This window comes from Chitinophaga rhizophila, assembly GCF_019492185.1.
In the GTDB taxonomy this organism is placed as follows: Bacteria; Bacteroidota; Bacteroidia; order Chitinophagales; family Chitinophagaceae; genus Chitinophaga; species Chitinophaga rhizophila.
This window is the reverse complement of the sequence record NZ_JAICCF010000001.1, coordinates 922,747-1,153,432: the sequence shown is the minus strand read 5'-3', so window position 1 is coordinate 1,153,432 and position 230,686 is coordinate 922,747. Positions and strand designations below refer to the sequence as shown.

The 230,686-nt window shown below is 42.0% G+C and carries 186 protein-coding genes, 1 tRNA gene and 1 pseudogene (2 of these 188 running past the window's edge); 95 read left to right on the top strand and 93 right to left on the bottom strand.

What is annotated here, in order from left to right:
* Positions 1-1,786: the 3' portion of a restriction endonuclease subunit S gene (locus K1Y79_RS04245; RefSeq protein ID WP_220248756.1), read on the top strand. It extends 206 nt beyond the left edge of the window; 1,786 of the gene's 1,992 nt are visible here — the last part of the coding sequence; its start codon lies beyond the left edge, outside the window; the stop codon is at positions 1,784-1,786.
* 93 nt (positions 1,787-1,879) lie between these two features.
* Here the strand turns inward: K1Y79_RS04245 and K1Y79_RS04240 are convergent, their stop codons facing one another.
* From K1Y79_RS04240 to K1Y79_RS04225, 4 genes are all read right to left on the bottom strand, one after another.
* Positions 1,880-5,548: a cold shock domain-containing protein gene (locus tag K1Y79_RS04240; RefSeq protein ID WP_220248755.1), complete on the bottom strand. Its 3,669-nt coding sequence runs from the start codon at positions 5,546-5,548 to the stop codon at positions 1,880-1,882.
* A 350-nt stretch (positions 5,549-5,898) separates the two neighbouring features.
* Entirely contained in the window at positions 5,899-7,587 is a 1,689-nt protein-coding gene (locus K1Y79_RS04235) for a DUF262 domain-containing protein (RefSeq protein ID WP_220248754.1), read from the bottom strand.
* Between the two features lie 19 nt (positions 7,588-7,606).
* Positions 7,607-8,266, bottom strand: coding sequence for a hypothetical protein (locus K1Y79_RS04230; RefSeq protein ID WP_220248753.1), 660 nt, complete (start codon positions 8,264-8,266; stop codon positions 7,607-7,609).
* Between the two features lie 127 nt (positions 8,267-8,393).
* A complete protein-coding gene (locus K1Y79_RS04225; protein WP_236059476.1) occupies positions 8,394-8,828 on the bottom strand; it encodes a helix-turn-helix transcriptional regulator in 435 nt (144 codons plus the stop codon).
* Between the two features lie 259 nt (positions 8,829-9,087).
* Between K1Y79_RS04225 and K1Y79_RS04220 the strand changes: the two genes are divergently transcribed.
* From K1Y79_RS04220 to K1Y79_RS04175, 10 genes are all read left to right on the top strand, one after another.
* Positions 9,088-9,825: a sensor histidine kinase gene (locus K1Y79_RS04220; protein WP_220248752.1), complete on the top strand. Its 738-nt coding sequence runs from the start codon at positions 9,088-9,090 to the stop codon at positions 9,823-9,825.
* Positions 9,826-9,856: 31 nt separating this feature from the next.
* The gene (locus tag K1Y79_RS04215; protein WP_220248751.1) at positions 9,857-10,771 is read left to right on the top strand and encodes a HEPN domain-containing protein; all 915 of its coding nucleotides are present in this window, start codon (positions 9,857-9,859) and stop codon (positions 10,769-10,771) included.
* A 94-nt stretch (positions 10,772-10,865) separates the two neighbouring features.
* The gene (locus K1Y79_RS04210; RefSeq protein ID WP_220248750.1) at positions 10,866-11,150 is read left to right on the top strand and encodes a hypothetical protein; all 285 of its coding nucleotides are present in this window, start codon (positions 10,866-10,868) and stop codon (positions 11,148-11,150) included.
* 11 nt (positions 11,151-11,161) lie between these two features.
* On the top strand, positions 11,162-11,368 hold the full coding sequence (locus K1Y79_RS04205) for a hypothetical protein (protein WP_220248749.1): 207 nt from the start codon (positions 11,162-11,164) through the stop codon (positions 11,366-11,368).
* A gap of 56 nt (positions 11,369-11,424) precedes the next feature.
* Positions 11,425-12,243 (top strand): hypothetical protein, encoded by an 819-nt coding sequence (locus K1Y79_RS04200; protein WP_220248748.1) that lies wholly within the window; start codon positions 11,425-11,427, stop codon positions 12,241-12,243.
* 186 nt (positions 12,244-12,429) lie between these two features.
* Complete coding sequence (locus K1Y79_RS04195; RefSeq protein WP_220248747.1) at positions 12,430-12,798, top strand: hypothetical protein; 369 nt, start codon at positions 12,430-12,432, stop codon at positions 12,796-12,798.
* Between the two features lie 21 nt (positions 12,799-12,819).
* Positions 12,820-13,086, top strand: a complete 267-nt coding sequence (locus tag K1Y79_RS04190; RefSeq protein WP_220248746.1) for a hypothetical protein — start codon at positions 12,820-12,822, stop codon at positions 13,084-13,086.
* Positions 13,087-13,115: 29 nt separating this feature from the next.
* Positions 13,116-13,802, top strand: a complete 687-nt coding sequence (locus K1Y79_RS04185; protein ID WP_220248745.1) for a hypothetical protein — start codon at positions 13,116-13,118, stop codon at positions 13,800-13,802.
* Between the two features lie 31 nt (positions 13,803-13,833).
* Entirely contained in the window at positions 13,834-14,082 is a 249-nt protein-coding gene (locus tag K1Y79_RS04180; protein ID WP_220248744.1) for a hypothetical protein, read from the top strand.
* 113 nt (positions 14,083-14,195) lie between these two features.
* On the top strand, positions 14,196-14,444 hold the full coding sequence (locus tag K1Y79_RS04175) for a hypothetical protein (protein WP_220248743.1): 249 nt from the start codon (positions 14,196-14,198) through the stop codon (positions 14,442-14,444).
* A gap of 43 nt (positions 14,445-14,487) precedes the next feature.
* Here the strand turns inward: K1Y79_RS04175 and K1Y79_RS04170 are convergent, their stop codons facing one another.
* The 5 genes from K1Y79_RS04170 to K1Y79_RS04150 all read right to left on the bottom strand — a co-directional run bounded on the left by K1Y79_RS04170 (position 14,488) and on the right by K1Y79_RS04150 (position 20,679).
* Positions 14,488-15,582, bottom strand: coding sequence for a site-specific integrase (locus tag K1Y79_RS04170; protein WP_220248742.1), 1,095 nt, complete (start codon positions 15,580-15,582; stop codon positions 14,488-14,490).
* Positions 15,579-15,908, bottom strand: a complete 330-nt coding sequence (locus K1Y79_RS04165; protein ID WP_220248741.1) for a hypothetical protein — start codon at positions 15,906-15,908, stop codon at positions 15,579-15,581. The genes K1Y79_RS04170 and K1Y79_RS04165 overlap by 4 nt, the downstream gene beginning before the upstream one ends.
* Positions 15,909-16,514: 606 nt before the next feature.
* Entirely contained in the window at positions 16,515-17,582 is a 1,068-nt protein-coding gene (locus tag K1Y79_RS04160) for an HNH endonuclease (RefSeq protein ID WP_220248740.1), read from the bottom strand.
* 103 nt (positions 17,583-17,685) lie between these two features.
* On the bottom strand, positions 17,686-19,425 hold the full coding sequence (locus K1Y79_RS04155; protein ID WP_220248739.1) for a hypothetical protein: 1,740 nt from the start codon (positions 19,423-19,425) through the stop codon (positions 17,686-17,688).
* A 3-nt stretch (positions 19,426-19,428) separates the two neighbouring features.
* The gene (locus K1Y79_RS04150; protein WP_220248738.1) at positions 19,429-20,679 is read right to left on the bottom strand and encodes a dsDNA nuclease domain-containing protein; all 1,251 of its coding nucleotides are present in this window, start codon (positions 20,677-20,679) and stop codon (positions 19,429-19,431) included.
* A gap of 416 nt (positions 20,680-21,095) precedes the next feature.
* Here K1Y79_RS04150 and K1Y79_RS04145 point away from each other — a divergent pair, with 416 nt between their 5' ends.
* Positions 21,096-22,373, top strand: a complete 1,278-nt coding sequence (locus K1Y79_RS04145; protein WP_220248737.1) for a hypothetical protein — start codon at positions 21,096-21,098, stop codon at positions 22,371-22,373.
* 726 nt (positions 22,374-23,099) lie between these two features.
* Here the strand turns inward: K1Y79_RS04145 and K1Y79_RS04140 are convergent.
* From K1Y79_RS04140 to K1Y79_RS04120, 5 genes are read right to left on the bottom strand one after another with little or no spacing between them, the layout of a single operon-like run.
* Positions 23,100-25,202, bottom strand: coding sequence for a GAP1-N1 domain-containing protein (locus K1Y79_RS04140; protein ID WP_220248736.1), 2,103 nt, complete (start codon positions 25,200-25,202; stop codon positions 23,100-23,102).
* Positions 25,199-26,050, bottom strand: coding sequence for a TRAFAC clade GTPase domain-containing protein (locus tag K1Y79_RS04135; protein WP_220248735.1), 852 nt, complete (start codon positions 26,048-26,050; stop codon positions 25,199-25,201). Before K1Y79_RS04135 ends, K1Y79_RS04140 begins: the two co-directional genes overlap by 4 nt.
* On the bottom strand, positions 26,050-27,048 hold the full coding sequence (locus tag K1Y79_RS04130) for a TRAFAC clade GTPase domain-containing protein (RefSeq protein ID WP_220248734.1): 999 nt from the start codon (positions 27,046-27,048) through the stop codon (positions 26,050-26,052). Before K1Y79_RS04130 ends, K1Y79_RS04135 begins: the two co-directional genes overlap by 1 nt.
* Positions 27,045-28,178, bottom strand: a complete 1,134-nt coding sequence (locus tag K1Y79_RS04125; RefSeq protein WP_220248733.1) for a GTPase-associated system all-helical protein GASH — start codon at positions 28,176-28,178, stop codon at positions 27,045-27,047. The genes K1Y79_RS04130 and K1Y79_RS04125 overlap by 4 nt, the downstream gene beginning before the upstream one ends.
* Before the next feature lie 8 nt (positions 28,179-28,186).
* The gene (locus K1Y79_RS04120; RefSeq protein ID WP_220248732.1) at positions 28,187-29,014 is read right to left on the bottom strand and encodes an SEFIR domain-containing protein; all 828 of its coding nucleotides are present in this window, start codon (positions 29,012-29,014) and stop codon (positions 28,187-28,189) included.
* An 899-nt stretch (positions 29,015-29,913) separates the two neighbouring features.
* Between K1Y79_RS04120 and K1Y79_RS04115 the strand changes: the two genes are divergently transcribed.
* Entirely contained in the window at positions 29,914-30,786 is an 873-nt protein-coding gene (locus tag K1Y79_RS04115; RefSeq protein ID WP_220248731.1) for an SOS response-associated peptidase, read from the top strand.
* A gap of 12 nt (positions 30,787-30,798) precedes the next feature.
* Here the strand turns inward: K1Y79_RS04115 and K1Y79_RS04110 are convergent, their stop codons facing one another.
* Positions 30,799-31,038, bottom strand: a complete 240-nt coding sequence (locus K1Y79_RS04110) for a hypothetical protein (protein WP_220248730.1) — start codon at positions 31,036-31,038, stop codon at positions 30,799-30,801.
* A 79-nt stretch (positions 31,039-31,117) separates the two neighbouring features.
* On the bottom strand, positions 31,118-32,194 hold the full coding sequence (locus K1Y79_RS04105) for a spore photoproduct lyase family protein (RefSeq protein WP_220248729.1): 1,077 nt from the start codon (positions 32,192-32,194) through the stop codon (positions 31,118-31,120).
* 146 nt (positions 32,195-32,340) lie between these two features.
* Here K1Y79_RS04105 and K1Y79_RS04100 point away from each other — a divergent pair, with 146 nt between their 5' ends.
* Together K1Y79_RS04100 and K1Y79_RS04095 are read left to right on the top strand one after the other, a co-directional pair.
* Positions 32,341-33,051, top strand: coding sequence for a hypothetical protein (locus K1Y79_RS04100; protein WP_220248728.1), 711 nt, complete (start codon positions 32,341-32,343; stop codon positions 33,049-33,051).
* A gap of 30 nt (positions 33,052-33,081) precedes the next feature.
* Complete coding sequence (locus K1Y79_RS04095) at positions 33,082-33,411, top strand: hypothetical protein (protein ID WP_220248727.1); 330 nt, start codon at positions 33,082-33,084, stop codon at positions 33,409-33,411.
* Between the two features lie 140 nt (positions 33,412-33,551).
* Here the strand turns inward: K1Y79_RS04095 and K1Y79_RS04090 are convergent, their stop codons facing one another.
* From K1Y79_RS04090 to K1Y79_RS04040, 11 genes are all read right to left on the bottom strand, one after another.
* The gene (locus K1Y79_RS04090; protein ID WP_220248726.1) at positions 33,552-34,388 is read right to left on the bottom strand and encodes a PRTRC system ThiF family protein; all 837 of its coding nucleotides are present in this window, start codon (positions 34,386-34,388) and stop codon (positions 33,552-33,554) included.
* Between the two features lies 1 nt (position 34,389).
* The gene (locus K1Y79_RS04085) at positions 34,390-35,103 is read right to left on the bottom strand and encodes a prokaryotic E2 ligase family D protein (protein ID WP_220248725.1); all 714 of its coding nucleotides are present in this window, start codon (positions 35,101-35,103) and stop codon (positions 34,390-34,392) included.
* Complete coding sequence (locus tag K1Y79_RS04080; protein WP_220248724.1) at positions 35,078-36,205, bottom strand: hypothetical protein; 1,128 nt, start codon at positions 36,203-36,205, stop codon at positions 35,078-35,080. The genes K1Y79_RS04085 and K1Y79_RS04080 overlap by 26 nt, the downstream gene beginning before the upstream one ends.
* A 62-nt stretch (positions 36,206-36,267) precedes the next feature.
* Positions 36,268-36,489 (bottom strand): PRTRC system protein C, encoded by a 222-nt coding sequence (locus tag K1Y79_RS04075; protein WP_220248723.1) that lies wholly within the window; start codon positions 36,487-36,489, stop codon positions 36,268-36,270.
* Between the two features lie 10 nt (positions 36,490-36,499).
* Positions 36,500-37,198: a hypothetical protein gene (locus K1Y79_RS04070; protein ID WP_220248722.1), complete on the bottom strand. Its 699-nt coding sequence runs from the start codon at positions 37,196-37,198 to the stop codon at positions 36,500-36,502.
* A 19-nt stretch (positions 37,199-37,217) separates the two neighbouring features.
* The gene (locus K1Y79_RS04065; protein WP_220248721.1) at positions 37,218-37,532 is read right to left on the bottom strand and encodes a hypothetical protein; all 315 of its coding nucleotides are present in this window, start codon (positions 37,530-37,532) and stop codon (positions 37,218-37,220) included.
* Positions 37,529-37,966 (bottom strand): hypothetical protein, encoded by a 438-nt coding sequence (locus tag K1Y79_RS04060; RefSeq protein WP_220248720.1) that lies wholly within the window; start codon positions 37,964-37,966, stop codon positions 37,529-37,531. The genes K1Y79_RS04065 and K1Y79_RS04060 overlap by 4 nt, the downstream gene beginning before the upstream one ends.
* A gap of 59 nt (positions 37,967-38,025) precedes the next feature.
* A complete protein-coding gene (locus K1Y79_RS04055; protein WP_220248719.1) occupies positions 38,026-38,802 on the bottom strand; it encodes a hypothetical protein in 777 nt (258 codons plus the stop codon).
* Between the two features lie 30 nt (positions 38,803-38,832).
* The gene (locus tag K1Y79_RS04050) at positions 38,833-39,144 is read right to left on the bottom strand and encodes a J domain-containing protein (RefSeq protein ID WP_220248718.1); all 312 of its coding nucleotides are present in this window, start codon (positions 39,142-39,144) and stop codon (positions 38,833-38,835) included.
* Between the two features lie 277 nt (positions 39,145-39,421).
* Positions 39,422-40,198, bottom strand: coding sequence for a hypothetical protein (locus K1Y79_RS04045; protein ID WP_220248717.1), 777 nt, complete (start codon positions 40,196-40,198; stop codon positions 39,422-39,424).
* Positions 40,199-40,266: 68 nt separating this feature from the next.
* Entirely contained in the window at positions 40,267-41,226 is a 960-nt protein-coding gene (locus K1Y79_RS04040; protein WP_220248716.1) for an ArdC family protein, read from the bottom strand.
* A 1,060-nt stretch (positions 41,227-42,286) separates the two neighbouring features.
* On the opposite strand from K1Y79_RS04040, the gene K1Y79_RS04035 reads away from it, so the two are divergent.
* Positions 42,287-42,583, top strand: a complete 297-nt coding sequence (locus K1Y79_RS04035) for a hypothetical protein (protein ID WP_220248715.1) — start codon at positions 42,287-42,289, stop codon at positions 42,581-42,583.
* A pseudogene (gene ligD / locus K1Y79_RS04030) lies at positions 42,577-44,667 on the top strand (DNA ligase D). Before K1Y79_RS04035 ends, ligD (K1Y79_RS04030) begins: the two are co-directional and overlap by 7 nt.
* A gap of 32 nt (positions 44,668-44,699) precedes the next feature.
* Here the strand turns inward: ligD (K1Y79_RS04030) and K1Y79_RS04020 are convergent.
* Positions 44,700-44,894 carry a DUF3606 domain-containing protein gene (locus tag K1Y79_RS04020; protein WP_220248712.1) on the bottom strand — a complete coding sequence of 65 codons (195 nt, stop codon included), beginning with the start codon at positions 44,892-44,894 and terminating at the stop codon, positions 44,700-44,702.
* Between the two features lie 411 nt (positions 44,895-45,305).
* Here K1Y79_RS04020 and K1Y79_RS04015 point away from each other — a divergent pair, with 411 nt between their 5' ends.
* On the top strand, positions 45,306-45,767 hold the full coding sequence (locus K1Y79_RS04015) for a MauE/DoxX family redox-associated membrane protein (RefSeq protein WP_220248711.1): 462 nt from the start codon (positions 45,306-45,308) through the stop codon (positions 45,765-45,767).
* Positions 45,768-45,844: 77 nt separating this feature from the next.
* The gene (locus tag K1Y79_RS04010) at positions 45,845-46,114 is read left to right on the top strand and encodes a hypothetical protein (RefSeq protein WP_220248710.1); all 270 of its coding nucleotides are present in this window, start codon (positions 45,845-45,847) and stop codon (positions 46,112-46,114) included.
* A gap of 350 nt (positions 46,115-46,464) precedes the next feature.
* On the opposite strand, the gene K1Y79_RS04005 is transcribed toward K1Y79_RS04010, so the two are convergent.
* Genes K1Y79_RS04005 through K1Y79_RS03995 form a run of 3 tightly spaced genes read right to left on the bottom strand, consistent with a single transcriptional unit; the run spans position 46,465 to position 52,867 of the window.
* Positions 46,465-47,865: a TlpA family protein disulfide reductase gene (locus K1Y79_RS04005; protein WP_220248709.1), complete on the bottom strand. Its 1,401-nt coding sequence runs from the start codon at positions 47,863-47,865 to the stop codon at positions 46,465-46,467.
* A gap of 33 nt (positions 47,866-47,898) precedes the next feature.
* Positions 47,899-49,290 carry a RagB/SusD family nutrient uptake outer membrane protein gene (locus K1Y79_RS04000; protein WP_220248708.1) on the bottom strand — a complete coding sequence of 464 codons (1,392 nt, stop codon included), beginning with the start codon at positions 49,288-49,290 and terminating at the stop codon, positions 47,899-47,901.
* A gap of 10 nt (positions 49,291-49,300) precedes the next feature.
* The gene (locus K1Y79_RS03995) at positions 49,301-52,867 is read right to left on the bottom strand and encodes a SusC/RagA family TonB-linked outer membrane protein (RefSeq protein ID WP_220248707.1); all 3,567 of its coding nucleotides are present in this window, start codon (positions 52,865-52,867) and stop codon (positions 49,301-49,303) included.
* 316 nt (positions 52,868-53,183) lie between these two features.
* On the opposite strand from K1Y79_RS03995, the gene K1Y79_RS03990 reads away from it, so the two are divergent.
* Positions 53,184-53,738, top strand: a complete 555-nt coding sequence (locus K1Y79_RS03990) for an RNA polymerase sigma factor (protein WP_220248706.1) — start codon at positions 53,184-53,186, stop codon at positions 53,736-53,738.
* Positions 53,739-53,772: 34 nt separating this feature from the next.
* On the top strand, positions 53,773-54,882 hold the full coding sequence (locus K1Y79_RS03985) for a FecR domain-containing protein (RefSeq protein WP_220248705.1): 1,110 nt from the start codon (positions 53,773-53,775) through the stop codon (positions 54,880-54,882).
* Positions 54,883-54,887: 5 nt separating this feature from the next.
* On the opposite strand, the gene dnaE is transcribed toward K1Y79_RS03985, so the two are convergent.
* The 7 genes from dnaE to K1Y79_RS03950 all read right to left on the bottom strand — a co-directional run bounded on the left by dnaE (position 54,888) and on the right by K1Y79_RS03950 (position 67,330).
* Complete coding sequence (gene dnaE, locus K1Y79_RS03980; protein WP_220248704.1) at positions 54,888-57,839, bottom strand: DNA polymerase III subunit alpha; 2,952 nt, start codon at positions 57,837-57,839, stop codon at positions 54,888-54,890.
* 67 nt (positions 57,840-57,906) lie between these two features.
* Entirely contained in the window at positions 57,907-59,046 is a 1,140-nt protein-coding gene (dinB, locus tag K1Y79_RS03975; protein ID WP_220248703.1) for a DNA polymerase IV, read from the bottom strand.
* A 314-nt stretch (positions 59,047-59,360) separates the two neighbouring features.
* The gene (locus K1Y79_RS03970; RefSeq protein WP_220248702.1) at positions 59,361-60,311 is read right to left on the bottom strand and encodes a hypothetical protein; all 951 of its coding nucleotides are present in this window, start codon (positions 60,309-60,311) and stop codon (positions 59,361-59,363) included.
* A gap of 163 nt (positions 60,312-60,474) precedes the next feature.
* A complete protein-coding gene (locus K1Y79_RS03965; RefSeq protein ID WP_220248701.1) occupies positions 60,475-64,755 on the bottom strand; it encodes an efflux RND transporter permease subunit in 4,281 nt (1,426 codons plus the stop codon).
* Between the two features lie 15 nt (positions 64,756-64,770).
* Complete coding sequence (locus K1Y79_RS03960) at positions 64,771-65,790, bottom strand: efflux RND transporter periplasmic adaptor subunit (protein ID WP_220248700.1); 1,020 nt, start codon at positions 65,788-65,790, stop codon at positions 64,771-64,773.
* Positions 65,791-66,342: 552 nt separating this feature from the next.
* Positions 66,343-66,663 carry a hypothetical protein gene (locus K1Y79_RS03955; protein ID WP_220248699.1) on the bottom strand — a complete coding sequence of 107 codons (321 nt, stop codon included), beginning with the start codon at positions 66,661-66,663 and terminating at the stop codon, positions 66,343-66,345.
* 136 nt (positions 66,664-66,799) lie between these two features.
* Entirely contained in the window at positions 66,800-67,330 is a 531-nt protein-coding gene (locus tag K1Y79_RS03950; protein ID WP_220248698.1) for an RNA polymerase sigma factor, read from the bottom strand.
* Between the two features lie 647 nt (positions 67,331-67,977).
* On the opposite strand from K1Y79_RS03950, the gene K1Y79_RS03945 reads away from it, so the two are divergent.
* The gene (locus K1Y79_RS03945; RefSeq protein WP_220248697.1) at positions 67,978-69,357 is read left to right on the top strand and encodes a RagB/SusD family nutrient uptake outer membrane protein; all 1,380 of its coding nucleotides are present in this window, start codon (positions 67,978-67,980) and stop codon (positions 69,355-69,357) included.
* A gap of 254 nt (positions 69,358-69,611) precedes the next feature.
* Here the strand turns inward: K1Y79_RS03945 and K1Y79_RS03940 are convergent, their stop codons facing one another.
* Entirely contained in the window at positions 69,612-70,706 is a 1,095-nt protein-coding gene (locus K1Y79_RS03940) for a FecR family protein (RefSeq protein WP_220248696.1), read from the bottom strand.
* Between the two features lie 49 nt (positions 70,707-70,755).
* Positions 70,756-71,304, bottom strand: coding sequence for an RNA polymerase sigma factor (locus K1Y79_RS03935; protein WP_220248695.1), 549 nt, complete (start codon positions 71,302-71,304; stop codon positions 70,756-70,758).
* Positions 71,305-71,619: 315 nt separating this feature from the next.
* Between K1Y79_RS03935 and K1Y79_RS03930 the strand changes: the two genes are divergently transcribed.
* From K1Y79_RS03930 to K1Y79_RS03915, 4 genes are all read left to right on the top strand, one after another.
* Positions 71,620-74,997: a SusC/RagA family TonB-linked outer membrane protein gene (locus tag K1Y79_RS03930; RefSeq protein WP_220248694.1), complete on the top strand. Its 3,378-nt coding sequence runs from the start codon at positions 71,620-71,622 to the stop codon at positions 74,995-74,997.
* Positions 74,998-75,024: 27 nt separating this feature from the next.
* Positions 75,025-76,467 (top strand): RagB/SusD family nutrient uptake outer membrane protein, encoded by a 1,443-nt coding sequence (locus K1Y79_RS03925; protein ID WP_220248693.1) that lies wholly within the window; start codon positions 75,025-75,027, stop codon positions 76,465-76,467.
* Between the two features lie 29 nt (positions 76,468-76,496).
* The gene (locus K1Y79_RS03920) at positions 76,497-79,145 is read left to right on the top strand and encodes a glycoside hydrolase family 2 protein (protein ID WP_220248692.1); all 2,649 of its coding nucleotides are present in this window, start codon (positions 76,497-76,499) and stop codon (positions 79,143-79,145) included.
* A 70-nt stretch (positions 79,146-79,215) separates the two neighbouring features.
* Complete coding sequence (locus K1Y79_RS03915; protein ID WP_220248691.1) at positions 79,216-81,825, top strand: alpha/beta hydrolase family protein; 2,610 nt, start codon at positions 79,216-79,218, stop codon at positions 81,823-81,825.
* Positions 81,826-81,902: 77 nt separating this feature from the next.
* Here K1Y79_RS03915 and K1Y79_RS03910 read toward each other — a convergent pair whose 3' ends face one another.
* The 3 genes from K1Y79_RS03910 to K1Y79_RS03900 form a co-directional block, all read right to left on the bottom strand.
* Positions 81,903-82,184: a hypothetical protein gene (locus K1Y79_RS03910; protein ID WP_220248690.1), complete on the bottom strand. Its 282-nt coding sequence runs from the start codon at positions 82,182-82,184 to the stop codon at positions 81,903-81,905.
* Positions 82,185-82,598: 414 nt separating this feature from the next.
* Positions 82,599-82,895, bottom strand: coding sequence for a hypothetical protein (locus K1Y79_RS03905; RefSeq protein WP_220248689.1), 297 nt, complete (start codon positions 82,893-82,895; stop codon positions 82,599-82,601).
* A gap of 41 nt (positions 82,896-82,936) precedes the next feature.
* Complete coding sequence (locus tag K1Y79_RS03900) at positions 82,937-83,221, bottom strand: hypothetical protein (protein ID WP_220248688.1); 285 nt, start codon at positions 83,219-83,221, stop codon at positions 82,937-82,939.
* 899 nt (positions 83,222-84,120) lie between these two features.
* Between K1Y79_RS03900 and K1Y79_RS03895 the strand changes: the two genes are divergently transcribed.
* From K1Y79_RS03895 to K1Y79_RS03745, 31 genes are all read left to right on the top strand, one after another.
* Positions 84,121-85,383, top strand: a complete 1,263-nt coding sequence (locus tag K1Y79_RS03895) for a hypothetical protein (RefSeq protein WP_220248687.1) — start codon at positions 84,121-84,123, stop codon at positions 85,381-85,383.
* A 225-nt stretch (positions 85,384-85,608) separates the two neighbouring features.
* Positions 85,609-86,472 (top strand): hypothetical protein, encoded by an 864-nt coding sequence (locus K1Y79_RS03890; protein WP_220248686.1) that lies wholly within the window; start codon positions 85,609-85,611, stop codon positions 86,470-86,472.
* A gap of 20 nt (positions 86,473-86,492) precedes the next feature.
* Complete coding sequence (locus tag K1Y79_RS03885) at positions 86,493-90,365, top strand: DUF5977 domain-containing protein (RefSeq protein ID WP_220248685.1); 3,873 nt, start codon at positions 86,493-86,495, stop codon at positions 90,363-90,365.
* A 155-nt stretch (positions 90,366-90,520) separates the two neighbouring features.
* Positions 90,521-94,927 (top strand): DUF6443 domain-containing protein, encoded by a 4,407-nt coding sequence (locus K1Y79_RS03880; RefSeq protein ID WP_317197478.1) that lies wholly within the window; start codon positions 90,521-90,523, stop codon positions 94,925-94,927.
* 5 nt (positions 94,928-94,932) lie between these two features.
* Positions 94,933-95,745: a hypothetical protein gene (locus K1Y79_RS03875; protein ID WP_220248683.1), complete on the top strand. Its 813-nt coding sequence runs from the start codon at positions 94,933-94,935 to the stop codon at positions 95,743-95,745.
* A gap of 110 nt (positions 95,746-95,855) precedes the next feature.
* Positions 95,856-96,665 carry a hypothetical protein gene (locus K1Y79_RS03870; protein WP_220248682.1) on the top strand — a complete coding sequence of 270 codons (810 nt, stop codon included), beginning with the start codon at positions 95,856-95,858 and terminating at the stop codon, positions 96,663-96,665.
* Between the two features lie 24 nt (positions 96,666-96,689).
* The gene (locus K1Y79_RS03865) at positions 96,690-97,667 is read left to right on the top strand and encodes an HNH endonuclease signature motif containing protein (RefSeq protein WP_220248681.1); all 978 of its coding nucleotides are present in this window, start codon (positions 96,690-96,692) and stop codon (positions 97,665-97,667) included.
* Positions 97,668-97,881: 214 nt separating this feature from the next.
* Positions 97,882-98,208: a hypothetical protein gene (locus K1Y79_RS03860; protein WP_220248680.1), complete on the top strand. Its 327-nt coding sequence runs from the start codon at positions 97,882-97,884 to the stop codon at positions 98,206-98,208.
* Between the two features lie 289 nt (positions 98,209-98,497).
* On the top strand, positions 98,498-98,890 hold the full coding sequence (locus K1Y79_RS03855) for a DNA polymerase ligase N-terminal domain-containing protein (RefSeq protein ID WP_220248679.1): 393 nt from the start codon (positions 98,498-98,500) through the stop codon (positions 98,888-98,890).
* A 376-nt stretch (positions 98,891-99,266) separates the two neighbouring features.
* A complete protein-coding gene (ligD, locus tag K1Y79_RS03850) occupies positions 99,267-101,207 on the top strand; it encodes a DNA ligase D (RefSeq protein ID WP_220248678.1) in 1,941 nt (646 codons plus the stop codon).
* Positions 101,208-101,432: 225 nt separating this feature from the next.
* Positions 101,433-102,026 carry a GNAT family N-acetyltransferase gene (locus K1Y79_RS03845; protein WP_220248677.1) on the top strand — a complete coding sequence of 198 codons (594 nt, stop codon included), beginning with the start codon at positions 101,433-101,435 and terminating at the stop codon, positions 102,024-102,026.
* Positions 102,007-102,930, top strand: a complete 924-nt coding sequence (locus K1Y79_RS03840) for a LuxR family transcriptional regulator (RefSeq protein WP_220248676.1) — start codon at positions 102,007-102,009, stop codon at positions 102,928-102,930. Before K1Y79_RS03845 ends, K1Y79_RS03840 begins: the two co-directional genes overlap by 20 nt.
* Positions 102,931-103,759: 829 nt before the next feature.
* Positions 103,760-104,992 (top strand): hypothetical protein, encoded by a 1,233-nt coding sequence (locus K1Y79_RS03835; protein WP_220248675.1) that lies wholly within the window; start codon positions 103,760-103,762, stop codon positions 104,990-104,992.
* 171 nt (positions 104,993-105,163) lie between these two features.
* On the top strand, positions 105,164-106,351 hold the full coding sequence (locus K1Y79_RS03830; protein ID WP_220248674.1) for a hypothetical protein: 1,188 nt from the start codon (positions 105,164-105,166) through the stop codon (positions 106,349-106,351).
* Positions 106,352-106,585: 234 nt separating this feature from the next.
* Positions 106,586-107,068: a hypothetical protein gene (locus K1Y79_RS03825; protein ID WP_220248673.1), complete on the top strand. Its 483-nt coding sequence runs from the start codon at positions 106,586-106,588 to the stop codon at positions 107,066-107,068.
* A gap of 266 nt (positions 107,069-107,334) precedes the next feature.
* On the top strand, positions 107,335-107,670 hold the full coding sequence (locus K1Y79_RS03820) for a DUF4134 domain-containing protein (RefSeq protein ID WP_220248672.1): 336 nt from the start codon (positions 107,335-107,337) through the stop codon (positions 107,668-107,670).
* 10 nt (positions 107,671-107,680) lie between these two features.
* Positions 107,681-108,025: a DUF4133 domain-containing protein gene (locus K1Y79_RS03815; protein WP_220248671.1), complete on the top strand. Its 345-nt coding sequence runs from the start codon at positions 107,681-107,683 to the stop codon at positions 108,023-108,025.
* Positions 107,991-110,585, top strand: coding sequence for a TraG family conjugative transposon ATPase (locus K1Y79_RS03810; protein ID WP_236059474.1), 2,595 nt, complete (start codon positions 107,991-107,993; stop codon positions 110,583-110,585). The genes K1Y79_RS03815 and K1Y79_RS03810 overlap by 35 nt, the downstream gene beginning before the upstream one ends.
* Positions 110,586-110,615: 30 nt before the next feature.
* On the top strand, positions 110,616-110,999 hold the full coding sequence (locus K1Y79_RS03805; RefSeq protein WP_220248670.1) for a hypothetical protein: 384 nt from the start codon (positions 110,616-110,618) through the stop codon (positions 110,997-110,999).
* Positions 111,000-111,078: 79 nt separating this feature from the next.
* Positions 111,079-111,765: a conjugal transfer protein TraI gene (locus K1Y79_RS03800; RefSeq protein ID WP_220248669.1), complete on the top strand. Its 687-nt coding sequence runs from the start codon at positions 111,079-111,081 to the stop codon at positions 111,763-111,765.
* A gap of 54 nt (positions 111,766-111,819) precedes the next feature.
* Complete coding sequence (locus tag K1Y79_RS03795; protein WP_220248668.1) at positions 111,820-112,449, top strand: hypothetical protein; 630 nt, start codon at positions 111,820-111,822, stop codon at positions 112,447-112,449.
* Entirely contained in the window at positions 112,449-113,099 is a 651-nt protein-coding gene (locus K1Y79_RS03790) for a TerB family tellurite resistance protein (protein WP_220248667.1), read from the top strand. The genes K1Y79_RS03795 and K1Y79_RS03790 overlap by 1 nt, the downstream gene beginning before the upstream one ends.
* 21 nt (positions 113,100-113,120) lie before the next feature.
* Positions 113,121-114,392 carry a conjugative transposon protein TraJ gene (gene traJ / locus K1Y79_RS03785; protein ID WP_220248666.1) on the top strand — a complete coding sequence of 424 codons (1,272 nt, stop codon included), beginning with the start codon at positions 113,121-113,123 and terminating at the stop codon, positions 114,390-114,392.
* 18 nt (positions 114,393-114,410) lie between these two features.
* A complete protein-coding gene (traK, locus tag K1Y79_RS03780; protein ID WP_220248665.1) occupies positions 114,411-115,028 on the top strand; it encodes a conjugative transposon protein TraK in 618 nt (205 codons plus the stop codon).
* 3 nt (positions 115,029-115,031) lie between these two features.
* On the top strand, positions 115,032-115,454 hold the full coding sequence (locus K1Y79_RS03775; protein ID WP_220248664.1) for a hypothetical protein: 423 nt from the start codon (positions 115,032-115,034) through the stop codon (positions 115,452-115,454).
* Between the two features lie 4 nt (positions 115,455-115,458).
* A complete protein-coding gene (gene traM / locus K1Y79_RS03770) occupies positions 115,459-116,700 on the top strand; it encodes a conjugative transposon protein TraM (protein ID WP_220248663.1) in 1,242 nt (413 codons plus the stop codon).
* A 5-nt stretch (positions 116,701-116,705) separates the two neighbouring features.
* Positions 116,706-117,410, top strand: coding sequence for a VIT1/CCC1 transporter family protein (locus K1Y79_RS03765; protein ID WP_220248662.1), 705 nt, complete (start codon positions 116,706-116,708; stop codon positions 117,408-117,410).
* Positions 117,411-117,437: 27 nt separating this feature from the next.
* Entirely contained in the window at positions 117,438-118,292 is an 855-nt protein-coding gene (gene traN / locus K1Y79_RS03760; protein WP_220248661.1) for a conjugative transposon protein TraN, read from the top strand.
* A gap of 19 nt (positions 118,293-118,311) precedes the next feature.
* On the top strand, positions 118,312-119,352 hold the full coding sequence (locus tag K1Y79_RS03755) for a hypothetical protein (protein ID WP_220248660.1): 1,041 nt from the start codon (positions 118,312-118,314) through the stop codon (positions 119,350-119,352).
* A gap of 24 nt (positions 119,353-119,376) precedes the next feature.
* Positions 119,377-120,654 carry a hypothetical protein gene (locus K1Y79_RS03750; RefSeq protein WP_220248659.1) on the top strand — a complete coding sequence of 426 codons (1,278 nt, stop codon included), beginning with the start codon at positions 119,377-119,379 and terminating at the stop codon, positions 120,652-120,654.
* 14 nt (positions 120,655-120,668) lie between these two features.
* A complete protein-coding gene (locus tag K1Y79_RS03745; protein ID WP_220248658.1) occupies positions 120,669-121,289 on the top strand; it encodes a hypothetical protein in 621 nt (206 codons plus the stop codon).
* A gap of 498 nt (positions 121,290-121,787) precedes the next feature.
* On the opposite strand, the gene K1Y79_RS03740 is transcribed toward K1Y79_RS03745, so the two are convergent.
* From K1Y79_RS03740 to K1Y79_RS03705, 8 genes are all read right to left on the bottom strand, one after another.
* A complete protein-coding gene (locus tag K1Y79_RS03740) occupies positions 121,788-123,080 on the bottom strand; it encodes a TraM recognition domain-containing protein (protein WP_220248657.1) in 1,293 nt (430 codons plus the stop codon).
* Positions 123,081-123,174: 94 nt separating this feature from the next.
* Positions 123,175-123,822, bottom strand: coding sequence for a YWFCY domain-containing protein (locus K1Y79_RS03735; protein WP_220248656.1), 648 nt, complete (start codon positions 123,820-123,822; stop codon positions 123,175-123,177).
* A gap of 20 nt (positions 123,823-123,842) precedes the next feature.
* On the bottom strand, positions 123,843-125,168 hold the full coding sequence (locus tag K1Y79_RS03730) for a relaxase/mobilization nuclease domain-containing protein (protein ID WP_220248655.1): 1,326 nt from the start codon (positions 125,166-125,168) through the stop codon (positions 123,843-123,845).
* A complete protein-coding gene (locus K1Y79_RS03725) occupies positions 125,153-125,539 on the bottom strand; it encodes a plasmid mobilization protein (protein WP_220248654.1) in 387 nt (128 codons plus the stop codon). Before K1Y79_RS03725 ends, K1Y79_RS03730 begins: the two co-directional genes overlap by 16 nt.
* A gap of 300 nt (positions 125,540-125,839) precedes the next feature.
* The gene (locus K1Y79_RS03720; RefSeq protein WP_220248653.1) at positions 125,840-126,592 is read right to left on the bottom strand and encodes a hypothetical protein; all 753 of its coding nucleotides are present in this window, start codon (positions 126,590-126,592) and stop codon (positions 125,840-125,842) included.
* Between the two features lie 10 nt (positions 126,593-126,602).
* The gene (locus K1Y79_RS03715; RefSeq protein ID WP_220248652.1) at positions 126,603-127,391 is read right to left on the bottom strand and encodes a hypothetical protein; all 789 of its coding nucleotides are present in this window, start codon (positions 127,389-127,391) and stop codon (positions 126,603-126,605) included.
* A 211-nt stretch (positions 127,392-127,602) separates the two neighbouring features.
* The gene (locus tag K1Y79_RS03710) at positions 127,603-128,301 is read right to left on the bottom strand and encodes a hypothetical protein (protein WP_220248651.1); all 699 of its coding nucleotides are present in this window, start codon (positions 128,299-128,301) and stop codon (positions 127,603-127,605) included.
* Positions 128,302-128,445: 144 nt separating this feature from the next.
* Entirely contained in the window at positions 128,446-129,273 is an 828-nt protein-coding gene (locus K1Y79_RS03705) for a hypothetical protein (protein WP_220248650.1), read from the bottom strand.
* A 46-nt stretch (positions 129,274-129,319) separates the two neighbouring features.
* Here K1Y79_RS03705 and K1Y79_RS03700 point away from each other — a divergent pair, with 46 nt between their 5' ends.
* The 4 genes from K1Y79_RS03700 to K1Y79_RS03685 all read left to right on the top strand — a co-directional run bounded on the left by K1Y79_RS03700 (position 129,320) and on the right by K1Y79_RS03685 (position 133,583).
* Positions 129,320-129,694: a hypothetical protein gene (locus K1Y79_RS03700; RefSeq protein WP_220248649.1), complete on the top strand. Its 375-nt coding sequence runs from the start codon at positions 129,320-129,322 to the stop codon at positions 129,692-129,694.
* 67 nt (positions 129,695-129,761) lie between these two features.
* A complete protein-coding gene (locus K1Y79_RS03695; protein WP_220248648.1) occupies positions 129,762-131,369 on the top strand; it encodes a hypothetical protein in 1,608 nt (535 codons plus the stop codon).
* A 300-nt stretch (positions 131,370-131,669) separates the two neighbouring features.
* Complete coding sequence (locus K1Y79_RS03690) at positions 131,670-132,932, top strand: ImmA/IrrE family metallo-endopeptidase (protein WP_220248647.1); 1,263 nt, start codon at positions 131,670-131,672, stop codon at positions 132,930-132,932.
* Between the two features lie 9 nt (positions 132,933-132,941).
* Positions 132,942-133,583, top strand: coding sequence for a P63C domain-containing protein (locus tag K1Y79_RS03685; RefSeq protein WP_220248646.1), 642 nt, complete (start codon positions 132,942-132,944; stop codon positions 133,581-133,583).
* A gap of 79 nt (positions 133,584-133,662) precedes the next feature.
* Here K1Y79_RS03685 and K1Y79_RS03680 read toward each other — a convergent pair whose 3' ends face one another.
* From K1Y79_RS03680 to treZ, 6 genes are all read right to left on the bottom strand, one after another.
* On the bottom strand, positions 133,663-134,136 hold the full coding sequence (locus tag K1Y79_RS03680) for an HAD domain-containing protein (protein ID WP_220248645.1): 474 nt from the start codon (positions 134,134-134,136) through the stop codon (positions 133,663-133,665).
* 16 nt (positions 134,137-134,152) lie between these two features.
* Positions 134,153-134,530: a hypothetical protein gene (locus tag K1Y79_RS03675; RefSeq protein WP_220248644.1), complete on the bottom strand. Its 378-nt coding sequence runs from the start codon at positions 134,528-134,530 to the stop codon at positions 134,153-134,155.
* A gap of 204 nt (positions 134,531-134,734) precedes the next feature.
* Positions 134,735-135,919 carry a tyrosine-type recombinase/integrase gene (locus K1Y79_RS03670; RefSeq protein ID WP_220248643.1) on the bottom strand — a complete coding sequence of 395 codons (1,185 nt, stop codon included), beginning with the start codon at positions 135,917-135,919 and terminating at the stop codon, positions 134,735-134,737.
* A gap of 401 nt (positions 135,920-136,320) precedes the next feature.
* Positions 136,321-136,404 (bottom strand) — tRNA-Leu (locus tag K1Y79_RS03665).
* A 62-nt stretch (positions 136,405-136,466) separates the two neighbouring features.
* On the bottom strand, positions 136,467-139,103 hold the full coding sequence (gene treY / locus K1Y79_RS03660; protein WP_220248642.1) for a malto-oligosyltrehalose synthase: 2,637 nt from the start codon (positions 139,101-139,103) through the stop codon (positions 136,467-136,469).
* Positions 139,090-140,922, bottom strand: a complete 1,833-nt coding sequence (treZ, locus tag K1Y79_RS03655) for a malto-oligosyltrehalose trehalohydrolase (RefSeq protein ID WP_220248641.1) — start codon at positions 140,920-140,922, stop codon at positions 139,090-139,092. The genes treY and treZ overlap by 14 nt, the downstream gene beginning before the upstream one ends.
* Before the next feature lie 213 nt (positions 140,923-141,135).
* Here treZ and K1Y79_RS03650 point away from each other — a divergent pair, with 213 nt between their 5' ends.
* Both K1Y79_RS03650 and glgX read left to right on the top strand, forming a co-directional pair.
* Positions 141,136-142,956: a glycoside hydrolase family 13 protein gene (locus K1Y79_RS03650; RefSeq protein WP_220248640.1), complete on the top strand. Its 1,821-nt coding sequence runs from the start codon at positions 141,136-141,138 to the stop codon at positions 142,954-142,956.
* 80 nt (positions 142,957-143,036) lie between these two features.
* Entirely contained in the window at positions 143,037-145,169 is a 2,133-nt protein-coding gene (glgX, locus tag K1Y79_RS03645; protein ID WP_220248639.1) for a glycogen debranching protein GlgX, read from the top strand.
* A gap of 4 nt (positions 145,170-145,173) precedes the next feature.
* Here glgX and K1Y79_RS03640 read toward each other — a convergent pair whose 3' ends face one another.
* On the bottom strand, positions 145,174-145,677 hold the full coding sequence (locus K1Y79_RS03640) for a GNAT family N-acetyltransferase (protein ID WP_220248638.1): 504 nt from the start codon (positions 145,675-145,677) through the stop codon (positions 145,174-145,176).
* A 64-nt stretch (positions 145,678-145,741) separates the two neighbouring features.
* Here K1Y79_RS03640 and K1Y79_RS03635 point away from each other — a divergent pair, with 64 nt between their 5' ends.
* The 3 genes from K1Y79_RS03635 to K1Y79_RS03625 all read left to right on the top strand — a co-directional run bounded on the left by K1Y79_RS03635 (position 145,742) and on the right by K1Y79_RS03625 (position 149,466).
* On the top strand, positions 145,742-146,248 hold the full coding sequence (locus tag K1Y79_RS03635; protein ID WP_220248637.1) for a YdeI/OmpD-associated family protein: 507 nt from the start codon (positions 145,742-145,744) through the stop codon (positions 146,246-146,248).
* 31 nt (positions 146,249-146,279) lie between these two features.
* The gene (locus tag K1Y79_RS03630; protein WP_220248636.1) at positions 146,280-147,113 is read left to right on the top strand and encodes a CvfB family protein; all 834 of its coding nucleotides are present in this window, start codon (positions 146,280-146,282) and stop codon (positions 147,111-147,113) included.
* Positions 147,114-147,429: 316 nt separating this feature from the next.
* Positions 147,430-149,466: a cellulase family glycosylhydrolase gene (locus tag K1Y79_RS03625; RefSeq protein WP_220248635.1), complete on the top strand. Its 2,037-nt coding sequence runs from the start codon at positions 147,430-147,432 to the stop codon at positions 149,464-149,466.
* Positions 149,467-149,594: 128 nt separating this feature from the next.
* On the opposite strand, the gene K1Y79_RS03620 is transcribed toward K1Y79_RS03625, so the two are convergent.
* The 8 genes from K1Y79_RS03620 to K1Y79_RS03585 form a co-directional block, all read right to left on the bottom strand.
* Entirely contained in the window at positions 149,595-150,713 is a 1,119-nt protein-coding gene (locus K1Y79_RS03620) for an efflux RND transporter periplasmic adaptor subunit (protein ID WP_236059472.1), read from the bottom strand.
* Between the two features lies 1 nt (position 150,714).
* A complete protein-coding gene (locus K1Y79_RS03615) occupies positions 150,715-153,936 on the bottom strand; it encodes an efflux RND transporter permease subunit (RefSeq protein WP_220248633.1) in 3,222 nt (1,073 codons plus the stop codon).
* Positions 153,937-153,940: 4 nt separating this feature from the next.
* A complete protein-coding gene (locus K1Y79_RS03610; RefSeq protein WP_220248632.1) occupies positions 153,941-155,338 on the bottom strand; it encodes a TolC family protein in 1,398 nt (465 codons plus the stop codon).
* Positions 155,339-155,368: 30 nt separating this feature from the next.
* Positions 155,369-156,703 carry a sensor histidine kinase gene (locus K1Y79_RS03605; RefSeq protein ID WP_220248631.1) on the bottom strand — a complete coding sequence of 445 codons (1,335 nt, stop codon included), beginning with the start codon at positions 156,701-156,703 and terminating at the stop codon, positions 155,369-155,371.
* A complete protein-coding gene (locus K1Y79_RS03600; protein ID WP_220248630.1) occupies positions 156,700-157,383 on the bottom strand; it encodes a response regulator transcription factor in 684 nt (227 codons plus the stop codon). The genes K1Y79_RS03605 and K1Y79_RS03600 overlap by 4 nt, the downstream gene beginning before the upstream one ends.
* 438 nt (positions 157,384-157,821) lie before the next feature.
* Positions 157,822-159,780 carry an Ig-like domain-containing protein gene (locus K1Y79_RS03595; protein WP_220248629.1) on the bottom strand — a complete coding sequence of 653 codons (1,959 nt, stop codon included), beginning with the start codon at positions 159,778-159,780 and terminating at the stop codon, positions 157,822-157,824.
* A gap of 31 nt (positions 159,781-159,811) precedes the next feature.
* A complete protein-coding gene (locus K1Y79_RS03590) occupies positions 159,812-162,259 on the bottom strand; it encodes a PKD domain-containing protein (RefSeq protein WP_220248628.1) in 2,448 nt (815 codons plus the stop codon).
* Between the two features lie 259 nt (positions 162,260-162,518).
* Positions 162,519-162,818, bottom strand: coding sequence for a protease inhibitor I42 family protein (locus K1Y79_RS03585; protein WP_220248627.1), 300 nt, complete (start codon positions 162,816-162,818; stop codon positions 162,519-162,521).
* 176 nt (positions 162,819-162,994) lie between these two features.
* Between K1Y79_RS03585 and K1Y79_RS03580 the strand changes: the two genes are divergently transcribed.
* From K1Y79_RS03580 to K1Y79_RS03570, 3 genes are all read left to right on the top strand, one after another.
* A complete protein-coding gene (locus K1Y79_RS03580; RefSeq protein ID WP_220248626.1) occupies positions 162,995-163,528 on the top strand; it encodes a hypothetical protein in 534 nt (177 codons plus the stop codon).
* Positions 163,529-163,678: 150 nt separating this feature from the next.
* Entirely contained in the window at positions 163,679-164,656 is a 978-nt protein-coding gene (locus K1Y79_RS03575) for a DUF2157 domain-containing protein (RefSeq protein ID WP_220248625.1), read from the top strand.
* On the top strand, positions 164,653-165,825 hold the full coding sequence (locus tag K1Y79_RS03570) for a hypothetical protein (protein ID WP_220248624.1): 1,173 nt from the start codon (positions 164,653-164,655) through the stop codon (positions 165,823-165,825). Before K1Y79_RS03575 ends, K1Y79_RS03570 begins: the two co-directional genes overlap by 4 nt.
* Positions 165,826-165,888: 63 nt before the next feature.
* On the opposite strand, the gene K1Y79_RS03565 is transcribed toward K1Y79_RS03570, so the two are convergent.
* The 3 genes from K1Y79_RS03565 to K1Y79_RS03555 form a co-directional block, all read right to left on the bottom strand.
* The gene (locus K1Y79_RS03565; protein WP_220248623.1) at positions 165,889-167,562 is read right to left on the bottom strand and encodes a C25 family cysteine peptidase; all 1,674 of its coding nucleotides are present in this window, start codon (positions 167,560-167,562) and stop codon (positions 165,889-165,891) included.
* Between the two features lie 363 nt (positions 167,563-167,925).
* Positions 167,926-168,954 carry a fatty acid desaturase family protein gene (locus tag K1Y79_RS03560; RefSeq protein WP_220248622.1) on the bottom strand — a complete coding sequence of 343 codons (1,029 nt, stop codon included), beginning with the start codon at positions 168,952-168,954 and terminating at the stop codon, positions 167,926-167,928.
* Positions 168,955-169,022: 68 nt separating this feature from the next.
* Entirely contained in the window at positions 169,023-169,928 is a 906-nt protein-coding gene (locus K1Y79_RS03555; RefSeq protein ID WP_220248621.1) for a lysophospholipid acyltransferase family protein, read from the bottom strand.
* 450 nt (positions 169,929-170,378) lie between these two features.
* Here K1Y79_RS03555 and K1Y79_RS03550 point away from each other — a divergent pair, with 450 nt between their 5' ends.
* Positions 170,379-171,722, top strand: a complete 1,344-nt coding sequence (locus tag K1Y79_RS03550) for an alpha-L-fucosidase (protein ID WP_220248620.1) — start codon at positions 170,379-170,381, stop codon at positions 171,720-171,722.
* Positions 171,723-171,771: 49 nt separating this feature from the next.
* Here the strand turns inward: K1Y79_RS03550 and K1Y79_RS03545 are convergent, their stop codons facing one another.
* On the bottom strand, positions 171,772-172,011 hold the full coding sequence (locus K1Y79_RS03545) for a hypothetical protein (protein WP_220248619.1): 240 nt from the start codon (positions 172,009-172,011) through the stop codon (positions 171,772-171,774).
* Complete coding sequence (locus K1Y79_RS03540; RefSeq protein ID WP_220248618.1) at positions 171,954-172,598, bottom strand: hypothetical protein; 645 nt, start codon at positions 172,596-172,598, stop codon at positions 171,954-171,956. Before K1Y79_RS03540 ends, K1Y79_RS03545 begins: the two co-directional genes overlap by 58 nt.
* A gap of 203 nt (positions 172,599-172,801) precedes the next feature.
* Here K1Y79_RS03540 and K1Y79_RS03535 point away from each other — a divergent pair, with 203 nt between their 5' ends.
* The 3 genes from K1Y79_RS03535 to K1Y79_RS03525 all read left to right on the top strand — a co-directional run bounded on the left by K1Y79_RS03535 (position 172,802) and on the right by K1Y79_RS03525 (position 175,969).
* A complete protein-coding gene (locus K1Y79_RS03535; protein WP_220248617.1) occupies positions 172,802-173,695 on the top strand; it encodes a glycerophosphodiester phosphodiesterase family protein in 894 nt (297 codons plus the stop codon).
* 444 nt (positions 173,696-174,139) lie between these two features.
* Positions 174,140-174,565 (top strand): hypothetical protein, encoded by a 426-nt coding sequence (locus K1Y79_RS03530; RefSeq protein WP_220248616.1) that lies wholly within the window; start codon positions 174,140-174,142, stop codon positions 174,563-174,565.
* A gap of 63 nt (positions 174,566-174,628) precedes the next feature.
* Positions 174,629-175,969, top strand: a complete 1,341-nt coding sequence (locus K1Y79_RS03525; RefSeq protein WP_220248615.1) for a DEAD/DEAH box helicase — start codon at positions 174,629-174,631, stop codon at positions 175,967-175,969.
* Positions 175,970-176,011: 42 nt separating this feature from the next.
* On the opposite strand, the gene K1Y79_RS03520 is transcribed toward K1Y79_RS03525, so the two are convergent.
* Both K1Y79_RS03520 and K1Y79_RS03515 read right to left on the bottom strand, forming a co-directional pair.
* Positions 176,012-178,276, bottom strand: coding sequence for a glycoside hydrolase family 2 protein (locus K1Y79_RS03520; RefSeq protein ID WP_220248614.1), 2,265 nt, complete (start codon positions 178,274-178,276; stop codon positions 176,012-176,014).
* Positions 178,277-178,406: 130 nt separating this feature from the next.
* On the bottom strand, positions 178,407-179,741 hold the full coding sequence (locus K1Y79_RS03515; protein ID WP_220248613.1) for an MBL fold metallo-hydrolase: 1,335 nt from the start codon (positions 179,739-179,741) through the stop codon (positions 178,407-178,409).
* Positions 179,742-179,977: 236 nt separating this feature from the next.
* On the opposite strand from K1Y79_RS03515, the gene K1Y79_RS03510 reads away from it, so the two are divergent.
* Positions 179,978-181,297, top strand: a complete 1,320-nt coding sequence (locus tag K1Y79_RS03510) for a cytochrome ubiquinol oxidase subunit I (protein ID WP_220248612.1) — start codon at positions 179,978-179,980, stop codon at positions 181,295-181,297.
* A gap of 11 nt (positions 181,298-181,308) precedes the next feature.
* Entirely contained in the window at positions 181,309-182,328 is a 1,020-nt protein-coding gene (locus K1Y79_RS03505) for a cytochrome d ubiquinol oxidase subunit II (protein ID WP_220248611.1), read from the top strand.
* A gap of 88 nt (positions 182,329-182,416) precedes the next feature.
* Here K1Y79_RS03505 and K1Y79_RS03500 read toward each other — a convergent pair whose 3' ends face one another.
* Positions 182,417-182,839, bottom strand: a complete 423-nt coding sequence (locus K1Y79_RS03500; protein WP_220248610.1) for an immunity 22 family protein — start codon at positions 182,837-182,839, stop codon at positions 182,417-182,419.
* A 780-nt stretch (positions 182,840-183,619) separates the two neighbouring features.
* Between K1Y79_RS03500 and K1Y79_RS03495 the strand changes: the two genes are divergently transcribed.
* Positions 183,620-185,014, top strand: coding sequence for a right-handed parallel beta-helix repeat-containing protein (locus tag K1Y79_RS03495; RefSeq protein WP_220248609.1), 1,395 nt, complete (start codon positions 183,620-183,622; stop codon positions 185,012-185,014).
* A 161-nt stretch (positions 185,015-185,175) separates the two neighbouring features.
* Here K1Y79_RS03495 and K1Y79_RS03490 read toward each other — a convergent pair whose 3' ends face one another.
* From K1Y79_RS03490 to K1Y79_RS03470, 5 genes are all read right to left on the bottom strand, one after another.
* Positions 185,176-186,522, bottom strand: coding sequence for a DNA/RNA non-specific endonuclease (locus K1Y79_RS03490; protein ID WP_220248608.1), 1,347 nt, complete (start codon positions 186,520-186,522; stop codon positions 185,176-185,178).
* A 395-nt stretch (positions 186,523-186,917) separates the two neighbouring features.
* Entirely contained in the window at positions 186,918-191,465 is a 4,548-nt protein-coding gene (locus tag K1Y79_RS03485; RefSeq protein WP_220248607.1) for a TonB-dependent receptor plug domain-containing protein, read from the bottom strand.
* Between the two features lie 4 nt (positions 191,466-191,469).
* Positions 191,470-194,010 carry a SusC/RagA family TonB-linked outer membrane protein gene (locus tag K1Y79_RS03480; RefSeq protein ID WP_220248606.1) on the bottom strand — a complete coding sequence of 847 codons (2,541 nt, stop codon included), beginning with the start codon at positions 194,008-194,010 and terminating at the stop codon, positions 191,470-191,472.
* Positions 194,011-194,316: 306 nt separating this feature from the next.
* Positions 194,317-194,928 carry a DUF4349 domain-containing protein gene (locus tag K1Y79_RS03475; protein WP_220248605.1) on the bottom strand — a complete coding sequence of 204 codons (612 nt, stop codon included), beginning with the start codon at positions 194,926-194,928 and terminating at the stop codon, positions 194,317-194,319.
* 84 nt (positions 194,929-195,012) lie between these two features.
* The gene (locus tag K1Y79_RS03470; RefSeq protein WP_220248604.1) at positions 195,013-195,198 is read right to left on the bottom strand and encodes a hypothetical protein; all 186 of its coding nucleotides are present in this window, start codon (positions 195,196-195,198) and stop codon (positions 195,013-195,015) included.
* A gap of 109 nt (positions 195,199-195,307) precedes the next feature.
* On the opposite strand from K1Y79_RS03470, the gene K1Y79_RS03465 reads away from it, so the two are divergent.
* Positions 195,308-195,589 carry a hypothetical protein gene (locus tag K1Y79_RS03465; RefSeq protein WP_220248603.1) on the top strand — a complete coding sequence of 94 codons (282 nt, stop codon included), beginning with the start codon at positions 195,308-195,310 and terminating at the stop codon, positions 195,587-195,589.
* Here K1Y79_RS03465 and K1Y79_RS03460 read toward each other — a convergent pair whose 3' ends face one another.
* Positions 195,590-195,817: a hypothetical protein gene (locus K1Y79_RS03460; protein WP_220248602.1), complete on the bottom strand. Its 228-nt coding sequence runs from the start codon at positions 195,815-195,817 to the stop codon at positions 195,590-195,592.
* Positions 195,818-195,882: 65 nt separating this feature from the next.
* Between K1Y79_RS03460 and K1Y79_RS03455 the strand changes: the two genes are divergently transcribed.
* A complete protein-coding gene (locus K1Y79_RS03455) occupies positions 195,883-196,965 on the top strand; it encodes a metallophosphoesterase (protein ID WP_220248601.1) in 1,083 nt (360 codons plus the stop codon).
* Positions 196,966-197,031: 66 nt separating this feature from the next.
* On the opposite strand, the gene K1Y79_RS03450 is transcribed toward K1Y79_RS03455, so the two are convergent.
* Both K1Y79_RS03450 and K1Y79_RS03445 read right to left on the bottom strand, forming a co-directional pair.
* Positions 197,032-198,015 carry an aldo/keto reductase gene (locus K1Y79_RS03450; protein ID WP_220248600.1) on the bottom strand — a complete coding sequence of 328 codons (984 nt, stop codon included), beginning with the start codon at positions 198,013-198,015 and terminating at the stop codon, positions 197,032-197,034.
* A gap of 140 nt (positions 198,016-198,155) precedes the next feature.
* Positions 198,156-198,878 carry a DUF4197 domain-containing protein gene (locus K1Y79_RS03445; RefSeq protein ID WP_220248599.1) on the bottom strand — a complete coding sequence of 241 codons (723 nt, stop codon included), beginning with the start codon at positions 198,876-198,878 and terminating at the stop codon, positions 198,156-198,158.
* A 365-nt stretch (positions 198,879-199,243) separates the two neighbouring features.
* Between K1Y79_RS03445 and K1Y79_RS03440 the strand changes: the two genes are divergently transcribed.
* From K1Y79_RS03440 to K1Y79_RS03390, 11 genes are all read left to right on the top strand, one after another.
* Entirely contained in the window at positions 199,244-200,080 is an 837-nt protein-coding gene (locus K1Y79_RS03440; protein ID WP_220248598.1) for a DUF1266 domain-containing protein, read from the top strand.
* Between the two features lie 212 nt (positions 200,081-200,292).
* On the top strand, positions 200,293-201,453 hold the full coding sequence (locus tag K1Y79_RS03435) for an MFS transporter (RefSeq protein ID WP_220248597.1): 1,161 nt from the start codon (positions 200,293-200,295) through the stop codon (positions 201,451-201,453).
* Between the two features lie 279 nt (positions 201,454-201,732).
* Positions 201,733-202,467 (top strand): hypothetical protein, encoded by a 735-nt coding sequence (locus K1Y79_RS03430; RefSeq protein ID WP_220248596.1) that lies wholly within the window; start codon positions 201,733-201,735, stop codon positions 202,465-202,467.
* Positions 202,468-202,477: 10 nt separating this feature from the next.
* Positions 202,478-203,164 (top strand): hypothetical protein, encoded by a 687-nt coding sequence (locus tag K1Y79_RS03425; protein ID WP_220248595.1) that lies wholly within the window; start codon positions 202,478-202,480, stop codon positions 203,162-203,164.
* Between the two features lie 202 nt (positions 203,165-203,366).
* A complete protein-coding gene (locus tag K1Y79_RS03420) occupies positions 203,367-204,263 on the top strand; it encodes a helix-turn-helix domain-containing protein (RefSeq protein WP_220248594.1) in 897 nt (298 codons plus the stop codon).
* 96 nt (positions 204,264-204,359) lie between these two features.
* Complete coding sequence (locus K1Y79_RS03415) at positions 204,360-205,010, top strand: NAD(P)-dependent oxidoreductase (RefSeq protein ID WP_220248593.1); 651 nt, start codon at positions 204,360-204,362, stop codon at positions 205,008-205,010.
* Between the two features lie 205 nt (positions 205,011-205,215).
* Positions 205,216-206,352 carry an efflux RND transporter periplasmic adaptor subunit gene (locus tag K1Y79_RS03410; RefSeq protein WP_220248592.1) on the top strand — a complete coding sequence of 379 codons (1,137 nt, stop codon included), beginning with the start codon at positions 205,216-205,218 and terminating at the stop codon, positions 206,350-206,352.
* Between the two features lie 22 nt (positions 206,353-206,374).
* Complete coding sequence (locus K1Y79_RS03405; RefSeq protein WP_220248591.1) at positions 206,375-209,560, top strand: efflux RND transporter permease subunit; 3,186 nt, start codon at positions 206,375-206,377, stop codon at positions 209,558-209,560.
* Positions 209,561-209,569: 9 nt separating this feature from the next.
* Positions 209,570-210,979, top strand: coding sequence for a TolC family protein (locus K1Y79_RS03400; RefSeq protein ID WP_220248590.1), 1,410 nt, complete (start codon positions 209,570-209,572; stop codon positions 210,977-210,979).
* A 132-nt stretch (positions 210,980-211,111) separates the two neighbouring features.
* Entirely contained in the window at positions 211,112-212,209 is a 1,098-nt protein-coding gene (locus tag K1Y79_RS03395) for a sensor histidine kinase (protein WP_220248589.1), read from the top strand.
* Positions 212,210-212,219: 10 nt separating this feature from the next.
* The gene (locus tag K1Y79_RS03390; protein ID WP_220248588.1) at positions 212,220-212,978 is read left to right on the top strand and encodes a LytR/AlgR family response regulator transcription factor; all 759 of its coding nucleotides are present in this window, start codon (positions 212,220-212,222) and stop codon (positions 212,976-212,978) included.
* A 282-nt stretch (positions 212,979-213,260) separates the two neighbouring features.
* On the opposite strand, the gene K1Y79_RS03385 is transcribed toward K1Y79_RS03390, so the two are convergent.
* The 3 genes from K1Y79_RS03385 to K1Y79_RS03375 form a co-directional block, all read right to left on the bottom strand.
* A complete protein-coding gene (locus tag K1Y79_RS03385) occupies positions 213,261-214,040 on the bottom strand; it encodes a hypothetical protein (protein ID WP_220248587.1) in 780 nt (259 codons plus the stop codon).
* 271 nt (positions 214,041-214,311) lie between these two features.
* Positions 214,312-214,563 carry a hypothetical protein gene (locus tag K1Y79_RS03380; RefSeq protein ID WP_220248586.1) on the bottom strand — a complete coding sequence of 84 codons (252 nt, stop codon included), beginning with the start codon at positions 214,561-214,563 and terminating at the stop codon, positions 214,312-214,314.
* A gap of 103 nt (positions 214,564-214,666) precedes the next feature.
* Entirely contained in the window at positions 214,667-214,864 is a 198-nt protein-coding gene (locus tag K1Y79_RS03375) for a hypothetical protein (RefSeq protein WP_220248585.1), read from the bottom strand.
* Positions 214,865-215,144: 280 nt separating this feature from the next.
* Here K1Y79_RS03375 and K1Y79_RS03370 point away from each other — a divergent pair, with 280 nt between their 5' ends.
* Positions 215,145-215,702, top strand: a complete 558-nt coding sequence (locus tag K1Y79_RS03370) for a hypothetical protein (RefSeq protein WP_220248584.1) — start codon at positions 215,145-215,147, stop codon at positions 215,700-215,702.
* Positions 215,703-215,715: 13 nt separating this feature from the next.
* Here K1Y79_RS03370 and K1Y79_RS03365 read toward each other — a convergent pair whose 3' ends face one another.
* The 4 genes from K1Y79_RS03365 to K1Y79_RS03350 form a co-directional block, all read right to left on the bottom strand.
* A complete protein-coding gene (locus K1Y79_RS03365) occupies positions 215,716-216,393 on the bottom strand; it encodes a helix-turn-helix domain-containing protein (RefSeq protein ID WP_220248583.1) in 678 nt (225 codons plus the stop codon).
* A gap of 128 nt (positions 216,394-216,521) precedes the next feature.
* Positions 216,522-218,129 carry a T9SS type B sorting domain-containing protein gene (locus K1Y79_RS03360; RefSeq protein ID WP_220248582.1) on the bottom strand — a complete coding sequence of 536 codons (1,608 nt, stop codon included), beginning with the start codon at positions 218,127-218,129 and terminating at the stop codon, positions 216,522-216,524.
* Between the two features lie 104 nt (positions 218,130-218,233).
* The gene (locus K1Y79_RS03355; protein WP_220248581.1) at positions 218,234-218,989 is read right to left on the bottom strand and encodes a class I SAM-dependent methyltransferase; all 756 of its coding nucleotides are present in this window, start codon (positions 218,987-218,989) and stop codon (positions 218,234-218,236) included.
* Positions 218,990-219,255: 266 nt separating this feature from the next.
* The gene (locus tag K1Y79_RS03350; RefSeq protein WP_220248580.1) at positions 219,256-220,038 is read right to left on the bottom strand and encodes a M15 family metallopeptidase; all 783 of its coding nucleotides are present in this window, start codon (positions 220,036-220,038) and stop codon (positions 219,256-219,258) included.
* Positions 220,039-220,272: 234 nt separating this feature from the next.
* Between K1Y79_RS03350 and K1Y79_RS29635 the strand changes: the two genes are divergently transcribed.
* A complete protein-coding gene (locus tag K1Y79_RS29635) occupies positions 220,273-221,622 on the top strand; it encodes a vanadium-dependent haloperoxidase (protein WP_220248579.1) in 1,350 nt (449 codons plus the stop codon).
* 164 nt (positions 221,623-221,786) lie between these two features.
* On the opposite strand, the gene K1Y79_RS03340 is transcribed toward K1Y79_RS29635, so the two are convergent.
* Positions 221,787-222,158 carry a winged helix-turn-helix transcriptional regulator gene (locus K1Y79_RS03340; protein ID WP_220248578.1) on the bottom strand — a complete coding sequence of 124 codons (372 nt, stop codon included), beginning with the start codon at positions 222,156-222,158 and terminating at the stop codon, positions 221,787-221,789.
* 109 nt (positions 222,159-222,267) lie between these two features.
* Here K1Y79_RS03340 and K1Y79_RS03335 point away from each other — a divergent pair, with 109 nt between their 5' ends.
* Positions 222,268-223,023: an SDR family NAD(P)-dependent oxidoreductase gene (locus K1Y79_RS03335; RefSeq protein ID WP_220248577.1), complete on the top strand. Its 756-nt coding sequence runs from the start codon at positions 222,268-222,270 to the stop codon at positions 223,021-223,023.
* Between the two features lie 311 nt (positions 223,024-223,334).
* A complete protein-coding gene (locus K1Y79_RS03330; protein WP_220248576.1) occupies positions 223,335-224,939 on the top strand; it encodes a hypothetical protein in 1,605 nt (534 codons plus the stop codon).
* A gap of 90 nt (positions 224,940-225,029) precedes the next feature.
* Here the strand turns inward: K1Y79_RS03330 and K1Y79_RS03325 are convergent, their stop codons facing one another.
* Positions 225,030-227,438, bottom strand: a complete 2,409-nt coding sequence (locus tag K1Y79_RS03325; RefSeq protein ID WP_220248575.1) for an ABC transporter permease — start codon at positions 227,436-227,438, stop codon at positions 225,030-225,032.
* Positions 227,439-227,702: 264 nt separating this feature from the next.
* On the opposite strand from K1Y79_RS03325, the gene K1Y79_RS03320 reads away from it, so the two are divergent.
* Entirely contained in the window at positions 227,703-228,821 is a 1,119-nt protein-coding gene (locus K1Y79_RS03320) for a Gfo/Idh/MocA family protein (protein WP_220248574.1), read from the top strand.
* A 106-nt stretch (positions 228,822-228,927) separates the two neighbouring features.
* Positions 228,928-229,227 carry a hypothetical protein gene (locus tag K1Y79_RS03315; protein WP_220248573.1) on the top strand — a complete coding sequence of 100 codons (300 nt, stop codon included), beginning with the start codon at positions 228,928-228,930 and terminating at the stop codon, positions 229,225-229,227.
* A gap of 90 nt (positions 229,228-229,317) precedes the next feature.
* Here K1Y79_RS03315 and K1Y79_RS03310 read toward each other — a convergent pair whose 3' ends face one another.
* Positions 229,318-230,079 (bottom strand): LytR/AlgR family response regulator transcription factor, encoded by a 762-nt coding sequence (locus K1Y79_RS03310; RefSeq protein WP_220248572.1) that lies wholly within the window; start codon positions 230,077-230,079, stop codon positions 229,318-229,320.
* On the bottom strand, positions 230,060-230,686 hold the 3' portion of the coding sequence (locus K1Y79_RS03305; protein ID WP_220248571.1) for a sensor histidine kinase. It continues 396 nt past the right edge of the window; only the last 627 of its 1,023 coding nucleotides appear in the window; the start codon falls outside the window, past its right edge; the stop codon is at positions 230,060-230,062. The genes K1Y79_RS03310 and K1Y79_RS03305 overlap by 20 nt, the downstream gene beginning before the upstream one ends.

Below are 230,686 nucleotides of genomic sequence, written 5' to 3'. Positions count from 1 at the left end.
CGCGAGAAACGGTGCATTTGGAATAATCCCTGATGATCTGGATGGTGCAGTAGTTACAAATGACTTTTGGCATTTTGACATAGACGAAAGTATTGTTTCCAAGGAGTATTTCCTTTGGCTTACAAATACTCCTTTTTTTGATGATATATGCAAAAAGGCAAGTGATGGAACTACCAACAGAATTCGTTTGCAAGCTGATAGATTTTACAGTCAGGAGCTTAAAGTTCCTGAAATCGAAGATCAGCACGGTGCGGTAGAGGAGTTGAAAAAACAAAGTAATAAAATTGGATTACTCAAAATTCAATACCAAAAACAGCGCTCCCTCCTTGACCAACTAAGCCAGGCTATTTTGGAAGAGGCGATGCAAGGCAAATTGGTAAAGCAAGATTTGAAAGATGAACCCGCCTGCAAATTACTCCAACGCCTACAGATTGAGAAAGCCGAATTTGGGAAGAAAGAGAGAGCAATGCCTTTTATTAAACGAGAGGATGTCCCTTTTGAAATTCCAAAAAATTGGGTATGGTGCAGATTGGGGGAAATTAGTGATATTAAAAGAGGGAAAGGACCCAAATATTCAGATTTTGGTATAAAAAAAATGCTTAATCAAAAGTGTGTTAGGTGGTATGACGTTGATTTGCAATATTGTAAAGCAATTGATAATGATTGGTTTAAAGAAATATCCGATGAATTTAAAGTCAGGCAAAACGATGTTCTAGTAAATTCGACAGGTGATGGAACAATTGGCAGAAGTGCGTTAGCTGGGCAAGAAGTTAGCGGATACATTTTTGATTCGCATATATTGAAAGTGACTAGTTCAATTAACCAATTATTCATTTGTTATTTTATCAACTCAAAATATGGACAGAAGCAAGTGGAAAATTCAAAAGGAGCAAAAAGTACAAAACAGCATGAATTAGGTGTAAATAACCTTTCGAATTTTGTTTTTCCTCTTCCTCCACTTTCTGAGCAAAAACGCATTGTAGCGGAAGTAGAAAGGCAATTTGCCAAAATCCAGCAATTAAAAGAAAACATCATTGCTAGCCAACAAGCTATCGAGCAGCTTTTCGAATCATTGTTGCTTCAAATGTTTGAGCGCAAGCTGACGGAATATACGACTGAAAAACCTAATGAAAAAACAATCGAGTTGAAATCCAGCTCTTTAGACTGGGATAATCTGGAGGTAGAACCCTTTGAAAGACGTGCCGCCCAAGCTGTTAATAACATTCAGAATATTGATTGGGAAATAGCAATAATGGTCGCTTGCATGAAAAACAAGCTTGGTGTTACCTACGGAGATGTAGGTTTGCAGAAAAATGTGTTCAATACCAATTATCTACAGCCTATTTTTTCAAAACAGTATGATTTTATTAATTCCAATTTTGGAACATACAGTTACGAGCTAAAGGATGCCTTAAAGAGTAATCCCTATCTTATTTCAAAAAAGCTTACCAATAACAAGGAGGTGTATATTGTCAATCCAAAATACAGTAAACAAGTATTGAACAAACTATCGGCACCAGAAAACAAGGAGTTTGTACAGGCAGTAAATAACATGCTCAGCATTTATGAGCACCCTTTTATCAATAAAGAAACAGACAAGATAGAGCTGTACAATACGGTTTTAAAGGTTGCAACAGATAAAAGGACTACTGACATTAACGTGATTTATCAGGGAATGAAAAATTGGAAGATCAATCAACCAATTTACAAAACCAAAGCCGAAAAATTCAGCAAATCGGACTCCGGGAAAATGTTGAAAATTTTAATAGAAAAAGGGATATTGTAATTAATTCGCTGCTATTTGAATCCAATCAATATGATTTTAATCCGAACATATGATTGGAAAGTGTACTGCTTATTTTTTATCCTGATTTTGGTCTTAGAGGTCAAAATCAGGATAATCACTTTGAGGATTCTGATTGTTTCTATTGCCTCTTATTTGACTTAAGCGTATTTTGGGGTAATTGGCACGTCGAAGGTGCAAATGTGGTCGTTTAATAGCAGATGAGGGGTGATATTCAACATTGCAATTAAGACACATAAAAAAATGGGTGCCACCAGTAATATCGTCAATTACCTCCGTCATTAGTTCAGAACAGTTGTAACAAAAGTATTCGTTCTTTTCTTTATGTCCTTTCTGCCCATTAACACAATCAACTAGATTGGGGTGAATGGAACCTCCGGTTGTTCTTAAATTGTTCAGCCTCCGGTTTAACATGTCATGTGAACAGCAACCACCACAGCAATTACATATATAAAGACCATTTTCACACTTCTTAGAAATTCGACTATCAATTATACTATTGCATTTGCCGTCCAGACAATGATTTAAATATACCTCTTGACCATGTTGTTTGCAATTGTTGTTGTTGCAAGAAAATCTTACTACAGTATATGCTGCAAAATTTGATGATTGAACCGGAAATAATATTTCATCACATTCATGACAATATAATTTTTCAAGTAAGCGGTTAAACCTATTTATTTGACTTATTAACTGATAATATTTCCCATGAGGGAAAAAACCATAATTACTATTCTCATCAACATTGATCTCAAATATCTTTAGAAGGTCTAATAGGGTAAGGCTGTTGTAATCACTCTCAGGACTTAAATGCTCAGTTTCGCAATTCTGAAAGCATTTTTGATTTGCACACCACCAGAAGCCACGGAGTAACATGGCATCTTGGCTATTTGCAATTCTTCCTTCACAAAATTTTATCCCATTGGGAACTTCATCTCTTTTAAAATTTGCAAGGTGTGGATTGTTTGAATAATTATTTGCACCATAATTGAAGAAGAAACGATTTTTTTTACCAAAAGAAAGCACCTGGCCTTCTGACGAAGATGGTATAATCCATTTCTTTGTGTTACTATCATACCGCCTGCCCGGAATATTTTTAACCTCATTTACCAAATTGGAATCATAATCAAATTCTATAACAAAAAATGTATTGTTTCCATTTTGCTGTTTAAAGATTGTTCCATTGGTCTTCCAATCCCACTCAGCATTCATCCTGCCAAGACATTCTTCAAAATACTTTTCGATTTTAAACTTTTTTCTTCGTTCTCTACCAATATCATGTAATACTATCTTCAACAGTTCACTATCAGCAAGAAAGCGACCTTGCGACTGATAGTTCTTGATTAGTTCAATAACAAGACTTGTAGATACGTCGAGCACAAAATCCTCGTTAAACTTTTGATTGGCAAGAAAAAGGTCTAAATCTGCTCTTACAATAGCATCCAATTCAATTATAGAAAAACTAATCTTCCTTTGATGCTTTAAATAAAATAGTCTCTTGATAATCTTAATCTGGTCGGCTGGGCTAAAGTAAATAAATTTCCTCTGCAATAAGGCGAGATCAAATTCCTCATTCAATTCTAAAAACCACAAAATAAGATTGTCAAACTGCCGATTATTTTCGCCTATTTTCTTTTTGTAATTTATATCTAAATCAACCAAGCATTTTATACATCTCATCTTTATATAAAAATCCTTTCTATCCAAAACCTCAATAATGCTATTTGTAATCTCGAGCAAAACATTCCCTATATCCGTTGCACTACAAATATTATCTCTAATCCAGTTATGGATGTTGTATATTTCTTGACTATTCTCTGTAATTAGTTTTACAATTGAATCTTTAGGAAATATTTTCCCTATACCTTTTTTCCAAAGATCGAAATATTCTTCTTTGCCTATTTTCTGAAATACAGCTTTATCAAATTTATGGAAGAGCCCTGAATCAAGATGAAGATGTGCCATCTGCAATATCCACTCTACTTTTGTTCCACTTTTTAATCGTATCTCTAATATTTCATTTACCAACTCCTTTTCCAATTTATCCTTTTCAAAAATGTTCGATAAATGCTCATCGGTAAATTCATTTAATTGAGATCTTAGATACGGAATGAAAGATGGGATATAATCTTGTTCCCACGCCCTAATGATTACAGCAGGCATTGCATTTTTCAATACAAATTCTTCAAATATGCCTTCTTGTTTATCTATGGCTGTAACAGTAAATAAACATTCTTTTGAATGCCGAAATGCATCCAGCATATTGGAAAAGACGTAGAAGCTTGAAATCTTTTCATTGTTCGAATAACCCGCTAATGCTGCAGGCAACTGCTCAACAGATACCTGTTCAATTGCATTTAGTAATTCATGAGAAAAAAAATCTTTCCCTATATGGTGTATTAATGAAGCAGTTTTTTTCAGTTTGAAATAACTGAAATCAGCCATTATATCTGTCAACAGGTGCCTAATTTTATCTTCCAGCAAAGAAGAATGATCTGTTAAATTCTCTAAGTCCTTTAGCTGATGAAGAGGCTCATCCTTAGAAAAGTCTATTTTCTCAATCAAACGGGAAATAAGATACTTTGAACTATAAATATTAAGGAGCGTTTTCAATTCAACTAATGGCGCTGTATCAATAAATTTAGAATAGAAACTCTCTTCAATATTGTCGAATGGATATCCCACTTCTTTAAATTTCTTAAATAGTATTATAGTCAGTGAACTGCTTTGATGATGCCACGACATGATCACAGATTTACAAGTTTCATTAGCTGGGAATCTATTACATATTTCAAACAGCAATTTATCCTCTGTGATATGTGGTATCAGATTTCGATAGGTTGCTAATATCAAATTGCATTTCGTCTTTAATTCTTCGTTAGAAATGCTATCAATAATTTTAGTAAGAAACAAATACTCGTCTAATTGCTGATTATCTATAAAAAGTTCAGACCTAATAGAAAAAATTTCAAATAACGCGACGTCGCCAATCTCTAATGCTTTAACTCTTTGTATATGTTCCTGTTTAATCAGAGGAGATATTTCTCTAAAAAAAGAAACAGTTAGTTCTTTAACAGGAAATTCAACTTCTTTTTTCTCCAATCCGAATATGTGATCAAGATAAAATTCGTTCTCCGGCTCAAAATACAAAATAGCCGGATTGTTATTTGACCATGCCTGGAATAGCATTAAACTATTTTTATTCTCATTGAAAAATGAAAATATTTCCTTTAGTATGATTTTTTCATCAGGTAATGCCAGCCCCTTTATTTTATTATGAACCAATATTGCATATTCATAAAATAAATGAGGAGCTTTTTCAAAAATAAACTTCTTGAAATACTTAGTGATAATGCTAATTATATCTTCTTTTGATTTTGTTCGTAGAAGCTGATGTGCGGCAAATGTTTTTATTCCGTAAGATTTTAGTTCCTTTTTTCGGAAAGTGCCGCCATATCTCTTCCTAACGGTTATATCAACCTCTATTTTAACTGTATCTTCTTTCCCTAATAATTCCATTATAAGTCTCCAGTCTTCAAATGAGGATGGTGGTTGGGCTTTTGCGGCCTCCAATCTTCCCTGGCGGCCATGCTTGATTTCATATACTAATGCTGTAGCCACCAATATTTTTTCAGGCATTATCACAAATTCGCTTTTATGTATAAAAGCCTGCTCGCCTGATACGGATTGAACTATGCCAAATCCCTTTTCTTTATCAAACCATTTTACAAGACCAACAATCATGTAATCAAAATTTATGGATATTCACAGATTTCTATTATATAAAATAATGAATGGTTAAGAGCAATAAAGTCTATTTATTACTTACACGTTCTGCTTATATTGCTATCGTCTATAACAGATTAACATTTTTATCTTAAACGGGCTTTAAATTTTATTTGACTGAGAAAACTCTTTTCATCATAGGAAAAGAGCTTTATCAAAAGCATAGCTTACATAATCATACCATTCAAATGCTGAGATGTTATCAAACATTCACTTCGCAATCTAAATATCATTATAATCGTTAATGTCCGGGGTTGAAATCTTCATAATGTATAGCATTAAAAATGTTTGAATTATATTTATATATCCTAAAAGCTCCAATTAAATATGGCAAAACTCAATATAACTGAATGTCTTTTATCAATTGCTTTCATATCCCATAAAGGAGTATCAGTATCTCCACTCACAAAATTCTTAATTTCACCTTGCTGGTTTAGAAGTGGGTTCTTATTGTAGGAAGAAAGTTTTTCTTTAAATGGGATGTTCCCGATTGATCTGTTATGATTGCCTGAGATAAGCATTAAGTTACCCAAAGAATTAAGGTAGTCTTTTAAAAAATCTTCTGAATACTCATTGATCGAGTTCACTTTATAGCCACTCGCCAATGTCTGATCGATCGGTGGTTTTTGGGGTGAGATATGCTCAATCTGTTCATCATCTAATATAATTGAGCCTAATACATATCCTTTACTTTGTATACTGGCTTCATAACGCCAAAGCAAGTAATTCACTATCGGTGTTGAATACATGTATCCATCCAATGTGCTTTTAAATCTTTCATCGCTCCAGTGATGTTCTTGATTTAGCTTTGTTTTCAAATTATTACGCAATTCAGTATTTGAACCGGTATATTGATGTAATATTTGGTTTAATCTGCTCTCAATCGTGGCTCCACTTCTGATAACTGCATATCTAAAAACAAGAATTTCTAGAACTTTAAACAAATCACTCAGTTTACTTGTGTCATCTCCAAAATATTTATATCCTTTTATCAGAAAGGGATAGACAAATGCGGGTGCCTTTAATCGTTTTAAAAGAGAGTAATAAATATCCTTGCTGTTTTCTAATTTTTTCATATTTGAAAATGTAGTATGAAGCTCTTCAACAAACGTATTTATCCATGTTACCCTATTGGAAGATTTTTTGAATTCCGCCTTTATATCTTCAATGTTTCTATAATCAAAACCTTTAACATAAGTATGACAGTGGTAGAGTAGAATACTATCTTCATCCAAACCCTTTATATCATTAATAAGTCCATAAATTGCCTTGAAAAGGTTTGCAACATACTCAATATTCATATCTGCTTCTTCCTGTTTGCTGTAAACATAAAGCTGATACATGAAGTAGGATTTTAACCTCTCCATATTTGTTAAATCTTTACCCCTATTATTCTGCAATTCAAACATCAAAGCAGCGTCCTTTTTACCCTCAAATTCGATACTTGTTATTGCAGTTTTTTCAATTTTATCAAGAATTTTCAAAATATCCTCTGTCGGCATCTTTCGTAATTCTTTGATGAACCATGCTCGAGCGTCCCTTATATTTTCCTGAGAAGGAGATGCTATTTCAAATTTTTCTTTGTTTTCAATTATTAAAGCATCATAACACGACCTATCATAATCTACTGGCCTGAGTTTAATTGTGCCGCCATTCTTTAAAAAAGTCGCTTCTTTTTCAGCAATAGATATATCTATAGTTTCACCAACTGCAATTCTTTCTTTCAATATATTAATAAGAGAGCGAACAAATATTGTCAGTGTCGTCAATCTTTGCTGGCCATCAATTACATCAAATACTCTATCCTGCTCAATTGTTTCCAATAAGATATTGCCAAAGAAATAGTTGCTATCTCCCTGTATCTGCTCTTTTAGATCATTCAAGAATGTCGACCATTCTTTTTCTTTCCAAGCATAAGCCCGCTGATATACTGGAATAATGAACGATTTTTTGGTGCCATCAAAAAAGCCAAAAACGGAACGCTTTACAAATTGCATCTTTTGAATTGTATTAATTTTACCTTTGCTTTTTTCTGAAAAAATTCCTTAACAAATAGCCTACTCCTACTATTGTCAATAGCCAAAGAACGGTATTAATAATATTCGCTTCTTCGCTCTTTGGTTCCAATGTCGCTTCATCAAGCCAATAAACGACAGTTTTATTTTCATACTGATTTAGTAGAAGATCTTTAATTAACTCTGGTGAAGCAGTCAATAAATATGGGTCTGATAAGTCAATACGCACACACTTGATCTTATTTGTTTTGTATATATCAATCTTCTTCCGATCTAAGTCATGAGTAACAAAAATCTCAAAGTGTACATCATTATTTTCATGTAATACTGTGACATCTGATCGCTTTCCATGAAATGAAACTTCCTTACGAGGATTTGAATATCCAATTTTGAGTTTATTTGAGATAGTTACCTCATCATCGTTACTCATTATTACCTGTACCGCATAATCATGCAAAGCCGTGTCTCGGCCACCTGTACAATTGGAGTCTACTGCATGTCTGAAATGCCATTCTCTTTTTCTTGTAGCACCTTTCACAACAATCATTTCTTTATCACAACCAACGCAGCGATATAAGAAGCCCTTGCCCTTTTCAGCATCGTTTACATGCTGGATAATAGCGGTTGCTTGCTGTTTTGCTAATGTTATGGTGGCACTCATTTATTATAATGGATCAAACTTTCGCTTGGGTATTATTTGATTACTTACTGCATCATAATGTATATATATAATACAAAAAGCCATCTACAAAGTGAGATGGCTTAAATAAAAATATTAAATTTCTGCGTTATTTCTTCTTTTCTCCCAATAGCTTCTCCAACAAGGCAATCTTTTCATCCTTTTCTTTCAGAAGGGCGGCGGTAAGTTTTTTATTCTCCTCCAAAGTTTCAAGCCACTTATCAAGTGGGTTGAAAACGCAATAATGATTGCTAACTGCTACACTTGTTGCATGAGGATTGGCGCCCTCATAGTTATGCTGAATGTTATAAATCTGAGCCTCTTCGTTAAAGTTTTTAATTGCATCTACAGGCACATTCAATGTCTTAGCAATCAACTCCAACTGCTCCGGTTCAATGGTTTCTTTGGTTTCCAATAAAGAAACACTCTGCTGGCTGATATTGAGGGCATCAGCCAATACATCCTGTTTAACATGCAGGATTTCTCTAAGGCGTTTTACCGCGCGTCCTTGGTGTACTTTTTCAGGCATACTGGTAATTGTCATAGTCACAAAGATATTGAAAACTAATAATTTGGTATCCTACTTCATCCGGGCTGGTGAGATACCAAGGGTTATTCCCGGTTAACTATCCGGTAAAATACAACTAATTTTTGTTAACGCACAGGCTTGCTTAGTGGGGTACGGTTGCCGGGGATGGTAATTTACCACACGAATCAGGTATCAAACAGCCGCCAGTGGTGCAATACGCTACCGGAGCTGTTATGGACAACTATCTCCCTTAACACCATTAAACTAGCCAGTTATGCCAATCTCATTTGAAGATAATACTATTATCCCATTGCCACCGGCTGCTTTAGCTCAAGAAAGCGCCCTACAGACAATAGAGCTGTTCCTCGGTATGTTTGCCCATGAACTACGCACACAAGTAGCCGGTACTGTCCAGGTCTGCCGGTATATTCGCGAAGGCAGCAAGTCGGAAGCATTCTTTCAGGCGTTGGAAACCACAACCCTTGATACCTTACATATATTGGACAATATGCTTGCTACCGTAAAATTTCATAACGGTAAACTGGATATTACACCTGCCTACTGCCAGATTGATTTCAGGTCATGGATAACACCGATCATTCGCCAACAAGAAAGGACTGCGGCCCTGCAACAAAAGGATATTTGCCTGATACTGCATCCCCCGCTGGAAAATGCACAGGTTACTACAGACCCTGTAAAGCTGGGGCAGATACTGCAAAACCTGCTCTCCAATGCTCTTAAGTACAGCTATCCCGGCACTGTTATTACCGTGAAATGCTGCCTGGAAAGTGACGTGATCTATCTACAGGTTATCAATCAGGGCATGGAAATCCCACCGGAAAAAGCCTCCCGTTTATTTATGCCATACGAGAGGTTAGACAATGGCCTGGCAGGCACTGGGCTAGGGCTGTTTCTAAGTGTGCAATATGCACAGGCTTTGGGCGGTGTTCTTGCTGTGCAAAGCGAGTGGGGAAATACCGTTTTTACGTTAACCCTTCCCGTTTATCGTTAAACCGCCCTCTGAACAACCTAAAAAAGTACCTATGCGCACACATTTACCCCATCTTTCCAAGCAGCAGGTCATACAACTGGCAAAGCTGATAGAGAAAATTCTGCTTGTTCTGCAACCGGAACTGATCTGGTGCTTGGGCACCCGTACTACCATTATGCAGGATTGGAGTTGCTTCTGGCCGGGGGAAGGTTACCGGGAAACGATATACCCGACAACGTTCGACTTGCTAATCCTAACCACAGAGACAGAAAAACGACCGGAATACGAGCTTATCCAGTTAATAGATCAGCAAGCGGCATCATTACCCTGTGAAATCACCTGTATGGTGCAGAAGTATGTAGCATTTATGGAAGGGCTGCCTGCCGGTTATTGTTTTGACACTACCGTTTACCGTAAAGCCGTACCTGTTTACAGTAGCGGAAAGCCATTGACAGCGGACCTGCCCGTTGAACCGACGAAAGAAGAAATTAAAAACCGGATTACCACTCAATGGAACCGGTGTTTCACTACTGCCCAACGGTTTTTTAAGACAGCCACTGATTGCCAGCAGGAGAACTGGCCGGAGCAGGCAGTATTTAACCTGCATCAGGCAGCACAACATACCTGTATGGCAATATTAAGAGGAACCACCGGCTACCGGTCTACCACCCATAATCTTTCCCGCTTACTGGCCCTGATTGACAACTTCAGCATGGAGCCGTCTGTTATTTTCCCTCGATTGACAAGGGAAGAAACGGAAATTTTCAACCTGTTAAACAAAGCTTATTCAGATGCCCGTTATAAAGAAGATTATACTGTACCTGCTGAAAAGGTTGCTATCCTCATAGACAGGATAAAGGAATTAATGTCCGTAGCCGAATCCCTTTACCAGACTAAGCTGCAAGAACTGGATAAGGGCCAACCAATTGTATTCCCTATAACAACTACACATGAGACAACAGCCTAATCGCCCCTCTGGAAATCCCGATAGATCAGGGCCAAGCATAACAATGGAGGTTTTCCTGCCAGTAAAATTCCAAATAGCTTGCAAACAAATGGGAGTGGATGAGCAGGAAGCTATCCAGTTCTGGATAGATCATATCCTGATAGTCTCATATTTATTAAACGAGGAAGAAGATATTTATTCTTTAGCTACATCGGTGTTTGCTGCCTATACGCATACAATTCACATTACGGCGATCCCGGATAAGGTTAAAAGAGAGATATGTATATACTATACCCAACAGACAATCGCGCTGATAAGCGAGGCAGATCATACAAGAAGCTATACAGCCCTGATCAAGGAATGGTATCAGCAACTGGACAAACACAATAACCGGCAATAAATATTAACCATATGAAAAAGCGACTTACCCTGCACCACACGCACGACAGCTATATTCTTACGGAAATTACCCAATGTACCTTGCAGGCACTGGTACAGTTTTACGTTAACCACGTATCGGTAAACGATTTTCTGCATACCAATGATCCTGCAATCGTAAAAGCCACAAAGGTGTTCTTGTCCTTCACAAAGGAGGAAGAGAAGAACAAGCCGGGATAAGCTACCCGGCAAATAAGGGAGGCAGAATTATTACCGGTTTTTATTATATTAGTAGTATGCCTACGAAAGAAACTCCCTTAAACCCACCCCGCAACCATGTTGCCGCCCCACTGGCACAAAAATTCCAGCATGACTACGAGGCAATAATGGAACACTACACCGTATTGCAACAACTGGAAATTTCCGAACACCTGTTAAGTCTTGTACAATTGGCCCGGCAGGAGGGTGTTCATAGCGATCAATTCTGGTATCAGTACAAAGCAAAAGATTTAGCATTACTCAAACGCTATGGCAAAACCCTTAGGCCTTATGTGAGCAAGTGCTTTTATGCCTATTTTTACTACGATACCGTGCTGGCGCAGAAAGAGATTTATTCCAGTGAGATCTTCAACAGCTTAACAGGTGCGGAGCAATTTTTATCAGCAGATGAAATCAGTCAATTTCTCCAACTCTGTCAAAACATGCTGGAATGGGCCATTAATTTCCTTTACCTGCAAAAGGAGCCGGAGGGGCTTGACGTAGAAACTGTAACTGCACCTGCTACAGAAGAACCGGATAAAGAGGCAACCCGCTACCGGCAATTGCTCACCTTATATTACCTGCTCAAAGCAGGGTTCCAGACAGAACACCGGGATAATGGCAATATCAGTGATGTAGTAAGACTGGCGCACCTGCTGACAGGAGTAAAGTTTACCAGCCTGCAAAATTCAGACATCTATAAGAAATACGCTAAAATACCCGATCACAAAGCAGGCACACAGTTGTTGGCAGACCTTCAATATATTCGCCCTTACTTCACAGATCTTCACCTGGACAGTGCTGTTGCCCTTATTGATGAAGATATCCGGCAGCATGAAAAACGGATCAGGAAATAACAGCTATTGCTTACCGTTAATACAAACAGATTACCGTTAAACGGTATCCTCACTTGAAGCCTACTAACTATTTTTAAAACATAGGTATCCCTATAGGGGGATACCAGCCTTCTTTCTATTCTCATCTTTGCATACAGAACGGTAAACGTAAAAAATCAACTCCGTTTACCGGTAAACCCAACCTGTATGTCAACAACAACACCTGACTCAAAACAAGTACCACCTGATCCAGCAGCGGCAAGGGAGAAAGCCCCCAAAACGCCTATAGCTCCGCAGGACCTGTTAAACCGCCTATCTGGTATATTACCCACAGAAAAGGGGGCGTTACAACCATGGCATAAGTTATTGACTCATCCGCTGATCGTTATAGCGGGCCTCTGCCTGCTGGCTTATTGGTTATATACACAAAAGCACCCGTCACCGCAAGCCCAGGACCCTGAAAAAGCAAGACTGAAAAAACAAGTAAAGAAGTGGAAGAAGCGGAACCAACAAGACCAACACAAAGCTGTTAGCGATAACCATCATACTGCAACCGGTATCTCGCTGATGGATTAAGAACTTAAAAAACGCATCACCATGCAAAGTGCTAATAAGCCCGCTACAACCAGTTCACACACTATTCCCATTGATGTTTTACTGGACATCATTCGCATCCTGTTCAATAACCGTCTACACTGGCAGGTAGAAGGCATCAATGAGCAGGAAAGCACCCTGCTGGTGCAAATTACCCACCAACAGGGTAACCCTAAATACCAGAAAGCTTTAAAAAACATCATCGGCATATTGGATGATTACAATTATTACGTTAAAGGCGCTCCACAGGATGAAGCCATCGACTATTAACAAGACCGTTTACCGTTAAACTGACATCAATGACAACTACCTGTCAATACTGTGGCACACCCATGCAAGCCTTACGGAGCACCCGTAAATATTGTAGTGATACCTGCAAGCAGTTAGCATTTTACAAACGAAATGGATTGGCATTAGCTGATGCAGACACCAACACCTCAACCGGTAATGAGCCAGCAGTTTTGCTGGAAGAAGCAAAAACTGATGCAAATAAACCAGATTATTTGGTAAGGCAACAAGACCAGCCCTATCAGCAGGTATATTCCCGGCTGCTTGAAGCGGTGCAGGAATGCCTGGATAGTAATAACTACACATTTATATTTGAAAACCCAGACCAATATTGGGGAACCTATGGCATACAGCCAGTAAAATGGGTAAGCCTTCGGTTGCGCTGCCTGCTGGAAAACATGCTTCGTTTAAGCAATATCCCTTCCATACCTAACGAGGCATTAGTTCTTTTGCGGGATTCGTTTGCTGATATGGCGGCGGCACATCCTTACCGGCAACTACCTGCTGATTATCCCTACACCGCGCTGGTAAAAGACATCATACATAACCTTGACCGCATTGTTTATAACGTTAAGCCGAAAGGCAAAACCCGCTTTCGTTTAACGCTTAAACGGAAAGCGGCCCTCATTGCCTGCCGTTTTACGCTGGCAGCTATGGTGCCGCTGGTAAAGTTCCGTGAACTCAACTTTTCAGAATAATCATTTCATAACCTCTAAATCCATTTATTTTATGCAAACAGTTATTACAAAACGCGAATTACAGGTACCTGTAGATGTGCTGATCCGGGTAGCCGATGTATTACTGGAAAACGATATCACCAATAGTATTACTGGCACTGATGAAGAGGATGGTTACATCACTATTGAAGTGGAATACGAAAAAGAACAGCGGGATGCCATCCATGAAGCCGAAGATATTATCTCCGACTACCATGAGAATGAGGAAGACGAGGATGATGACGAAGAGGATGAAGACTAACACTAAAACCTGTCTTACCACCACAGGATTACCTGTAGTGGTGGTTCTCTTTACCCAATAACTTAAGCCTTACTCTTATAGAAAGGTAAAATTTCAACACTAAACTATACGGTATGATAAAACGTGACGATCTACTAATCATGCGAGCAGTTGCACTCTGTTTTAAACCCTTCCTAAAACCAGAAGAAGCGCTGATTTATTGTAACCTTGGCCGAACGCAATTTGCAAAGAACTGCGAAGAATATAGGGTTTACAAAACCAATAGTGGTTATTACAGGAAAGAAGATATAGACAAGATGTTGTCTGGTGAAACGGCGGCAGTGCAGGCTGCAACCCCGCAGGTCAAATTAAGAGTTGCATAGTAAAGCAGGGCTATTCAAAATCGAATAGCCCTGTTGTTTTAGCCTAAAGGAAACTTGCAATATTAAAAGAAGGCAAGTGACTGATTGCCTCTGACTGATCTTTGGGTTTATGCCTTTTGTAAGTCTGCTGCACCTGTCTGGTAGTTGTATGGCCCATCAGATAAGCAATAGTAACGTCATCCACATTCTTATCCTTTAAGAGAATAGAGAAACTTAACCGGGCACAAGACCATGTTACATATTTATTGACACCAGCCCGTTTAATCCATTCTCCTAATACCTTATTAGCTCCATTTGCCGTAGGCAGGCTAAATACTTTATTGGTCGAAGTAGTTTTACCCAGGGATAGTTGTTTTATCTCTTCCAGAATAGCAAGGGCTATAGGGTGCAGGGTAAGCACCACAGGCTTGCCTGTTTTCTGCTGGATGATCCTTGTAATTAATGTGCCACCTTGTAAATCCTGCCATTCCAGCCTTTTTACATCCACCCATCTAAGCCCGGTATAACAGCTAAACAAAAATGCCAGCTTCACCTGCTGGTTAAAACAGGGCGTGTTAAGTAAGGCAACGTATTCCTCTGATTCCAGGTGTTCCTTCAACGCAGCGCTTGGATTACGCACCGCCGGAATATCCTCTGTCGGGTTACTCCTGAAATATCCATCCTTAGTAGCAGCTTTCACCACCCATTTGAAGCGTGCATAATAGTTAGCCGGGGTTTCGCCGGTTAGTGTATCCAGCAAATGCCGCCGGAACCGTTTACAGAAGTTCTCCGTAATATCTACCGGTGAGATAAAATCACTTTTGATATAAGCCTTAAACTTGGTAAGACAGCAGGCCAGATGCCGGTTGCCCTCTCGTTTATTTAATTTGATGTATTCCTCAAAATACTCAACAAAGTTTGCCTTGAACTTATGAGCGGGGATAACCGGTGTACCAACCGCTTGCTGCTCTATAGTTAACTGGCTCTTTTTAGTCTCCAGTATCTTCAGCGCTTCTTTATTGAAGTTCTTTTGGATCTGGTTTTGTGGATTGGCATATATAAATACGCCGGTAGAAGGTCGCTGTCCGGGGTCGCGACCTAAATCATAAAAGAAATAGATCTTATCTCCCTTCTTATTGAGCTTTTCTCCAATGTTCATAGGTTTTCATTTTTTAAGGTTACAGGAGAGAAGCCCAATGAGTATGCCATGCCAACAATAAAAACAGGGTAACTAATGCCAGCCACCATCCGGTGAAAGTTTGTGAAAGAAAGCGGGAACAACAATCTTGAAAATAATTTTAAAAACAACCCTGTACAAAATGGCAGAACTGCCATGTAGGCTTGCGTTTCACTGCCAGAAGTGAGTGTCATGGCGAGTGTCAAACCGGGTGTCAAATAAGCCTTTTTAACCCATTTTTGATGCAAAAAATTAAAGGTTCGATTCCGGTTGTGTTCCGGTGGAGTGCCTGCAATTCTGCGTGTCATTGCGAGTGTCATTTGAGTGTCGTAAATAGTGGGAAAAAGGGCTAAAAAGCATGAAAAACCGACACTCGCGAAAATAAAAAAGCCTTACAAATCAATGACTTGTAAGGCTGTTAAGTGCCCAGAACTGGCACATGACCAGTTTGAGACTCAATATTTTATAAAAGGTTTTAGTCATTTTTCCGGCAACAAATCCGCGTTGTTCCGGTTTAAATGTTTTTATTCGGTTTTAAACAGTTATAACCTGTCAATGCAAATATAATGTTTTAGTCTGATTGGACATAGATTTAGGCATGTTTTTAATATGACACCGTCTTGATCGGAGAATTGTTTCGCTTGCTTGCTAAAGCAAGTTCTTTGAGTTTTAAACACTTTTATTTAATGGCATTTATTGTGAGTAAATTGGCATATTTGACGCAACGCATTGGCTGGTTAGAGTTATGAGGAAATTTAAATATTAAACTCAAATGCCCTTGTAAGTTCAATCTTTATGTTTAGAATTCACTAGAGCTCGTCTGAGTGTCAATGTCAATGCTTTCGATAATTCAATCTTTAAGAAAGGATTTGTATATATTCAGCAATAAAAATCCTGCGATACGACACCAATTGTTAGAAGGATTTATTAAAACTTCGATTGTAAATTTTATGTCGTAGCCTATTTAACATGCTAGCCCTCTTTTTATAAATTGCAAAATTGGCCTGTTCGTGATAGTGTATTGATTCATACGTGCATACTATCTTTTGCGATTCCCCAATTTTCTTTTCAGCGCTACTGAAATCAACTATTTGTCTTACTGGTATACCAAAGCGATCAGTGTACTTTTTTCCTAGCAATATCGGGCAGGGTGGCATTTGAAAGTTTCCAAACATTGAAAACACTTTGTGGTCATCAATATGTCCGGGCATAAAAAATTGAAAAACATAATTTGAAAAATATATTATAAAACCTAGTGTAGGACAATTTTGAATCATTGCATCATTTCTTTTTTTAAATTGAATTACTAATGGTTCTTTAACCCCTTTGCCTGCTAGGAAATGAATAAATACTCTTAATTGCGGATTGTTACTAAAATTGTGGTTCAGTTCTTCGTTTAGTAAAAAATTATTCAAAGATTGAAGATTCGCTATATCTTCCTGTTCTCTAAGAAAACTAAAGCCAATTTTTAATAATATCTTAAAAATATTCAATGGAATATATGATGATTTTGTTGCTAAAAAAGTTATTGTTTTTTTCTTTTCATCTATTACCCAATGCTTGTTTTCAAGCCCATCGGAAATTACCTGAAGATTTTTACGATCTTCGGAAAATGATATCTCAAGCTTTTTATCTGGATTCTTAAACTTGGGAATACTATTCTTTCCCTTCATCAAATTCAGAGTCCTAGTTATACCTAAAAAGCTAGCCAGATCAGTTTCATATTTGCTGAAATAAGAGTTACAGGAATCACATTCAAATTCAGAGATGAAATTTTTGTTCCCCATAAGCTCGGGAAGCATATGAGCAATTTTTTTAAAAGTTACCTCAGGATAGGATTTGTTGCAAAATCGGCAACTTCTCTTGGTTGGGGCACTTAGTTTGGCCCTTTTAAGTGGATGAAAAAATAGGTCCACGCTATATGAACTAAAAAAATCATCATATTCCGGCAATAGTTCTTCCGCAGCAGGTGGTAGTATCATTTCTAAAGTTGATGTGTATTTGAAGCTTATTTCATAATTGGTGGTTCATGCAATGTTTGAGCGAAATTTTATCCCTTAACTTTAATCAGAATGGCATGTCATCTTAAAAATCTTCATCACTTTTAAGTGTTCCATAAAGAATTTGTTGTGTTTCAGTCATAAACGCTTTTTGTAAAGGCGAAGAATCTACTAACATTGAACGTTTTTTCATTCCATCACCAATTAGTATTAGATGTTTTCTGCCTGTAAACGCCTCAGCGTATTGTCCAATCATGTCGCTAGCATTATCATTAGCTATGGAAAGAATAATTTGTGAATCTAGTGGCCTTTGCCTTTCGATAAAATCAAGAATCAATTTTCTGGTCGCTGGTGTCATGTCCTCCTTAAAAATCCCATCAAGGAGAAACGGAAATCGATGAATATCTTTTGTATTACGGATTGTGTTGTTGAAAGCAAAATGGTATGCTAAAACCGTGTTATGCAATTCAACTCCTTGATATGGAAATGCAGAGATTTTATACAAGTCAGTATAACGATCGTCGGTCAATGCTTTAACATCTAATTGAGGTAAATAGCTGGTAAACATTTTTTGAAATGAAATTGACTTAGCTTTGCGATCGTATTCAACTTGCTCCGGCGTTTTGAAGTCTTCCAATTTGCCTTCCTTCTCACTAATTTCTTTCGAGATACTACCTAAACTTGATGTTACATTTTCTGACAACTTTACATTACTTTTATTATTCAACCAGTTATCATAATTGACATTCTGATCGTCATATGATGCCAATACATCGTACGACAATTTTATGGTCGTTCTAAGCTTCTTAATTTTCGATTCTAATCCATTGATCTCACCCGCCAATTCTTTTATATTATTATTTAATATTTTTAGTTCATTGTCGGAATCATTATGCTCAACAAAATAGTGATAAATGGATTCAGGCTCTGCTGAAAGTGGTTGTTCACATGTTGGACATTTGTTAATTCCAGGCATTTGTAAGCTGTGATTTCTATTTACTTCCAGTAACAAAAGCCTGCGTTGCTCTGCCTTAGCTAATTCATTACATTTGAGAACAAACAGCCTTTCTGTTTTTTTTAATTCACTTTTTTCTGCAGAATGATCTTTCACAAATTGAATAGAGAATTGAATAAATCTCTCGTCTGCTATTTGTGCAATAGTCAAGTCTTGGTTTGTAGACTCAAAATTGGCGTAAAAATTATGTTTTTGTCTTAGTTCATACAATTCGCTTTGCAGCCGTTGCTTAGCAAGACGATCTTCAGATTTCTCAATACCTAGATAGTAATCAAAAAAATCGTTTTTAAAGTTCTTAAACCAATCTAAGGCGGAAAATGATTTTCTCAAGTACACCCAGCCCAAAGATTGGGATACATAATATGGTAGAAACATTGCCTCAATTGGTGCTTGTTTGTACTCATCTTTACCTTCCAAGTGCATCGTGAAGCCGAATAAATTACCTAGATATTCTTTAAGCCTAATGTGTTCACGAGAGCTATTCCCGCCAACTCCTAAAAATTTAGAGGCTGGTTCCTCATTAACCTTTATTGTTAAATATTCGTCATCTCGAATAAGTATTAAATTAATTTCACCACCCACTACTTTGATCATGCAATCAATCCTTACAATTATGTCTTCTTCAAGAATATCTTTTAGTTGTTCCTTGTACTCATTTATTCCGAATGCATAAAGTATAAGTTGGAAAATGGTGCTTTTTCCTGAGGTATTTGGTCCATGGATTATATTTACACCTTGTACAAAAGATGAATCAAATGTTTTTCTGCCATCTTTTGTGAAAACGAAAAGTCTGTTAAAGGTCAAATTCATCTTTCAAAGTATTTGGATAAGGGCAGCGAATAGTGTTGCTTTTAATTGAACTGGAGTCAATCTACACGTACATTCAGCCTTAAACTTGGCATTTAGAGCTTCTAAACATTCTGCTTCACTAGTAGACGTAGATAATATATGTTTATTGTTCTCAACAAAAGTCAGTATTTGGGCGTGTTGAGTTTGAGACTTGTCTTTAAATAGATCGATGCTGTAAATGAATTGTTGCTCGAACTCTTCCTGGTCAGCCAAGCAAATCGCTAGCTTTTTTGCTATCTCATACTTCTGATCTCTCCATAGGCTATACGCCCTTTTTTGAGAAGTTACGACTTTTAAAACATCTGCGATCTCCTGACCACTAATGCGCTTGGCTGGATCCAATAGTCTTGGTATACTTCCTTGATTAAAAACAGCTTTAATTTTACTAAACAAAAGAAGCAAGGTATCTAATGCAGCCTGTGTGTCATAGATTTTGTTATTGAAAAGTTCTGAAAGTTTTCCCTTTATCGTTTGTTGTTGCGCCTTTACCGTTCTACTTAGGTCAATATAGCAAAACGAAACATTAGCTAACTCATCTAACTTCTCCTGTTTATTATTAAATCGTTCGTGTATTTTGAATAAGTTTTGTATTTCTGTATGTAGCTGACTAAATGAGACGTTGGTATTAGTCTCATTCACTATTTTTGTAATCTTGGTTTTTCCATCACCTGCTGTAGCAGTAAATGACATTTCGTTGTTTGAAATGAAATGGAGGTTCATGATGAAGCCAGCGGATTTTGTGATTGGATCAACTCGTACGCTAAGTCCCGCATCAACTATCTTCTCAACAATTTCATACATAACTTCATTGAGAGACCACTTTGTTGATGATTTTTTTGCCTGATAAGTCTTTATTTCAATGACATGTCCGTTAGAGTTCATGAAGCAAAAAAGATAGTCTTCCCAGTGTTCCATTGACAGAAAGTAGTCTGCCTGTTTAAATTTGTCATAATCGTCCAAGATAATACAAATAGCACAATGGGACTGAAACTCGAAGCCAGTTATTGCATGAACTCCTGCGTTTGTCGAAGTGGAAGTCACCAGATTATTGGGTTTATACAGTGTATAATAATACCAAAATAAGGCAGCGACCCGAATTATAATTTGGGGCTCGGCGACTGCATCATAAGGCAGTTTATAAAAATTGAATTTACGAGGAATAGGTATACAGACAAAAATTTGTAAATATATTAAATAGTATAATGTGTCGATCATTTAGAAGCGAGAAAACCGGGAGGATTTGTCACTCTAAAGGCAGTACGTCTATAGGGGTGAGTATGTACATGTAAATGATGTCGTTTGCTCGTTCAAACGATTGAATAGTGCCTTAAAGTTACAGTTGCTAAAAATTGTATCACCATATAAGTATAATATCCCTTGTCACGTCAAAAGATTATCGAGGAAAAGTTGATTAAGCCATAATATACTCTCTTTTTATACGGAAGATGTTTATCTTATCCTGAAGAACCCTGAAATTTAAATAGATGTTTCGGTAAATTTTATCATTGATTTTGTCAATCTCGATAAAACCTCAAAATGATCTTTATTTAATCTAAGTGTTTCTACTTATAAAAAAGCTTTCATATTATTTTGTCCTAGGTTATTATTTCAAAATACTTAAATTCGGCGCTATGATAAAAATTGAGGGTAAACTATTGGAGAAATTCACCTCTGCTGGGATTGAGGTAGTTGAAAAACAAAGACAATCGCAATTTGATGATACCATTCGTGTCTATCATTTAGTAAAAATTCCGTGTGGAAGGGAATTCCTTGAAATTGGTTTTCGCAACAGCGTCGACCAATCGGTCTTGTTAGATAGCAAAGTTGAGCATTTTAAGTATACCAAAGTTTTCCAGGCAATTTACTCCCCAAAATTTCGAACGATTGAGGTAGAAATTCAGCCTGCAGCTCGATACGGTGGGCCATTAAGTTTTACTTCAAAAAGACTTGCTCGACTTTTTGAGGTTGATTTTGATGAAGAGTTAGGACAGTTTAGATTTGAACTTGATAAATCTCAGGATGACATATCTGTTTCAATCGGTACAGCAAGTGATGAGTTTTCTATCCTGCTTTCTGGTAAAAAGCCTTTCGAAATAGTGAGGCGTCGATTGACAATGCGAATTGAAAATATTGATGTAAGCAAACACGATAAAGTCGTAGAGATCATAGAAAAGATTGGAAATTCAGTTCTATTTAAACTTGACCTTTCTTTGAATTTAGGCTTCAAATTAGCTGAAGAAAGAGACGGTAGACGTGCCTTTATAAGGGGCAATATTGATAATATCGAATTTGATAAACAATTCCCTGATTATGAATACGATGCAGGTCCAATGTCTCTTTACTGGTATGCAAAATCCGCAATTGACATGCCTTTGCTACAATTCCTTGCTTTGTATCAAATTCTGGAGTTTTATTTTCCGGCGTTTTCAGAAAAGAAATCGTTAAATACAATCCGGAATATTATCAAGGAGCCAACGTTTAATGCTAATCGTGATTCAGATATCGCAAAAATTATGTTAACACTGAAAACTAACAAGAATCAATTTGGCTTTGGGTCCGAATTAGATCAACTTAAGTCGACAATTCAAGAATGCATCTTGGTTGACGATCTACGTCATTTTATTGAGTCCGATGAAGGAATAACCGTGTTCTATAAAAATGGAAGTGCTAAAAAACTCTCAGCTAAAACAATTAATTTAGAGCATAAGTCTTATGACTTGGTTAATGATATTTGTGAACGAATCTATGACATAAGATGTAGAGTCGTTCATACCAAATCTTCTGAAAAAGGCTTTGATTTACTAGTTCCCTCCTCACCTGAGTTGAAGCATTTGATTTACGATATTTCTGTACTGGAATTTATTGCGAAAAAGGTGTTGGTGGTCACAAGTAGATACATGAAAATCTAACGTTATTGATTACGAAAATATTCAGTATTAATCGGTACAAAATAGTTGAGGTAAATCTTCACATTATTTATTTTGGACTGCAGCGAACTTGTCTTTCCAAGTGTTTATAAATTGACCCAATATAAATTTGTCTCTATGCCTGTACAATTTGATGATTTCCTGATGGAAAAACAATGTGTATATAAAGAGGAACTATTTACTGTCCGCGATAATGGAGCTGTATATAGACATGCTCGTGATGGTAAACGCTTACGGAAGGATGATAATCGATGGACTTTTGGTGAACTAAATTAGGATGGTTACCTGGTAATTTCTACGATAGGGATACAACGTATTGTAGCTACCGCTTTTCATGGCGAGCCGGCTAAAAAGTCTTAGAACATAAAAGAAACGTATGTGACAATAGCAACTCGAGATCAGCTTGACGCAGTGGGGGCTGTCCGTGCATCGGCATAAGCGTTCTTGAGCATACTGGAGCAAAATTGCTGATTTTAATAGATCTTATGCTTTCATGGTTTTACCGTTTTCTAGTTCTCTCGGCCGCTTTTTTTCTTCTTAAGAACGCACCTAGTGCGCTTGTAAACATGATAAAGTATTTAATTAGGTATTTTTAGATTAACAAATATTTGACATTAAGAAAAAAAATACTCATGAATCACTGAACAACTGTTTTGTTTATGTAAAACGCATTTCTGAATATTGTAGACACGGTATTGTTACGAGAAATTATAAGAATTTATCTAAAACACGTAGATGAAAATTTTTATTTGAGCCTTTTTTGAGAAGATGGTTCTCAAGAATTTTCATTTGCTTTTTTAGAGGCTTTACCTCTGAGCAGAACCTAACTATATATTCAAATGTACGTTTATCAGTTACAATTGTTACATATTCAATTAAATTCCAGTCAAACTTTAAAAATGCACAAATAAGCGAACGTCTCAAAAACTCACATCTATCCCAATCAGGTATTTTAAATCTATCCGGAAACCAAATTGAAAAAAAGTCAACCTCAACTAATTCATAAAGTTCCTTTGCCATTTGTGCTTGAAATCTTTGCCAAGTTACTGGGTCAAAAATGTTTTGTTCTAAAGTATCGTGTAGAGGTTGAAATAAAAATACTGTTGCCCTAAGTTTGTCATTCAAGGTGCCCATAAATGCTCCTGTAAGGAAAAAGGTTTGAAGAGCAGTCTTTTCTAATAAATATTGCTTTGTTGAGATCGAGTTAAGGCATCGCTCGATCAATTGAAATGAGATCTTTGACCATTGCGAATCTGTCGGTGATAATATTGCCGGAAATAATTGAAGTAAAGTTGTGTTATAGTGTTCATAGTTAACAAAAGCCTCAAATGAAGACGCTAGGTTACCTTTGATAAAGTACAGCCATTCATGACTCAATGCTTCATCATGTTCCATCATCCAATCGAACAGTATATGATAAATAGAGTTACCTAGTTTTTCATATAGTTGGGTGCAAAATCTTGTAGTATGTGTTTCAATGAGAGAAAATATTAGAATATTCCATTCAGTACGGTGGTCTTCCAAAAAGTAATTAAACCAAAAATCCTTTGTTTCATTGTCGGACATCCAAATTGTCTTTATCTTATAGACATTGGTTCCTAATCTGGAAATAAGTTGTTCTATTACATCCTGATACAATGATAGATGGGGCAACCAACGATCAAATGGCAAATTTGCAAGTAAATCTGCATATATTGATTTGTCGATTTTGCTTCGCACTATCTCAAGCGTGATTTTTATTTCATTTTCATTAAATGCATTTTTGGAATATCCATCTAATACTAATACGTCATAGTTAACCTTTAAACCAGAAAAACCTGAAGAATTAGCGATTGTTTTTATTATATCAAATTTATTAACTGGAGAAGGCCAAATTTTCTGCAGCAAATCTGCTTTCAAAATTTTACCTTCTTCGGGTGATTCAAATTGTGATAAAATATTTTGGAAGTCAATTATATTAGATGCGGTTGGAAATTGCTTGGAAAATAAATAGGAGTTAAACAAGTGCTTAAAGTTCGGGATCAATGGCGAAACGTCAGCCCCCATCTTTCTCATATAATCTAATACTTCATCCTTGTTCTCATTCAAATATCTTTGATACCAATCCGAAGTACACTTGCCATCCTCCATTTCAACATGTTGAAGACTTAAACGGTCAGTCTTTGAAATGGTCCATTTTCTGGAGTTAGGCATTACTTGTAAATCCAAAAATTTCGATTCCAACCTTCTTGGTGAAATAGATCCTGTGCAAAAACTAAAATGCCTTCTTAGTCGTGGCCATTGGAATAACCATGTCTGCAATATTGCGGATTCAAGTTGTTTTGCAGAGTCACTATAGATTATTAATGGTCGGTCACCATTGTAAAGTTGGCAAGATACAAAAGGAAAAAACACAGAATCATCAGGATTATTCTCAGAAACTTGTGCTAAATTAAGTTGAATACTATTGTTATATGAATTATACATTGACTCACTTGGTCTTCTAAATAATGAGCTAAGAAGAGACAAATTATTTATCATCCACAGAACTGATAAATCAATTAACAAAGTATGTGTCCAGACACAACCCGGCCTGGGCATTTCATCTGCATACCAAGTTTTTGAAAATGCATAAAATTTGCTTCCTGCTAGTGGGTATCCAGTTATATACTCCGTAAATCCCTTTTCCACACCGGTACCAGTATAATCCGACATTACACTCAGCGTACGCCTTTCCATTCCGTTTAATTCACTTGAAGAAGCGAGGAGATTATGTCCCTCTTTATAACCGTGTAAGGTTTGATGAATTGATATGTTATCCCGATCTGTCATTGAGCTATAAGCCATTGAAGTGGCGCACAAATGTTTTTATTAATATTATTTCCGTCTCTGACGATAAATCTTTCGCCAGGTTCATCCATGGATGCAAGTCTTTCTTTTTCCAGATCGTCATCTTTAATTTTTCCACCTTGCGCACTAACTCCAAATACTCTTAGGGTAAATTTTTCTGGATTCGAAATTAGATACTGGTACAACAAAGGTAAATTATATTGCAACCAATCCAATGGAGCAATATTTTCACTTTCTACCTCATCCCATGCAGATATTACTAAAGAAAGTGGAATTGGACTTTTATTTTGATGAACATAATGGTAGTTCAATATATCAACCAGCATTATTTGCGTTGGAACTTCTTCTATTTTGAAAGGCTCAAGTTCTTCGACTTCTTCGAAATCATCATCATCTATTTGAGTATCATCAAGTAAGACGTGATTGCGAATTTTCGAGGGATTTAGGAATAAAGCGATGCCAGATGCTTTTTCGACTTCATGTTTATATTCCTTTTCCCAAAGTCGGTTAGTAAATTGTGCAACAAAGTGCTCACCGGCAATGTCGGGAACCTGAAGCTCAAATCTTGTTTTTGTATCCACGTCTTCAAGATGTAAAAGAACTTCTTTATTTGATGAGTCAATTTGTGTTACAGTTCTATCAATCTCTTCACATTTACTCCATAAGTTCATAATCTTATTTAGATATGCCGTATTTGCCGACTTTTTGTACTCAATAAATTTCCTGTCTGGTAAATTAGAGGTTAAATAGTAATACAATGCTGCCAAGAAGGATGTTTTTCCTGTAGCTGGCAGACCTAAAAGCAGAAAATGTCTTTTGTAATCTCCCATTAGTCGTGGTATTTAAATCGTTGAAATTCCCGGACGATCTCATGTTCCTCAATTACCTTCGTAGTAACTTGTTTCGGATTTCCCTGCGATAAGCATTTGTCAAGGAATACATCTAATCCCTCTCCCCATTTTACATTTGGATTAAGTGAACGGGACGCAATAAATAGTATTTCACCAAACAAAGTTGGAAATCTTTCCTTTAATGGTTGTATAAAAAAGCTGTTTATTTTTTCAATTTCATTCGCTGCGTCAATCTTATCCCATTTTGTGATCACCAAGTTTAGTCTTTCTTTGCCAACTAATAATTGATTTTGCAATGCACGTTCTATTGTTGAAATAATATTTGCCTTAAGAGCATGGCGATTGGAGTTGTGCAATAATGTGCTGCCATTAGCCAAAACAAAGATGTGACTTGCATAGCGTAAAATTCCTAAGGTGGACATTTCGTCATCCGCGTCGTTTGCCCTTTGAAACTTTTCGCCGTTTATGTCTGCGAAGAGTAAGTGTTGGCTTTTGAATAAAAGGGATCTGTGACGGACTTCGAGATGTAAGTATGAAAATTCAAACGATTTTGTTCTTTCGTTATCTGAAGATTTACTTTTTGATTTCAGCCTTGCATAATGTGCTCTTTTTTCAAAGGCAATTGGGGTTAAGCATCCAGCAAAATTGAAGTCACCAATTGGACCTTTGTGAAATCTGTCGAGAAGTGCGGCATAAAGCGTCGATTTTCCACATTCGGGTTCTCCAATTAATACAACTAAATTTGACTTAAATTGATATGTAATCGTTGATAATTCATTTTCTTGCAAATCATCACCCGAAGGAATTATGTGAGTTGTTGACTCGGGAATTGCGACTTCTGGTTCGCTTTCATCTTCAGGCAATTCTACCAATCTAAGAAATTGACATTCTTCCATGTTTCCATCCATGCATATACCCGTGGAATTGAAAGAACAGCCTGGTTGAATGCACTTTTTTGGCTTAGTTTCTAGTGTCATTGGCCGATTTCATTATATAATCTTGAAAGAATTAACTCCTTGTACAATTGGGACGCAAAGTCGGCAGCGCTGTATGCTTTTTCTAAAGATAATATCGACTTCGTTTTAAGTATGTTTAATGCGTCATCTTGATTATTTTCGAGGCCGGCTTTTAAGACGTTTAGCAATGGCGATATCTCTAAAAATGCGCCTATAAGTGAGTTTTGAGTCGACTTAGGGAACTCTGCTCTACATTTACTTAAACCTGCACAAATATCAGTTAACGAATAGGTTTTTGATTCTAATTCAGGCTTTATCTCGGTAGCTTTTCTTAATAAGTTTTCAATTTTTCCTATCCCTGGTATATTTTTAGTCATCCTGTTCAATTCTATTGCTAACACTACTCCGTAGATTTCAGCAGGTACTTCTTTAAGTGGTTTGTTAAGTACGATACTATTCCCACCAAATAACCACCATAATATATCACACTCTTCAGACAAAGCAGTCATCCCGTTAACCAATTGATCTCGCTCTTTTTTTAAATTGTCGAATCTAGCACTTACAGTATTAAACTCTTTAATTACATTATTAAATGATTCAATGATTTTATCGGCAAACTTTTTCAATGAAGCGGCATCAACTACAGTTTCTGGTGCCCATGTAGGCACGCCATGTTTAACAAATGTTGGATTGTAGTCAAGGTGGGGGGTAGTGATTTCAACTTTTCGTGTCCGCTCGCACTCCTGTACCCAAGACTTTAATGCTATTTTAGAGAGGTCAGCCAATTGTTGATCACTCGATTCAATGTGTATTAATATGGCAACTGAACAGTAATCGGACACACATGTGTCGTTTAATTCTATTTTTTCAGCTATTGCACATCCTAACAATGTTCGTAGTAGGTGGTCATTTTTTGTGGAAAAATATTCGTCTTCCGCTTTAAAAAAATTGACTAATTCAGCGACTGAATCTTCGTTAATTTCTTTAAATCCTAAATATACCTTTAAAAGCATATTCCAGAAATCACGTTCGCCTCTTGATGTAATAGCGTCTATTCCTTTTCGTCTATTATCTAATTCTTCCCTCTGAACTTCTTTTTTAACAGCCTCTTTATACCAATCGGGAAAAAGTTGTTTTGCGGTAAAACTCATAATGTCAATTATTTAAAAGGGTTTGGATCTGTAGATTCATCGGTGAATAAAATTGACCAAAGGCTTGCGAGTAAATCTTTTTCCTTGGCTCTAATCAGGAATTTTGCGCACAGTTCATCTGCATCAGGTGAATTTATACTTTCGTTTTCTTCAATTAATCCTAATTGTTTTGCAATAGCAAATCGCCTTGTTAGTGTTAAGGAGTAAAATGCCTGCATAATCTTCCTTCCTGGTTTCATGTTACTAGTGAATTCTGGTATGTCTGGCAATGTTGGTGATTCCGATATAATTTCTTCGGCAGCTACGGGTAAATGTTTTGCAAGAGGGCTATCAGCACTAATATTTGGAATTTGACCCAATTTTGGCTTTTTGGGTTTTAGTTCACCTTTCATTCGCTTTAGTAAAGTTCCAAAACTTTCTTTGTCACTTAAGTCATAATGTGTGTAAAGATTCAGAAACGGTGGGATAAATTTTTTGTCATCTCTACTAAAGAAGACTGGTATTACTGTCATGTTTTTACCATCGTTGTTGTATATCATAGCCTCAGTGAGAATTGATTCCCATTTGGCACCTAGGCCTGAACCATCTTTTTCTAAATCTGAATAACGTTCAAAGAATTTCTCTGATGCTATTACTAATACAAAATCAGACTTTTGAAGATTCATGGACATCCAATGTGGCCATCCCTTCTCAGGATTATCGTTTTCAACATACTGATCAATATTGCAATCTAAGTAATTACTACAAAGAAGATCTGCGAGCTCCAATGCTCTTTGCTCATGAATCTTGTTATCGTGAGCATAACTTATAAATACTCTGGTGGTTTTTGTCTCCATGGAAGAAGAATTAAGAAAAGGCTTATGAGTTGATAATAATAGTAGCAAGTTTCAGGTGTTTGTCTATATTACACCTGCTTTATTAAAAAATTTTCAATTAGGCTACAAGGAATTAAAAACGGCTTTCGGTCTATCTTAACAACTAATGTTTGGCCATTAGTCGTATAAGAACCTTCAAAGATTCCTCCAAGAGCATTGAGAGAAAATCGTCCTTGAGAACAATTGCCAGAAAAAGTGACGTTAAGTTTTATTGCTTCAACCTGCGCTTTTTTAAACAGGTGTTCAGGCGATTGGGATAATTGTAAGGTGATATTGCAGGGCATATTTTAAAGCAAACAATAAAATAATTCAATGGTGAAATTGATTAACAATGACCTGTTCAAATCTTTATCATTCTTCAATAGGCGCATTTAGGGATTGCGCTTAGGCACATATTAAACTCACTAGAACTTTAATCTACTTGAATCAGTATTGTGAAGATACAAATAATCGGAATATTCAAAAGCGATCTTTAGCAGGTAAATATATTATATTGGTATAATCGTTTATGCGTTATTCATTTGTATTCCCTTGTCTTTAAATTGTTTTAATCCCTTCTTCTTAATAAGATATTGATTATCAGTATCTCATTTCTTTTCTGTACCTTATCAGAAATTCTTATTCATGGCTAGCCAACAATTTAAGGTAGACTGGAATGGAAGGCAAATAACAATCCAACCTTTGTCACATCAAGGAAGTATGGTATATAAATGCATAATGCAGGAGCAAATTTTGGTATTAACCACAGGTGTGGGGGCAAATGGACAGAATTTCTGGACGTTTTTGCCTCCGAAGGATGCCAAAACAGCGAAGGAAATCGGCAAGTTAATTGATGATCATCTAAGTAAACCTTAGCTGATATGTGCTATTTCAATGGAATAAGGGTTACAAAGGATGAATATATCCGTTTATTGAACCTCGAAAAGTCCTTGGCTCATCTTGAGCACCTCTTGCGGCCCGTTCAGGATGCATTTGCCTTTCAGGAATCAATAATCCTCAAAGCAAACTCAACCAAAACGGATTTTGACCTTGTGGGAATGGAATGGGGTTTCTTGCCAAAGCACGTGAAAAATAGGGCCGAAGCAGATCGTTTCCGTAAGGGGTATAAAAACGCAGAAGGCAAATTTATTAAATACGACACTCAAAATGCGAAGGGGGAGGAGCTTCTCTACAAAGGCAAGATGTACCGGGAGGCTGCCCTGACAAACCGCTGCCTACTGCTAATTTCAGTTTATGAGGAATGGAGACATTTACCTAAGATCGGGGCAAAAGGCCAGGCACTGACTACCACCGAAAGCTACCCATACTGTGTTTATATCAAAGACAAGCCTTACATCTTAGTAGCGGCCATATATAATACCTGGACGGATAGGGAAACCGGCGAAATGATCGACACATATTCGCTTATCACTACGGCCGCTAATCCGCTTATGAAGATAATTCATAATAAGAAGGAGCGCATGCCTACTATACTCACGGAAGAATTAGCCTGGGAGTGGTTGTTTGGCGAATTATCGGAAGAACGGATAACACAAATTGCTACCTTCCAGTTCCCGTACGAACAAATGCGTATCTATACGTTGGATAAAAATTTTAAGACCTCGGCAGATCCTTTAAAGTATGTCAAGCAACCCAGGGTTCCGGAAGTTATAATTGACGGTGTTATTTATGATGAGCCTCCTGAGGGAATCGCCTGCGAGGATGAGGCACTGCCAGGGTTAACCTTATTTTAGCACGGGCAGATATTAGGAGAATTTAGATTCTAATATCCTACCAATTTCTTCGGCACGGTCGAACAGACCTCCGTTTTCAAGCCAATTTTCAGTTCCGTCAAGATCAACCTCAAAGGTGATGGCTACCCGGTCCCTTTCATCAGGGAATTGAACCATGAAAATGACCTGTTGATGATCGGAGGTGACAACAACTTCAATGTGTTGCCCATCCATACTAATGTCAAATCTTTTAGGGATGTTATTATTGTCCATTATTGTAATGCTAACAAGCTAAAATACTTAAGTGATCCTAAAATCCGCTCAATTATGTTACCTATCTCTTTATAACTCATTAAAAAGCATACCTAATTTTGCAATAAGGTATCAATTCTTTGCATAAGCTAACCAAATCAAATACAATTTCCCTCTTCAGATTGTTCTTGTAACGAACATTTCTTTGACCAGTTTCGCTGTACTTAACCTGTTGGACCGCTGGTGTCCATAAAACCTCTTCTGCTTTAGGGTGCCATCGCATGTTAACTTTATGAAGTGGCTCGTTATGCGTCAGAAAAATAATTTCTGCAGCCAGTTGTTGCTTCGTCTGTTGGTCTAAGATATCATTCATTTCGTTAAGCAGCTTTCTCCAGTCCTCCAGCCAGCCCTGGTAATAGATCACAGGTGCAAAACTCACGTTCACTTCATATCCAGCCTTCCTAAAATCATTCATTACGGCAAGTCTATCGCTAACTGGGGAGGTTCTGACGTCAACCAGCCTAGAAATATTATGGGGCATAAGACTAAACCTGATACGGGTTTTTCTTCTTGCATCAAAATTAAGTAACTGGTGATTTACAAACTTAGTCGCAAATGTAAGCTTAGCATTAGGAGTGGTGGCGAACAGATCAATCAGGTTTTTAACGTTATCACAGATAGCGGCATCTACGCTGCAATCGCTATTCTCTCCAATTTCATAAACCCAGTATTCTGGATCAATCAAATCCGGTTCAGTTTTTACCCCTTGTCGCACGGCATGCCGACTAAGATACCCCATGATTTTCTCAATATTTACAAAAATGGTTATTGGATTGGCATATCCCTTCCTGCGGGGTACATAACAATAAGAGCAGGACATGGTACAGCCATTTGATTGAGATGGGGCGATCCAGTGAGAACTTCTGGTGTTAGCTCTTGCGCTCAGGGCCTTCTTCACACCCAGAATCAAAACGTTCCGCTTGTTCCAAATCCAATCCTCCACGGAGCCTTCAAATCCAAAAAGTTCCGGAATCTGGTTATGGGCAGGTACTTCTATTAATTCAGCGTCCGGGTATTTATTTCGGATTTCCACTGCCCGGGCATACTCCCAAATGCGAGGCTCATGGTATATTTTATGGATGCTGATGAGATCATCGACTTTCTTTGTGTGTAACATGATTTCCTGAGATCAAATGTCGGACCATTGAGCACGACGTACTGTAGTACAGCGGGGCCTGGTGATTTTCCGGAAACTTTCCAACCGTTCAGGAAACTTTCGGCGCCCGTCATTTTGGTTCTTTTGACTGAACCAAATGTTCGGTTATGAAAGCAGTTAGCCCGAAGTCGATACTACAATTAGATACGTGCGACCCTGTATATAAGCGCTTTTTTGCAGGGGATATTGCCAGTCCTAATACGTTAATCCACGCGCTCCCTTCCCATATAAACGGGCAAGAGTTGACTGATCATCAAAAAATCGATCTGCTTGTGAACCTCAAGATACCCTTTGATCACCTTAAGAATCTCCATTTGATACCTGGTAATGGTAAAGTGGTCTTTGGTCGCCTGGAAGGTGTAAAAAACTACAAACTGAACCATATTCCGTTAGAATCCTGCCGGTTTTTAAATCGAAATCTGTTCTACATGGATATTTTAAACCCGGAACTATCTGCATTCATCCGGGTACGAGACCATTATAATAAACAAAAACTTCACCTTCCATATTTGCCTTCTGCCAATGTGATCGAGCTAGTGCCGGACAGCATATTTGCTCATGAATTGACAACGGATAATAAAATTGCTTTGTTGTCTAATGGGACTCTTTCGCTGAGTAATAAGCTCTCAGTGGATCTAAATGTAATTACCGGCAATATTCACCTTAAAGAGGATTACGGTCAATTAATGAAGAAAGGGAGCATACTTAGCCGACAGGTATGTCAGTTTACCTACGATAGGGAAAAAGAAAAACAGCAGTATTTAAAACTTAGGCAGAAGGGATTAAAGCAGATTAACCAGCCAGAAATTGACCTGTAATGATCTACAAATACATTAAATTCGGGAACTATGAACGCCTTTCAGCATGATTTACAGAAACTACAGTTCAAAATTAATAGCTTTTCGTTTGAGGATCAAGACAGCCTTTCGTTCCGGATTTTCCTTATTGAAATTTTAAGCAAGCTGGCAGCGGCCTCCACTTTGTCAATTTCAAGGGATAGCAGGCGCGTGATTCGAGAAGTGTATTATGTGCTATATGACTTTTATAAGTCTCTGGCAGGGATTATCCATGAAGACACCTTTGATCGAATGAAAACAGAAGCGAAAAATTCCGTTACGTTATTGAGTGAGGGATTGTCGCCCGAAAGCAGAGAATCGTTGAATAAATACTGGCGTTAAATAGTATGATTCAGTGGCGTATTTCCAGTTGGAAAGTAAAGGGACTAAATATGACAAGTAAAACGGGTGGTGCGGGTGGGCACCCGGCTAGTTGGTACAGCCAGGTATCCTTTTACAAAACAGGTCAGGTGTCGGTAGAATTATGCAGCAACAGAAAGTGGATTTAAGAACTCAAGCGGAATGCTATTGACTGTTATTGGTTGCATCTGGTAATCCTCTATGTTCATAAAGAACCCTCTGACATTAATAACCCCTTCGGTAAACATATTCATCAATAACCTTCCCGCCATTGTTGCGATGGCCGGATTAATGAACAAGTCTTGTTCAGCAAGCGCTTCGGCTGCGGAGCAAGACGGTGATTTATCTGTTTCCTCCGTTTGAAGCAATAAATTCCTGTATTCCTCAGTAACAAATGGCAGGCGCTCTGTAGGTTCATATAGTTTAGAAGTTGGCTGTCTTACAGGGTGAACAGTACCGATCAAAGATTGGCCTGTATACCGGCTATTTCCTAAGTCAAGCCAGTAAATGCACCTGTCCGGATGATTTTCTGTTAGTTTGATCTTTCGCAGGATTTCAGCAATTTCAAACCTTGCCTGCACCTTATCTACACAACTTATGGTGATATTAGCCGATTTACAATTACGCATTAGGTATTTGTTTTCTGTGGTATAATGATAAGCGAATGCTTTCCAGCCTGTGCCCCAAAACCGGTTGACCCGGTTAATCAGGCAAGTTGATTTCGGCAGACCGACTTCTGATTCACTAAATAGCTGCCTTTTCGTGTTGTTCTTGCTAATGGTATCGCCGTCAAATAATCGTACATCTAAACCGGGGTGATCAAGTGCTAACAAGGCATTATTGATACGTCCCAATACCGTGATCATGACGCTACCCGTGCCTCCGGCACCAATCAGATTAACCGTTACCGGATTGGTTGGATTGAGCAAATAATTGGAGACAAAATGAACTTTTTCCATACTAAAGAATGTTTTTGATGGTGAGGTGATTCTTTTTCAGCATATCGACCGGGAATTTTTCTTTTGAATTAACAAGGCTTTTCCATACACATTGTCCTGATTTATCGTCTGTGTAGTTATTTAGGGCATGGCTAAATACACTGTCAAAAAATAGTCTTTCCCATTCCTGCATAAATGGTAAAAGGGTCTTTTTAGCGAGTGTCTTTAAGGAGGTTGTGCCCATGCAAACCTCTCCGGACGAGTACACGTTGAAAAAAGGTGCATGATATAACTCAGTATTTTCTTTAGGCCGTTTGCCGTCTTTAAGCGCGAATACCGATAGCTTACGCTGATTTGCTTTCCAGACTAAAGCTGGTATTTTGGCCTTACCGGACGGAATATCGCTGCTTTGCTGAAAATGCATAAAAACGGACTTCGGCTTTGTGTACCATGTGACGTTGCCAGCCGGACGCGTGTCAATTTTCAACACAGTCGCAGGAAAGACACCATTACAATTGCCGAAATTGTTTGCCAGCGGTTTCAAGCTGGAAAAACACTTTGCCAGTTCTACGCTTTCAGATAAAGTAAGCGGGTGGGCATTTACGAGTTCTGCATCTTCATTTACTTGCATCAATTCCACGTACTTATCTGTTCGGTCGCGATCGGGTTTCCCGTAAAGAACTATTACGGTTTCAGGGAGAATTTCCTGATTAAACAGCTTTGTGATATTTGTCATCGAGTAGTTTTAAAAGGTCATATAAATCATACAGTACCTCTAACAGTGACTTAACATATTCAGGATTCAGTTCCTCTTTGTCATAGTATTTATCAAAAACCTGATAGACAATCGGAACATCATGAACCCGTTCTTCATCTTCAGAAAAAAAAATGTCAATATGGTTTTCCAATTCTGAATCTATATGATCATGACGCGAGTAATAAAAACATAATTTATAACTCCTGTCTATCCGGTGTTCTATGTGTGGGTCTTTGAGGCACTTAGGATAATTTTCTTCAAAGGTTATCTCCGGCTTGAACTTATAGAGGTAATACGCTTTTGACGCCAGCTGATAAAGCAGCTTTTCTTCTTTGTCTCTCGGTCTTAGCCGGTTTAATCGCATTTCAAAATCGCGTAAATGGATACTTCGGTTTAATTTCTTTTCCATTACCCGAAGATGATAATATGCACTTTGCAGGTAATTTTCAAGTTCCTGATAGTAAGTCATTCCTCCGTCCAGATCATCATAGCAACCATTATTCATGTCTTCTTCAATAAAATCAATAGCTGCATCAACAGATGTATGCTCTCCGGTGCCAAATACCGGTACTTCGACGATGTGGCGCAGGTATGTACATACCGATAGTAACAATTCAGAAGCATGTTTGCGACCCGGTTCTTTCATATACTTTAGAATAGGCGCAAATGGAAAGAATCGTTGCTTGTCCGACTGCTCCACTTCTTTGTAGGTGGCCAAACACACCATGCAGTTTTCAAGTACTACCTGTAAACCTATATTCATTTCAGCAAGCCGGCTTTGCAGGTGTTTGAATGATAGCGACATATTATAGGGATACGGGTATTGGCTTACGTCTTTCAATTTTAGATTGTAAAGCTGACAGATGTAAGAGAAAGAGTTAAAGAACTCTTTCTCTACCTTATCCTTGTTTTGAAATACGCTAGAAAAGGATGTTGAGATAGGCCAAATCTTGTTTTTCAGAAAATCATTTCTAACATTGGCAGCAGGGCGGCGCATTGCTTGTCGCTCCTGACTTCTTCTGCGTCCTTTTTTTGCGTTAACGGCACTATGGCGTTTATTACTTGGTTGTGTAGTGTCCATAAGTCTGAATAACAATTAATGTGAATAATCCGGATTGTATTATCTGTGTTGTTTTCCATAGCTTATCCTTTTGTTCCCAATGTTGTAACAAACTTGTACACCCGTTTATCGTTTTCTATTACCGGCCCCTCAATGTTGGCATTTAAAACCTGTGGATAGGTCGCAGCGCCATAAAATGAGCGTACTTGCTTTGGTGTCCATGAGTTGTCCGGGTCTTTTAAAGTGACTGGCTTACCATTAACAGTCACGGTAAATTCTCTTTCTAATACTGTTGCTAACTGCATATACTGTGATTTAAGCTGCGAATAATGTGTTTTCGTTCAATTTTGCCATCAGGGCGGCGTGGGTATTCCTAATGATTTGCTCTTTGCTAGGATAATCCAAAAGGGACGGCAGTTTACGGACAGCATCACTGAAAAGTCCCTTTAACTCCAATTCTTCCACTTCCTGCATGGTAGCGTTAAATTCCTGTTCCTCCATTAATTCCATCAGGTCCGTTTTGGTGGATTTAAGCGATTCTTCTTTGTCAGGATGGTCCTTTAAAAGTTGCGGCAACTTTCCAAGAGCTTCCCGGAACCGTTCTTTCCCTTTGAGTTCTTGAATCTGGGTCATGGCCTGATTAAACTTTTTCTCGGCATGAGATTCCTCTTTTTTAACTTCCGCTTTTGCAATGGATGTTTTACTGACAGAATTGTTCGCAATCTTCGCTTTCGCAGCTTCCACACTTTTAAGATGTGATTCCTTATTAAGTAGACGTAGGGACTCCGTTGCTGTGACTGGCGCTTCAATGTCAGAAAAGAATAGATCATCTAAGTCAGCGGGCGAAGCTGAAAATATCAGTGGTTCAATTGCCTGTTGCTTATTACTTCCCGCTTCATCGTCTCCGTGGAAGACCAATACTTTTAATTTTTCCGGATTGTCAAGATTGATAGTAATAATGATATTACCTGTAGCACTTAACCGGGCCATCAATGAAAAAAAGTTTGTTTGCATATTCTAATTGTTTAATTGGTTACAAATTGTTGTTGAATGGCATATCCTGCCAAATGACGGAAATGCTTTCGTTTGCTATGCCTAACGATTGCTTAACCAGTAGTAAGGCTGTTCCTGCTGCACCTCGTTTCCACCATTGAAATCTAAAATCTTTGTATCGGGCAAAATTGACCATTAAGGTGGCTTCAGTGCCTACGGCGATAACGTCTATATTTCTGGCGGCAATTTCTTGGATCACAAAATCCAGATGTACCTTCTTATAGCTGGCATAACGGTCAATCGGCATATAATCATAAAAATGGTGTTGTACATATACGGCCTGTGTATATTTCATAGCTGTTGGAGGTTTAAAATTCTTGTCTTATCAAACCGGATTTGTAGTGCTGTATGAACAAGTCGTTTGTATAACCGCTCGTCAGCGTGCCCGTAGCTTAATGTATAAGCGTTATATTGGTATTGCAGGTTAGGCAGATCGGCGCTATTTAAGTCTAAAAATGATCTAAACTCGGTCAGTAACGAATCCGCAGTTACGCTGAGTAACATCAGTGCGCGGAGCCTGTCCAGCTTATCATCAATTTCATTTTCAATACCGGCCATATTCTCCCTGATAGCCAAGTAGGCAAAGCAATCTTTTTCGTACAAATCGGCTGTTGCATATTTCTTGGCATTTTGATACTCAGGTACCGTTGCCAGATACCGGCTTCGTTGCTCAAGTATTTCTGCATATGCCTGCCTGTGTTCAGCGTGGTACTGTTGAATAATATTCATGATAGTATATTTTGATGGTGTCAGTTAGCCAAGTGGCTTGCCACCTGGCTAACTGACAATTATCTTTCGACCAGTGGATTGGCCAGATCATAAAACTGGTAAAATCCGGCAGCTAGTTCCGCAGTAGTGAATTGGAGATCAGCGCGTCCGTTCTTGTACCCCTTAATGCTGACAACCTCTGTTATTTGCTTTGCTTCAAAACAATAGTTTCCAGTCAATTGCTGTTTAAATGCTTCCAATTCTCTGGTCATTCTGGTATTGCCGTACAAAAACAAGCTAATGGCATAACATAGCGTTTCAAGTCTTGAATCCTGTTTTTGCAGATCAGGCATAACGATTTTATTATTAGTTAAGTGCGGTTTACAACGCTGAAACATAAACAAGCGTCTGAACTGACCAATCGTTCGAGTTTTACTGACTACATTTAAGTCACTACCTAGCTGCTGGATGATATTTTGAAGAACATAACAATAACTATCAATGGTCAATGGGTCTTTGCCGGTTATCCTGTGCGGCTGGAATTGAATATTGTAAGTCTTTTCAAAGTAGCTTTCTATATGCCGGATAAACTTTGTAGTCAATTTGGTAATGTCGCTTTCTAGGTGAGACATGGTTTTATCTACTTCAAAAATCATTTGCGTGATTAAGCCTGTAGTGTCAAACTTCAGATACCTATGCGTTTCGTCTTGATTGTATTTGAAGTTATTGACGGCATCCTCCATCAGGAACCGTAATGAGGCGTAGGAACCATTTGCCTGTCTGCAAAACTCTACATCCTGAGTCGTAATGAGGCTTTCAAAATGTTTTATTGTGCAATTCATTTTTTCTATTGTCATACAGTAATAGTTTAAATGTTAATTGGGTGATTATTTAAAACGCCTGATTGCTTTTATACGTTCGTAGGCTTCAATGATGCATTGCGTCATGATCTTTGCGTTTTCTGGATCATCGGGGTTTTTATCCGGATGCCATTTTTGTAACAATTTCCTGTAGGCTGATTTCAGATCTTTTTCTGAAACATTAACAGGCACCTCCAATATTTCAAAATCTTCATTTTGAATATCAGCTTCCTGTTGTAACCTATCCTTTAGTGCTTGTCGCCAATCCTCCGCACTGCCATAACCACCTGACGTGTCATAGGTTTTGTAACCTTCTGTAAATCCTTTTTTCTTCTTCATAATCTTATCTGGTTATGATGTTTACTTCATGTGGTACCAACAAGGAAGGCAAGCCAATTTCTGAGAGGTGCTTACATTTCCGGTGTCTTTTCCAGCCGGGACAATCGCACCCCCAATAGCGGCCTTTGATGTGTTGTGCAATGGTGTATAGCCTGTTGGATGATGCACTTTTGATGTGAAAGCGGTTTTCCCATTGGCTGTTGCTGGGAAGTGCTGCTTCTTTGCTTATATAGATTTCTGGAAACATGATTGTTTTTTTTTTGGATTGGAATAGTGGTTAACTGATGTACGCTGCTGGTGGATTTTCAAGGTCGAAGCAATCAAAAAATTCCCACGCTCTTTCCGGTGTTTGAAAGTTTAAATCGACTCTTGAGTTGGCATAAAATTTAATTGTCATCAATTGATCCAATGTATAGCAATGACCAGTGTCAACGCGTATTTTCCATTCCTCTTTCAGTTCTTTGCATTCATCCGTCAGCACTACGGAACCAGTTATGTAAAGGGATAAAGCATGTAAAAGGGTTGAAAGCCGGGCAACGCTGGTTCCATAGGTTGGTAGTTTTACCAAGTTGCCTTTTAAAACTGGCTGAGTACGGATGCGCCAAAAATTATTTCTAAATTTCCTGTATACCTGATCTTTTCCAACTGCTAAAAAGTTATCACCTAGTTCATGGATGATATGTTCAACCATCGGTCGGCAACTATCTATTAATTCATCTGAAATTGCGGACTTAGGATATTCCTTTACATCAAAATGATAGGTGTTTGTAAAATGAAGAATAACTGCTTCGGAAAAAGACTTGTTTAACTCCTCTTTGCCAATCCTTAATTTTCCTTCCGAACCACTGATGGCCGATTCAGCATAGTAGTATTGGATAGTAAAAGACGCTGGTTTTAATGCATCTATTTTGTTTTTATATTGGCATGCCGCCTCATGTAAATCTGCAACTAAAGTGAACCAAGAGAAATAATTACTATACAACTTTTCACAGGCCGTTACGTCACTGGCGGAAAGTGCTTTTTCAATTTGTTCGTATGGTATTTTCTTTGTCATTTCGGTAACATTTTAAGTGGGGGAGATGGGCCGTACTTAGGAAGTACGGCCATTGATAAGTGAGCTTTTTAGGCGGCCACGATGTCTGTTTGTACCGGCAATGGCTCTAATGTTTCGCCAATGATATAATCAGCAGCCTGCTGCGCCTGACTGCAAGCCTGAAGGAAGAATTTGTCATTATGGCGCAGCCTGTTAAGCCATCCTTCAATATATGCGGCTGAATTTTCTAGTGTGTTCGGAAGTATGCCCGTAACTCCTGACAGATAGGCGTTGCCCAATTCCGCCACTAATTCTTCTTTACTGTATGGCTGAGAACCAAATGTGTTTGGGTTGGTTACTTCTTCGCGGTTTAACCTGCTGGCGTGTCCTGTGGAGTGTACCAGCTCATGAAAAAGCGTACTGTAATAGCTTTCGTCTGTGTAGAATTTCTTTTGCTGTGGCATATGAACCACGTCGAGAGACGGAATATAGCAGGCTTGGTTACCTCTGTATTTGATTGGTGGCGGGTTTTTCATGCCTGCAATGATTTTTTCGCAGGTTTCAATCTTTTCTACTGACGTGCGTACATGGCTTTCCGGTTTTTCAAATTCAATACCTTCAGTCTGCGCAATGTTAAAGACAGTGAATTGTTTTAAAATGGGAATAGTAGGTATATGTAATTTGGTTTCACCTGTTTTTTTATCCGTGACCATTGTTGCCTTATCGTGCTGTTGTTTCATTTCAAAGTAGATTACTTTAAAACCGTGTTCCCCTTTACGGATATTGCCGTCCATAGCTTCGGCCTGTTTAAAGGTGAGAAAATGGGGATATTCAAATTCTTTCAGCAAACAAATCATATTCAGATAGAAAGCATTCCATCCTTTGTAATAATGCCTGCTGCTGACGTTATGAGGCATTTCATCCGCTGCCCACGGCTTTTTCCAGAGAATGACGCCTTTTTCAAGCTGGGCGATTACCTGATCTGTAATCTGCTGATAAACGGTTTTCTGTTCGCTCTGCGGTTCACGCTGTTTAATAGACTGTTTCATCGTGCTTTTTTTTAGTCGTTTAACAATGTCTTTTCGCGCTCTGCTCTATATCGCGCGCTTCATACACTGTTATGCGACCAGCACTTATTCTGAGGTTAGCAGCAACGGAATTTTCAAAGAAAATACTACATCCATATGCCGCCCGCAGGGCACCATACTGCGCGTAGCGCTATGGAGTGTGGAGATTTTCTTTGAAAATAGCTTGCGGTCCGTTGAGGCTAACCTCAGAATGCAAGTATCTTTGCATAAGAGAGTTGGAGCCGTTAATGTTGCCAACATCAAAGTCAATTTGAACTAATTAGTAGCCTGAAGCTCAACCGCAATAACCATAGTCTCATCTTCTTATTTATTGTCTCCCATTCCTTTTGTGGGAGTGGCAGATTTAGTTGATTTAAAGTGCTGGTAGCAACAATCGTAGACCTTCGTACTAGTGCCGCTTAGGAGTTAAAAGTGCATTTCGGATGGTTAAATGCATATGTATATCCGATCTCCGCTAATGCATGAGCGATTGAAGCGGTATCCTCCCGTTTCGGGAGATACAAGCGGAAAGCGCGGCCCGGAGGGCATGCCCCAGCCAGACAACAAACTGTAATCATTTAGAAATGGCGGAACAAAAAGGTAATTTTGTTATTTAAGTGGGTAACAGGTTTCTCATGTTTGTATCCAGGCGATGCAAATTGTTCGTAACCAAATAAACATGGCCAAATACCGATTTCGTGCCGAATGCCTTTCCGATGTGAAGGAGCTTGCGATCTTACTTTCAGGTGATAAAATCCTGATAACTAAAAATACTGACATACCGGATGTTGAGGTAGAATTGACTACGGAAAGGGTAGGGGTGAAATTCTGTACTTTATCAGCACTATTGAAGATGGGCATGTGATGCGGGAAACGCTTGCCCTGGCAGAAAAATATACCGGTAACCGCGTATACTTTAACGATGAGTCGGAATCCATAAACTAATGTTTTCTTCTACTGTTCACCCTGGCTAACCTTATGATCAGCTCGTTGCAGAACTGCCGTGGAATACTTATTGAAGTAACAAGTTAAATGACTAGTTATGGAACAAATGAATATGGCGGGTTTGGAACTCGTTCCCATGGACTACGAGAACGAGCCACTTCCCAAAGAGGTGAAGGAACTTCGTCCGGCTGTCTATTTAGACGGAGACGCCTATTGTGTAATTCTTGGTCCTGATCCACAAGAGGGCGTTTTTGGATGCTCATGTACGAAAGAGGGGGCCATAGAAGACTGGAGAAACCATCTTTTAAGCCGCATAGCGCACCCATCAGAGGAGGACAACTTTGCTCTTGAGGTTATTGATATGCTTAAGACAAGCAAAAATGACGTATGGTAACCCGTGCAAAGGCAGTCAAGTCCAGGAAAACGCCGTATCCTGAATTTATTGAACCGATGCTGTGTTTGCTTACGGACAAACCTGTTCAGAGCACAGCATATCTTTATGAAATAAAGTGGGACGGCTATCGGCTTATCGCATATGTTAATAAAAAGAGTGTACGTCTGATGACCAGGGGTGGTAAGGATTATACCAGCCGTTACCCGATTATTGTTCGTGCGCTTCGGCAATTGAATATTGTAGCTGTGCTTGATGGCGAGATGGTCGTCTTCGACAATGAGCAAAAGCCGGATTTCCATGCAGTACAGTTATATAACGGTTCAGATTCGGATCCGATTTACTATTGTGTATTTGATCTGTTATACTTAAACGGTAATACCCTTTTTGATATACCGCTCGAAGAACGTAAGAAACGACTATCTGACCTGGTAAGCGGAAATGAATGGCTCATGTTAAGCGAGTCATTTGAAGATGGCCCCGGTCTGTTTGCAGAAATGCAAAAAAGAGGGTGGGAGGGCATTGTCGCTAAACGCAAAGACAGCACCTACCTACCTGGAAAACGTGTCGACAGTTGGCTTAAAATACCTACGCGCAAACAGCAGGAGTTCGTCATCGGCGGATGGGTTGAATCTTCCTCTACCGGCCGGTCATTCAAATCCCTCTTATTTGGGGCGTATAAGGACGGTGAGTTCAGATGGGTGGGTAGAAGTGGTAGCGGCTATAAGCAAAAGGAAATGCCCGGCATTCTCGAGCGTTTAAAACCCCTGGAGATTACAAAGACACCGTTTGTAAACAAAGTTCTGGACGTAGGGGATGCGAAAATTCATTATATCAAGCCGCAGCTGGTAGCTTTCTTTGAATTTGCAGACTGGACAAGTACCGGAAGAATCCGTAAACCAGCAACTTTCAAGGGCTTCCGCTTTGACAAAAATGCCTCACAAGTGCTGCTTGAAATGCCGGTTCGGGCACCAGTTAGCGCCGGTCAGGCTAAAAAAAACTCCGAACCAAAGTCCAAGAAGGAGAAGCCTGTTAGAGAGACTACTTCGTCCTACACGAAGCGAAAGCCAGCTTATCTGAATGCATCCTCCGCCTGGAAGGAGGTGGATAAGTCCTGGGCAGGCAAGGAAAAAATGACATTTGAACTGGAAAACTGCTCTATCGAATTACATAATGTGGATCGGGTACTTTGGAAAGATGTAACCAAAGCGCACCTGGTAATGTATTACCAAAGAATTGCACCCTACCTGTTACCCTATATTCAAGACCGGCCCCAAAGCCTGAACCTTCGTTTGAGTGGCGTTACAGGAAAGGCCACTTTCTTAAAAGATATGGAAAACCGCCAGCCGGACTGTGCTACCCTCTACACTGAAAAGCGAAAGCATCATAAGGATGACAAACGGGATATCATTCAATACCTGGTGACCAACAACCTGGAAACCTTGCTATTCATGATCGATGTTGGCTGTATTGATGTCAATCCCTGGAACGCCAGGTGGCAACAGCCCGACGAGCCAGATTTTGTGATTATTGAACTCGATCCCACAATACCCGACCATCTGGAACATGGGGCAGTCGGAATAGAAATCGACAATCAAGGATTTAAGAAAGCAATTCAGGTGGCAAAAGCCGTTAAAAAGGTAATGGATAAGTATGGTATACAGGGATTTCCCAAAACTTCGTGAAAAACGGGTATTCATGTATACATTCCTTGTAAAGGTTTTACGACCATGCAGGCACGGCAGTTAGCTGAAAAACTCGCTGCAGAAGTATTGAAGCTGGTACCGGTTATCGGTACCATAGAGCGTGAGAAAAAAGATCGGGGAGATAAAGTTTATATAGATACCAGCCAAAACGACCATGCGGACACGCTGGCGGCACCGTATTGTGTCCGGCCGTATCATGAACCACTGGTAAGCACTCCGCTTGACTGGAGCGAGATCAATGCAAAGCTTGACCGCTGGAAATTTACCATGCATACCATAGAGAAGAGATTGAAAGCAAGCGGAGATCTCTTTAAGTCAGTGCTGGACGAACGTATACGAGTGGCAAATTCCAGGCTACTATCAAAAATGCTCAACAAGTAAACGGAAAGCCAACCAAGTGGTTGGCTTCAAAATCAGGAATTGCCTTTCAGGGATTCCAATTTTTTATAGATGTCTTCTCTAAGCGGTCCATTCTCTTTGATTGCCGCGAGTACCTGCCCATGTGACAATTCAGGAAACTGCCTATGGACAAATTCCACTTCGCTTGGATCATTCGCATCTACTCTTACTCTGTCTTGCTGACCAACATTTTGTTTACTATCTGACATAACAAAAGCGTTTTAAAGTTAACAATATGAGTACATGTGTACAGATATTGTGCCGGTTGTGATAAATCCATACACGGGCAACGGACAAATGGCAGACAGCAGCACCAGAAATATGACGAGTCAGAAAATTCCGGATCTCCTAAGTATTCCAATATTTCAGCATAGTAACTTAGTATTAACAACAACGAAAATATAATGATGCCTGCTAAAGAGATATGATAAACCTTTCGTTAACTCAGGTGAAAATCTATGAAAAATTAGTACCATTAACGTTACCTGTAATTTATAAAAAGATGCTTATATACTTACAAGCCTCATTATAACCTTTGCCAATAGTATAGTTACCATTTAACTGCTGTACGTAGCCTGCCAGTTTTGGCTTAACAATAATTTCTTAAAGTTCCTTGTAATATGAAAAGCTCAAAGTCAGTCTTTGTGGAGATCGTTTCTGCACTCTATATCATGCTGTTTTTATATGCATCCATAACAAAGCTTCGATTTTATGATCAGTCTATTCAGCAAATGGATATGCAACCGTTTCCCAACCAACTATCAGCATTGATTTTATGGTCTATCTCTATTATTGAATTGGTAGTAGCGATTGGTTTGCTGTTTAGCAAAACACGCAAGGTAGCATTGCTCATTGGTGTTGGATTGATGATCCTATTTACAGGATATATTTCTACTGTCATGTTGCATGTGTATGCTCATGTTCCATGCAGTTGTGGTGGTGTTATTTCTGAGCTATCGTGGGGGCAGCACTTGTTATTGAACCTTTTTTATGTAGTAATGGGCATTGCTGCGCTCCTTAACACAAACAGGTTACGGCAAGGAGCTGCATTCTATGCTCCCAACAAGTTCCAGCATTCTTAGTATAGCGCTATATAAATGGGCTCTTCACTAGCCGCAATAGTGAAAAACATTAATTGTTAACTAAAAAATTCAACAAAATGAAACGTACAAAAATTATCGCAATGGCATCTGCACTGGTATTAGGAATTGGTGGCGCTTTCGCAACCCGACCTACAGTTACTTATTTCGCGGTTGAAGATGCGCCAGGATCAAACTCTTACCACTGGGAAACTACTAACCCAGAGAGCCGTGGTTATGCATGTGTAGCAGGTCCTGCAAGATGTTCTGCAAACTGGACATCTACTCCAATATCTAATCAGCTTCCTGCTGGTCAGCCTTCTCAGAACCTGATCTACAGAATGCAGTAAATGTATATGGCTACCGGTTTAATACCGGTAGCCATTCCTATTTATTCAACAGTGTAAATTCCCAGAGAATTACTCTTATGGATAATGGTAACCACAAACAGAGGATCTTTTTATCACTTGCTGCAATTTTCAGCATTTTAATGGCATTGGCCGCTAAACCTGTGACTATTTACTATGCAGTGGAAGATGCACCAGGGTCGAGTAGCTACCATTGGGTAACAGCATTAAAAAAAGGCTATATCTGTGTTCCAGGACCTGCCCGGTGCTCTGCTAACTGGACAACCATGCCTGTGTCAAATCAACTTCCGTCTGGTCAGCCTAGTACCAACTGGATCAATAGAGAACTGTAATTATAGTGCAGCCGCTTCACGGATGATGTTTATAATACTTTTACCGTTATCATTTCTAGGATCTACCGGGAAATCTAATAATTTACGACTTTTGTCAATAACTATCAATGTCGGATAGGCCGTTACTTCAAAAAATGATACGATGGGATGTTTATCACCCTGACCAGCCGTATAAAGGTTGACTTGCTCAGCCGATGAGTACTTTCCAGATTTGACGCTAGTTCTCCATTGATTGAGGCTTTTGTCGATTGATATACTTAGAAACTCGACCGGCAGATTTTTTAATTCCTGTTGAATACTATCCATTTTGGGCTTTAGTCCCTTACATGCAGAACATCCGGTAAACCAGAAATCCAGGACTACTACTTTACCAGAAAATTTTGAAAGTGAGACCGGCAGATTATCACCATTTTTCAAAGTAAAGTCCTGAACCAGGGCCCCTTTCTTCTTTTGTCCTGCTCGCGTCACTATGCCTTTAAAATCGATGTTTGAAAAGCCCGACGCAAGGCCAACTGGGATTCCATTGACGATGGAAGCATTTTGCCTATCCCTGTAGATAATAAATGCCAGTATTTTCTCCTTTAGTTCACCTTGATACCGGTTATTGATATCGGTAAGGCATTGCCCCCAGTCGAATGTATCCCCCACCCAATAGGCGTTATTAACGCGGGATTTTGCATAGACAAAGCCTGGATAAACGTCACTATAAAAAAGGGATGTTGTGTCAACTGAAATGCCACATTGTTGTTGAAGCTTGTCTTCTGAAGGCAATTCACTCAGTTTACCATAGGCATGAAACCTCCAGATTTGAGTAAGCTGAAGGCTAATATTTGCATAAAAAGTATTTGCCTGAAGAACCTGGAAAGCCGTCCTTGAAAGATTGCTACGCATCGTCTTTAAATACGCTAATTGATCGCAGGTCAATTGATTGCGGACTTCGAAGAAGTTGGTTAATGCTGACGTGTCTTGGGGCCAACCGCTATCGCCGACAGCCTTTATCTGATCAACTTTACGTTGGACAAGTATTTTTTCTGCGCCCTTTCCTGTAAAACTATAAGCAGCAGAATCAATGCCGACAGTTATCTGGTCTCCAGGTTCTATCAAACCCTTTGACACAATAGGAACTTCATTAGGGTCTGGACTCACCAAATCAAAATATTGAAGAGAGTCCGATAGAGGAATGTCAAAGTGATAAAAATGCCCAACTCGCCTAGGCTTAATTGTATCCCTTAGGAGCGGATGATAATCGAAGGTTCCATACTTCAATAATACAACATATGGTGGCTTATTGTTCCAGGATTGTTTTGTTATCACTTGAATGGTAGCATTTACGTTCTGCGCATGTGCTTGGCTAAATGCCGCTGAAAATGTGATAATCGAACAAACTATAAATCTGAGCATAAGATCTTTTTAATTGCCTGAACCTCCTAAAATCTATCTTGGATTTTGTTCAAGGTTACTTAATTGGATTTCTTGCACTGGAATAGGGAGCGCATACCTGGCATCATTAGGTACCAGCTTATAGGTGTTGTTATCGATAACCCTCGTAATAGTTCTATTATAGTTTCCTTTTTTATTGAGTCTTCGCAGGTCTGTCCATTGAAGCCCTCGATATAAAAGTTCTTTTTCCCGTTCCTTCAGAATGACTGCTAATGCCTCTTCTTTATTTGCGGCTGTTATAGGTACGTAAGGCACTGAATTATTAAACCTTGTTTTCAGCAGGGTGTTTAAATCCTCTAACGCTGGTGCCACCCGTCCGAGCCTGGCTGAAGACTCCGCTCTAATCAGGTAAATTTCATCATTTGCAAGGCCGGAGAATGTTTGATTCCGGAAATCATAGCTGCCACGAAACCTGATTTGCCCATTGAAATTGATGAAAAAATGGGATCGGCGCAGGTCATTTGTGGCATACGACTTATATAATGTAGAATCTATAATGCCCCTTGATCTAAGCATAACAAGGTACGGCACGACCGTTCTATGGAAGATATCTTCTTCCAAAAACGCTGTCGTAATAGTGAAGTTGGTAGGTGTGAGTGTATTGTAATCTGTGAGCGTACTATTTATTTGTAGACTTTCATTGGCGTATTGATAGGCCTTTTCGTAATTACCGATAGATAAATAAATCCTCGCCAGTAGCGCGTTAGCTGTTAGTTTGGATGGCTGTGTCTTTAAAGACGCATTGGTAGGTAATAACGAAATAGCAACCTCCAGGTCTGAGAGAATTTGATCATAGCAGTGTTTCACTGAAGACCTGGTGGATTTTATATTTAAGTCAGACGATAACCTGATAGGTATACCCGGATCAGTAGCAAATGTTGCTGAATCAAATGGCACAGAAAACGCCTGAACCAATGAATAAAATGCATAACTCCTGTAAAACAGCGCAGCCCCTTTGATTTCGTTCCATCTTTTGATTTCTGAAGTGGAAGGTGTAAGGTCAGACAGACCATCTAAAATCGTATTGGCATAGTAGACCTGAGAGTAGGGGTTGCTCCAGTCCCGCGTAGTTACTAGTGAGCCTTCATATAAGTCCTTCGCCCATATATAGGCATTCTTTTCTACCACATCAAAAAGTGAAGACCAGGTGGTTGGCAACACATAATAACTTTCGGAAGATACTAATGGCAATCCCGGATCGGCCTGGCTGTTAAAGACACTTTCGTTGTTTAGCAGTAACTGGTAATCATCCAAGGTCTCTGGGACGATTAGTTTTTGATCAGACTTAGCGTCTAAAAATTCATCTTGCTTGCTGCAGCCTGAAAAAGATAGACCTAGAGCAATGGTTATAACAACTGTGGCGGCTTGAATGTACTTGTTGTTCATAAATTACTTTTTAGAAGTTTGCTCTCACACCAAAAGAGTAGGTTCGGGGTAAAGGCAAGCCCCCGGCATAAGTGTCCGGATCAAGCCCTTGCTTATTTGCTTTCCAAATGATACCCACATTATTTGCACACGCGTAAAGCTGCAATGATTTAAATGGAAGTTTAGGTAATTGCGACTTTGTGAAAGTGTAGGTTAGATTAATATCCTGTAGCCGGATATGATCTCCTTTTTCAACAAGTTTGTCTGTTAACAGGTAGAAGTTGTCCCTATTGGGATCCAAATCCGGAGGCAAAACCAGAGAAGGTACATCGGTGAAATTTTCGTCACCAGGTTTCTGCCACCGGTTAACAAAATCTTTATGTCCTTTCCAGTTTAGTAAATCCGTATAACTGACTGAACTTCTTCTAAAGTAGTAATTTAGCTTATAGATAATGTTGATGGATAATGACCAAGACTTGTAAGCGAACGTATTTCGGAATGAGCCAAAGGTCGTTGGCCGGGCTGAACCGTGAAATTGTACGCTATCGATGTTTGTAGAAGTCAGAATTGCATTATAATCTTCGCTGGGTGATCCTTTTACATAACCCCTTGGATTACCGTTTTGCGGGTTAAGCCCTGCGCTCTGGTAACTATAGATAGCGAATAAGGGTTTACCAATTAATGGATAAATGGTTCCGCCATCGCCTGCGCCGTATTGTAAAAATGTATTTGCTGTAAAAGTCTCGTTGTATTGGGTGACTTTGTCCAGGGCATAACTGAACAGGAAATTAGATGTCCAGTTAAAATTAGTTATCGTTACTGGTTTAATTGTCAGATTAATATCCCATCCCTTGCCGCTTGTACTGGCTGTATTACCCCTGAACGATGGTATTCCTGTTGAGGGAGCCAAAGGAGAATTGCTGATAAGGTCAATCCCTTTTTTGATATAAAAATCAATGTTGGCGTTCAGGATGTTGTTTCGCGTTCCCAGGTCTAAGCCGAAATTGATCATTCTTACTCTTTCCCATCTCAGCCTGGGATTGCCAGCATTGGCAATTTGAGCATAGGTTATATTCGTATAATATGAGTTTGTCAGCTGTTGAATAGTGGTCACTGCGGCAACTGAGCGGTCAACATTGCCACTGTATCCATAGGTCATCCGTAACTTTCCATAGGGAATAGCTGAGAAGTGATAGAAGCTTTCATTTGAAAACTGCCAGCTTAATCCACCCGAATATAGAGGCACCGACTTTTCATTAGTGCGTACTCCGAATATATTTGATTTGTCGATTCTGGCGCTTCCTGATATAGTGTATTTGCTGTCATAAGTATACGATCCATTAGCGAAATAAGACAGGTAACGATCATTTAAGCGGCCAAAGGAAATGTTATTCGGTATTTGAGACGCATATCCGTAAGGTGTACGCAAATAAAAGTTTACGAAATCAACGTTGCTAAAAGTCTCACTTTCCTTGTCATAACCATAGGAGGTATTAGCATTGGACTTCGTGGTAGCCGCATTTATTTCAGCACCGGCAAGGGCCGCAAAAACGCCTTTGCCGACCGTTTGATTGTAATTCAGTTGAATTCTTCCCCGGTGAGAATTAATATATTGATTGTTGGACTGCAAAATACCGCCTAATGGAACGGGGTGAATATCATTCGCAGCATCTGTATACTGGTTATATAAATCACGGGCGTAGTATGTTTGTTTGCTATAATAGTTTTCAGTAATCGAACTTGATTTTTGGAACTGGTACTTAGCTTCCAGGTTTAAGCAAGGAAAGAACGTGTATTTAAAGGCGGCGCTTACACGCGTATCCGTTACATTCACACTATTATCGGCAAAATTTAATTCATCCAATGGCCGGTATTTCCAATCTAAAAGACCGGGGCCAGGATTGTCGGTAAAAGAGGATGCGTAATCCCTGGCGACAGCCAAATGTGCTCCATCGGCTCCAGAAAGTTGAGCATAAGGATAAAGCGGTTTGCCAACACCAGCATTTAATTCTGCAGCCGTATTATTGATATTCTCTTTGGCGAAGGTGGAAATCACTCCCAGCGAAAACTGCAGGTTTTTAACGGGATAAAAATTAAGCGTAGAATTGATAGTAATGCGGTTTCTATCATTGCCCACCTTGTTAAGTAAGTCCCTATCATAACCTAGGGATAGGTAATAATCCGCATTTTGACTTCCGCCCCGTAAGTTGATAGCATATTGTTGAGTCGTGCTTTTCCTATAAAGATATTTAGATATATCGCCCCTTAAATCAATGCCGGTAAGCGCATTAATCTGCGCATCTGCTTGAGTCATGGTAATCTCGCCATTGCGGGCCTGGTTTAATAGGGAGACCACTGGGGAAAGGACCTGGACCGGATCGCCAATTTGGCTATCATAGTAGCCTAGATTAAATAGTTGTTTCTCCACCGGTATAAATTCTGTGGAGGCTAAAAATCTGGGATCGTAATAAAGATTGGGCTTATTCCCTGTGGTTACATTGGCATTCACTTCAACTGATAGCGGCAGGTTTTGCCTTCCTTTTTTTGTCGTTATTACTATCACGCCATTACCAGATCGAACGCCCCAAATGGAAGATGCAGCTGCGTCTTTTAATACTGTAATGGATTGAATATCGTTCGGGTTTATGTTGTTGATATTGCCATCGTAAGGAAAGTTGTCCAGAACGATCAAAGGCTGGTCATTTGCAAAAAGTGTACTGTGCCCGCGAATGCTGATATCGGAACCGGTCGTTGAACCAGCGGTTGTCTTGTTAAATAGCAAACCCGGAACATTACCTTCCAATCGGCTTAGCACGTCTGGACTAACCCTTTTATTAAATAATTCGTTATTTACCTGGGCAAAACTACCGGTAGAACGTTCCTTGGGAACAAATTGGTAGCCGGTGCTAACCACTTCCGCCGCAGTCAGTTCGTTAACCTGCTCATTTAATGAGATCTCTATCGTTCTATTGTCTAACACTGGCATTTCGACTCTGTCGAAGCCAACATTTGTAATTACCAAAACGGTTGGCGTACTAACGCCTTCTAAAATGAATTTCCCATCCGTGTCCGCAATCGCGCTTTTTTTCCCATTTTTGATGGCAATCGATGCACCCGGAAGCGGTGATCCATTGCGCGCCTTTACAATTCCAGTTATGGCTGGTGTTGAAGGCGAAGACGTCTGAGTTGATTTTTTGTCAGACGAATCTTTTGAACGGGAGATAACTATTGATTTGTCTTCAATAAGCCAGCTCACGCCTTTTCCCCCCAGGATCTTTGCCAATACAGTATTTACCGGTTCATTGTCAACATCGATAGTTTGCTTACTATTGCGGTCCAGGTCGTCATCTGATCCATTGAAATAAAGGCCGGTCTGCTGCGTAATCTTCTGAAAAATTTCTTTCAGTGTTACGTTTTTCAGATGTAATGTGACTTTTCGATCTGCCGGCCGTCCCTGTGCCAAACTAACCTGAGAAATGATCGTTAAAGCAAATAGCAATAAGGCCGCCCTAAGGCGTAATTGACACACACGACAATTAAGCATAAGTGTTTGGTTGGTTTGTATAAATATTATTCCCCTTAATAACTGGACGATCATAATTACCAAACGTTGCTAATTTGGACAAGTTTTTCGGAAATATTAAAATCTTCGAATAAATGAGCGCTTTTTTAAATACAATAATGACTCCGCATATATACGTGTAATCTTGCCGTTGAAATGTTTAGCGCAGTAGGGGAGAGTATCGTTCACATTTGTAGATTTGCCAGTCACTTAGTAAATTCGTGTAAACAGCATGAAAATAGGCCAATCAATTTTTTAGGCTTATGTGCCTTGAATTTATGATCATACACCAACCAAATCTTTTACCTACAATGATTGAACACTGTTGATTGTCATGCAATTATAGACAAGTATGGATTTTAATGATTCTGAAAAAGAGCTTTTGGGGCTGTTAAAAAGTGACAGTACTGCTGCTTTTGATGCTATTTTCCAGCGGCATAAGCAAAAGGTGTATCTGATGGCGCTGGCAACCTTACATGATTCAAATGATGCCCAGGATATTGTGCAGGACGTATTTCTAATGTTATGGAATAAGCGTCGTGACCTTGATATATCGGCTTCGCTTAAGAGCTATTTAATCACAGCGGCAAAAAATAAGTCGTTAGATCTAATCAAAAGAAGGGGGCATCACAAAAAATATACAGACCAGATTGCCCATCAATCTGAGGCATATGCACCGGTGAGCCGCTTCGACGCAGAAGAGACCAAAAGAAAAGTAAATCTTGCGCTTTCCCAGGTTACTTCTAACACTGGCAGGGAAGCAATCAGTTTGTATTATCTGGAAGAACTTTCTCACCAGCAAACTGGTCAGCAACTAGGTATATCTGGTTTATCATCGAAAAGCTATGTCTTTAAAGCGATTCGGCAGATCAGAAAGTATTTCCAAGAAAAAGAAGGAAACCGATAACGTTTTGAGTTTTCCATCGTCTATAGATTAGTATATGAAACATACGCCTGACGAGATCGACGCCCTCATAATATCCTTTATTGACGGTGATATTTCAGAAAAGGAGCATTCCGTTCTGCAAGAGCTCATTGCTAGTGATCCCTCTATTAATTCAAGGTTTAACGAATTGGTTCATCGGTTTAATAATGTCGCCTCGCGACAAGAGCGGGAAGAGGCATTGGCACATATAACTGCAAACAGTATCATTAACCGGCATAAAAAAGCACGTCGGGTACAAATCGCTGCCTGGACAGCTGCTGCTTCGTTAATAATCGTGTTGGGTATTTTCCTGGTATTGAGTAAGCAAGCACCTGAAAAGGTACTGGCTACAAAGGACGTGAAGGCCAACGGTGTTACCCTGGATTTAGGTGATGGGCAAACAATCGATCTTGATCAGGAAAAGTCAACGATTGCTCATAACGGCATGGCTTTTCATAATTCCAATCAAACCTTAGCCTATGCATCTGGTAATGGATCGACAGCTAAAGCTACCATTAGCGTTGCTCCGGGCAGGTTTTACCACCTGCAGTTATCTGACGGAACTAAGCTCATTATAAATTCTGATTCGAAGGTCAGGTTTCCTATTTCTTTTTCAGGTCCTTCCAGGGAAATATGGATGGAAGGTGAAGCCTATTTAGATGTTGCCTCCAATAGTGCCTCACCCTTTATCGTGCATTTAGCGAAGAGTAAAATTGAAGTTCTAGGTACCAGGTTTAATGTCAGCACTTATGATACCGTTGAGAAGGTATCCCTAGCCAGTGGAAAGGTAAAAGTACGTACTGGCTTAGATAGCGTTTATTTATCTCCCGGATTTCAATCATTCGTCCCGTCTGAAGATGGAAAAATTTCAGTTGAGCGTTTCGATGAAGAAACGGAATTCAGCTGGACGCAAGGCATATTTCATTACGATACAGATCTTGGCACCATTGCAGCAGCTGTTTACCGGTGGTATGGCATCAAAATGATTGTCAGTGACCGGGTAAAAAAACAGCGATTCTACGGCATTATTGACAGAAATGAACCTATCGACAACTTTCTAAATCGATTAAAGCTGACTGCTAAGATTGAATACCAGAAAATGCAGGATTCTGTCATCATTAAGTAATCAATCTAAGAAAACCTTGGATCTGGCCGGATAGGTAACAGTTCCATTCTATCAACGATAATACTTGGGAATCCGAAAGAAAGGGTGACCTTACCTAAGATCAAATATACCCCCTCGCCGCGGAATGGGTTTTGTCTAAAAGCCTGCGGGAAATGAACGGTATCAAAAAAGTCTTCATTCATGTCGTAGAATGTGCCAAATGCCATTAATTCCTCTCTTACTGTTTCCGAACCTTTCGTAGTAACCAACTTTCCCATAATGCGAATCGTCTGCCCGATATACTGAGAAAGTGTTTTGGCTACGATCGGGCACCTGGTTTTAGCCACCAGCATATCAAACGGAGAAACAGAAAATGAGAAGCCAAAAATCTCCTTTTCGTCGTAAAAATGCTCCTCGGGCATTATTTCAAAGTTGGGTAAGGTAATAGATTGTTCTACAGCCGCTCTGAACAGTGGCTGGTTGTCCGAAGGCTTTTTCTTGCCCGTTCGTTTGCCAGCCAATAATATATTCAAATGCCAAAGCAATGCTTTCTTATCCAGGTTGGTAAATCTTAACGCGCCGGCACGGACGAGCAAGGTGGCCTGTTCAATGCTAATTTGAGTTCTGTTTAGAAAATCTTCCAAGCCGGTAAAAGCTCCCTGATGATGACGGCTTCTTAAAATTACCTCTACAGTTTCTTCCTTTAGACTGTCTATCAGGTCGAGGCCCAGATAAATGTCATTATCACGAATCGAAGTTTCATAGCGGCCGTTGTTTACACAGGGTAGATGAACACAGGCGCCCGTCTTTTGTGCTTCTGTAATGTATACCCAGGTGCTATAAAAGCCACCTTTGTTGTTAATCACAGCCACCATGAACTCCCTGGGATAATATGTTTTTAAAACAAGGCTCTGATAGGATTCAACAGCAAAGGCTGCGGAATGAGCCTTGGAAAATGAATACCCGGCAAAGGATTCAATTTGCCTCCAGATTTCCTGGGTCACATGCATATCACCCCATTTCTGCCTTGCGTAGTCAAAAAACTTGCCTTTTATTTCCGGCAAGTGGTGCGCGCCACGGTTCTTACCGGACATCAGTCTTCTAAGTACATCCGCTTCCGCCAGATCAAGGCCACCATAGTGGTGCCCGATTTTGAGCACATCTTCCTGGTAGATCATGACCCCATAAGTTTCAGAAAGATGATCCTTCATTACCGGATGTAGATATTGGGTGCTATCAGGTGTTCTATGCCTTTTGATATATTCATCCATCATGCCGCTTGATCCAACGCCGGGTCGGATAATGGAACTTGCCGCTACAAGGGTTAGGTAGTTATCACATTCAAGCTTACTTAAAACGCCACGCATTGCTGGACTTTCAATATAAAAGCAACCAATAGTATCGGCGGTTTTCAATTGCGCGTTGACCTTTGGATCACGCTTTAGCGACTCTATGTCATGTACATCCAAGGTCACACCATGGTTGGATTGAATGATCTGAACCGCTTCGTTTATATGCCCTATACCTCTTTGAGAAAGGATATCCAATTTCTCAAAACCTATATTTTCGGCTGTGTACATGTCAAACTGTGTCGTCCTTAATCCTTTGGGAGGCATGTCCAAGGCACAATAGGCAGTGATCGGTTCTTCTGAAATCAGAATGCCGCCTGCATGGATACTACGGGAGTTAGGAAATTCCTTATAGCGGTTCCTGGCAGCTAAAATCTTTTGTGCAATCCGGTTGTCTTTGGGGATGCGATCCGGATAGTGAGAAATCATCTTAATTTCTTGCTCCGGAAGGCCGTATACCTTGCCTAGCTCTCTGACAATGGACTTATGCTGGAAGGTGATCGTTGTACCGATCATTGCCGTGTGTTCTTTTCTCCATTTGCCAAAGAGGTAATTGGTTACTTCATCGCGGTCTTTCCACGAAAAATCAATATCAAAGTCAGGTGGTGCTTTTCTCTTAGGATTTAAAAAGCGTTCAAAGTAAAGATCCAGCTGCATAGGACAGACATTGGTAATGCGAAGGCAATACGCGACGATGCTATTGGCGCCACTACCACGACCAACATGGTACATACCCCGCCAGGTCGCATAAACGATGGTATCCCATGTAATGAGAAAGTAAGCAGAGAATCCTAACCTGTCGATTATCTCCAGTTCATGTTTCACCCGGCGTAACGCTTCCGGGTTATTGCCGTAGCGTTGTCGGCAACCTTCGTGAGCCAATTTCTCCAGGAGTAACCTGTCCTCGTAAACAGAGCCGGTGTAGGTCTTTTTATTTTTACAGCTATCGAAATCAAAGTCAAACGAACATTTTTCCAGCAATTGGGTCGTATTGGTAATGATGCGGCTATGGTGGCGAAACTGGCTGATTAATACCTCCGGCGGTAGCGGCGTTTCATCCGGCGCAGCTATCTGGTTCGGTTCCAGGTGTGACAGTAGGGTATTGAAACAGATGGCCCGCAACTGCTGGTGGAACTCGTAATCATTTCTTGAGGCGATAGTGACCGGATGCCACATAACCAGCCTTTCCAGGAAGCTGCGGTCTTTGCCGTAAAGCTGCGTGAGCTGAGATGCTTTTATGCCAATATATTCGAAATCTCTTAGCGTTACAGGAATGTCTTTAGAAAATGGATAAATGACAAAAACATGATTCCACTCAGGTGCCACTGACTGAAAGGGTCGGTTTTGTTCGCTGTGCAGCGTCAGAAATTCATTGAGTTCCTGGAATCCTTTTGTGTTTTTGGCAATTCCGATAAACTTTAGTTCGTTGCCGTTCCTGAATTCAACGCCACCAAGGCCGTTGAATTTTTTGGCTTTTGCCTCTCTTATAAATTCAAGCACGCCGGTACTATTGTTTATGTCAGTCAGGACGGCCGTATCGTGACCATTTTGGATCAGCGTATTGATTAGATGCTCGACGGGAATTGTCCCGTATTGCAATGAAAAGGCAGAGTGTACGTTAATTAGCATGTCATCAATCTCGTTTCAATCATTGTTCATTCAGGTACATGCATAGGTAGTTAGTGTCAGTATGTTTTTAGCGAATAATCGCCTTTGTAATGGCATCCGCACCATAGCGCTTTTTGATGCCATCCAGCGCCTGGTAGAGCTTAAGATTGGTCTGTGTATCTCCAAAAAGATCTATCTGGTAATTGCCATTGACGAACCCGTTTAATTTTACGCCGATCAGCCTGATCATCATTCGCCGTTCATAAAGCTTATGAAATAATTCCAGTGCTTTTGTCCCAATTACATCATCAATTGAGCTGTAAACGATTTTGCCTTGTTTGGATTCCGTGTCCCAGTTTGAATACCTGATCTTGACGGTAACCGTGGACGCCAACCGGTTCAATTGTCGTAAGTCAAAGGCTAATTCTCCCACCATCTTTAGTATAGTTTTCCGTAGTAAGACCAGGTCCATGGTATCTTGTTCAAAGGTTTCTTCGCGGCTCATGGATTTTTGCTCACTATAAGGTACAACCGGAGAATCATCTATTCCATTCGCTTTCTCCCAGATGGTCCTTCCATTCTTTTGCAGGACGGCTTCCATTTGGTTGACGCTCAGGTCCTGGACTTGCTTGATCGTTTTGACACCCAAAAGGCCCAACTGTTCGGAAGTCTGCTCACCAACTCCAGGAATTTTACGAACAGGAAGCGGCGCCAGGAAATTTCTTTCCGTGCCTGATGAAACCATAATTTCATTATTGGGCTTGGCCTTGCCGGTGGCGATCTTGGACACAGTTTTATTCACCGATAGTCCGCTGGACATCGGTAAATGTGTGTGTTTAATAATACGTTTCCTTAGTTCCTGTGCCCATTTTTGAGCACCTAAAAAACGGTCCATGCCAGATATGTCCAGATAGAATTCGTCTATCGAGGATTTTTCTGTTACCGGCGCTGATTCCCTCAGGATATCAGTAATCTCGTCCGAAACTTTTGAATATAAGTCCATGTCCCCCCTTCGAACTATGGCATCCTTACAGAGCGCCAATGCCATCTTCATAGACATACCACTGCGGATGCCGTATTGTCTCGCTTCATATGAACAAGACGCTACGACGGCGCGGTCAGAATAACCGCCAATCAATACAGGTTTGCCCTTCAGGCTTGTATCAGCTCTTTGCTCCACGGACACAAAAAATGTGTCCATGTCAAAGTGAACAATGCACGTTTCCATAACCTTCCCTTTTACATCGTGATCTAAAAAGACCCGTGATGCCTTATGCGCATAAATATCATGGGTACGGATATCGTTGTTTTCTCACTACAACGTTACTAATATTTTTAGCATTTTACTAAAACTAGATATCCGCAATTAGGAAAATGCTGAAAATCAACTGTATACTCATAAGAAAATCGCGAATAGAAACCCGCGATTTGTTATTCACGTCATCAAAAAATCAAGAATTTTTCACGCATTAAAGGAGTATTTCCGTCAAAATGCGTGGGTATTTATGAATGCAATCAAAAAACGCCGATGTATGAAGTCTTCTAAAGTTTTATGGTGCTGATTTTAACGTCCGCAAAGAATTTCTCTTTTGCAAGGTTTATGGTGATGACGGCATGGCTGTCCGCCAATTTGATTTTCAATCCGCCTGAACATAAGGAAGCATACCTTCCTATGATGTCGAAGGCATCACGCACGAAATCCTCGTCATCCATTTGTTCGGCACTGCTGATATACAGAGATAGATCTTTTCCGGCCGCCGTTTTAAAGGAATACTCAAATTGAATTTCGTCTGCGAACTCCATTGCGTGGAATGCGTAAGTGCTATTTAGACTAGCATAGGCAATCAGTAAAAGATGAATGCAGGCGTTGAGATGTTGAAAAATTGGATTATTGCCTATGATTTTTGTATTCATTCCTTCCTGCCAAAATTGAAGTACCTGGATATTCAGTGATTCATAAGTTTGAAGCATGGCGTCGGGAGTAGCAAAATGAGTGGGAAGCGTGATGATTTGCTTTTCCGGTTTGGAATCGCCGCCGGCATGTTCTTGTAGCCAGGCTCGATTAAATAAAACATGCTCATAGGCCGATGCAATATTGGACAAAAAACGTCTTTTCGCTTCGTGCATTGTCATTTCTGTTGATGCTATCACAGATTCCAGCAAAGCTGCGCCTTTTTTTCGTGCCTGCTCTTCAGGTCCAATGCCGTATTCCGGGTTTGGTACCTCAGAGACTGTTTTCACAGCTTTTTTAAAGGTGCGCAGGTAAGCATCGGAGAAAAAATCATTGATCCGTGCTTCATCGTGTGTCGATATCTTCACACCGCGTCCAATATGCTTAAAATTCCTGCAAACTGATTCTATCATTGCATCATCAAATTTCGCCAGGTCAGTTAGAGCACTGCTTTTCGTGTGCGCATCAGTAGCCCGTGGATCTTTGAATAACCTTGTCAGCTTATGGCGTAAGCCACTCAGCAGGTTCAGTAGTTTTACCATTATCGTAATTGAGTTTTCGTGGTAAGACAATCAGGATTATAAGCCCTTTTTCGGTAGTCAGACTGCGACCTTTACCAGTTTTCTTCAAACCAAAAGCACTGGTCAGAAGACCTTTTATTGAGGATTACTGGGTGTCTTTCCTCGCGGTATATCATTGCATGAGTCATTCAGTCAGGTAACGCAATTGTGATTGAAGAATACAGAGATCCCTTTTACTATCTGCAATATTGGATTTTGCTTGTATGAGGTTTTGCACCGCGAAAAGGACAGTTTGCTCGTTAAAAACACCTGCCTTTTGCATATCCTTCGCTGAACATAACTGCTCAAATGATAGATTCGCCAATTGCTCATTGAGATGAAGTTGCGCCTGGGCCTCCCTGATCTGAATTTGCAATTGATTATATTGTTCCTGCAAGTTGTCAGCCTGGATTTTTCTTTCTATTGCCGCTCCACGTAGTCTTAAGCTTTGCAAATATTTGCGGTAAGTGATTCGGCCAAAGTCTGAAACCGGAATACTAAGCCGTATACCCGCCAAATATCCAAGCCAACGTTGATCGGTAAATAGTGCGTTTTGCCCTGCTATTTGACTTACATACCCGTTCGCTACAAAGGCAACTGTTGGACTATGATATTTTCGGAGTAAACGGTAGTTATTTTTCTCAATTTCCACCTGTAAATCAAAAGGCTTTATTGCTGGAAACTTCACAGGGTTGGTTTCCTGTGGCATGGGCTGGTCTCTTAGTAATTTGTCAAAGGAGGAATCTGCGATCTCCCAGTCATTATCATCAAGCATCCTAGACAGGGATTGGCGCAAATGGGAACACGTACCCGCAGTATGCAAGCTGTCGAGTTGTATCCTGGCTACTTGAATCTCGAGTTCTTTAACGGCATTGGCGCTGATCATACCCAAGTCGCGGAAGTGAAGCGCCTGGGTAACGAGTTCGTGCATATATTTTTGTGTTTGCTTTATCGCCTGTTTCTTTTCAGACAATGCAATTAATTCAAAATAAAGTTGCTCCGCAGTCTGAAGAACTGTGGATGCTGTCAGGTTAACGGCTGTTTGTGAAAGCTCTTGCTTTAGCCTTGCCTCCCTCATTATGTTTTGTTGCGTTGGCAAAAGAAGTGGTTGTACCAGTTGCACACTGGTAAATAGCCCCTGAGATGGCAAGATTTTACCAATATGGTTATCAATTCCATAACCGGTAAGATTTGCCTCGACAACTGGTCGATAATTATGGCGTAGAAGACTGGTGTTTGCTTGGGACATCCGCAGAGAATTTACGGCTGCGACATGTTTATAGCTGTATAGCAAGGCTCGGCTACGACAATCTTCTAACGTTAAGATCTTTTGACCATTCGCGCTCAAACATAAGATCAACATTGTTACAGTCGACAGTAGTAATTTTCGTTTCTTAAGACGAAGGGCTGAAACGCGGATCAACAACACGGGAAACACAGTCAAGGTGAACATCGTGTAAGCCAACAGGCCAAAGCAAAGGGACGCTGCGAACGGTCCCCATAATGCCATTCCGCTAAATGCCATCGGCAGCAATGCCAATGCAGCTGAAAGGCATGTTAAGATAATAGGTCGTGCTCTGTGAATGGTTGCTTTGAGCGTCGCCTCTGGCAATTGATAGTTGAAGGACTCAAGGTTGCCAATTTCTTCCAAAAGGATAATCGCATTTCTTATCGCAATACCTAACACCGCGATTGTTCCCATTATAGCCATAAATCCAAGGGGGGCGCTGGTGATTCTCAGACCTATGGCAACACCCACCAGTATAAACGGGAAACTACATGCAACGGCGGCGGTTTTACGAATACTTCCAAACAACGGAAATACGATCAGGAATATAAGTAATGCAGTAATAGCAAAGGATGTTAACAAACCGGGCAGGTTCTCATTGACATCCTGCCAGGCTCCGGCAACCTCATAATTGCTCATTGCCGCGTTCGATAAGCTCAGCTTTTTGTATAACTCATAAGTTATATCAAGGGCCGTTCTTTCTTTGGTAAGATCCCCGCTTACCGTAAAGGTTCGATTTCCCGCAATATGTGGAATATTGAATGGTAGCCAACTCATTTTTATGCTGGCAAAGTCGGTCAACGGAATGAAACTTCCACTGACTGCCGGAATATACATTTCCATCATGGACTGGTAAAGGTTAGGATTTATACTTGTTTTTAAGATCAAGGGGTAATGGTTGTCGTTGAATGTTATATCAGAAACTGGTATTCCTTCGATATTAGCCACTAAGTATTGTGATAGTGTCGCATTTGAGATTCCTTTGAGTGATGCCGTTGGCTTATCCACAAGAACGGTAGCCTGCAAAACTTTATCGCTACCTAAAATAGACGTACTTCTAATTCCGCTAGTACTAGACATAAATCTTTCAACCTCTGAGGCTTGTTTTGTCATGCTTGCTAAGTCTTCTCCTAGTACACGTACTTCAATGGGCGCTGCCGTTTGATTATAGCTTAATGGCCTGATACGAATCCTGGCATTAATGTCGACCTTATCTAGTTGATGCTGAAGAGAGACTATAAGCTTCTTGGTAGCGGATTTGCCAGTAGTCATTACAAGAATTTGCGCACGGTGACTCGCAGGCATTGGGGGCGCATACGTTGCGTGAAACCTTGGAGCGACCGTTCCGTTAAAAACGAGTGTCCGAATGATGCCATTTTGTTTGTGAAGTATACTGTCGATATCCCTAGTAGTTTTTGAAACCTTTTCCGAAGCCGTCCCTGGCCGCAAATCAACCTCTATTGTGAACTGTTTGGTATCAGCATCAGGGAACATTTCAAGAGGCCCTGTCGCCAGAAAATATAAGGCGAGAGCCACCAAACTGTAGGCTCCTGCAAGTGCCATTACCCAATGGCGGTTTAATTTGCCCAGCGTTTCCTGATAATTCCTGTGCAAAGATTCCACCAGTGCTGTTCGTCTTGTTTGCCTTTTATAGGTGGGTAATACTGGCATTACCAACTGCAAAAGAAGCGGCATTACCGTTATTGACACAATCAATGAACTTGTTAATGCTATAGCAATGGTCGGTGCCAAAGGTTGTAATAGCTGCCCAGCCAATCCATCTAAGATAAAGTGCATCGGAAGGAAAGTGACAATGATACAAGCAGTTGCAATAGCGATGGATATGAAGAATTTTCGCGTGGCGTGGATCACTGCCTGGTATGGTGTATTTCCTTTTGAAAGCCTTTCTGTATACGCGTCTGCAATTACAATTGCATCATCCGTCAAGGCACCAAACACAATCATTATGGCAGCCAGGGATACCTGGTTGATAGTTATGCCGATGCACCGCATAGCTGCCAGAGAGAGTAATATGGAAAACGGGGCGGATAATGCCGCTAATACGGCAATGCGAAAAGGAAGCAGGAAAGCCAGTATTGCAAATACAGTAATCATTGCAATGGTGAGTTCCACAGAGAACTGATTAACTGTATCTGCAACAAATGCAGGTTCATCAATTACCTTTTCTATGGATATATCTTCTGAAACAATTGCCTTGATATCACTTAAGGAACGGTCTATTTGTCTTCCAAAATTTAGTGTATTATACCCATGCTGCATGGCAACTGCCAAAACAATACAAGATTTTCCTTTTGATTCAATGGTAGGTTGATGTTCTACATACTGAAAATTGATATCTGCGATATCACGTAGACGGACGGCATGATCATTCCCGTTAAAAATTAATATTTCCTCCACGAAGCTCTTGCCAACAAATCTGCCATCAGCCGAAAATGGAATATTCAATTGGTTTGTTGTAAATGTACCGGAATGGAGAAGTATGTTTTGTGACTGGATGATAGCCGCTACATGGGAAAGCGACAGGCGATATTGACGAAGTTTTTCCGGGTCCAGGTGAATCAATAGCTCCTTTTGCTGACGACCATATTGCTTGATTTGCCATGCCTGGGGAATTTTCCTCAATTGATTTTCCAGTTTATCAGCAACCGACTGAAGTTCATCAATTGTTTTGGTTTCAGATGATATACTAATGAGTGTGCTGACAACGGTTGAAAAATCAGTATTGAGCATGGACTCCCTGGCATTCAGCGGAAGTTGATTTTTAAAGGTGGCTAATTGTAAACGGAGTTTATTCCAAAATACATCCGGTTCTTTAATCTTATCATGCAGGGTAATGGTTATGAAACTCATCCCTGGTTGAGATATTGAAGTGGTCTTTTTCATTTTGACCTCTTCAAATTGTGACAATAGCTTTTCTATCGGCGCGGTGACCTCTTTTTCAACCTGGTATGCATTTGCACCAGGGTAGGGAGTCATTAATAGTGCTTGCCGAATGACCAAAGGCGGATCAGCAGCCCTTGGCAACTGGTAAAATGCGACCATACCGCAGAGCATCAGCAATATTGAAAATATGGCGACTATTTTTTTGCGCGTTACTATGTAATGAAGAAGAGACATTGATCATTTATGAGGTTAGAATACTTTTTGTCCTACGCTAAGGTTAAACTGTCCTTGATTGATGTAGGGTTGGCCTTTCGGCTTGTCTTCACTGAGCGTTACTATCGCAGAATCTCCGACGGTTTCCCGGACTGAAACAGGTAAAAATTGAATGGTGCCGTTCTCCACGATCTTAATTCCTGTTTCCGCGCCTTCGTTGTAGGAGATAGCGGCGGTTGGTATTTTGAAGACCTTTGCGGTTGCAGGGCCATGGATGCCAACTTCAGCCATCATACCAACGGAAATATTATTGCGATACCGGATTGGTATTTTGCCCGTGTAGCAACCTGTCGATGGATCTGGCACAGGGGCTACCGTTTCAATGCGTGTAAGTTCCATTTCATGAACCTGTGGTATAAGGAAGTAACAGGCCATATCGGTACGTACTTCATGAACCTGAGATTGTGGTATGGTAAATTCAATTACCAGATTCTTAGAAACGATGGAAAGGCATGGCGTACCTGCGCCGATTACGGTTCCCGGTTGAAGATGGATTGAACTGATAACCCCATCCATAGGTGCATATAGATTAGTTTCAGAAAGGTTTTTGGCGGCCATGGCGGCATCTGTATTTGCGACCTGGAGGGCAAATTCTGCGGTTTTATGTGCAACGTCGGTTTCATGTCCCTGGTTATGCAACTGCGTAGACCGTTGATAATCCTCAGTCAGTTTAGTCACCTGTAAGCGGGCTTTATCTAATTGGAGCTTATAAGGAGACATTTCCAGGGTCATGAGCAGCTGGCCTTTTTTTACCTTGCTGCCTTCTTTCACAGTAAGCCGGTGGATTCTTCCCGGCACCAGAAAGCTAAGTTGTACTGATTGTGCAGGGATTACTCTGCCGGAAAACTTAGTGTAATTCACTGCCGTTTCAGGAATTTTGAGGTAGTCTTTTGTCCATTTAGGCGCGTTTACTGCCGGTGTCGTATCCTTATGGGTATTACAGGACATGAGGAGTGGCAATAGCCATCCAGTCCTTGTGAGTTTGGGTGTCTTCATTTCGTGAGTTGTTGGGATTGCAAAAGCTTGTTGTGGTCAATTTGGGGAAGGCCCTATTTGGGGCCTATGCGCTATGTGATATGCTGTCCCGGCATATCGACAATACAATCGGAAATATCAGCTGATGTTAATTGTGAGGTGGCGCTTGGAATGTCGCGTTTATTTCTGTTCATGGTTATAGATTTTATAACCCTACAGCATAAAAAAGGCGCGGTACTCAACTCGCCCCCGGACCCGGTCAAGGACGGACAGGACAAGAAGAGCCCGCGCATAACGCGGGCTTCCACTTGATAATCCTGTGTCCATCTTTTGACCGGGTCCGGACAGGTTATAAGTGTAGCCTTTAATATTTTTGTAGGCGCTAAATTAAAAAATTAATATATAGCATACAAGCCACAGTGTGACGTACATACTATCTAATAGTTCATAATTACTATTTAATGTTTATTTAAAGTGTTTAGTTAAAGGGTATCACTCCCCCCTTATTAGTAGAGAACCGGTGAGTCATAAAAAACGTGCAAGTCAACGAAAGAATTTAGAAGTTTTCTTTAACTAGATAAGTTTAAGTATGGAAAGAGTAGCCAGAGTAACCAAAGAGACTGCCGTTATCACCAGAAACAATATGATGTTTCGTCGCCTTTTTTTTGCGTGGGTAACTCTGGAAAGAATGGTCTGAATTTCCTGCTCAGATACTTGCGGGTCAGTGGAGGCGTAGCTAAGATTAGGAAAATAATAGTCGTGGACTGCCTTAAAAATAGCCTCAGCTTCGGGGTTTCCTATACGAAGTGTTTTAATTTCAAGGTCTTCCGCCGGTGAGGTTTCGTGGAAGCACTGTTTCTGAACCAGTTGTGCAAAGCGACGTTTGTCTAACATAAAATCAAATATTAACCAGATCTCCCATGCATATTGCAGCGAGATAAAAAGGTCAATTTGTAATTCTAATGGTTAATGATAAAAGCGCTAGTAAAATAGGGATTAATATTGAGTTCAGAAAGTATAAATCAACAACTTAAAAGAGCCAACACCGGATTTTCGCAAGAGCTTGGTTTAGGTTCCTGGTGCAGGTGGTGCGATGTACCTGTAAGATGTCGGCAGCGCTGGTGGAATTATGGCCGGCTACAAACATTACCTCAAAGCAAGCCATTTCTGTTGCAGTCAGGTTAGCAGTAGCTTTGGACAAATCAATCTTATGTTCCAGATCACCCTGGTAAGTATATGAATGTTGCATATTCCTTATGATCAGGTCCAGTTCTTTGCTACGACGTCTATGTTTATCTCTCTTGTTTTCGATCAAATTCAACATCGTTTTGAAAAGCCAGCTATCGAGTTTTTCGATTGACTGGTAATCCTGCATTGAACAGAACTTAAAGAAGGTATCCTGAACGACATCTTCTGCACTTTGAAAGTCCTCGTTGAGTTTCCGGTACGCAAGGGCAAATAATCGCGGTTTAAGAAGGCGATAAAGTAGCGAAAATGCCATTTCCCTCTTTGAAGGAATGCCAAGGAATTCTTTAATTACCTGGTGTTCATCGTGGGTCATATATCAAAATAATTGGGCTGTAGACCCTCGTAATTTAAATATATTTCCCAATAAGATGCAAAATGCCTATAAACTAACACAAAGGTGTTAGTAGTCAATTTTCATACTGTTGTGCAATTAATATTAATTCCTATTGATCATCTTCATGCCTTTATCATTTCCAGAACATGACCATTTTTTTCTTTCTGGCTTGTTTTTTTAGTTAATGAAGGTATATGAACACATAAATCTACCAGTTGCATATTTGTGAACTGATTAGACCAGGAAACATGCCCTGTCTGGTGAGTCAAAATATGCAGCTACAGAAGACTTATGATGTTCTTTCCTGTATTTGTATATAGACGATTGAGAAAGTCCAAAGGTTATCTGCATTTGATTATCAGTAATTCTGCCAGGATCTAATGGCCAAGAACCGTAACCAATAAATGTTTGGAAGACATGAGATTCTAAAAAGGAAAAAAAGTTTTTATAGTAAGTGTTACCATTCCAAACTAAAGGCAACTGAATGATCGGACAATTGCTCTTTCCGCCGCATGTATCACAATCACTCCCCCAAAGCGGTCAAGACAATCAACTATTTTTTATAGCGTACACTGCTGTGCCTAAACACATCAATAGGCATAGCCGTATTATTTAATGTTAAGGACATGAGAAAACTAAATTGCTGGAAGAGCACCTTGCTCTATCCAATAACCCTTTGTATGGCTTTACCAGCCTGTCATTTTATAGAGAACGCGGAATTGACAACGAAGAGAGTCTTTTCCAATGACAGCCTAGCTAATATGGCTGTCATCGGCATGTATGGTTCTATGGCAAATGATTTGAACATGAGTTCAGGTGCCACCACTGTTTTTACGGGTATCTGGTCGGATGAATTGCGCTATACACGTAATGAAGCTGATCTATTGGATTTTAACATTGGTAAAATTACCGCAGGTAACGATATGATGAGGGAGTATTTTTGGGCCAAGCCGTATCACACCATTTACCTAGCAAACAATTGTATCGAAAATCTGAGAAACAATAACAAGCTAACCGACACCCGCAGAAATCAGTTTCTTGGTGAATGTCTTTTCTTCCGGGCATTTCAGTATTTTAACATGGTTCAGCTTTTTAGCGATGTGCCACTGGTGCTCGTGACGAACCCACATGTGTCGGAAGTTTTGCCTCGTACACCTGTTTCAGAGATTTATAAGCAAATGATATCTGATTTCATTGAAGCAGACACATTGCTGCCTCCCAATTACCCGGAAGGCAGATACCGGGCCACTCAGGGAGCGGCTGAAGCCATGTTAGCCAAGTGCTATCTATACCAGAAAAAGTGGTCTCAGGCCGAATCTTACGCCTCTCGGGTAATTGAAACGTCAGGTACCGAATTAGAAAGGGACATTAGGGACGTATTTTTAGCAAACAATAACGATGAGTCACTGCTTCATTTCATTTCTGATAATGACTTTATAAACACAATTGAAGGGGCAGTTTTCGCACCTAATACAAAAATTCCAAATTTTATACTGACAGATAGCTTGTTGAATGACTTTGAATTTGGGGACAAGAGAAGAACAGCCTGGCTGGATTCCTCGGATTATAATGGTGACATTATGTTTTATCCATACAAATATAAACTGCCTGGTAATAGCGGTGTTCGCCGTCGTGAGTCTTATATGTTATTACGATTAGCAGAACAATATTTTATCCGTGCTGAAGCCAGGATTGAACTGGGAAATTTAGAGGGAGCCATTCAAGATATAGATGCTATCAGGCTTCGGGCAGGTTTACCACGTATAAAAGAAAAATATACAAACATTTCCCAAAACTCCCTAAGAGGCATATTACGTCATGAAAAGCGGATAGAATTCTTTGCAGAGTGGGGGCACCGGTGGTACGATTTGAAGAGGTGGGGGATCGCTAGCCAGGTTCTAAAAAACAAGTTCCGTTGGGAAGAAAAAGACCTGCTGTGGCCAATCCCTTATAAGGATCTTATGCTTAATCGCAATCTGACCCAAAATCCCGGCTACGACTATTAACTGTTAGAATTAGTCTCATTTGGTTAAATAATCCAATGGTGGTTGCAATTCGCAGCCACCATTTGTAAAGAAATTGCAGATGGTCAGAAAACAAATAGAGTTAACAAACCTGTATCGGTCCTCCCTTATGGAGACACAGTAATGGACGAATAGATGGAAGTTGTCTACAGCCATCGGCAATGGCAATGTAAAAACATTGGCGTGTGTTAGTTCATGTTAAGGGTACATGAGAAAACTAAAGTTTGAATCCGGTATTATTGGATTATTATTTTGTTGCCCTTTTGTATAAATTCAATTTTCCTAATGAATTGAACCCGCTTCAAAAACTCTTCCACTGGTTGGCTTCTGTCCACAATGCCGAAGAAGACAACATCTTTGTACTTGGCAGAAACTTCGACTTGAAGTCCGTACCACCGACTAATAACTTTTGCTACTTCCGGTAATGTAACATTTTCAAAGGCGTAAATGCCCTTTGTCCAACTGACGCTTTTGTCAACGTCGAATGGTGCCACTTTCACTTTCCTCGAGTCTGAAACCATTGCTTGCTGACCTGGTTTCAAAATAACACTTTCACCATTCGTATTTGCCTGAACACTGCCGGAAATCAGGGAGATTTTCTCGTCGTCATCGTAAGTATTGACATTAAATTCTGTCCCTAGTACTTGGACGGTAGACTTTGGCAGGTGAACTACAAAGGGTTTAGTAGCATCTTTAGCTATTTCCAGATAGGCTTCCCCCTTAATCGTAATCTCCCTTTTCGGACCATCAAATATCAATGGAAAGTCTAATCGGGTTTCAGAATTCAACATCACCTTCGTTCCGTCTGACAATACGATACTCTGAAATTTGCCAGCAGGCACGTTCAACGTGCCTGACTCACCAGTTTTCATTCCCGCTGGGTTATAGGATAGTGTCTTTTGATGGTTATGTAGGGAAAGATTGTTTAACTTAATAGCGGTGTCGCCTTCCAGGTCAATCGTAGTTCCATTGGTGACGAGAACCATACGATCAGAGGGCACAATCACATTTTGCTTACGTTCTCTGAAAATCGTAAAGACACAGCACAATACCGCAATCAACACTGCCGCAGCCAGGTACATCCTAAAATTGGAGCCTCGACCTGGGCGTATTTGAGGTGTAACTAATGTATACGCATCAAATTTAGCCGCGTTTTGACGGGCTGTTTGTGCGTCAGGCGTTGAAAGGGCCTCTTTACACTCACGGTAAACCACCTCTAATTCAGGATGCTCAACCATAAGTTGCTTCAACAGATCTTTTTCATCTGCAGTGGTGCGATTCAATAAATCAGCTATAATGAGGGATTCTATGTAATCGTAATTAAAATTCATACTTCATGTAGTGAGTTAGACAAATAAGAAAGGAGAAATTAGACACGGTCTAGTGACTTTTTTTTAAAATGCTGCAAAGAAAGTCCCGGCCTCGGCAGATGTAACGCCGGCATGAATGGACATCAATGCCCAAGCGCTGGGCGATTTGATCGTTATCTAGTCCCTTTACGTGGAAGAGGTAAAGCGCTTCCCGTGTGGAAGCTTGTGGAATTTTGTTGATAGCTAATTGAATTTGATGGAGCTGATCGCGGAGTTCAAGGATTTCTTCAGGGGTTTTTACGTGGTTTTCTGAACTTCCAAGCCCGGTAACTATGGTATTATGTAGGTTTTTGCGCTTCAATATATTGCGTGCTTTATTTTTCGCAGCTACACTTAAATATGCCCTAACGGCTCTAATATCCGATAAGGTATTCCTTTTTTCCCACACATCTTTAAATACGTCCTGCAACACGTCCATTGCCTCTGCTTCGTTTCGCAGAAGTATATACGCAGAAGCGTGAACCGTCTCCCAATGACGGTTGTACAGCTCGACAAAGGCCTGTTCGTGACCAGTCTTGATATAATAAATTAACTCAATATCATCTAACCTTCCTATCATTGACTCTAATTACATTACTCATTTCCGGTGATTTCATAGGGGTAAATTAAGCATCGTTGGAGAGTTGTCGGAAATGCTAGTAAAATTCCCGCCCACATAAAAGTATATTTTTTTGCGGAATTAAATAATTGTTATCTACAATTTTAAGCAGGCTGGTCAAAGCTTCCATGACGTTGCGCTGAACTTAGAAAGGTAACACGGATAACAATAAAATATTTTTTGTCCAAATTAGTCTAACATCTGATCTCCGGATTGTCATATTGATAGTACATCGTATCTCTATTATCGAACCAACCAACCAAAAGGAATTCGCTTATGTCTTACTCTACACATTGGACAATCCTCATGAGGAGTATAATCTTATTTCACTTTGCTACAACAATTTTTATAACGTCAAAACTTTATGCACAAACTTCACAAGTTAATGAACGAATTACAATAAATAAAAGTAGAACACCTTTAAAAGACATCTTGGAAGATATAACAAAGCAAACAGGTATACATTTTATGGGGAGTGGAAATGATATAAACTTGTATAAGCTAACTTCAATCTCGGTAAAAAATGCCAACTTAAATAATGTCCTAAATCAACTATTTCCTTTAGATAAAATGTCTTGGACGTTATCTAACAATACAGTGACAATTGCAATTAGGGAGGCAAACGATTCAAAGTCAAACATTCAAATAGCGGAAAAGGCAATCGATTCAACACATACCGTCACCGGAAAAATTGTCTCTGCAAAAGGTGAACCACTCGTTGGAGTAACTATAACTGACTTAAACAAAAGGAATGGTACAACAAGCGGTGAAAATGGTTTTTTTATATTACGGAATGTTTCGGAAAACAGTGTTTTGCGAATTTCCAGCGTATCATACATTCAACAGGATATAGTAATTCGAAAAAAGACAAATATCGGTGTCATAATCCTAAAGGATTCAATAGGCATTTTAGATGAAGTAGTTGTTATTCCGTATGGTGTTGCTTCTAAAAAGCTAACGATAGGAACAGTAACGAGCATCTCTTCAGAAAAAATTGAGCAGCAACCTGTCACTAACTCACTGTATGCTCTTCAAGGCCGTGTCCCAGGTTTGGAAATAATGCCTACAACAGGTCTTTCTGGCGGTGCAGTAACCCTACAAATAAGAGGTAAAAACTCTTTAAACAGTCTAAGTCGACCATTAATATTGGTCGATGGCGTTCCTATTCCTGCAAACATTTCAGGCCTGGGTTTTAAAGGTGCAAATTTACAGGAGTTATCGTCCCTAAGTTACCTAAATCCCTCGGATATTGAATCAATATCAGTTTTCCGTGATGCAGATGCAACATCAATATATGGAAGTCGTGGTGCTAATGGTGTTATTTCAATAACTACTAAAAAAGGCAAGACTGGAGATGCAAAAATTAATGTAAGGGTCCAATATGGAATTTCAGACATGAACCGAAGGATGAAGATGATGAACACCGCTGATTATTTGAAGTTAAGAAAGGAAGCAATTAAAAACTCAAATATTGATGTAAGTATGCCACCTTTTAATTCTGATTATTATATCTTAAATCACTTTGGTGATGTTAATATTTGGGACTCAACTCGGTATACTGACTGGCAGGAAGAATTATTAGGAGGTACTGCTAGATATACAGATCTACAGGCTTCCCTTTCGGGGGGAGTTCCCACAATACAATATACAATAAGCGGAAATTTTCATCGTGAGACAACTGTATTTGCGGGCAATAATTCAGATAAAAGAGGTGGCGTTCATTTCAGTTTAACGGGGTGCACAAATAACAGAAAAATTCAGGCAACATTTACTAGTTCGTATCAGGTGAACCAATCGACTTTGCCTGGAATTGATTTTACAGAACAATCATTATACCTACCGCCAAACGCCCCATCGTTATATGATAAAGATGGAAAACTAAACTGGGAGCAAATGCCCAACGGTGCTAGAACTTGGGACAATCCCTATAGTGAGCTATCGAAAAAATATGAGTCAAATATAAACAATTTACTAGCAAATTTAGATTTAAGCTACAAACCCATTCAATACCTGGTTTTTAAGATTCAAGCCGGTTATAACAAATTGACTGGAAATTCATTTAGAAAAACCTTTCCTTTTGCCGGTCGTCAGCCGGAATTATTAGGGGCTAATGCTAATGCATCTTTTAATCGCAATGGAATGAATAACTTTTCTATTGAACCGCAAATTTCCTATGAAAGACAATTTGGCGCACAAAACATTTCACTGCTTATAGGAGCCTCTTATCAAATTACAGATCAAAATTCTGAAACTATAGATGGACAAGGTGTAACTAGTGATGCATTACTTAAAAACCTTTCGGCATTCAATGTTACCTATACTAGAAATGCTTCGTCTAACTATAAATACGCAGCAATATTTGGTAGAATTAGTTACAATCTATATCGAAAATATCTTCTTAACATTTCAGCCCGAAGGGATGGGAGTAGTAGATTTGGGCCTGGAAGACGCTTTGGGAATTTTGGGTCCATAGGTGCCGGATGGATAATTAGCGACGAGACCTTTATAACTCACGTAAAACCAATTCTAAGCTATGCAAAATTGCGAATTACATACGGCACAAGCGGAAACGATGGGATAGGTGATTATAATTACTTTGAGCGTTTTGCAATTGTTGGAGCTTCAAGGCCATATCAAGAAACAAGAGGGTTTGAGAGCCAAGGCATTTTCAATCGATACTATGCATGGGAAACAACACGAAAATTGGAAGGTGGATTAGATTTAAATTTTTTAAATGATCGATTAAGTACTTCTATCTCTTTGTACAGAAATAGATCAAACAACCAGTTAATTTTTTATCCCTATCCATCGATTGTAGGCCCGGGAGGAGCTGTTGCCAACCTACCAGCATTAATTCAAAATACTGGAATTGAAATCGTTTTTACTAGCCGGAATATGTCCACAAGCAAGTTTAGCTGGACGACTTCAATCAATTTTACAAGGAACAGAAATAAACTTTTAAAACATCCTGACTCTGAAAGTTCGCCTTATTATGCAAGCGCTGTTGGTAGACCATTTTATGGCGAACAATTTACATATCTAAGTGCCAAAAAAGTTGATCCCCAAACAGGAAAGTATCAATTTATTGACAAATCGGGAAAGGTGGTTGATGATCCTTACGACCCTAATGATCCACGAGGCGGGCAGTATTATGCGACTTTTGTAGCTCCAAAATTTTACGGTGGAATCTCAAATACAATAACATACAAGAGACTAACATTAGACTTCCTTTTTCAATTTACCAAACAGACTGGAGTAAATCCAATTTCAACTTTTGTTAATATAGTTGGCCAAAAGAAGAATGTTCCTCAGGTGTTTAATGACAGATGGAAAAAAGTTGGAGATGTAGCTACATACCAAAAGGTGTATTCAAATAACAGCCCTTTTGAATATATAATTTCTCACTACAACTATGGCGGATCCAATATTTCCTTGACAGATGCATCCTTCCTAAGACTTAAAAATATATCATTATCATATAACCTTCCGGCGTTGTTACTTGCCAGGGCGCGTATATCTGACTGTAGCCTGTTTGTGCAGGGGCAAAATCTTCTGACTTTCACAAAGTATAACGGCCTTGATCCAGAAACGCAATCTATAATGTCATTGCCACCTTTGCGAACTTTGATCGCTGGAGTAAAAATGTCGTTCTAATAATTTTTAACGCTCAATATTGCGATGATGCTTAAAACTACCATTCGTATAATTGCCATAATAGGCTTTATATTTATCACCCAAAGTTGCGAGAAACTCATTGAAGTAGACCCGCCTATAGATCAACAAATTGGTCAAAGCATATTTGATTCCGATATTAATGCTGCTTCAGTTTTAACTGGACTATATACAAGAATTAGCTCATTTAATTTCGATGACATGTCCATGCGATTAGGTTTAGCTTCAGATGAGTTGGAAACCAACGCACCACCCAATTCCATTTTGAGCTTGATTTATACAAATAGCATTTCAAAAGAAGGGAATCAGTTATTCTGGACTTCCTTATATGAATATATATTTAGGATAAATTCAGCAATTGAAGGAATTACATCGTCGAAAGGTTTATCCTCCTTAGTAAAACAACGCTTACTCGGAGAAGCAAAGTTTTTGCGAGCATTTATCTACTTTCATATAGTTAACCTGTATGGGCGGGCACCTCTTATTACTACCACGGATGCCAAGATTAATGCGACAAAGAATAGGGACGATATTGACGCAATTTATGAATTGGTCATTTCCGACTTAAAAGACGCAAAATTTAGTCTTTCTGATGAATATTTATCAGCGAATATTACAACCACAACTGCTGAACGGCTCCGCCCTAACAAATCAGTGGCAAGTGCTTTGTTGGCAAGAATTTATCTTTATAGATCAATGTGGCAAAATGCGGAACAAGAAGCCACCGAAGTCATAAACAAAACTGAAGATTATAGATTAGTTGCATTAGATTCAGTTTTTCTAAAAAATAGCCTTGAGGCAATATGGCAATTACAGCCGGTAGACTTGACTACCAATACTAAAGACGCAATGCTATTTTATTTGAAACCCAGTTCCATATTTTCCCAACCAGGTCCAGATGGAGAAGCAAGGCCAGTGTATTTAAATAATAATTTGTATACCAAATTCTCCGCAGATGATAAGAGAAAGGATATTTGGACAGATTCAGTAATTGTGAATGGAATTACTTACCCCTTTGCATTTAAATACAAAGTATTTGAGACAAATCAACCTCTAAATGAATACATAATGGTACTTAGGCTAGCTGAACAGTACCTTATTCGTGCCGAAGCTCGACTAAGACAAAATAAAAACACTGGTTTAGAATCATCTATCAGTGATTTAAACACCATAAGAGCTCGTGCTGGACTTTCATCAGTTAACACTAATACGGATACTGAGATTTTCACTCTAATAATGGACGAAAGGCAGCGAGAATTGTTTACTGAGTGGGGGCATAGATGGTTTGATTTAAAACGCACAAATTTAGTTGACATCATTATGCCACCTATAACCGCTAGTAAAGGCGGTCAGTGGGCGTCATTTAAGGCACTTTATCCTATACCAATTTCCGACATAAAAAACAACCCAAGTTTTCAACAAGATCAAAATCCAGGTTACCCCGCATTTTAAATTGTAGGTGATAAATTTAATGTATCAATATGAACAACAAATTAAATTTTCTTAGCTTATTATTTCTGTGGTTATTAGTGAGTAATTATGGAATAGCACAGGTTCAATTAAATAAGGTTAAAGATCCGGAATTAATAACGAGATGGACTAAAGACGTGATCAGATCTGAACAACCGTTGAGTGAGTATCCTAGACCGCAAATGACAAGGGGCAATTGGAGATGTTTAAATGGTACATGGGATTTTTCTATCACACCTGTGAACGAAAAAATGCCAACCAACTTTGAACGGAAAATTTTAGTTCCTTTTCCTTTAGAGTCCTCACTATCAGGTGTAAAGGAGAATTTGACAACTGGTAAAGCTTTATGGTATAATAAAATCATATCTTTCAGCAAACGTGATAGAAATGGCCGAATATTATTACATTTTGGAGCTGTTGACTGGAAAGCGACGGTGTATGTAAACAATAAAGAGATCGGTGAGCATATAGGTGGATACACGTCATTTACCTTCGATATAACTAAAGATGTAAAAGAGGGCAATAACAGTATCACGGTTAAAGTGGAAGATCCCACCGATCTTGGATATGGTCCTCATGGTAAACAATCTACAAATCCTGATAATATATATTATACGAGCGTTTCTGGTATTTGGCAAACCGTATGGTTAGAATACGTCCCTATAAATTACATAAGTGATGTTAAACTTCGCACAAACATTGATTCACAAACAGTATCTATAACTGCAAGGTCTGCAAAGACAAATGATATTCAAATATCGATATTTGAAGAAGGAAGATTAATAGCTAATAAGATAGGTAGATCGAATCATGAATGCAATGTTTACATAAAAAAACCTCGCCTCTGGAGCCCTAACGACCCATTTTTGTATGACGTAGAGATCAAATTGATCACAGATGGGCATGTTGATGACAGTGTTCAGAGTTACGCAGGTATGAGAAAAGTATCATTGCAAAAAGATCAATTAGGGTATAGTCGTATTTTTTTAAATGATAAGTATATTTATAATTTAGGAGTTCTTGATCAGGGGTATTGGCCTGATGGTTTATATACTGCTCCAACTGATGAAGCTTTAAAATTTGATCTTCAGGTTGAAAAGGCTCTTGGTTTTAATACCGTAAGAAAGCATATTAAGGTCGAGCCAGCAAGATGGTATTACCATGCTGATAAACTTGGTCTGTTAGTCTGGCAAGATTTCGTAAATCCAAATCAGGCACTTCCGGAAGGATCGAAAGTAGCTTTTGAGAAACAAATTAAAGAGACAATTAGTCAATTATGGAATTCGCCAAGCATTATAACTTGGGTGATTTTTAATGAAAAGTGGGGCCAGTACGATCAAGAAAGATTGACAAATATGGTAAGGGATGCGGACCCTTATCGTCTTGTAAATGGCCATTCAGGAGAACTTCTTTATGTAAATAATGTGTTACGTAGCCCGTCACCAAATGCATATGTGAATTCCGACATTGTCGACGTCCATTCATACCCTTATCCGAAAGATCCGCCTATTGTTGGACAATCGGTAAAAGTAGTAGGTGAATTTGGGGGATTTGCGATGTCGGTTGATGATCATATTTGGGACGACATGAAGGGTGGATGGGGATATAACGGGTTAAACAGCCAATCAAAACTTACTAAGGAATATAGTGACTGTATCGATACATTAGTTAAGTTAGAAAAGCAAGGTTTATCTGGATCAATATATACACAGCCTTTCGATGTAGAAACTGAATTAAACGGCTTAATGACGTATGACAGAGAAATACTCAAAATCCCCATTGGAAGAATTAGAGATTTGAATAGTAAGTTAAATCTATCACTTAATGGTAAATCAGATCAAATTTTACAATTTGATGTATATGATGAAAAGGATGATTTCAAATCAATGGACGAAATGAGGAAACGATTCTCATCGGGAAGAAACGACTCATCTTTTTTAAGGAAATATACATCTAAGTTGCTGTCAATATCGGATTCAATTGAATATAACAAAGTCTCTAAAAAGTACATAGAAATGATTGTGTCACCTTTCATGACGGTTAATATCAAATACCTTGAGGCTACCGCTAAACGGCCAAATGATTATTCATTTGATTTCATTTGCAAAAATTATTCGAATCTTAACAAATTGTTTGAAGGAAAGCGTGCAATCAGTAAGGTAAGAGGAATCATTGAATATGATATATACAGAAATATTCAAAATGATACAAATTACGCTTTTGATAAGCGCCGATTAAATCAGATATTAAATGAGTATGGTATAATATCGGAATTACCAATGCTTAAACAACTTGCTCTGTTTTATTATACAAGGTATGATATCAGCAACTTTGTTCGAGTGAAGGATTCAATTCATAAAAAATATCCTGGAGAAGTTAGCATTTTCGATATGAACAACGATGCGTGGCTTGTTTTCGAAAGATCAAATAACAAAAATGAACTTGAATCAGCTCTCAACTGGAGTAAAAATGTAATTTCTTCAGAAAAAACCGGTAATTATTATGATACATATGCCAATCTATTATATAAATTAGGGAGAACTAATGAGGCTATAAAATTTCAGGAAATAGCAACGGAGCTTCCGCCTGGAAATGGATCACAAAGTTCGATTAAATCAAGTTTATCTAAAATGAAACAGGGCCTGCCTACATGGCAGTAAATATAAAATCAATTTAGCGACTGAATTTAGATTTCAGTCGCTGACTTTATTTTGCTTCAAATAGTCAAAAATGCGTTTCACCTTATCTTTACTTTTTCTGCTAATATATTTTTCATTAATATCAAGTGGTCAGAAATTAACAGTTGATAACAATTCAATAGATAATTGGACGTCTCTTAAAGATATAAATCCGGAGACACCAGGATATATCAGCCCAAAAGGCAACTATTATGCTTATGCGTTTACTGCAAACGATAGCCAAGATAGCCTCATCATTTCTAGAAGTGATAAAAATGTCATAATTAGAAATACGGTTACAGACTTCTTTAAAGTTGACAGAGTTCAATTTACCCTAGACGAGGATTACATTGGGTACATATACAAAAAAGACAGCTTTGCATTATATGATGCTAAGAAAAAGATTAATACTATGTTGATGTCAAATGTTGATTGGTTTCGCTTCATTGAATTTAACGGTTCAAAATTTGTAATACTTAAAAGTATTAAGGATAGCTTGATCTCAATATATCGAGACAACTCTGAACTTGTCAAAACCTTTAATGGAATCAATTATTGTGATATTCTTGAGAACGACAATTCAATCATAATTAGTTCAGTTGACAAAGTAGTTAAAGTTCAGATTCAGCCCTATCAGGAATACGTAATATATGATGGAAAGAATATTGGTCAAATTTGCGTCAATAAAATAAATAAGGATGTTTACATCTATGACGATCAAAACGAATCATCACCTCTAATTTACTATAACAATCGTAAAAAAACATGTAAAGACATATTATTAAATCATCTTGACTTTTCAGAATCATTGAATGTAAACCCTTTTGATTTGTATGTTATTCCAAGTAGCGGTGGGTTTATATTTAGAATGGAAAGTAAAAAGAGTTCTGAAATAGCAAATACGAATTTTGAGGCAAAGTTTTCCTTATGGAATTACAAAATGAAAAGCTTTGAGGACGTAAATGAGTATCAGTTCTCTCGAACATTATTTTACATGCCAGATAAGGATACAGTGATGGAAATCTTTAATCAATCACAATATCCTGTTGATAATCTTATTTCAATGGCGGAAAATGGAGTAATAGTCACATGTAGTAAGATAAACCAAGATGAATATTTCTGGAATGATCAGAAATTATATCTAACAAGTATAGATCTTAAAACAGGAAATAAATTCAGAATATGTGAATTAGCCAAGTCAATAAGTTTACCAACCATTTCAATATCTAGTAAAGGTAATTATGTAGTTTGGTGGAACTGCGATACTCGTCAATACACATGTTACGATGTGAAAAGTAGAAAAACGAAGCAGTTTCATATAAACAGTGCTGATAGTTTATACGATATAGACAACGATATACCTCAACGGCGTGTTCCCTTTGGCATAGCAGGTTGGGATCCAGAAGATGAATTCGTGTATTTATATAGTACCTATGATATTTACAAAGTACCGCTAAATAATGTTGAACGAAGTGTTTGTATTACAAATTATGAGGGGAATTTAAAGAAAACAAAGCTTCGTTTTGTCAAAAGGAATAACAAAATTGAATCTTCAGAAAATATTATACTTTCTGCATTCAATGTGGTGAGCAAGGAGAATGGTTTTCTTTTCTATAGGCCAAAGATTAAGTTCACAATTAATCAGCAATGCTTGGGTCCTTTTTGTTATCGGGATAATAATAGTTTTTCTGCATTGGGATATGAATATTTAAGATATAAACCATTAAAAGCATTATTGGCCAATAAATATCTTGTTAGAAGAGAATCCTCCACACAATCACCTAATCTTTTTTTGACATCTGATTTTATAACGTATTTACAGCTTACTAATATTGCTCCTGAAAAAAGATTCAATTGGTACCGCTCGAAGCTAATTCAATGGGAAATAAGTTCAGGAAAAAAAGAACAGGGAATATTATATTATCCTGAAAACTTAGATTCATCATTAAAGTATCCGGTAATATTTACCTATTACGAAAAACGTAGTGACGAGTTATTTGTCTATAAAACGCCCAAATTGAGTTACGGTGATTTAAGTATACCATGGTATACTAGTCATGGCTTTGTAGTTTTTGTGCCAAATATTTCATATGGAACTGGTGAAGTTAAGGACGCAATAAGGAAAACCTTATTATGTTCTCTTGATTCATTGTCAAAGATTTCGTGGATTGACACTTCGAAAGTTGGTTTACAAGGGCACAGTCACGGTGGTTTTGAAACTTATTTGGCGTCCACAAGTAGTCGGTTTAAGGCTGCGCAAGTATCAGCTGGATTTTCTGATTTGGCTACATTTTACTCTTACATATTTATGGAAGGCACTCGTCAAACCTTTGTTCAGTACGGTCAGACTAACATTGGTTATACACCTTGGGAGAGCAAGAAAACTTTCACAAATAATTCCCCATTATACAATGTGGATTCAATAAATATTCCAGTTTTTATCATGCACCCACGCAAAGATGACGTAGTACCAGTCAGCCACGGAATGAATATGTTCACTGCATTGAGAAGACTAAAAAAGCCTACTTGGCTATTAATTTATGAAGATGAAGGACATTCGTTAATTTCAAATATAAATCAGCTTGACTTTACCATTAAGCAGCAAGATTACTTTTCGTATTTTCTTAAACAGACTCCACAGCCAGCTTGGCTAATTAATTAATTAACTTTATATCCCAAAATTATTTATACAAAAAAGCAGGTGCATCTACACCTGCTTTTTTTACGTTCCATATCAATTTACGGTGCAACAGTTATTGCTGCAGTTGTAGTTGGAATGGAAAGTACGTAAGTGCCGCCGAGAATTGTCGCGGTACGATAGTACAATGTTGCTGGACCTGAAGTACTTTCAGAGAAATTAGCACCTAAAGTACTTGTCATGTAGTAAGTAGATCCATTAATTACAGTGGTAGCACCTGGCTTGAACAGATTGCCTGCACCTCTGTTAGCTTTGAATGCGAAGGCTCCGCCAACGATGGCGAATAAAGCTATACCTGACAGGATCAGTTTTGCTTTTTTCATAAGATTTACGCCTTTGTAAATCAAAAGGCTAAACTTAGCTTGATAAGTATGTGTACCTACTCTTTTCTAATGGTTTTCGGCTTCCCCATTCGATCTTTAAATCTGCGCAGCATAAAGATCTTTAAATCATAATATATTTATGATCAGTGGCTTATCGTTCCTAAATTTGATGATACTTTGGCTTGTAGCGACATAGTTTTGTCAAGTCAACTAAACTTATGTTGCTATTTGGAAAACTGAGTGTGGTTCAAAGATTTACATACCCATTTTTTTGTATGGGGATGTTTAGGTTAAACAATGTGTTATCGGCACTTTAAGATTGATTATGTTTTACCAAAGTTATGGTATGTAAATTTGAACGAATTAGGAGTTGGCATTAATTCTTTGGACATACAGTTTGATTAATTTAAGATATTATCTTCGCTTACTTGCCGTATCTCCCATTGTAGCAAAAGTTGTTGTTGGATAAATTAACACACACCTGCCAAAAATAATTGTATTAGATCTGTAAAATAGTTTTGGTGTTCCAATAGTTGTCTCATAATAGTCAGGAATACATGTAGTACTTAAATAATAAATTGAACCATTTATAAGTGTTGTCGTACCAGGCTTGAAATAATATTCACTACGTTTAGTGAGTTTATAACCAAGGGTAATACAACATACACTAAATGCTCCGATAAAGAATATTAAAGTTTTCGCTTTAATCATTTTTCATATTATTATATAAATCTTTTCTTGGCACGGTTTTCTTATGGCGCAACTTCTACAGCTGCCGTTGTCGTAGGATTATATAAAACACATCTATTTTGGTATGCAAATGCCGATCTGTAATATAATCCAGTTAGTCCAGATGGATTTAGCAAGTAGTTAGGTGAACAAGTCGTGCTAACATAATATATTACTCCATTAATTACAATTGTGCTTGTACCTGGCTTAAATAAATTGCCTGTGCCACGGTTTGTTTTAAAAGCGAGTAATGCTCCTAAAGCTGTAAAAATTAGGATACTTAAGAGTATCAATTTGGCTTTTATCATAATGTCGGTTTTTATTTTAAAAGACTAAAGTTCTATTTAAACATTTGCCTACTCTTTTCTATTGTTTTTCGGATTTCCCCAGGTGCTCTTATTTAGTGTTTGCATACCCGTATATAACATGAAATAAAGATCCGTAAACAATATGAATCTGTCATTACTAAACATTTCCTTTTTAATTACCCAATATAGACCTGCCAAAAACATCATATGTTATATTTTGTATAAACCTAAACAGTCTTGCCAATAGACAAGACCGTTTGGGATGAAAAAAGCTAAGTCGTTTGCAGCATTGCTTGATTGCAGTAGCGTGGCGCAATTATTTCACGGTATTTGATTGTAAATTACGCTTTAGATATATTGGGCAACATCGGAGAGACAGTCCTTATTTTGGAGGTAAAGTATATTTTACTTTTACATTAGCTTTTGTCGCGTGAGCGATTGCAGTGGAAAGCCCGCAGGTAAGAGGACTTGCAACAGAAAGCGCGGTGCCGCCAGGCACACGCCATAACTATGTCCTACTTGATCTCATTAGCTATCAATACCTATTCAAACAACTTATGATCGTTAGAAAATATTTATACTTTTAACGATGTAATCCCTTTCAAAAAATAACATCTCCCTTAACACCGCATTAACTATTTTATTGAATCTTTCACCGTACTTCGTTCTTGAGAAAACTAAGAAAAACATCAACCACCCTTACTATGAAACTGTTATCCCTAGTTCTAGTACTGTTGGCTTTGTCGTTATGTTCCTATGCCTCTAGTGGGGATAGTACGAGTAGTCAATTACCATCTAAATACCTTTCACGGATCGAAAAGAAGTCTAAGAAGTTCGAATCGATCTATTCCAGGCAATCGGAAAAGGCACTATCGCGTCTATACCGACTAGAAAGGAAAATGAAAAAGAAGCTGTCAGGTAAATCTTCTGAAGATTTATCCTTCCTGGCTGATTCAAGCGCCTTTACTTCAGCGAAATCATTTCTTACGAACCGCCTGGGATCATCGTCTTCCTACGTGGACAGCCTTTCCGGCACCTTACAGTTCCTAAATGGCCAAAAGCAACTCTTAGCCAAGTCAGGAGATATCCAAAAGGCCATTAAAAGCGTAAACAGCTTGCAGGACCAGATGAAACACGCTCAGGATGTGAAGGATTTTATTAAAAAACGAAAGGCATTGCTCGCACAGAAGCTATCCGGCTACACCGGAGCCAGTAAGTACCTAGGCAAGTACAGTAAGGAGGTCTACTACTATGGTGCGCGGCTAAGGGAATACAAAACGCTGTTAGGTGACAGAAAGCAGCTGGAAACAAAAGCCATAGCGCTGTTAAAGAAGCTACCAGCCTATAACGACTTTCTAAGGCGTAATTCCCGCATCGCGTCGCTTCTGAATACCTTACCCGGTTCCGGATCAATTGCGAGCCTGGAAGGCCTTCAAACCCGCTCTATGGTGGCAGCCATGCTCCAGCAGCGTTTAGGAACCGGCGCTACCGGTATCAGTGCCCTTGACGATCAGCTGCAAAGAGCGGAAAGTGAGTTAATACAACAAAGAACACCTGGAATTGGCAATATCCGCCAGACTGTTAACCAGCAAATGAGTTCTGCGCGTAACCGGATGAACCAGATACGGGAAGGTAGCTCGGGAGAAGACAATGCAGCAGAAATGCCCGACTTCAAACCTTCCCCATTAAAAGCAAAGCGCCTCTGGCAAAGGCTCGAATTCGGAGGTAACATCCAGTTCCAGAAGAAAACTGACTATTTCCCGACTACCAGCGATATAGCAGGTCAGGTTGCCTACCGATACCATGAAAACGGGTCAGCAGGCATTGGGATCGCTTATAAGTTAGGCTTAGGCACTGGCTGGAAGGACATCCGGCTTTCACATTCCGGCATAGGAATACGCTCTTTTGTTGACTGGCGAATCAAAAACAGCTTCTTCCTGAACGGTGGTGCTGAACTAAACAGACTTAGTGCTGAAAAAACTGACTCCAATTATGTCAGATGGCACGGATGGCAGACATCAGCGCTCCTGGGTGTTACCAAAAAATACAAGGTCAGTGGAAACATAAAAGGTAATATTGCCATCCTGTACGATTTCCTTGCTCCATTTCAGGTGCCTAAAACTAGCGGTCTTAAAGTGCGCATTGGTTATTCCTTACAGTAAATATAGTCTTCTCCATATTCCAATCTCCCTAAAAACTAGTGCTAATCAAAAATCATGTTATGATGTAATGCAAACCACCCTTACCCCCTAAACGTAGCCGCGATACTGGCTATTGCAATCAAAAATCAAATAAAGAGGGACAATAACAGCCAGGTCTAAATCGACCTGCAGATAACTGTTGCCTTAATCAATCTAATTATTCATTTACAATTGAAAAATAACCTCATGAAATCGATCCTTTATCTCGTAGCATTCCTTTTCTTATCCATCACTACGGTCAAAGCACAGATGTATGACGTATTGGATTATAACATCCAGGGTACCCCTGTAAACGGCGTTAAGATCAAAACAAACCTGCCGTTTACCACTTCCTCACATATGCCAACCATCATTATTGAAGGTTTTAACTACTTCACCGGCTCCAACATGATGCTGTCTTTGAATTACTATTATTTTAACAACGCGTTTATCAAAACGAATATCAGCACTTCGGGTAACTACAACCCTGATGTTTATGTGGCGGGTGAAAATGGCAAAATTGTCCTTTTCATTGATGACAGGCAGTATTTTCAGCGATTCCATGTCCGTGTCTTTGCGAAAGGCCTTTCCGGGGAAGCCGCCGCAAATTTCACTGGCTGGACAGTAGTAGACTCCACATTAATACCCACCGCTCAGGCGGCGACTCTTATTCCCTATAAAAACTCATATCCAGGCGATGTGCAGTTTGCAGGTAACGGCATTTGGAAAAGTGACGGCAATGTAGGTATTGGCACTACCACTCTCGGCACTTATAAACTGGCAGTTAATGGTACTATCGGTGCTAAAAAAGTCAAAGTAACGCAGGCTGGTTGGGCAGATTATGTATTTAACGATGAATACATACTACCATCTCTGGACTCTGTAGAACAATTTATCAAAAAAAATCGCCACCTGCCGGAAATCCCCAGCGAAGCGGAAGTCATTTCAGACGGCCAGGATGTAGGCGAAATGAATAAGCTCCTGCTTAAAAAGGTGGAAGAGTTAACCCTCTATCTCATAGAAATGAGAAAAGAGCTGGAAGTGATTAAAGGTAAGAGACAATCAGAATAAGCATTTAAAGACGAAATAGCATGAAATACCTATATTTTTTGGTCTTACTGCTACTTGTGACGTTCCGGTTGCAGGCGCAGGAAGCTCCCAATATGAACAATAATGTGACCGGCAGCTCCGCCTCGGTCGCATCGGGCAAGCAGGTGAACATCCCTGTAAACCATTTCACCGGCATTCCAGAGATCAATTTTCCGATCCACAGCTATTCCAGAAGTGGCATCGCTTCCGATGTCTCGCTCAACTATATCGGTGGCGGTATTAAGGTTGATGAACCGGCAACTAGCGTCGGCGTAGGCTGGCAAATCAGTGCCGGTGGCATGATCACCCGCAATATCCGCAGCTTACCGGATGATTATCCAGGTAAAGGGTTTATGTATACTCCGGAAGTGGATCCTGGCCCCGCATCGGGACGTAATGCGACCCGCTATAGCTGGGATAAATATGGTAAAGACGAGATTGACAGTGAACAGGATATCTACCAATTCAACGTCGGTGGCAGGTCCGGATCATTCGTTATAGGCAAAAACGGTAAGATCGTAATGATACCCCGCCAGAATATAAAGGTCCGGTATAAACTAGGCAATATCACCGGCGCCAATGGGATCATTACGGAATTTACCTTAATCCTGGAAGATGGTAGCCGCTACCTTTTCTCGAACACAGAAGTTACAACCCGGCATTTTTCTTCCTACGACAGTTGGCTGCCATTTGTGTCGGCCTGGCACCTGACCTCCGCGACATCTACCTATGGAGAAGATACCATTCGATTCGCCTATAAGAGTGTCCTTAATGCTAAATATATAAAAACTGGCGCGAGCCGGTTTGAAGCATCCGGTCAAACAACTGTGAATTATAACGACAGCTTGTATGTGCGTGTGGATGAAAAGTACCTTGAGAAAATCCAGTACCCTTACGGTGTTACACTTAATTTCAACTACGACACCGCTGAGCGTGCAGATGCAAAGGGTGAATATGCGCTGAAGAATATTGAGCTACGAGATTCTGTGTTGAGAATGGGCTATAAGTTCGATTACTCTTACTTCTCCAACATCGGAACGGTGTATCCGTACGGCAGTACGAACGCAGCGATTTCCAAGCTAAGGTTAGATAAAATGACTGTTTACACGCAGTTCCGGACTTACCTGCCGACGGAATTTAGCTATAGCAGCCTTGTGGTACCCAAGATCGGGAGTTTTGCCCAGGATCATTGGGGCTACTTTAATAATAAATTCAATTTTGGTCTGATACCGGCAATGGGCAGTTACTCTGGCGCCAACAGGGACCCGGATAGTACCTATGCACGTTCCGGTATGCTAACTGGCATTAAATACCCGAACGGCTCTCAATATTCCATTTTTTATGAAGCAAATGACAGGAAATATTATTTCTCACAGACAAAAGCATCGAGCACTATAGGTGGTAATTCCACCACAAGTGCATCAGGCTCTTTCACGGTAACTAAATATTCGGCGTCCACTTCCCAGTTATACGTGCTGGTCGCCCGGCAAAATCACTGTCCATCAAAGATCACTCTTAAGAATTCAGCAAATCAAACGATTGACACCTTTTCCACGGATGGCGGTGCCTTAGGACTAGGGAAAACGTTTGATCTTCCCGGTGGAACCTATACATTGAGTATTGTGCCGATCAATAGCTGCGGAACAACGGAAATTCCTGCCTGTTCGCTCAGCTGGCTTAATGATTCTCAGGACAGCACCTATATGGTTATGGGCGGCGTCAGGGTAAAACAAATCGTGTCACAGGAAAACCTGAATGGTGCACCTCCACAAATCAGGAACTTCAAATACGTGCAGGAAAACGGTACCAGTTCCGGTTTTGCCTTCTTCATTCCGAAGTATGATTACACTTTTACGATCAATAAGAGAATTGCACCATATGATTACTTCGTAAGAGTGTCTCACCCGCTTAATAATATGGATTATATATGGGGCGCTTCTGTTGGTTATAGCCGGGTAGAGGAAAGTGTTCCTGGTAATGGTAAAGTGGTTCATGAATTTAGTACCTACAAGGATCTGAACTATTTCCCTTCACCGCCGCAGTTCCCCTTTGCGGAAGAAATGTATCCATCCTGGGAACTGGGCCTACCCAAAAAGATTACTAAGATAGACCTGTATAACCAGGTAAAGGAAATAGCAGAAAATAAATATGATTTTAATGTAACACCGCTAACAGACACTGCATTCAAATCGGTGAAGCTGATGGCGGATGTACATAGCTATTCGAGCCAAAACACATTTATCGGTACCGGGTATGAGGAAGATACGTATTACGCCATCACAGGGCACGCGCTGCTTGATTCCTCAATACAAAAATTGATTTCCGGAACGGACACATTGATCCAAAGTACCAGCTATACCTACGACTCACTTAATAACCTGGTAAATACCCGGCAAAGGGAAAGCAAGGATTTGCAAAAGTTCAGGGAAACAAGGGTGTACTATCCTTACAACTACACGTTAACCGGCCCACTTAAACAATTAAGAGATAGTGGGACTATCGTAAAAGTGGCTGAAGAGACCTGGATCAAAACACCCACCAGTGAACAAATGGTTTCCGCTTCCATCGTTGGTTATGAAAATGTAACAGGAACGAAGGTTAAACCAAAGTATATATATGAACTTCAATCTGACTCCCCTGTTCCATTGGCAACCATTGGCGCCTTTAATCCGGCATTATTAGTCCGCAACTCAACGCTAATGCCTTTACTAAGCACAATAGAGCGTTATGATGGTAAACTGGTACCTCTACAGACGGTGAATAACCAAACGGGAATTCGCCAGTCCATTATTTGGGATGATGCCATTCAACAGCCAGTAGCGACCATAGATGATGCTGCCTATTCGGAGGTCGCTTATACCAGTTTCGAGGGATCAAATAATGGCAACTGGACGGTGCCTGCCGGTCAATATTACTATTCCGACGCCATGACCGGTACCAGAGCATATCGACTGAACGGTACCATTTCAGCTACCGTGACCGCTGGCAGGGAGTATACCGTCACATACTGGACAATGGGCGCAGGAATTACGATCGCAGGGGTGGCGGCAGAAAAAATTGGTACTGAAAGAGCCTGGAATCTTTACAGGAACAAGCTGCCTGCGACTACTTCCACAATTTCTCTGACAGCTTCAAACCTCGTAATCGACGAGTTGCGGGCTTATCCTAGTGATGGTCAAATGGTTACCAGCAATTTCGACTTCTTTGGTAATGTAATTTCCAGTAGTTCGCTAAACAACAAGATCCTATATAATGAGTACGATGATATGGGCCGTCCACGCCTTAAAAAAGATGTGGAGGGTAATATCCTGGAAATGAATTGTTACGGTCTGGCAGGTGAAAAGGTGAATTGCAATATTCTCTATAAGAATAATGCGATTTCCAGATCATTCGTTCAAACGAACTGTACTGGTGGGTCCGCTATTCCTGACACAGTTGTTTACACCGTTGCAGCCGGTACCTATTCCTCCGGGATCAGCCAGTACAAAGCGGATAGTTTGGCAATGGCAACAGTGATCGTTAACGGCCAAAATTACGCGAATACAAACGGTACCTGCGGAGTGATATATGCTAAAATTTACTATGAGGATGTGGATCTTGACCGAACAGAGGATGTAGTGGTTAAATTTTATTCCGATGCCGCGTTGACCAAACCTAAGAAGGTTACAAACCTGAATTTAGTAGTTGGTATTAATAACACCTGTGAAACGGTGCCAGATGAATACTCAATCGCTAATGGCTACCAGACTGTCATAAAATACGGGTTAATCCGCGATTATGAAAAGACAGAATGCGATCCACCTGGTTATCCTTGTTGGACATTCCAATGTCATATTGACTACGTTTTGAAGCCGGGAGGGTATATCATCAAATAAACCGCCCTACAATTAATTACACACGTTAAAAATGAATTATCGTGAAAAAGAAATATAAATATTTCAGTATCGCGGTCTCATTGTTATCCTTACTGTGTGGGCTTTCATCTAAGGCCCAACAGGCAAACGATACACTGAACTTCGATCTGAATTTCATGCGGTCATGGAGACCAATGATCCCACTAAAAACGGGATCCCTAACGATCAGCTTGGCAAGAACAGCCAGTGAAGTTAAACAAAGCACCGTATTGTCAGACGGTCTTGGTAGAACGGTTCAAACCATAGATAAAAGACAGTCACCTTCAGCCAAAGATGTCATATCACTTAATGTATATGATTCAGTTGGAAGGATGCGGAACCAATATTTACCTTATGTGTCATCTACCGCAACGGGGGATGCTCAGGCAAACCCGTTAGCTGACCAGGGAACGTTTTACAACAGCTACTATTCCGGAGAGATCATACCATACAGTCAAAGCGTATATGAGCGTTCGCCGAATGGAGTCGTTCAAAAAGTAATGGCTCAAGGAAGAAGCTGGGGCGGTTCTAGTCGAGGTGTTACTAGTCAATACCAAACCAATACTGTGGCCGATAGCGTTAGAATATGGTCTCTGAACGGTAATACACCCGTTTCAAGTGGCAGGTATTCTGCCGGGGAATTGGTGGAAGATGTGAGAACAGACGAGAATAACCAAAAGGTGGTTACCTATACGAACAGATTGGGTCAAAAAGTGCTAACCAAAGTGCAGGTTGTGGCTAGTCCGGGAACAGGCCATATGGGCTGGCTATGTACCTATAATGTCTACGATGATTTAGGAAATATAAGGGTAGTAATTCCGCCGCTTGCAGTCGCCAAAGCTATTACTGCAAGCTGGAGCGTAAGTTCTTTGCTGAATTATTGCACCCAATATAGATACGATCAGCGGGGAAGAATGATTGTAAAAGAGACTCCGGACACAGATTCCGTGGAGACAGTATATGATCGCAAAAATCGTGAGGTGTTTTCCAGGGATGGAAACATGCGCAACCAGAATAAATGGATGGTTACTTTCTACGATCGCAGGGATCGCCCGGTTATGGAGGCATTATATAATTCATCCAGTACAAGAGCACAGCTACAGAGCAGTCTGAACGCTGCGTCCTCGAGCATGACATTAAGCTATACTATTCCTGGTGTGGATGATCTTAGTACCGCTGTTAATGACAAAGATCTTTACCAGGCTAACAGTAGTATAACCTTATTGCCGGGCTTTGAAACAGGTGCTACCCAGGAAATGACAGCAGAAATCGCTACTGTTCCAGGCCAAGTTGTAAGTATTACTGCCGACAACCCGCTTCCATCCATTCCCAGTAACCAACTTACTCCTTTAACTTATACGTTTTACGACGATTATTCGTTTCCAGGCGCACATACGGCGAATACAGCTGATTTTGCAAAGCCTAAAGCTGGCAGTGATCCATACCCTGAGCGGCCTACAACTATTAGTATGTTGACAGAAGGTGTAATGACAGGCAGGAAGGTGAGAATAATTGGTACCAATCAATGGCTGACCTCCACGACATTTTACGATGACAAAGGCCGCATTATTCAAACTATGATGGATAATGGAACAGGCGGTACGGACGTAATTACAAACTTGTTCAATTACAGGGGAAACCTGCTGGGGAGCTATATACGCCAAAACAATAAGCGTAGCGGACTGACACCGACTACTACCATTTATAATGCGATGACTTACGATCATACTGGTAAATTGATCAAGCTAAGCAAGGAAATCAATGATGATGGAGTACTTAAAACAGTGTCACAGCATAGATACAATGAATTAGGTGAACTGAAAACTAAGGTACTAGGCTCATTTATTGACAGTTTGGAGTATGACTATAACATTAGGGGATGGCTCAAAAACATCAATAAAGGCTATGCTGTTAATGGAGCAACGGAAGGCAAAAATCACCATTTCGGCCTCCAACTATACTATGACAGTGTTTATACAGCGCAATACACCGGCAACCTGGCAGGGACAAGATGGCGCGGATACAACGATAATGCATACCGTTCCTACGGCTTTGCTTATGACATTGCCAACCGCCTGTTAAAAGCCGATTTTACTCAGAATACCTCCGGTTCCTGGAACACGTCTGCAGGAATAGATTTTAGTATGAAAGTGGGTGACGGTATCAACCCGGATTCCGCTTATGATATGAACGGCAACATCTTGTCAATGAACCAAAAAGGTTATAAACCAGGTGGTAGCGTTACTATTGACAATCTACGCTATAAATATGAGTCGAATAGTAACCGCTTGGCTGGTGTAAGAGACCTGGCTAATAATCCATCTTCAACACTTGGAGACTTTAAAGAAATCAATGGCACCGGAGATAGTGATTATACTTATGACCCGGCAGGCAATATGATAACTGACGGCAATAAGGTTATAACCAGTATCAGTTATAACCACCTGAACCTGCCTGAAATGATCAAAGTATTAGGTAAGGGAACAGTTTCTTACCTGTATGACGCGATGGGCAGACGTCTTAAAAAGACGGTGGTAGACAGCACTGTTAGTCCAGTGAGGACTATAACGACGGATTATATCAATGGGTTCGTATATCAAAACGATTCATTGTATTATTTCAATCATGAGGAAGGCCGCATCAGAATGGTATATAAAGCTGGGCAAACGCCGACACGTGCTTATGACTACTTCCTCAAAGATCATGTCGGCGCTACGCGGTCGGTTTTAACAGAACAGACGAACTTTACCATGTATGCAGCTACTATGGAGCCTGAAAATGCCCCACAGGAAGTAGCAACCTTCAGTAATGTTGAAGAAACCCGCTCCTCGAAACCTATAGGCTATCCTGAAACCGATACGGCAGATGGTTCGTTTATGGCTAAATTAAGCGCAAAATCAGACGGTAAGAAAATCGGCCCGTCGCTGGTACTGCGTGTAAACGCAGGAGATACTATCCAAATTAAGGCAAAGGCTTTCTTTAAGTCCCAGGGACCTACAAACAATAGCCATTCTGTACCGGCTGAAGATATGATTATGTCCTTAGCTCAGGTCTTTGGAGACGAAAATGCCCAATCTCAAGTACATGGTTACATACAGGCTTTACAACAGGAAACCTTTACCGGTAATTTTTACAATAATGGCTACCAGCGCATGAAGGAAAAAGAGCCAAACGGTCTATCCAATAATAAGCTTAAATCCTTCATGAACTTTACGCTTTTTGACGACCAACTCCAGATCGTAGATGGCAATAGTGGTGTGAGGCAGGTTCAAAATTCGCCTGACGAAATCCAGGAGTTGTCCGTAGATCAAATGGTTATAGAGAAAAGCGGTTTCCTGTTTGTATTTCCGACCAATGAAACAGAGCAGGATATTTATTATGACGACATTGTTGTAACGGACATAACCGGCCCCGTGTTGGAAGAAACGCATTATTATCCCTGGGGACTGGTAATGGACGGTATAAGTACCCGTACTCCATTAAGCCTGGAAAACAGGCAACTTTTCCAGGGTAAAGAACTTCAAAGGGGAGAGTTTGCTGATGGAACCGGCCTTGAATGGTACAATTTCGATGCCCGGTACTATGATCCGCAGCTCGGAAGATGGTTTGCTGTCGATCCCGCAAACCAGGACTACAGCCCATATATGGCTATGGGCAATCGCCCAACTATGGTCATTGATCCGGACGGCCGCCTTTGGCATATCATCATAGGCGGGATTATAGGCGGAGCTGTGAACGTTTTCGCTATGCATATGAAAGGTCATGTCGGCTGGGGTAATGGTTTAAAGGCGTTTGGAATTGGGTTTATTGCTGGAGCTGCTACGGCTGCTACGGGCGGCGCCATGTTAGGTGCCATCACTGGTGTTGGAGCCAGCGCAGGTTTAGCGGGTACAGGGGTGGCGCTTGGTGGAGGTGGCTTCCTTGCGGGTGCTGGTGCCGGTGCCTTTAGCGGTGGTGTAGGTGGATATATTCAAGGATATGGCAATGCAGTAGCCTTTGGCGATGCGTCAACTGCTGGTACGGAAGGAGCAAAAGAAGGCCTTAAGGGTATGGTATTTGGTTTTGCATTCGGAGGAACTACCAACGGTATTCTTGCGAAAATCGAGGGAAGAAACTTTTGGACTGGCGAACTAAAATTGCAAAATATACAACCAATACCAACTACACCAACGCCAGCGTTAAAAACATATAAATATGATGAAAACCTGGCAAGGACGGATATTGATCCGATATGGCAGCAGGCTCCTGGCCCACGCGGGAAGGCAATTGAAGAAGTATATTCCAGAACGGTATATGCCGGTTATCAAAATACACCCTACGCTAAAACTGTAGACTTCTCGGATGGAATGACGTCTATTAGCCTAAAGACAACTATGTCTGAGACGCTAAATATTCGTAAGAATATTTTGGAGCTGTCAGAAATCTCAACTCCTTTTAAAAAGCTACATATTGTTACTCCTCCAGGACATATTCCTGCTAACTATGCAGAAATTCTTAAATTAGCAAGCTCGAGAAACATTATGGTTGAGCTTTCACATTACTAAATTATATGCGATTACAAATATCATTTACTATAGGAGCATTTGAAAATACAGGTTCGGCTTTCCAATTCATTCTGGACCATTTAAATTGTAATATGACGTCAATATTTTCGAACAAGGCATATTCATCCAATGATTGGATAACGGATACTGACGAAATTGTACGGGAATTAGTAAACACTAATGACAATTCATTTACTATCCATAATGGCTCGGAACCGGATGCTACTTTGTACGACGAAAATGTGAGTATGGTAACATTTTTAAGAGAGCAGAATTACCAGATCGAGATTTTAACATTTGATATAGAAGACGAGTCCTTCCTTGATCTCGAAAAATTGCTATTAGCGGCTAACAAACTAGGTTTCACGACAGCACAACGTTTTGATTATGAGAAAGCGAGGTGGCAAAGCGAACAAATTGTTTCTAATTTTGAAGTGTTCCAAAAAACACATGAACATCGACAGAAGGTAGTACATCCAGTATGGGGAAAGAGTTCAGGACTGACGATCGATATATCGAATAATCCTGGGCGTGATATTTTGACCTTTGGGATGCGTTTGTTTGCAGCACCGGAAATGTGGTTTGGCGCCGGAGCATGGCAATACTTTGATTTAAACAATCTATTGGCATGTACTATAGTGGAAGAAAGCCGTAGAATAACTGACAATTTATTATATGTCAAATTGTTTGATGTTGACACGGAAGACTACGAGCATTTATCCATTCTTAAACTTCAACGGGAATTCAGGAAATGTAGTAAGATGGACGAGGTTGAGGAGTTATTGAATAATAAGCTGCCTTTCAAACGCTATTATTAGTTTAATTTTCTATTCTAAAAAGGTAAGTAAAAGGTGATTGTAGAAATGCAATTACCTTTTAGTTACTATAGCTATTTTTAACCACCGGTGGTTCTTTATACATATTTGTTATGAGATTTGAGATTTCCTTTACAATCGGCACATTTCAAACTGCCGCCGATGCCTATCAACTGGTAAAACCCCACGTAAAAGGCCCTGTTAAAGTGATTAAGTCAGCTTTTGCATTTCATGAGGGAAAAAGTCTCGTGCAAGCCGGAGATATCCTGAAAAGTCTTAGTTCCGACAAAGAAGATTGGTTTTCGCTGCATGCTGGTGAACTATCTGAAATTACCGAATACCCGGATATGAATTCAGTTGCATACTGGCGGGACGAAACTTATGCAACTGAGATAATCCGCGTGATCCTTTTAGACGACGACTTCTTCAATTTAGAAGGATTTATATTCGCAGCATCGCAGCGAAAATTCAATTTTGCAATGCTTTTTGATAGCTCAAAGGCCTGCTGGCAAAGGGAACAATTTGTCTCAAATTTTGAGTTATTCGGAAAAAGCCTGGAAGGCAGAAAACTAATTGCTCACCCTTACTGGACTGATAAAGTCGGCTTAACGGTAGACATTAGCAGCAATCCCGGTCGCCACATTCAAACCTACAATATGTTGCTTATGGCGGCCCCTGATATGTGGTTTGGGCCAGGGGCGTGGGGATACTTTGAAGAGAGAGACGTGATGTCGTTTGCAGGCGCAATAAATACGTTGGTTGTTGCTCCCGGTACTATTTACATTAAGTTATTTGACAGGTTTGCTGAAGATTACGAAGCTCCATCTATATTGGAAATGCAAACTAAATTTAGAGCGCATACAAAAATGGATGCTATCGAGGAAAAGTTAAACGGCGAACTTTCGTTTCCAATTGTTTATTAATACAGTCTATAAAATTTGACCCCTATGCCTGTACATTTTGATGATTTTGCGAGTGAAAAACAATGTGTCTATAAAGGTGAGCTCTTTACCGTTCGTGATAATGGAGCTGTGTTTCGGCATGCCCGTGATGGCAAACGCCTTCGTAAAGATGATAATCGATGGACTTTTGGAGAACCTAATCAAGATGGTTACCTGGTAATTTCCTCGATTGGCATTCAACGTATTGTCGCTACTGCTTTTCATGGAGAACCAGCTAAAGGTATGGTAGCCGATCACATTGATACAAATAGAAAGAACAATAGGCCTGGCAATCTACGTTGGGTAACAAGATTAGAAAACATCATTCTTAATCCATTCACTGCTAAGAAGATCGCCCATATATGTGGTAGTGTAGAAGCCTTTCTGTCAAACCCCGGTGCCTTCGATTTTCCAGATGCCGATTTTCGTTGGATGAAGACGGTAACAGAGAGCGAAGCGCAGAACAGCAAAGCACGTTTCCTGGCCTGGGCTGAAAAGGACAATTATCCATCCTCAGGTAGGCCAATAGACGATTGGATATTTAGAGATAGGTATTATATACCTGATGAAGAAGTGGAACCGGAACCAGACTTAGTGGCTTCTAAAACTCCAAACGCGGTGCAGCGACATTGGATAACAGCCAGTGAATTCCCGTGTTGCCCTCAAACGGTCCTGGCTGATCCGATAGGTTCCTATGCGAAAAATCTGGAAACTGGTAATATTTTCTGCCGAAATATTTATAATGAAGTACAGGTTGTTTCCATTGCCACCTCTATTGATAATACAACTCTGTGGGTTTTAGGTGAAGACGTTACCCCGAACGCAATAAAACCCTGGTTACTTGGCAAGGTTACCTATGAAAATGATTTATTTGTTCATAGCAGTGTGGGAAGTTATTTTGAGCGAAACGGCGCCGAAAAGAATTTCGCCCTGGCTCAAGGGCAGGAGTGGAGCGGCGGTAATACTCTCAATGATTTTTGTTAGCATGTGATTTGATACCTTTAGAAAATTGGTAATACTTTAAAGCTCAATATGATCTAATATCAGCAAAATGCTAACTACATTTTCCAATCAGCAAACATTTCCGTATTTGTGCGCAGCAGGAAGTATTTTATCTAACTTTGAGTAAATGCCGGATTACCTATATTATACCGCTGACGGATTGGACACTATTAAATTTAATCACAGGACTTTCCTTATGTTAGTGGCCGGTTGTCTGGAGTATTATTTCTGCAAAACACCGGCAGAAGCCCAGGCAGTAATCCATTCCGCAGAGCAATTAAATAGTGAATATTTTCTGCCTAAGGACTACAATTCCATGGCGCTATTAGATAATCAAACTCCTTTAGACGTTACATGGCACCTTTTAAAAACACTTGAAGATCCGGCTGCAGATGGATGGTCTAATCCACCGACGGACGATTACTTATTATGGGAAGAAAGGTTCTTGTTAGATCATAATTTAAGCCAAGATTATATCAGTTACTTAGAAGGCCCGCCACCTAAAGCGCCTGCCGGACATTAATTTCAATTCCACAAACGCTGAATTTGAGAGCATGATTTGTAAAGGGAATTGAGAATTGTTTTGACCTTAAAGTAATGGGCTATACAAGTCTGGCTTATGAAAAAGAAATAGCAACAAATGGGTCGTCATCAACCCCGGTGTAATTTGAAGCTTACTTTTAAGAACAGATCCATAATAATTCATATTTACAAAGTCCCAGGTGCTAAAAAAGGTTGAGTTCGCTTACCCGTTCTCAACTCCTTTTCTAGATGAAAGTAACAAATTGGCATGAGTATTATACCAATATGGTATGGGACTGACTAAATACAAGGAAAAACGTTCGTTCGACAAAACACCGGAGCCGACCGGCGGCAATGCTGATGGGAACGAGTTACGATTTGTGGTGCAAAAGCATGCAGCTTCGCACTTGCATTATGATTTCCGCCTGGAGATGCGGGGAGTGCTGAAAAGTTGGGCGGTGCCTAAAGGCCCATCTGTAAATCCAGCTGATAAGCGGTTGGCTATGGAAGTAGAAGATCACCCATATGATTACCGCAATTTCGAGGGTATTATCCCTAAAGGTAATTTCGGCGCCGGTACGGTGATCGTTTGGGATGAGGGGACTTACGAGCCATTGGAGCCTACAGGGGATAAGAAAAAGGATGAAAAGGCCCTTTTGGAGGTTGGCATAGTGGCTCAATAAAGTTCCGGTTAAAGGATCAAAGCTAAAGGGTGAATTTGCCCTTGTAAAAACAAAGGGTCGTGGAGACAATGCCTGGTTTTTAATTAAACACAAGGACAAATACGCAAAACAAGTCGATATTACGCTAAAAACTAAGTCTGTCATTAGTAAAAAGACATTAGAACAGGTAGCCAAAACTTCTACCACTATCTATGGTCAACCGGAGAAAAATCCCGTAAAATCAAAAGCTACCCATACCTCAACGAAGAACACCGTAGTCCCCCAAACAAAACCAACTTCCAAAAGATCCGCCTCTTCCAAAACAAATTCTGTATCATCTAATGCTCAGACCCCTAAGATTGGCACTAAAGCAGCCTTTCCAAAGAGGGTTGAGCCGATGCTGGCTACATTAATTGATCACCCATTTGATCAGGAGGGCTTGCTATATGAGGTGAAATGGGATGGTTACCGGGCGCTAACATTAAGTAACAAAGGAAATGTTGAATTAGTAAGCAGGAACAATAAAAGCTTCAATGAAAAACATTATCCGGTGTATCAGGCAATATCAGATTGGGCAATAAACGCAGTTGTTGATGGCGAAATCTGTGTATTGAATGAACATGGTGTTGCGCATTTTGGTTCCTTACAGAACTGGCGAAGTGAAGCGGATGGGAGCCTGGTGTATTACGTTTTTGACTTGCTATGGCTTGAAGGAAAGAATCTAATGGAAGTGCCGCTTAGGCAGCGCCGGGAACTACTGAAGTCCACTATGCCAAAGAGTGATTTGATCCGTTATAGTGAGACGTTTGAAACATCAGCTACTGAATTTCTGGCTGCTGCCGCCCAAATGGGCATGGAGGGTATCATGGCCAAACAAGCTGATAGCACATATAGCCCTGGCGATCGTTCCAAAAGTTGGCTAAAAATAAAAGCAAACAAGCGCCATGAAGTAGTTATTGGTGGTTTTACAAACAATGAGGATTCTCCCAAAGCTTTCAGTTCCCTACTTGTCGGCGTTTATGAGAGTGACAGGCTGATGTATACTGGCAAGATCGGTACAGGATTCAATGATAAGTTGCAAAAGGAAATGATGGGGCAATTCAAGCCGCTTATTACTAAAACCAATCCATTTTCTGAGGAGATAGACGTAAACAAGCCGTCGCGTTTTCGCCGGAATCCGCCGCACGCGACTGTCACCTGGTTAAAACCGATGCTTCTATGCGAGGTCAGTTATGCAGAAATCACAGATGATGGTGTCATGCGGCATCCAAGCTTCGAAGGTATGCGTACTGATAAAGCAGCGGATACCGTGGTAGCAGAAACAGCTGTCCAAGCTGAGAAGGTTCTAAATGAGAAGGAAGCGAGGAAAACAGAGAAATTGTTGCAGCCTCCCGGCAAAGGCAGCCGGAAAAGTTTGTTAAATCCTACGGAAGAAACACAAGTGAAAAAAGTAAATGGCCATGACTTAAACTTTTCCAATTTGAGCAAAGTTTATTGGCCTGGTGAAGGATTTACTAAAAGAGACATGCTAAACTACTATTACCAGGTAGCACCTTATATCCTTCCATACCTGAAAGGTAGACCCCAATCCATGAATCGTTATCCAAATGGTATAACGGGCCATAGTTTTTATCAAAAGGATGTTACAGGCAAAGCACCTGACTGGATAAAGCAGTTTCCATACCATACAAGCGATGGGGAAGATAAAAATTTTCTTGTAGCTGAAGATGAGGCCAGTTTGCTCTATATGGCGAATCTGGGCGCCATAGAAATGAATCCCTGGAATAGTACAATTGACAATCCGGATCAGCCTGATTGGTGCCTCATAGACCTTGATCCAGATACAGGCAATACTTTTGAACAGGTAATCGAAACTGCCCAAACTGTAAAACAGGTATTGGATGAATTGAAAGTTCCTGGTTATCCAAAGACTTCGGGCTCAACTGGCATTCATATTTACATACCTTTAGGAGGATTATATTCATATGATGCATGCCAGTTATTTGCCAAGTTAATCGCCACCAATGTTCATCACCGCTTACCAAAATTTACCAGCATTGAGCGAATGACCAGAAATCGTAAAGGCAAGTTATACGTTGATTACTTGCAAAATCGCCCGAAGGCAACGCTAGCTGCACCGTATTCGTTACGTCCCAAGCCTGGAGCAACCGTCTCGATGCCACTTCATTGGGAAGAAGTAAAAAAAGGGTTGAAAATGAAAGATTTTACTATTGACAATGCTTTATCACGTATTCAATCGGAGGGCGACCTGTTTAAACCCGTGCTTGGTAAGGGAGTAGATTTACCAAAGCTTTTGGAGGAGTGGGATGAGGAATAAGCGAAAATCAATTGAAATAATTGTATTTATTGCGGGCCGGCAATTATCCAACCTGTACTGAAGTTGGCGGTAATATCAATTTCACCGATATTGACGTAGCCATTTTTCCGATAAATATGAAATATAATTACAAATTCTAGTTTGTAAATTAGTATTGCACGCCATCTAACTAATTATTCAGATACAAGTTGTTCTATTGTAATTTAACCCATTTTAGTCTGTACCATGTTAAAGGCAACCCTGGAAGACAAAACAACAGTTTTGGATATCCTGACGAAATCTTTTGAAAATAACCCAAGTGTCAACTTCATCATTAAGCAAGATCGGAGTAGAATTGACCGAATCCGTTGCCTGATGGAATACTCATTTCATTTATGTCTCCAATTTGGGGAAGTATTTCTTTCAGATAATAAAGCAGGGTGTGCGTTATTGCTCTACTCAGACAAGCGAAGAACCAGTATCAAGTCAATATTTTGGGATTTGCGGTTGGTTCTTTTTTCATTAGGACTTGGGAATATTTTTAAGACGCAAAAAAGAGAATTTGCAATTAAAAAACACCACCCCAACTATCCTTTTTTCTACTTATGGTTTATTGGCGTTATTCCAGAATTTCAAGGGGCGGGAACTGGGACAAAGCTGCTAACTGAAATTCTTCAATACGCCAAGTCTAAAGACAGAGATGTTTATCTTGAAACTTCTCTGAGAGAAAATGTATCATGGTACGAAAAGTTTGGTTTTACTAAATACCATGAGCTCGACTTCGGGTACCTGTTGTTCCTGCTAAAAAGAGAATGGAAGTATGTTAGTGCTCGGAACTGAGATGCATATTGTGACATTCATATTTGTTTGTCTCGAAACGATCATGTTTATCTTTCAACTCGTTTTCTTTTTAATTCGGCCGGAAGATAAACAGAGATTATGGTATTTAATATTATTAGTTCTGCTTCTTTCATACAATATTGCCAGCGGATTGCTTCCTGATAAAAATTTCTCCGTTCCAATTCACATTCAGAATATGGTAGCCTATGGGAGTGGTTTCTGTATGGCTTCCTTTTTCCCGTTTTACTTTTACAAAGCCTTTAACCTGAAAAAACTTAAATTTCACGCTACCTATGGGGTGGTTATATTCCTATTGGTTCCGTATTTAGTGTTTTTTGTTATTTCCTACTCCATTAACAAAAACCTCGTTTGGGCAAGGGAGTATGGTTTGGTGATTCCGTTTTTTTACTCTCTCACATTAATTGTAGCTATTTCCAGAGCAATTTTTCCTACATATAAAGACAATAAAGATATCAGGAGTATGCCGGAAATTATCGGTGTTTACCTGGCGGTGTTTCCCTGGACATCTTTGGCCGTCGTTTCCTACCTCGATGCTCCTCAAGCTGTCGAGGCATCCTTAACTAATGGTGGGTTTCTGGTAATCACCGTATTGTATATTACCCGAACAATTAAAACTCTACGGGCTGACTATCTGGAATTACAACATCAAGGGCTAACCAAAAGTCAGCGGATAGAAGACGCGGCAGATCGATTCAATTTAACGGAAAGAGAAAAGGAAATTATTTTGATGATTTCCAGTGGTTTAAAATTCAGCCAAATAGCAGAGCGCCTTTATTTGTCCGAAAGGACAGTTACCACCCATGCAAGTAATATTTACAAAAAGGTTGGTGTTCGCAATAAGCTGGAACTCCTCAAAAAAACCAATCTTACCCTTCCTGATTAGCAATTTTACCTGGATACGTATTATGACGTAGGCCCAAAAATTTAAAAATCCGTCCAAAGCCGTACAAGTTTTCGCTTAAAACCGATAGATAGCGTATTTTTTTTTTGCTGTAACCTTCGGAAGTTTGTTTGCGTAATCACAAAAGTGAAAAAAATTAAGGTGGAGCAGCCTCTTCTCTGTCAAAAGTTGCCATCATTAGCATTTCCATATGTTGACCAGAGGTTCGGCTTTTTCATCCCAATTTCAAATTCTATTCGGAGAAGAATTGTAAATGCAGGATATATAAAGGAATAAGAACGAAACCGCGTCCTTTTCGTAAGATGAAAAATTGACTTTGGCAGTCATTATCATTAACCTTCTCAATGTAGCTCAAACGGATAATGGATTGGTTATAATTTGAAATACAGTTGGAATCGAAAAAATATGTCTTTGTCTATTTCACCCTGACTATATTATAATAACAAAATGCTCTAATATGGTTACAATTAACTACTTAAAAACCGGTATTTGCAAATTACATGTTGTAACATGTAATTTTGTATTATATTTGTCTTAAGTCGATTATACACCGCCATTTTTTAGGAATTCTGAAAATGTAATTTAATACCGGCGATATGTACGGTCTATCCAATATATGTAAACCAATGCTAACGGAAAAAGTATTCCCGCGACAAACTTTTTGTCACAACGGTTACCCCGTCACTTTTTATTATGTTTTTTTCAGACCAAAACTGGGATTAGATCTTTATTACCAAAACGATATGTATTACTAAAAGACCTGTCTTTTATTTAGATAGCATAAGCTTCATGTTAACCTAAAAGTACGTTTATGTTGTACGATTACACGTTTATTGAGTCGCTCGTGGCAGAAAAATTTCATCCGGAGGCGATGATGAAACAGTCTCCTGATGACTGGGCTAGCTTATTAATGGATGTAAAGCGGGAAGTTCAGTCTATTAAAAAACTATTGATAGACAACATTTTTTCATTCTCAAACACACAATTAGCTGAGGCATATGTGCAGTTACAGCAAAAGGAAATAAATGGTCTTCTGCAAAAATTAATCACCTACCACAAATCGGTAGAAGTCGATAAACAACAAGTGCTTAGTAGTTTTTATGTGACTTCAATCTTAGATTTTGAGAGCGTTATGGATTTTATATTGATTCGGTTTACGCAGTATTTTGACTGTGATCAACCTGCGACGGATACCTATCGCATCCTGGCCTGCAATGAATTGCATATGGCTACTGAACAATTAAGGAAAACCACCGCTGAAGTGTCAATCGACCATACTGTCATTGAACTGCTTATCAGTAGCATTGAGTTGTTGGATGATGCCGATCCAACGATCTCTTATCGTCAACTGAAATTTGCCAATGAACTTATCAGCCATGTAAGTGTACTTCTGACAGCTGATGGATTAAATACTTTTAACCGCTTTTTCGGGGTAATTAGTGAGCAGCTTTCGGAAGTAGGTGTGCCTGAATCAGATTTGACGATCAAATTGCATATGACACTGTTATACCTCAACTTCAATAGCCGCGAATATGTGGATTTATGCACTTCTGCATTATATTATAAAATGAGAGGCAAATCGATTAAAGAGAAGCTAGCCATACTTAACCTATATGAAAAATTAATGGACCAGCTGCATATCAAACCTGATTCCAAATTCCTCTCTCATGAAAGTTCTGCCGTTGAACAAATTAAAACCTGGCTTGCCGCTGAAATTAAACAGTTGTCCCTGGGGATAAATGATGATTCGGGTCCTATAAAAATTTCAGAATTGCTCAGTGAAAAAATCTACACTGGGTTATCTTCAAGCGAATGGGCAGTTATCACGAAAGTGTTTAAAAATCCAAAGGTGGCAGTTTTTGTAGATGAAAATGCGAGCAAAATCTACCGTGTATTATCAAATGCCTTGATAACGAAGGGAACTGATCAACTTAGCCCGGAAGGATTACGCAGTAAGGCCAATAATGTACGGCCAAAGGCAGTAGAAAATGTTATGAATATATTTTTTGAAAGTTACAATCTGCTAAGAACCGGGAAGTTCTGATTTTTTTTAAAATATTAATTCCTTAAAAATCAATCGGTTATGGTGGGTACATGTACCCACCATTGTATTTTATGCACTATCCATCCCCTTATTTTGTATCTGGTAACGCGTTGAACCATTTTTCTCCTGAACCTGTCTATCCCAATTAGCTTACTTTTAAAACAGGGCGTGATGAACAAACAGTTGAAAAACCTATTTTTCTTTGTAAAAGAGAAACTGCAACTCCTCTCCGTATCAATCCAAATTCCAGCTGATGACATTCTCAAGTGGATTGGATACATGGAAATAACAAAAGAACATGTATTACGGGATGTGAAATTTGAATTATCTAATCTCGATAGCTCCTCCAAGGTTGAGTTATTTATTAAGCAGTATCATTCTATTGTACTGTCGATTATTAATGCTGTAACTAACCAGTCAGTTTCAGCAGATCTTAATTTACCTGTTGTTATAAAGGCATTTTATCAACAGGTAACCTCTACTCTTCAGCAGCTTTTAGCTTTTAGTGAAGTACAACATGCGCTGATCAAAATGGACCTTGAGGTTCCGCTTAATACAATGCAGGATTGTAAGGCTGAAATCCGGGAAAAGGTTCATGCAGTGCGTAAACTATTAACTGAGAAAGACAATGTACGTCTTTTAAGGACCATTCTCATTCCCGTTGATGATTTTTTGGAAGAAAATGATCCTGTTTCTTATAAGCGCTTAAATTACTTTACCGGGCTAGTTAATGATCTTGAAAGCTTAAGGAACAATTCAGGAATTAAACAGCAACTTCGGGAACTGTTAATCAGATGGAATGTAAATAGTGAGGACGCATTGTTGTTTTTAAGATCATTCTATGAAAGTTTACTTACTGAAGCTGAAACAATTCAGGAAAAAATCGATTTGCTTGCACTTTGGAAAAAGCAAACAAATCTAGTTATACTTAAACCGGGAGCGAACTATGATTCGTCGGAATTGTCTGTCCATGCATTTTTGACAAAATTCTTCCAGGAAGAGGAAGCGTTCTACATTAAATCACAACAATTAATTGCAGAATCAACCACTGTACCCACGTCAACCGGTGCCAATGAGCCATCGGGTAATAGTCCAACAACAAGCAAATTCATAACCAGTATGAATTTGTCGGAGTTGGCGGGCTTTATCAAGGTTATGATTGAATCTGAAGTATTGGTCAATGAAGTTGTTTTGGAGCCATTAAGGGCGGCTTCTGATATATTCAGTACATCGAATAAAGAGACTCTCAAATTCGATAGTATTCGTACCAAATTTTACAACATAGATGCGAATACCGGCCGCGCAGTTATTGATATATGTAGTCGCCTGGCTTCAACAGCGAGGCAGATATTTCGATAACTTTTCATTGTTCCTGTACTAATTATCTTTTAGGCGTAACGAACATTAAATTTATAAATCATTGTTTATCAATATAATATAATTTGTTTCCAGAAACGACTTGTAAACACAGGAAACTTTTTCCGGCTTTTTGAAACGCATTTTTGTTTTGCAAACGAACGATACACGACAGTTAATCAGACATGTACTTTTCGTGAAAAAAAGCAATTGTGAAAATGTAAAAAAAGTCATCAAATGTTACATCATGTTAGTTGGGGTCAGTTTTTTTATATCTCCAGTGCCTTACTGGCTTCCTATTATATCGCCATAGGCTTGTTATACTATCGGTTAGAGTTGTTAGCAATTGTCAAGGGTAGCAAAAAGGTAGATAGCATTAGCAGGCCGATGCCAGCACCTTCTTTGGCAGTTGTAGGGAATTCCAATTACATGGATGATGAGGAGCTTGAGTTTTCAGCAGGTGATCTTGATGATCGTGAACGGCAATTATTTAACGACGCGGATAGCCTCAATGATGAATTAGCAGATCTATTTTATGCCTGCAAATGCGAAGAATGGACTAAAGTTGAATTGGTTCCATTGATTCAGAAAAAGTTGCGCCAATATCCTCATTTTGCTAACTCCAGTTTTGCACCCTCTTTTATCAGTTATATCGTTGACAAAGCACAGGAAGATTGCGAGATGCTTTTTACTCATGATGAGATAAAGCAATTGTGGTAGATATCCGCAATTTTCAATTCTGATAGGACTCCGACTACAGATAACGCTTTATTACCGAAAGACACATTTAAGTGTTGCAGGGTGATAACGAAGAAAACAAAGTATAACTGATGAACTGTGTAAACCCAAACTGCAGAGGACCAACAAAAGAGCACAAAATAGTGAGAAGGGTATAGTGAGAGTGTATCAAAGGCCTGTTCAGTGATAGAGGCATCGTGTGATACGGGAACAGGCCTTTATTTTAAATCTTTTGTGAAGAGTGGTATATGAAGAGAGTAAAAAGACAAGTGATAGTTGTCAAAAACAGAATCAAACATGCAGTTGTAATAACCTCCGCTTTTTTAGTAGTAAGTATCAGCGCCTTTGCTGATGGAACTGCCGGTATAACATCGGCAACTACGCAGGTTCAAGGTTATTTTGACGTGGGTAGTAAGTTAATGTTGGTAATTGGCGCCGTAATCGGAATTATCGGAGCCATTAAAGTATATCAAAAATGGAATGCGGGTGAACAGGATACCAACAAAGTCGCGGCAAGTTGGTTTGGAAGTTGTGTTTTCCTTGTGATCGTTACGGCGGTTCTTCGGGCATTCTTTCTGACCTAAAAAAGCAAACATGGCGAGTGTATATGCGATCAATAAGGGAATAAACGCATCCGTAGAATTTAAGGGCTTAAAGGCGCAATACATTGTATACCTGGCTGCTGGTGCGTTGGCATTACTGGTTCTCTTTGTTATTGGTTACATGTGCCAGATACCGTATTACATCCTTATCCCATTGATGATTCTGATTGGGACCGGACTTTATATTTACGTTATGCGGCTATCGAATAAATACGGTGAGCATGGACTGATGAAGGCCGGAGGATATAAGCAACTGCCCATAGTTATTAAAAGTCGACACAGAAATCAATTCTGGTCGCTAAATGAGGATAAGAAATCATTGGATACAAAAAATTGAATTTGTGATGTTGATTATAGTGCTGGTGATAACAGCAGTCGCGATTGCGGCTGCTGTTTTAAGACAAAAGGTTTCAAGTGAGAATATTCGGGATATGGAAGAGCATTTGCCCATTTGGAAGGTGGAAAACGACTGTATAATCAGCAAGGCTGGAGACATTACAATCGGATATGAAGTTGAGCACCCGGAGATTTTTACTATGTCGAGTGACGATTACGAAATGCAGCAGCAACTCTTTGCTAAGGCGATTAAGTTATTGCCAAATCATACCGTACTCCACAAACAGGACTGGTATGTAAAAGACAAGTACCAGGCTGATTTCCAGAAACATGCTGATAATTTCCTGATGTTGGGCAGCGAGCGCTTTTTCCATGAACGTCCATTTATGAAACATACCAGTTACCTTTTCATCACTAAGAAAGCGGTTGATCGAAAGCCGGCAACTTCGGCTTTTCATAACCTGCTAAAACGCAGGTTAATACACCCGGATATCGTTAGCCAGGAATTGTGGGACATATTGATGGATGCGGCTGGTCAATTTGAGAAAGTATTGTCAAGTACAGGTCAATTATCCCTCAGGCGTTTAACATCAGATGAAATAGCCGGTACAGAGGGGACTGCCGGACTATTGGAAAAATATTCCTACCTGCAAACGGATAACACAATGGAAAATGTTGTGGACATCGAATTAAAGCCGCAGCTAAAGGTAGGTGCAAATTATTGCCAGATGTACACTTTGTCTGAATTAGAATCCATGCCAGCTTTAGTCGGGCCTAGAATTACCTACGACAAGTATTCTACAGACAAGACAAAGTTTTCTGTCTCCTTTGCTTCCCCGTTAGGCTTGCTATTGCCCCATAACCATATCTATAATCAATATATAGTCGTTGATGATGCCCAGAAAACCATCAAAAAGCTGGAAGCAAAGCGTTTGCGGTTACAATCCCTTAGTGGCTATAGCCGTCAGAATTTGATAGCCAGGGACGCTGTAAATGACTTTTTAAACGAAGCGATAAGCGAACAGCGTTTGCCTGTTAAGGTTCATTACAATGTACTTAGCTGGACAGATAATCTGGAGGAATTAAAAGAGTTTCGCAACCAGGTCAGTGCGGCATTATCTCAAATGGAGGCAACTCCCAAACTGGAAAACAAAGGCGTCGCGCAATTATTTTGGGCCGGAATCCCTGGAAATGCAGCAGAACTTCCCACTAATGAGCTTTTTGACACCTTTTCTGAACAAGCGAGTTGTCTACTACAACTTGATACAGCTTACCGGTCTTCACCTAGTCCCTTCGGGATCCGACTGGGTGATCGGTTGACAGGCCAGCCACTACATGTGGACATATCAGATATCGTTATGACCCAGGGGGTCACTACCAACCGCAATAAGCTGGTAGTGGGCGGCTCAGGATCTGGGAAATCGGTAGCAATGAATGGAATTCTATATCACTACTATATCCAACAAGCGCATATTGTGATCATTGATGTCGGTCATTCTTACAGAGGATTATGTGATCTCGTTGGAGGCTATTATTTCACCTATGATGAAAATTCGCCCATCAGCTTCAATCCCTTCTATTTGACGGATGGAGATTCCATGGATACTGAGAAACGGGAAAGTATCAAAACATTACTGCTGGCTTTATGGAAAAAGGAAGATGAACTGTTTACAAGGAGCGAATATGTTGCATTGTCCAATGCTATTACCTTGTACTATCAGAAGTTGGAGGAAAATCCATCCATATTTCCCTGTTTTAACTCCTTTTACGAGTTTTTACAGGAGGATTATATACCTGTGCTTAAAGCTGAAAAAGTACAGGAGAAGCATTTCGACGTCAATAATTTCTTGTACGTACTACGCCCGTATTACCGTGGAGGCGAATTTGATTATTTGCTCAATGCAACAGAAAATCTCGATATATTACATAACAGGCTGGTAATATTTGAGTTAGATAATATAAAAGATCACCCTATATTGTTCAGTATTGTTACGCTCATATGTATGGAAATATTCATATCTAAGATGCGAAAGTTGAAAGGAATAAGAAAAGTCATCGTCATTGAAGAAGCCTGGAAAGCCATCGCTAAGGGCAGTATGGCTGAATTTTTAAAGTACCTGTATAAAACAGTCAGGAAATACTTTGGAGAGGCTATTACCGTAACCCAGGAAATTGACGACCTCATTAGTTCGCCTATTGTGAAAAATGCGATCATCAACAACGCCGACTGTAAGATCTTACTCGACATGCGAAAGTTCATGAACAAGTTTGATCAAATCCAGGAGGTGCTGGGCTTGTCATCCAAGGGGAAAACTTTGCTTTTATCGGTAAATAAGGCCAATGAAACCGGGCGCCGATACAGGGAACTATTTATAGACCTTGGCGGCCAAATTATGAAAGTGTACCGGTATGAACCATCTCCAGAGGAATATTACTGTTTTACAACCGAAGAAAGAGAAAAAGTCATGGTCCGTAAATATGCAGAGCTACATGGTGGTGACATTCGGCAGGGGATTAAGGCACTATTGATAGACCTGAAAGAAAATAGTAAATTGAAGTAACCTTATTGTAAAATCCACAAATACAGTAAAATGAGAAAACTTGTTAGCCTGGGCATCATTGTACTGCTGGCAGCTTGCAGTACTAAAAGTAAAAATGTTTCTGGTGTCTACGTCAACACGTCGGAAAGTAGCTATTCTGTTGCTACAACGACTTTAACCATTGATAAGGCATCTAAAGACGCCAAAGACCTTTACACAGTGAAAAAGGATGTCGTTTATGCCAGAAAGAAAGGGAAAACCGGTGAAGGGAAGGACAGTTTGGGTAAACAGGAAACAAAACCAACTGAATTCTTATCAGGTAAATTTGATGCAGATAACCTAGCGCTTACAGTTTCTGGTTATGAAGATCCCTTTGTATTAATTGACGATGGCGCAAAACTCAAGTTTAAGGACGTTATCTACGAAAGAAAGTAATTAATCATTACATACTCGTTAGAGCTAAAGGCAAACAGCCTAATGGGATACTATTGTGCAAACTTAAAGTGCAAGCGAGATGAAGCGATGGGTAATAGTCATAACCGTATTGTTGACAATATCAATAACAATTGCTCCAACAAAGAAAAGCCATGCAATTGTTATTGAAATTGCCAAAATAATTCAAGCTGCTGTTAAAAAGGTCATTAAAGCCATTGACCTGCAAATACAGCGATTTCAAAACGAGACAATCAAGTTGCAAAATGCACAGCGAATTTTAGAGAATGAGTTATCCAAGCTCAAACTCGATCAAATTGCTGATTGGGCAAATAAAACGAAAACAATTTATCAGGATTACTTTGATGAGTTATGGCGAGTAAAAAATATCCTTGCCTATTATAAGCGTGTTCGCCAGGTCATGGAAAACCAGGTGCAACTGGTAAATGAATATAAGCGCGCGTATAACTCTTTAAAGCGCGATAAAAATTTTTCCACTCAGGAACTTGCCTATATACTGGAAGTTTACGAAGGAATAATGAAAGAAAGTATTGAGAATATTAACCAGATCACGCTAGTCATAGAATCGTTCACAACGCAAATGTCTGATGCAAGCCGCCTTGAAATGATCAATGCTGCTGCTGAAAGAATTGAATCAAATATAGCAGCCGCCAGAAAGTTTACCAGTCAAAATATACTGATTTCTATACAACGCTCGAAGACAAAAGCTGAAATGGATGTGGTAAAAATGTTGTATGGCCTAAAATAGGCTTGAGTTGATAATACTATTATATAACTAAATGTGATTGAAATGTGCAGAGTGATGATGTTATTGATAATTTCTCTTGCATCCTTAAATGTGGATGCCCAAACATTCAATGAGTGGTTTCGGCAAAAAAAGACGCAAAAGAAATATTTAGCGCAACAGATTGCCTTATATAAAGTTTACGGCAACCTATTGGCTAAAGGGTACGATATAGCAAAAGACGGACTTCAACTCGTTGGGGATATCAAAAATGGAGATTTTAAACTTCATGATGACTATTTTAATAGTCTTAAATCGGTCAGCCCCAAAGTGAAACAGTATACCAAGGTTGCTCAAATCAATCTTTATTTCCGTAGGATAGTTCAACAGAGTAACCAGAACCTATACAGGGTAAAGCAATCTTTACATACTACTTCGTACCAGTATAGTTATGTCTCGAACGTCTATAATAATCTTCTTGCGGAATCGGGCGACCAAATTTCCCTCCTGGTAGATGTCTTAACAGATGGCACACTTGAACTAAGTGAAGATGCAAGAATTGAGAAAATTGAGAAGATTTACGAAAGCATATCTGATATGTATGCATTCTGCCAGCATTTCTCAAAAGGAAACGATGAATACATGATCCAGGTTGAGAAGGAAAGGACCGACTATTTCCTGGAAAGACGATTACATAACCTGGAATAATGAACAAAGTCATGAAAGTGAAAATGATGTTGATCCTGGTAGGAATCTGCCTGACTATCCATATGCCTAAAGGCTACTCGCAATCAACTGAGATAGCACAATTGCTCTTGAATGTTGCCAAATGGGAAGCTCTCCAGGAAAACTTAAAAACCCTTAAAAAGGGATATGAAGTCCTGACTAAAGGATATAAGGCAGTCAAAGATATCAGCGAAGGCAACTTTAATTTGCATGATGCCTTTCTGGGGAACTTATGGCAGGTAAGTCCCACAGTAAAAAACTACAAAAAGGTTTCTGAGATCATCCAAACAGAAATCAGGATTATTAAAGAGTACAAAAGCGGCTTCCAACAGTGCCTAAAATCGGGTCAGTTTTCGGCTAATGAACTAGATTATCTTGAACGGGTCTTTAAAAGGGTTACTGATGAAAGCGTAGAAAACCTGGACGAACTCTTAATGATCATAACCGCTCGACAAATGCGAATGAATGATGAAGATAGATTAAACGCCATTGATGCCATATCGGTTGACATGGAAAGTAAGCTGTCATTTGTCCGCCGGTTTAATGCATCCAATCAAACGCTATTATTCCAGCGCATAAAGCAACACTCTGATTTAGAACTACAAAAAAGGCTTGAAGGGTTTCCAGAGTAAGAATTACAATCAAATTTAACGATGAAAAATAAAATCATAATTACCGTTACTACGGTAATAGTAGCCATACTATTGCCACAATTTTCATATGCTGATGGTTTTGGGGATGAGGTACAAAGCCTTAATGAGGTTTTGAAGGGCATTTATGATTCCATGATTCCGAGGGCATCAAGCCTGATCAACGTTGCCAGGGCAATTGCAGGATTAGGAGCTTTATTATACATCGCAAGCAGGGTTTGGCGACATATTGCAAATGCCGAACCTATCGACGTGTATCCGCTACTTAGACCTTTTGCCATAGGCATGGTCATAGCTGCCTATCCGGCCTTTATTGCCATACTCAATGGGGTCTTGCAACCAACCGTTGACGGCACCAATAATATGCTTGAAGGCACAAATAAGGCAATCGAGATCTTAATCAAGGAAAAGGAAAAAGCGATGGAGGAAAGCACTGTTTGGAAAGCCTATGTTGGAGATGAAGGTACAGGTGACAGAGAAGAATGGTACAAGTATACACATCCTGAAGATCCTACGGGTACCGGTGAGAAATGGTATGAGAAGATAGGTAATAGTATGCGCTTTGCCTGGGAAAAGACGCTTTATAACTTCAAAAATACCATCAAAGTCTGGTTGTCAGAGATATTGAGCATTTTGTATGCCGCCGCAGCCTTATGTATAAATACCATCCGGACGTTTTACATGATTGTACTAGTCATGTTAGGGCCACTTGTTCTAGCCTTTGCCACGTTTGACGGCTTTTTCAATGGCCTGGTAAATTGGTTAGGACGTTATATCAATGTTTTTTTATGGCTGCCGGTTGCCAACATTTTTGGCTCCATTATTAACGAAATCCAGGTGAACATGTTGAAGATCGATATCAGCCAGGTTAAGCAATACGGTGATAGTTTTTTTTCTACTACAGATGCAGGTTACCTGATATTTATGGTAATCGCTATAGTTGGATATACAACTGTGCCTTCAGTGGCAAATTACATTGTACAGGCTTCCGGCGCCAGTTCGGTTTTAAGAAAAGTGACCAACATGTCCAGCTCCGCCGCTACTCAGGTCGCAGGTATGGCTGGAGGAAGTGCCGGGGGGATTATTTCCGGTGTAGCCGGAGCGCCTCTACAAATACTTAAAGGTCATGAAAGGACGGATAGTGCTTCCTCCGCTTTAGGGACTATGGCCGGTAGAGCGCTTGCTGGCATGGCGGCAGGGCAGAACGGTTCGGGTACTGGAAATAATGACATTACCAGTAAGGCAGACAAAATTCGTGGAATCAAAGAAAGTTAACAATATAAATTTTCCAACATGTTTAAATCGCTCAAAAATTTGGAGGCGTCCTTCCGGTATGTGAGACAGTTTGCGATCATTATGAACGTGGCTGGTCTGGTATTGAATGGCTTCGTTGCTTATTGGGCCGTGAACGCTGTAAATAATGCGAATAACAAGGTACACATTCTTTATGCAGGTAAAGCATTGGAAGCAATAGCAGCTGATCGCCTGGATAATGTCCCTGTTGAGTTACGGGATCATATTAACATGTTTCATCGCTACTTTTTTACACTGCATCCAGATTTGAAGGCCATTGAATCGAACATAAACAGAGCTCTCGCACTCGCCGACCAAACGGCCCGAAACCAATATAACGACCTACGCGAATCCGGTTTTTATGCAGGAATTATAACGGGAAGTGTATCGCAGGAAGTGGAAATGGATAGCATCTCACTTGACCTGGAAAAGGAGCCTTACTATTTCAAATTCTATGGAAAAGTAAAAATCACCCGACCAACTGTTATTGTTAACCGAAGTCTTATTACTGAAGGCGTAGTTCGCAACACTATCAGGTCCGACAACAACAGCCACGGTTTTTTAATTGAGAAGTGGAATGTTATAGAAAACCGGGATATATCATCAGAAAACAGGTAGCATATGAAATTTATAAATGCTCTTTTTTCATCAAAGAATGCCAGTACACCATCTCCCTCAAATTGGACTAGACAGATTGCAGACAAATTGCAGTCTTTTGAAGGAAAGTACTCGAACAGGCAAAAAGCGTGGTTCTTATCTATCATTGGAATATTGGTCGCTGTATTCTTTGGAAGCCTACTTAGAAACGGATTAAAAGGGCGTCCTGGATTGTACAAATTAGGTAACAAGACAGTGATTACACCACTGCCAGCCTATTCAAATGATAATAAGGAATTACAGTGGATAATACGCTATAACAAGTATTTGGATAGCCTCAAATCCGATTCGTTCGGTGTAAAGATCTATTACCAAATGCGTAGAGAGCGTCCGGGATTGCTCGACACGATCGAGATGGCAGGTGAATTATTAAAACAACAAAATTAACGGTATGAAACAGACAGAAACATTTCTACGAAAAAGGCGGTTTTTAACGATTTTCCCGGTTTTAATATATCCATTTCTTTGTCTCATATTCTGGGGCTTGGGTGGAGGTCAGGTTTCAGCTCATGTCAATATTCCTTTGGCGCAGGATGGGTTGAACAAAAGTGTCCCCGGAGCGCAAATTCAGGATCGCAAGACAGATATGTTAAGCCTGTACGACAAGGCTGCACGTGACTCTGCAAAATTGAAAGAATTGCGGGAGATTGAATCAAAGCATTGGCTAAATAATCCAGATGTTGATTCTCTACGGGGCCAGCAAGCCGATATGGTATCAGCAGAACATAGGTCAAGTAGAGTTGACGCAACAGAAGCTAAAGTAAATGAACGCCTGGCTGAATTACAAAAGTCCCTTGATAAAGCCTCAAGTCCTGTCCATAGGGACGTCCCCATAAGTAAGGAACATTCCGAGGGTGATGAAAATTTAAAAAAAATGGAGCAGCTGTTGTCGAATGCGAATCAGCCGTTGCCATCGACTGTTGATCCGGAAATTAAGACACTCAATGGAATGTTAGATAAAATCCTGGATATACAACATCCGGAACGTACACAATTGGCTATCAAGGAGCAATCAAAGTCCCAAAAAGGTAAAGTTTTTACGTTTTCTCATGAACCGTCGGCACCAGACCTTGTAATTAGGCGTACAAACGATGATAGCGTATATAAGAATCGGACGGTTAACCGGTTTTACGCTGCCGGTAGTCAAATAAACCAGGATACTGTTCAGCATAATGCGATTAGGGCAATTATATATGAAGGCGGCAAATTTACCTCCGGCTCGAAGATCAAGATGTTGTTGCAGGAGAACGTATATCTAAATGGTACAGAAGTACCCAAGGGAAGCTTTGTATTTGGATTTTGTGAAGTACAGGACGAAAGGTTAAAAGTGCGGATCGAAAGTATTGGAATTGGTGAATCCATATTCAAGGTTAGCCTATCGGTTTATGATAATGATGCACAGGAAGGTATATCTGCACCGGGGGCGATAACCAGGAATGAAGTGAAAGCCGGTGCGTCCAGTGTATTGCAGTCTCTTGATATTAATTCGTATGATCCTTCATTAGGCGCCCAGGCAGCGAATGCGGGTATCGCAACAGCAAAATCACTTGCCGGTAAAAAAACGAAGATGGTGTACGCTTCCATTAAGGCGGGTAGAAAAATATTCTTATTAGATGATACTGAAAAAAGATAGGTACTATGGAAAAGGCTATGTATAAAGAAGTGTTGCTTAAGTTGGGATTGTCCGAACAGCAGGTAAATAATATTAGTGAGGATGTAAACCTAGCAAATGGCAATTGCACCGTCCAAAATCTCTTCTATAATAATGGTGATATCCTTCAGCTTCTCTTTCATTTTCGCGAGTATGAAGCTCTGGAATATAGCATAAAGTTGAAAAGTATATCCGATATTCCTAACAGTATCATGCATGGAATCAATGTAAAGGAGTTGGACTACCGGATGCAGCTCATTGACTGGAATACATCCAAAGCAGACATAGCTTTAGAGCAATATTTCCTGTCAGTAAATCCAGAAATAGGTCAGGAAGAAATTAGAACGGTCATCAAAGATGTATTTAAACTGACTGAAAAAGATGTAGAAGCACAGCAAATTGCAGAGCGACTGATGGCAAAACATTGGCTAGAAACTTCTTTCCGCTCAAATTTCCCCAATTACCTGGATCACCTTCGTGACAAAATTGAAAAAAGCTGTACAGTACCCATTTCTTATGGAGTTTCAATAAGCGAAGCAAAATCTGTTTTGTTAAATGGAAGCACTGTTAAGTCAATGACCATTAATGGCAAACTTGTTAAATGCGAATTGAGCATATCAAAAGAGGGTGAAATGCAATTAAGGACGCAGCCATTCAAAGTTAAATCTATCGGACAAGGCCTAAGTATATAAGAGTAAAATTATAAATACAAGTGAGATATGAAAAAAGTAACAATGTGCGTAGTGTTGTGTTTATTTCTTGGACTATTCTCAGGTCGCGCTCAGTCGCAATCGCTAGATGCTGATGATAATCAGGAAACGGCAGGAGTAATTACAAAAGACTTAAGAATTGCCTATAATAAAACGACGGTGATTATCTTTCCCTTTTCAGTGTTGCCTGTAGATGTGGGAAGTGATGGAGTTCTGGCCGAAAAGGTTGAGGGTGCCAAAAACATTTTAAAGGTAAAAGCAGCGTATAAAGACTTTATACCTACCAATTTAACAGTAATTACAAGTGACGGGGCAACGTATTCTTTCAACCTTATTTACGATGAGTCTACAGCAAGGTTAGTGGTTGACCTGCGTCATCATAGAGGCAATGCTAATGAAACCGCCTATTTTTCCGGACAGCATAATGAAAAGCTGGTCAAAGCCGATTTGGATAGCGTTTTGGCAAAAAAATCGTTTCTCAGTCGTCCGGTAAGCAGTTCCGATAAAATCAAGCTCACTCTTACCGGTCTATATCAGGCTCATGGAATGCTTCATGTTGTCGTTAGATTAGATAACAATAGCAAATTACCTTACGCTATCGATTTCACCAGGTCGTCATTAATAGATAACAATGAGGTCAAACGAACTGCCGTTCAGACCATAGAGTTAAAACCATTTGTTACCTCAAATGAAAGCAATGAAATATTACCTGGAGGAAGTAATGGTTTAGTTCTTGTGTATCCCCGATTCGGTCTGGCGCATCACCAAAACTTTCACCTGGAGGTATTCGAGAAAAATGGCGCTCGGCATTTAAGTATAAAAGTCAAGGCAAGACGACTATTTAAAGTGCGCCAGCTTAAGTGATATCTGAATAATTCATTTTATGTATGTGCAAAATAGGGTTAAACAGGCCTATCATTCACTTATTGCCAGGGAAAAGGCGTTGATTGACGAATGGACGCCGGACGCCGCACTAGTAGATTGGAATAAAGAGAAGCGTCGGCAGCTCCAAAAAATTTTGATGGTGTATGGCAATACAACGAATCGTCAGGAGCGCGACAGCCTCCTGATGGTCAAATCAAAATACAATGAGCTGAACAAAATTCTTTTTAATCGGCCTAACCGTTGGATTCGCTTCGTCGTCGCAATGATCCGGCGTCCACTAATGAGCGCCTCCTTCAAACGGCTCCAGGAGGAAAATAGGTGCAGTTTAAGGTCACAGCTTGGCAAGATGAATGTGCCTTTAGATGAAGAACGCTTGTCACAATATTCAACCTTTGGTGGTACAGAGGCTCAGATGGAAATAAATAAGTGGATTGGTGGTGATTATAAAATGCGCTTGGAATATAAAATTCAACGTGATGACTATGGGAAACTTGAGGTAGTGGGTGTCCAGGCAAAATTGTTTGAGAGAAATGATTCCCAATCAAAGGCGTCTGTAAATATTGATTTTAAAGAAACTGGACAATTGAATATGGCAGATCTGCAGGTACTATTAACTGGCAATGCGATATTAAAGAAAGAGTCCTTATTTATAGGTAGTAAAGCGCTTTGGCTACAGGTAGTCTATGAACATGGAGAAGGAATGGTAAAGTTTATGGAGGCAGACGATAAAATGAAAAGTGAACTGCTTGATTTACCGATAGCCTGTAGTGTTAATGTTAAAAAGGTTGAAGCGCAACTGAATTCCGGGAAAACGGTACAAGTACTTCTCACTAATGGCCAAACAGTGAACTTGAGTGCAGACCCTTTTCGGGAAAAGGCTCTAAAGGTTGCTGATAGCACGGGCATCATCTTAGACATATCCTCTTTAAAGAAAACTGGAGAAGCGAGAATTATCTCCATGCATACAAATACTACACAATCACTAAATAAAGAACAAGAAACGAGCAGAAATCATAACAACAACTTATCTATCTCGTAACCAAGTAACAATAAAATTTCATCTATGCAACAGGGAAAAGACAAAGCAGTGAAGAACCGGGAAATTCAAGTAAAAAAGCTAGAATATGCTGGTTTCGGTCCTGGCTGGGATGCTAAATATGATGAATTGTCAAAAAGACCAGATGGCGATTACAAACTTCCCTATACAGGAAGAGTCAATAACGTCGCAGTGGAAGTTGAAATCAATAGCCGGGTAAAGGCGGGTTATGTGTATTTCAATTCCTTTGATCTCGCATCATTTCCGAATCAACGGGTGGAGCATGCGAACGTGAACGGTGTTGATACGCTCGCGCTGGAAAGAAGGATGGCTACAACTGATTTCAGTAAATATTTCGACGAAAACAAGCCAACTGAGCAATTGTCAAATGAGGATAAAAAAAGGATTGTTGCCCAAACCAATATTATGCAGGATCTCAACAAAATAGCCAGTGATCCCCAAGGCAACGAAATTATGGCAAAACTCGCGGTTAAATATTTTCGTGGGACCATATTTGCGGAACAAATTCCTGATTTTGAAACAATTAAGAAAAATTACCAGATTCAGAATCAGTTCCCGCTTGATTTTACTGAGAGTTATACGCTTCGCCAGGCGGTGAATCTGTTTAAACCAGACAGATGGGTGAAAATTGACAGGGTACGAAATGATCAATCGGAAAATGTTGGCAAAGATGGAGAGGCAAATAAAGACTTGGCAACTGGGAAGGATGAAGGCAAAGGTAAAAATGGTAAAAAGGCAGTTCATCAGGAAGTTGGTAAACCAACTCCCGAAGAAAAGAAAAAGGTGGTTCGGGAAAAGGTCTGGGTAAAACTGGATATGACGAAGCGAACTGAAAAAAAGGGCAATTTCATGCGGGTATATCGGCATGGCCAGACGGAAGAAGAAATCAAATCTGTTGGTTTGTCATTTGACCTGGATGCAAAACTGGCGCCTTTCGCCTTTAACCAAACGGTAGATACCACTGCACGGCGGCAATTGGTCTGGAGCATGGAACAAGGCAATGATCCTGCCGTTAGCTGGACGAATGCTGATGGTAAGCCAGAAACAGGTAGAATTTCTGCGGTAGCAGATAAAAAGTCCTTCTCACTTAGAAAAGATACTGGTGAGTATGTTAGACATGATATGTTGCCCAGACGGAAAGAAATGGATCTTGCTAGTGTTTTGGCGCCAGCCGGAATTATTGAAAAGCATTTTGGCAAAGAAAGTATTCCTGCAGTTTACCAGGAGGCAACTGTAAAAGGATTGCCACCAGCAAAGCAACAGGAAAATGGTATGGGAATGTAAATTAGGAGTAAAAGATGGAAACAATTCAAATAGAACAGCTTTCAACCCGGTTTCAAAAAGCCGGGTTTGAGCTTTTTACAGAACATTTTGGCGTTCCGGTTATTCCAGGAATGGATAAAGACACGATATATGTGGATATCTTGCTTCCCTCAGGCATGCTCAAATTTTTCATCCGCCTGGATGCTGATGTTGATCCGTACATGATGAATATTGTGGCTTATAATTTACTTTTCAACCGCCGGCTGGAAATTGCAGACCTGGAAATAGGTGGTATAAACCTAAAGGAGCTTGAGGCGCAAATCGCTGAACTCGACTATGCGATTGATCCCTATTCCACCGCCTTCGTAAATAAAACACAGTTTATCCAGGACAAATTAAACGCATTAGGACAGCTTGAAAGGAAAAACGGCAGGGTTCAATATGAAATCCTTCTTACCAAATATTGGAACAGATTTGATTTCGGTCCCAAAGAAGAGGTTGTTAAAATCCGACATAGGGTAATAAATCAACAGTCTATTTTAAAGCGGATACCTATAGATCCATTGAAAACTACGACTCCCTGGCAGGCATATGAAACCTATGTCCATAAGTCAGGTAGGAGAAGACCCAAAGGCGGACAGAATAGTAAGATTTGACACAAGTGTAGTACAACGGTATATTTAACTAATATGCCGTTTTTTTGTTTCTAATTCTCTGTGCGCAAACGGAATATTTGAACGGTTACTTAGTCAGTTTCCTGGTAATGGAGATTTTGTCAGATTCCCCATTCAACATTCACAGGCTCCTTCTTCTGAGTTTTCCTGTGACATTAGGTCTTCAATTTTTTACGTGATAATTGCAATGGCTGGATGGCTATTTCTCTTTAAACTGTTCTCTGACAGCTTAACATTAAAATTGATCTCAGCATCTATAATTATCGAATCAATTTTGTTAGGTTTTAACAAAATTGCAGGTTTATCTGTTTTAATTTTTCTACTTCTTATATATATACGAACAAAAATTAGGGGGAAAATCCTTTCTGTGACAGGAATTTTCCCCTTTCTACATTAGATAACGGAATGATACAGAAAATTTACATAAATCAACTTCACAAAATTATCAATCTATCAATTTATACTATTTCACAGTTGCATTTATTCCTTTATGATCAGCAAATGCGCTCTGCCAGGATCATTCCGGATCTCCGAAAGCACATCGTTAATGATCTCGGCAGCTTCCTTTTTTATTTGAAAATAGTTATGCTGAACCATTGATTCTGTTACTTCTTTAATATCAGGCAAGGGAAGATAGTTATCTTCTTCAGTTTTTATTGCGTCCCAATCATTGATGAATTCACTGTTAAAGATTTTTTGAGGTACCCGCTGTTCAGGATTATCGGCAACAAGCCCGACGAACTGACCGGAACTTAAATTTGATATTTTGGATGCCGGAATTGCTGATTCCAGCTGGTTCGAATGGCTGACTGATATGTCGTTACTATTGATAGATTTGCTCTGGCGCTCCTGCATAATTTTACCAAATCGCTCACTTAACTGTTTGGCAGTGTCACCCATAACTTGGCCAGAAATGACATTCCCTGGAAGATTCATTATTACCTCTGCCTGTTCTGTAGAATAATCCCGCTTTAGCATCTCATAAGTCTGGAGGGCAAGAGTTACGGAAACTTTGTTACTTCTGGCGGTCGCCATCAGGTTATCAAGTCCTAAAATAGGAATTGTTGGCAGTTCATCAATAATATAGCTGATCTTCAATTTGTTTTTTTGGTTAATAATTTTATTGATTCTATTTAGGTATAATCCTAAAACAGCTCCGTACACCTGTTGTTTTTGGGGATTGTTGCCAATACACAGTATTTTAGGATGTAACGGGTCATTTAATTCTAATGAGAAATCGTTACCATTTAATACCCAATAAAGCTGGGGGCTGGCAATCCTTGCCAGGCCAATCTTTGCAGATGCTATTTGACCTTCCAATTGAGCCATGGCACCATTTAAAAAGGCATTTACGAAGGGGTTTATTAATGCCTCTATCGTAGGTTCGCTACGTAGTACACTAAAAAGTTCCTCATAATTTGCCTGAGAAAATTCTATGGCGTGAGGCACTGTACAATATTTCCCGCCTTTGTATTTCCTTAGAAACCAAATAATCGCTGTTAGGAAGTTGATTGGTGATTCAACAAAGAAATCTCCACTTTTTTTGGCCCAGTCTCTGTTTAACCCGATCATTATCGTCCGGGAAGACTCAGATGCATCTGTTATATCTGTCATTGCCTCGGGAATAAGTGGATTGGATTGGTTGCTTTTGTTTAAATTGTCAAAATCAAGACAGTGAAAACTAGGCTCATGTTTGTAAGCATGTTTGTTTTTCAGAAAGCAATTGTAGGCTATCAGTGAAAGGTCAGGTATTTTGTAATCATACAACAACATGCAATAGCCCTTCTGAATGCTCTGAGTAATGATATGCCTTACGACGAAGGCACTTTTGCCGGATCATATTTCCGTATGGCGCCCTTGCGATAACTTAACAAGGGCGCCATACGGATCCAGCTGTGCCATAAATCAGGATTGCCCTGAATGGATTGATAATATTAATCCAGCTATTGACTATTTTTCCTTTGAGATTGTATTTCGCTTTGAAATTGAAGCTGTATTCATTCTCCAGTAGCCGTTCCTCTTGTTTAAATGTCTCCGCCAGGTTATTAAAGACATCATCTTGCATATTCAATTTGATTAGCCTTGAAAGCCAGGTTCCACCAGTTAAGGCTAAAATATACCCCAGCGAAGAAAATAACATATAGCTGATTGCGATCACTAATAGGTCAGTTGATGCAAACAAAATAAGTTCAGACAGATAAAATACTAATACACCAATAACGATGTATATTATAATTACCTTCTTATTAAGCTTTTCGTCCTTTTTACCTTTGGACCCGATTAAGGAGATGGCCAAAAGAAATAATATGAGGGTTTTTGTAGTAAAACCACTTTTGAAAACCGCTAAATGGCTTATGCTGATCATAATGCGGTCCGAAATAGAAGACGTTAATGTCCAATACTCAAAAGCGCCATAACACGAAATGTAAAACAGGATTGCCAAGATGAGAATACTACCCATCCTTGTAAAATCTATTATCTTCCTTAATGCTTGTTCATTTTCACCGGTACTCATACACACAAGGTTTTTAAAGTTTATAAATGAAGTCCTTTTTTCTTTTTTCGTTTTTTCTTCTTGTAAGGGTCAGGTTGATAATTCTGGTTATCGTTTCGCAAGAGATCGGAAAATATTTCTAGCGCAGCAGAGCGTTCCTGGCTGTCTGCCTGAAGGTCTGGAAGACTATAGGTTTTTATGTTATTCATACTTCCAGCGTTACCATGTTGATTGGTCGTTCCGGAACCTGTTATATTTTGAGTTGAATTACCAGCAGGAGCTTTGTTAATAAGGTAGGCAGTAACAGCATTAACAGAATACTCATTTCCCAGGTCACTTCCTTTGATCGCAATGCGATTTTTATTATCAATGAAGGTTAACCCATAAGCACGTCCGTCTTTTGTGTCTTTAAACACAGCCTTTATACCAACATTTCGTAATTGCTCAACGAATGATTTACGGGATGTGGTTTTTGGGGAAACCAAAACTCTATTTATAATAGCCTTTGTTCTATCAACTTTGTTTGCTCGATTCTTTTTATTGTTAGCAAAAGTTTTCTCAAGATTACTTATAGTGGGTTTCTTGTAAAGGCTGCTTGCCTTAATTCCTTTACCGATTCGGTTACCTAATGAATCGGTAACATAATACACCAACCCCTTCTTTTCCTGCATTTTACTTCCCTCCGGACCAGTATAAGCAACAATATTATATTGCTTCAATATCTCATTGTATTCGGCAAGTGAAGTGAAATTATAAGCTCTAACAACTTCTCCAACAACATTTCCTATAGCTTTTTTAGTAGGAACTTCTCCGTAAACAACCTTGGCAATATTTACGGCTGGCAATTCATTGTGCTGAGCAAAGTCCTTTTTAGTTGCTTTAACCAGGTTATATTTAACCTCCAATGCCTTCCTTGCCGGCTCTGATTTAAGCTTTCCTATCCATCTTAGGTCAACAGATGTCCTGTCAGGTTTAATGTTGGTGGTTACTATATGGATGTGGGGATGGGCTGCGTCATTATGTTCATAGATTAGAAATGGTTGACCCTTAAATCCAATTTGCTCCATATATTCAGTGGCGATCCTTGTCACCTTGTGGTGCCAATGTGCTACGGCTGCTTCATCATTGATGTCCGGCTTTTCTGATGGGTCGAAGTTTAAGGAGATATGTACGCATTTAATATCTCTTTTATCATTTAGGGATGCCAGCTTTTCCAGCATTCCTAATTTCTCAGAAAAGCTTAGACCCTTCGTGTCTTTTAGGAAATTCTCTGCATGTATAAGGGTAGCTTTTCCTTCCGACACTTTCCGTTCGTTATATTCTACAGCGCCCCTAATAACTTCCCCTTGATTTATTCTTGCAACCATTTTTGTGAGAAAAAGTCCATCCTTGATATAATATCGTTCATCTTTTTGTGAAGTGCCAGGTGGCCCTTTTGGTTTTCTTCCAGCCAAACCCGCATTTCAGCTTTGGGTAAATCTGTCTGTAATTTCCTGGTTACGAGGTTAAGGTTTTTGCCAAGATAGTTGAGTTCTTTGCGCAAGATCACTAGCTCCTGGATTAACTCGTCAAGAGATTGGCTTCTTGTAAAGGCTGTGATTTTGTCTTCCAGTAAAACGCGACGGACAAAATCACAAAGAAAAAGGCAATTCGTTTTTTTTAGCCTTGCTTGGAGTTTTTCCAATTCTGAAGGAGAAAGACGCACATGTATCCACTTATTTCTTTTTTCACTATTCATTACTTAGCATCATTTTTTAGGTAAATAAGAAATATTACTATCAGAAAGTCATTATCAAACCACCTTCTGACCGATGGCAAATAGCCTCGATTCCGGAATTTTCCATCCAGCTATAAATCCTAGAAAAACCGACTTTGGAGGTTTTTCCCCTGTGACAACTATGGCAGTCACCTCCGATGTGATACATCGGTACATCTTGCTGACTACACTTACAGGTAGTCAGGATTAAATGGGCCGATAGGCCCATTCTTTTAGGGCGTGTCCTCCCTTTTTTTTGATGGAATAGTTAAGCGATTTTATTTATGGGATTAGCTGATTTTCCTTATCATTTGATACCTTTCGCGCTACAGTTAACTGGAATATTTTCTTTTGTTCAGATTTTAATTCCCAGGTAAATTTCACTTCCGATCTTTTGACCAGTCGAAATCTGTTGGACGATTTATTTGGCCTGTCTTTTACAAAGTCTTTAGAGATATATAGCTTTCCGGTATCGAAGTTTGCAATCAGAATTCGTTCGTCTGGCAATTTTAAGATACCAGTTCGTACCAATTTTAGTTTTGCATCCAATGAGATATTATTTGAAATGATCACGTCCGGCAGAAATGTAGAGATGCTAAATTCTATTTCAGGAACAGATAAATCCATCTGCTTTGACCTACATTGTCTTATACAATCCTGGTAATCGTTTCTTCCGGTATTTAGGTACAGAATACTTCGGCTCGGATTATAAAATTGACACTCTGAGGTAAGGATTTCTGTTCCTCGATTATCATACTTGTTCAGGTTTTGATAGATGACATGCAACTTCCCGTCATCTGGCCGAAAGTGGAGCCTATCATTTTTATTAAGTAATGTCGTTCCTGTTTGAAGTAAAATCAGCTTTTGTTCGTCCGATATTACAATGCGCAAAACTTCATCAGGAAGAATGTACATTATCGATTTTAAGTCAATACCGTTAACCAAGCCGTAACCATTCGCTATAAACCTTGAAACATACTCCTTGTACAGTGGATCATCGGACGAAACAACAAATGATTGCTGGACTTCTTTCATATCCATGAAATTATAAGTGCAAGGTGTTATTGCTATTTTCAATCTTGAATACAGAAACTTGCGTAATAACGTCGTTCTTTAAACCAACGCCTTGAGCCATCAATTTTTCGTAGTCGTATTGGCAGTTCATCCTTTTTACCACGTTCCATTGCTTTTCCGTATTTGATTTTTCGGGGTTTCGATTTGCCCATAGCAATAAATAGGACGCGGTATCAAATTGAAGTTGCTTCTGATCATTTAAACTAATGGTGAATCCTGCAAAAAGTTTCCTTTTTGAAACGTCATCAAGCCGGTTGCCAAAAACATTATCAGGTAATAATTCTAGTATCGTACCTGGCACGTTTTGTAAGTTTAACTGAGGATGCGCATTTGAGTGTAAATACGCTTTTGAATATTCAACGAAGTCGGGATGATAGGTGTTTATATACAATGTATGTGGACAGGGCGTCATAAAGACACACTCGTAATTCTTTACCGGAACGAGTCGTTTTCGAAAATCAGACTCCAGCATGGCGGCTTTTTCAATAATAAGATGACCTTTTTCGGGGTCAAATTGTAACACAAGAAACTCGTCCAGGTAGATGAATAAATCTGAAAGTAAGTCAATTTTACTTGCCTCAGAAATTTCATACCCTTTGATGGTATCCGGAATTAGGTGTAAAATGGTTCTTATATCCATGTCAACTGATTCACCATATCCATAGCGCATATACTGATTCACGTAAGCCTCGTAACTTGGATGATGAATATTTACGGTATATGGTTGATCTTCCTGCTCAAAAATTTGCTTATTACTCATATGTCTGGTTTTTAAAATTTTAAAGGATCTGCGTTTTGAGGTCCAAAGGACGGCTTTGGAAGTTCCCGATTTGTTCTACTTATTGCTGGTAAAACAGGAAACAATTGGGCAGTAAATTGGACAGCGAAAACTGATCAATTAATATATCCCTAGTTGAACTTATCTTTGGTCAGTCAAATAATTTTATAAGAAAATGGATTTGAAGACTGAATTAAAGAGAGATTTCATTGCCCTTATTATTACCTCTCGTAAGTTGCTTTACGATGTCGAGTGATTTTTGTCTGAGGATTTTCTCGTCATCGTATTTGAAGGCCACTTCACCGTGGTATAATAGATGTGTCTTTAACCTATCTGCTGGGGTAAACAAAAGGTTGCCAGTGTCTCTGTCAACTGATAACACGGAGTTATCCTTCAATTCAAGCAGCCCCGTTCGGATGAATTTTTCTTTTTGATTATTACTCAGTCGATTAATAAATAACCTGTCAGGTACCAATGCCGTTAAATTACTAATTGGTGTTATCTCATTTGGTTTCATTTTATCAACATAATTTTCCAGATAGGCGTTTAATCCTGGATTAAGAATGTCGATATAAAATTCAGCGCGATTTGCAAATTGGCATTGCCGATTTGAAATGAGGAGTTTATGATTTTCATTTGGATACCTTACCATTGAATGAAGGATCTTGCCGGATTCCTCTTCTAAAAAAAGGTAGTTTTTAGGCGCCAGCTGCGTACGGCCCGTTGTCAATAATTCGACTTTTGCCATTTGGGACATAAATAAGCCGTGGACCATATCTGGCAATTGGTGAAATAATGTAGTAGGACTTGCAATCGTCTCAGAAAAAAAACGCATGTAGACGGGATCATTGGTATCCATTGCAAGAATGCCGGTTTTGATTTCTGGATTCATTAGATTCTTATTTAGCCTCAAATGAAATAAGAATCTAGGCGTGAAAAGTTTCCTAAATTTCTAGTAATAAATAGGTCTTCTTATCTTTATTAGTCAAGGAGCAATAATTAAATCACTGTGTCGGTTCTAAGCCGATAAAATCCTTTATAGCCCTAGGTCAAGCCCTGGACGTTTTGTCTTGATCTGACTTTTATGTTCAGTTATCTGATTAGATGCATTTACTTTATGTGGGATTTCTACGTTTAATTTATTATTGCCATCTATTCCCGGCCTGAAGAATAAAGGAAAGAAGAACTTGTCTTTTTCGAGTTGTTGACGAAGTATTTTTGGCAGGTCGTGTTTGTATTCTCGGTGCAGATGAATAGGCAAATCAATATCCATAAAAGTACATTCTTCCCGCCACACAGGGAACCAGGTGCTGCGATTAGCGCTGCATAGAACCTCTCCTGATTTCTCATTGACCTTTATCCAGACGTTGTTCGGCATTTGGACTTCCAGTAAACGAAATAACAAGCTACCATCCCTGCTTTCAAGCGGTTGACCCATAATTGAAGTCGGAAGTAACTTTTTCATGGTCTCATATGGAAATAGGTCAGAATTGTTGGTTAATACTTTCTGTGACTTATAAATTTGATACGTCCGGTCTTCTGTATTTATCATCAAAGGACTTTTCCCGATGTAAAGGAATTCATCGGTATTTATATGTCCATTCCAAAGCCAATTATCGGGATCTCTTTTGTCTAATATCTCTAGGAACCCATACCGGGTATCAAGTATCAGGGTGATATTCGGTTCTAAATCTAAGTAACCGTTTTGTAACAGGAGCCTTTTATCGCCAGGTGATAGGACGTAATTTTTAACCACATCAGGTATGATATGTTGAACGGCTCCCAAACTGATAAAGTTGCGGTAGAGGTATTTTTGGAAAAGCGGATGTGATGTATCAAATCTGAACTTCTCAAAAATTGACATGTTTGAGTAATTTGAGTACCAAATGACGTTGTTATAACCTCAGCAAATGTTTTTGATGTTACTGGTAATAATATCCCGAGCCCCGGTTTCTAGTAATCATGGAAACTTTCTTGATCCTATTTCTTTACATATTGCCGCTAACAATAAAATCGTAAAAATGGTGAAAAAGGAAGAACAGATAGTAATGCGGGCAGTAGCCATTTGCTTTAAGCCATATCTGAAATCAGAAGAAGCTCTTATATATTGCAATTTAGGTCGAACCCAATTCGCTCAAAAATGCAAGGAATTTGGGATATTTAAAAATACCGCTGGTTATTATGAGCGGGAGCAGCTGGACAATTTTATGGGTGGAGAAGAATTGGCTATTAAGAAGCAGGTTGACAGTAAAAATTTAGATAGGCGAATTAAAAGGTTGCCATAATTAGGCAGTGCGCAAAAAGGTTGCGCATGTGCTTTGTAAATTAGCAACAAAAGATAAATGGTATGATATGATTACAAGCATCCGTTTCAATGAAATCGAAAAAGAAGTTCGAACTGCCGTTGCTGAATTGTTTGATCGTGCTGCTAAAGACCAAGAAAATTATATTCTTTGGTTAGCAGATGCTGACTACCTCGAAGATTGGGACCCACCACTACATAACCCGTACGTGCTATCAAATAAGCAAGATTATTATAAAGAGTATGGCAGAATGGAATTTTCTCAGTTTTACCTTAATAAAGTGTACAATATGGGAAAACACGTAGATCAAACTATTGATCACCCATTGGGAATACAATTTGAAATGATGATTTATTGCCATATTTGGGAGTCCAATAGATTTTTGAAACAATTATTTCGGCTTGATAAAATAGCTAGTGGACATGGATTTCGTTGGAAAGTGTCAATGCCTACAAGCCATAAGAACAAATTTATTCGAAAGCTGAAGAAGCGATTGAAAAACGGTGGTCTTAAAATAGGTGACATTATAGATAAGGGCTTTCATAACTCAATTAGGAAGTCATTCTTACATACCGAATTTGAGATCAACGATTTAAACAAGTTAATTGAGCTACATACATACAGGGTTGGTCCAAAAGAAAGTCACGATATTGACCAAATTGATTTTGCTAGTTGGACAGAGCGGTTTATATATTCCGTGATGTTTGACTATACATTTATGAACGAAAAAGTCAAGAGAAGAAAAAATATAGTAAATGATTGGGGCCGTGACGATTTTCAGGTGCAATGGCCAACTGGAAGTGATCAGAGTCGCACTTTGACGATCTATTTTGATCATATTAGAGGAGATTTTGATTTTCAAAGGGTAAGTTCTTCTGACATTCAAACGCATCATGAACAACAAACAGAGCAACGTGAGACATCGGAAAATGTTGAACCTGAAATTGGCCAGTCAGATTTTGTTTTAATAGACGTGCAAATAAGGGAGCTGATACGTAGTCTAATCTCAAAAATGAGTGACAAGGCAATTGAAGGATACTTTGAATATTGGTTGTTTGACATAGAGCATGATATTGAACGTAATGAATTTATATCATTAGCTCTTAAAGATGATACAAGACTGCAGACAACAGCTTCTGTAATTCATGAAATATACATAGAAAAAAAGGTTGAGTTGCCAATCGAAATCCGGATACAAATTGAGTTGCTTATATACAGCTGGATATGGGAGTCTAAACCATTTTTGCGTCTTTTGAGAAATGCATCTATTATCATCTCAGGTGACGGTGACCTTGGCTCACCTTTGGAACAAGACAGGAGGAAGTTAATTTCTGAAATAGTAATGAAGTTTGAAGCTGGTGGTTGTGAACTTGGGACGTTCATAAATTCAATATTTTACCCATCACTTCGTAATGCATTTGCTCATTCTGATTATGATCTTAACTTACATAATAAACTAATTATCCTGGATACTTTTAGAAATGTGAATAGTGATTGGGATATTTCATCTATTTCCTTTGATGACTGGAACAAATGTTTTCTTGGTACAGTTGCGCTTGATTATATTTTCATATTAGTAAAGGACCTATATAAAGAAACTTATCCAAAAGAATTTTTACAAACATTTCTAGACGAGCTAAATAAGTCTAATAAGTAAGGTAATCTTAAAGTGGCAAGGATATTATTACCATAAATAACATGTTTATATGAGAAAAATCTGTCCAATTAATGAAGACTCCGCATGTTCTTAATACATATTCATAACTGTTCATTATGTTTTGATTCCTGGTGCATAAATAATTATCAAATTGTTGATAAGTTATAAAATTAATTACAAATTCTGTATTAATGTGCTGTTTATCAAGCTTATATGAAATGTTTATCGATTTTTAGGTCTGGCTCCCACCATTTATATTTATCTTAAAATAGTCCGGTAATTCTGCATTTTTTTTTGCGCATGTCTTTGAAAAAGGCCAAAATGGCCTTATCTTCGTTCCAGAACTTAAAACGGACCAAGAAAGCAGGGATGAGCAATCACGAAATAGATACATTACTGAAAGGGTTATTTCAACCGCAAAGCCTCCGGGAGCTATTTGAAAGAAAGCTCAAGGATCTTGACATGTCAGCAACAGCTGTGGCAGGTTTACTGGATATGCAGCATCGGGCTTTAACTGGCATACTAGATGGGACCCAAAAAACAGTTGATTACACATATTTTATTAAGCTAGCAAGTTTCTTACAGCTACCCAGAGAGAAGGTGGTGGAATTATACATGCTGGCGCTGGAATCGAACTTTCCGACTACAACAGTTTCACCTGAAAAGGTCCAGTTTATCAAAAACAACTTTGACTTAGCTGCACTTCGTAAGGCCGGATTTATTGACAGTGTGACTGATTTTCAGCAGATAGAGAAACGCTTGCTAGATCGTTTAGGGCTAAAATCCATATTTGAGTATCGTCCTCAAAGAGGTGATGTTGCCTTCAGTGCGGGCCTCATACAGCCCAAAAACCAAATGATTAGGTCCACCTGGATTACAGCAGCGACCGCTATTTTTGATGATTTAGCTAATCCATACCCTTATAATCGGCAACACTTGATTGAGTACTTTCCTCAAATTCGCTGGTACTCAACTAACCTCGAACGTGGGTTAACTGATGTCATTCGTAACCTATACAGGATAGGTATAACGGTAATTTATATGCCTCCTTTACCGACTCTTCATTTGAGAGGAGCGACCTTTGCTGTTGATGATAAGCCATGTATAGTACTGACTAATTATCGCGGATATTATGCAACACTTTGGTTTGCCCTTATTCATGAACTTTACCATGTGTTGTTTGATTGGGATGATATCCGAATTAACTGTTACCATTTAACAGATGAAGATAGCAATGAATTAAGTGTTCAGCACCGGGAGGAATTAGCTAACGACTTTGCGCGTGAGTATCTTTTTCCAAAAGAGAAAACGTCCGCTCTTAAAAGGCACATAAACGATCATAAGTACATAAATGAAGTAGCCCGTACAAATCATGTGCATCCAAGCCTAATTTATGTCTTCGATGCCTTCGATAGTGGAACGGGAGACAGAAGAGCATGGGGACGAGCGAAGCTCTTAGATCCAACCGCAGATGTTGCAGTTGGTAACCTTAAGTTTCCGTGGGAATCTAAAGAATCACGGGAGGATATGGTTAGAAAACTAAAACAAGAAGTTTATATCTAAAACACAAGCATGAAAGAACATGAAACAGACAGCTCCAAGCAGCCGGAGCTAAACCAAGACAAACAGCCGCTGCCTCGTAAAGCTGCCGACATGACGAAGGAAGAGCTTGAGCAGCAACGGGCACTATTAACTAGGATGCTCATTCAGGCGCCTGCTGATAAAGCGAAGGCCGACGAGCTAAAACGGGAGAAGGATTTAAGGGAGATTGAACTGATTGGTGGTAAGATAATCAGCCTGCAGCAAATCAAAGACATGGTTACAGCTGCACGTCAACCCTACGAACCGAAGTTTGGGCGCGGCATAGATTTCTTCCCGGAGATGTACCGGCTAAAAGGTTGGACAGACAAAGACCCTTATGCTTTCATAAAGCCTTACGAGGTTGGGGATGAATTTAACCAGGTGATTTACTCACGTTTTAAACCGGATGTTCGTCCAGCGTTACAGGCATTAGCAGTACCGGGTGGCGTTCGAATAGATAAGTTTTTCCAGTACTTGACACCAGAGGGGGTAGTATTATTAGAACTATATAGAGATGAAGCGATTGCACTTATGAAGCAATGTACGACGTGGTATGAATTCAGGGTTAGATATGGCAGGGCTTATGGTGTTACAGTTCCAATGAAAATGTTCGAAACTTATAAAGGGGTTTAAGGATGGGACAGGCAGTTCGGCGTAAGGCAAAAAAATCCCACCTTCATTGAAGATGGGAGTGAATAAATTTATTGAGTAATCAATAAGAAACCTGGCCGTTTGTGTCCACCATGCTATCTATTTCTGACAGATGGTTTTCAGTAAGTCCAATGTAAGGACTTGTTAGTATCAGGTGCTCCTTCAAAAATCTTGGAAGGTCGTTTAATCCTTTGTCATCGTCGAGGATAACAAAATCCTTCGCCGGTGAATGAAGGTTAAACCAATTAATCAGTTCGCTTTTGCGTGATTGATGATCAACATTTGCTGGTAAAGACTGGATTTTACCGGTAACATCGATGCCTCTTTTTGAAAATATGTCTTCCCACTTGGCAAGGGAATATTTTTCCTTATGAGACGTTGTCAACATAATGGTAGCATTGTATTCGGATAATAGACGATTTAGTGTACGGGTCGCTGCGGTACTAAACGCTGCGAATCCGTCCGCTAAAAAGTCGGGAAGTTTATGGCTTTTACAAGGAACCATCACTCCGTCTATGTCCAGGAATACTAACATTTGCGCAAAGGTACAACTAAATTAATAAATGAGCTATGTTTTCGTATTCGGTATTGTTAAATTTGGCATCTTGCTCATTCAGCATTTTAATCTTGTCTTTAGTATCCCAATTATTGGGGTCTAACTTAACTGATTCCCAATGTACTATATCGGGTAATGCGGTTATGCCCTGGCTTCGACCAATGGGCACCTCAGCCAGCAAAGAGGCAATGTAGCGGTGATGCCCGTTACAGATGTAGCCGTTCGTAACAAGAATATCAGAGAACCTCATTCCACCTTTCATTTTTAGGTAAATTCTGTTAATGACTGGTATGCTTACGCCGTTCTGGGTAGCATGTAGCTCGATTCCTTGGTCAATTAATGCCTTGACCATATCGGGGGGAATCTTTTTCAATGTAGTATATAGTTAAGTTTTAGAGATTGTTGCGATACCGGGCGTTTGGTAATACTTACCATTTACCGGTATGGGCAGTTTCGCTCATATAGTATGAGCCCGCTGTTTTGATTCAAATCACAAATAAATTACTTTTGTTTCAACAAACCTTTGCCAATTTAGAAAATAAGGGCTGTGTCTTTGGGGAGACACAGCCCTTATCATTTATTGTCTTGCATTAGTGATTCCAAAGGAGCAGGGTTTACAATTCGTACCCATCGAGATCACCCGCCCTGGTTCCTTCAAATTCAAATAATCCGGCAACTGGTCGGGCGTAGGCATCAGGTCTACGGTGGCTGCATGATCCTTCGGACGGTGGCGCTTATAGACTTCTGACACATACTTAGTAGTGGTATGCCCTAAGATAGCTGCAACGGTAGCAGTGTCAACCTTCTGGTCCTGAAGCAGGATCGATTTGGTGAGCCTCCCTGATTTAGGGCTGATATCCTTCTCGATGCCCCGTTCCTTTGCCCACTGTTTAATATACTTAATACAGGTGGTCCGGGAGGGGAGGTTAAATACCGGCCTGTCCAATGGGATAGGATTAGGCAGATTTCGCCTACGCTTGCGCAGCAGGATCATACAGATTTCATGAAGTGTTACAATTACCGGCTGCTTAGTTTTAGCCTGTTTGAATCGCGTGGTATACTGGTCAGCGATAACGGATCTCCATTTGAGCGCCATCACATCACACCACCTAACACCTGTGTACAGGCACCAGATAAAGGCTTCGATTACTTCCACCATGTGCGGTGGTGGCTGTACTGAGATAAATTTCAGGAACTCGTCAGGTTCCAGGAACTCCGGTAAATCTGTGCTCGGATTCTTCTTCGCAGGTATTTCAGCGGCGGGATTAATTCTAAAGTAGCCGTCACGTGTAGCCGCTTTCATCATCCGCTTGAAATAGGAATAGTAGTTCATGGGCGTCTCTCCATTGAACTTGTCCAACAGGTAGGCCCTAAAACGAAAACACACATCATAAGTAATCTGAAGGGGGGAGACCACCGGCTTTTTCATAAAGATCTTGAAGTGATTCAGACTGCCTTCGAGGTGGCGGTTGCCCTCCCTTTTGTTATCTGCCACGAACTGCGCATAATAGTCATAAAAGTTTTCTTTGAACTTATGTTTTGGAACATAACCGGTGCCGATAGCCTGGTTGTCTATGATGTCATGGCCTTCCTTAACGATCATTAGCTTTTTGGTTTCTTCGTTATGTTCTTTCTCAATTGCGTTCTTAGGTTTCGTCCATAGAAACATTCCTGTTTTTACACGTCCACCAGGACCACGACCATAATCATAATAGAGGTAGAACTTTTTGCCGTTGGGACTTTTCTGCTTCACTATTTTCATGCTACACTGTTTTTAACGGTGACGAATAGTGGGCACAAGGAATATGCCTGTAAGTGAGGCTGGCAGTCCGTTTCAGGCATTAAAAACGGGCACTGAACAGAAGCGTACAAATGTGAACAAAAGAAAATGGAGAAGAATTTTTGGGATGGTCTGCCACCAGGGAATAGTGGTGCACCGTCCTGATTTTTTGTCATAAGCAGCACAACGCGGAACATGTTATTCAGCATTGATGTTCCGGTTGTGTGCTGAGAAAAGGGGATTGCCGTGCTGTAAAAAACTTTAGTCATGGCTTTAGTCAAATTTTAGTCAAGGATGGTGGTAGGAACCGTGAAAAAGCGACTAAAAACAATTTGACCAAAAACAAAAAGGGTTGATAATCAATCGACTATCAACCCTTGTAGTGCCCAGAACTGGATTCGAACCAGCACACCCTTGCGAGCGCTGCGACCTGAACACAGTGCGTCTACCAATTTCGCCATCTGGGCAACTGATATCCGTGTCAGGGAGTGCAAATGTAGAAACTTTTTTATAACTGACAAATTTTTTTTCAGACGCTACTTTTCAATAGTCCTAAGGGGAAAGTTTTAAGCACTTCTGCAGCCTTTAACTGTCCTTCACCATTTAGCTTCTCGCCCGTGAATATATGTTCCCAGGAGGCAGGCGCTCCGGCAGGTAACAGCACCGTTGTACTGGCAGTTGCGGAACCCGGAAGAGGGACTATAACGACTACCCATTCTTGGCGGTGTACACGTGCGTAAGCAACAACATCACTGCTACTGGTCTGTAATGGAAGGTAATCACCATCCAGGAATAGATCAGCATTCTGACGACGGAAGTTTAGCGCTTTCCATGTAACGAACAGTTTTTCAATACCCAGGTGCCTGTGTTCAGCAAGGTATTCAAAGAAGCCGTTCTGTTGCTCTTTTGCAATAATTGTATCAAGATATTGCTTACGGGTGGCATAGTCTACCGGACGACGGTTATCAGGGTCTACATAGCTGAGATCCCATAATTCACATCCTTGGTAGATGTCTGGAATGCCAGGAGCTGTAATCTTGATTAATGTCTGAGAAAGCGTAGCAAAGAAAGCATGTTTATTGATAGATTCAATCAGGCTGCGCACTTCGGTCAGGAATTGCGCCTTGTCTGTCAGCAGGTATTTAATGAATCCGGTAGCGCTATTTTCATAAGCTTCTTCTGGGGAAGCCCAGGTCGTATTCACTTTTGCCTCGCGTAATGCTTTTATTACATACTGTTGCAGGCGTTCAATATATTCGTCTGTTACTTCGCTATCTGATGGAAAGCCAGAAATGACAGATTGATAGATGAAGTATTCGTCATTGAAAGTAAGGCCGTTAGTATAAGGCTGATGCCGTTGACGCCACTGCTGTACCAGGTCTTTCCATGCATCGGGCATCAGAGATAGCATATTCAGACGCAGACGCCCGTCTTCTCCGCGTTTGGTATCATGCGTAGCAGTAGTGTTTAATGAAGCCGGCGTATGCTGCTGCCGCGCTGTAAGCCTTTGATGGAAGGTATTGACAGTAAAGTCTTCTATCGCCGGACTGTCCCCAACCTCATTATGAGATAGCAATGCATTGTATACGTAGAAGGTAGTGTCTTCAACACCTTTAGCGGTAACCGGACCAGTGAATTGCATCAGGCGTTGCAGGAACAATAAGCGGTTACGTGCTCTTTCCTGGTCTGGAATCTCTTCCCACAATGCTTCAAGCAAGCCGATTTCAGATTCGGCTTGTCTGTTCATAGCCCGAATACGCGCGAAAGTTGTATGAATGATTTCCTGCGCATAATCATCCAGTGGAAAACGGTCAGGGTAGAGACGATATATTGGCAGACATACAATAAACAAAGCAAGTGCTTCTTTTAACTGATCGCGGTTAGTCCGTGCATCCGCCAGTTTAAGCGTATAACAGTACCTTACCAGGTTTTCCCATTCGCCAGCCATATACCGCTCCAGAATCAGTCGCTTCTTTTCATTGACTATATCCTTATAAGCTGGCTGTTCCGGTAGTTGGTTCTTATACCATTCCTCCAGTTGATGTTCTCCGGTTTTATTTGTCAGCAGGTGATTGGTAAATGAGAGAAATTCATATCCGCTGGTACCTTGTAATGCCCAGTCGGAAGGAATAGACTCTTCGCTTTCCAGGATCTTCTCAGCTATAATGTAGCATTTGCTGCCAAACAGCACGCGTAATCGCTGTATATAAGTAGCAGGATCCCGGAGGCCGTCTATATGGTCAATCCGTAGACCCTGTATCAATTCCTCCCTGTATAGGCTATGAAGGAAGGTATGATATTCATCAAATACCTGCTGTGATTCCATACTTAATGTGATCAGCTCATTCACAGTAAAGAATCTGCGATAGTTGATCTGCTTATCTGCTTCCTGCCAGCTGCATAAATGGTAATATTGCTGTTGTAAGAGCTGTAGCAATAGATCGCTGTCATTGCTGATCTTTGCAGCAATACCATCTAATACCGGCTTATTGGCAGTTGCATACAGTTCCTTCTTCACTTGTTCCCACTCTTTTGCTGCAATACCTCTTGTAGCCTTCTGGTACAAGGAGTCAAAAAGACTTTTTGCTGGTAAAGCGTCGCTGTCTGTCAGGGTTGTCTGTAAAACATCATACGCAGATATTGACAAAGGGAATTTCTGTTCAAAGTAGCTGACTGCTAAGCCTTCCTCTGTATTTACAATCTTTATTTCACCGTCTTGTACACATTGCTCCAATGTCTTTCCCAGCACAGGGGTTATGAGTTTGCCTGATAATTCCCGGGAGGGATGTTGCCAGTCTATATCAAAATATTCATAATATGGAGATAATGGCCCTCGTTCCATCACGTCATACAAGCGGTAATTACTCATGTGAAAGGCCATATGATTAGGAACAATATCCTGCAACCAATTCATACCCTTCTCTTGTAGTACTTTCTTGATGTCGCGCAACTGGTCCAGTGTCCCTATAGTTGGATTGATCTGATGAGGGTCTGTTACATCGTACCCGTGCATGCTGCCTGGCGATGCACTGAATATAGGGGAAGCATAAATGGTTGAAATACCTAATTTATGCAGATAGTCCAGGATGTCTTTTAAATCATTGAACGTATAATCTCCGTGTAATTGCAGACGATATGTAGCTGATGGTATATTATGCGATTTCATAAACGATTGCTGAATGTGGTTGTAATGATATTACTTCGGATGCTGTTGCTATATCTGGAGCCAGCGCGCCTGGACCATTCCATATAGCAGCAGCTGAGTCAAATTTCTTATGCAGTTCTCCGGAGCCTGTGTACTGATAGGATACTACATGATTGCTATAATTGAACAATAGCAGTAAATGATTATTATCTCCTGATCGTTCTACCAATAGAAGTTGTTCCTCCGCTTGCGGTATTTGCACCTTTACGCTTTCTCTCAATGTATTACGCATTGCAGGATAGGCAGTGCGGAACGCTATGAGGAACTTGTATAGTTCAGTCAGTGCTGTCGCAGCAGCCGTTTTTATATCCCAACTTAGTGTTGAGTTGCTGAACGTCGATATCTCCTGTGGTTCAGGTACTTCACCTTCCCAGGCAAAAGAGGCAAATTCCTCCTTACGACCATTGCTGACTGCTGCAATCAGTTCTTTATCGCTATGGCTTGTAAAGAACTGAAATGGCTTCGTTTCTCCATATTCCTCTCCCATAAACAGCATTGGTACATGGGGTGACAACAGCGTTGTTGCTGCGGCCAGTTTTTGTGCCTCAAAAGACAACTGGGTAGTCAGCCTGTCGCCAAGCATCCTGTTCCCGATCTGGTCATGGTTCTGCGCGAAAACAACAAACTGATCGTAGCTATTCTCTTTGGCGGATGCACCGAAATGCCTTTTACGTACATCTGAGTATTCCCCTGTAAAAACATAAGTATCCTGGAAGGATTTGGCTAGTGCTGTCAGTCCGCCGAAATCTGCATAATAACCATTTACCTCTCCTGTCAGGAGGCTATGTAAGGCATGGTGAAATTCATCTACCCATTGACCATGCATGCCATATCCACCTTTTTCGCGAGGCGTAATGTAGCGTGGACTATTCAGATCAATTTCTGCTATAAGTAGCTTCTTTCTGCCGGAAGAGGCCTGTAAGGCATCTACTAATTCGGATAGTTCTGCGGTAAAATGTGTTGCTCCACAATCCCATATGGCGTGTACAGCATCCATCCGCAGACCGTCAATATGAAATTCGTCCAGCCACATCAGCGCGTTTTGGATATAGTATGCTCTTACTGCGTCACACCAGGCATCGTCAAAGTTCAATGCTGGTCCCCATGGTGTTTTGTACTTGTCTGTAAACCACGGGCCATATTGCGAAAAGTAGTTACCTTCTGGCCCTAGGTGATTATACACTACATCCAGTATGACTGCTATACCATGCTGATGCGCAGCATTCACCAGAGATTTTAATCCCTCCACTCCGCCATAAGAGTCCTGAACGGCAAAGGGATATACGCCATCATATCCCCAGTTTCTGTCACCCGGGAATTGAGCTACCGGCATAATCTCAATGGCATTAATGCCAAGTGAACGCAGGTAGTCCAATTTTTCAATAATGCCCTGGAAATTATGCTTGGAAGAGAATGTACCCGTATGTAATTCATAAATTACTAATTCTCCGAGATTAAGTCCTGTCCAATTGCTGTCCGTCCATTCATAATTCGTATCAATAATCGCTGACGGACCGTGAACGCCTTCTGGTTGGTAACGGGAAGCTGGATCGGGTAATTCCATCTCTTCGTCCAACAGATATTTGTAGCGTGCGCCGGCAGGTACGTCTTCGACTATAGTATGCCAGAAGCCCTTATCATCCCGTTGCATCGGATACAGCTGCTGCTGTGGCTGCAATAGAGAAAGGCAGACCTGCTTACGAAACGGTGCCCATACACTAAACTTACAAGAATTATCAGGCTGTAAAGCAGCCCCTGCAAAAGGATATATTTGTGCCAAAGCTATTTTTAAGCGTGAGCAGTGAAAATAATATGCCAGTGATCCGGGCGGCATGGGGGCTATCTACTTGCCTGATAATGTGGAGCCTATGCGGCACTATTTCTACAGTATGACCGCAATTAGAATGCTTATACCCGCTTCGGACTTACCAGTTTGATGTGTGCAGGGTTTTTGATAAGTAAGAAGACATTAACCCGAAAGCAAGATCTATCTATGTCAAATAAAGTAGTCAGGGACACAAACTGGTGGAAGGAAGCAGTTATCTACCAGATATATCCATGGAGTTTTAAAGATAGCAATGGTGATGGTATTGGAGATCTGCAGGGTATCATATCTAAACTTGACTATATACAAAGCCTGGGTGTAGATATGGTGTGGTTAAATCCCGTGTATAAGTCGCCTAATGACGACAATGGGTATGATATCAGCGATTATTATGATATCATGACGGAGGTTGGCTCAATGGTGGATTTTGATACCTTGCTGAAAGGGCTGCATGACAGAAAAATCCGTCTGATGATGGATATCGTGGTTAATCATACAAGTGATGAACACCCATGGTTCCAGGACGCAAAACAATCCAGAGACAGTAAATACTATAATTATTATCATTGGTGGCCTGCTGAGAAAGGTAAGCCACCTCACAGATATAGCCATTTTGACGCATCAGGTAGCGCCTGGACCTATAACAAGGCAACAGATTCATATTACCTGCATTACTTCTCTGAAAAAATGCCGGACCTCAACTGGGAGAATCCGGAGACCAGAAAAGCGATATATGATATCATGAACTTCTGGTTTGACAAAGGCGTGGATGGCTTCAGAATGGACGCCATCTGCTATATCTCCAAAGATACCAGCTGGCCGGATGTGGAACAGCTGGTAAAAGAACAATACCATTCAGATTGGGCAGGTTACTATGCACATGGCCCTCATCTGCATGAATACCTGCAGGAAATGCACCGTGAAACGCTGGAAGGGAGATCTGACGTTGTTACACTTGCGGAAGCTTCAGGTATTACTAAAGAGGAAGCACTGGACTTCGTGAAGGAAGACCGGAAAGAGTTGCACATGCTCTACCATTTTGAGGGCGTTCAACTTGGCTTTGCCAAAGAAGGTTATAAGCGCCTCGATCCAAAGGGACTGGACCTGACCCAATTGAAAGCACTGTATACCGACTGGGATACTGTTTTTGAAAAAGACGGGTGGGGCACGGTATATCTCGGCAATCACGATCAGCCTCGTATGGTCACCCGCTGGGGAAATGATGATGAGAAGTACCGCGAAGTGTCAGCAAAGATGCTGATCACATTCCTGTTGACGATGAGGGCTACTCCTATCTTCTATTATGGTGACGAGCTGGGTATGACAAATATCAAGTTTGAAAAAATTGAAGACTACCGGGATATCGAGACCATTAACATGTTTAAATATATCCAAAGCCAGGGTGGTGATACCGATCATTTCCTGAAAGATGCCGCTATCACAGGGAGAGACAATGGTCGTACGCCTTTCCAATGGGATGAGTCAGCAAATGCCGGCTTTACTTCCGGTAAACCGTGGTTGAAGATCAATGAGAACTATAAGTTGATTAATGCTGCCCAGCAGGATAGAGACGAAAGGTCCATTCTGCAGTATTTCCGCCAACTGGTATTACTGCGTAAGCATAAGCCGGTATTGGTCTACGGAAGATACGATTTGCTGGACGCAGATCATCCACAGGTCTATACATATACCCGTACGCTGGACGAAGAGAAACTACTTGTAGTACTTAACTTTTCAAAAGAGGAAGTGTTGTATAAACTACCATTCGTGCTGGATGTTGGTACGGAACCGCTGGTTAATAACATGCTCTCCTTTCAAATTGAAGACGACACTGTAACACTTGCTCCATACCAGGCATTAATTTTCGGACCACTGCCGGTAGACCTGCCGCCATTACAGGACGAAGAGCAGGCTTTCTCTGAAGTGCTTCCTATTGAAAAAATAAAAGAAGAAAATTCCAGCCTGGAATCTAATGAACTTGCTATCTGAGAAACTTTATTAAATAAACAATACTCCATGCTATCCCTTCCTCATCGAGGGAAGGGATAGTGGGAGGCCAATCATGTGCTATGAACCAGACTGTAGTATATCCTGGAAGTCCTTATCCATTAGGAGCAACCTGGGACGGGAAAGGCGTTAATTTTGCCGTATATGCAGATAACGCTACCGGCGTTGAACTCTGTCTTTTTAATACCACTGCAGATGAAGTAGAAGCAGTAAAGATAAAGATTAAGGAACGCTCTCATCAGGTCTGGCACTGCTATGTACCAGATGTGAAGCCCGGACAGCTCTACGGATACCGGGTTCACGGTCCTTACGAACCTCAGAATGGCCATCGCTTTAATGCTAAAAAACTACTTATAGATCCATACGCCAAAGCAATCGCCGGTACTATCAACTGGAGCGATGCCCTGTTCAGCTATAAATTGGGTGATCCCGAAGAAGACCTGAGTTTTAGCGATGTTGACAGTGTACCTTTCATTCCTAAGAGTGTAGTTATAGATGAGTCTTTTGACTGGGAAGGTGACCGTGCGCCTAAAATTGCCTATAACGAGACGATTATTTATGAAGCCCATGTAAAAGGTTTCACCAAACTCCATCCTGATATTCCTGAAGAGATCAGAGGTACGTATGCCGGAATGGCCCATCCTGTTGCTATCAATTACCTGAAGGAGCTGGGTGTTACCGCTGTTGAGCTAATGCCTGTGCATCATTTTGTGGCTGACAGGCACCTGGTTGACCGCGGACTGACTAACTTCTGGGGATATAACACAATCGGCTTCTTTGCACCTGATGCACGCTATGCAGCAAATGGGGTACTGGGTGAGCAGGTAAACGAATTTAAGCATCTCGTTAAGACGCTGCATAAAGCAGGCATTGAAGTCATCCTTGACGTGGTCTATAATCATACCGGAGAAGGTAATCATCTTGGTCCGACTTTGTCCTTCCGCGGCATCGACAATGCGTCGTATTATCGCCTTACGGAAGATAAACGCTATTACATGGACTATACGGGTACCGGTAATACCCTCAATGCCTACCTGCCGAACGTATTGAGGTTGATGATGGATAGCCTCCGTTATTGGATCCAGCATATGCATGTAGACGGCTTCCGCTTTGACCTGGCGTCAACGCTAGCCCGAGAACTGCATGAGGTGAACACCCTGAGTGCGTTCTTTGATATCATCTACCAGGACCCTGTCATATCACAGGTGAAGTTAATCGCTGAGCCCTGGGATATCGGGGAAGGCGGATACCAGGTAGGTAAGTTTCCGCCGGGATGGGCTGAATGGAACGGAAAGTATCGCGATTGTATACGTGACTACTGGAGAGGTGCCGATAGTATGTTAGGAGAATTTGCCGAACGCTTTACCGGCAGTTCTGACCTCTACAAGAATGATTATCGTAGTCCGACTGCCAGTATCAACTTTGTTACGGCACATGACGGTTTTACATTACATGACCTGGTGTCCTACAATCATAAACACAACGAAGCAAACCTGGATGATAACAGGGATGGTGAAGATCATAACCGTTCCTGGAACTGCGGAGTAGAAGGTCCGACTGATGATGAAGAAGTGCTTAACCTCAGACGCCGGCAACAGCGTAATTTCTTTGCTACCCTGCTATTGTCCCAGGGGGTGCCTATGATCGTCTCCGGGGATGAGTTAGGCCGCACCCAGCAAGGTAACAATAACTGCTATTGCCAGGATAATGAACTGTCATGGGTGAACTGGGAAAAGACAGACAATGATCTTTTACAGTTTACGCGCCAGCTGATTGCCCTGAGAAAAGCTCATCCGGCATTTTGCCGCAGAAGATGGTTCCAGGGACAGCCCATTAAAGGTATCGGCCTTGAAGATATCGCCTGGTTCCTGCCGGACGGTTCAGAAATGTCTGATGAACACTGGAGCCACGACTTCGCTAAATCAATGGCGGTATTTTTCAACGGAAAAGGACTGCATGCCAGTGGCGCACTGGGAGAACAAATTGTTGACGATAGCTTCTATATCATCTTCAATGCCCACTATGAACCAATTGATTTCAGATTACCGGTTGAGAAATATGGTCACACCTGGACCAAATTACTGGACACGCGCGATCAGCTGGTTACCGAGGGAGAAAATGTTCATAAAGCAGAGGAGATCATTAATGTGGATGCAAGATCTGTAATGGTACTGCGTCATAAATTGAGACACTGATCATTTAGTTAATAAAGTACATAAAGGCAGTGCTGTTGCCCGGTAATTGTATCATCTTCTCATGGCGCAGTCCGATCTTATTCAGCAAAGCAATAGCAGATATATTCTTTTGAGTGGTTATTGCCGCTACACGAGGCAGTTTTAATGTGGTAAGGGCATAGTCCTTTATAGCATTGACTGCCTCGTAGGCATACCCCTTTCCTGTATAATCAGGGAGAAAGGCAAACCCTATATCTACTTCCTCAAGACCGTCCCTCCTGATAAGGCCAGTCATTCCAACAGGCGTACCTTCGCCTTTCAGGGCTATAAGATATAACCCAAAACCATGTCGCTCGTAACTCGCAATTGGTCCGTTGATCAGATAGTTGCGCGCATCATGTAGTCCCCTGATGTTTCTGTCCCCGATATAAATCAACCAGGTTGGTGAATTTAGCAAACGGTATATAAAGGCTGCGTCATCAATGGTAAACTGACGGATGTGCAGACGTGCTGTTTCGCAGATAAGCATATACTGTTTCTATTAGTTCTTAAAATTGAGCGCTATTAAGTAAGTTAGCGAAAAAAATAGCAAGATGGTAAACTATACCACCACTATACTGAAGTTTGACAAACAAGGAGAAAAAACCGGCTGGACTTATATTCCCATACCTGCTGATCTTGCTCAGGAACTTAAACCTGGTAACCACAAAACGTTCCGGGTAAAGGGAAAGTTGAATGATTATACTATTGAGGCGGTTGCGCTGTTGCCTATGGGAGACGGTTCCTTTATTCTTCCCCTGAATGCTGAAATACGTAAAGGCATCGCCAGAAAGGCAGGGGCTAGCATCACCGTGCAATTACAGGAGGACAATAACCCTAATCCGGTCACTTCGCCTGAATTTATCGAATGCCTGGCAGATGATCCTGAAGCAAATAGCTTTTTCAATACGCTTACCAAAGGACATCAGAACTACTTCCTTAAATGGATCGAAAGTGCAAAGACCGAAGCTACCAAAGCAAAGCGTATTGCTCAGTCCATTACCGGACTTGCCCGGGGGCAGGATTACGGCACAATGATCAGATCGAACAAAGGAAAGTAGTACCTTCGCAGCAAATTATAGCGATTACAATATGTATAAAGTAGGTGAATACAACCTTTTACGGGTAAAGAAGGAAAGCGAATTTGGTCTGTTTCTCGACGGGGGAGACCAGGAAATCCTGATGCCCAAACGTTTCGTACCTGCCGGCGCCCAAAAGGGAGATGAACTCAAGGTATTCATCTATCATGATTCCGAAAACAGGCTTACAGCTACCAATCAGGAGCCATACGGCATCGTAGGGGATATTGTTAACCTGAAAGCCACAGGCGCTACCGAACAGGGCGCTTTCCTGGACTGGGGACTTATGAAAGACCTGTTCGTTCCGGCATCCAAACAAATCAGTAAGATGCATCCCGGACAGGATTACCTTGTGAAAATATACCTGGATGAACTGACAAACCGGGTAGCCGCTACCGAAAAAATAGACCCTTACCTGAGCAACGAAAACCTGACTGTTAAAGAACTGGATGTTGTAGACCTGATCATCTATCGCCGCTCAGAAATTGGTTTCATCGTTATTATCAATAATCTGCACACCGGCGTACTACACTATAGCGAGGTGTTTGGCACTGTGGATATCGGTGATAAGCTGAAAGGCTTCATAAAGTCAATCAAAAGAGAAAAAATCGATGTCGTTATTGGTAAGCCTGGATACGACAGGGTGGAAAGCGAAGCAGATAAGATCCTCCGCCTGCTGAAAGAAAACGATGGCTACCTGCCTTACCATGATAAATCTGACCCGGAAGAGATCTATGAATTTTTCAGCATGAGCAAGAAGACATTCAAAATGACGACCGGTGCCCTGTATAAACAACGGAAGATTATCTTTACCCAGACAGGTATCAAGTTAATTGAAGAAGAATAGGAACTTTCTGTCCTATAAGGACTGACCGATACTCCCGGTCAGTCCTTATAGGATCAGCATTAGCTTCTTATCATACCAGTATATGATACCTTTCTTTTACTAACCCCCTACCGCCCTTTATTTATGCTATAGCTTATTCAATCCACAACTCCTTATATTTCAGCTATTAGCGCCGGCTATCCCCCATATCCACAGAAAAAAGTCCCTATCTCTGTGGTACCACGCTCGTACTGGCACGACAAATATTGCATCTGGCACTGCGGAGCCGGGCAGGCCGTACCTTTTTTGCTATGACAACCTTAAACAACACCCTCAGATGAAACTCCATTACACAAACCGGTTGTGCATTCCACGTCGTCTGCGTCAACTTATGCTATGTTGTTCTCTGCTGCTGATTGCCCTATGTATGGCCTCAGCACAGGCTTATTCCCAGCTGACCCGCCTGCGGGCAGATGGAAAACGTATCGTCAATGCCAGTAATCAGGAAGTGATCCTGAAAGGGATCAATGTTGGTGGCTGGCTATTACAGGAAGGCTATATGATGAAACCCTCCTTTTCCGGTGGCGGAACGCAATGGTCTATTAAAAAGCGCTTATATGACCAGGGACAAAGTGATGCTGCTGTAGAAGCCTTTTACCAGACCTGGCGCGATAACTTTATCACAAAGGCAGATATAGACTACCTGGCATCACTGGGCTTCAATAGTATACGCCTGCCTATACACTATGATCTGTTCCTGACGCCCGCGCAAAGGGCTGTAAGAAATGGTGTTGCACGCAATTCGTCAACTTACAACAACTATGTAACTTCGCTAACCTCCTGGTACAGCAACAATCAGCTGTTTAATGACCCTGGCCTGGAGGGCTTCCGGCTTACGGATAGCCTCCTGAAATGGTGTGGGGCTAATAATTTGTATGTCGTCCTTGATTTGCATGCTGCCCCCGGCGCTGCCGGCACTGATGCCAATATCTCCGATGCCCTGGTGGGGAATGACCTGTGGAATAAGCCTATCTATCAGGATATTACCGTACGTCTCTGGCAGCGTATCTCTGCCAGATATATCAATGATGACCGTATTGCCTTCTATGACCTGATCAATGAACCGAATAATGTCCCTGCCAACCAGAGCATCCACGCATTGTTTGAAAGACTGATCAACGTTATCCGTGGTCAGGGTGACACCCACCTGCTGATGATTGAAGGAAATGGATGGGGTAATCAGTATAATTACCTGGAGCCGTTCACTTTCACCAACAGGAGCAATCTGGTATACAATGCGCACCGTTATGGTACAACAACGTCTACCACTACTACTAATGGCGACGCTAATCAGATCAATGAACTAGGTAATATCAGCAACTTCCGGAATACTCACAATGTGCCTGTTGTGGTAGGAGAGACGGGAGAGAATAACAATAACTGGCTACGCGCTAATATCGCCGCCATGAATAGTGCCGGAGTAGGCTGGTTTCATTGGACCTATAAACGTTTTGATTTAAATGAAAATGCCGCGTTACTTCGTATAAATCCTCCCTATCTAATGGATGGAGCTGCGAATATGAGCGCTGTTCTGAATAACATAAAATTCGTCAACAACGTGAAAAACACTAACACCATTGCTGCCGTAGCTCCTGGCAGAAGTACCGCTACTGCTCCTGTAGGCAAAACTATCTGGTTACAGGGTTTCAACAACAAATATGTTAACTCAAAGAACGGCCAGGGCGCTATGTGGTGCGACGCTGATACGCCCCAGGCCTGGGAAATATTCGCAGTGATAGATGCTGGTAATGGGAAAATCGCTCTAAGAGGAAATAATGGTATGTACGTTTCTTCCGAAAATGGCGAACAGCCCATTACCTGTAACCGGCCTACTATCCAGGGATGGGAAGTTTTTGACTGGATACCTACTGCCGACGGTAAGGTCACCCTCAGAGGTAACAACGGCTCCTTTATATCCTCAGAGAACGGCACAGCTGCTATGACCTGTACCCGGCCCGCTGCCAGTGGCTGGGAGGCGTTTGGTTATAATGTGGTTGGGAATGCTGCTGCCCAGGTGACGATAGCTGATATCCAGCCTGAAAAAGCAGATATGCACGTCACAGCGGAAGGCAGGCTGTTGGTGTATCCTAATCCGGTAATTGCCGGCAGCACGCTGACCGTCCATGTGAAAGATTATAATGCGTCGTCTCCGCTGCAGGTAGCTGTAGTAGATATCAATAAGCGAGTGATAGCCTACAGGAAGGCCAATGCGGCTGTTATAACGATTCCTACCGGTAATATGCCTGGTGGCTTCTATATATTGACGGTCACCAATGCTAACCATACCTACACCAGCAAGGTGCTGATACAGTGATTTTGTCTTCTTTTCCCTCATCATAACCGTTGGAAATATAGGGTAACCAACGGTCCGACACGGCTCCCTATAAATATGCAAAAGGGCTGTCCTGTAAGACAGCCCTTTTCATTTGATCTCCTCCTTTCTTACTGGCCAATTTTAACTTGCTTCAGTGCTGCGCCCTCTCTTATTTCTTCATTAGCGGATGCAAGGATTGTATCGCCTTCATTCAGATTACCGTAAATCTCTACTTTACCGTTTGCTTCACGACCAGTCTGCACCTGTACTCTTTCTGCCTTACCATCTGTCACTCTCACTACGAATACATTCACGGTCGAATTGACTATTGCGGCTTTAGGTACCAGGAATGTGCTGTCTGATCCATTCATAGGAATATTCACTTCAGCAATCATACCTGGTAACAGCTTCTTGTCGGTATTGATTACATCCATTTCAATACGCTGTGCGCGCAGTCGGGCATCCAGCGCCCCGGAAAGACGGTTTACCCTGGCAGTGAACTTCCTGCCGGTAAATGCCTTTACGTTGAAATTTACTTCGCTGTTGCCATTCAGGTAGCCCGTATAAGCTTCCGGAACAGAGATCACAAGACGGAGTTTCTTCTGTTCCTGTAGCGTAAATAAGGGAAATTCAGAGCCTTTTCCCGTCGGACCAACATAAGCGCCGGCACTTACGTTTCTCGCGCTGATAACGCCTGAAAACGGTGCCCTAATCTCCAGGTAGTTCCTGTTGTCTGAAATCTCCCTATAAGCTGCCTTTCCTGCTTCCCACTGTGCCTGATCTGATTTCATTCTTGCCTGGGCTATATCAAGGTCGTTTTTAGATACTGTACCAGGTGTAAGGCTTGTATTGTACAGGCGGTCATAGTTTGCCTTGCTGGCCAGGTATACCGCTTCCTGCGATTTTACCCTGGACTCAGCGCCTGCCAGCTGAGAGCTGATCTCCGGCGCTTCCATGGTTGCCAGCAACTGCCCCTGGCTGACTTCCGTGCCGACATCCACATGCAGCTTTTTCACAAAGCTGCTCACCTTCGCATAAATGTCCACCTGCTGGTAAGCGATCAGTTCACCAGGTATCTGAAGGGATGAACTGATCTTGCCTTTTTGTAGCGCTACTGCAGCAAAGGCTGCTTCTTCCTGCGCATTTTCGATTTTCTTTTCTGATTTACCTGCCGTATGACTACAACTACTAAAAAACAATGCGGCCGGTATACCTATGGTGATAGCAAATGCTTTGATATTGTTCATATTATTCGTGTAAGGATGGTACATAGTTTTTACTTTCTTTATCTTCCGGATCAAGGGATACCGATTGGGTGGTAGCTTTACCCTGTGCCCAGGCAAATACCAATGGCAGAATGAATAACGTACTGAAGGTCGAGGCTACCAGACCGCCAATTACTGCACGCCCAAGCGGTGATGTCTGATCTCCGGACTCGCCAAGGCCGCTTGCCATAGGTATCATACCGGCAACCATCGCCAGACTTGTCATCAGTATCGGGCGAAGACGCAAACCTACTGCTTCTTTTGCTGAAAGTAGCGCATTGCCGTTGCCCAGTCGTAGCTGCTCTGCGTTTGTGATCAATAACACTGCATTCGATATAGACACACCCACAGACATGATAATGCCCATGTAAGACTGCAGATTCAGGGTAGATCCTGTCAGTAACAGCAAGGTCAGTGACCCGATCAGTACCGCCGGTACCGATGCCAGTACTACCGCTGATACCTTGAATGACTGGAAATTTGCTGCCAGCATCAGGAAGATTACTACTATCGCTACTACCAGACCAGATTGCAGACTGTCCAGTGTATCTGTGAGCGTAGAACTAAGACCTATCAGCTCAACATTCAGACCACGTGGCAACTCACCCAGTGAATTGATGGCAGCCTGTACATCCGCGGCGGCTGTTCCCAGATCAATATTGTTCGTATTCGCGGTAACAGACAAGCTGGGAATAGCGCCCAGGTTATCTGCCTCTCCATATGTCGTATCCGGCACGATGGTCGCCACATCCCCCAGTACCGGCCTGCTTGAATTGCGCAGCAGCGGGATCTCTGCAATGGACTGTATATCCGTCATTTTATTCTCTGGTACCTGCACCTGCACGCTGTAACTCAGGTTAGACTTCTCGTCAATCCAGATGTTTTTTTCTGTATACCTGGAAGAGGAAGTTGAGGTGGTCAGCGAACGGGAAATATCACTTACATCCACACCCAGCTGTGCTGCTCTTACCCTGTCAATGTTTACACGTAGTGACGGGTATTTCGTCGATTGACCCAGCTGTACGTCTCTCAGGTAATCTATATTCTTCAGCTTTGTAATCAGTTTGCCTGCAAACTGCTCATTCAGCTGTTTATTCCTGCCGGTAAACCTTACTTCTATCGGCGTGGGTGATCCCTGACTCAGGATCTTATCTGTCAGCTCTATCGGCTCGAAGGATGGCTTTACGTCAGGCAGTTCTTTTTTCATGGCAGCCCTGATCTCGTCTTTCAGTGCATCCATATTTACCTTATGATGCTCTTCCAATGCTACCTGAATCACCGCTTCCTGTGGACCCGGCATGAACAGATAAATAGGGCTGATAGAGAACTGACCCGGGTGCTGCCCTACATAAGCAGAAGAAATAGACACGTTTTCGGCTCCTACAATACGTTTGATCGTATTGATTGTTTTGATGGTGATCTCCTCTGTTTTTTCCGCCCGGGTACCTTCCGGCGCACGTAACCGCAGCTGGAACTGACTACCATTACCCCGGGGCAACACATCTCTGCCGATGCTGTTGATCAGTACATATACCAGCCCGATGCCAGCCACCAGGTATATAGTCACAATCAGTTTGCGTGCCGGCATCATCCTGTTCATAAAGCGCATAAACCGGTTACGCACTTTTTCAAAGAAGGATATCTTTCCATCGTTATTCAAGTCCTCCCTGTTCGCCAAACCTTGCTTGTCGTGCGCTGCTCCTGTTTGTGCTGCCTTGTGTTTATGCTGGTGATCTTTCATCAGCCAGTTAGCCATGATAGGCACAAATGTCTGTGCCAGGAAGTAGGAAATGATCATCGCAAAGCCTATAGCCAGCGCCAACGGCAGGAACAGGGAACCCGGAATGCCTCCCATAGTGAATGCGGGCGCAAATACTGCCAGAATACAGAACAGGATCAGCAATTTAGGGAAGGCGATCTCTTTACACGCATCCCATATAGCCAGGCCTTTCGGTTTACCCATATCCAGATGCTGGTGTATGTTCTCTATTGTTACGGTACTCTCATCCACTAATATCCCGATGGCTAGTGCCAGGCCGCTCAGTGTCATGATATTGATGGTCTGTCCGGCCAGTTTAAGACATAGTACTGCTGCTATAATCGAGGCCGGAATGGTCAGTATTACAATCAGCGCTCCTCTGGCATCGCCCAGGAACAATAATACCATCAGGCCTGTGAGTATTGCACCAATGGCACCTTCGCTGATCAGGCTCTTTACAGCGTTGATCACATATACAGACTGGTCAAATTCGTAGGTGAGTTTGACATCTTCGGGTAGCAGTGACTGAAATTTAGGTAATGCTGCTTTCAGTTTCTGCACTACTTCCCAGGTAGAAGCGTCGCCTGATTTCGCTACGCTCAGGTATACAGAGCGTCGTCCGTTGACCAACGCATAACCGGCCGTTACGTCTGCCCCATCTTCTACTGTTGCTACATCACGCAGATACAGGTTCTGTACGCCTCCTTTAAAAAGCGGAATGTTCTCAAAATCTTTTACCGTCCGGATAGCTGTATTCGCAGGGGTGATATAGTTCACATCACCGATACGTACGTTGCCTGAAGGCGATGTCTGGTTATTGATACGTAATGCTTCTACCAACTGATCTGGTGTCATATTGTGAGAACGTAACAGTTCCGGATCTGCCTTGATTACTACTGTACGTAAGTTACCACCGAAAGGAGGGGCGGATACCAGACCGGGGATCTGTGTAAAGGAAGCACGTACATAAGTGTTGGCCAGGTCCAGCAGTTCATTATTACTCCGCTTTTCACTGCTCAGTACCAGCTGACCTACAGGCAGGGTAGAGGCGTCAAAACGGATAATGAATGGCGGCTGTGAACCGGGCGGAAATATGGCCTGGATACGGTTACAGAAAGCACTTAGCTCTGCCTGTGCCTGTGCCATGTTAGTACCCGGATAAAAGCTCACCTTAATAAGGGTGAGACCCTGTATATTTTTTGTCTCAATGGCTTTGATACCATTTACGTAGAGTAATATATTGATATACTGTTTGCCGAAATAGGCCTCCATCTGTGTTGGAGTGTATCCTCCAAACGGGTGCGCGATGTACATCACCGGGAGGTCCAGTTTCGGGAAGATGTCTACCTTAATCGTTCTTACAGCTCCTATACCGAAGAAGAAAAGGGCAGCCACTATTACCAGTATGGATATTGGTTTGCGTAATGCTGATCTTATCAGGTTCATTTAGTTAAAATTCATTGATGAATAGAGAAAAATTGCCACTTGCTGCTGCTTTGAGCAATAGTGCCTGCCATACATTCGTAAAGGCAATATCACGGTCTGTCTCTGCCCGGTTCAGTGTATAGAATACCTGCGTTACGTCAACTATGGTATTCAGGCCGTTCCTGTACAATACTGTGCGCTGCATGTAAGCCTCGCTGGCGGCATTCACCTGGATCGGCGCTTCTGCATAGTTGTCAAGCGCATTTTTGATCCTGGTGTCTGACAGGGTCAGCTGGGCTGTCAGCTGCTGGCGGGTCAGCTCGTATTCATCCTGCAAACCCTTGGATATAAACTTCTGAGAAGCTGTCTGGTGCTTTACTCTCAATGGAGATGTCAGATTCCAGGATACACCTACGCCTACAAGGTAGTTGGTACGGTTTGGTTTTATACCATCCCAGTAACCTTTGTTATAGGCTGTCTGATCAACAATATAGTTATCCGCAAAGCCCGAACCTCGCGTTTGTACGCCAGTGAATAGTGAAAAGGCTGGGTAGTTCAGCGTATGTATATATCTGGCCTGTTCGTCACTCAGCTTAATCCGGTTCTCATAAAACTTCAGTAATGGGTGCCCCTGCACATTGCCTGCGATACTATCTGTCAGTGCGGAAGGTATCCTGGTAATGAATAAGGTATCCAGTGTAAAGTTAGCAGGAGCAATACCCATGAGTTGCGCCAACTGATTTGCATAGGTCTGTTCTGCATCTCTCGCTTTCGTATAAGAGATTTTGGCATTAGACACCTCGGCGTTGGCCAGTGTAGAATCCACTCCGGGTATCAGCCCGTTCAACGCTCTGGTGACTACTACCGCACGGAAAGTATCGGCGCGTTCCAGGTTATTCCGCCAGGACCGCGTAAGCCGCTGTGCTGCCAGCAGGTTCAAATATGCGCCTGCCACTCTTACCGAATGCTGGAACTGTTCCTGCTCCCAGTCTGCCTGGTCTCTGTTAACGGTTGCCTGGGCTGTTTTAATCCTTTCCTTTGCACGGCCAAATGCGAAGAAGTCCCAGTTAAGATTGGCAAGGTATAGTCCGCCGAAAGCGGCATTCCAGTTCTGCGTAGGCAGCGTCGGACCGGCGGATGCAATACCTCCGTTCAGGCCGAAAGAAGGTCCGAATTGTCCGTTAACGGTACCGTAATCCTGTTGGCCGGATAGGTTCAGGTTTGGAAGATACTCCCGCTTCGCCTGTGTTGCTGTGGCTTTCGACGCATTCAGGTAGTTGGCTTTAGCCCTGATGGTCCCGTAATTGGCCAGCGCGGTTTGTACTGCGTCTTTCAACGTCAGTACCTGCTGTGCGTGTAGTGCCTCCATTGATCCATGCCATAACAGCAGGAAAAGGACTACGACGATTCTTTTTGTTTGCATGATAATACTTAAACATTAAGACCTTGAACACTAATACTGTTTCTCAGGAAGAAGTGTGCTGATCTCTTCCCTTAGCAGTGATAGGTTCTCTGTTGATTCCTCGAAAATAATTTGCATGATATGCCAGCCTTCGGCGTAGTCATATTGAATGTCGAAATGGTTGATGTCGCAGATCTGTTTCACAATTGCCAGACCTATGCCTATCGAGTTACTGTTCCGGCTTCCCTTTTTGAAGCGCCTGAACAGCTGGTTGGTAGGTACTTCTGGTGGTAGCCCGGTATTACTGATCACTAGCCTGGATTTGCTGAGCAGGATATTAATCTGACCACCCTCAACATTGTGCCTGATCGCATTACTCAACAGGTTCCCTAGTAAAATGTCTGTCAGCGCCGGATGCAGTTGCACGGTCACTCCTGCTGATATGTGTGTCTGTAGTGCAATGGATTTCATATCCAGCAATTCCGAAAAGCTCTGCAGCGCATCAGTAATCAGCTGTGACATAGATATTGACTGACGATTTTCAAATTCGTTGTTTTCCAGCCTGGCAAGTAGTGTCAATGAACTGTTTATCCTGGACAACTTGTCAATCTCATTCTGCATGTCGGCTATCAGTGGTACTATACTATCCGGCTCTTTTCCCTGCAGATAGGACTCCGTCAGTAGCTCCAGCTTGTTGCGTAATACTGCCAGCGGCGTCTGTAACTCATGAGAAGCATTTTCGGTGAACTCTTTCAGCGAACGGTAGTCATCCAGCGCTTTGTCTGTCATACTGTTCAGAAAAGAGTTCAGCGTTTTCAGTTCTGACGCACTGGCTGTTGGCAGCAGCAGCGGCTTCCTGTCCTTCAGGTTAAAAGCCCGCACCTTTTTCATAGTATGGTGAAATGGGGCCAGTATCAGCCTGGATACAAACCTTGCAGAGAGTACTGTTAGTGTTAACAGTATGGCGAAGATCCAGATGAAAGAGCTGAACAGGCCTTTGAATATCTCATTAGCCTTGGTAACATAGTTATAGGATGAAATACTGTAATGACGACCATTGATATTATAAAAGGACTTTACAGTCAGCCTGCATTCCTTTTGCTGCAGCATGGTATTAAAGAAGGTATGCTCATATACATCATACTTAGTCAGTGGTACCTCATTCTCCAGTAACTTAATCTCCACAGGTCTGCCGCGCATGTAGGTATCCGGAGAAACCCCTTTGCGCATCTGTAATGCCATCTGATCGTTCTTTGCTTTCAGGCGGTTGATCTCTCCCTGGTCTATACCTGACTTTACCTTATGATACGCAATCACAAATCCTACCAGCATCGCTGTCAGTGTGATGCAGATATACCATAGCGTGAATTTATTGATCAGTTTCATGATGCGGCAGTATTAAATTTATAACCTAATCCATACACTGTATTGATGTAATCTCCACCTGCCGCAGCATTCATCTTTTTTCGCAGATTCTTCACATGCTGGTATACGAAGTCAAAGTTGGACAGGTTGTCGGTATAGTCGCCCCAGAGATGGGCAGCGATCGACTGACGAGACAATACCCGGTTCTTATTGACGATAAAGTATAACAAGAGATCAAATTCCTTCGGCGTTACGTCCAGTACAGTATTATTTACTAGTGCTTCCAGTGTATCTGTGTTCAGCGTAATCTCGTTGAAAGTAACAATATTGCTGCCCTGTAGCTTCTTCCTTCTGAAAATAGCCCTTACCCGTGCATGTAACTCCGGCAGGTGAAAGGGCTTGGTCAGATAGTCATCCGCTCCTCCCTCCAGCCCGGTGATCTTATCATCCAGCGAGTTCTTGGCTGAAATGATTAGTACACAGCTATCAATCTTTTCCAGGCGGATAAATTGCAGTAGCTCCAGTCCATTACCGTCTGGCAGCGTAATATCCAATAGTATGCAGTCATACTCGAAGGCCGTCAGTTTATCATAGGCTTCATTGCTGGTATAACTTACTTCGCATAAGTAGCCTTCCTTTTCCAGGAAACTACGGATGCTGCCGGCCAGCTCTTTATTATCTTCAACGAGCAGAACTTTCATATCAACTGCATAATTCGGTTAAAAATTTGAAGGAATCTTGAAGCTATTACCTTATCCGATTATAAAAAAAGAACCACCTGTTACACGTGGTTCTTCCTTTCGCCTGTTTATTCGTTGAGTACCTTTAAATCCTGCTGTAAAAATGGTAAGAATCCCTGGGTTATTATTGTTCCATTCAAATGAATAGTTGTAAAATTCAAAGTTTTTTAGGAAAGCCTGTTTGTTGCTCCTTATAATGCTAAATGTTTCAGTTTAAATAGTTGATATCCAATTATGTAGTGTGTTTATACGTGTCTATATCACACTTTGGTGTAAGCACTATATTATTCCATAGTTGTCATTGCCAAACTAGCTGCTGTATCAGCTACAATATTGCAGGTATAAAAAAAGGGGATGACCATACAGTCATCCCCGGAATAAAACGCGTTTGTTGCGGATTTATCTTAACAGATTAATGGCTCCTTTTTTTATTACTTGTGTCTTGTCAGTCATCGTAATCCGTACTGTATATGTATAAACGCCGGATGGTTGTAGCGTTCCATTATAAGTACCATTCCAGCCGGTCAGCTGATTAGTCTGGTAAATCAGTTCTCCCCACTGGTTGAATATCTTCATATCAATAGCGGTAATACTGGTGCCTTCTGGTTTGAAATAGTCATTTTTACCGTCGCCATTTGGTGTAAAGGCATTCGGTATAAATATTTCTCCTGGTTTCGGTTTAGCGCTGGCGAGTCCGGGTAAGCTGTTCTGACATACTTGTGGCCCGAGTGCAATCACCTTGATATTGATAGATTCCTGGTTGGTAATGCCAGTCACCACATGCGTAGTACCCTGGTTACCGCTGCTCGGCGCTGCATAGGTACTGCCATCTACTGAAACAATATAACCGGTTGCTCCGGGTACAGGTTCCCAGGTAAATGTCACTCCGGTGCTACTGATCGTTCCTGTCTTTACTACCGGTGTCGCTGCTCTATCAAACGGGGTTACGGTTACCGGCGTCCGGTCGCTGGCGCAAGGTCCGTTTACTGCCTCCACATACCAGGTAGTGGCGGTGCCTATTGCCGGTGTTGTATAGGTATCACCATTGCCTGTTACGTTTCCTCCTGACGGGAAGGTGTACCAGTTATAGGTAAAAGGGGTAGTGGCATTTGTGATCTTCAGTGTGGCGGTACTATCCGGACAGATCGTCTGTGCACTTACCAGGGGCGCTTCCGGTTTCTCAGTAACGGTAATTTTAATACTGTCTATCACCTTACATCCATTTTCATCAATGCCGGTCAGTTTAAAGGTCGTTGTAGTATCCGGTGATATGGTAAAGCTGGAATCTGTCACTGTTCCTGGCTCCCAGGTATATGACTGCATACGTCCACCGGTAGGGATAGCCCACAGTTTAGTTGTTGTGCCGGTACAAAGGTCGCCTGGTTTGGCCAGTGCTTTCAGCAGTATCATTGATTCCTCACTCACTTCCGTACTGAAATCTGCAGGACATCCATTAGCGTCTGTCACGGTAACGGTATATGTACCCGCTGCCAGGTCTACGGCATGCTCAGTTGTTTGCGCGGGCGTGGTATTCCAGGAATAAGTTAGGGGGAATGCGCCGCCTGTTGCGGTAATATTGATGCTGCCATCGCTATTGCCACAGGAAGCCTTTACTACATCGGAGGTTACTCCGATAGGTACATATGCCAGACCTGATACTGCCAGGAATACAGCTCTGGACTGCCCACCCGGATCACCACTCTGTACGTAATTAACAATCACGGAAGCAATTTCTTTGGCCTGGTTTTCACAAACGGGTGCAATATCAACACAGTAAATACGCGGGTCATTAGAACTGAGGCCCTCTACGGCATATGGGCCGGCTGCCTGTCTCTTTATACGGCCATGACTGTCAAAAACGGGATTGATACCGCCAAACCAGTCAAGGATTGTAGAAGTATCCGGAATGGAGGATGTACCATCTGTATAATTGAAGGTGATGGATATAGTACTGCTTTGCTCCGTGGAATAACAAAGAAAACTGAGTTTACTGTAAGCGCCGGGTGTAACAAACGTCAGGGTATCAAAACCGGTGGTATTGGCTACGACACCGTTTTTTGACAGGTACAATACGTTATTGCCGGTATAGTCTGCCATCTGGTAAGTACGAAGCCCTGTAGTAAAAATACCATCATTGGGTATGCCTGCCTGTAAGCCGTTCAATGCTGCAAAATCCAGGCTATAGAGTATCTTAGCCTGGATATCCAGTCCTGTGGTAGTCACGGCTTCTGCATTCAGCCCGGCTTCTGCTACACCATCGTTGTTGTAACCCGTTACGGGTATAGGGGTATAGGTTTGTGCGTATAGCCTGCAGGCACATATTACCAGCATGGAGGCAACAAGAAGAACACGTTTCATTCAATTGTATTTTTGGTTGATACTAAATATATTACCGTAGCAGCGCTACCCATCCTGTATAGGGCTTTTCGTCTGCCGATGTTTTAATCACATAATAATAGGTACCCTGCGGAAGGGGTTGACCGCGTCTCGTTCCATCCCACGGTGTATATCCGATTCCGGTAAAGACTATCTGACCCCAGCGGTTATAGATCTCCGTGGTAGCCTGTGGTCTTGCTTTTAATCCATCAATATTCCAGCTGTCATTCATTCCGTCGCCGTTAGGGCTGAAAGCATTCGGAATTTCTAATACCAGGTCAGGCGTTACGATATACCACGCATGACTGATACTATCTGTACAGCCGATTTCATTCCCTGCATAAAGGGTGACGCGGTAACTGCCAGGCAGCTCGTATTTGTGTTGGGCATCTTCTGTATCGGCGGACTGACCATCACCGAAATCCCAGAGGTAGTTCCTGGCAAACTGTGAGGTGTTGTTGAATGTAAATGTGCCATTTTTGAACTCTACCGGAACGTTCTCGCCTGGTGCGGCCGTGAAGGAAGCCACCGGCGGTGTCAGGATACTGATCAATGCAGGTTTAGTAATAGTGCTTGTACACTGCCCCTGCGCTATGGCGGTCATGGTGACCGTATAGACCCCTGGCACTGTATAATCGTGTAAGGGTGCTTTTTCATTTGTTTGGGTACCATCGCCCAGCGTCCATTGGTAACTATCTGCCAGTTGTGAGTTATTGGTAAAATTGATCGTTGCCGGCGCACATCCTGTGGTTAAATCCGTGGTGAAATCTGCCACCGGCAAAGGTATAGCTACCACCTCCAGGGCGGTAGCGGTGTCTGCACACACGCCATCCTGTATACGCAGGGTAATGATGCCGCTACGCGGATATACCACCGTATAGGGGCCAAACCCATCACCATCTTGTATATTTCCGCCTCCGAAGTTCCAGGTAGGTATTGCATATGGACTATGTGTGCCTGAGAAGGTTACCGTGGTTGCCTCGCCTGCGCAAACGGGCGTCTTGCTGACTGTAAATACTGCTTCCGGCGGCTGCGATACCGTCAGCTCCTCAGTAGCTATTGTCGATACACAACCATCTTCGGTTATTTGTAACTGTATAGTATACTGTCCTGCGTTGTCAAAACGTATATCATAAGGGCCTGCCGCTGTTCCGCTATGAATAGTGGCTCCTGAAAAATCAAACCAGTTATAGGTCGCCGCTGCTCCGGCAGTGCCTGTGAAAGTAAGCGTATGGTCGCTACCCAGGCAAACCACTTCGGGAAGCGCTGTAAATGCCGGCTGCGGAGTAGGTTTTACTGCCACCATTACAGTATCTGTTAAAATACAACCAAAGGCATCTGTAGCTGAAACAATGTAGGCAGTTGTATCTGTCGGAGTAACCATCACACGATCTCCGCCATAGGTTCCCGGTGACCAGGAGTAGTTACTTACCGTGCCACCATTGGCTGTTACGGAGAGGGAAGAGGTATCCCCTGCACAAATCTGTGCAGGTAGGGCAGTTGCCGTCAGACTGGCCATTGACTGCATTTCTATAGTATCTGTGACCGTTGTTGTACAGTTGTTACCATCCCGGATGGATAAGGTGTAGATCCCTCCGCCTAATCCTGCTGCCACCGGCGTGGTTTGTGCCGGTGTCGTATTCCAGGTGTAGGCCAATGGAGGTGTGCCGCCGATGGCTGTTACCGCAATACTACCACTGCTGCCTCCACAGGTAGCGTCTGTTTTGGTACTGGTAATTGTCAGCGGAGTATAAGCCACGCCCGATAATGCAACAATCAGGGCCCTGGAACTGGTATTAGGCCCCTGCACGTACACGAAGGATACAGACCTCACCAGCTTGGACTGCTCCGCACAGGGTATGTTGAAGTCAAACGCATACATACGCGGTTCAGAGGGTAACCCATCCACAGTATGCGCGGTTGTAGTGCGCGTTAGCCGGCCCATACCACTGAATATATAAGGTGTTCCGTAAAACCAGTCTTTGATTGCCAGTGTACCTGCGCTGGCGGAAGTGCCATCTGTAAAGTTGAGCGTAACGGTTACTGTGCTGTTATTCTCCGTACCAAAAGCCAGTATGCTCAGTTTACTGTACATCGCAGGAGTAGACAGCGTCAGCGTACCCGCCGGTAGCGTATTGGCCACATTCCCGTTTACTGATAGATACAGGGCGTTGGAGGCTGTATAAGGATTCATCTGGTAGGTGCGGGTACCACTTACAAACATCCCTGAGTTAACAATACCACCGTCAACGCCATTGCCGGCTGCGAAAGACTCAGTATACAAAATATGATTACTGCCGTCAATAACAGTTGATGTAACTGCCACAGCATTTAATCCGGCTTCGGCTACAACATCGGCATTATAACCTGTAACAGGTATGGGTATGAAGGTCTGTGCATACACTAACTGGGTGCCGGTATGGATGAATAATAATAGGGCGATTGTAAAGATGCGCTTCATGAACGGTCGTTAGATTTCGGTCAATAAATTGGCAGGGTATAGGCATATAGCCATGCACAATAACGGAAGCCCCTGAAGGAAGCATCCGCCGGCAACAGTTAACTTTCACCAATAAATACTTATCGACAGATAAAAAGGGTGGGTGACAGGATATATATTTTTTATTTCAATAGCTAAAACAGGTATAGGATAGACTGTTTTTACAGCTACCGGTATTTACATTGCAACAGTTTTGTAGTTGGTCGTCCGAAAAAACAGGTCAGATAACAGTAATTTCGAGTTTTCTTGAGTTGATGGCAGGCCCTTCTTTTTCCCAGGCACGTCGCTGTTCAAAGATGACAGTGGCATGTCCAGGCATTTTGCCATTAATCATAAAAGATTCCTCATTGCCCATTCCTGCTTTCTGAAGGGGAGAGTCTATCGCATCGTCACTGGGCTGCACCTCTACGCAGTCTGTCCCACTGATCTGCACAAACCACCGGAAGCCTGCAGTTGCTAGTCCGGGAAGTAATATTGATAAAGATGTCCCTGCTTTAATGGCTTTAACTTCACTTTCCATGACAATTGGTTTTAACACAAATATGGATACAGTACCTGCTATCAGCCGGCAATCTTCGGGCCAGCTGTCAGCTGAAGGATATTTTTACGAATGGTGCTTATCTTTACAATATCGTTCATAGCATATAATACAGTGGAATGATAATTGCTACACTTCGCGGTCTAAAAAACGCCAACATGAAAATTAGAAACATTACGTACTTGTTTGCCCTTGGTTTTATGCTTGCTCTCGCTGCATGTACCAACCCTACTCCCGAAAACTATTTCGATCGTGCAGTCCTGAACACCAATATCTTTAATGACTTTGCGAGTGAAAATTTCACGCGCGACCTGATTGCGACTACCGTGAAACATGAAGGTGTACAGGGCAATGAAGCGCCGAATCAGGCACAGATGATAGTGGATAATAAAGCGCAATATATTGAAAAGGCGCTCAAAGATATCAAGGCACTGAAAAAGACAGACGAAACAAAAGAAATGCTGGAAACTTCCATCGCTTTGCACGAATATGTGCTGCCTGTATACAAAAACGAATATACCGCTCTTGCTAAGCTGTGTGACAGTGGCGCTGCTAAAGATGATATTGCTGCACTCGCCCTGGAAATCGACAACAAATACGCCGCACAATTTGAAGAGCTGTTTGTAAAACTGACTAACTTAGGAAAAGCATACGCCAAAGCACATGATATTAATGTAAGCTGGGGGAAATAACCTATTACCCGTCATTGCAGAAACGGCTGTAAGTAGATATATAATATCACTGACAGCCGTTTTTTTATACCCGCCATTTCCTGTGATCCCCGGGAGAATGCTTGTTGATATGAATTAATTGTTATACTTTCCGGAGTCATTTAGAATGTTATGGACAATCAATTGTTTGAACGACTTCAAAAAGAAGGCATTATCTCAGATACCTCTGCGCAAAAGATCCGGACGATCTCCGCAGACAAGCTCTTCTCCATACACTGGGAACTTAAAACCATCCTATATCTCGGCGTACTATTACTAAGTGGTGGGTTAGGCATCCTGATATACAAGAATATAGATACAATTGGCCATCAGGTTATTCTGGCGGCAATAGCTCTCGGCTGCGCAGGTTGCTTTTACTACAGCTTCCGGCATAAACTCCCTTTCTCGCGGGAAAAGGTGCCTGCGCCTAATGTGTTGTTTGACTACATCCTGTTGCTGGGCTGCCTGTTGTTGATCACCTTTATCACATATCTTCAGGTCCAATATAGCGTGTTCGGTTACCGGTATGGGGCCGCTACCTTTATCCCGATGGTAGTATTGTTCTTTTCCGCTTATTACTTCGATCACCTGGGTGTACTAAGTATGGCCGTGACCAACCTGGCTGCCTGGATGGGCGTTACAGTCACTCCTTTACAGTTGCTGAGCGCCAACGATTTCAGTAGCTTTTCACTTATCTATAGCGGCTTGGTGCTAGGTGGCATACTACTGGCCGCTGCTTATCTCAGTCAACGGAAAACGTTCAAACCGCATTTCGCTTTTACCTATAGTAATTTTGGTACGCACATCCTGCTCATCGCTACACTGGCAGGTATGTTTGCTGCTTATGACGGGGCCTATGGCCTTTGGTTTCTGTTAATGGCAGTAGCCGTAATCGTCATGATGCCGCAAGCCCTGAAGCACCGTTCGTTCTATTTCGCACTGATTATTACACTATACGCTTACGTTGGATTAAGTTTTATGGTGATCAGGGTGCTGTTGGAAATAAATGATATCGGCGCAGTTTATTTCGGCTTCATGTATTTCATTGCATCGGCTATCGCATTTGTTATTTTATTGGTGAAGTTGAACAAAAAACTGAAAAAAGCATGATCTCCTATAATACGACCTCACTGGATAATCGTCATATACAAGAGCAGGCAGAGAAGGCCAGTAAGAAGTCCTGTATTACACCCGAAGAGCTGGCGGCCATCAAAGCTGCTTACCCGGTTGATCTCTATTCGCCTAATATCTACATGCGTATCGGGATCTTCATTCTTACCTATATCATGTTGACCTTCTCTTTCGGTTTATTCACCCTGATCATGTCAACAGGCGGAAGTGAAGACGGTTTCGGCGTGTTGTGCTGCCTCTTTGGTATCGGCACATATGTGGGGGCCGAGTATATGGTAAGAGACAAGAAGCACTATAAGTCAGGCGCTGATGCTGCATTAATATGGGCGTCCGGCGGATTTATACTTGGTGGTATACTAATTTTCGGCCGTAGTGAGGGTAATCCATGGATATACTTCTTTATTGCCTTACTGTTAGCTACCTGGTTTGTAATTCGCTTCGCGGATGTAAGTATGAGCATCGTTGCGCATATCTCCTTGCTGGGAATGTTGTTTTCGATACTTTCCTATGCTGGTACTGCCGGGAAGATTATCGTTCCTTTCGCGGTAATGATCGTTTCACTGGCGGTATACCTCGTATCGCTGCGATTATCCCGTATACATACCTATCGTCATTATACTCCCTGCCTGGACATGTTGCAGGGTGTTGCTTTACTGACCTTGTATATGGGCGGGAACTACTTTGTTGTCAGAGAATTGAGTATAGAGATGTTTGATCTCGACCTGCAACCAGGACAAGACATAGCAGGCGGCTGGATTTTCTGGATACTGACGGTGCTGCTGCCACTGGTGTATATCATTCAGGGTATTCGTAAAAAGAACAGGATACTGATTGTAGTTGGACTGCTGCTTGTTGCTGCAATGGTGTACACCATCCGTTATTACCATAGTATTGCTCCCCTGGAAATAGCTATGACATTGGGGGGGCTAGCCATGATAGCAGTTGCCTATGGCTTGATCCGTTATTTAAAAACGCCCCGTCACGGGTTCACAGCCGATTCTGCTGATGAGCGTCATATGATGGAAGCAGTACAGATTGAATCGCTGATCATTGCACAGACCATGAGCCAGACATCCGGACCTACACAGGATCAATACAATTTCGGAGGTGGTACCGGGGGCGGTGGTGGCGCTTCCGGAGAATACTAAAAAAGGGTGACTATTTCCCTTTCAGAAAAGTCACCCTGTACTTGTGGGCATTAATATATATGATCAGACCGTGAATCGGAAATAGGACCATTCAGACCATGAACAGTAGCGGTCACCTACCTTTGCTCTTACGCGCCAGCGTCCTGGCTGTGCGCCAACGAAACTGTGATTGAAGGTGGTGCCGGTGATGTTGTGGTATACGCCAAAGCTGCGAAAAGATTGGGCGGCCCACTGTCCGGCATTAATAGCGCCAAAGGCATCTATTTCCAGGGAATAGGTTACGCCAGGTATATTAACCGGGGCCCAGCGGAAGGTCATGGTGCGCGGGTAATGATTGAAGACAGCGCCTTCGGCTGGCTCCATCAGGCGGGGAACAGCACCTTTCCACCAAGTCAGTGTCGGATCGCCAAGAATGCTCATCCCATAAAACCATTGCCTTTCGCCCAGATCATGGTCAGCGCCACGGGCCTGCCACCACTGTATCATTGCCTGCCCGATACAGCTTCCCTTGCCAATCGGTTCGTAGAAATCCGCAAAGAATAACATTGATCCCGTTTTGGTGCTACCCACAACGGTCAGTCCCATATTCGTCTCGCCGCCGCTTTTGTCAAATATGTACCACCCACCCAGATAGTCATTCTCTGTGAAGCGCGCAGTACTGCAACAGAAAAGATTGAAGAAATTGGCATTCGGACAACGTTCATCTCTGAAGTAAGAACGGTCTATCCATTCTGTAGTACCCGCTGCCGGTATATGGAAAGAGTGTACATATGGTGAGGAATGTGAACAAAGCTGTACGAACGAGCGGGTGCGGTTAATCTCTGTTTTGTACAGATCAGCATCTGTGATATCAGGGTTAGTGTATTTGGTAATATAGGCGGAAGGGGTCATCAGGTCCATTTCACAGTCATCAAAGCCTGTCCAGTCATCTTCCACATACGCCAGGGCAGAGCGGGAATGTCCTAGTCCGCCCGTGCGGAACAGGTGGTTACGGTCAAAGTAATTGCGCAGCAGCGCTACATCATTACCATTTGAGGTAGGCGTCCAGAGGCGGCCAACCCATACTTCCGGGATGACGTCGCCGGTAACCGCGTTATATTTTCCGTCCGCATCGGCATCCGTCCAGGTGCCGTTGGTATCCATATAAAAAAGATCGCAGGGAAACTCGGTGTGTGCGCCGTCAAAGTCATCGTTCATTTCAAACCAGGCTACCGGTATGGCTCCCACCATCACAACGCCAGCAGGCGACTTTGAGCGGATGTAATTTCTGACGGTGGAAGGTTTACCACCATTTACCACGTGAATGGTAGCCCAGAATCCATCACGGCCCAGGTCCAGTACGTACCTGTGTATCCGGTCCTGCAGTTGGGTAAAGATATCGGCGTGTACCATTACCAGTACTTTTCCACGGGGGAAGCGAAACAGGCTGTAGGTATTGAGGTAGCTTTCTCCGGATGGAAAGGAGGGACGTGGCTTTTCCTCAATTACTGGAGAAAGGTCCAGGAATTTCCGGTGCAATTGCAGGTATTCGCTATACGTCTTGAGCTGAATGTTAGTCCTATCGGTCAGTCTGAGGTTGCGTACGCTTCTATATGCCTGTCCCAGTTTATAATTGCGGCCTACTGCTTCCAGGTTGAATAATGTCCTGTCTTTTACTACCTGTGTGCGGATGTGTTGTACACTGGTAAGGGACTGTTTCTCACTGGCCGTAGCGCGGCCGTTCTTTTCTTTTGACATCTTTTGGGGTGTTTATGGGGTTAATTGATAGAGGCAAAGTTAATCTGCCGGTATGGAAGAAGGGCGGTAACAATTACCTGAAAATACTGCGTATTAATACCTGATTATCAGCATGTATGTTTAATAGTCGAAGAAGTTGATTATTCGCTTTCCGGGGGCAGGGGCGCAGGTGAACAAAGCCAAATTGGCAGTATAAAGACAAGAAAAGGGGGCATCTGAGCTAATATTTGTCTCAGATGCCCCCTTTTATGTCTTTTTCTAAGTTCGGACGAACAAGCGACGAACTAGCGACGGCCAAGCGACGAACAAGCAACCTGATAAATGAGGAGGTTGGAAGCTTTTCTTCGGTATTTCAGCTGCCATTTAGGCAACCCGCGCTCGACGTCTGTTGGTTGGCTGAACTGCGTATGTTAATTTTCTTCCTTCCCGCAGACTAATCATTTTATTGATTTCCGTGTTCCATACCTGGAGTTTCAGGCAGGCTATAATAGCTTTAGGGGAAAGAGAAGTCTTCTTAGCACGTTGTAGCTCAGGAATAGCATCCATTGCTTCCGGCAGGCGGTAGAACGGAATGCGGGAGTTAAGGTGATGGATGTGATGGTAGCCAATGTTACCTGTTACCCATCTCCAGAATGCATTCATTTCCATATAGCTGGAAGAAGCCATTGCCGCGTTGTCATGGCACCAACCTTCTTTATCACGGAAGGTAACGCCAGGGAAGTTGTGCTGAGCGTAGAAGAGGTAGGCCCCGATCGCGCAGGCGATAAAGAACGGAACGATCAGCACCAGCAGCAGGCTTAACCAGCCCATGTATATATACAACAGGGTACCCATTGTGAAGTGTAGTACTAATGCAAGCAGTGAGTCCATGTGACGGGATGGGCTGCTCATAAAAGACTTTACGCTCATTCCAACCATAAACATGCTGAAGTAGCCCATCAGGATGGTTAATGGGTGGCGAGCCGCCAGGTACGCTCTTTTCTCAGCGGGAGTAGACTCCAGGTATTTCTGTTCTGTCATGATCGGGAAAGAACCGATACTGGCAGTGAACAGTTTGGAGTTGTGCGCGTGATGATAGTCATGTGAACGTTTCCAGATACTGGCAGGCGCTAGTATAAAGATACCGAATGCACTGAATAGTATATTGGCAGCTTTGGATTGATAGAGGATGGTATGATGTTGAAAATCGTGATAGATCACAAACATTCGTACGATCACTAATCCGGCCATAATACTGCATAGAATGCGTAATGGCAGGAAAGGAAGAAGGGCAGTTCCGGCTAAGAGTCCAGCCAGGATGGCAACAGTAGAAAGGGTATAGTACCAGCTTTTCCACTTGGTTTCTTTCGCGTACGGTTTTGTTGCCAGAATTAATTGTTTACCAGTTAGCATTGATTGTTGTGTGTATATAGGAATGGATAGTTAAAAATTGGATGTTGCAGGTGCTATATGTCGCCGGTTTAAATAGCGGACGCCGCAGCGGTGACTTCTTTTGCCGGCGTCGGTCGTTGGTGTTTCCATCTTCTGTGACTCCACAGCCAATAGGCAGGTTGTGCACAGATATCCTGTTCCAGTGCCTGCGTATGAGCGGTGGTGATTTCCCCGTCTTTCGTGGCAGCTGGCTGATCGAAAAGAGTGCGTGCTGATATTTCGTAGTACCCGCGTTTAACGCGCTGTACCCTGACATATACGACAGGGTAGTTCATTTTGCGGGCAATCTTCTCTGTACCCTGGAAGACAGGCGTATCCTGATTCAGGAAAGTGGTCCAGTAAGCGCTGTTAGGAGCGGGCGTCTGATCGGCGATAAAGGCAGTTGCATCCAGTTCGCTTTTATGCGCCACCATATCCCGGAAAGTATCTTTCATAGCAATCAGACCAGTACCAAAGCGCGTACGCATACGGTACATCAGTCCGTTGAAGTATTTGTTGGTAAGTGGATGGTACACTACATACAGGTGATGTTTCCCTTGCAGGCTGAAGGTATTGCCGGCCCATTCCCAGTTGCCGTAGTGGCCCATGACTATTATGATGCTTCTGTTCTCTGCAGCATAGCGGTCAAACAACGCCTGGGCTTCAGGTGTCAGTTTGCAGCGTCTGATAGCAGCTTCTCTGGAAATGGTCAGCGTTTTGAATGTTTCCAGCAGCAAATCACAGAAATAGCGGTAAAATTGCCGGCGGATTCGCTCTATCTCCCCGGGAGATTTCTCGGGGAAAGCGTTTTGCAGATTTTGTAATACTACCTTTTTGCGATATCCAATCACATAGTACAACAGCACAAACATGATATCACAAATGCCGTAAAATAACGGAAACGGCAATAGGGAGATCAGGTAGATGAACGGAAGTAGGATATAATAAGTCAGCATCAGGTCAAAATTACAATTAATTATAAATATAAAGCAATGTATTTTAGTGGGATAGACCCCTGAAATTACCATTTAATGTGCTATGAGTTTATTGCCCTGTAATGCCCTGATATAGGGCATTTGAAGCTTAAGTGGCCCCCCTGGCCTGCAGGTTGGAATCTGAGCGGTTTATAGCCTGTTTATGCCTAATTAACATTCCTTTTACATAAGCAGCTTCCTGCTTGGCTAATTTCCTGCCATTTTTTAACATTTTATTTCGTTTTTGCAAGCGCCTTTTTAGTCATAACGGCTGATAGTACCCGGTACCCCTATATGGCCCGGAAACCGGCTGTGCGGTAATGCCACCGGGCGCTTCGGCACCTGGAATATGGTTGGCATTTCGGTTGACAAAATGCTGATACTTAATTCTTATTTCCGTATTATTATTCTTCAGCCAAATGTCAACAAGCTATGTTTAAGAAAGTTTTCCTGGCAGTCTCCTGCCTTGTCATGTCAATGCATGCAGATGCGCAAAAAACAGCCAATGATCCGGCAAAAGAGAAGTGGTTTATGGACCTTGGTTTAGGGATGTTTATTCACTGGAGCTTGGACGTACAGGTAGGTGCTGTGATCAGCCACTCCATGGCAGGCGCTTCAGATGACTACCTGCAGCGTTTTACTACCGAATTGCCCAAAACATTCAATCCACACAAATTTAACCCGGATGATTGGGCTGTGCTGGCAAAACTGGCGGGTATGAAGTACGTCGTTTTCACTGCCAAGCATCACGCTGGTTTCTGTATGTGGGATACCAAGACAACGCCATTCAACATCATGAATACACCGTTTAAGAAGGATGCCACCCGCGCCATCCTGGATGCATTCCGTAAACAGGGTATTGCCATCGGTCTCTACTTCTCGCCCGAAGATTTTTATTACCTCTACAAGCAGAAAGTACCGATCGGCAGAATGCAGTTGCCACAACATTTCCCGGAAAAGAATCCAGGGTTAATGGCATATGACAAGGCTCAGCTAAAGGAATTGCTGAGTAATTACGGTAAGATAGATTTCATCTTCTTCGACGGACCGGCAGAAGGATTGAAAGAATATGCCTGGGAATTGCAACCTGAGATAGTAGTAACCCGCGGACAGATGAACACTCCTGAGCAGGAATTGCCGGAAGGTATTATGCCTGGTCCCTGGGAAGCCTGCTTTACGATGGGAACAGACTGGCAATATAAGCCAACAAATGACCCGCAGAAATCAGGTACTGAAATGATCAATATGTTGATCGAAACCCGTGCGAAAGGAGGGAACCTCTTGCTGAATGTGGGGCCTAAGCCTGATGGTGAGATCCAGATAGAACAAGAGGCACTGCTACGGGAGCTGGCGCTGTGGAACCTCGCCAACGGTGAAGCCGTACATGGTGTAAGGCCCTGGAACATTGCGAAGGAAGGAAATGTGTGGTTTACACGAGGTAAAGACACCAGTACAGTGTATGCATTTGTACCAGGTGGTAAAGACTGGAAGTATGGAGAGCGTAAGGAACTGGTGCTGCGTACACTGGAAGGAACGCCCCAAACTAAGGTGTCAATATTAGGATATGCCAGTGAGCTGGTTGAATATAAGGAGGGGTTTGACGCAGGTATTTACATGCAGTCTACACCTGTTGGCCTGTTAATCAGCGCCGTTAACGGACAACGCTTCTATACGGATAGGAAGTGGCCGAATCCTGTGGTGATTAAGATAGAACATGTGAAATACAGACCAGTGATCAATGCGTACAAGCAAAGCACGTTGGATGGAGCAAAGTGATGATCGTGTATACAGGTCTATAGCTTCAGCAATAACCGTTTTCAGGCGGTTATTGCTGTTTGTTGGCAGCTTCTCTTTCTTGTTTCCTCTTCTCTGCAATCTGCTCAAGTATAATTTCTGTAATCGGCTTGGGCTGATATTTGTCAGGAATGAATCCCCAAAAATATTCTGTACCCCGAACAAAATCTACCGGAACTATTTTGCTGTTGTCCACACCCGGTAATTTATAAGTTAGTTTTTTGACTGCAAAATCATCAATTGGTTTGAATTTTTGTTTTCTTCTCCACATATATTTGCTTTTTGTAAAACTACAGAAACTGCTGTTGATTTGAGCTGTTTTTTATTGTTTTTTTCGATATTTAGATGATTCCAAATGCAATATAGGTAAGCAATGCAGGCGATAATTGCAAGATAAAAGGCAATGTTGTAAAATGATGTTTTCCGTTGCAATTTGATGCTTTGTATTTCAGTTCTTACTTCCAGTTGTTCGATGTAGGCTGATTTAGTAAGAAGATCAGTTTCATGCTGATTGAATCCTTGTTCTTCATACATATATTTCACTGCTCTGTAGTAAGTATATGGCTCTGGTAACAGATTTTGTTTTCCTGGCAGTATTTGTAACACAGCAAATGTTACAGACAGGATAAATGCCCCTGTGTAAACATAGTAAGCCCAGTAAATTCTCCAATCAGTCGTCTTTTGTTCAATCAGTAATTGCTGGCTAACCGGCACAAGAAATATGCACAGCGTAGAATAGATCACCAGTAACGTGGTGAACTTCTCCGTATTCTTTTGCAACGCGTTGGTATATTGTTCCAGCCGTTGCTCATTCAGTTCTATGATATAATCAAGATCATAGAAAGATTTGTTCCCCATATAGAAGAATTTTAGATTAACAAACTATCAATGTTTAACGCCTGAGGATTTAAATTTGGGAGGGAAATACCGCCTTAGCAGTATCAACTAAATGTACATATGAAAATGAAACTGGCAAAAAAAATAACCTTATTCTCTTAACATTAAGATAATTTTAATTTTCTTCATTAAAGTATCAACTTGCTCTTATAACCAGATATAGCATGAAACGTTCTTTTCTTTTACCATTATTAATTGTGCTGTATGCAGCAAATGTTTGTGCCCAAAAACAGGTAGACATACAGGCACACCGTGGAGGCCGTGGATTGATGCCGGAAAATACCATCCCTGCTATGCTGCATGCCATTGATCTGGGTGTTAGCACACTGGAACTGGATTGTGTCATATCGGCTGATAAGAAGGTAGTTGTGTCGCATGACGTATTTATGTCGGCCGACTTTATCCGTAGACCGGATGGAACAGATATCACCAGACAGGAAGAAAAGCAGTATGCATTGTACACGATGACCTATGATAGCATCCGAAAGTTTGATGTGGGTACAAAGTATCATGCGAAATTTCCGGAACAGGTGAAAATGAAGACATATAAGCCTTTGCTGGCCGACCTGATTGATAGTGTGGAAGCATATGTGAAACTACATCGTCTGAAGCCGGTTAAGTACAATATAGAGACAAAGTGCAGTGCGGAGGGCGATGACAAATTTCATCCTAAGCCGGACGTATTTGCTGCCATGGTGATGGAGGTGATTAAAAAGAAACACATAGCAGACAGGGTAACCATCCAGTCTTTTGATGTACGTACGCTGCAGGTAATTCATAAAACCGATCCCAACCAGGTACTGGCCTTACTGGTAATGAACAAGGAAAGTCTGGCTGATAATCTGAAAAAGCTTGGTTTTACACCCGCGATCTACAGTCCGCATTACCTGATGATGTCTCCGGCATTAGTAAAAGAAGCGCACGCAAAAAAGATAAAGATATTACCCTGGACAGTGAATGAACCGGCAGATATGCAGAAGATACTATCTATGGATGTTGATGGCATCATCACTGATTATCCTGACAGATTAATCAAAATCACCGGCAGTTATCAATAACAACTGGTCAGGATTATACCCCGTTCAGCCTTGCAAAGATGATGGACTGAGCGGTCTGTTTCATACTGATAACTCAAAAAGGTTCAATTGCTGCATGCCTTAAAGCGTGCATGTGTGGTAGAATAATACTACTGATTGGCGTAATAGGCGAGGTGCTGGTCGTTATTTGGAAGCCGGAAGTACGGCAGCCCCGGCCGGCATTTGTTCTGACGTGCCGTGTTCTTAACCAGCTGATTATCATTTCCAAATAATTTTTTCTTCATCGGAGATACCCTCGTAGTCTCCAGAATCGGGATAAGTTCTGCATAACTTGAGGATACTTTGGACTAAGATATATATACTTAAGTTTATATATTTGTGTCAAATATTTCCTTAATGGCATTCCGCGGGTTTCTTCCTTATATCGGCATTGTTGTGGGCTTTGGTATAATATATTGGTTAACAATGATGATCCCGAATAATATTCTTTATCTGGGTTTCAAGAGTACGCTGCTGGAAGCGGAAAGGAAGACTATTTACCAGGAACGTATATTCACCTATGGCCTTAGCCTTACCTTGCTGGTACTGAATCTGGCCGAGATGGTATCGTCCAGGGAGGATCGATACTGGTTGAGGATGACCAAGTCTCTGATGACAATTATATTCACTTATGCTGCCGGTGCAGTAGTATTCCTGGTGATGAACACCCAGGAATATAATATGTACCTGTATGCCCGTGATATTCCGGCAGGCATGTTCTGTTGTGTTACACTGGCAATGACGGCAGGGCTGCTGTTATTGTTGCAGCTTGTAAGCCGTCGTCTTCGCGCCCGGACAGATGCGGCATTTGTTCAGGAATACTTCCCCTCCTGGCTCCGGTTTGACAGTTAATGCACCTGGGGCAATGAATGTGCAGGATTAGCAGTACCTTTGCCGTTCATTTTTATCAGTATTATGACTTTTGAAGACTTAAACCTGAGCAGACCTTTACTGAATGCATTGGGTGATCTGGGCTATACAACGCCGACGATCATACAGCAAAAGGTGTTCTCAGTAGTGATGTCCGGGCAGGACGTATGCGGCATTGCCCAGACCGGTACGGGAAAGACTTTCGCCTATCTGTTGCCTTGTCTGCGACAGTTTAAATTCTCTAAGGAACGCTTTCCCCAGGTACTTATCATTGTGCCTACCCGTGAACTGGTAGTACAGGTGGTAGATGCCATAAAACAGCTGACGCCCTATATGAGCGTTGAAGTGGCCGGGTTTTATGGAGGAGTGAATATGAATCCTCAGATGGAAACCGCCTCCGGTAAACTGGACTTTGTAGTAGCAACACCAGGCCGTCTGGTGGATATAGTGCTGAGCGGTACGCTGAAGCTGAAAGCTATTAAAAGGATTGTTATTGATGAAATGGATGAGATGCTGAACCTGGGCTTTCGTCCGCAGGTAGAACGCATCCTCGATCTTTTACCTGTCAGAAGACAAAACCTGCTGTTTTCAGCGACTATCACAGACGACGTAGAAAAGCTGATTGAAACGCATTTCAACGCACCAGTTACCGTAGAAGCGGCTCCGGCTGGTACACCGTTGAAAAACATCAGCCAGCATGCCTATGATGTGCCTAACTTCCATACTAAGGTGAATCTCCTGCAGCTATTGCTGGCAAAAGACGCCTCAATGAACAAAGTACTGGTGTTTGTTGCAACCAAGGAGATGGCCAATGACCTGTATGAACAGCTGGAGTCTAAATTCCCTGAACAAGCCGGTGTTATTCACTCAAATAAAGCACAGAACCACCGTTTCAATACGGTTAATAAGTTCAAAGACGGTACCTACCGCTTCATTATAGCCACAGACATCATTGCCAGAGGTCTGGATATCGCAGAAGTATCGCATGTAATCAGTTTTGATACCCCGGAAGTACCCGAGAGCTATATGCACCGCATAGGTAGAACTGGTCGTGCGGATAAGGAAGGACAGTCTATTCTGTTCACCAAGCCTTGGGAAACAGAGAATAAGGACAGGATCGAAGCCCTGATGAATTATACAATATCGCTGTTACCATTACCGGAAGAACTGGAGATCTCTGAGGTGCTTACAGAAGATGAAAAGCCACAGGTGAAGATGAAGAACTTCCTGATTAAACTGCCAAGCCGGGAAGATGTCGGACCCGCGTTTCATGAGAAGCTGGCTAAGAACAGGAAGGTCAATGTGAAGATCTCTCACGCAGACAAAATGAAGAAGAAGTACGGCAAACCTAAGACCAGGGGCGCTAAACCAAAGAGAAAGAGATAATTAGTAACAGGGTGTATCTTTAGCAGGATACACCCTGTTTCATTATAAAATAGGCCATGTATGCAGGCCCTGTTGCATTTTACGCATGATAGCCTGGTATCCGGGTTGCTCTTCCACCGGAGATAAGACCACCGCTTTATCCATCCATTTTAAGGCCTCTTCTTTGTTACCCAGTTTATAAAGCAGGTTGGCATATGTACTCATAGTAAATGAGTTTCTCTCCATATCCACCGCTTTTTCCATCCACTTTAACGCCTGATTAAGCAGGTCCTTGTCATTGGTTCCCTCAAATATCTTTTTGGATATACCGGCTATTTTCGCAGGAGAGAAGCTGCTACCGCCATTATCCAGATAGGCGGTTAAGGTATCAGCCAGCAATTTGTAGTTACGGGTTTTCTTCACATCTGCATCCATCTCCAGCAATGCGAGGAATTGCCGGCGATGCGGGTCAGGAATGGTACTGGTATCTGCATTTTTGAAAGTCAGGCTGGATAACAGGCTTTTGCTGTATTCCTGCGGTGCAAAGGGGGCATGTATCTGCCTTAAAGTCTCCAGGGGTACTTTGATCACCTCACGGTCATAGGTGATCAGGCCGTTTTCTTCGATCTCTACATCAAAAGGCTCTGTATAGATAGAGCCGGATTGCCCGTCAGTTTCATATTGTTTCAGCTTTTTCACCATGGAGGAGTATTTGTCGGTCATTTCAGATGGGGTGATCTTTACATATCCCCATCCTGCCGCTGCGTTCCACTGGTGTCCTTTTACAGGTACGCCAACGCCTCCCCATTCACCTAATACGCGCGCTTTACCCGGTACCGCCGGAGCTATGCCTGGTCCCGGATAATCATGCACATCGGCCAGATGGCTGCCCGGCCATTTGCTGGTAACAGCCTGCGCACCTTCCTTATCATAGTTCTCTCCGGTGTGCCCGTTAATAAGTCTGGAGGGATCTTTTTTTCTGAACCAGTCCGTTAGCCGGGACTGGTCATAGCTATACCATCCTTCGTTGAACAATACCCAGCAGATGATAGAGGGATAGTTATACAGCTGCTGTACGTTGACAGCATTCTCTTTCTCGAAAGCTGCCTTTGCGGCGGATTCAAGACTGGCACAGGTGACCATATCCTGCCAGACCAGCATGCCCAGTTTATCTGCATGGTAATACCAACGCGCAGGCTCTATCTTGATATGCTTACGAATAGTATTAAAACCCATACTTTTTATGGCTGCGATATCGAATTTAAGTGCTTCATCAGTAGGGGCAGTATAGATGCCATCCGGCCAGAATCCCTGGTCCAGTACACCCAGGTTATAGGTATAGCGATTATTCAGGAAAATCCGTTCCTGGCCTTTTTCGTCTTTTTTTATTTCGACCTTCCGCATGCCGAAGTAAGATGTTACTTCATCTCTCACTGCACCGTCTTTTATTAATTTTACAGAAAGGTCGTACAGGAATGGATCTTCTGGATTCCATAAGTGCGCATCCCGTATTGGGATCTTCAGTGCCTGGTTTGCGGGTCCTTTTACAGCGCCGTTCATCTTGCCATCTGCACTTGCCGCTGCTTCAATGGTGTAATTGCCGGCACCAGAAGTATGCACGGTCAGCGAAAGATATCCGCCATCGGTATCGGGCGTAAGTATGAGGTCTGTAATATGAACAGGAGGTACCGTTTCCAGCCATACCGTTTGCCAGATACCTGTTGTGGCAGTATAACGGATACCTTTAGGGGCCAATACTTGTTTGCCATGTGGATTAGGCCCCTGATCTGTAGGGTCATATACATCTACCAGCAGTTCGTTGTCGCCGTCCTGTAGTAGCGTAGTGATGTCAAAGGTGAAGTGCTGATAGCCGCCAGTATGTTCGCCTGCTTTCTTGCCGTTTACATAGATCTTGGTCTGCCAGTCTACCGCTCCGAAGTGAAGCAGTACCTTTTCGCCTTCGCTGACTGCCGGTTTGGGAAAGCTGCGTTTGTACCATAGCCGTTGTGTGGGTAAGACTGGCTTTTTAACTCCGGATAAAGCCGATTCTACAGCAAAAGGTACCAATATGGTACCATCAAAGGTGGCGGGAGCTGTGGCCTCTTTCGGTGTAATGGCATACTGCCAGCGTCCGTTAAGGTTGCTCCATTGCTGACGTACCATTTGAGGGCGGGGGTATTCAGGTAGTACGTTATCAGGGGAGACGTCTTTCGCCCAGCGGGTTTGTATGGCCACAGGCTGCATCTGCCAGTCGGACTGGCTATAGGCTTCAGCAGCCATAGCGGAGCATAGGGCCGATAGCAGGAGGGTTTTTGCAGAATGTTTCATTGTAAAGTGCAGGTGGTTTAAGTCCGGCAATATAAACGTCCGTCCGGTAATGCTGCAGCAGTGGAGGGTTTAATTGCCGGTATCATCCATACCTCGTGGTTGCACTACAATGAGTAAGGTAACATCAGGTTCAGAATTGCCTGATATGCTCGCCGATGTCCATTATGGCCAGATTATCTGGTAATGCAGCCTCCAGGATGCTGCTGGCAGCCGCACTACGGTAGCCGCCGGCACAATGGACCGCAATGGGCTTGTCCAAAGGAATCTCTTTCAGCCGGAAGCGCAGCTCATGCAGGGGTATATTGATAGCATGGTCAAATATGCGGTGTTTATCTACCTCGGGGGTATTCCGTACATCAATAATTGTAAATTCATTTAGATGGTCACGGAAATACAGGGGGTCGAATGGTGTTTGTTGTTCGCTGCCAGTTTGTGTAACCAGGCCTGCTTTAATAAATGCTTCATACCCGATACTGGCGGCACGCTCCATTGCTTCGTGGAGTTTGTCACTTGTACCGGCCAGTAGGTAGAAGGGTTCCTCCGGAGGAAGGATAGCCCCAAGCCACGTCTCAAACTTGCCTTGTAGCATAATGTTGAAGGAGCCAGGTAAGTGTCCTTCCCTGAAACTAGCAGCGTCCCTGGTATCGATGACTATTTCATCAGGAATGAAGTCTGCCGGAGGCGTAATTACACCAATGGCAGATAAAGATGCTTTCAGTGCCGGAGCGCCTTTTAAGTTTACTGCCACATCATAGGGGAAGTATTGAGGAACAAACGGCTGATCTTTCAGCAATTTGTCTATGAAGGCTGTTTTTTCCATTGGCTGTAGTGACCAGTTGGACTGTTTTTCTTCACCGATTGTGGATTGACTGGCATCCCGCAGGTCTTTGCCACAAAGAGTACCTGCGCCATGTGCAGGATAGACAATGACATGATCTTCCATTAGCAGGAGTTTGTCGCGTAGGGAATGGTACATTTGTGCGGCAAGTGTTTCCTTTAACCCTTGTTCTTGTGCGCCATTCTCCCTAAGGTCAGGTCTTCCACAGTCACCTATGAATAGTGTATCGCCGGTAAATACAGCATAATCTTTTCCTTCGTTGTTCAACAGGATTGAGATGCTATCAGGCGAGTGGCCGGGAGTATTGATGGCTGTCAGGATAATACCAGAAAGGTCAATGGTTTGTCCGTCGTCAAATGCCTGATGTGTATAAGAGGCCTTACTAAGCGCCGAACAATAGATGGGAGCCCCCGTCAGCTCATGTAATTCCACATGGCTGCTGATGAAATCAGCATGTGGATGGGTTTCAATGATACCTGTGATTGTGGCATTATTCGCGGCTGCATAGTCCAGGTAGGGTTGTGGATCGCGGGCCGGGTCAATCAGTATAATAGTGGCAGCTTCTTCATGTAGTATTGAGTATGAATATTGGGAAAGCGGCTTATCTTCAAACTGTTTAACTTTCATGTGTTTGGTTTTAGTGATCGATAAGGACGGATGGTACCAGATAGAGCAAATATTGGTCCGGGAGAAAGGATAGTCAGGGAGATAATGCCGGAAAGAGGTCAGTATGGAGGTCATGCTTTTGCATATGGGAAGCATTATAAGAGCTATGGCCCGATTTTATATTTATATGACTGAAATGATATTTGTCATAGTCACCTGTGGGGTATTTAGTAGCTTTGAGGCGTAAATTGGATTGCATGAATGATTTCATAGCCGCCAGATCGCAGATGGCATTGTCTTTGGGCTTTCATATCGTATTCTCATGTATTGGTATGGTAATGCCCTTTTTTATGGCAGTTGCGCATTTCTACTGGCTGAGAACGAATGACGTAGTATACAGGAATATCACTAAAGCCTGGAGTAAGGGAGTAGCTATTTTCTTTGCTACAGGGGCCGTATCGGGAACAGTTTTGTCATTTGAACTGGGATTGCTGTGGCCGGAGTTTATGAAGCACGCTGGTCCTATCTTTGGGATGCCGTTCTCGTTGGAAGGGACTGCCTTTTTCATAGAGGCGATTGCGTTGGGTTTCTTCTTGTACGGGTGGGGTAGATTTAATCGCTGGTTTCATTGGTTTACCGGCGTAGTAGTGGGTGTCAGCGGGTTGGTGTCGGGAATACTGGTAGTAGCGGCGAATGCCTGGATGAATAGTCCGGCGGGCTTTGATTATGTAAACGGGCAATATCTCAACATAGATCCAATCAAGGCGATGTTTAATGATGCGTGGTTCTCACAGGCGTTGCATATGTGTATAGCTGCATTTGTAGCTACCGGCTTTGCAGTTGCCGGCATACATGCGCTCATGATATTGAAGAAAAAGAATGTACGTTTTCATACGCAGTCGTTTAGAATTGCAGCTGTATTTGCCTGTGTTGCTGCATTGCTGCAACCGTTAAGCGGAGATATCTCTGCCAAAGATGTTGCTAAGAGACAGCCGGCAAAGCTGGCTGCTATGGAGGCCCATTTCCATACTGAAGCTGCTGCTCCGTTAATACTGGGAGGAATCCCAGATACTGACGCCAAAGAGGTAAAGTATGCAGTGAAATTACCAGGAATGCTGAGTTTTATGGTACATAGCAATTTCCAGACCCCTGTTAACGGATTGGATAAGATACCTGAACAGGACCAGCCACCAATAGCTATCACACATTATGCTTTCCAGGTGATGGTAGGACTGGGAATGCTAATGCTGTTGATTTCATTCTTTTACTTTATCGCCATCTGGAAGAAGCGCGAGTGGATGCAGCAGAAATGGTTCCTGCGTGCGTTTGTACTGGCTACGCCGATGGGCTTTATAGCGGTAGAAGCAGGGTGGACGGTCACAGAGGTAGGCAGGCAGCCATGGATTATCAACGGTATCATGCGCACTGCCGATGCTGTAACGCCTATGCCTGGTATTGCTTATTCTTTTTACATCTTCACAGCAGTATACATCTCTTTATCATTGATAGTAACCTTCCTGCTATATAGGCAGATCAAAATGGTAGGTAAACTATATGATGTATCACCCTCAGTTTAAAATCGAGTATCATGATCTATGTAGTGATTGCATATTTATGGGCAGCAATTCTGCTTTATATTTTATTGGGCGGTGCTGATTTTGGGGCAGGTATTATTGAGTTGTTCACTTCTGCGAAAAACAAGCAATATACACGTACAACGATGTATCAGGCCATAGGCCCTGTATGGGAAGCTAACCATATGTGGCTTATTATCGCGATTGTGGTACTATTTGTAGGTTTTCCACAGATATATACAACAGTATCCACTCATCTGCATATACCACTTGTTATTATGCTGTTTGGTATTATCGCAAGAGGGACCGCATTTACCTTCAGGAATTATGATGCTGTGGTAGACAGTATGCAAAAGGTCTACAACCGGATATTTGTGTATTCTAGCTTTGTAACACCCTTCTTTCTGGGAGTGATTGCTGCAAGTGCAGTATCGGGCAGGATTGATACAGGAGCCCCGGATTTCCTATCAGCATACGTATTTAGCTGGTTGAACTGGTTTTCAGTAACAGTTGGGTTTTTTACAGTGGCTATCTGTGGTTATCTGGCTGCGATATTTATTATCGGGGAAACAAAGGATGACACCAGTCGGATACGTTTTATACGTAAGGCTAAACAGATGAATGTGGCAGCTGTGATTTTCGGTGGATTGGTATTTGTTGCGGCTAATGCAGAGGGTATTCCGCTGGACAAATGGTTGTTTGATAATGTGGTGGGTGTTGTCGCATTGGTTGCAGCTTTGCTTTCACTAATGGTATTGTGGTACCTGTTATTGAGTAAAGGTAAGGTATATATTATACGCGTATTGGCTGGCTTTCAGGTCACAATGATTCTCCTGGCTATAACATTAAGACATTATCCCAATATTGTGATTCTGAAAGGAGGTAAATACCTCTCCCTGATGGAGCATGCCGGGCAGGAGAAGACAATCTATTCTTTGGCAATGGCGTTATTGCTGGGAAGCATACTTATTCTTCCGGCTCTATTCTACCTGATTTATAGTTTTCAGAAAGATAAGGGGCATTGGGAACACTAATTGAATACAGGATTTTATAAAGAAAGACGGGCTTACATCATATAAGCCCGTCTTTCTTTGTATCTGCTATACTGCGTTAGGACACTGATTATTGATCGCCAATCTCAAATTTAATTGTCCCGATAAAACTGAAGGGTACTTGTTTATGTGGCGTGTTAGCCAGCGAGAAGATATGTTCATTGATAGTTCCATACACATCTTGCTTTCCATATAAGAAGATGATAGTATTATTATCGTATAGTGTATCGTGATTAATCATTGTTGTAAGATCGTCTTTAAAATAGTCACTAAATGACACACCATCCACGATCTCCTCGGGATTCATTTCATGATTAAAGGATGTATGTTCAAGAAAGTCAATATCAAAGTGTGCCAGGCCTACGGCGTTGCCAAAGTTAGATTGTCTGCGGCCATCTTCATCATACCTGATCATAAGATAATCTTCCAGGTCTTTATCATGGTTAAAATTTGCCAGCCAAACTGCAACAACATATTGTGCTTTCGTCGTCATATTAAGTTGTTTTGCTGAATAAAAAGGTACTAAGCACTCACGGCTTAATACCCACAGTTATATTGTAGTGCTTGCAAAAACGGTTCCATATGTATTACAAATTGATTGTGATTTGTTTGTGCTTATTTCTATACATAAATTTCAATTGGTGTTCCTCGTTTAGATACCACAGTTGTTAATTTTTCCTTTTTAAAAGGTAGTAGAAATGTTAAATGATGACGCGTTGACTTTGCAGATAATGCTACCAATTTTACCCGGGCTGGTTATATAAGCTTATCAGTTATGCATTAATTATTTAACTATATAACCTTTTACGTTAGCATCATCGTTTAAAATTTATACTCCCAATCATTCTTCTAAATAGCTTTTTCATATATGTTCTTTCCGTTATGAAACGACGTTATTTCATTTTGTCAGCTCAGGATTATTTTAAGAATAATTAACACATTATATAATTTTATGTATATTTAATTTGTATATTAGATACTGATTTTCTGATCGTTGGAGCGAAAAAAAACTTTTATTCCACACATAATATTTTAACTTCGCTCCCGTTTTGGAGAAAGTAATATTTGTATTTATTAGATAACTTTTAAAAAAAAGGGGGTATCATTATAATTAAATGGGCATAGCGAAGAATATATGCCAAAATTTAGAGAAAAACTTTTGAGCCTAGCAACATTAAGGGAATTTTAATATTTAAAACCATATCACTAGCCGCTTGCAAACAAAACTATGCAAGAATGGCGGCTTGCCTGACCATAACATTATCGAAGAACCATGAAATTTAGACATGACTACCGCCGGCATGCAGTAATTGCCGCAGCTACAATCCTATCTTTTATTGTGGGATGTAAAAAAGAAGCAGACGAGAGTATTGATAAGACCATCGAGAATGCAGAAGCAAGTGCCGTAACAACAGGCAGGACATTTACCTTAGGACCAGACGCTAACGGACGATTAATTATAGACAACAAGAACGGTACTTACAAACCTGGGGACATTATCTATCTGAAAGGTAACTTTAAAGCAGTACAAATTTCAAACATGAGCGGAGCACGTACCGCGCCTATCAGGATCCAAAACGCCGCAGGTACTGTCGCTACCTTCGGAGATCCATCCTGGAATGGCGGTTCGTATCCAAGCGCTCTTTCTTTTTCCAATTGTCATTTCATCAAGCTGGGTAGTCCAAACGGCAAGAACTATTTTGTAATTAACGGTTCTACTACAGCTGCCAGAGAAGCTTATTTTAACATCCACCTCGGTAAGCATACCGATAACTTCGAGGTGTTCAACATTACCATGAACAATGGGGGTACCGGTATCGTAGCTAAAACAGAACCAGTAAAGGGAGATGCGTCAACCGTATATCCAAACTCTACAATGTACAATCTCACTATCCATGGTCTTACAATTAACAATACCAGGAACGAGGCTATGTACATCGGTCATACTGCTACTTACTGGGATTTGACATCAGGCATCCCTTATTATGGTAACACTGCTGGAATGACTGCTGGCCACCAGTACGTACAGCCACTCAAATGGTACAATGTTAAAATCTTCAGTAACGTCGTGTCAAACAGTGGTCTTGATGGTATCCAGACCGCCGCTATCGACAAACTTGAAGTTTACTGGAACACTGTTACTAATTGGGCAACTCAACGTAACTCAGGCCACAATGGCGGTATTCTTATCGGCGGCCGTACTACTAACACTAATACATTTGGAAACGTAGTACGTAATGGCTGGGGCGAGATGTTACAGTTTTATGGCTCCGGCACTGGCCACATCGTTCATAATAACCTGTTTGCTGACAACGAAAGTGATGGTGTTAGTATGAGAGGTGCTAGTGGTGCAAGCGTACAGTTTACCAATAACACCATTGCAAACGTAAAAGGTAACACCCTGCGTATCAATGGTTACGGCGGACAAACCGGCAGAAACATCATCAACAATAATGTGTTCATTGCTCCGTTGAAAGGCACAGGTACCATTTATCCAAAATACTATGTCTATCTTGAAAATGGCGCTGTAGCAACCGAAGGCACAGGATCACTGGCAAATTTCAAATTTGCGACAGTATCATCTTCCGGAACGTCTTCTAGCAATCTTTACCAAATCGTTAACACGCAGCTCACCAGTGGACTGAGAGTAGGTTTCGTAAAGCCATAATCAACATCGACTAACAATCATGAATCAGGAATTAGTCTACTAGTATCTTATTCAACAAAGAAGCGGTCCGTATCTCATGATACGGACCGCTTCTTTGTATATCGTTCGCCTTTGCATTGCGTCCGCCGCGTGCTTCCTGACTTACCTAACCTCTAATCGGCTTACTCATTATCTATTTTCGCTTCGATTACCTTCTGTACGTCAAGAGGTAGTGCTGATAATAGATCGTATCCTGTTGCTTCCTCAATAGCATCCACAGTTGTCAGATATTTCTTCCAATCACTATTAATACTGTTAATATTAGGCGTATTTACTGCGATTACCCGCGTTGATTTTGTAATGCGGCTCAGGTCATTATCATCTTCAGGCAGTACCACAATGACCTTCCATATGTTTGAAGGGACTGTTACTCGACCATTATCAATACTCCTTGTTGTACTACCATTGCTACCAGTGCCGCCTGTACCGTAACTTCCCATTATAATATACACTTCATTCCCGGCGTTAATCAGTGAACGAGTATACATTTCCAGATTGTTCCATGTCTTCTGATTGTTGTTTGGTGCTTGTGGAATCATATTTGTCATCAGGAATGTAGATGAATTAGCTGCTACAGAAGCAGACCTGTCGCCCGAGGGACAGTTATGCCCTCTATCAAAACCGCTACCTTGATAACTCGCTGAAGTTACCTGGTACCAACCTGCAGGAAGTGCCGTATTAGGTCTAAAATCATCCTGACGTCGAGCATTGCCAATATCGTTGCTGCCTACGTGCCAGCTGATCCAGTTGGGAATCCCCCTGGTTCTGCTATAGGACACTGCATAGTATGTCTGATCAATCAGATAGTTGGTAGGAGAGGTAACATTAGCTACGGCACCGCTCGGATTTCCCAACAATAAATGTTTACTTTCTTCCGTTGCTCCATTATCTGAATTGTAGATACTAATATTATCGATATTCAGACGGTTACTTGCGCCAGATATTTTGCGTATAGAAAGTCGAATATTGCCTGCTGCATTTACAGTGAAGCTAGCTGTCTTCATTGAACCGGACGTACTCGTCAGTGTTGCGCCTGTCTGCTTATAACTACTACCATTATCAGTAGAAATCCATAACTGCCAGGTACTTCCGCCATCGGTACCATAGGCGGCATGTGAAATATTTACTGTATTAACTCCCGTAGTGTTGAAGTTCATAGTGATGCTACCAGTATTCCTGATGCGTGCCGAAGCTGCGCCGACCTTTATGTCATTAGACAAATTACCAATGAGTGCATCGTCGAAATGCCAGCTGCCTGTACCAAGTGTCACATTCCCTGATGCATAGGCAGACTTGGTTCCTGTTTCAAAACCTTCGGGAAACGCTACCGTCTTAGCAGTCACATTTTTCTCTATACCCTTCGCCGGTGATGTAGGAGTCTTTGTTGCCTTGTCTTTCTTACAAGATGTAGTAAAAATTAAAAGAGAAAGGGCTACGATACAGTGTAGCCTCAAATTGAGGGCTCTCATATAATTTAGGATTTATTAGTTCGGTTTAGATATACAGTCTTCAATAGACGGTTATTTCAATATTGATTTTTAAGAAAATAGTATTAGTTAAAGAAATGCTAAAACATTTTAAGTGGTATATGTGGGCGGTATTCCTGCTCATTTGAAAAAAAATAATTCGACACAACAAGCGTTACAGCAACTTATATAATCTGTCCTCATATATAATTAGAAGCATAAATGGTATAGGTTATCTCTTTTTTTCTGTGGTGTCAGCATAGTAATCAATAATTATTTTACTCGGTGTAAAGATATAAATATTGCCGGTATATACGATTACGTTAAAGTATGAGTGAAACGGAAGCGGCCACCCGTTGAAACGGGTAGCCGCATATCATTATTACATTACAACAGTATTATTTTTCTATAGTTATTTCGGTTCCTGCATTCCAGTGTTTAAATTCAGGAGTATAATAGAGGTAGGTTGTACTGGCTTTACCTTTGTATTTCCCTGCTATTTCAGCCTTTAGGTCAAGGTGTACCTGTTTCGCTTCCTGTGGTGCAAATCCCATCCAATACAAAACCAGATAATTGTCGAAGATCTCGTAGAACGCAATCTGACCCTTCTCCATAATTTCCTTTAATTGCCAGGGCTGTACGGTTAGCCCGGCGGGTATCCCTATCTTAGCAATAGTCATCGGTTGAAGGATATCCTGTGAGTTAGTAACTTGTATCTGCATCCTGACTGTTTCGCCCACGGTTACGCTAATTTCTGATAATTTGGTAGCCAGTTTCATTTCCGCTTTTGGATCGCTAGGTGGCAACGAAGTATAATAAGACAGTTCAAGCTGATAGGGAACATTGGACTTTTCGTCTTTGTAGCTGATGGAGAACTTGTTGTCACCTTCTCTGATATTGCTGATACTTCCTATCAGGGCCTGACCTTCGTAAATTGCCTTATTATTGATCAGGATATTCAATTGAGAAGCATCTATTGATGTTCCTACCAGTTTCTCATAAGCTACAAGTGCCTGTAACGCCAGCACTGTTGCTTGTGTCGAACCATAGCCGTAATAGCTTTTTTCTGCAAGTATGCGTGATATAATACCCGAAATCTCAGCAATATCCGGTGATGATTGTCTCATAAGCGCCATTGCATATAATGCCATTGTTTCAATACGCAGAGAGTTGGCTCTGGAGTTAACCACTGTTGTAGATGACTGTAGTTTCGCATTCTTTGCTGCCTGCAGGAGCTTTCGGAAATCTTCTGTCGCGCCCATGTTATGTGCTGCAAGTGCCATCATCGACAATTCATACGTGTCATTGCTTTCCAGCACTTTGGCGACTGCTGTCTTATATTCAAATTGTATCTCTTCCTTGATACCTGCTTGCGTCAAAGCATATACAATATAGATATTGGCCAGTTTATCAGGTACAGAGGCAAATGCATCATATCCCCGCTGACGGATTCTAAATGTCCCTTTGCCATCTCTGCGGCTAAGCAGGAATTTTCTGGTGCGTTCAAGCATTGCTTTATCCACAGCTACAAATTCCATCATATCTGTAAATTCCATCAGCCCATAAGCAGTCAAAGCTTCGTGCGGAGGTGTATTGCCAAACCACTCAAATCCGTGCTCTGTTGTCTCGTATCCGATTAGCCGCTTATAACCGGCGTTAATATATTCCAGTGCACGCTGTTCAACAGCAATATTTTGTACGCCTTTTGCACGAAGATATTTTAGAATGAAGATATTGGGATATGTACTGGACGAAGTCTGTTCAAAGCAACCGTGCGGCTCTCTTAACATAGATGCTATATCGTTCAGTAGCTGTCCTTCGAGAGACCTGAATACCTTCAGATCTGTTACTAATGTTCCCTCCATCATATTACTGATAGTAAAGGTTTTTTCCAGGGACCGGTTACCTGCAATGGTAGTAATAACGGGGAAGCCATTAGCGGTAATTTTAACTGGTAAAGACAGCTGCTCCGTATGTTTACCATTGGTAACCGAGAAAGTAAATTTACCTTCTGCCGGTTTGAAAGCTTTCGCCGTTATTAGTATCTGAACTGTGCTATCAGCGGGGACAGTTATAGAGTCAGGATACTTTTCCAGTAACATGCCTTCGATCATAGCGATCTTTATTTTCGCCTGCATTGGCTGCTGAGTATTATTTCTAATCACGAGCGGCATGCTTACCAGGTCGCCGGTGGTCAGGTACGGTGGAATTTTTACATCAATATTCCAAGGGGAGCGCACGGAGTATGTCAGCTCTGCTCTGCCTGGTTTTCCGTTATAACTGATACCTTCCGAAATAGCACGAAACGTTGTAGTCGCATCTGAGTTATAAAATTCAATGGTGGCCTCTCCTTGGTTATTCGTATGTATGATAGGATTCCAGTAGATAGTCTCCCGGAAATCAGTCCGCTCTTTCGTCTCTGGCGAAAGATACTTAGGAGCATAGAAACGTGCTGCGACTGTAAAGGTGCTGTTTTGTTGCTGAACAGCTTCTGATGCATAGTAATAAGTTGGTTCAAGATTAATGATTGACTTGATATAGCTGTTGCGGACTGACGTAATCAATATTACGCCATGAGTACCCCGACTGCCGAATAGGGCTGTTGCAGATGCGTCTTTGAGTACCTCTATTGAATGGATATCAGCAGAATTAATATTCTCCAATCGCTCAATAGGGATGCCATCCAATATAATCAGTGGTTGATCTCCTGAAATACTATTCATTCCCCTGATTTTTACTGTGGCTTGGCCATTTCCTGTATTTTTGGTAATCCCTATTCCTGCAACGGATCCTTGCAATGCGACCAGAGGATCATTGGCTGGAATCATCTGGTTAGCCTCAATTATTGCAACAGAAGATAATAGTTTTTTTTTCGACTCGCTATAGTATCCAGTCACCACAACTTCCTGAAGGCCATTTGGATCGAAATTACTCAGGTTGAAGTCCTTGATAATAGCATTTTCAGCTTTTTCTTTACTGACATTCGCAGGTTTATCTATTGTTTCCTTCAATGCTAGCATTGGTCGTGGCAATGCATCTTCATTGTCAAACGGATCTCTTATATTTCTTACCGGTCTGGGTACATATTCTGTTCCCTGCTTCGCCAATTTCAGCTTTATTTTTTGTTTACGATGTTCTGAGCGGGCAATGAGATGATAATTCAAAGCTGGATTGATATCACCGAAGAAGAATACGCCATCTTCTCCTGTGCTATGCTCAATTACCTTTCCATTACTGAACTGACCGGCTTGCATGCTACTTAGCAGGTAGACCTTCGCCTTTACTGGTTGATTATCCTCATTTAACACTATACCTGTAACAACATTATTGAGATCAGGGTGATATTTAGGCTTACCCGTTTTTTCAATATGATCAATATAATCGAAATAACGGTATCCATGGGTCAGCATCACCAGGTCAAGTGCAGGAAGTGCCGTTTTCTCATCGTGTTTAAAATAGAACTGGGGTTCTTCTATCTTTCCATGCAGCTCTGAACTCATTAACAGCCAGGATAAAATATGATCCTGCTTATCGTCTGCCAAAGACCAGAGTTTATCGTCTACTACTGTAAGCGATAAGTTAGATGCAAGCGGTTGGCCATTCTCATCTTGTGTTTTTATCCGTAGTTTTACTTTCTCCCTTGGCTGATAATAAGTTTTGTCTGCTGTGATCTTCACATTAAGCACCCTGTCTGTGTGCAGGAAGACAAGTCTCTCCGCCAGTGGCAAGCGCTGTTCTGTGGTAAGTGTAAATTTAGCAATACCAGCCGGAAAATCTGTTGGGTCAATGGTTACCAGTTGCCGGCCTTTCCGCAGCGTAAGCTCCTTGCGAAAATAGGTTTGATGTCTGCTGCTACCGATCAGCCTTACTTTCGCATCTCTCGTTGTTGAAATGTCCAGCTCTAATAGCTGTCCTTTTTTGCGGATGTTCATCACTACACCTTGCGCAGCTGCGGTTGGCAGATCATATGCCTGTGTGATCCCAGTTGGTAATGACAATTTAGCCTTATAAAGCTTGCCGGCTTCAGGTGTTAAATTAAACTGTCCCATTCCATCATGATAGCTGTTGAATGTTGTAATTACGTTGTTTCGTTGGTCAAGTATCTGCCCCTTTACATCTACCGGCTTACCAAATTCGTTAAGAGCTTTAAAGGCAATATTAGTGGGCAGACCGTTCACTAGCGTTCCGCCTTCCGGCATAAACTGTAAGTCAATCTTGTTAAGTGTGATAGGAATGCTTCTGGATATCGCTTCAGTATAACCGCCGAAAACGACATTGATATTTAACAGTCCATCATTGGTGGCCAACCCTGCTGGTAACCGGAATCTAACGTTTGCTTTTCCGTGGATATCAGTTTTAAATTTATTGCTTTCTATCAGCTGACCTCCAACTGATACAGTAAACTTACATTCATAATTGCCAACAGGTAGGTCGTTAAGAGAGGAACGCATTGAGTACATGGCGGTAACTTCATCTCCCGGTCCATATCCTTTACGGGGAAAGTCCAGCTTCATCAAGACTCTCGGAGCAATCACCTTTTGCAGCGTAATATCTTTGCTGAACCAGGTAGCATCTTTTTCATTCATCATCCATGCAGTATAAGCACGGATCTTGTAAATACCGCCATTTGCATCATTGCTGAAATGATAGGATCCCTCTGCTGCGCCATCTTCAATGTGGTAATGCTGTTTTTCAACTATGGCTCCCGACGGACTTACAATCTCCACATATACTACGTTGCTTAGTACAGATATGTATTGCGTCCTTGCATTGACGAGGTATATCTTGTAGAAAAGATCTTCTCCTGGTTTCAGGAATATATGATTCGTCTGTATATAGATCTTCTCTTTATTGTTGTTATAGTCTGCCAGTTGCGCCATAGTCCTGCCGCCAAATATCAGGAATGTAAGAATCAGTAGTGAACAGTATTGTATATATCGGATCATCGTATTAGAATTGATAGGTAACATTGAATCCATATGTTTTCATTGCCAGAAGATTAAAGAAGTCCAGGCCTGACGTATTAGCCTGATCAAACAATAGCTGCTCTGTGTCTGCGCCTTTATACGGGGACCATAAAAGGATATTATTTACATATGTGGCAAATGTCAGCCGTTGCTTACCTTTATTTAAATCCTGTCTATAGCTGAGATGGATAGTATTAAACCTGAGATAGTCCGCCTTTTGCACATAAGCTTCTGTTACGCCTGTTAAACCATATCTCGTCCATCTGTTAGATGTAACAGGCTTTGACGGATCATAGAAGGTAACAGGCGTCTCATTGCGATGGCCATCTGCTGTTATTCCTTCAAATACATAACTACTGACATTTCTTTGTTCTCCACTTACGGCTGACCTACCATAATAATCCAGCACTGCCTGTGTGCCGTTCCAAGTCTGTCCGCCTTTTTTCCACTCCAGATCTGTTTGTAGTGATAGATTTTTCCAATGAAAGCTTTCGCCTAGTTTCAAGACGAAGTCAGGTATAGGATTTCCGATAACCCGCTGGCTATTATCTACCAGCGGAAATCCGTCCGGGCCGATAATGATATTCCCGGCATTATCCCGCTGGTAACTGCTGCCAGTGATCACTCCCAATGGTTGTCCTTCTATGAGCGTTTTGTGTACATTACGGAAGCCTGCTATAGGGGTATAGTTGTATCCATCATGCACCTTGATAACAGCTGTTCTATAAGTATGGAAACTTAGGATAGTACTAGTGTTGAAAGCTTTCGTTCCTCTCATCCAACCTTCCTGAATAGTCACTTCAATACCACTTGTTCTGACATTCGCCATGTTTTTTAACAGCAATTTACCATCTTGGTATTGCGGAAAGATGTCGTCGTTAATGCTTTTTATATATCCATCAACGTCTAAGGAGAATGCACTTCTGTAAATCAATGTCAGGTGATTACTCCATTCTCTGTTGCGTATAGGTTTTAGCTCATCATAAGATGCGATTTCTCGCGTAGGCCGGTAATGTTGGCTTTGATCAGTAGTATATTGGAGCAGGTTAGTATATGCTAGTGACCTGTTAATTGGTAATTCACTATTGACCGTGTGATAGTTAGATGTGACTTTTAATAGTACGGGCATGTTAAGCAACCTGTCGAATATGACTCCAGCTTCCAAAGCAGGTAGGAAAAAGCTGCTACGGGTGATGGTGTTTGACATATATGCATTGTTACCTGCATTTAGTGAGGCTGTAAAATTATTCTTCCAATACTTATTATGCATGACCAACGACATGTCGTGACTGGACCGGTTATACCGGTAATTTGTATTGTCTGATTGATAATTGATACGTGTATTGCTATTACCGTATGAATACTTGTATTTGATCTCTGAGCTGAAATGATTGCCGGCATACTGAATATCCCTGGTTACGTCTGCTTGCAATAAGTAGTTCAGATCTTTCTGGCGTCTGTCGGTATACATGCCTTCCGGCCACCCAGCAGTGCCCCGTGTATAACTTTCCCTATTACGCTCTGATATGTTCTGCAATGCCTGAGATACGCTGGCGCTGTAAGCCCCTTTTTTAGCGTTTAACGTCAGGCTTCCATTTTGTTCAGACCATTTGTAACTATTATCTGCATGTAATAGAAAGAAAGGATTATCTGCCTTGTCGCTAAAGCTTCTCTGCATATTCTGGTAAGTAGATCCCTGTTCATTGTCAAAAGAAACGGGGGTGAGCATCGCATACTGATATGTCCTGTTCAGCAGGCCGTTTCTGTTACCATGGGTGCGGGTATCATCTTTATAGATATAATTGCCGGTGATAGTCAGCCACTTCCAATGAGTACCTATTTCACCACGCAAATTATTCATGACACTTTTGTTTTCCCTGATAATAGATTTCTCATCTTTCCGTCCAAGGGTAAAATCAAAGTTCCAATTACGTTTCCCATACCGAAATAATTCTGAGCGTACAGAAAGATTATGACTATGCACTACTGCTGCTCTTAAAATATCATTTGGGTAATTATCTGCTGCCCTTCCATTTCCTGTTCCTGAAGGTACCAGCTTTCCATGCTGATCGAATGGATAAGAACTGCCATCATATTCAAGCGAAGACAATGCTGGCCCGTAACTGAATAATTCTCCTGTTTCTGCTCCTCTCCAAGCGGGCGCACCGTTTACCGGACTTCCCTGCACATAGGTATCCTGAAGCTTTGGCAGCCGGTTATGCGTTTTTAGTTCGATTGTGCCGCTATAGATTGTACCGATGGTGATGTAGCGGGTCAAAGAAGGGGATATCTGTAAGTTATCGGCAGTCACCTTCATTCGGCTTATTGGTATACCCGGGGTAAACTGTCCTTTTAGCTTCAATATTGTATTGCGTTTGTATGCTAATGAATCTACCGGGTCAATGGTACTTCTTAATTTCCTCAGCTGCTCTGCATAATCCTTCGACAGGACCGGATCTACGCTGCTGTAAACCTGTGCAGACACCAGGGTGGGTAAAAGCAGAAGGAGTAAAATGTACTTCAAGGTATCAGTTTTAGGTACTTAAATATAGATTATCTTTCGGTCGATCTTCCACGCCTATGATGCAGGCATTTTACCGATTCCATAAAACTTTTAAGGTTTTTTTCAATTTGTTGATTATTATGATTTTATATAAGTACAAAGCCCGGCGCAGGCGATGAACCTGTCCGGGCGTGTGAGTATAGGGATATCAGTCAGCAACGTATTCTTACCGGCATAGGTATATCATGCAGTAATAGTTACAGCTTATAATATATTTAACCATAAAAGGCAGTGACTGATGTTGGGGCTTTGTGCAGTTAAGAGATGTTATAGTTGATTTATAGGCGTCGGCACTTTTTTACGCCATACTTTCCGGTATATCAGCATACCAATTGTTAATAATAGCAGATAAGGCCAGCAGGCAACTAGAATTATTACCAGCTTGCTGAAACTCTCCAGTCCAGTGCGCAGCGATTGTAATACCTCAGTACCAAAGCCTGCAAGAATAACCTTTTCCGGATTTACAATGATCTGCTGATCTGCCATTTGCGGCTGGTACAGCTGAACGGTAAATGTAGCATAATGTACATCATCAAGAATAGCCATATTGGCAATCCTGCGGTTTGTTTCAGCATCATATTTTTTATCCTGATAAGTTGCAACACTAACGGTTGTAGCCTGTTTTGAAGGTTGAATTGCAACTGGTGGCGGACCATCGTTTTTCAGGGCATTGGAAAGATAAGAAAGTGTTTTATCCTCATCTTTCATAATACGGGACTCTATAAACGTAGACATAGACGTTAGCATACTTACTACAGAATCAAGCTTTGCTGCCGGTACACGTACTGTAACAGTAGCGGTAGGAATATACAGCTGTATTCGCTTCAGTGAGTCTGCAGAATATGGAATATCTTTTATGCCCATAGATTCGTTCTGCATAACACTTTCTGAAACAATGCCATTTACACCTGTAACTACTCTTTCTAAAGTAGATACTGTATTAAATACATTACCTACACGGCATCATACATCAGCAGTCTTCACTCTCTTTCGTGAGGGAGAGTTCAATGCTGTGATATCATTGGAAAAGGTGGTGGAATCTGTTGCCTCAGTTACTACATCATCTGAGGTAGCCCGGTGACCTGATCCGGCGGAGCATGCAACAGCCAGCAGCGCCATTGGTGCCAGGTAAGATAGGGAAACGCGCATATTGTGTTGTTTACATTTTATACCGGTAATGCAAAAAAGGTAACCCTATATGAAATGTTAAAAGAACTGGAATTTTTTTTGCGGGGGATTATAGCAGTAAACTACTTTTATGGTAAGAGTATATTTTAATCCTGATTATACTTTAGGCTTTCCGTTAACAGGAGAGGAGGTGAAAATTGAGAATCTGCAACATATTGCGGATGTAGAGGCGACAGATTTGAGGGAAGCATTTGAGATCTGTCAGAATATGGATATTCCCTGGACGGGCCGGCCAGAGGTTACGCCCAATGCTATTGTGGTCAATGGTACCCGCTCTGTGGCCCCGGGTGATGTACTTGAACTGGACGGAGAATGGTTCCTGGTTGGTCCGGCGGATTTCCAACGTATATGATTACATGGTTTCCAGTTCAATCAGTTGGCCGATCTCTTTCGCACGTGGAGTTGCCTGTTCACCTTCATACCAGTTCTCAGTACCATTTTCATCTGTTTTAACGGTAATATTAAGGTGTCCGTCTTCTCCTGTTACGTAAACAAGGAATGAACGTTTTCCATTGGTGTTGTCTACATCCACCCGGGTATCTTCACCGTGGTATTTTATATAGATAGTTTGAGGGTTCATAAATTTTTATTTTATTTATCTTCCTGAAATATTATGCCAGAACATCGGCAACCTTAGCATTAAATATGATGACATTCCTGCGTAACCTGGTAATACGGCTGGCGAATCACTTTTCATCCAGGCCTGATCGGCAACTTATATTCGACTCACTCTCTCAGCTTCTTCGTCAGATTCAGAACGGCAAAAAGGAGAAAGGGCTTGTCCTTAATTACGATTATGAAAAGGCATCCATCATCATATTCTCCGATCAGCACAAAGGGGGCCGCGACGGCTCAGACGATTTTATGCTGGCAGAGACTACCTATCTGGCTGCCTTGCGGCATTACTATGATAATGGATTTACACTGATCAATCTTGGCGACTGTGAAGAGTTATGGGAGAATACACCATCTGTAGTAATTGAAAAGAACAGAGCATCCTTACTGGAAGAAGCGCTTTTCCTCCAACAGCAACGTTACTACCGCATATTCGGCAATCATGACCTTGAATGGAATTATCAGGTGCCGCGCGACCAGTATCTTAAACCGTTGTTTGGTAAGGAATTGAAGGTATACGAAGGGCTGGTGCTGAATATGAACTACAAAAATAGCATTCATAGTATCTTCCTGGCCCATGGTCACCAGGGAGACAAGCATAGTGACGGTAATGCCTTCAGCAAATGGTTTGTTGCTGCCATCTGGACACCTGTTCAGCGCTGGCTGAATATACGGTTAGATACGATATCTGATAGCTTCGATCTTGTGGATAAACACAATATCATCATGTATGAATGGAGTCAGCAGTATAAGAAAACAATGCTTATCTCCGGCCATACCCATAAACCGGTCTTCGCTTCGATGGATCATATAGACCGGCTAACCAAAGAATTACAGAAGGCTGTTCAGCTGAAAGATGAGACGCGCATTGAGACATTGAAGGCCTCACTTGACAAAAGGAAAGCGGAGTATGTCGGGAAAGAGTTTGTCAAGACAATGGTCAGTCCCAGTTATTATAACACAGGCTGCTGTTGTTTCAGCGATGGAGATATCAGCGGGATAGAAATCTCTGAAGGATATATCCGCCTGATCAAATGGGAGCTGGAAGGAAAAAATGTCAGCAGGCGGGTGCTGGAAGAAGCGCAGCTCGAGTATGTGTTTGATAATTTATAACAGCCGGATGATATCAGCAATGGTCACCTGCTATAGCAAATGACCATTGCTATAATATGATTAGGATCAGGATCTGTCAACAAGCTGTTGCTGTGCAGCGCCATATCTTTCACCTGTATCCGGGTATTTCGCCAGTAGTTCATCAATGGTGTTCTTCTCTGCTTCCGTAAGTGGGATATTTACTGCGGCCGCATTCTCCTCCAGATACTTTCTACGTTTAGTGCCTGGGATAGGTACCAGGTTCTCATCCTGGTTTAGTACCCAGGCCAGTGCCAGTTGCGCAGCTGTACAGCCTTTATCAGCCGCCAGCTCTGCAAATTCTGCTGCCAGTTGATGGTTATTGGCTGCATGTTCTGACTGATACCTGGGTAATGATTTCCGGAAGTCTGTATCTCCGAGCGCTGCCAGATCCAGGGTATTCGTTACCAGGCCTCTGGCCAGCGGACTAAATGGTACAAATGTTATCTGTAGTTCATTACATAAGGGAATGATCTCTTTTTCCACATCCCGGGTAAGTAAGGAGTATTCACTCTGTAATGCTGCTATCGGATGTACTGCATGCGCCTTGCGAACAGAGTTTACCCCTGCTTCTGACAAACCCAGGTACCGCACCTTACCTTCTTTTACCAGATCTGCCATTGCGCCAACTGTCTCTTCAATAGGCACCTTCGGATCTACCCGGTGTACATAATACAAGTCAATGACGTCTGTCTGTAACCTGCGCAGACTATCCGTAACCGCCTTTTTCATATATGCGGGCGAGCCATCAAACGCGCCTGCTTTATCATCTTGGAAAGTGAACCCGAATTTGGTTGCCAGAAATATCTTTGACCTGTTAGGCTTCAATACTTTTGCTACCAGTTCTTCATTCCTGCCATTTGCATATATGTCCGCCGTATCCCAGAAGGTGATACCGAGCTCAATAGCGCGCTCCAGAGTGGCAATAGATTCAGTATCATTTGCCTCACCATAAGCATGGTTCATGCCCATACAGCCCAATCCGATTGCAGATAGAAAAATGTCGGTGTTTGCCAGTTTCCTGTATTTCATGCCATCAATGTTTGTATGTGTGTGATATTCAAAACTATATCCTAAGATACGAAGAACGTACATACAATGGTTATACTGTATAAAAGAGATAGTCCCGCCTTGTGTAGACGGGACTATCTCCATATCTGAATATTTATAAATTATCGTTGCTGTGCCTGGGCACTGCCAAACACTGTTTTCAGCAGGTCTGTTACACGGGCGGCAGGGTCCTGTCTGATCTTCTGTTCCTCTAGTGCTACTTCTGTAAAGATGCCGGCAATGGCCTTTTCTGTTACATAGGCTGTCAGATCAGTGTTGATCTTGGTAGTCGAAAACTTATTATATACAGTGAAAAGATCGGACCAGTATTTGGTGGCATCTACCTTCTTCAGCGCCTCGCCAATTACCGGACGGAATGCAGCTGTCAGGGATGCGGTAGTCTTTTCTTTGAAGTAGTTGGTTGCTGCATTGTTACCGCCTTTAAGGATACCCAGTGCATCGGTAATGGTCATCTGTTTGATAGCACTTACAAAGATAGGCGCGGCGGATTTTGCAGCTTCTTCTGCACCTTTGTTCATAGACAGGATAGCCTTGTCTACTACACTGCCCAGCCCCATGCTACGTAATGTGCTTTCCACCTTCTGAGCTTCCGGCGGCATTAGTATTTTAAGGGCTGCATTGGCAAAGAAGCCGTTCGCCGTTGAAAGCCTGTTAGTGCTGTTCTGAGTACCGATAGTCAGCGCCTCTTTCAGACCTGCTGCAATCTGGGTGGTGTTCAGTTGTCCATAGGTTGGGAGATTGTTCAGTATCTGCTGTGAGGTCTCGCAGCCAGTACTGGTAAAAATAAGTGCGGCAGCAATACATGCAAAAAAGCCTTTTTTCATAATAGATTGTATTACATCTTAAATGTTGGTTCAGCAAAGATAGTAGTCTTTTCTATCTCTCCAGCGTACAACTGGTAGATATACCTGAGCAGGCTCTTGCTTCCTGTTATTTGTCCTTAGTAACAGTGTTAAGTTGCTTGGGGTAACAGGCAACCCCTGTCTACGTCTTGCCAGGAGAATGTAGGGAAATCTGACTTAAAAATGCGATATTGCATAGGGTATGAAGAACATCGCTGACCCAGTGGGCAGCCAAATGGTATAGATCCGCTTATCATTTTTTCAGGAGTCAGGAAGACGAAAACAGCTTTAAGTAAATAACGGGGTTTCCACGCAGCTTGCCGAAATACCTGTTCAATAAATTCCACATGAAAACAATCATTATCATCGCAGCAGTTGGTGCATTATACATCATATTCGTTATTATCAAATTAATGAAGTTAAACAGCCGTGCTAAAGAGATTGCTGCCAAAGCAATGAAAGAACGCGAGCAACAAAAGGCGGCAGATAGAGAACCCTTACTCAACGAAGACGGTACCCTGTCCCTGCATGACAGACAGTATATCGCCTGCGGGGCTAACCAGGCTTACCTGCGGGGTGAGCGGCTGGATACCCTTGAAACAGATTCCGAACAGGATGATATCAGGCACCTGCTCAGGCATGAGTGGCATATCAATTCCAGGGAGAAACTCCTGGCTAAGATTGACTGGCTGGCTACACAGGGGCACCGCATTTACTTTAAACCCATTTGGCAGATACTTACGACCCTGCCAGTAAGAGAACGCCCGGAAGCACTCGATAAACTCCAGCAGTCATTTGCTGCTAAAGGTGATGATGCTCCTGTCGAACAATACGCCGCTAATATCTCCGAATGCTATAAACACCTGCGTGAAGTCTCTGATTGCTTCGAGGGTAAGAAATGTAAACTGGATGCTCTCACCTGGGATCTGGGACGCGCTATTAATCTATCTCGCTGGGGCTATGACGCAGGCTTCCTGTCCAGAGATGAAGCTATGCACAACATACGCAGGTTTGGCAGAGAGCTGCTGCACAATTATACCAGCTGGGCCAACCTGGGCGAAAACTACCTCATCGGCTTTGCTATGTGGAGTGGCGATATAGAGCAACTTGACGAACTCTATGGTGGCCATTGCGATCTCTTATCAGAAGATAGCAGCCCGTGGGTCTTGCTCGAAAGCAAATAAGATCACTCCACATATCTTTCTCTATAAAAGGGCCTGCTACTGGTATCAGTAGCAGGCCCTGATCATTTATACACATACTATAGCCCCGCTGTTCCTCGCCTGTAAGCACTCATTTGTTTAATAGCTGGCAGACCTGCCCGAATATCACTAACTTGCGGCCTCTTATTATAAAAATTGTCGGCAGCACACTTAAAAACAACATTACAAGAGGCATGAAGAAGAGCTTATTTCCCCTGATGCTCGGTGGACTGGGAATTGGTACTACAGAATTTGTCATGATGGGCCTGTTACCTGATATCTCCGCAGGAATGCATATTTCAATACCCGAGGCAGGTCATATGATATCTGCATATGCAATGGGCGTCGTAATAGGAGCGCCCTTACTGGTAATGCTTGGCGGTAACTATCCGCCCAAAAAGATACTTATCGCACTGATGGTCATATTCACTGCATTTAACGGACTATCAGCCTTTGCACCTACTCCGTTTACACTGTTAATGGCTCGTTTCTTTTCCGGATTACCACATGGGGCCTTTTTCGGTGTAGGTTCAGTAGTAGCCAGCCGGCTGGCCGATAAAGGTAAACAGGCGCAGGCCATATCCATGATGTTTGCGGGTCTTACCATCGCTAACCTGCTGGTAGTGCCATTAGGTACCTGGGTAGGTCATCACTACGAATGGCGCTATACATTCGGCATCGTAGCAGTAATAGGTATCATCACACTGATATTCCTGAAACTGTGGTTGCCTGCGCTGGAGGTGGACAGCGCCGGGGATAACCGCTCTCAATTACAGATATTCAGAAGTCCGCAAACCTGGCTCATTGTACTGATCACAGCTATCGGTACAGGCGGCTTATTCGCATGGATCAGTTATATCGCTCCGCTGATGACCAATATCTCGCACTTTGCACCTGACAGTGTATCCGGTATTATGGTATTGGCTGGTTTCGGTATGGTAGTAGGTAACTTCATCGGTGGTCGTATGGCTGATAAGTTCAATCCTGCCAAAACCTGTGCAATGCTCCTGATCGCAATGGCAGTTACGCTACTATGTATTTATTTCTTCTCTGCAAATCAAACAGTCTCTCTTATATTAACGTTTGTTGCCGGAGCACTGTCCATTGCGCTGGCAGCACCAATACAGATACTGATGATAGATACTGCGAAAGGAGCAGAAATGCTGGGAGCTGCTGTAACACAGGCTGCGTTTAACATCGGTAACTCGCTGGGCGCTTTCCTGGGAGGCTTACCGCTGACTGCCGGCTACGGATATAACTCTCCTGTACTGGTAGGCACTGCAATGGCCCTGGGCGGCGTATTCTTTGCTTACCTGCTTATCAGAAGACAGAAAGAAATGGTATTGACTACTTAATCATCAATATATTCATATGTTGGAGGTCCGGTGTTGTTCTATAGATGGACACACCGGATTTTTTATTTTGCGGAACCCATAGAAGATAACTATGGGTGTTTTATTGTCATAATGACATGTTTCTTTATACTATTGTGTTTTATCCAACTGTTACTGTTATATTATATTAGGATATTTTATTTGTAAAGCTTGCTATTTCTAATTATAAAATATAATATTGCAAGATAACATACCAACCAAAAAGTAATTTATCTCTTAACCCATAACCCACTTTTCGCTATGAAAAAGTTTTACGTGGCTGCTTTTTTATTAAGTGCATTTGCATGTAAAAAAGACGCATCAATTGTTACGGATAGTAAGCAAGAAAGCCATACAGTCCCTGTACTATCTAAGAATTTTGACATTAATAATGCATCCAAGGCCGAGGTGATGTCAATACTCTCTTACCTTGACAATGCATCTCCAGCAGAAAAGAAGCATTTATATGAAAGATTGTTCGGTCCAGCGCCATTACCTGAACAGATGGTAGCAAGAACTGTTAATAGTACTGCAAATGCTAATATGAATGAATATACACCCGAACAAATTTTAGCATCTATGCAACCGGTTCAAAACGGTAACTTCTGGGACGCTGATGGTGTCGCTGAAACAATGAGAGGTGGGCATTGGGGATTAGTGTTATTTTATAAATGGACAATACTTTATAGCCCTATATTCCCCTTCATCGTGCAATCTACCGAAAAAGTGGAATTAGCTGACGAAGTTAATCATAGTAACGTTGAAAGTAGATATGCAATACAAACGCTCTCCCATTCAGGTTCTGCGATCGTAGGTATCGCGCCATTTGCTTCCTGGGCTGAGATTGGCAACATACTTTATCATGGTATTTACACAGCTCATTCCTCTGTAGATGGGGTGTTATCAGGTATGTCCATGCACCGAAGCGTGCAAGCATCGAGGATATTCAACGCAGGAGCTGTCATCCATTCAGGTGGACAACGTGCAAAATTGTAAAGATTTCAAAATGTTTAAGATGGTCTTTCGACTTATACTATTGGGTTGTCTTTTATCTTGTAAATTAAGTGAAACGGAACTAAGTACTGATACAAATGAAGGAGTCTTTATTATTTCCAGCTCATTTAGACATCCCGTGACTGGCAAGATGGTTCCATATTTTCCCGACGATTCGGTATTTTGTTCTGGTTCATCAGGAATAGAGAAAGTGACAAAGACTAACCAGGTGATAATTGAAGATAAGCTAGCGAGCAGTCAGGATGAACCAGATACATATTTTCTTATCGATTTTGAAAAGCAATACTTTGCCGAAGTAAAAGATTTACAGAATATTAGTAAGGCAATCAGTATTAATAAGCCATTTAGTTCGCCAAAAAAGCTGGGAATGGAATTTAATACTACTTTTTATAATAAAGAGCCTTACACCTCTGTAGATACAACAATCGGCGGTACAAAATATACCTTGATACGATATCAGTCCACGCTGGATGAGTTTAAAGGAGCAAACATGTCATTGTATCTTACTCCAATGCCGAAAGGAAGTATCACTATATTTCCGCGCATGGAGGGTTTTTTTAAAGCGCGGTTTGCACGGCTAGAGGTAACTACTCTGAAAGGAGAAGAAGTGAACCTCCAACTTACCTTCCAACCAGGTTTAAGCAACTATTGGAAGTCTATATTCAAAAAACTATCGTAGTTTTACACCGTCATAGTAGTTTAATAAGCGTAGCGCCAGTATTTAGGTGCTACGCTTTTTCTTTAATACCACCTCCACGCACTACGCCTGTCTCACTCTGCAGCTGGATCGTATGTAATGCCACCTGCATCAATCAACTGCGCTATTTTGTTATCTCCTGCAAACAACCGAGATTGCTGACATAAACTGCACATCTTACATTATGAGCCGTCCTGTACAATCAGCTATTACCAGGTACCAGTTTAAAGAAGGATTGCCGGTAGAATTCGAATTGATTTCCCTGGCAGATCTCTATCAGCAAAATAAAACAGTGTTAACTTCTCCACACCGCGCATCGTTTTATCACGTGTTGTGGTATAAAAAGGGCGGCTTTGATCATATGGTCGATTTTCAGCCTGTACGCATTGAAGATAACATGCTGCTCTTCCTGAGCCAGGACATCGTTCATGCTTATACAGACAATGCCGCGATACACGGAAAAGGCATCCTATTCACAGATACATTTTTCGGATCTTCTGAAACAGATGTACGAATGCTCAAAGAAACGATCCTCTTCAATGACCTCTTCGGCATTTCTACTGTACATATACCAAAAGGCGCTACTGCCTTCGATGCCATCTTCGAACTGATGGAAAAGGAGGCAGGAAATACGCCTGATCAGTATCAGGCCCGCATCCTGAGAAACCTCCTGCATAACTTCCTGTTGCTAGCGGAAAGAGAACGGCGTACCCAGGACTTCAAAGAAATCAGAAAGGGGCCTGATCTGGACTATGTACTACTATTCCGTGACTTGCTGGAGACGCAATACCGCACACATAAGCAGGTAAGCTATTACGCTACTGAACTGAGTGTAACAGAAAAGCGGCTCAATCAGGCAACATCAAAGATACTAGGTAAAACCTCCAAGCAGATGATCGACGAACGGATTATGCTGGAAGCAAAAAGACTGCTCGTGCATTCTGCAGATACAATTAAGGAAATCGCCTATCAGCTGGGATTTATGGAACCCACCAACTTTATCAAATACTTCCGCAAACACAGTCAGTATACACCTGTGGAGTTCCGGGAAAAGCTGACCACTTCCAAAACCGGTACGTAGATTGCTACGTCAGAAAAGTATCATGGAAAGGCTCAAATTTACCTTTTCATGATGCTTATCAATACGGAACTTTGTCAAAACAAAAAATAATCACAAATGGCAAATATCATCTTAATCGGAGCCAGCGGATTTGTAGGCTCAGCTATATTGAAAGAAGCACTGAACAGAGGTCACCAGGTGAAAGCAGTTGTACGCAACCCTGAGAAGATAACTGTGAAAGACGACAAACTCGAAGTGGTTGCCGCTGATGTACAGGATGTAACAGCGCTGACTCCTATATTGAAAGGCGCAGATGCGGTGATCAGTTCCTATAACCCGGGATGGACTAACCCGAACATTTATAATGATACCCTGACTGGTTATAAGGCAATATTGGATGCTGTAAAAGGTGCTGACGTAAACAGACTGCTGGTTGTAGGCGGTGCTGGTTCCCTGTTTGTCAAACCTGATGTGAGAGTGATGGATACGGGCGTATTACCGGAAGCTATCCTGCCAGGTGTGAAAGGGCTGGCAGATGTATACTACACATACCTGAAACCGGAAACTACCCTGGATTGGGCATTCTTCTCACCGGCAGGCAATATTGCTCCCGGCGAGCGTACCGGCTCATTCAGACTTGGTAAAGACGATCTGATTGTCAATGAGAAAGGCGAAAGCAACATCTCTGTTGAAGACTATGCGCTTGCCATGGTCAATGAACTTGAAACTCCGCAGCATCACCAGGTGCGTTTTACCATAGGATACTAAATTGTTCCGATACAAGGAAAGGCGGCTTCGTTCATGAAGCCGCCTTTTTTCATTGTTTTTATCCCCCCAATCCCGCCCGGTTCATAATACCCTCTCTCCGGTTCACCTTCCGTTTTTTCCGGTTCATCCAGATCATCACCCCATACTTTTTTGAATCAATGGACCTTTGCTCCGGCAATACGAAAAATCTGCCGTCAAATAACGTATGAGTAACAATAGAATGCCGGTACTGATAACATCATTCCTTGCATGGGTCATTATAAACGGGTGTCAGTCAGGAAAGGCCAACGAAAGCGCTGCGCAGGCAATGCCGACTCCGGAACTGCCTGTATTGACCCTCGATACTGCTACTGCTTTAACGGCACGGGAGTATGCTGCCATCCTGGAAGGCAAGGAGAATGTAGACATACGGGCACAGGTCAATGGATATCTCGAAAAAGTATATGTCGAAGAAGGAAGTTTCGTAAGACAAGGGCAGCCACTGTTTAAAATCAACGACAGGCCTTACCAGGCGCAGCTGGAAAAGGATGTCGCCTCCCTGCATGCTATGCAGTCTGCAGAAGCTAATGCTGCACTGGAAGTAGAGAAAATGAAGCCGCTGGCTGAAAACAAGGTAGTGTCTGCTATACAGCTCAAAACCGCACAGACCAGTCTCCAGACTGCCAAAGCCAATGTAGAACAGGCCAAGGCTGCAATTGCCGCAGCTCAGGTCAATGTGGGCTTCACTGTTATCAAAGCGCCTGTAAGCGGCTACATCGGCCGTATTCCTAAAAGAACTGGCAACCTGGTAAGCGCCACCGACGCTACTCCGCTGACTACCTTATCCGATATCAGTAAGATATACGCTTACTTTTCCATGAGCGAAAATGACTTTATCCGCTTCAGCAAAGGCGCTGCGGGTACCACCTTGCAACAGCAGCTGCAACATATGCGCCCGGTATCACTGGTGCTGTCCAACGGGGAAGATTTCTCTGAAAAAGGCCGTATTGAGATGGTAGATGGTCAGTTCAACAGAACAACGGCGGCAATCAGTGTACGCGCTACCTTCCCCAACCCTGCGGGTGTACTCAGATCGGGTAATACCGGTAAGGTGCGGATAGAGCAGCTGATGCCTGGCGTCGTGCTGATACCGCAGTCTGCTACTATGGAACTGCAGGATAAAATATTCGTCTACCAGCTCGTTGACAGCAACAAAGTAAGAAGACAGCCCATCATCACTGCCGGCACTACTGAAGATAACTTCATCGTAGTAGACGGTGTGAAGTCCGGAGACAGGATCGTGACTGCAGGTATGGAAACTATTACCGAAGGGACCGTGATCAAACCAGTTGCAAAGAAATAACCAGCCATAAGCCTAAGAATCTATGCTTAATAAAATTATTCAGAGACCGGTACTGGCTACAGTACTATCGGTCATCCTTGTGATACTTGGAATAGTGGGGCTGAGCCGCCTGCCGGTCACCCAGTTCCCTGACATCGCCCCTCCCAGCGTAGTAGTAGCTGCTACCTTCCCGGGAGGTAACGCGGCCACCGTACTCCGCTCTGTCGTAACGCCGATTGAAGAAGCGGTAAACGGTGTGGAGAATATGACATATATCCAGTCAACCGCCAGTAACGACGGTACTGCCTCTATTACTGTCTTCTTTAAACTGGGTACCGACCCAGATCAGGCGGCCGTGAATGTACAGAACCGCGTCTCGCAGGTTACCAGCCAGCTGCCTGCCGAAGTGATACAGGCGGGGGTGACCACCACCAAACAGCAGAACGGTATGATCATGGTACTGGACCTGTATAGTGAAGACAGGGCCAAATATGACGAAACGTTCCTCCAGAACTATGCAAAGATCAACGTAGTTCCCGAACTGAAACGTATTCCGGGTGTGGGACAGGTACAGATCTTTGGCGCAAAGGATTACTCAATGCGTGTATGGCTGGACCCTGAAAAGCTGTCAGCCCACAACGTTACCTCAACAGATGTTATTAGCGCCATCCAGGACCAGAGCCTGGAAGCTGCGCCGGGTAAGTTCGGAGAAGGCAGCAATGAGCCGCTTTCCTATGTAATTAACTATACGGGTAAGTTCAACAATCCCGAACAATATGAGCATATCGTGGTGCGTGCAGATGCCGACGGGTCTGTATTGTACTTGAAAGACCTTGCCCGCGTAGAGTTGGGTGCTGCCAACTATACTACCGATAACAGACTGAATGGAAATGATGCGGTAACAATGGCCGTATTCCAGACCAACGGGTCCAACGCCAACGCTATTCAGCTGGCAGTAGAAGAGTCGATGGAGAAAGCTTCAGCCGGTTTCCCGAAGGGTGTGAAATATCATATAACGATGAGTACCAAAGAACAGCTGGATGTATCGATCGAACAGGTAAAACATACCCTCATCGAAGCATTCATCCTGGTATTCGTAATTGTATTCATCTTCCTGCAGGATTTCCGTTCTACCCTGATACCCGCTATCGCAGTGCCGGTATCCCTGGTAGGTACGTTCTTCTTCCTGCAGATGCTGGGCTTCTCTATCAATATGCTTACACTGTTTGCACTGGTACTGGCTATCGGTATCGTGGTGGATGATGCGATCGTGGTCGTGGAGGCGGTACATGGCAAAATGGAGCGTTCTCACCTGAACCCACGGGCGGCTACTGTTTCTGCATTGAGCGAGATCTCGGGCGCTATTATATCCATTACACTGGTAATGACGGCGGTGTTCCTGCCGGTTGGTTTCATGGAAGGTCCTACCGGCGTATTCTACCGCCAGTTTGCCTTCACCCTGGCTATAGCCATTCTGATATCTGCCTTTAACGCGTTAACATTGAGTCCTGCTCTGTGTGCACTTATTCTGAAGAATAATCATACCGGCGGTCATGACAATCACAGTAAAAAAGGTTTCAGCCGTCGCTTCTTTGCTGCCTTCAATACGGGCTTTAATGCTGTCACAAACAAATATGCACGTGGGGTTAAGTCACTGGTACGCTTTAAATGGATTGCATTAGGCGGATTGGCAGCTATCACCGGTGTTTCTGTATGGCTGATGAATAGTACGCCAAAAGGGTTCATTCCGAATGAAGATGGCAGCTTCGTAGCGCTATCCCTGTCTCTTCCGGCAGGATCGGGCATGGAGCGTACTACCGAGGTGCTGAAACGTGCAGACAGCATCCTGCGTACCATCCCGGCAGTGGAATCGGCTACAACTATTTCCGGATTTAACCTGCTCAGTAATAGTGCCGGCCCTGCTTATGCATTAGGTTTTATGAAACTGAAGCCTATCGAAGAACGTGGCGATGTGCAGGAGATCAATGCGGTGGTAGGCGTGATCAACGAAAAACTGGCCACAATCAAAGAAGGTACATTCAACATCTTCACATTCCCTACCGTACCAGGCTTTGGTAGCTTTAACGGTCTGGAACTGGTGTTGCAGGACCGTACCGGCGGATCTATCGATAAATTCAGCCAGACAGCCAACGCCTTCATCGGAGAAATGATGCAGCAGCCGGAAATAGCGGTAGCCTTTACCATGTTCCGTGCTGACTTCCCACAATACCAGCTGGAAGTAGATGCTGTGAAAGCGAAACAATTAGGTGTAAGTGTCAGTAACCTGTTAAGCAACCTGCAGACAAATCTGGGTAGCAGCCAGGCTTCTGACTTCAACCTATTTGGTAAATATTACCGGGTAATGGTGCAGGCAAGTCCTGACAGCCGCAGCAAACCGGAAAGCCTGGATGGCATGTTTGTCAGGAATGATAAAGGCGAAATGGTGCCGGTAAATAATATCATAAAATTGAAAAGAGTGTACGGTCCGGAAACCATGAACCGTTACAACCTGTACAACTCTATTGCGCTGAATGCTGTTCCTAAACCAGGATACAGTACAGGTGATGCAATCAATGCTGTAGAAAGACTGGCGGCTTCCAAACTGCCTGCAGGCTATAGCTTCGAGTGGACTGGTCTCAGCCGTGAAGAAAAGATGGCTGGCAGCCAGATGATAGTCATCTTTGCCCTGGCACTGATATTCGTATACTTCCTCCTGGCGGCGCAGTATGAAAGCTATCTGTTGCCATTGGCGGTAATATGCTCTATCCCTACAGGTATCCTGGGCGTGTTCCTCGGTATCCGTGCGGCTGGTATTGACAACAACATCTATGTACAGGTCGGGCTTGTAATGCTGATAGGATTGCTGGCAAAAAATGCTATCCTGATCGTGGAGTTCGCTGTACAACGCCGCAAAGCAGGTAAAACGCTGGTATCCGCCGCCATAGAAGCTGCCAAACTGAGATTGAGACCAATCATCATGACTTCGCTCGCATTCGTGGCTGGCTTATTACCGCTGATGACAGTGAAAGGCCCTTCCGCTGAAGGTAACCACTCCATCAGTATCGGTACGGCCGGAGGTATGCTGACAGGCGTGATACTGGGTATATTCATAATACCGGTACTGTTCGTAGTATTTCAATATCTCCAGGAAAAGGTATCACGCAAGCCTCCGGTAGAGAAACCAGCAGAAAACGGTCAATTATTGCACCACGCTCACATGCAGCACTAATCATTAACAATGAACAAGTATTTATATATCATGGGTGTTGCTGCCGTAATGATGACAGCAGCATCCTGTAAAGTAGGGAAGGAATATTCCAGACCTTCAGTAGATATGCCCAAGGCATTCCGCGGTCAGCCAACTGCTGATACCAACAGCATAGCTGCGCTGCCTATTCATTCATTCATCAGGGACACTGCCCTGCTTGCACTGATAGACAGTGCGCTTACCAGGAACTTTGACGTACAGATCGCACTGAAGAATATAGACGCAGCCAGTCAGTCGCTAAGAACGGCCCGCATGGGAAGGCTGCCAGCTGTAGATCTTCAGATACAAGGCACCCGTAACTGGCCCTCAAAAAACAGTTTGAACGGCTCCCTCTCTGAACAGTTTATCGGTACCAGGTACATGGACGACTATAGCGCCAACGTTGCATTAACATGGGAAGTGATAGCCTGGGGAAAGATCAGCAGACTGAAAGAAGCTGCGCTGGCTACCTACCTGCAGTCGGCAGAGGCCTCCAAAGCAGTGCAGACAAGAGTGATCAGTGATGTGGCACAGGCCTACTACAACCTGCTGATGCTGGATACGCAAAAGGATGTGGCCTATAAGAACAAACAGCTGTCTGATAGTACACTGCGTATAGTTAAACTGCAATACGCTTCAGGTATGGCCACCAACCTGGCTGTAGAACAAACGGAAGCACAGCTAAGGGTATCCATGGCATTGATACCCCAGATAGAACAACAGATCACGTTGCAGGAGAATGCCCTGAAAGTACTGGTAGGAGAAATGCCAGGCAGCATTGTCAGAAACAGTCTGCAGTCAATGACCGCTGATACTGCCCTATCTGCCGGCGTACCCGCCAGCCTGTTATCGCGCAGACCCGATGTACGTGCAGCTGAAATGGCCGTAAAGGTAGCAAATGCAAGAGCAGGCGTAGCACAAGCCGCCATGTATCCTGCATTGAATATCACCGCGGGCGTAGGGGTCAATTCATTTAAAATTAATAACTGGTTAAATATTCCGGGCAGCCTTTTTGAAACAGTAGGCGGCAGCATCACACAACCTATCTTCAGACGCAGGCAGTTAAAAACAGAATGGGAAACAGCTAAGATAGAATGGGAAAAGAGCGCTATTGAGTTTAAACGCTCCGTAGTTGGCGCTGTACAGGAAGTAAGTGATGCATTGGCAAAAATGGATAAGCTGCAACAGCAATATACATTTACGCAGCAACGTGTGGACAGACTCGAAATTGCCACACACGACGCCAGCCTGCTGTTTCAAAACGGTATGGCCAACTACCTCGAAGTGATCACCGCACAGAGTAACGCCCTGCAAAGCGAACTGGATCTGGCCGCCGTCAAACGCGATCAGCTGAACGCTGCCGTTGACCTGTACCGTGCACTGGGAGGGGGATGGAAATAAATATGTAACTTAGAACAATCAGGAATCAGGAGTCAGGAATGATAGAGGATGATATGATCGTATCATTAACGGGTACAAAGACATTAACAGCAATTCCTGATACCTGATTCCTCACTGTTTTCAAATGTATCAATGGTAAATACCAGAACAGATAAACTCTTCAACAAATATTACCGGGTCTTCGTTATCCCCCTGGTATTTATATTGTACGTCTTCATCTCTTACATCATTAATCCGTTCAGCAGGTACTGGGAGTATGTGTCTCATCTGTCAGTCAGCAAAACACTGTTTGAACTCTTTATTTCACTGATTGTCTCCTGGATGATTGCAGAGGTAAGCCTGGCAGTTGCCCGCTGGATGGATAAATGGCTGTCGTGGGATACACAGCCACTAAAACGTAGTATTATTCAGACAGTTCTGGTGCTGATAGCAGTTTTCTTATTATTGAACGTACTGGACTATACGCTGTTTCTGATATTGCCGCCCCCTCCGCCGGAATTGGCTGCAACCTTTGACAAAACGGATGAATGGCAGTTCTTTGTTGTCTGTAGCCTGGTATCCATATTAATTACCGCCGTGCATACAGGAAACTATTTTTTAAAACGCTGGAAGACCTCCATGCTGGAAGCAGCTCAATTGCAACTGGATGCAGCACACTTGAAAGAGACAGCGATGCAGGCACAGTTACAGTCACTTAAGCTGCAACTGGATCCGCACTTCCTCTTCAATAACTTTAGTACACTCTCCGCCCTCATAGAAGAAGAACCTAAACTCGCTATGTCTTTCCTGGAAAAACTGTCCAGGGTATACCGCTATATGATCGCTAACCTTAACAGCGATGTGATCAGCCTGAGTCAGGAACTGAATTTTATTGACGCATACGCCTTTCTGATAGATATCAGGCATGGTGAAAACGTGAATATTAGCATTAGTGTCTCTGCTGCCAATAGAAATAAAGGTATTCCTCCTATAACACTACAGTTGCTGATTGAGAACGCCATCAAACATAACATTGCATCTACGCAGCAACCACTTTATATTACCATCTACGATGAAGGAGACACTTTAATCGTTAAAAACAATATCCAACTAATACCGCATACCTTACCCTCCACCGGTCTGGGATTGAAAAATATCCGTAAACGATATGAGCTGCTCTTCGATGAAGCAGTAGATATCGATAACCACGATGGTGAATTTAAGGTACGCTTACCATTAGTTGATTTTTAAAAGCTTATCTATGCAGGTCGTAATAATAGAAGATGAGAAACCCAACGTTACGCGGTTGAAGAAGATGTTGACAGAAGTCGATCCTGATACAGAGGTGATCGCGGTGCTCGACACTATTACAGAAAGCGTTACCTGGTTCCACCAGCATCCGCACCCGGATGTGGTATTGATGGATATCCGTATTGCCGACGGACTTAGCTTTGATATTTTTCCGAAAGTGAAATTTGATTGTCCGGTGATATTTGTCACCGCCTATGATGAATATGCAGTTCGCGCATTTAAAGTGAACAGCCTTGATTATCTGCTGAAGCCTGTTGAAAAAGAAGACCTGACACAGGCGCTTGAAAAAGTAAGGTCTATGAAACCTCAGCCCGATACAGAAGACCTGATGAAACACCTGCTTGAGCTGCTGAGCAAAAAAGAGGTGACATACCGTACCCGCTTTATGATCCCCTTCCGCGACGAATACAGAACAATCTCTGTCGCAGATATTGATTTCGTTTTTTATAGTGTTACCGGCACTCACCTGGTGCTGAAAGATGGATCACATGTACCTGTCAGCCTGACGTTGGAAGAGCTGGAAGAGCAACTTGACCCGCAGGTGTTTTTCCGGGTTAACAGGCAACATATTATTCATGCAGATAGTATTGAGAAGATACAAACTTATTCTACCAGTAAATTGCGCGTAGTATTAAAACGCGATCGGGAAAGAGAAGTACTGATCAGCCGGGAGAAGGTGCCATTGTTTAAGCAGTGGCTGGATAGATAGTCAGGATCTGAAAGGATTGAGAATAATAGGTATCCGCTCCCTGCTATGATTATAGAAGGATATAAGAAAACGTGGACTTGATACGGAGATGTTGTCTACATCATTAGTTATCGGGATAAGCTGCAATAATGATAGCGATCGTGCCTGATGGCAACAGCGGGTTTATAACAGCAGGGCGCTGTCAGCAGAAAATAGGAGTGGAGGTGATAGCACCCCCCGGCTTAGTACGTTTTTTAAATGGTATATATGCTCACTGATATGCCACCCGCAGGCCATGTAGCCTCATTCCCTTTGAACAGGTATATACGTCATGGCAGGTGCCGTGCAGGAAGATAATTGCGCAGGATCATGTTGCCTGTGCTTGTCATTGTTATCCGGTGCAGTGCTGGTGATAGATTCAGTAGGTGGTGGAGGCACTACCGCAATGATATCTGCAGCCATCCACTTATGATTGTTTGGTAAACTGCCGGCCTGTACACCCCGCACCTGCACTAATACCAGTAACGTACCTTCCCCTGGCGTGTTTGTCGTAAGCATTGTATTCACCACAGGCTGGCCCGGTGTAAGTAAAACGGTCGCGCTATCGGTACCTGTTACCTGCATGGTGGCGAAGCGTATCCGAACGGTGATCAGTTTAACTTCCAATGCCTGTATGCTTTTGATTTGTGGTAAGACCTGTGCAGGAATGTGCAGCGTATGCTGATCAGTGAATACCGGTGGCAGACTGAAGAACTTTTCTATACCGCTATGTTCATTAAAGCGGAAGCCGGTCAGGGCAGCAGCGTATTGTTTGCCGCCTTGTATCAGTCGTTTGTTCAGCCGGTTGATATGTGTACTGTCACAGCGTACGTCCAGTTCAGGATACAGGGCATGCCGTATAAGTGCCCCGGTTTTGCTGGCCAGTCCGAAGCGCTGCGCAGCCAGGCGGGTAGCGGTCGTTTGACGTACAGCGGCAGGCGCGCTGCGGAGACAGTATTTCCTGTTCCGCTGGTAACCTATAAGGTTTCCCAGTTTGCCGGTAAAAGTGATTAATGAGGTTTGTTTAGCCATTTTGTGTCGCATTCAGTGAGGTATAAATATACTATAATCTAAAGGGGTGGATATGTTGATAGATTGATGTTTATGCAAGCGATATCCGTCAGCTATTAGGGCCTTTTCATTAGTAGACCAGCTGTGATTTGAAGATCTTAAAATGTGGGAGAAGCGTGATTGATAATTGTCGAAATTCATCTTCAGCTATTCGTGCGGTTGGCCATGTCTGGATGCTCGCCTGGTCAACGCCAGGGCCTGGTGGCGGGAGAATTGGACATTCTGTTGATGCTATGGCGCATTTTTAGGAGAAGAGTAGCGATGAAGTAATGGAAGTATGGCCCGGCATGTTTTTAGTCCTTTTAAGAAAGTAACTGCCAGGGTGTAGAGAGATGTAGTTGAAGATGGCAGCAGCAGTCAGATAGTAGGCAATGTTGCCCGAAGCAGTCATTGCATCTGCATAGCGAGGTAAAAGGTGTAGTAATAGATACCGGGGAAGACTGCGATATTTTCTAAAGCAAAAGTGCCCCAGACTATCGGGATAGACGTATTGCATTACGCAGTCTATGCTATCATAGCGGGACCTGTGACTAATGCAATTGAAAAACCTGAATAAAAAACAAAGGTCGTATCGGTACATCCGGTACGACCTTATTTTGTTAATGACGGTGTTTTTTCTGCTGTCCCGGGGCAAATGGTTTTGCTGATTTGGACCCGGTAAGTTTCTTTGCCTGGCCTGGAGGTAAACCATGAGGATGACCATGCGGCGTAGCGCGGTAAGTACAGGCGCTCACTGTAAAAGCGAGCCATGTGCCAACAAGTAGTGGCAACAGGAGAGATGTTTTTTTAGTTCGCATGACAATTGTGATTTAAGCTTCCTATTGGTAACAAAAGGCAAATATAAGGCCAAGTGTGGATATTTAATGCTTAATGGACTGATAATCTTCGTGTTAATACACATCCTTTGCAAGTGGAAACATTCCCTGGATTACCTGAGATATTTCAGATTTTCATATGTATATTTGAACAGGAAGTGATTACCTGTATCCATTATCGGGAAACCAGGAACCGGTCTTAATCACGCAGATAGGCTGCGTTGGTAACAATGAATTTTGTATATCCCTTTTATAACTATATATGAAAACGCATACAGGCCATTTAATATTGACGCTTACACTGCTTTCCTTATCGGTAAATGTCCTTTCCTGCGGAAGGATGAAAGATAGACAGCAGGTTTGGTCAGAGCGGACTGCAACCATTACCGCAACAGAGATCAGCCACACACAACAGGTAGCAATGGCGCACATGGAGGAAGTATTTCCTACGTACCATAGCACAACGCCGGATACAGATGATAACAAAAAGCGTTTCAGGGAACACCTGGAAGTAGATGCCACACCAGATGTCAGGGGGCTGTATACCTATACAGACTTTATGGGTGCAGATTATGAAGTGCTCATTGCTTTTACGTGCGATAAGCAGACGATCAGCAATATTGTACGCAGGAATGGTATGAAGTTAAGTGCAGATACCGGCGCTGCCCGTATACTGATGAATGGCGGACCGGCATGGTGGAAGTCCGGCGCTATGGAAAGGCTGGTTCCTTACCAGGCCGGTGATGAAGATGGCTTCTGGCAATATCTGTGGTATAACCCTGTTACCGGAGAAGCGTTTTACAAAGAGTTCAGTTTATAAATATCTGCCGGACTTACTGTCCGTCTACATCCTGCTGAGGGGTCACTGTTTTCCTGCGAAAGGAAGCAGGATACTCACCATACATGTTCTTAAATGTACGGGAGAAATTGTAGTCGTTACTATATCCCAGTTCCTCGGCAATATCTGCTACCAGCATATCTGTATTCTCCAGCAGGTATCTGGCGCGTTCCATCACCTGTTCCAGTACAAAGTCACTGATCTTGACGCCGAATGTTTTTAAGAATGCCCTGCTGAGAGACTTCTCATTGATGAAGTGTTTCCTGGCAAGTGAGCGGAGGCTATGCACATGTATATTGGGGTATAACATCACTTCATTCCTGATCAGCATCATGGTCGTATCCAGGGCTGTCTCTGCGCTTAAAGCAGACACCTGCTTTTCCTGGTATTCCGTTAGTAATTCAACGCTTACACGCTGCAATGCATAACCGGGTACCAGCCCGCCTTGCAGTGGTTCCGTTACATGGTCAAGATACCGCATCATGGACGGGCTGATAGTAACAGGTGAAGTATCTACCTCTGTTTTCTCATATCTAGTTGCAGGTACTACAGCCACCTGTTTATTCCTTATAAGCTCAAGTAATAATTGTAAAGGGGCCGTGGATTGTGTGTTCTCCTCAAGTTGACAGGCTTCCAGCTCAAAGTGGAGCGCCGCGAATACTACCAGTTGCATACAGGTTAAATGATTAACGCTGATTAAGTTACATCATTTAACTGCAATCCTGATGAATTGGGGATAATTAAATATAAAAAGGCCTTCGTTGAAGTGAAGGCCTATTAAGAATATGTGTCGAAAATATTTTATCTGAACATCGTGACCGTACCCTGCTGTTGCATGAGTTGTTTCTTACTGTCAGTATACGTTATCTTCCATACATAAGTACCCGATGGTAGCTCCGTTCCTTTCGTCCGGCCATTCCATCCGGCTTCAGGATCAGTCGTTTCATATACCAGCTGTCCCCATCTGCCAAAGATCATCATGCGGAAATCTGTTACATCATCCTGCACACGCGCCTTGAACAGATCATTCATACCATCTCCGTTCGGACTGAATGCAGAAGGCATATATATAGCACAGTCATTCATACCGCGTTCCACCGTTACATTCCCTTCTACAGAACATTTATGATCATCAACAATTTTGTAATGATAAGTGCCCGCGTCAAGACGTCTGAAACGATTCTCTGACTGAGAAGCAGTATCTGATATACTGTATTGATAAGGAGCGGTACCACCGGCAGGTGTGATAATAATTTGGCCATCTTTTACACTGCTGCAGGAGAGTGGTTTTGTCTCCACATCTTTTGCATGCAACACCAGCGGATTACCGATGTTGATACCTTCCATCTTATAGCACCCCATACTATCCGTGACACGTAAAGTATAGTAGTTTGCACGCAGGTTACTGAATATCGCTGAGTCCTGTTCAGGAGAATAATTGACTATCGAATAAGTATATGGCAACCTGCCGCCGCTTGCATTGATATCTATAGCCGCATCAGATTCGCCATTACAACTGATACCTGTTACAATAGGGGCCATTTTTAACTCCCATTGCCTGACTTCTATACTCTCTGCCCTGGAATTGCCTTTGGTGGTATTGGTAACAGTAACAGTATAGGTGCCGGCGGGTAACTGAGACACCTGTTGTGTGGTGTAACCACCCGGTTCCCAGCGGAAGGTATAATTGTCTTTGTCCAGCGTGTTCATGGTCACGGCAACCTTTCCGGCATTTTGTCCGAAGCAGGTATGCTCTGCGCTCACATCAAAGTTGAGCGTCTCTTCAATCATAGATATATTATCGAGGAATGTTACTACATAACAGGTATCGTCATAGTCTGTTACATAGGGTTCAAACCGCAGATGTGCGTACGTCTTTTTAGGCTTTAATACAGCAGTAAAACGCTTCCAGTTACGCTCATAAAGCACACCGGAATACCAGATACGTTCACCAAGATCATTCTCTGTATCTGCACCGCGTATAGCCAGGGCCGTTGTAGTAGCGGCTGTCTTGTCGCTCTTATCATCTTCAGGCATTAAGGCCATGTCAAAATGAATAAGATAAGCTTTGCCTGCCTCTATTGGTTTGGATAACTGTTGTCCGATCGATGTCCATACAGCATGACCTGCAGATGTGTTGTTTTCAGACGCAGCCAGCAGTGCAGCATATGTCTTTCCATCCGATGGAGCAATCTCGTTAGACGAGCCAAGTGGCAGCGTATAAGCTATCAGATTGACAGACCGTTGATACCACGGCGCGGGTATCCCATTCATTGTAGGTTGGCCTTCAAATGAGGGATTCTGAAGATAGATCGGCATCGATTGTGACCCGGCTGTTTTTGATAGCATGATCAATAAAGATACGAGGATGGTTTTCAGTATGTTGACTTGTACACTGAAGGTTTTCATAGATTATATTACGGCTATAGGTAATACAAACTTACATAAAAACCATGACAATGTGCGTCAACTGACCTTGTCTGACCTCATTTTTCTGCTATTTCATCATGCAATCATACATGCAGTTTTTTCTCCCACACTGTTACAAAACTTCCAGTCAGTTGATATGGAAGTACTTCCGCAATTGCAGCGTCCCATTTTTGTAAGACGCTTATTTTTTTTGTGAAAAAAGAAAATGGGAAAACATCATCAATAAAGTTTGTTTTGCCGAAACGCACGATTCTGAAGCGTGTTCTTACGGCAAGCGTCTCAAGTGAATGCTTGCTGAAAAACTGTACATGTGTTAAATCATCTGCATCTGATTGAACAGTAGTACCTTTATAGCCGAGCAGCTGTTTTGTTTGCAGGATGCATTTCCATACCCAGTTATCTTTCCGCTGCAGCGCAATGATGGGTTTAGTCACCAATACTTCCCTGGGTCCCATACCGTTAGGTACAGTAACGATCAATACACCTTTATCTGTTAATGACTTGTATAATACTTCAAGCAGCTTTTCCGGATGATTGAGATGTTCCAGTACTTCACTGCATATCACCGCGTGATAACGTTTGCCGTCAGCAACAAGTTGTTCTGCACTCACTACGTCAAAGCTGACATTGGGTATATGAGTTAGCGCACGCGCTTTCTCAATTGCTTTCTGACTTACATCTATACCATACACATTAAATCCTTCTTTTCCCAGTCCGCGGGCAATAATGCCGTTACCGCAGCCTACGTCCAGTACAGTAGCACCTTCAGGCAAATGTTGTTTAAGTGTATGTATGATGAATTGTAAACGCTTGATGTCGGCAAGTCTCTTATATTCCATATGCATAGCGCTTAATGATTAAATGAGTGTCTTTTTTAAAAACATGTTCATCTTTCGGAGTTGAGGGTTCGTGGGGTGTTAGTTAGTTTTCATATGTAAGTTCGTCAGCAGTAAGAACACTGCCGCATCATTTACGGACATCTTTACCCTCATTTAGGGACAAATTTAAGTAGGTGGTAATCAAACAATACAGGTATATGGTATAGGAAGTTGCAGATAGTAAAACGGCTGCCCTTGTTTGTTGGACAGCCGCTTTGCGGGACATACTATTTTATTTGCGCTACCTCGAAGTGCATGCCGTCTTTCCTGGAGAAGTGGCCTCCCCAATAGAAGCCGTTTTCATTGGCAAGCGTCACAAGCTCCCTGACAGATCCTTTCTGACCTACTAACGCAGGTTGTGCACCCAAAGGGTTCCAGGCTACATTAATGTCGAAGGCTGATCCGAAAGAATGATTGCTAAGCGTTGATCTGCTGCCTCTGATAAACCTTGGTACGAATGATCCTCCCCATGTCAATACGAGTGGCAGCAGGCCGGCATCCTCCCAATCCTTCCATAGTCTGATCAGCTGACCGGCAGCTTTCTTATGGAACGCTACCCTGTCAGAGCCTGTAATGGTAACCAGTTGCGGAATGGACACCAGTGCTATATTTGAACTTGCCCAGTTATCTGTAATCATGATGTTCTCCGGGTTGTCTGGCAAAGGATGTGACTTATACGCAAACTTGCCAAATACAGCAGCTCTTTCGTCATTGGAGACCAAGGGTTTAAACGCAGGCCTTTTAGGATAATCCGGTCCTGATTTATCCTGCCTGTCATCCAGGATGCCGTCAAAACCCAGCTGCATGGCAACGCCATATGTTTTGTTGCCCACTACGCCGTCGGGCTGCAGCAGATGTTTGCGTTGGAATACCATAGTAGCTTGTTGTACCTCGGGACAAAAAGTGCCGTCAGCTTGTCCGTCGAAAAGTCGTTGTCCGATCAGAAAATATTGCCAGCAGGTAACCAATGGGCCCTGGCTGTTAATCCTGATAAGTTTGAGTGATTCCATAATGTCGGAATGGGGTATTTGGTGATAGAAAGGGGTTGTGGTTGATGGAGTTGCTTAAACATTCGACTATCGGAGCGTCTTGATACGCTCAGTTAAAAACAATAACCCAAGATACTGAATTTAGTTTGCCGGAGCAATAGTACAGCAATGAAATTGTTGATATTAATATGCACTCACTGCCGTCCCGTTACCTCCATTCCTCTGTAAATTTGATCTGTTTAAAACCCCAAAAATATGACCATTCACTATGTACGTTCATGGTGCATTTACATTTGTATGTTGCTTGTTATTGCTGCGTGTAACAAGGAAGATCAGGCACTCAGACCTGAAAATGCACTGGCAGTTGCAGACCCCTCAATCAGTAGTAATGCAGATGCGACTATTCCTGTATCCTGGTACCAGTTACAGTTCAGACTTATTAAAGAAACGCCTGGCTTCACACCGCCGGTAGCTGCAAGAGCATTGGCCTACACCGGTATTGCCTTGCATGAAGCCGTGGTATGGGGAGACCGTAACGGTCATACCCTCAGCGGACAGCTCAATGCCTTATACAATGTGCCTCGCCCGGAGCGCGGCAGACGGTATAACTGGGCTATTGCAGCCAACAGCGCCCTGTCTGACATTACTATCAGGCTGTATCCCAATGCCAGTCCCGCCAATCTATCATTGATCAGGGCACTTGACAGTACCAACCTTTCAGCAGCAGGCAATGGTTGTGATGCCGCAGAGATCAGCCGCTCAATCCAATTTGGCAGGCAGGTGGCTGCAGCCATCTATAACTGGTCAGCCACTGACGGTGGTAAAGACGGTTATCTGAACAGCTTCCCTACCGATTATGTGCCTCCGGTAGGACCGGCATTCTGGGTGCCCACACCTCCCGCATTTCAGCGGGCATTATTGCCTTACTGGGGTAACAACCGGTTGATGGTAAGACCGCGTTACCCGGAGACAGCCGCTATCCCGCATCCGCCATTTGCGACGGATACAGCTTCCTCGTTCTACAAGGCAGCCTATAAAGTTTATGAAGCGGTGAACACCCTGACACCGGAAGAAAACACAATTGCCCTATACTGGGCAGATGGTGGTGGTACATTTACGCCTCCTGGCCATTTACTGGCTATTACAGCGCAGTTAATCACTGAGGAAGGGTTAGACCTCATCGGGGCTGCAAAACTCTTTGCACAGGTCGGAATCAGCGTAAATGACGCGGGTATTGTTTGCTGGAAGTATAAGTACAGGTATAACCTGCTACGCCCTGTTACCTACATCAGGCAGTATATTGATGCCGGATGGAGTTCGCTGATAGCGACGCCGCCATTTCCTTCGTATACCTCCGGACATGCCAGCTTCACAGGAGCGGCAGGTAATGTACTGGCCGGCAACTTTGGTAGCAGCTATACATTCACCGACAACCAAAAGGTGCCGGAAGGATTTGCGCCCCGCTCATTCAACAGCTTTCAGCAGATGATTGACGAAGCATCCATATCAAGGGTGTATGGTGGTATTCACTATGACTTTGATAGCGAAGTAGGTGCAGAGACAGGTAAGGCCGTGGCCTTACGAGTGTTGTCACTCAGGTATTAATTTGCGGACAGGTGGGGCTGTGTCATAATTAACTCGATGGCGCTGAGAATTTCTTATACGGAAAGTCTCTCCATCAGATACCCGAATAAATTTGGGTAAAAGTTATTTATGAGACAGCCCCATATATTTGCCCATATGATGGTTATGCGCTGCCGGAAATTGCGTTACTGTTCGCCAGCTGCCTTACCAATAATCTCCTTACGGTGCTGAATACCCCACTCCGTCAGGTGTTCAATAATGGTTTTTAACGTCAGACCATGTTTGGTAAGCTCATACTGTACGGTGACAGGCTGTGTATCCAGCACGCTTCTCTTCACCAGCTTATTCAGCTCCAGCTCCTTCAATTCTTTGCTCAGCATCTTGTTAGAAATACCTTCAATGTCCTCCAGGATGTCTGAAAACCTGCGCTTGTTATAATAGCAGATGGAGGAAAGAATAGATATCTTCCATTTACCGCTCAGTACGTCCATTGAATCCTGGACGGCTCTCATTTCTTTCTTGTGTTCCTTCTGGAAATCCTTAATCCGACACTCCATGATTTGTTACTTTGTTACCTCTGGGTTACTGTTACTTTTGGAAACAAAGTTACCAAAATATATTTCCCCTCTCTAACTTTGAATTCTCAACAAGAAAAAATAAGATACAATGAGTAAACTTAAGAATAAGGTAGCCGTGGTTACAGGGGCTTCAAAGGGAATCGGCGCAGCTATAGCAAAACATTTTGCCGCAGCAGGTGCAAAGGTGGTTGTGAACTATGCCTCCAGCAGGGAAGGAGCAGACGTTGTTGTTAAAGCAATAACTGATAATGGAGGTACAGCAATTGCCGTACAGGGCGATGTATCAAAAGCAGCGGATATAGCCAGGCTTTTTGAAGAGACGAATACCGCCTTCGGCGGACTTGACATACTGGTGAATAACGCCGGTATTTACCAATACGATGCGATTGAGCAGGTATCAGAAGAGACCTTCCAACGCCAGTTCAACGTCAATGTGCTGGGATCTGTACTGGCCATCCAGGGAGCATTGAAACTGTTTGGTGACAAGGGGGGCAACATCATTAACATCAGTTCTGGTGCCAGTACTACACCTTTACCGACAGGAGCGGTTTATTCTGCTACTAAAGCCGCGCTAGATGCTATTACGATTGCTTTGTCCAAGGAGTTCAGCGGAAGGAATATCCGTATCAACTCTATTCTGCCAGGTATCGTTGCAACAGAAGGTTCAACCAGCGGTGGGTTCATAGGTAGCGACTTTGAAGCGAAACTGGTAGCAACTACTCCGCTGGGTCGGACAGGTCAGCCGGATGATATTGCAAAAGTTGCTGTGTTTATGGCCTCTGATGAATCAGCATGGATCACAGGAGAAAAAGTAACTGTATCAGGCGGCATCTATGGTCTGTAAATCAGTTTAAAACAAAGCCTTCAGGTACCGCCTGAAGGCTTTGTTATTTCGTTTGTAAACCTTGTATAGTCGCCCTAAGATCCCCTGGGTACCCCGTATGTCCCCGGCTCAGGCCGTCCATATTTACACTATAGCAGTTGGTTTGTAAACAATTGGCTATAAATATATTGCGCTTCCATCCCCGCTATTTCTTCTATATTTTCCACATACTTTTATGCAGGTTGCCCGTAGGTAGTTATTTTCAGTCCGGATAAGCCACGTTATTCTTATTCTCAAAATGACCATCTATTTCTTCATCAAACTTCCCTCAAATGAAAACGCTGCTATGGGCATTATGTGCCCTGTTCCTGTTCGCCTGTAACAAGTCGTTACCCGAACTACAAAAGCCATCGCTTAGACCGGAAGTACAGGCCGCTGTACCGGTTACCAAGTCTACCAGCAAGAAGATCTTTATCCACTGGATGCCCTGGTTTGAAACGCCTGCTTCCCGCGGTACCTGGGGGTATCACTGGAAGATGAACACGCAGAACCCTGACATCATCGTTAACGGAAAAAGACAGATCGCCGCCTACTACTATCCCAAAACCGGCCCTTACGCATCGGCCGATCCTGACATCATAGAGTATCAGCTATTGCTGATGAAATATGCCGGTGCTGACGGGGTATTCATTGATTGGCCCGGGACCAGGCAGCGATACGATTACCCCGACAACCTGGCTAACTCTAATGCACTGATCAACAAACTGAACGCTGTTGGTCTTCAGTTCTCTATTGTTCATGAGGACAGGAACTGGGATCCTGGTATGGCTGCTAACGCGCATGCAGACTTTGTCTACATGCAGAACAACTACTTTAATCAGGCCAACTATCTCCGTAACAGCTCCAATGCTCCTGTCGTACTCAATTTCGGTCCTATCACTTTTCATCAGACTGCTGAATGGAATACTATACTGAATGGTATCAATCCCCGGCCCAAGATCATACCGTTGTTTGGGTTTACCAATGAAGTAGGCAGCAACAATGCAGGTGGTGAATTTCCCTGGATCTACCAGGAACATCCGGGTGTGGTAGACCGGTACTACACCCAGGCGGCCACTTTCCCTTTGTCTATTGGTGTTGTATATCCCGGATTTAAATCATTCTATCAGGCCGGCGGTGCCGACGGACCAACCTGGGAGATTGCACATAATGGCACCTCTACCTTCTCAACCATGCTGGATAAAGCACTGGCATCAAGTGTACAGATCATTCAGTTCGCCACCTGGAACGACTACGGAGAAGGTACTATCATTGAACCTACGGAGGAATTTGGGTTCTCTTTTCTTACTATCATGCAGCAGAAACTGGGTGTACCTTACGGCCAGCGTGAACTGGACCTGATCTATAAGTTATACCAGTACCGAAAGCAACATGCAGGTAATACAAGTATCCAGCAACAGCTAAACCAGGTATTTACCTATCTGGCAAATCTGCAGGTAGCCAACGCGGAGAGCCTTTTAAACAGTATCGGCGGTGGTACTGACCCTGGTAATCCTCCAGCAGGGGGTGTATTGATCAAAAACCGGTGGCTGAATACCTATCTGTATGAACAGAATGGACAGGTCAGATACAGTAGCGGCAATACCGGTAACCAGTATCGCTGGATACAGGAAAGCGTGAACGGACATATCCGGTTTAAGAATGCAGCTACTGGCAACTACCTGCATATTGAACACCTGTATAACTATGTGGAAAGTTCAAATGTGCCTGCCACCTTCTACAGCAGTTACTGGGCCCTGGAAAGCTATAACGGCTATACCCGTATCAGAAACGAATGGCAGAATACTTACCTGAATCTGGAAAACCAGAGCGGGTTGGCAGAATGCACCAGTGTACCGGCTAACTTCGAGAGCGCGCACTGGACATTAGTCAATTAATAACACTATATCAGGGCTCAGGAACCGGACTTTGATAAAGCGAACTGCTGATATCCGGCTCCTGATCCCTGCGTAGTTACCGCTGATGGTTTAATCAGCTTTGAGGCTGCTGACAGGGTTCACCATCGCAGCCTTGATTGCCTTAATACTAATCGTTACCAGGGTAACAATGACCATCAGTGCAATCGAGATCACAAACACCTGCCAGCTGATATCAATCCGGTAAGCGAAGTTCTGCAGCCATTTATTCATCAATAACCAGGACAGCGGAATGGTAATAACAGCCGCAAGTCCGATCAGTTTGATGAAGTCAGACGAAAGCATCGTCACAATACTTGTTACTGAAGCACCCAACACCTTACGGATACCAATTTCCTTCCTGCGCTGTTCTGCCGCGTAGGTAATAAGACCAAATACGCCCAGTGAGGCAATCAGGATTGCAAGTACCGCAAAGGAAATAAAGATCTTTCCGGTGCGAGCCTCAGAGATATATAGCTTATTGAAGTCGTCATCCATAAAGGTATAGCTGAACGGTTGTCCCTGCATACCAGGTCTTGCATGATATGCCTTAGCTATTTCCCGGATGGTACGTTGCACATCAGTGGTGTTGATACGGAATGCCATCTTCGCGGTATATTCCCCCAGGGTGAATACTGCCGGTGGAATCTTGTTGCGGAGAGAGCCGGAATTGAAGTCCTTTACAATACCTATGATCTCCATTTTCCTGTTTCCGCTATACAGGTATTTGCCGGTAATGTCCGTAAAGCCCAGCAGTTTTGCAGCTGTCTCATTGAGGATAAGCGCATTGGTATCTGTAGGCATCTCCGGAGAGAAGTTCCTGCCGCCAGCCATCTCCATCCCCAGCGTATTGAAGTAATCTGTATCAATGTACCACTCATTAATGCCTATAACTTGACCAGCAGTTCTGGCTGCATCTTTTGAATAAATGCTGGTGTTCAGGTTCATTTCTGTCGGCAGACTGCGGGTCATCGTTCCGGCGGTTACTCCAGGTATCTTCAGTACTTCTTCCTTGAATCCTTTGGCATGTATCCAGAGGGACTGGGTATTGTTCAATATCAGTACCTGCTGCCGGTTATAACCCAGCTTTTTATTACGGATAAAGCTTAGCTGGTTGTAAATAACCAGTGTGCCGACAATCAGCAGGATCGCTGCTGCAAACTGGAAAACAACCAGGCTGTTTCTGAGCCAGCTGCTTTTAAAGCCATTGGACAGTTTACCTTTCAGCACGCTTACCGGTTCAAAGGAAGAAAGGAAGAACGCAGGGTAACTGCCTGCAAGTAGTCCGACGATAATAACAATCACCAGCAACGAAGGCAGTATCCATGTTAATGAGGATAGGGATATCTGTAGTGATTTGCCGGAGAGCTCGTTCAGGTAAGGGATCATGAACGAGGCGATCACCAGGGCAATCAGCATGGCGCAGCAACTGGTGATCATAGATTCTGCCAGGAATTGTATAATCAGGGTACTGCGTTCAGAGCCCATTACCTTTCTGAGGCCAACTTCTTTTGCCCGGCCGGCAGAACGTGCAGTAGACAGGTTCATAAAGTTTACACAGGCAATCAGCAGGATGATAACGGCAGTGATGATGAAAATATAGACATACTGGATATTACCGGAGGGCTCTGCTTCATTCACCAGGTCAGATTCCAGGTGGATCTTTCTGATAGGAATAGCGTCATACCTGAAATGCCCGCCTTTCTTTTCCAGATCTGCAAGACTACTGCCGGTCAGCTTCCGCAGGTCATTCTCCATATACTTGGCAGTTGCCTTTTGCAGCCAGCCTTCCAGCTGTTGTTGTGTCACTTCCGGACGTACGCGTACGTAGGTTACAAAGTTGTCCGACATCCAGCTGGCTTCCCTGCTTTCAGGTTCGCTTGCCATCGCTCTCAGGAAATCAAAGTGTACATGCGCCTGCGAAGGCATATCTTTGATTACGCCGCTAATGGTATATGTGGCGATATTATCCGTCTGTAAGGTTTTGCCGACTACGTCAATGCTGTTGAAGTACTTTTTGGCCATACGCGCTGATATCACCATATTGTTCGGGTTACGTAGCGCAGTAACAGCATTTCCGGCAATCATTTCCAGGTCAAGTACATCAAATACTGTTGAATCGGCATAGCATACGTTCTGCTCCATAAGGGTCTGCTCTCCTTTTTTGACCAGTATATTATCCTGCTGCAACAGGCGGGTGTATGTCTCAATCTGAGGATAGTCCTGTGTTAAAACGGCCCCGAACTGCGCAGGGGAAAACCTCTCTCTGAATGTGTTTCCATTTACCAGGAAATCTGCATTGATGCGATAAGTGCGGTCTGCATGTTTATTGTAGGAGTCATAGGTCAATTCGTCTATGACAAATAAAGCTATCAGCAGACAGGTGGCCAGCCCTATAGCCAGCCCCAGAATAGTGATCACTGAAAATCCTTTGTTCCTCCAGAGATTGCGTGTGGCGATCTTATAATAGTACCTGAACATATGTTTATATTTAGGAATCCCCCGACTAATATACGATCTGATGATCCCCAACAGTATACCAAATGCTGATATATATGATAATGAATAGGTTAGTAGAGCTGGTTGCAGGTGTAGTGTCCGGTTTTGATATAGTGACTGTCCGTTTTTAGCAGTTAGTTCAGGTATAAAAATTGTGAGAAGAGAGTTTTGTATGAAAGGGTTGCAGAACCCTGAATTTCTCAATATCTTACTTGGACACATCTCTTATAAAACCCAGCCCTTGTTATGAAGAATACAAGAAGACATTTTTTACATAAGCTTACAGCTTCCGCCATTGCATTGACTGTTATTCCCCGCCTCGGAGTGGCCGGCGTACCTGATCTGACTGAAGTGCCCTATGATGGGCCGGTATTGCGGGTAGCAATTATGGGATTGGGGGGATATGGCTCCCGGGTGGCAGAATCTATGCTGGCCTGTAAAAAGGCAAAACTGACAGGTGTGATCAGCGGTACGCCGTCCAAAATCAAGACCTGGCAGGAAAAGTATGGTATTCCGGAGAAGAACTGCTACAACTATGACAACTTTGATAAGATCAAAGACAATCCGGACATAGACGCTGTATACGTTATCACACCTAATGCCTTACACCATGATCAGGTGATCAGGGTCGCCAAAGCGGGTAAACATGTCATCTGTGAAAAGCCGATGGCCCTGAATGCAAAGGAAGGTCAGGAGATGATCGATGCCTGCCGGAAGGCGAATGTAAAGCTGCTGGTAGGCTACCGCATGCACTTTGAGCCACACACGCTGGAAGTGATCAGGATGCGTAACGCCGGCGAATTTGGAAAAGTACTCTTCTTCCAGGGGCTCTGCGGCTTCAAAATAGGAGATCCTACACAATGGCGTTTAAGCAAAGAACTGGCCGGTGGCGGTTCCCTTATGGATATCGGTATATATGCCCTTAATGGCGCAAGATATATGGTAGGGGAGGAACCTATATGGGTAACTGCTCAGGAAACCAAGACCGATACCCAGAAATTCAAGCCAGGCGTTGATGAGACCATCCAGTTCCAGTTAGGTTTCCCTAGCGGCGCTGTAGCCTCCTGCCTGTCTACCTATAGTATGAATAACCTGGACAAGTTCTTCCTCAACGGGGATAAAGGATTTGCTGAAATGCAGCCATCGACTGGCTATGGACCCATTAAAGGCCGTACGCACAAAGGTGAACTGAATCAGCCCATTGTGGTACATCAGACCCTGCAAATGGAGGAAATGTCTGATATTATTCTGAAAGGTAAAAAGCCGGTAGTCGATGTCAGCGGGGAAGAAGGCTTACGCGACCTTAAAATTATGGATGCTATCTACCTGGCAGTCAAAACAGGTAAGAAAGTAGATCTCAAATAACTGATAAGAGCAGCCTGCACAGTCAGGCTGCTCTTATTCTTATAAAAGTTGGGCTGGTATGTCATAATATGGCCAGGATTCGTTATATTGTATGTAAATCTCGCCTATGGAATCAGCAACCATCCCCAATAAAGGAATCAACTGGGCATATATCTTCTCTCCCTGTATGATTCTGATCATTGTAACCAGCATCACTTTTATTATACATGCCTTTGGTGAACAGCAGGGTATCACAGAGTTACTGTTACTCGCATTATGCCTGCCCATACTGATGACGGCTGTAGTAGTGGATATCCTGTTGAAAGTCGCCTTCAGTGAAGCCGCTAACAAAGGAAAGATGCTCTGGATTATTCAGCCGGCAGTAATCATCACCATTCTGCTCAGCATTCTCCTGGCTGACATCTAATCACGCATGCTCCCTATACATTTGCCTATTCTCTTTCTCATGATATCATTTAACCAGGATTCCTGAACGTCGGGAACAGCCAGTATCCTGCTACCTGTTCTCTAACCAGGTCAGGAAGATCTGCACCTTCTCCTTATTGATTAACAGCTTATCTGGTGTCGGAATAGTCAGATTGACCAGTAACTTCCGCGCAAAATAGTGTTCCACCTCTTTGATGGCCGCAAAGTTGACCAGGTACTGCCTGTTCACCCGGAAAAACTGCTCCGGCGACAGCAGGTTATAGATCTGATCAAGGGATTGATTGATACTGTATTCCTGCTGGTCAAAACTTCTGATCAGCGTCGCTTCATTCCTGATATAGAAATAAGCGATCGTGTCTGTGGCAATGTTCAGATACTTGTTATTCTTGAATACCAGGAAGTTCTTTTTGCCTGTCGGCGCAGCTACCCTCGCGAGCAGATCGCTCAACTGCGGCAAGGCATTCTGCTGGAAGAAATTCTTTAACTCATCCACTTTATTAAAGGCGGCTATAATATCTTCCTTTGAAAAAGGTTTCAGTACATAATCCACCCCATTCGCTTTGAAGGCCTCCAGTGTGTATTCGTCAAAGGCTGTACAGAAAACTACCGGACAGGCTATTTTCACTGCTTTAAAGATATTGAAGCATAACCCGTCAGATAGCTGTATGTCCATAAATATGAGGTCCGGAGGCGGCTGTTCTGATAAATAGGCAACACTGCTCTTTATGCTTTGTAGCTGCGATACAATACGGGCCTCTGGTCTGATCTTACTTATCAGTGCAGCCAGCGAAGCAGCCGCTTTAAGTTCGTCTTCAATTATCAGAATATTCATGGATCACTGGTAATTTTACTTTAAAGGTAGTGGCAGTTTCTTCAATCACAATTGCTTTATCCAACAGGTGATGATACCTTTCATTAATATTGTTCAAGCCAACATGCATAGAGGCTTCAGCCTCCATTTTGGGTTGCAGGTCATTCTCCACCACAATAAACTCCTGCTCTGCATACAGCCGGATCTGCAAAGGATACTCCAGTGACACTACATTATGCTTGATACAGTTTTCAATCAGCAACTGTAAAGTGAAAGGTGGAATCATCGATTGATGATAACCGGATGGTATCTCGTTATGCATATCAATACCATCTTCAAACCTGGCCTTCAGCAGGAACATATAGGCCGTTACAATGTCCAGTTCTTCCGACAGTTGGATCAGATCCAGCTTGCGGCTCTCAAGTGTGAACCGGTAAAACTCAGACAGCTTCAGTACAAATTCCACCGACTGCTTATCATTCACTTCTATCATTGTTTTCAAAGTATTCAGACTGTTGAAAAGGAAGTGTGGATTGATCTGCTGCTTTAATAGTTCATACTGTGCACCCAGAGTATCAGATTTTGAACGTTCCAGTTCTATACGCACCTGCTGATTGTGGTAGTTCTG

Excerpts from the sequence above, each read along its gene's own strand:
- K1Y79_RS04240 (WP_220248755.1), bottom strand. The coding sequence starts at position 5,548 with ATGATTGTTGGTCTTGTAAAATGGTTTGATAAAGAAAAGGGATTTGGC.
- K1Y79_RS04235 (WP_220248754.1), bottom strand. The coding sequence starts at position 7,587 with ATGCAATTTGTAAAGCGTTCCGTTTTTGGCTTTTTTGATGGCACCAAA.
- K1Y79_RS04230 (WP_220248753.1), bottom strand. The coding sequence starts at position 8,266 with ATGAGTGCCACCATAACATTAGCAAAACAGCAAGCAACCGCTATTATC.
- K1Y79_RS04225 (WP_236059476.1), bottom strand. The coding sequence starts at position 8,828 with ATGACAATTACCAGTATGCCTGAAAAAGTACACCAAGGACGCGCGGTA.
- K1Y79_RS04220 (WP_220248752.1), top strand. The coding sequence starts at position 9,088 with ATGCCAATCTCATTTGAAGATAATACTATTATCCCATTGCCACCGGCT.
- K1Y79_RS04215 (WP_220248751.1), top strand. The coding sequence starts at position 9,857 with ATGCGCACACATTTACCCCATCTTTCCAAGCAGCAGGTCATACAACTG.
- K1Y79_RS04205 (WP_220248749.1), top strand. The coding sequence starts at position 11,162 with ATGAAAAAGCGACTTACCCTGCACCACACGCACGACAGCTATATTCTT.
- K1Y79_RS04200 (WP_220248748.1), top strand. The coding sequence starts at position 11,425 with ATGCCTACGAAAGAAACTCCCTTAAACCCACCCCGCAACCATGTTGCC.
- K1Y79_RS04195 (WP_220248747.1), top strand. The coding sequence starts at position 12,430 with ATGTCAACAACAACACCTGACTCAAAACAAGTACCACCTGATCCAGCA.
- K1Y79_RS04190 (WP_220248746.1), top strand. The coding sequence starts at position 12,820 with ATGCAAAGTGCTAATAAGCCCGCTACAACCAGTTCACACACTATTCCC.
- K1Y79_RS04185 (WP_220248745.1), top strand. The coding sequence starts at position 13,116 with ATGACAACTACCTGTCAATACTGTGGCACACCCATGCAAGCCTTACGG.
- K1Y79_RS04180 (WP_220248744.1), top strand. The coding sequence starts at position 13,834 with ATGCAAACAGTTATTACAAAACGCGAATTACAGGTACCTGTAGATGTG.
- K1Y79_RS04175 (WP_220248743.1), top strand. The coding sequence starts at position 14,196 with ATGATAAAACGTGACGATCTACTAATCATGCGAGCAGTTGCACTCTGT.
- K1Y79_RS04170 (WP_220248742.1), bottom strand. The coding sequence starts at position 15,582 with ATGAACATTGGAGAAAAGCTCAATAAGAAGGGAGATAAGATCTATTTC.
- K1Y79_RS04165 (WP_220248741.1), bottom strand. The coding sequence starts at position 15,908 with ATGACACGCAGAATTGCAGGCACTCCACCGGAACACAACCGGAATCGA.
- K1Y79_RS04160 (WP_220248740.1), bottom strand. The coding sequence starts at position 17,582 with ATGATACTACCACCTGCTGCGGAAGAACTATTGCCGGAATATGATGAT.
- K1Y79_RS04155 (WP_220248739.1), bottom strand. The coding sequence starts at position 19,425 with ATGAATTTGACCTTTAACAGACTTTTCGTTTTCACAAAAGATGGCAGA.
- K1Y79_RS04150 (WP_220248738.1), bottom strand. The coding sequence starts at position 20,679 with ATGATCGACACATTATACTATTTAATATATTTACAAATTTTTGTCTGT.
- K1Y79_RS04145 (WP_220248737.1), top strand. The coding sequence starts at position 21,096 with ATGATAAAAATTGAGGGTAAACTATTGGAGAAATTCACCTCTGCTGGG.
- K1Y79_RS04140 (WP_220248736.1), bottom strand. The coding sequence starts at position 25,202 with ATGACAGATCGGGATAACATATCAATTCATCAAACCTTACACGGTTAT.
- K1Y79_RS04135 (WP_220248735.1), bottom strand. The coding sequence starts at position 26,050 with ATGGGAGATTACAAAAGACATTTTCTGCTTTTAGGTCTGCCAGCTACA.
- K1Y79_RS04130 (WP_220248734.1), bottom strand. The coding sequence starts at position 27,048 with ATGACACTAGAAACTAAGCCAAAAAAGTGCATTCAACCAGGCTGTTCT.
- K1Y79_RS04125 (WP_220248733.1), bottom strand. The coding sequence starts at position 28,178 with ATGAGTTTTACCGCAAAACAACTTTTTCCCGATTGGTATAAAGAGGCT.
- K1Y79_RS04120 (WP_220248732.1), bottom strand. The coding sequence starts at position 29,014 with ATGGAGACAAAAACCACCAGAGTATTTATAAGTTATGCTCACGATAAC.
- K1Y79_RS04115 (WP_220248731.1), top strand. The coding sequence starts at position 29,914 with ATGTGCTATTTCAATGGAATAAGGGTTACAAAGGATGAATATATCCGT.
- K1Y79_RS04110 (WP_220248730.1), bottom strand. The coding sequence starts at position 31,038 with ATGGACAATAATAACATCCCTAAAAGATTTGACATTAGTATGGATGGG.
- K1Y79_RS04105 (WP_220248729.1), bottom strand. The coding sequence starts at position 32,194 with ATGTTACACACAAAGAAAGTCGATGATCTCATCAGCATCCATAAAATA.
- K1Y79_RS04100 (WP_220248728.1), top strand. The coding sequence starts at position 32,341 with ATGAAAGCAGTTAGCCCGAAGTCGATACTACAATTAGATACGTGCGAC.
- K1Y79_RS04095 (WP_220248727.1), top strand. The coding sequence starts at position 33,082 with ATGAACGCCTTTCAGCATGATTTACAGAAACTACAGTTCAAAATTAAT.
- K1Y79_RS04090 (WP_220248726.1), bottom strand. The coding sequence starts at position 34,388 with ATGGAAAAAGTTCATTTTGTCTCCAATTATTTGCTCAATCCAACCAAT.
- K1Y79_RS04085 (WP_220248725.1), bottom strand. The coding sequence starts at position 35,103 with ATGACAAATATCACAAAGCTGTTTAATCAGGAAATTCTCCCTGAAACC.
- K1Y79_RS04080 (WP_220248724.1), bottom strand. The coding sequence starts at position 36,205 with ATGGACACTACACAACCAAGTAATAAACGCCATAGTGCCGTTAACGCA.
- K1Y79_RS04075 (WP_220248723.1), bottom strand. The coding sequence starts at position 36,489 with ATGCAGTTAGCAACAGTATTAGAAAGAGAATTTACCGTGACTGTTAAT.
- K1Y79_RS04070 (WP_220248722.1), bottom strand. The coding sequence starts at position 37,198 with ATGCAAACAAACTTTTTTTCATTGATGGCCCGGTTAAGTGCTACAGGT.
- K1Y79_RS04065 (WP_220248721.1), bottom strand. The coding sequence starts at position 37,532 with ATGAAATATACACAGGCCGTATATGTACAACACCATTTTTATGATTAT.
- K1Y79_RS04060 (WP_220248720.1), bottom strand. The coding sequence starts at position 37,966 with ATGAATATTATTCAACAGTACCACGCTGAACACAGGCAGGCATATGCA.
- K1Y79_RS04055 (WP_220248719.1), bottom strand. The coding sequence starts at position 38,802 with ATGACAATAGAAAAAATGAATTGCACAATAAAACATTTTGAAAGCCTC.
- K1Y79_RS04050 (WP_220248718.1), bottom strand. The coding sequence starts at position 39,144 with ATGAAGAAGAAAAAAGGATTTACAGAAGGTTACAAAACCTATGACACG.
- K1Y79_RS04045 (WP_220248717.1), bottom strand. The coding sequence starts at position 40,198 with ATGACAAAGAAAATACCATACGAACAAATTGAAAAAGCACTTTCCGCC.
- K1Y79_RS04040 (WP_220248716.1), bottom strand. The coding sequence starts at position 41,226 with ATGAAACAGTCTATTAAACAGCGTGAACCGCAGAGCGAACAGAAAACC.
- K1Y79_RS04035 (WP_220248715.1), top strand. The coding sequence starts at position 42,287 with ATGGAACAAATGAATATGGCGGGTTTGGAACTCGTTCCCATGGACTAC.
- K1Y79_RS04020 (WP_220248712.1), bottom strand. The coding sequence starts at position 44,894 with ATGTCAGATAGTAAACAAAATGTTGGTCAGCAAGACAGAGTAAGAGTA.
- K1Y79_RS04015 (WP_220248711.1), top strand. The coding sequence starts at position 45,306 with ATGAAAAGCTCAAAGTCAGTCTTTGTGGAGATCGTTTCTGCACTCTAT.
- K1Y79_RS04010 (WP_220248710.1), top strand. The coding sequence starts at position 45,845 with ATGAAACGTACAAAAATTATCGCAATGGCATCTGCACTGGTATTAGGA.
- K1Y79_RS04005 (WP_220248709.1), bottom strand. The coding sequence starts at position 47,865 with ATGCTCAGATTTATAGTTTGTTCGATTATCACATTTTCAGCGGCATTT.
- K1Y79_RS04000 (WP_220248708.1), bottom strand. The coding sequence starts at position 49,290 with ATGAACAACAAGTACATTCAAGCCGCCACAGTTGTTATAACCATTGCT.
- K1Y79_RS03995 (WP_220248707.1), bottom strand. The coding sequence starts at position 52,867 with ATGATCGTCCAGTTATTAAGGGGAATAATATTTATACAAACCAACCAA.
- K1Y79_RS03990 (WP_220248706.1), top strand. The coding sequence starts at position 53,184 with ATGGATTTTAATGATTCTGAAAAAGAGCTTTTGGGGCTGTTAAAAAGT.
- K1Y79_RS03985 (WP_220248705.1), top strand. The coding sequence starts at position 53,773 with ATGAAACATACGCCTGACGAGATCGACGCCCTCATAATATCCTTTATT.
- dnaE (WP_220248704.1), bottom strand. The coding sequence starts at position 57,839 with ATGCTAATTAACGTACACTCTGCCTTTTCATTGCAATACGGGACAATT.
- dinB (WP_220248703.1), bottom strand. The coding sequence starts at position 59,046 with ATGGAAACGTGCATTGTTCACTTTGACATGGACACATTTTTTGTGTCC.
- K1Y79_RS03970 (WP_220248702.1), bottom strand. The coding sequence starts at position 60,311 with ATGGTAAAACTACTGAACCTGCTGAGTGGCTTACGCCATAAGCTGACA.
- K1Y79_RS03965 (WP_220248701.1), bottom strand. The coding sequence starts at position 64,755 with ATGTCTCTTCTTCATTACATAGTAACGCGCAAAAAAATAGTCGCCATA.
- K1Y79_RS03960 (WP_220248700.1), bottom strand. The coding sequence starts at position 65,790 with ATGAAGACACCCAAACTCACAAGGACTGGATGGCTATTGCCACTCCTC.
- K1Y79_RS03955 (WP_220248699.1), bottom strand. The coding sequence starts at position 66,663 with ATGTTAGACAAACGTCGCTTTGCACAACTGGTTCAGAAACAGTGCTTC.
- K1Y79_RS03950 (WP_220248698.1), bottom strand. The coding sequence starts at position 67,330 with ATGACCCACGATGAACACCAGGTAATTAAAGAATTCCTTGGCATTCCT.
- K1Y79_RS03945 (WP_220248697.1), top strand. The coding sequence starts at position 67,978 with ATGAGAAAACTAAATTGCTGGAAGAGCACCTTGCTCTATCCAATAACC.
- K1Y79_RS03940 (WP_220248696.1), bottom strand. The coding sequence starts at position 70,706 with ATGAATTTTAATTACGATTACATAGAATCCCTCATTATAGCTGATTTA.
- K1Y79_RS03935 (WP_220248695.1), bottom strand. The coding sequence starts at position 71,304 with ATGATAGGAAGGTTAGATGATATTGAGTTAATTTATTATATCAAGACT.
- K1Y79_RS03930 (WP_220248694.1), top strand. The coding sequence starts at position 71,620 with ATGTCTTACTCTACACATTGGACAATCCTCATGAGGAGTATAATCTTA.
- K1Y79_RS03925 (WP_220248693.1), top strand. The coding sequence starts at position 75,025 with ATGCTTAAAACTACCATTCGTATAATTGCCATAATAGGCTTTATATTT.
- K1Y79_RS03920 (WP_220248692.1), top strand. The coding sequence starts at position 76,497 with ATGAACAACAAATTAAATTTTCTTAGCTTATTATTTCTGTGGTTATTA.
- K1Y79_RS03915 (WP_220248691.1), top strand. The coding sequence starts at position 79,216 with ATGCGTTTCACCTTATCTTTACTTTTTCTGCTAATATATTTTTCATTA.
- K1Y79_RS03910 (WP_220248690.1), bottom strand. The coding sequence starts at position 82,184 with ATGAAAAAAGCAAAACTGATCCTGTCAGGTATAGCTTTATTCGCCATC.
- K1Y79_RS03905 (WP_220248689.1), bottom strand. The coding sequence starts at position 82,895 with ATGATTAAAGCGAAAACTTTAATATTCTTTATCGGAGCATTTAGTGTA.
- K1Y79_RS03900 (WP_220248688.1), bottom strand. The coding sequence starts at position 83,221 with ATGATAAAAGCCAAATTGATACTCTTAAGTATCCTAATTTTTACAGCT.
- K1Y79_RS03895 (WP_220248687.1), top strand. The coding sequence starts at position 84,121 with ATGAAAAAGAAGCTGTCAGGTAAATCTTCTGAAGATTTATCCTTCCTG.
- K1Y79_RS03890 (WP_220248686.1), top strand. The coding sequence starts at position 85,609 with ATGAAATCGATCCTTTATCTCGTAGCATTCCTTTTCTTATCCATCACT.
- K1Y79_RS03885 (WP_220248685.1), top strand. The coding sequence starts at position 86,493 with ATGAAATACCTATATTTTTTGGTCTTACTGCTACTTGTGACGTTCCGG.
- K1Y79_RS03880 (WP_317197478.1), top strand. The coding sequence starts at position 90,521 with ATGCGGTCATGGAGACCAATGATCCCACTAAAAACGGGATCCCTAACG.
- K1Y79_RS03875 (WP_220248683.1), top strand. The coding sequence starts at position 94,933 with ATGCGATTACAAATATCATTTACTATAGGAGCATTTGAAAATACAGGT.
- K1Y79_RS03870 (WP_220248682.1), top strand. The coding sequence starts at position 95,856 with ATGAGATTTGAGATTTCCTTTACAATCGGCACATTTCAAACTGCCGCC.
- K1Y79_RS03865 (WP_220248681.1), top strand. The coding sequence starts at position 96,690 with ATGCCTGTACATTTTGATGATTTTGCGAGTGAAAAACAATGTGTCTAT.
- K1Y79_RS03860 (WP_220248680.1), top strand. The coding sequence starts at position 97,882 with ATGTTAGTGGCCGGTTGTCTGGAGTATTATTTCTGCAAAACACCGGCA.
- K1Y79_RS03855 (WP_220248679.1), top strand. The coding sequence starts at position 98,498 with ATGGGACTGACTAAATACAAGGAAAAACGTTCGTTCGACAAAACACCG.
- ligD (WP_220248678.1), top strand. The coding sequence starts at position 99,267 with ATGCTGGCTACATTAATTGATCACCCATTTGATCAGGAGGGCTTGCTA.
- K1Y79_RS03845 (WP_220248677.1), top strand. The coding sequence starts at position 101,433 with ATGTTAAAGGCAACCCTGGAAGACAAAACAACAGTTTTGGATATCCTG.
- K1Y79_RS03840 (WP_220248676.1), top strand. The coding sequence starts at position 102,007 with ATGTTAGTGCTCGGAACTGAGATGCATATTGTGACATTCATATTTGTT.
- K1Y79_RS03835 (WP_220248675.1), top strand. The coding sequence starts at position 103,760 with ATGTTGTACGATTACACGTTTATTGAGTCGCTCGTGGCAGAAAAATTT.
- K1Y79_RS03830 (WP_220248674.1), top strand. The coding sequence starts at position 105,164 with ATGAACAAACAGTTGAAAAACCTATTTTTCTTTGTAAAAGAGAAACTG.
- K1Y79_RS03825 (WP_220248673.1), top strand. The coding sequence starts at position 106,586 with ATGTTACATCATGTTAGTTGGGGTCAGTTTTTTTATATCTCCAGTGCC.
- K1Y79_RS03820 (WP_220248672.1), top strand. The coding sequence starts at position 107,335 with ATGAAGAGAGTAAAAAGACAAGTGATAGTTGTCAAAAACAGAATCAAA.
- K1Y79_RS03815 (WP_220248671.1), top strand. The coding sequence starts at position 107,681 with ATGGCGAGTGTATATGCGATCAATAAGGGAATAAACGCATCCGTAGAA.
- K1Y79_RS03810 (WP_236059474.1), top strand. The coding sequence starts at position 107,991 with ATGAGGATAAGAAATCATTGGATACAAAAAATTGAATTTGTGATGTTG.
- K1Y79_RS03805 (WP_220248670.1), top strand. The coding sequence starts at position 110,616 with ATGAGAAAACTTGTTAGCCTGGGCATCATTGTACTGCTGGCAGCTTGC.
- K1Y79_RS03800 (WP_220248669.1), top strand. The coding sequence starts at position 111,079 with ATGAAGCGATGGGTAATAGTCATAACCGTATTGTTGACAATATCAATA.
- K1Y79_RS03795 (WP_220248668.1), top strand. The coding sequence starts at position 111,820 with ATGATGTTATTGATAATTTCTCTTGCATCCTTAAATGTGGATGCCCAA.
- K1Y79_RS03790 (WP_220248667.1), top strand. The coding sequence starts at position 112,449 with ATGAACAAAGTCATGAAAGTGAAAATGATGTTGATCCTGGTAGGAATC.
- traJ (WP_220248666.1), top strand. The coding sequence starts at position 113,121 with ATGAAAAATAAAATCATAATTACCGTTACTACGGTAATAGTAGCCATA.
- traK (WP_220248665.1), top strand. The coding sequence starts at position 114,411 with ATGTTTAAATCGCTCAAAAATTTGGAGGCGTCCTTCCGGTATGTGAGA.
- K1Y79_RS03775 (WP_220248664.1), top strand. The coding sequence starts at position 115,032 with ATGAAATTTATAAATGCTCTTTTTTCATCAAAGAATGCCAGTACACCA.
- traM (WP_220248663.1), top strand. The coding sequence starts at position 115,459 with ATGAAACAGACAGAAACATTTCTACGAAAAAGGCGGTTTTTAACGATT.
- K1Y79_RS03765 (WP_220248662.1), top strand. The coding sequence starts at position 116,706 with ATGGAAAAGGCTATGTATAAAGAAGTGTTGCTTAAGTTGGGATTGTCC.
- traN (WP_220248661.1), top strand. The coding sequence starts at position 117,438 with ATGAAAAAAGTAACAATGTGCGTAGTGTTGTGTTTATTTCTTGGACTA.
- K1Y79_RS03755 (WP_220248660.1), top strand. The coding sequence starts at position 118,312 with ATGTATGTGCAAAATAGGGTTAAACAGGCCTATCATTCACTTATTGCC.
- K1Y79_RS03750 (WP_220248659.1), top strand. The coding sequence starts at position 119,377 with ATGCAACAGGGAAAAGACAAAGCAGTGAAGAACCGGGAAATTCAAGTA.
- K1Y79_RS03745 (WP_220248658.1), top strand. The coding sequence starts at position 120,669 with ATGGAAACAATTCAAATAGAACAGCTTTCAACCCGGTTTCAAAAAGCC.
- K1Y79_RS03740 (WP_220248657.1), bottom strand. The coding sequence starts at position 123,080 with ATGTTGTTGTATGATTACAAAATACCTGACCTTTCACTGATAGCCTAC.
- K1Y79_RS03735 (WP_220248656.1), bottom strand. The coding sequence starts at position 123,822 with ATGAGTACCGGTGAAAATGAACAAGCATTAAGGAAGATAATAGATTTT.
- K1Y79_RS03730 (WP_220248655.1), bottom strand. The coding sequence starts at position 125,168 with ATGGTTGCAAGAATAAATCAAGGGGAAGTTATTAGGGGCGCTGTAGAA.
- K1Y79_RS03725 (WP_220248654.1), bottom strand. The coding sequence starts at position 125,539 with ATGAATAGTGAAAAAAGAAATAAGTGGATACATGTGCGTCTTTCTCCT.
- K1Y79_RS03720 (WP_220248653.1), bottom strand. The coding sequence starts at position 126,592 with ATGAAAGAAGTCCAGCAATCATTTGTTGTTTCGTCCGATGATCCACTG.
- K1Y79_RS03715 (WP_220248652.1), bottom strand. The coding sequence starts at position 127,391 with ATGAGTAATAAGCAAATTTTTGAGCAGGAAGATCAACCATATACCGTA.
- K1Y79_RS03710 (WP_220248651.1), bottom strand. The coding sequence starts at position 128,301 with ATGAATCCAGAAATCAAAACCGGCATTCTTGCAATGGATACCAATGAT.
- K1Y79_RS03705 (WP_220248650.1), bottom strand. The coding sequence starts at position 129,273 with ATGTCAATTTTTGAGAAGTTCAGATTTGATACATCACATCCGCTTTTC.
- K1Y79_RS03700 (WP_220248649.1), top strand. The coding sequence starts at position 129,320 with ATGTTTTTGATGTTACTGGTAATAATATCCCGAGCCCCGGTTTCTAGT.
- K1Y79_RS03695 (WP_220248648.1), top strand. The coding sequence starts at position 129,762 with ATGATTACAAGCATCCGTTTCAATGAAATCGAAAAAGAAGTTCGAACT.
- K1Y79_RS03690 (WP_220248647.1), top strand. The coding sequence starts at position 131,670 with ATGTCTTTGAAAAAGGCCAAAATGGCCTTATCTTCGTTCCAGAACTTA.
- K1Y79_RS03685 (WP_220248646.1), top strand. The coding sequence starts at position 132,942 with ATGAAAGAACATGAAACAGACAGCTCCAAGCAGCCGGAGCTAAACCAA.
- K1Y79_RS03680 (WP_220248645.1), bottom strand. The coding sequence starts at position 134,136 with ATGTTAGTATTCCTGGACATAGACGGAGTGATGGTTCCTTGTAAAAGC.
- K1Y79_RS03670 (WP_220248643.1), bottom strand. The coding sequence starts at position 135,919 with ATGAAAATAGTGAAGCAGAAAAGTCCCAACGGCAAAAAGTTCTACCTC.
- treY (WP_220248642.1), bottom strand. The coding sequence starts at position 139,103 with ATGAAATCGCATAATATACCATCAGCTACATATCGTCTGCAATTACAC.
- K1Y79_RS03650 (WP_220248640.1), top strand. The coding sequence starts at position 141,136 with ATGTCAAATAAAGTAGTCAGGGACACAAACTGGTGGAAGGAAGCAGTT.
- glgX (WP_220248639.1), top strand. The coding sequence starts at position 143,037 with ATGAACCAGACTGTAGTATATCCTGGAAGTCCTTATCCATTAGGAGCA.
- K1Y79_RS03640 (WP_220248638.1), bottom strand. The coding sequence starts at position 145,677 with ATGCTTATCTGCGAAACAGCACGTCTGCACATCCGTCAGTTTACCATT.
- K1Y79_RS03635 (WP_220248637.1), top strand. The coding sequence starts at position 145,742 with ATGGTAAACTATACCACCACTATACTGAAGTTTGACAAACAAGGAGAA.
- K1Y79_RS03630 (WP_220248636.1), top strand. The coding sequence starts at position 146,280 with ATGTATAAAGTAGGTGAATACAACCTTTTACGGGTAAAGAAGGAAAGC.
- K1Y79_RS03625 (WP_220248635.1), top strand. The coding sequence starts at position 147,430 with ATGAAACTCCATTACACAAACCGGTTGTGCATTCCACGTCGTCTGCGT.
- K1Y79_RS03620 (WP_236059472.1), bottom strand. The coding sequence starts at position 150,713 with ATGAACAATATCAAAGCATTTGCTATCACCATAGGTATACCGGCCGCA.
- K1Y79_RS03615 (WP_220248633.1), bottom strand. The coding sequence starts at position 153,936 with ATGAACCTGATAAGATCAGCATTACGCAAACCAATATCCATACTGGTA.
- K1Y79_RS03610 (WP_220248632.1), bottom strand. The coding sequence starts at position 155,338 with ATGCAAACAAAAAGAATCGTCGTAGTCCTTTTCCTGCTGTTATGGCAT.
- K1Y79_RS03605 (WP_220248631.1), bottom strand. The coding sequence starts at position 156,703 with ATGAAACTGATCAATAAATTCACGCTATGGTATATCTGCATCACACTG.
- K1Y79_RS03600 (WP_220248630.1), bottom strand. The coding sequence starts at position 157,383 with ATGAAAGTTCTGCTCGTTGAAGATAATAAAGAGCTGGCCGGCAGCATC.
- K1Y79_RS03595 (WP_220248629.1), bottom strand. The coding sequence starts at position 159,780 with ATGAAACGTGTTCTTCTTGTTGCCTCCATGCTGGTAATATGTGCCTGC.
- K1Y79_RS03590 (WP_220248628.1), bottom strand. The coding sequence starts at position 162,259 with ATGAAGCGCATCTTTACAATCGCCCTATTATTATTCATCCATACCGGC.
- K1Y79_RS03585 (WP_220248627.1), bottom strand. The coding sequence starts at position 162,818 with ATGGAAAGTGAAGTTAAAGCCATTAAAGCAGGGACATCTTTATCAATA.
- K1Y79_RS03580 (WP_220248626.1), top strand. The coding sequence starts at position 162,995 with ATGAAAATTAGAAACATTACGTACTTGTTTGCCCTTGGTTTTATGCTT.
- K1Y79_RS03575 (WP_220248625.1), top strand. The coding sequence starts at position 163,679 with ATGGACAATCAATTGTTTGAACGACTTCAAAAAGAAGGCATTATCTCA.
- K1Y79_RS03570 (WP_220248624.1), top strand. The coding sequence starts at position 164,653 with ATGATCTCCTATAATACGACCTCACTGGATAATCGTCATATACAAGAG.
- K1Y79_RS03565 (WP_220248623.1), bottom strand. The coding sequence starts at position 167,562 with ATGTCAAAAGAAAAGAACGGCCGCGCTACGGCCAGTGAGAAACAGTCC.
- K1Y79_RS03560 (WP_220248622.1), bottom strand. The coding sequence starts at position 168,954 with ATGCTAACTGGTAAACAATTAATTCTGGCAACAAAACCGTACGCGAAA.
- K1Y79_RS03555 (WP_220248621.1), bottom strand. The coding sequence starts at position 169,928 with ATGCTGACTTATTATATCCTACTTCCGTTCATCTACCTGATCTCCCTA.
- K1Y79_RS03550 (WP_220248620.1), top strand. The coding sequence starts at position 170,379 with ATGTTTAAGAAAGTTTTCCTGGCAGTCTCCTGCCTTGTCATGTCAATG.
- K1Y79_RS03545 (WP_220248619.1), bottom strand. The coding sequence starts at position 172,011 with ATGTGGAGAAGAAAACAAAAATTCAAACCAATTGATGATTTTGCAGTC.
- K1Y79_RS03540 (WP_220248618.1), bottom strand. The coding sequence starts at position 172,598 with ATGGGGAACAAATCTTTCTATGATCTTGATTATATCATAGAACTGAAT.
- K1Y79_RS03535 (WP_220248617.1), top strand. The coding sequence starts at position 172,802 with ATGAAACGTTCTTTTCTTTTACCATTATTAATTGTGCTGTATGCAGCA.
- K1Y79_RS03530 (WP_220248616.1), top strand. The coding sequence starts at position 174,140 with ATGATGATCCCGAATAATATTCTTTATCTGGGTTTCAAGAGTACGCTG.
- K1Y79_RS03525 (WP_220248615.1), top strand. The coding sequence starts at position 174,629 with ATGACTTTTGAAGACTTAAACCTGAGCAGACCTTTACTGAATGCATTG.
- K1Y79_RS03520 (WP_220248614.1), bottom strand. The coding sequence starts at position 178,276 with ATGAAACATTCTGCAAAAACCCTCCTGCTATCGGCCCTATGCTCCGCT.
- K1Y79_RS03515 (WP_220248613.1), bottom strand. The coding sequence starts at position 179,741 with ATGAAAGTTAAACAGTTTGAAGATAAGCCGCTTTCCCAATATTCATAC.
- K1Y79_RS03510 (WP_220248612.1), top strand. The coding sequence starts at position 179,978 with ATGAATGATTTCATAGCCGCCAGATCGCAGATGGCATTGTCTTTGGGC.
- K1Y79_RS03505 (WP_220248611.1), top strand. The coding sequence starts at position 181,309 with ATGATCTATGTAGTGATTGCATATTTATGGGCAGCAATTCTGCTTTAT.
- K1Y79_RS03500 (WP_220248610.1), bottom strand. The coding sequence starts at position 182,839 with ATGACGACGAAAGCACAATATGTTGTTGCAGTTTGGCTGGCAAATTTT.
- K1Y79_RS03495 (WP_220248609.1), top strand. The coding sequence starts at position 183,620 with ATGAAATTTAGACATGACTACCGCCGGCATGCAGTAATTGCCGCAGCT.
- K1Y79_RS03490 (WP_220248608.1), bottom strand. The coding sequence starts at position 186,522 with ATGAGAGCCCTCAATTTGAGGCTACACTGTATCGTAGCCCTTTCTCTT.
- K1Y79_RS03485 (WP_220248607.1), bottom strand. The coding sequence starts at position 191,465 with ATGATCCGATATATACAATACTGTTCACTACTGATTCTTACATTCCTG.
- K1Y79_RS03475 (WP_220248605.1), bottom strand. The coding sequence starts at position 194,928 with ATGCAGAACGAATCTATGGGCATAAAAGATATTCCATATTCTGCAGAC.
- K1Y79_RS03470 (WP_220248604.1), bottom strand. The coding sequence starts at position 195,198 with ATGCGCGTTTCCCTATCTTACCTGGCACCAATGGCGCTGCTGGCTGTT.
- K1Y79_RS03465 (WP_220248603.1), top strand. The coding sequence starts at position 195,308 with ATGGTAAGAGTATATTTTAATCCTGATTATACTTTAGGCTTTCCGTTA.
- K1Y79_RS03460 (WP_220248602.1), bottom strand. The coding sequence starts at position 195,817 with ATGAACCCTCAAACTATCTATATAAAATACCACGGTGAAGATACCCGG.
- K1Y79_RS03455 (WP_220248601.1), top strand. The coding sequence starts at position 195,883 with ATGATGACATTCCTGCGTAACCTGGTAATACGGCTGGCGAATCACTTT.
- K1Y79_RS03450 (WP_220248600.1), bottom strand. The coding sequence starts at position 198,015 with ATGAAATACAGGAAACTGGCAAACACCGACATTTTTCTATCTGCAATC.
- K1Y79_RS03445 (WP_220248599.1), bottom strand. The coding sequence starts at position 198,878 with ATGAAAAAAGGCTTTTTTGCATGTATTGCTGCCGCACTTATTTTTACC.
- K1Y79_RS03440 (WP_220248598.1), top strand. The coding sequence starts at position 199,244 with ATGAAAACAATCATTATCATCGCAGCAGTTGGTGCATTATACATCATA.
- K1Y79_RS03435 (WP_220248597.1), top strand. The coding sequence starts at position 200,293 with ATGAAGAAGAGCTTATTTCCCCTGATGCTCGGTGGACTGGGAATTGGT.
- K1Y79_RS03430 (WP_220248596.1), top strand. The coding sequence starts at position 201,733 with ATGAAAAAGTTTTACGTGGCTGCTTTTTTATTAAGTGCATTTGCATGT.
- K1Y79_RS03425 (WP_220248595.1), top strand. The coding sequence starts at position 202,478 with ATGTTTAAGATGGTCTTTCGACTTATACTATTGGGTTGTCTTTTATCT.
- K1Y79_RS03420 (WP_220248594.1), top strand. The coding sequence starts at position 203,367 with ATGAGCCGTCCTGTACAATCAGCTATTACCAGGTACCAGTTTAAAGAA.
- K1Y79_RS03415 (WP_220248593.1), top strand. The coding sequence starts at position 204,360 with ATGGCAAATATCATCTTAATCGGAGCCAGCGGATTTGTAGGCTCAGCT.
- K1Y79_RS03410 (WP_220248592.1), top strand. The coding sequence starts at position 205,216 with ATGAGTAACAATAGAATGCCGGTACTGATAACATCATTCCTTGCATGG.
- K1Y79_RS03405 (WP_220248591.1), top strand. The coding sequence starts at position 206,375 with ATGCTTAATAAAATTATTCAGAGACCGGTACTGGCTACAGTACTATCG.
- K1Y79_RS03400 (WP_220248590.1), top strand. The coding sequence starts at position 209,570 with ATGAACAAGTATTTATATATCATGGGTGTTGCTGCCGTAATGATGACA.
- K1Y79_RS03395 (WP_220248589.1), top strand. The coding sequence starts at position 211,112 with ATGGTAAATACCAGAACAGATAAACTCTTCAACAAATATTACCGGGTC.
- K1Y79_RS03390 (WP_220248588.1), top strand. The coding sequence starts at position 212,220 with ATGCAGGTCGTAATAATAGAAGATGAGAAACCCAACGTTACGCGGTTG.
- K1Y79_RS03385 (WP_220248587.1), bottom strand. The coding sequence starts at position 214,040 with ATGCGACACAAAATGGCTAAACAAACCTCATTAATCACTTTTACCGGC.
- K1Y79_RS03380 (WP_220248586.1), bottom strand. The coding sequence starts at position 214,563 with ATGCAATACGTCTATCCCGATAGTCTGGGGCACTTTTGCTTTAGAAAA.
- K1Y79_RS03375 (WP_220248585.1), bottom strand. The coding sequence starts at position 214,864 with ATGCGAACTAAAAAAACATCTCTCCTGTTGCCACTACTTGTTGGCACA.
- K1Y79_RS03370 (WP_220248584.1), top strand. The coding sequence starts at position 215,145 with ATGAAAACGCATACAGGCCATTTAATATTGACGCTTACACTGCTTTCC.
- K1Y79_RS03365 (WP_220248583.1), bottom strand. The coding sequence starts at position 216,393 with ATGCAACTGGTAGTATTCGCGGCGCTCCACTTTGAGCTGGAAGCCTGT.
- K1Y79_RS03360 (WP_220248582.1), bottom strand. The coding sequence starts at position 218,129 with ATGAAAACCTTCAGTGTACAAGTCAACATACTGAAAACCATCCTCGTA.
- K1Y79_RS03355 (WP_220248581.1), bottom strand. The coding sequence starts at position 218,989 with ATGGAATATAAGAGACTTGCCGACATCAAGCGTTTACAATTCATCATA.
- K1Y79_RS03350 (WP_220248580.1), bottom strand. The coding sequence starts at position 220,038 with ATGGAATCACTCAAACTTATCAGGATTAACAGCCAGGGCCCATTGGTT.
- K1Y79_RS29635 (WP_220248579.1), top strand. The coding sequence starts at position 220,273 with ATGACCATTCACTATGTACGTTCATGGTGCATTTACATTTGTATGTTG.
- K1Y79_RS03340 (WP_220248578.1), bottom strand. The coding sequence starts at position 222,158 with ATGGAGTGTCGGATTAAGGATTTCCAGAAGGAACACAAGAAAGAAATG.
- K1Y79_RS03335 (WP_220248577.1), top strand. The coding sequence starts at position 222,268 with ATGAGTAAACTTAAGAATAAGGTAGCCGTGGTTACAGGGGCTTCAAAG.
- K1Y79_RS03330 (WP_220248576.1), top strand. The coding sequence starts at position 223,335 with ATGAAAACGCTGCTATGGGCATTATGTGCCCTGTTCCTGTTCGCCTGT.
- K1Y79_RS03325 (WP_220248575.1), bottom strand. The coding sequence starts at position 227,438 with ATGTTCAGGTACTATTATAAGATCGCCACACGCAATCTCTGGAGGAAC.
- K1Y79_RS03320 (WP_220248574.1), top strand. The coding sequence starts at position 227,703 with ATGAAGAATACAAGAAGACATTTTTTACATAAGCTTACAGCTTCCGCC.
- K1Y79_RS03315 (WP_220248573.1), top strand. The coding sequence starts at position 228,928 with ATGGAATCAGCAACCATCCCCAATAAAGGAATCAACTGGGCATATATC.
- K1Y79_RS03310 (WP_220248572.1), bottom strand. The coding sequence starts at position 230,079 with ATGAATATTCTGATAATTGAAGACGAACTTAAAGCGGCTGCTTCGCTG.